Origin of the sequence: Kutzneria viridogrisea DSM 43870 (assembly GCF_000525635.1) — a bacterium.
GTDB classification, from domain to species: domain Bacteria; phylum Actinomycetota; class Actinomycetes; order Mycobacteriales; family Pseudonocardiaceae; genus Kutzneria; species Kutzneria viridogrisea.
The window spans coordinates 5,661,435-5,892,120 of sequence record NZ_CP007155.1 but is presented as its reverse complement, the minus strand read 5'-3'; the positions used below and the strand labels follow the sequence as shown (position 1 = coordinate 5,892,120).

Below are 230,686 nucleotides of genomic sequence, written 5' to 3'. Positions count from 1 at the left end.
CTTCGAACGTCCGTCCGAGTACCGCCTGCGGGTGATGCGGGACCTGTTCGGGCTCACGGAGCCGGCGCGTTACCGTAACCTGTTGCACCTGTTGTACCGGCTGCGCAGGCCGACCATCGGTGACCGCATCGAGTCCGGGGAACTCCAAGCCGTACTGGCTGAGGCACTTCCGCCGCTGGACGACGAGGTGATCACCCGGGTGGCGCACAATTTCGACGACCTCGCGGCGGTGCGCGCGGAACTGAGTCGGCTGGAGTCGGTCGACGAGGTGCTCACCGAGTTCCTCAAGCACTATCGAGGCTACTTGCACGGTGTGCTGCGGACCCGTTGTGAGGCCGTGCGTTCGGAACTGGCCAGCCTGGCCGACCGGCGCAAGGACGCGGGACGAGCCGAACAGCGCGTCGTCCGGTCCACAGCGGACGAGCACCGGCATGTAGCGCGCCACACCGAACTGGTGGACCAGCGTGACCAAGCCACTGCCGAGCTGACAGCACTGCGGGACAGCCATGCCTACCGCGGACTTGAACAACTGAGGGACCGGCGGTCCGCAGTGGCGGCGATCGCTGAGTCGGTTGCTGCCGCATGGGAACTCGTACGACTGGCGCACCGCTCCGAGCGAAGTGCTGCCGAGCGCGTGACCGTGGCCTTGAACCAGTTGGGTACCCGAGTAACTCGACTCAAGGCGACGCAGCGTGTGCACCAGCAGCAGGTGACCTCATGCGGCTTGCCGGCGGCCGTACTCGGTACCGCGCCGGAACTCCGTACGTCGAGCCTGGCCGCAGCGGTGGAATGGGCGGCCACCGATCCCACCGGACGCACGGAGACGTTGCGCTCGGATTCGGTCATCACCGCGGACTCGGCCACGGAGAGCCTGCTGGGCACGTGGCACACCGAACTCACCGAGGGTCGGCGGTCCTGTGCGTCGAGGCTGCGCCTGGCCGAGGACCTGGATCGCCTGCTCGCGGCGATGGCTGCGGCGGAATCGGCTGCCGACCAGGCTCGTACCGAACGCGAACGCCTCGACGCCGAGGTGGAACAAGCGGACGCCGCCGCGTCGTCCGCTCTTGAGGCCACCGCTGTGACCAGTCGTGACTACCAGTGCACCGTCCTGGAATGGGCGACGCATCCGCTGCGACTGGGCGCTGACCTCAGCAATCTCCTCGCCGTGGTCGCGGTGTCGACCGATCAGAGCCTGCCCGCGGGCGACCGGGTACTCGACGCCGACACACCGGCGGAGGTCGCACTCCTCGCACAGCGTGCCCTGGAACCGATCCAGCAGCACTTGGAACACGCCCGTGACGATGCTCTTGTCGACGAAGCGCGGGTCCGGGCCGAGTTCTCGGCTGTGCAAGAGGAACTCCTCTCCTGGCAGGAACATCGTGATCCCGAACCGCCGGCGTCGCCCTACCGTGCCGGTGCCAGGCTTCCCGGCACGGGAGCGCCGTTCTACTTGCTGGTCGACTTCCGCGACGACCTTCCTGCGGGCCAGCGGGCCGGACTCGAAGCCGCCTTGGAGTCTAGCGGTCTGCTGGCGGCTTGGGTCACAGCTGGGGGCCACGTCCTTGCGCCGGACACCCACGAGACCGTGCTCGAGCCGGGAGTGGCCGTCGACGGCCCCAACATGGGAGACGTCCTACACGTCGTGGACGCCGGCTCGAGCGGGGTCAGTCCCGCTCAGGTGGAGCGCATCCTGCACGGCGTCGAACTCGTTCCCGCAGGGGGACGACCACGAACGGCCAACTGGCTGTCGACCGACGGCAGATGGCAACTGGGGGTGTTGCGCGGGGCCTACACCAAGCGATCAGTGGAATTCGTCGGGGCTGCTGCGCGGGCAGCAGCCCGAGCACGCCGCATTGCCGAACTGGAGTCTCGACGAGCCGAGCTGGACTCGGCGTTGTTGGAACACGCGCAACGACGTGCCGTGCTGGAACTGGACTGCGGCCTGCTGAGGACAGCAGCCCGTACCGTACCGGTCGGCAGGGAACTGGCCTCGGCCTGGACGGCTCTGGAACAGCGCCGCTCACTGCTGAGAGCGGTCATCAGTGAACTGAGCAGCGCTCGTGTTGTCGCGGATCGCGCTACCCAGAAGGCCAATCGTGCTCGCGGTGCGGCGGGGGCGGCGGCGAGCGCCGATAGGTTTCCCGTCGACCGGGAACGATTGCGGGCGGTGCGTGATCAGTTGGCCCGCATCCGGGACGGCCTCGACAGCTTCTGTCAGGAAGTCGATCAGACAAGCCGGGATGCCGGAGAGCTTCCCGCTGTCGTCGAGGACTGGCGTTGCGAGGCAACGGCGTCGGAGGAGGCCCGTCGCGGCTACACCGAGCGGCACACGATGCTCGTGTCGGCGCAGTTGCAGCTCAGCACTTTGGAAGAGGCAATCGGTACTGCTGAGTCAGACCTGCTCGCGATCGAGCACCGGGCCGAGGACCGGTACCAGCAAGCGGTTCGGCAACTGCCGGCGGTCGCCCAGCACAGGCAGGTAGCGCACGACGACCTGATCCGTGCCCGGGCCGACCGAGAGGTCGCTCTGCGGCTGTTGCGAGATCAGGAAAACGTGGTCATCGGAGCCGGGGGATTGCTGCGCACGCCGTTGGGGGACAACGCGTTGCTCCTGGCAGCTGACCTGTCCGAGATCACTCCGGCGGTTGATGCCTACGATTCCGCTGCCGAGGCCGATGCCCGGGACCGGCTGATCGCACTACGCGCACTTGCCGACGCCACGTCGGGCAGCCTTCGGGGACAGTCGGCCGACGTGGGGGACACAGGCATCCTGCGCCGCCACGAAACCGTCCGGGACCGGCTCGCGGGTGGCTACGACATCGAGGTGTCCGAAGAACTGGGCATCAAGCGGTTCGAGTTGCGTGACGACGCTGGCCGGCACGACATCGCACTGGTGCAGCAACGGATCCACGATGAGGCCGAACGAGCCCGGACCCGATTGACGACACGGGAGCAGGAGACCTTCGAACGGTTCCTGCTCGGTGAACTCGGCGATCACCTCGCCAGGCAGATCCTGGCCGCCGAGGCGCTGACCAAGCAGATGACCGAGACCCTGAAGGACGTGCACACCTCCCATGGCCTCGGCGCGAGCCTCAAGTGGCAACTCCAGGCCGGTGCGTCCGCGAACATCCGCGAAGCAGCGGAATTGCTCCGGGGACCAGCGGCCATGCGGACCAGAGAGCAGACCGCGAGGTTGCGCGACATCCTCCAGGAGGAGATCGAACGCCATCGACAGGAGACGCCGAACGAGGACTACAAAGCGCACCTGACCCGTGCGCTGGACTACCGCTCCTGGTTCGAGTTCGACATCCGGGTCACCGACGCCGCCAAGCCGGGACCGGGACGCAAGCTCAACCAACGGACCGCAATGAGCCAGGGGGAGCAGCGCGTCGTGTCCTACCTCGTGCTGTTCGCCACCGCGGCGGCCCATTTCGGCTCGCTAGCGAAGGTGGCGCCGAATGCGCCACGGCTGATCCTGCTCGACGACGCCTTCGCTAAGGTGGACGAACCCACCCACGGCAGGTTGCTGGGCCTGCTCGTCGCACTCGACCTCGACTTCGTCCTCACCAGCGAACGTCTGTGGGGCTGCTTCCCCTCGGTACCGAGCCTGCACATCTACGAGTGCCTGCGCGATACCCAGGTCAGGGGCGTGGCCACACTCCACTTCACGTGGGACGGCAGCAACAAGCGGCTGGTTTCGTTGTGAACGCCCGAAAGTCGGCTGTGGACTGGCTCGCCCAGCCGGCATTGGCCAGGATGTGGCACGCCGTACGCACTCGGCTGGAGCGCAACGGCGTGGAGGCGAAGGGACGAATCCAACTGGTCGACCTCACCGATGTCGAGGCCGAGGCGTTGGGCCTGCTGTTGGGACAGCGGTGCAATACCGCGCTGACGCGGATCAGTCTCGCGACACTCGACCGTCGGCTCCGTGACTCCGCAGCGGAATGCGGGCTCATCGAGTTGGTCGGAATCCTTGCTGGGCCATTGCAAGATCTCAAAGGAGCGCGCGCAGCCAGGGCTGCGCAGTGGGCCGAGGTCTGGACGGCTGGCGCGGACCTGTTGGCGGCCCACGACCTGGGAGATCTCGCGGGATGGTTGGAAACAGAGCGATCCTCGGGTGGTTTGCGACGGCTCGATCCCGGCGAGGCCGCTGAGGAACTTCGCAGGGCCATCACGGTGCTCGCCAGGTTGTCCACCGGGGACAGGTCGGTCATCAGCCGCACGGAACTGGCAGCCCAGGTGACTGGTAATGCGCACGGGCTGGACGACGACACCGTCCTGGCGCGGCTCGTACTCAGGGCCATTGCCGTACAGCGTGCTCAACCCGTCCCGGTGACTGCAGGCGATCGGCGCAGCCTCTGGCGTGCCGCGGATGTTCTCGCCGACCAGGTCTCGGCCACCGTCCTGACCTATGGGCTCGCGCCGCATGGCCAGGGATGGCGGGAAGGCGCCTTACGCGACCGCGCTGCCCACAACGCCGAGGTCCACCTCACCGCACGGGACGTGTGTGCGATTCGCTGGGAACTACCGGCGCACGCCCGAGAGGTCTGGGTTTGTGAGAACCCCACCGTGGTCGAGGCCGCTGCGGACGCACGGTGCGGTCGGCCCCTGATCTGCACTTCGGGCAATCCCGCGACCGTGGTGCTGCTCCTGCTCGACGCACTCTGCGCCACAGGGGCACGGTTGCACTACCGAGGTGACTTTGACTGGCCCGGCATCGCGATCGCGAACCGCTTCCTCACCCGTTACCGTGCGGACACGTGGCTGATGGACGCGGTGTTCTACGACTCCGCGGTGACACTGGCCCGTGATCGGGGTAGCCCACTCTGGCCGTTGTCGGAAGCATCGGTGGAGGCAAGTTGGGATCCGGAGCTGGCGCCCGCGCTGGCCGCGATCGGCGTGGCCGTCCACGAGGAGTCCGTACTGGAGCAGCTCGTCGACCACCTGAATCCGCCCGAGCGGGCGACCTCAACTGGATCTTGACACGTCCTCGCCGATCAAGCGCTTGAGCCGCCCGGTGTCCGGCGGACGGCTGGCATCCAGCCCGGCGGCCAACCACGGTGCGATCCAGACAGGTGCCCAACCACCAGCCACCGGCACTTCCGTGGATGTCCACCCCAACTGCGCCCCATTCTCGGGCGAATCCGTAGTGGACTCGAAGGATACCGACGGTTCGTCCGGCCCTGGGCTGCGCCGTCCCGTCCATGCCGTCACCCAGACCAACCACCAGGCGAACGTGGAGTTGACCTGGAGGGCACGGTGGGTTTCCTCGGTGACCAGACCAGCCGTGTGCTGCGCTTCGGCGACGAGGTACCCCGGTGAGAGTGCGGCGGCCACCGACTCGGTCACCTTGACACCTTCGCCCACCTCGTCGAGTGCCACCGTGCGAACCACCTCCTCGTAGGTGTCGGCGCTGACCTCGGCGTTGAGGAACTGTTGCCCTCCGTCGAGAAAGGCACGCGGTTGCTGGAGGAGCAGCGTCGCGTCGGAGTGTGCGGCCATCTCCTCGTGCAGCGCTGGCAGTGAACGCAGCGGTTCACCGCTCGGCGACAGCTCGTACCAGTCCTCTTTGGTGTCCCGGGATACCAGCAGCACTCGCCGGGGGCACGGCAATCCCCGTGCCTTTTCGAGCAACTCCGCCCAGAGGAGGAAGTCACCAGCCCGTTCCAGATCGGTGCCCTTGCCCCGATCGCTGAAGCCGGGAGGAATCCGATTCGGATACCGGTACTCGACGGTGTCTCGGACACGCGCCCGTAGCACCTCGTAGGCGGGCTGCGCCCCGATCTGGTCGCCCAGGATCTCGGCCACAGCGGCGAAGACCGGATCCTGGTCGTGGCTCGTGCCGACCGCGACGTCCAACGAGTTCTTCAGGTCGGTCACGTGTGCGCACAACACGGACTCCCACGTGCTGGTCTGGGCCTTGGCGGCCTCCTTCGTGATCTCGGTGGCCAGCCGGGCGCCGGCCTGGTGGTCCTGGGCGTATTCCCCAAGCAGGTGCGCCACCCTTTCCGCTGCCTTGGCGATCGCAGTTCCTGCGGTGTCGAACCGTTCGTGTATGTCCCGCTTCACCCGTGACAGTTCGCGTAGCTGTTCCAGGCGGACGTTCTCCCTGTTTCGAACGAATTCGGCCGCAACTTGGTACGGGACCCAGAGCCGTCCCTGCCCGGCCACGGTTCGCAGCAGCGCGAGCACCTGCTCCCTGGCGAGCGGGGTGTAACGATAGAGGTCCAACAGCACGTTGGCATCGGGAACCACGAGGCCGTGACGGAAGAACTGCTCTCGTTCAACGGATGTCGGTGGTCCTGGAGGACGTAGCCGAGCCTGGAACAAGGTGGTCAGCAGGAAATCCGACCGCTCGTCGGTCATCGTCCAACTCCTGGTTCCCCGGCGCGGAATGGTGCGCACGGCATTGTCTGCCTGCCGACGAGACGTGGTGCGACATGGCAGGCCAAATGACGATTTAAGATTGTCCGGACCCTGGGATCATTGCGTTGCCGAATTCGTGCTCGTTCGCCTGGCTGGGACGCGTGCACAGAGCGGCTCCTCCCCTGTGGGGCTACGACCGAACTGCACATCTTACTCCGGAAACTACTCGGAGGGCAGTCGTCTGCGCCGACGGCAAGTTGTCCGCGTTAATCCTTCCGTGTGAATGGGCACCGCTTCGTTGAAGATTGTCGGCTCGACAGCGCGCGGCGATCCTGGTGGGGCTTATCGGAGGCAGCGGCAAGCTGACGGCAGTGCAGGTGGGGCGTGTTGTGGTGGTGAGCTCGGGCGGGCGGTGTTCGATGCAGTCGAGCCGTTGTTGTTGATCGGCGGGGTGGAAGCGGGCCGCAGCTCCTGTGGGCGTTGACCGAGGTGGAGCAGGAGCATGATGTGAGCGCTGGTGGTGTGGCTACGGATGTGCGGCCGGTCGCGAGAGCGTGTTGTGGAGAGGTGATGGTGGTTGGGGATCCGTAGGGGACGCGACACGCCGGAAGGTTCTGAAGTAGGGACTGGTGTGTCGTCTCATGTGCTGGGACAGCACCGCCGTCGTCGTTGCTGGGTCGGATTATTCCTTCGGGTGGGCCAGTCGGATGACGCGCTACGCGGCCTGAGCGTACGTCTTGCTATCCAGAACCCCCAGTTGAAGCGGGGCTCAACGGCGTACTCAAGTCTGTTCTTCGAGGTCGCCCTCAAGTGTACTTGGCAGAGTAAAGGAGTCCGTGTTTGCCTTGTCAGCTGAGCAGCGAGGATCAGGCGATGCTCTGGAGATTGGGCAAGGTGGGGAATGACGGTCTATGCGTATGACGAGGCTCGCTGCGTGCTCGTTGCCGCCTGGGACACAGGGATTGGGCTGACGGCCAGTACGATCGCCAAGTTGCCGCATGCGTCCGATCGTGACGAGGTGCTGAGGCTCGCGGCGGCGTTGACCACGTTGTCTCGTGTGGTGTGGCGTACCTACACCCACCCTGTAAGTGCGGCTGAGAGCGTAGAGCTGGACAGTGAGGGGTGGCGGCGGCAGGGGGAGCGTGACGCGTTCGCCGGAGTTCTGGCCAACATCAGGCAGCCCAACTTGCTGCAGAACGGCTACATGGTGCAGTCGTACATCATGGTGGAAGAGGCGGCGCACAGGGTCGGCCGCACTCTTCACAACATCGGTAATCAGACTATTTGTGATCTGGTCGTCGACGACTGAGGTTCACCCCGCGTAGTGGACACCGAGTTGGCAGGACCAAAGGTCCTGCTGAAAGGATGTCCTCATGCCTCCTCGCAAGCGCCGGTCCTACACGGCCGAGTACAAGGTCGAGGCTGCACATCGTGTGATCGATTCCGGCCGGACGATCTCCGAGGTCGCCCGCGAGCTGGGAATCGACGCGGGCATGTTGAGCGTCTGGGTCAAAGACGAGCGGCGTCGGATCACCGCAGCCGAGGTCCACGGGGACACACCCCTGGAGCCGGCCGAGCGGGCCGAGCTGCTGCGGTTGCGCCGGCAGGTCGCCGAGCTGGAGAAGGACAACGCGTTCCTGGTAAAAGCTTCGGCGTACTTTGCCGCGATGCAGAAGAATCCGCACGGTTCGATCTGATGGCGAAGTACGCCGGCCCCGACGAGTTCGCCGAGACCGCCGGCACCATCTCACCGAAGCGCACGCGGTTCTCGGTGCTGCGCATGGCACGGCTGCTGGGCGTGTCGACGTCCGGCTACTACGCGCACGTGAAACGCGCCGCGGCATCGGTGTTGACGCCACGACAGCAGCGCCGCGCCGACCTCGAGGTGAAGATCACCCAGGCACACAAGGACTCGAACGGCACCTACGGGTCGCCATGGATCACCGCCGAACTGCGTGACCAGGGCGAGGTGGTCACGGCGAAGACCGTCGCCAAGATCATGGCCTCGATCGGGCTGGAAGGCATCAGCCCACGCACGTTCAAGGTCAAGACGACGGTGGTCGATCCGACCGCGTCGTTCCCGCCGGATCTGGTCGACCGTGCCTTCGACCGGGGCCGGCTGAATGCCGTTTGGCTGACCGACATCACGTATCTGACGTGTGGTCAGGGCGAGATGTTCTTGTGCGCGATCCGGGACGGGCACTCGCGGAAAGTGTTGGGCTACAGCATCTCCGACCATATCGGTGCCGAGATGGTCACCGACGCCATCGACGCCGCGGCGACCGCCCGGGGCGGCGGGTGCCGTGGCACGATCCTGCATTCTGACCGTGGCGGGGAGTACACAGCGCATCTGACGGCGCAGGCGTGTTTCCGGCATGGGTTGCGCCGGTCGATGGGCGCGACCGGGATCTGCTGGGACAACAGCCCGGCGGAGTCGTTCTGGTCGACGTTCAAACACGAGGAGTACTACCGGCACGTCTACGCCAGGAAGACAGAACTCGTTGCCGCAGTTGACAAGTGGGTTCGTTTCTACAACAGTGTGCGGCGGCACTCCGCGATCGGGATGCTCAGTCCCGACGACTACGAGACGTCACTCCGAGCGGCCGCCTGAACCTTCGTAAGCCCCTGTCCACCGTTCGGGGTGAACCTCATGCGCCTGCTCGTGTTGCACCTGCAGGAGGAGTAGGTCACTGCCACTGTGGTTGGCGATCTCGGTCGCGCGACGTAGGTACTTGTCGGCTTCGTCGTGCTTGCCAGCCTCGCCGTACAGGTTGGCTATCCGGGCCATCGCGTTGGCCGCGTGCGGCAGGTCGTTGACTCGTCCCGCGAGTTCGGCGCAGTCGGCGAAGTGGCGCATCGCCTCACGCCGGTCGCCTTGTTGTTCAGCTGCGTTGCCCATCAGCAGCAGCGTTGACACCTGACTGCGTACGTCACCAACCTCGCGGTAGATCTCCAGTGCCGAGGTCAGAGCGGCCAAGCGGGGCCTGTCCTCGTCGAGTGTGTCCTGGATCAATGCGAGCTCGCGCAGCGCGTCCGCCTCGGTCTCGCGGTCACCGACCGCGCGGGAGCGCTCCAGGGCGGTTAGGCATTCCTTCTCGGCTGCCTCGACTCGGCCCGTCAGGCGCAGTACCTCGGCGAGCGTGATGCCGAACCCCGCGAGCAGCCCGCCAATCTGGCCGCGCTGAGCGACGCGCAACGCGTTGCGGAAGTACGACTCCGCCCGCTCCCATCGGGTCATCGCCAGATTGGCCTTGCCCAGGCTGTTGAGTGTCTGCGCCAGCAGGAGGGCATGCTCAAGCAGCCGCCACAGCCGCAGCCCTCGGCGCAGCATGGCTATGGCGTCAGTCGGTTTGCCGACACCTAGCAGGAGCTCGCCGCAGGCGTTGCAGGCTAACTCGGCCGCCATTACCTCGCCAGCGGCGGACGCCACCTCGAAGCACCGGTGGTATAGATCAATCGCCTGATCGGTGTCGCCCTTGCGTGCTGCGGCAGTGCCCAGGTTGAGCAGGCCGCTCGCCTGCCACTCCATGTTACCGGTCTTCTCACCGGCCTCCCGTAGACACGCCGAGACGCGGACAAGCTCGTCCCACCTGCCCAGGTGCTGAAGCGCGGGAATGATCGCCGCGGCGAGCGTGATCACTTTGTCCCACAACTGTCGTTCGGTTCCCGACTCGACCATGACGACCGCGCCGACGTAGTCTTGGTTCAGCGAGTCGATGGCCTTCAGGTTGCCGCTAGATGGGACGGTCGCATTGGGGTCGACGAAGCCGATGGAACGGATGGCGTGGTCGGCTCGGACGGCGTACGCGAGGCAGGTGTTCGCGACGACCCGGTCACGCCAGTGGTGATCGGTTGAGGCCTTGCGTCGTGCGAACCGGTAGAGAATGTCGTGTAGGCGGAAGAGATCCGGCCCGGTTTGTTCGATGAGGTTCAATTGGTAGAGGTCATCCAGCAGACGTCCGGTGGCACGCAGGTGATCGGTGGCCAGCTTGGAGATGTCGTCGGCGAGCGCGGCCGTCACGACGTCGACGGTCACGCTGGTATGGGGCAGCAGGCCGAGCGTGGTGAACAGAAGGGTCTGCTCGTGTTCCAACAGCCTGTAGCTGTCCTCGAGGATCCGCTCGACGGACTTCGCGCCTGCTCTCAGCTCGTCAATGCCGTGATCGGGATTGGCGAGTTCGCCCAGGTACTGGCTCACGCAGAGCTGTGGGCTCTGCCGGATACGTGCGGAGGCGATTCGCACCGCGATGGGCAAGCCACCGCACACTGAGGCGAGCTCGGCGCATTCCTCGGCGGTGAGACGTTCAGCGACCGACATGGCCAATTGAGCAGCGTCCTGAGGCGGCAGGGGCCCAATCTCTACAAACTCGACATCCTCACCCGCCAGCCCGGTCAGCCGCAGCCTGGTCGTGCAGACAACGGCGAACTCTCCATCGATGGCGAGGAGGTCCTCCATTGACTCCTCGGTGTGGACGTTGTCCAAAACCAGCAACAACTTCGACTGGGCCAACAGCACAGCCAGCTTGGCGAGCTGCTGTTGACGTTCGCCTGGAAGCTGTGCGCCTGGGGCTAATGCGAGCAGCAGATTTGACAGCAAGTCACCCTGCTCAGGCACGTCAATGAAGATCGCACCACCAGGAAAGCTACTGGCTACCGACCATGCCAGGTGCGTCGCGAACGCGGTCTTGCCCGCGCCAGGAGGGCCATGCACCAGCAGCACTGGCCGTTCGCCATCCGCCAGCAAAATCGCTTTGCCCTGCTCAAGTTCTGCCTGTCGTCCGACGAGCGGTCGCCGCCGCGGCAGTCCCCGCCGCGGCTCGGCCGACGCCCAGCTCGGCACCGGCGACCGCGCCGACTGGTGAACATGCACATCGCCATGGATTTCGTGGGCCTGCACAATGCTGCCCACGACCGACGCCGTGACCTCATTGCCCCCCCACCCTGTCGGCTGGCTTCGGCTCCTCGTCTCCTCTGGCCTGTCCCGCCATCATTGCCATCAACCCCCGTCGCTATGCGGAGCCACCGACAGTAGCAAGTTGATCACTGCTTGCCCAACATGTCGATGACGTACACCTGTAGGGTCTCAGCGCTGATGGCATATCGATCTTCTGCGACCTGCGGTTTCTCGCTTGTCTCACAGCGATGTCATCCATGATCAATCTCAAACTCGTGGCATTTCCTTGGCGGTAGCTGCATGGCCGCACTGCCTCGTGTGCACCTGACCTGCGAAGTCTCATCGACAGCAGCGGATGTGCCACCGAGATGAGACAGCGACTGAGAATATGCAAGTGTTCTTTCCGCTTTGAAGTGATCATTTTGCTGACTTCTTCCTGCGGTTTCCGTGGTAGTTGACCACTGCTGGTATTGCCTGCGTTCCGCAGCGGTTGATCGCCCGGGTCTTGGTCAAGCTCTGGAGACGTCAACCGCGACATGGCCATCCAGCACATGCGGGAATCACGCCTTGACCTTGACCTTGGGTCAGGGTGCATCTTGATCGCATGACTTCTGAGAACTCGACCGACTCGGCGTGGACTGGGATGGTGGCGGTGGCCGACACGGCGCTGGCTGCGGCCGATAGCGGTGGACTGGGCCATCCCGTGGTCTACCTCAACGGCCAGTTCGCCACTAAGTCGTACTGGCGGCGGGTCATCGCCGAACTTGGCAGCGGCTACCGGCACATCACCTACGACGAGCGTGCCCGGGGCAGGAAATCGAGGCGTTCGGCGGACTATTCGTTCGAGGCGACCGTCCGTGACGTTGACGCTGTCCTGAAGGCCAGGGGTGTGGATCGGCCGATTGTGGTCGGCTGGTCCTACGGCGCGGCGGTCGCAGTGCATTGGGCCGTCCGGAACCCGGACCGTGTCGCCGGGGTGGTGCTTGTGGACGGTGCTTACCCGTTCGACTGGAGCGATGACGCCCCGCCGGAACGGATCCGGAGGCTCTTCCGCCGGATGGCCTGGCTGATGCCGCTATTGCGCCCGACGGGCCTGACCCCGCGCATGACCGCTGAACAGATGGCGAACAGCAACATCGAGCTCAACGAGATCTACGGCGCGCTCGGCCCAGTCCTCGACCAGGTGGCCTTCCCTCTCCGCTATGTGGTCGCCTCGGGTGGCAACTTCGGAGGCGGTCGTGATGAGATGGAACGGATGCGCGCTTCCCTCGACCCGGTGCTGACCCGCAACCCGCACATCAAGGTGAGTGCGCGGGTCACGAGCAACCACGCGAAGGTCTTGCGCAAGGATTCCCGGGCCGTCGCCGACGCGGTTCGCGAGCTCGCCGCGACCCCTGACCGCCCAGGCCGCTGACCAGATGCCGGACGGCGTCACGATCGGCAAGGCGGCGGCGTTCGCCGAGATCACGGTGAAGACCATCCGGCACTACCACAAGCTCGGACTGATCGAAGAACCCCGCCGTGATGCCTCCGGCTACCGACGGTACGCAACGGCGGACCTGCTGCGGCTGGTCCACATCCGGACACTGGCCGCCGCAGGAATCCCGCTCGCCGAGATCGCGGACATCCTCGACGCCGGTTCCGACAGGTTCGACGCCGCGCTCGTCGACATCGAGCGACGCCTCACCAACCGGATCGACGACCTGATCGCACGACGCGACATGCTGCACCGGCTCACCACCGGCGATCGGGTCCTACTGCCCGACCGCGCCCTCGCCATCCTGGACCGAGCCGCTGATCTCGACTTCACCCCGGATGACGTGACGATGGTCCGAGAGGCCCTCATACTGTTCAGGGCCCTGGTGCCAGAGGGCTTCGACGACTACCTTTCCCACATCGAAACCATCCTCGACGACCCCCAGTACATCTGCCTAATCAGACGCCAGTGGCAGGCCGGCGAGTGGAAACCTGACGACCCCCGCGTCGACGAACTCGCCACAGCCATAGCCGAACACCTGATCGCCCACCCCTCGCTGCTACCCCTCCCAACCGCACTCCAAGCACGAGCCGACGGCCAAATCCGATATGGCCTGCTCAAACACTACGGGGAAGAGCAAAAACCGGCCTGGGCCAGACTAACCGCGTTGATCGAGACACGACTGCATGCGGCTGGCATCAAAACCTTGTACCAGACGTCACCCGACTGAGTCATAGTCGCGTTCGGATAGCAGCCAGCCCCGCCGCCAGCCCGGTAAAATTTCGGGCCCCATATTGGCAATAAGACTGGCTGCCCGTTTCCACCGCATCTGAGATCAAAAGATCGGACAATTACCATGTTCGCGCGGAACGTGTCATTCCATCCGCGGGCACACGAACTCCGCCTCCGGCGCCAATCTCCGGAACATGGATCGACACCGAGCAAGGCTCAGCTGCAACCATCATGGGCTCTTCCTCCCGCTGCTGGTCGGTGAGCACCAGAGCGGCCAGGGATACACCACACACGCCAGCGACATCGCGAGGCAGGGCGGCCGGTCGGCGACACCACCCAGACGGCCCAAAAGATCAAGACAACGATGATGGCCAGCGGCAAGTCTTAGTGCCCGTTTTCGAACTGAGGGCCGGGTGTGAAGGTGGGTGACGAGACAGGGGAACTCCTGGTAGATCGGACGTTGTCGAAGCGCCGTTCCGCCAGGAGTTCCATTGCTATCGTGCCCGATGCCCGCGGGCGATGCCACCGCGGGTGCCTCGTGCTGCCGGCTGGCCGCAACCCACCAGCCCACACGGCGTGCCAACCGGTATCCCTCGGATGTCACCGACGCGCAGTGGGCGGTGTTGGACCCACTGCTGCCGGATCCGGCCTGGCTGGGTGGCCGGGGTGGCCGTCGAGAGCGGCACTGCCGCCGGGTGATCGTGGACGCGATCTTGTACCTGGTGGACAACGGCATCAAGTGGCGTGCGCTGCCGGCGGACTTCCCGCCCTGGCCGACGGTCTACAAACGGTTCGCCCTGTGGGAGAAATCCGGTGCGACGCAGCGGATCCTGGACGGGCTGCGGGACCGTGCCCGGCTGGCGGAGGGCCGGGTGGCGGCGCCGTCAGCGGCGGTGATCGACTCGCAGTCGGTCCGCGCGGCCGAGACCGTGGGACGGGCCACTCGCGGGTGGGACGCGGGCAAGAAGGTCAACGGCCGCAAGCGCCATATCGTGGTGGACACCGTCGGGTTCGTGCTGGCGGTGCTGGTGACCCCGGCCTCGATCCAGGACCGGGTCGCCGCCCGCGCACTGCTGCTGCGACTGGGTGCCACGGTCGGCGACCGGATCCGGTTGGTATGGGCCGACGGCGGCTACACCGGCACCTTGCTGGACTGGGCGCGACAAGCGCTCGGCGTGGTGGTGGAGATCGTCAAACGCCCCGACCTGCCCCACTTCACGGTGCTGCCCCGCCGCTGGGTGGTGGAGCGGAGCCTGGCGTGGATCACCGGTCACCGCCGCTGTGTCCGTGACTACGAACGACTTCCACACCACCACGAAGCGATGGTCCGCTGGGCCATGATCCGCATCACCAGCCGCCGATTGACACAGACCCTGTAGATCAGAAACGGGCACTTACACCGATGGCACAAGTGCCAACCAGGTGCCAAGATCATTGAGAAAGTGTCATCGGATTTGAGACGCTACAGAAGAAACTGTAGGATCTCACCGTCGATGACATAGCGGTCTTGTTCGACCTGGGCTTTCTCTGTTGTCTCACGGCGATGTCACCATGATCAGTCTCAAACTCGTGGCACTTCCTCGGTTGTGGCCACGCAGGCGGTCAGTCGCGTGTGCACCTGACCTGCGGAATCTCACCGGCGCTGGCGGATGCGCCATCGCGGTGAGACGGCGACTGAGAAAATGCCAAGATCGCCGAGAACCTATAGCAATGCAGGGTCCGCGTTTCGGTGTCACATGGCGACGTTGTGAGCCGCGCGTTCATCTCAGTCCGCGCTTCATGTCACCTTGATCGTTCCGAGTTTCGTGTCACTTCTCTGTGCGGTGTCGGTGCTCCCGAAGGCGAGCTCGGGGTGTGGGACTGGCTCGGAAAATTTCGGGGCGGAACCAGTCCATCCCGACCAGCGGGAACGTGGTCAGGCAGTCCGGTCATCGGGAAGGGATCGGGTTTGCCCGGTCTGGCGTGCGGTCAGGACTGGTCCAGGGCCCGTTCGATCGCGCGGCGTGCCCGGCCCGCGGCCGTCCGGTCGTGCTGGAGCTGCATGGCCGCGTTCAGTGCCAGCCCGGCGGCGACGATCTCGAACAGCGCCTGGTCGATGTCGAACCCGGCGGGTAGCTCGTCGTTGTCCACCGCCACGGCCAGGTCCGCCCGCAGCTGGTCCCGCCAGCGCGACCACACCTCGGCCACCGCGTCGCGGACCCGGCCGGGGCGGCCGTCATACTCGCTGAGCGCCGCGGTCATCAGGCAGCCGCCGGGCAGTAGCGGCGCTTCCAGGTAGTCCACGGAATTGGCGCACACCGCGCGCAGCCGACGCAGACCCGGCGGCTCGGCCAGCGCGGGCTCGACCACCCGGTGCCAGAAGTCCACGAACGCCTTGTCCAATGTGGAGATCTGCAGCGTCTCCTTGGTGCCGAAGTGCTTGTGCACCCCGGACTTGCTCATCTCCAGTTCCTCGGCGAGCCGGCCGATGGTGATGCCGTCCAGCCCTTCCTCGGAGGCGATCTCGGCGGCACGGCCGAGGATCCGGCCCCTGGTGGCCTGCGCTTCGGCCACTGAGCGTCGCGGTGACATGTGACGAGGATAGCGTACGTGCGTTCGCTATTGATTTATCGAACGACCGTACGCTAAATTTCGCGGCAATCGCCGGAACGAAGGAGCGCGACATGCGGGTGCGACGACTGGGCTGGGCCGGGCTGGAAATCGAGGCGGGCGGTGAGCGACTGGTGATCGACTACGTGCAGGACCTCTCACCGCTGTTCACCGGGTGGAAGCCCGGCGAAGGGCTGACGACGCCGAGCGGGAACGTCACCGCCGCGCTGGTCACGCACCTGCACCGGGACCACACCGACGCGGCCGCGCTCGCGGACGTGCTGACGCCGGGGGCGCCTGTGCTGCGACCGGCGCCCGGTCCCGGTGACGACGTGGACAACGTTACGACGCTGCCGGCCGAGCGCGAGCTGGCCCTGCACCGGCTGACCGCCGAGGTTGTGGATGCCTGGTCCACCCGCGAAGCCGGGCCGTTCCGCGTCACCGCGGTCGCCGCCGTCGACGGGCTGGGTGATCCCCAGCTGAACTGGGTGGTGCAGGCCGACGGGCAGCGGGTCTTCCACGGCGGGGACACGATGTTCCACGGCTACTGGTGGCGCATCGGGCGCCGGTTCGGTCCGTTCGACGCGGTGTTCCTGCCCGCCAACGGCGCGGTGGTCGACGCGCCGCACCTGCAGCCGCCGAGCCCGCTGCCCGCCGCGCTGGACCCGAGACAGGCCGCCACGGCCGCGGAGATCCTCGACGCCCGGTACGCGGTGCCGATGCACTACGAGGCGGAGCAGCTGGACAAGATCGCGGGCTACGTCGAGGTCCCCGACCCGGAGCACGAGTTCCGCACGCACGCCGGACAACGCGCCCACGTGCTGCCCATCGGGGAATGGCTGGACCTGGCCGCATGACCGCAACTCCGCGACGTAGCTCCGGCATGGACGCAGTCAGCTCAGGACAAGGGAAAGGACTCCGGGTGAGTACAGAGATCAGGGTCGTCGCGGTCACCGGCGGCGGTACAGGCATCGGCGCGGCGGTGGCCCGCCGCTACGCGGCCGAGGGCGCGAACGTGGTGGTCCTCGGACGGCGGCGTGAACCGCTGGAGAAGGTGGCGGAGGAAACCGGCGCGCACGTCATCGCATGTGATGCCAGCGTGACCTCGGACGCGGAGAACGCGGTCGCGGAGATCATCGGCCGGTTCGGACGGCTGGACGTCGTGGTCGCGAACGCCGGCGGGCACGGGCTGTCGTCGGTGACCGACACCGACGACGAGGAGTGGGAGTTCGCGCTGCGCTCGAACCTGTCGAGCGCGTTCGTGTTCTGCCGGGCCTCGCTGCCCTCGCTCGTGGAAGCCGGAGGACAGGTGGTGATCGTGTCCTCGTTGGCCGGTCTGTTCGCCGGCCCCAACGTCGCGGGGTACACCGTCGCGAAACACGCGCTGATCGGCCTCACCCGGTCGATCGCCCGGGACTACGGGCCCCACGGTGTCCGCGCGAACGCGGTCTGCCCCGGTTGGGTCCGCACCCCGATGGCCGACGGCGAGATGGACCAGTTCGCCGAGGCGGCCGGGTTTGCCGGAGGACGCGACGAGGGCTACCGCCGGGCGACCGCCGAGGTCCCGCTCCGACGCCCGGCCGAACCGGACGAGATCGCTTCCATCGTTCGGTTCCTCGGCTCGCCGGAATCGTCGTATATCACCGGCGCGGTACTGGTCGCCGACGGCGGCGCGCACGCGGTCGACCTGCCCACACTGGCCTTCGAACGCGTCGGCACGGACACCTGACGCCAGCCTCGCCAACGTAAAACTCGCGACGTCGAGTTTTCACGTTCAGGAAGGCCTGTCGGGGGCTGCATTCGCCGCGGCAGGCGGAGCACAGGTGTCAGACCGCGGTGTTCGAGACACTCGTCGAGGACGTCGGAACCCGCGAGGAGTTCGTCGAGGTGCTGGTCGACCTCGTCCATGCGAGTCCTGCCCGCCGGCGCAGCGCGGTCCTCGTTTCTAGTTGCACCTCGCGGCACTGCGCAACCCCGAACTGCGCGTCCTGGCCCAGAGGTGGACCAGGAGCAGCCAGCAGGTACTGGCCCGCTTCACAGGCGCGGACGACGCCGCACGCCTGGACGCGCTGCTCGAAGGGATGATCATGCACGCATTGCCGGCGACCGGACCGCGGTCAGGGGAGGCGGCACGGGCCGCGATCGCCAAGACCGTCGAGCCGCCCGGCAAGGACGACTTTCCGCGAGTGCAAGGAGAAAACCATGGTGCTCGCCAGGCCCGTACTCGAGGTCACCGATGCCGAACTCGGCGAGCCGCGAGCTCGGCTGGCCGCCACGCGATCCACCGCACGGCGTCCCGGATGTCCGTGGCCAGGCCGGTGTCGCCGGCCAGGGCCGAGCCCTTGCTCGCGTACGCGGTGGACATGGTGACCAATCGGGCTACCGACTCGGTGGTGTACCACTCGTCGTCACCGGCCAGGTCGGCCCACAACGCGGTGCGTCCGGTCGATTTGTCCAGTGCGCCCCAGTGCCTCTTCGCGTCGCCATCGACCCGGCCGAGCGCCGTCTCCAGCGCCGGATCTGCGGGGTCGTAGCCGTCGCCGTCGGTGAGCACGTATTGCCACCGTTCGGTCATCGTCCCGCCGGTCGTGGCCGCGGTCGCCGTGGCCGGCGACAGGAGTGTCGCCGCCACCGCGACCGTCGACAAATGTACTCACTAATCGAACGGGTTCCCCCTCGTTGTCTGAGGGGGAACCTAGACGATCATTACCGGCCGAACCATTGGAGCAGCGCGGCTTCTGGGCTCTCAGCACCCGCTGCCCAGCACACGTGGCCGTCCGGGCGAACCAGCACCGCCCGCGCGTCCACCGCGTCCCGCCAGTCCTCGGTCACGGTCGCCGACACGTGGTCGACCCGGCCCCGCGCGTGGCCGGCCAGCGTCGCCTCGCCGTCGAGTTCCAGCAGCAGGCCCCGACCGCCGCGGAGCAGGTCGCAGATCCGGGTCGGGCCGACGGCCGTGGTCAGCCCGAGATCGGGCATCCGGGAGCCCACCAGGGGATGCTCCGAGTCGCCGTAGCGCACGTCGAGGCCGGAAATCATGCCGGCCAGGTAGCGGTTGCCGTCGGGTGTCCGCGCGAGATCGAGGACGATGTCGCGCAGCGCCGCGACGTTCTCGTCCTCGATCACGTTCATCAGCACGCCCTGCGCCTTGGTGTTGTTCAGCACCCGGGCGGCCACCGGGTGGCGCTCGACGTGGTAGCCGTCCAACAACGCGTCTCCCGCCCGGTCACGCAGTCGCGCCGCGAGCTTCCAGCCGAGGTTGACCGCGTCCTGGATGCCGAGGTTGATGCCCTGCCCGCCGACCGGGAGGTGGATGTGCGCCGCGTCGCCGGCGAAGAACACCCGGTCCACCCGATACCGGTCGACCTGCCGCGAGGCGTTGCTGAACCGCGATGCCCACCGGATCTCCTGGAGGTCGGTTTCCTCGCCGTACACGGCCTGCAGTGCGGTGCGCGCCTCAGCCAAGGTGACCGGGGTATCCCGGGGGACCTGGGTTGGCGAGCCGAACATCAGCCGGTAGCACCCATTATCCAATGGAGACAGTGCCGTCCAGTGGCCGTCCTTACCGCGGACGTGCCGGCTGAAATGCTCCACTGTGGTCGGTACCGCGTCCGACCGGCTGGTCAGCACGACATCGGAGACGACCGCGGAGATCGTGCCCGCCGTACCGGGGAAACCGACGCCGACCAGCTTGCGCACCCTGCTGTGCGCGCCGTCGCAAGCGACCAGGTATTGCCCACGTAGCCGCACCGCCTCGCCATCCGGACCGGTCACGGTCCCGGTAACGCCCTCGGTGTCCTGATCCAGTGTCACCAGTTCGTGCCCGCGCAGCACCGGGATGCCGTACTCGACGACCCGCTTCTCCAGCACTTCCTCGACCCGGGCCTGCGGAATCGGCACACCCCACGGATGCCGGGTCCGCCAGGGCCGGCAGTCCAGCGGCACCGGCAGCGCCGCGAAGTGACCGCCCGACCCGCGCCGCGCCGTCGCGCGGTCCAGCACGTTGTCGAGCAGGCCACGCTGGTCCAACACCTCGGCGGTGCGCGGCTGTAGGCCGCCAGCCTTGGACTGGCCGCTGCGCTCGACAAGCTTCTCCACCACCACGGTCCGCACCCCGGCCAGGCCCAGTTCGGCGGCCAGCATCAACCCGGTCGGCCCACCGCCCACCACGATGACCTCGGTCTCCATCGCCCCTCCACTCCTTCGGTAAACCCGGTGGATATGTATACCAGGTTTACTTACCGCCTTGGTGTAGGATTTACCGGTGACCGGGTTGCGAGAGCGTAAGAAGCTGCAGACCAGGACCGCGATCTCCAAGGCGGCGATCGCGCTGTTCCTGCGGTCCGGCTTCGACCGGGTCTCGGTCGTGGAGGTGGCCGAGGCGGCGGAGGTCTCCAAGCGCACCCTGTTCAAGTACTTCCCGACCAAGGAAGACCTGGTGCTGCACCGCTTCGCCGATCATGAGACCGAGACCGCCCGGGTGGTCCTGGACCGTGCGGCGGGGGAGACGCCGTTGGCCGCGCTGCACCGGTTCTTCCTGGACCGACTGGCCGAGCGCGATCCGGCCTATGGCCTGTGCGACGACCCCGAGGTGCTCGCCTTCTATCGGATGGTCTCCACGACCGACAGCCTCAGGGCCCGCTTGATGCAGTACGGAACCCGCGGCGACGCCGCGCTGACCGACGCGTTGCGTGCGGCCAACGCCGCTCAAACGACCGCATACCTGGCCGCCCGCCAGATCAACCGGACCTTTCTGGTCCTGGTCGAGCTGAACTGGCGGCAACTGGCCGAGGGGCGCCGCGCCGACGATCTTTACCCCGAGGCCGTGGCCAACGCCAACCACGCCTTCGACCTGCTTCGTGGCGGTCTTGGCGACCATTTCGGCTGACCCTGGACGGAAATCCCGGCCGACTGGGAGCCTGCTTCCTTACTGTCAGGACCCGTTCGGGAGTCCGCTGATGTCATGAGAAACCTCTTTGTACGCATCGGCGGTCGCCGTCGCGTCGTCCTCGTGGGAGGAGGCGGGGACGGTGCCGCTCGGCCGCGTTCGCTACGGCCACGCCCAATGCAACGCCATCCGCAACCCCATCAGCCACACCGAGGGCGACCTGGACGAGGACGAAGCCCTTGAGCAACTCGCCGTCGAAGCTGATCTGAGTGCCCACGCCGATGCGCACCCCGGCGGCGGTCACGATGCGACCCGCAGCACGGTCGTGGCGCCGAGTGGCCGGGACAGGTCGACGCGGAAGTGCTGCCGCCACAGCAGATGCAGAACGACGGCCCGTGCGACATCCGGCGCTTGTGTGGGCAGGACCCGGAACGCCTCGCCCAGCGTCACGCCGTTCAGGTCCGCTGTTCGCAGCTCGTCCACCACGGCCTGGCCGAACAGCCAGGGGCGGCGGTAGCCGGCCAGCAGCCGGACGTTGGCCAGCTCGACCGCTGCCGGCTCGGTCCAGACCTCGTAGCGCCACCCGCGCGACTCGACCGCCCGCCTCGTCCACACCAGCGTCCGCGCCACCGTCGGGGCCGTCGCGCGCCGGGACGGCTTCACGTCGACCACGACTGGCGTGGAGTCGGTGAGCAGCAGGTAGTCCGGGACATGGCGGCGCACGCGCCCCTCGATGTCCGCGTGCAGGAGGAACGGCTGAGCCACGATATGCCGCACCGACGGGTCGAAGTCGGCGAACAGCAGCCGAGCAAGTTCCAGCCGCGACTCGTAGAGGACGAGATCGCCCACGGTCGCCGACCAGAAGCTGCCCGAGTAGTGGTTTTGCCCCTGGTAGAAGCGAAAGGTCCGCCAAGGCACGGCCACGCCCAAGGTTCCCGTGCTGATCGCGGACCAGGGCGACACGACTTCGTCGGCCTGGCCGGGAAGCCGGACACGGACAGACAGCGGAAGGTCGTTCGACGTAGCCGCCATGGTGCTCCCTGCCGCCGGTGAGCCGCCGGACACCTACAGAGCTACTCCACTCGGCCGCGCCGCGGTTCGCCAGGCAGCGGCGAGTCGCCAGGTCCCACTCGAACGGCCCATGGACCAGCTGGAAAGATCAATTCCAGTTGGATGGCCCCGGGGCCATCCAGGGGCCAAGATCTTCGGGAAAGGGCCATCGAAATCGGGACCCTACAGACGCATGTAGGTTCTCACCGCGTGTGACATGTTGATCTCCGCTGACCTGCGATTTTTTGGTCGTCTCACGACGATGTCAGCATGATCAGTCTCAAATCCGTGGCATTTCTTCGCCCGGCACCGGTCAGGTCAGCGGTCGTCCAGCCCATCGCCGCCGCTCGGGTTGTCGAGGTCGTCGAGTTTCTGTTGTATGCGTTCGGCGTCCTCGGTGCGCTGCTGGGCCCGGTACAGCTCCAGCGCTTCCCGCCATACCGCCTGGGCCCGCTCGTGCTGGCGGAGGGCGGCGTGCGGTTCGCCTAGCAGGTTGAGGGTGCCGGCGACTCCGTAGGTGTGACCGAGGTCGCGGAACAGAGTGAGAGCCTGCTGATAGTGGCTGATGGCTTGGTGATGGTCGCTGGTGTGGTGGTGGATGTAAGCCAGGTTCTCTAGGGCGCGAGCTTCACCGGCAGGGTCGTGGTGGTGGCGGTGCAGGGTAAGCGCGGTCTGACAAAGGGCGTGAGCCCGCTCGTAGTCACCGAACCGGGCGACGTACCGGCCCACCGCATTGAGCGAGGCGGCTTCCCACACCGGGTCATCAAGGGTGCGGAAGAGCGACAAGGCGTGGGTGGCGTGCTGCAGTGCCAGCCGCTCGTTCCCCCACCGTTCCCAAGCTATTGCGATCGTGAAGTGGGTGTGAGCTTGGGCAGTGAGGTCGTGGTGATGCTTGGCCAGGGTGAGGGCCTGGTGCAGGTGCTCGATCGCTTCCTCGTGCCGTCCCTCGGCGGCGTAGGTGTCGCCGAGGTTCCGGTGGGCGAGGGTGGTGCAGTTGCTGGGGGCGGGGAGGTGTTCGGCGGCGGCCAGCCCTGCCTGCCAGACAGCGATCAGGTCGTGAAGGCTTCCCCGTCGGTGATGGAAGGCAGTCAGGGACTGGGCTAAATTCCATACGGCTTGGTGCCAGCCGTGGGTGGCGGCGGTATGTTGGGCGGCCAGCAGGTTGGGCTGTTCGGTATCGAGCCAGGCCAGAGCTGCCGCGTAGTCGGGTAGCGCCTGGGCGAGGCAGTTGGGCTCAGGCGGGTCGAGTCGGATGGGCTCGCGGGAGTCCAGGAGGCGCTCGGCGTTGTCGGCGGTGTACAGGTAGAAGTCGACCACTCGCCGCAGCCCCGCAGCCCGCGCATCCTCGGGCAGGTCGTGGTGGGCGGTGTCGGTGGCGAAGTCGCGGACCAGGTCGTGCATCACGTACCGACCGCCTGGTCGTCGGTCCAAAAGTGACGCCTCTTCTAGATCGCGCAGCGCCTTCCTGGTCTGCGGTTCGGACAGGCCAGCGAGGCTGCAGACGGCAGGGATGCCGATGTCTGGACCCGGGGCTATGCCCATCAGCCCGAACACGGTGTGTTGCCGGTCAGTGAGCCGGCGCAGGGACCAGGAGAGCACGGCGGGCAGGCTGGCGGCGGGGACGTCGGAATCCAGGGCGTCTAGGCCGAGGTCGCGCAGGTCGGCAACGAAGTCGTGCAGCAGGTCGGGGTCGCTGCGGATACGGGCGGCGATCAGGCCGAGCGCGAGCGGGAACCCTTTGCACAGGCCAATCAGCTCGGTGATCGCGCGTTCCGCGTCGGCACGGTCGTGAGCGTCGCCGGCCGCGCTGGCGAGCAGGGTGCGGGCCTCAGTATCGGTGAGCACGTCGAGTCGCACCGGGTGAGCGCCGCGATTGGTGAGCAGCGCGTCGAGCCGGTGGCGGCTGGTGGCCAGGACGGTGCAGGAAGTCCCGCCGGGCAGCAGGGGCTCGACTTGGTCGGCGGTGGCGGCGTTGTCGAGCAGGATCAGCAGGCGTTTGCCGGTGGTGTGGGTGCGGTAGAGCGCGATGCGGGCGTCGAGGTCGGTGGGCTGGTGGTCGCGGTCGACGCCGAGGGCGGCGAGGAATTCGGCCAGCACGTCGGCGGGGTGTCGGGGTTCGCCTGGGCTGAAGCCGCGTAGGTCGACCGAGAGGTGCCCGTCGGGGAAGCGGTGCAGGTTGCGGTTGGCCCAGGTCAGCGCGAGCCAGGTCTTGCCGATGCCGCCGATGGCAGAGATCACTGCCGTTGCGCCGCCGTCCTGCCCGCCGTTCCTGGGCGAGGAGCCAGTGAGGGCGCGGTCGAGCGTGGCCAACTGGTCGGCGCGGCCGACGAACCCTGTCGGCGCCGCGATCAGTTGACGCGGCGGCCGCGGTGCGGGCAGGTGGTTGTGGACGCCGCCGGTGATCACCCCAGCCTGCACAACCGTGGTCGCCACGTCGGCGTTCACAGTGTTGTGGGTCGTCGCCGACTGCTGGTGGTTTTCGCTGTCGTAGCCGGTGTCCACGGCTTGGTGCTGATTTGCGTCCGTCATTGTCTCGCCCCCGTCGTATGCCACGTAGAGCATCCGACGCTAGTGTCCTGCGCCGGAAATCCGCCTACAAAATCGGGCGAGTGACTCGAGGATCTCTTCGGCGGTCTTGGTCCAGATGAACGGCCGTGGATGGGTGTTCCAGTCAGCGATCCAGACGCGGATGTCCTTCTCCAGCGCTTGGACGCTGCGGTGGGTACCTCGGGTGATCTTCTGGTCGCTGAGAAAGCCGAACCAGCGTTCGACCTGGTTGATCCACGATGATCCGGTCGGGGTGAAGTGCATGCGGAACCTGGGGTGCTTGGCCAGCCAGGCCTTGATCGCCGGGGTCTTGTGAGTGCCGTAGTTGTCACAGACCAGGTGGACGGCCAGCTCCGCCGGGACCGTCTTGTCGATCGTGATGAGGAACTTCTTGAACTCGGCGGCCCGGTGCTGACGATGCAACTCGGCGATCACCGTGCCATCGGCGACGTCGAACGCGGCGAACTGTCAAGTACCGGGTTTGATGGAGGGGCTGATCATCCGCTCGGTGTCGACGCGGGTGTGCTTACGCGGTGATGGTTGGCTTCGTGTTCCACCGGTGGAATCAGGCCGAGTTCGCCGTGGAGCCGGCGGTGGTTGTACCAGTCGATGTACTCCGCGACGGCGATCTCGACATCGTCGATGCCGCGCCAGGGGCCCATGTTGCGGATCAACTCGGCCTTGAAGATCGAGTTGAACGCCTCGGCCAGGGCGTTGTCGTAGCTGTCGCCCACGGATCCGACCGAGGCCACCGCGCCGGCGGCGGCCAGCCGTTGGGTGTAGCGCACCGCCCCGTATTGCGCGCCGCGGTCGGAGTGGTGGACCAGGGCGCGGGTGTCCTGTCGGTCCCGTCGACGGGTCCACAGGCCCATCTCCAGCGCGTCGAGCGCCAGGCCGGTGCGCAGGCTGGTGGAGACCTGCCAGCCGACCACACGGCGGGAGAACACGTCCAGCACGAACGCGGCATACACCCAGCCGGTGAACGTGCGGATGTAGGTGATGTCGGCGACCCACAGCCGGTTGGGCGCCGGGGCGGTGAAGGTCCGTTTGACCAAGTCCGGGCGCGAGTCGTTCCCTTTGCCCGGTCGGGTGGTGCGTGGTGTCCTCAGTCGGGAAACCCCTTGCAGGCCACCCGTTCTCATCAGTCGAGCGACGGTGCAGCGGGCGACTGTTCGGCCGTGGACCCCGCCCTGGCGGACCAGTTCGGCGTGGACCTTGCGGACCCCGTAGACGCCGTAGTTGTCCTGGTGGATCTGGGTGATCTTCGCGGTGATGGCGATATCGCGGACCGCGCGGGCTGACGGCGGGCGGGACCGGGCGGCATAGTAGGTGCTCGGAGCGATCTTCATGCCGGCCTGGGTGAGCACGGTGCAGATCGGCTCGACTCCGAACTGGTGCTTGTGGGTGTCGATGTAGTCGACGATCAGCGGGAGGGGCGGTCTAGCTCCGCCGCGAAGAAAGCCGACGCGGACTTGAGGATCGCATTGGCTCGACGCAGCTCCTGGTTCTCGCGTTCCAGCTGGGCGATGCGCTCGGCGTCGCTGGTGGTGGTGCCCGACCGGTCCCCACTGTCGATCTCGGCTTGTTTGACCCAGGTCCGTAGCGATTCGGGGTGGATGCCCAGTTGGTCGGCGATCCGTTTGATCGCGCCTGGCGCGGTGGCGGGGTCCCGGCGGGCGTCCACGGCCATCCGGGTCGCGCGTTCACGCAACTCGTCGGGGTACTTCTTCGGCGCGGGCATCGTGATGGTTCCTTCCAGGTTTCGATGTCTCCATCAAACCCGATACGGAACAAACAGGCTGGTGATGCCATTGCGGGCGTAGTCATGTGTGCGCCGCTCAGGCATACCCGGCATCATCGGCAGCACCGGCTGGGAGCGGTCCAGTGCCTGGATCTGACTCTTCTCGTCCACGCACAGCACCACCGCCCGCTCGGGCGGATTGTGGTACAGGCCAACGACATCGACGACCTTCTCCACGAACAATGGATCGGTCGAGAGCTTGAAGGTCTCGGCACGGTGGGGTTTGAGCCCGAAATCGCGCCAGATCCGGCCGATGGTCGACTTGCTCAGCCCGGACTTCTCCGCCATCGACGCCCGAGACCAGTGTGTGGCGTTGCGCGGGGTCTCCTCCAGAGTCGCCACGATCACCTCTTCGACCTGGTCCACCGTGATCGACGGCGGACGGCCCGGCCGTTCCTCATCGACCAGGCCCTCCAGCCGATGCTGGAGAAATCGCCTGCGCCACTTGGTCACCGTCGACGGGTGAACCCGAAGATCCTCGGCGATCTGCTTGCCTGGCAGGCCGTCCGCGCACGCCAGCACAATCCTGCACCGCTGTGCCAGCACCTGCGACGACTTCGCCCGCCGCGCCCACCGTTCCAGCGTTACCCGCTCCTGCTCGGTCAACGTCACCTCAGCAGGAGGACGTCCAATCCGCGCCATCAACCCAGACTAGACTTATGTGGCGGATTTCCGGCGCACGACACTAGGGCGTGTCTGACAAAGTTTTGGTCCAGGTGATCACCGCGTGCAGGACGATCGCTGCCCGGTAGACCACGGCAAGCTTGTCGTACCGGGTGGCGATACCCCGCCACTGCTTGAGGACGTTGAACCCACGCTCGATCACGTTGCGGCCCCGGTAATCCACCGGATCGAACGCTGGCGGCCGCCCACCACCAGACCCTCGACGAACCCGGTGGCCGGCCTGGTCAGCCGGCTCCGCAATGACCGCACCGATCCTCCGCGAGCGCAGAAGAATCCGGATCGCCCGCGACGAATACGCCTTGTCGCCACGTACCCGGTCCGGCCGCGTCCGCGGTCCACCTCGTCCCCGACGCGCAACCCGTAGATGCCCCAACAGATACGGAAACACCGGAGCGTCCCCGCCCTGTCCCGGACCGACCAACACCACCAGCGGCCGACCCCGCCCGTCCACGAGGTGGTGGATCTTGGTGGTCCACCCGCCCCGCGAGCGACCCAGAGCGTGGTCAGGCGGCTCGGCCAGCGGATTGGTGTAGTTCGACCCAGCCCCCTGTGTCCCGGGTGATGCTGGTGGCGTGCTGGTGCGCGCGGACGATCGTGGAGTCCACCGACACCGACCAGTCGATCACCCCTGCCGCGTCGGCCACCGCCAGCAGGCGGGACAGCAACACATCCCACGTGCCGTCGGCCGACAACCGACGATGCCAGGTCCAGATCGTCTGCCACGACCCGAACACCGCCGGCACGTCCCGCCACGCGATCCCACACCGGTAGCGGTAGATGATGCCCTCCACCATCGACCGCGCATCAGCAAACGGCCTGCCCTGCCGATGCGTCCGCGCCGGCAACAGGTCCTCGATCAACGCCCACTGCTCATCAGACAACAGCTGGAACCGTGTCATGACCACCAGGATCGCAGCACTCCAACGCAATGTTTGTCAGACACGCCCTAGCCAAGCGACGCCGCAGCGACCACGCGATTCACGCGGATAGGCGTGTCGGGCTGCCGCGTGTCCCGAATTTGAGGGTTTTCCGGACGCTGCTCGGCTCCACTCAGGCGGCCGAATCTCACGTCCGTTGCACAAGTGCAGGTCAGGTGCAGTTGGAAATGAGCAAGTGCAGCGGGATTTGAGACCCTACAGGTCGTGTAGGTTCTCACCGCGCATGACATATCGATCTTGTTCGACCTGCGACTTCTCCGGTTGTCTCACGTGTTGTCACCCAAGATCAGTCTCAATTTCTTGACGTTTCTTCAGTGGAGGCCCGGATCCCGGCCCATCGTGCGAACTCGCGGTGCGGGTTTGGTGGCGGTGGAGGGCTGCTACTCGTGGTCGAGGGCGTCCAGTTGCCGCTGCACCCGGTTGGCATCCTGGCGTGACCCCGTTGGGTTGATCCAGCTCGAGTGAGAGTCTTGCGGCCCACGCTGTGGGCAGGAAGGCTCGATGACGATGAGTACCAGGAAGCGGCACACCCCCGAGCAGGTCGTGCGGAAGCTGGCCCAGGCCGACCGGCTGCTGGGCGAGGGCAAGGACATCGCGGATGTCTGCCGGGAGTTGCAGGTCAGCGAGCCGACCTACTACCGGTGGCGTAACCAGTTCGGCGGTCTGAAGGCCGATGACGCCAAGCGGTTGAAGGACCTGGAACGAGAGAACGCCACCCTCAAGCGGCTGTTGGCCGACGCGGAACTGGAGAAGGCGGCGCTCAAGGAGATCGCCAAGGGAAACTTCTAAGCCCGGACCGCCGGCGGGCGGCCGTGCACCACCTGATGCGGGCGCTCGGGGTGAGTGAACGGTTCGCCTGCCGGGTGACCGGGCAGAACAGGGGCACCCACCGGCGGGCGCCGGTGACCCAGACCCCGGCAGATCCGGACGCGGCGTTGCGGGCCTGGCTGCGGGACTACGCGAAGGCGCATCCGCGATGGGGGTTCCGGCGGGCCTACCACGACGCCCGTGGCGAGGGCTGGACGGTCAACCACAAGAAGGTCCAGCGGTTGTGGCGCGAGGAGGGCTTACGGGTGCCCCAGCGGCGTCGCCGCAAGCGTCTGGGCACCTCGACCGCGAAAGACACTCCGAAGGCGGACGCGCCGAATCGCGTGTGGGCGGTCGACTTCCAGTTCGATGCCACCACCGATGGCAAACCCGTCAAGATTGTGTCCATTGTGGATGAGCACACCCGGGAATGTCTGGGCGGTCTGGTCGAACGCTCGATCACCGCGGAACGCCTGATCGATGAGCTGGACCGCATCGCTGGCGATCGGGGCTACCCGGCGGTGCTGCGCAGTGACAACGGTCCCGAGCTGGCCTGCGCGGCGATGAGCGACTGGGCCGGTGAGCGTGTCGGGTTGGCGTTCATCCCGCCGGGCCAGCCGTGGCGCAACGGCTATGTCGAGTCGTTCAACGGCCGGCTCCGTGACGAATGCTTGAACATCAACCTGTTCTGGTCGCTGATCCAGGCCCGGGTCGTGATCAGCGACTGGAAGGACGAATACAACCACCATCGCAGGCACTCCGCGCTGGGCTATCAGACCCCGGCCGGCTACGCTGCGGCCTGCATCCACCGATAACCGACTCTCACAGACGGTGGGTCACTTCACGGGGTCCCGTCAATCCTCGTCGCGTCCCTGTTGCCGGAACAGCTCCAGGGCTTCCCGCCATACGGTGCGGGCCTGCTCGTGCTGGCCGAGGGCGGCATGGGGATGCCCGAGTCGGTCGAGGCTGTCGGCGGACTGGTAGGTGTGGGCGAGCCTGCGGAACAGGGTGCGGGCCTGCTGGTAGTGGTCGATGGCCTGGTGGTGGTGGCCGGTGTGGTGGTCGATGTAGCCCAGACAGTCCAGGGTGTCCGCTTCATTCTCGGGGTCGTTGTGCTGGCGGTTGTGGGTGAGGGTGGCCTGGCAGTGGTCGCGGGCGGTGTCGTAGTCGCCGAGGCGGGCGGCGCACCAGCCCACGTAGTTGAGCGCATTGGCTTCGCACACCGGCAGGTCGAGGGAGCGGAAGAGGTCCACGGCCTGGGTGGCGTGCTCCAGCGCCCGCCGGTCGTCTCCCCGCCGATGCCAGGCCCACGCGAGGTTGCAGTGGGTCCAGCCCTGGTCGGTGGGGTTGTGGTGGTGTTCGGCCAGGGCGAGGGCTTGGTGCAGGTGCTCGATCGCCTCCTCGTGCCGCCCCTGGGCGGCGTAGGCGACGCCGAGGTACCGGTGGGCAGTCGTGCGGGTGGTGGGGTTGGGCAGGTGGGCGGCGGCGTCCACCGCGGCCCGGCTCACGGCGAGATCGTCGTGGCGATGTCCCCGCCGGTAGTGGAAGACGGTCAGAGTCCAGGCCAGTTGCCACACGGTGTCGTGCCAGCCGCGGGTGGTGGCCGTGTGTTGCGCGGCCAGCAGGTTGGGGTGCTCGGTGTCGAGCCAGGCCAGCGCCGCTGGGGCGTCGGGCAGCGGTTGGGGGTGGGTGCCGGGTGCGGGCGGGTCGAGCCGGATGTCCGGTCGGTGGGGGTTCAGGCGGCGGGCGGCGGTGTGGGCGGTGTGGGTGTAGAAGTCGAGGACCCGTCGCAGCGCCGCCTCCTGGTCGGCGTCGGGCTGGTCGTGGTGGGCTTTGTCGGTGGCATACAGGCGGAGCAGGTCGTGCATCCGGTAGCGGCCCGGAACCTGTTGCTGGATAAGGGAGACCCTGTGGGGCTCGAAAAGTCGTCGCTGCAGCTCAGGAGGCGTATCGGTACTCGTTGATGACTCCGCCGAGGACGCGGGTGCGCACCAGCTTGCGGGCCTTGAAGTCGTGCACGCCCCAGGGTTGCTCCTGGGCGTCGGGTGGTCGCTGTTCTCGGGACCGGTGTGGTCGATGCCTGTTGTAGTGATCCTGGTACGCGGCGAGGACCCGTCCGGCGTGCGCCTCGTTCATGATCAGAACGTGGTCGAGGACCTCGCGGCGGATGGTGCCGATCACTCGTTCGCAGTGGGCATTCATACGTGGAGCCTGAGGCGCGCTGAGCAGCACGTCCATTTCCTCGGCTTCGAAGACAGCGTCGAAGGAGGCGGTGTACTTGCTGTCGCGGTCGCGGAGGAGGAAGCGAAGGGACTCGACACGGCTACCCAGATCGCTGGCGAGGTTTCGAGCCTGCTGGGTCGCCCACTGCGCGGTCGGGTGCGCGGTGACGCCGGTGATGTGGAGCGTGCGGGTGCGATGCTCGAGGAACGCCAGTGCGTACAGCCGTCTGCCGGTGATCGTGTCCAGGTGGAAGAAGTCCGCGGCGATGATCCCCTCGGCCTGGGTGGTGAGGAACTCGCGCCAGGTGGGGCCGGTGCGGCGCGGTGCAGGGTCGAGGCCAGCCGCGTGCAGGATCTTCCAGACCGTGGACGGTGCGATCCGATGCCCCAGCCGGACCAACTCGCCCTGAATTCTGCGGTGGCCCCACCGTGGGTTTTCCCGCGCCAAGTGCAGCACCAGCTTCGTGACCGCGGCTGCGGTAGGTGGACGCCCGGTGCGCTGACGGCGTCGAGCGGTGTAGTCTCACTTCTTGGCGATTAGTTTGCGGTGCCAGGTCAACAGTGTCTCCGGGGTGATCGGGAAGACGCTGCTCCAGCGGTGGCGCGGCAACAGCGCGGCCAACCAGAATCGTGTGGGGCTCGAAAACTCGTCGCTGCAGCTCAGGATGCGTAGCGGTACTCGTTGATGACTCCCCCAAGGACCCGGGTTCGCAGGAGCCTTGAGACCTTCGAACCGGGTCCGGCAGGGCTTTGCTCCTGTGCGTCGGGTGGTCGTTGGTTTCGAGATCGGTGCGGCCGATGCCTGTTGTAGTGATCCCGGTATGCGGCGAGAACCCGTCCGGCGTGTGCCTCGTTCATGGTCAACACGTGGTCGAGGACCTCCCGGCGGATGGTGCCGATCACCCGCTCGCAGTGTGCATTCATGCGCGGCGCTTGCGGCGCGCTGAGCAGCACCTTCATCTCCTCGGCTTCGAAGACAGCGTCGAAGGAGGCGGTGTACTTGCTGTCGCGGTCACGGAGCAGGAAGCGCAGGGACTCGACGCGGTTGCCCAGGTCGCCGGCGAGGTTGCGGGCCTGCTGGGTCACCCACTGCGCGGTCGGGTGCGCGGTGACGCCGGTGATGTGGAGCTTGCGGGTGTGATGCTCGAGGAACGCCAGTGCGTACAGCCTCCGGCCGGTGATCGTGTCCACATGGAAGAAGTCAGCGGCGATGATCCCCTCGGCCTGGGCAGTGAGGAACTCGCGCCAAGTGGGGCCGGTGCGGCGCGGAGCCGGGTCGATACCGGCTGCTTTCAGGATCGTCCAGACTGTGGACGGTGCGATCGGATGCCCCAGCCGGGCCAACTCGCGCTGAATCCTGCGGTGGCCCCACCGCGGGTTCTCCCGCGCCAAGCGCAGCACCAACGTCCTGACCGCAGTTGCGGTAGACGGGCGCCCGGCGTGCCGGCGTCGAGCAGTGAAGTCCCACTTCCTGGCGATCAGCCTGCGGTGCCAGGCCAACAGCGTCCCCGGAGTGATCGGGAAAACGCTGCTCCAGCAGTGGCGCGGCAGCAGCGATGACAGCGCTGCCAACCAGAAACGGTCTACGGGCTCGTAGCGGATCCGACCCTTGACCTGTCGACGCAGCACCGCGTTTTCGTGCCGCAGCACCATCAGTTCGGCGTCCTTGGCGGTGTCCCGGCGCAGCAGCACCGCTGGCACGGACAGCAGCGCGCGAGTTGCTCGGTACAGCAGCGAGACGATCACGTGAGCAGCATCCCAGCCACTACCGAAGGGCCAGGTTCCCGGCTGCCACCTGCAGCAATGACTTATCGAGCCCCACAGGTTGCCGCAGCGAGTGTGCCTCGGTGCGGCCCCGGCTTGGCCTGTGCCGGGGCCGCACTCCTCAGTTCGCACACTGCGCGAGGCGAGAAGCCGACAGGGCACTCTGAGGGTCAGAGTTGTGCCTCAGGGGGAAGCGTGTTCACCGCGTTTGCTAGCGCTTGAGCGAGGGCGTCGTAGTAGCTGTCGTTGGGAGTGTTGCCTGCGAGGTAGCGCGCGGCGATCTGGCTGGTGTTGGTGGTGTCTCGTACCGTCTTGTCCAGGTCGAGGACATCGTCGGCGAAGTAGTTGTGGTACCGGGTGAGGATGTCGGCGTTGAGTTGCTGACGAGTTTTCTCGCGGGGGTCGTTGGGGTCGAGACCCAGTGGCGCGATGGTGGTCAGGATGACGTGCACGAGGGAGCCATCGGGGCGTCGCTGGTTCTTCAGCCCACGTGGATCGTTGGGGCCCAGCAGCGTGGTGAGATTGCGTTCGACGCTGTCGGCGCTGGCGCCGGCGAGGATGTCGTTGGTGCCGAGGTCGACCACGACTGTGCGCAGGTTGGGCTCGCCCAGCGTGGTGTGGTTGAGCATCGCGACCGCGTTCGCTGCACTCGCGGCCCCAATACCGGGAGCAGGACCTGTTGCTGGGCCTCCGGCGAACAGGACTGCGGCGTCGGCGTCGGTGAGGGCGTGCTGGTAGGCCCGGACATCGGAAATCGAGCCATTGAAGAAGTCGCTACTGGAGCCGTTGCCGTAGGACACGGCGCCGATGGTCAACGGACCGGTCGCCGTCCACGGGGTGGTGTTGCTGGCGGTACCGACGAGCACACCATTGACGTACAGCTTCATGGTGGCGGTTGCAGCGTCGTAGACGCCGACCAGGTGCGTCCAGGTGTTCAGCGCTGGAGCGCCACTGGCCTGGACCCGCGGGTAACTGCTCGGGCTGGTGGAGTCGTTGCTGGGACTGACGAAGGTCCATGCGCCGTAGGCCTTGTTGTACTGCAGGTAGAAACTCGCGGCGTTCGTGCCACTCTGGCCGACCGCGGTGTAGTACTTATCCGATGCCTTGAGGTTCACCCATGCCGAGACGCTGTAGCTAGCTGTGGTGTCCAGAGCTGGGTGTGAGCTGGTCAGCTTGCCGGTGCGTCCGTCGAACACCGCAGATCCTCCATGATCGGCGCTCCAGCTCACGCCGCCGCTGGTGCTGAGGGGATTCTGGCCTGCGGCGTCGGTTCCCGTGTTGCCTGCGAGCTTCCACCACCCGGTGGGCGTGTGCCCGGAGATGCTGGTGTTGACGACGCTGCCGGGTAGCGCGTCGCCCAGCTTGCCGGGCAGGCGGTCGACCCAGCTGCCGCCGGTGCTGCCCGCAGCCGAGGTCTGGTCGCCGAGGACGGCGACGGTGCCCTTGGCGGTGTTGGTGGTGGAGACGTCCACCGCGGACAAGTAGGTGGCGATGGTGCCTGTTGTGGTGAATGGTGTCCCGTCGCTACTGGTGGTCGCGTCGCCGTCAGCGCGGAAGCTCGGGGTGGTGAGGGCGGCGTGGGTGGGCACCCAGGTGACGGCAGTGGGGAGGTGCAGGCTGACGACGAGGTTGTTGCTGCTCAGCGTGGTGGTGGCGGGAAACGGGACGGGATCGGAGTAGGCCTCACCGCCTGCGGGCAGGGTGATGCTGTGCTGACCACAGCCGACAGGTTTGCCGGTAGCGCCGCAGAAGGAGAGCTGAACCGGTGCGCCGAGAGTCGCGGCCCCGGTTCCGGTCTGGGCGGCCAGGGTGGCGGCGTCGATCGTGGTCGGGGTGGGAACACCGATGTTGGACAGTTTGATCCTGGCGTTGTCGCCGGTGGCCGTGGGATGCACCACGATGCGGATCGTGGTGTTGGCGGTGGTGCCGGCGGGGGAGGGGCCGGGGTCTGCGGGTGCCGCCCAAGCGCCCAGCCAGCCCGCCTGGACCGGTCGTGGGGCGATGGCGAGGATGTGCAGTGCGTTGCTGCACTGGCCGGGCATGAAGCTGGTCCCGATGTTGGGCAGTGTCACCGACGTGACCGTCCGATCGGGCAGCGCGGGGACGAAGATGGCGTAGATCTTGGGGCGCGCGGTCGTCGGTGAGCTGCCGGTGTCCCCGTGTGACAGCACCGCTGCGGCCGAGTCGGCGGGCCCACTGACCCAGTCGGGGACGGAGGGGAAGGCGGCATTGGTGTGGGAGCCGTCGGCGTAGCCGATGGTCCCGGTCACCGCAGGTGTCGCTCCGCAGGTGCTGGTGGCCAGGAACCCGATCGCGGACGCGTGACCCTGTTGAGTCGCGGGAAGGGGGATGGTCTGGCTGGCCGCGACGACGTTGTCGTTGCCGGTAGCGGAGTTGGAGGCGGGCATGGTGAACGTGGCTCCGCTTACGGTGACCACCTTGCCCGGTGCCAGACCCGCATCTGCCAGTGACTGCGCCGACAAGGCCGCACCGCTGCCAAGATCCAGGTTCCCCGGCGTGGTGTTGTCGACCGCGATGCCGTGGTTGTTCATGGCGTCTGTGATGCTGCTTGCTGCGACCTGGTTGATCGGTACGACCGTGAGGGCGTCCACGCCAGCTTGGTAGCGGTTGCCGGTACTGGCCGGGTTGGTACCAGCCAGCGTGACGGTGAGGGTGTGGGATCCCTTCGTCAGGTGCGCGGCGCCAAGCGGGAGAAAGCTCGTGGCAACGGAAGGAGCGTAGGCGTCGAACGGAGCGCGGTCCGTTCGCCCCAAGGGGATTGTCCCATCCAGGGTCAGGCTCAACTGTCCGTAGTCGGGTGCTTGGGTCAGTTGCGTTCCCAGGGCGTAGTCGGCCTCGAGCGGCGCGGTGATGCCCAGGGTGAACGACTGCTTCTGCGCGGTCCCGGGGAAGAAGAGCTGCGCGCCACCGGACCACAGGCTCGCATCGCTTTGCGTGGAGATCGCGACGTTCTGCCCGGTCGGCTGGGTGACGGTCACCTGCTGGGCGTTCTCCGCCTCCAGCTTGGTCGTGGTCACACCGACGTTGGGCGAGACGTAGAAGGAGTAGGCGGAGGACTCAGGAGAGAGCTTGTGTGCATCATCGAAACTGCGCACGGTCAGCGTGTGGTAGCCCGGCGAGAGTCCACTGGGGACAGTGACTGTGGCGTTGCCAGCGTTAGCTGCGGCCCAGCCGCCGTTGGTGGCGAAGGTCCGGTTGTAGTCGCAGTCCCCGGTACCGGGGATGGCCTCAGTGCCTGCTCCAGTGAAGGAGTAGGTGAACCCAACGATGTTGGCTGCACCGTTGGCGTGCAGGGTGAACGTGGCGGGTGTGTTCTGTGGTGCGCCCCAGTAGTTGGGTGGGAAGTCAGTGCTGGCGATTGTGGGTGTCTGCGTGATCGGGGCGGCGTGGACTGTGAACGGCTGCAACGCGCTCCACCCGGCGTGGATGTTGTTGGCGGAGTTGCCCGCGTAGACGTTCTCCACGTCGACCTTGTAGGCGTAGTCGCCGTCTCCGAGCTGCACGCCGTCTGACCAGCTGCCTTCGGTGCCGTTGGCGATGACGTTGGCGACGCCGTTGCCGGCGATCCACTTGCTGCCGGTGGGGTCCCAGATCTGGTACCACAGGCCGAGGTCCAGCGGGGGGATGTTGTTGTCCGTGGCGCTGGCGTAGATCGTCGGATAGGCGTCGGGAACGACGACGTGCCCGGTGCAGGTGACCGCGTGGGCCATGTGCAGGTTGGTCGCCGGGTTGGGCGGGAAGTTGAAGGTGACATCCAGACGTGGATGGGTATCGAACTTCTTCCACTGAGCGCCGTCGCTCTCGTTGGCGGCGGTGAGCGCCAGAGCGATCGAGGACCAGTTGTTGTCCGCTGCCCAGTTTGCCGCGGTGATGGCGTCGAAGACCACGTTGCCCGCGCCACCGCAGCCGTCGCCGGCGTGGGAGTACTGCCGGTTGACCAGTGCTCCCAGGGGCCCGCCCCACCGAGTACCGCCGTCGAAGGCGCCCCCTTCGTGCAGGTCGACGGGTTCGTCGGTGCAGCCGCTGGTCTGGTGGATCTCGTTGGCGTAGAAGTACGCCGAGTAGATGGTGGGCCGTTTTCCGTTGTGCTGGGTCAGTGGGGAGGTGTCGATTTGGAAGTAGGAGCGGGCGGTGCCGATGCCGTTGCAGCCGCGTTCGGTGCAGTAGCCGACCTGCATCGGCCAGTTCGGGTCGTCGAAGATGTGCTCGCTGGTCGGGCCGGAGGAGACCACTAGCCAGTGTTGGGTGCCGCCGGACATCGAGGGGTCGATGAACAGCGGGTAGTTCACCCCGGGACCGGTCAAGGTCGAGCGGTCGGTGGTGATCGTCAGTTCGGTGGTTGGCGATTGCGCTGCCCGAGAGGTGCGTGGGGCGAGGGCTGGCGTGGTCGTGCTGATCGTCAACGGGGTGACACGGCCACTACCGGGGTCGGTGGCAGACGGTGTGGAGGTGGCGTCCTTGGTGGAGTCCCACATCTTGGGGGCCGGTCCGTGGAAGACCTCGGTGCCCGTGGAGTCCTGTGCGGACAGTCCACCGTCTTTGGTGGTGACAGTCAGTCCGGTGCCGGTGGCAGTGAGGTGGATGGCCGAGAGCGCGGGGTTGGCGGCGGCGGTGGCGTCGTGCACGACGAGGACTTCGCTGTAGCTGTCGGCCTGTGCGGTGACCTGGAGGTCGACCCCAGGCATCACGTTTGGGTAGACGGCGGTGTTGTGGGACACCGTGGGGGCGGGCAGGGCAGTTGGCCAGGTCAGGGAGACCGCCTTGTCGCCGTTGCGCAAGGTCACCAGGGGAGTGATGCCGCCACCGGAGAAGGACACGTCGACCGCGGCGGCAGCGGGAGCCAACCGGCCGTCCGGGGTCGAGGTGAGGGTGGTGTCGACCGGCTTCCACGCTTGGCCACGTTTGACTCGAATCGGTCGGAGATCAGAGTGCAGAGTGAAGGTGCCGTCGGGATTGGCCATCACCTGGCGGGTCTCAGTGGTCTGCTCGGTGACCTCAACAGGTGAGCCGGTGTCATGGGCACGCTGCGAGGCGGTTGCCGCTGCCTTCGGAGCGCCGGAGGCGGACGGCGCGGGAGCCGTAGTCGACGCAGCAGGATGTGCGGCTGCCTGCTCGGGCAGGGGACTGAACGACAGGGCCGCCGCGACGACGACACCAACCGCCCATATGCGACAAAACCATCTGGAATGCGACATGCTTGTTCGTGGTGTCCTGATGTGCACGGCTGTCGCCGCCTCCCCCGTGATGTGTGGCCAAAGGCCAGTTGAACAGCGGCTGGCACGCTAGCCGCGAGGTTCAGGGCCAGCAACCGCTCTGCTGCTTGATCCACCGTTCAGTCCTGCCTGGTGCGGCCGTTTGGAAGTCTCCTCGGTTTTTCGGGGTGAACTTCCTCGCATGTGTAACGCTCGAACTCGTTGCGGTAAATGAGAAGAAGCTCTTTCCAGCGTTGTCTGCCGTGTGTAGCGTTCGATCGCCAACGGGTCGGAGTGTTCCGAGGGGGGACGGCAATGAGCCGCGTCGGTGGGGCGAACACGCCTGTGCGCAGACAGCCACGGTGGGTTGTGCTGTCAACGGTTCTGGCGGGCGCGCTGGTCGCGTCGCTGACCACGACGGTAGCCCCGGCGGCGGACGCTGCACCGAGCAAACGACCAGCCGTGCCGGTCGAGAAACTGATCCCGCACACCAACACGGCGTTGACCTCGCTGAGGGCTCCGACAGCGCCTCAAGCCGGTGTACTGGAGGGCACCTCCTGGCCTGCCGCTGGCGACGCCGACCTCTCCGTCGGCGCCGCTGCCGTACCGAATGCGAAAGCGGACACCGTCCAGCACGCGGGTACGCTCCCGATCCGGATCAGCCCTCAGACTGCGGCGAAGGCGCAGGCCACAGCAGTTGCGGCCCCGCCGACCTACCACGTCCATCTGGCCGACCATGCCGCCGCGAGCAAGGCCGGTGTCTCCGGGGTCCTGTTCGCCGTCACCTCCGATGGCGTGGACCAGCCGGTGACGGTCGGGGTGGACTACTCCTCCTTCCGCAACGCCGTCGGCGCGGACTTCGGTTCCCGGCTGCACCTCGTCCAGTTGCCCGCGTGCGCGCTGACCACACCAGACAAGTCCGAGTGCCGCACTCAGACCCCGCTGCCCGCAGCCACCAACGACGCCACGAACCATGTGGTCTCCGCCGCGGTTACCCCGCCCGCGCGGCAGGCCTCTGCGGCGCGGGCCAGCGCGACGAGCATGGTTCTCGCGGCGACCAGCGGAGCTGCGGGGTCCAACGGCACGTATGCCGCGAGTTCACTGGCGCCGTCGGGAAGCTGGTCGGTTGGCGGTAGCACCGGCAACTTCACCTGGACCTACCCGATCCCCACCCCGCCACCGGCCGCTGGCAAAGGGGTCGCGCCCCAGGTCGCACTGACCTATGACTCGTCCAGCGTGGATGGCCGCACCTCCTCGACAAACAACCAACCGTCCTGGATCGGGGAGGGCTGGGAGTACACGCCCGGGTTTGTCGAACGCACTTACCGCACCTGCCGGGATGATCCCGCGGGTACCGCGCCGAAGACCGATGATTTCTGCTGGGCCGGGCAGATCGTCACTATGACGCTGGGTGGCCAGCAGGTCTCGCTGGTGCAGGACGACACCACGCACACCTGGCACGCCTCCCGCGACAGCGGCAACCGGGTCGAACTGCTCACCGGCACCGCCAACGGCGCGAACAACGGCGAGTACTGGAAGATCACCACCCCGGACGGAACCCAGTATTTCTTCGGCCGGGGCAGCGGCCCCGGCCACACCACGCAGGCCGGGACGAACTCCACCTGGACCGAGCCGGTCTATGGCGCCCACTCCGGCGAGCCGTGCAACAACCCGTCGGGATTCGCCGCGTCCTCCTGCAACCAGGCATGGCGGTGGAATCTCGACTACGTCGAGGACCCTCACGGCAACGCCACGATGTACTACTACACCACCGAGTCCAACTACTACGGTGGGAACAACGCGACCACGGGCGTGTCCTACACCCGGGCCGGTTACCTGTCCCGTATCGACTACGGGCTACGCCAGGAGAACGGCACCGTGTACGGCGCGACCGCACCGGACCAGGTCCTGTTCACGGTCTCCGAGCGCTGCCTGCCCTCCGGGGCGATCACCTGTGATCCGTCGCAGTTCACCAAGGACAACGCCCAGTCCTGGCCGGACACGCCCCAGGACCTGCAGTGCACGCAGGGCGCAAGCTGCGAGATTCACCAGCCCACCCTGTGGTCCACCAAGCGGCTGACGAACATCACCACGCAGTACTACAACGGCACCAGCTACACCAAGGTCGACTCCTACGACCTGAAACACCAGTTCTTCACCGCGGCTGACCCGGCATTGTGGCTGTCCTCGATCACCCGCACCGGCTACGCCGCCGATGGCACCTCCGTTGCGCTGCCGCCCGTCAGTTTCACCGGGCAGATGCGGGACAACCGGGTCCTCAACTACAACAACCAGCCCGCCATGGCACGGTGGCGCCTGACCAACATCGCCACCGAGACCGGCGAGGCCCTCTCGGTGTCCTACAGCGACCCGGAGTGCACCAAGACCAACGTGCCCTCCGATCCGTCCACCGACACGATGCGCTGCTTCCCCGTGCGCTGGACCCCGCCGTATGCCACCGACCCGATCCTGGACTACTTTCACAAGTACCTCGTCACCGAGGTCAAGGTCCAGGACTCCAACGCACTCACCCCCACCCAGCGCACCACCTACACCTACATCGGTACACCGGCCTGGCACCGCGACGACAACGAGATCACCAAGCCGGCCGACCGCACCTACGGGCAGTTCCGCGGCTACCAACAGGTCGAGGTCCGCACCGGCGACCCCGCGCACACCACCGACGGCGCCGCCGACCACCAGACACTGACGCGCACCACCTACTACCGGGGCATGGACGGCGACACCCTGCCTGACGGCAAGGCCCGTCCCCCCGCCACCGTGCCTGACTCGCTGGGTGAGACCGTGCCGGACAGCAACGACTACTCAGGCAGCGTCCGTGAGGTCCAGTCTTTCAACGGCGACGGTAGCCCACAGCTATCGGACACCATCACCGACCTGAGCACCGTGGCCACTTCCGCCTCGCGCGCCCGCACCGACCTGCCCGCGCTCAGGGCGCTGGTCATCGGGGACAAGCGGACGCGGCAGTTCACCGCGCTGGCCGCTGGCGGCAGCCGTGGCAAGACCATGGCCAGCGTCTACGACTCCGCTGGACGTCTCACCAAGCAGACCGCCAGCGGTGACGGGCTTCCTGATCTGTGCACGACCACGCGCTACGCCGACAACACGAGCACGTGGATCCGCAACCTCGTCAAGGAGATCATCATCTCCCGCGAGGCCTGCACCGACGCCGATCCCACGCCCACGCTGATCCAGTCCGACACCCGCACCTACTTCGACAAGCAGACCGATCTCGGTGTCGTCTCCGGACCTGGTGACGCGACCCGCACCGAGAGCGCTAAGACCAACGACAACGGCGCCCTGACGTTCATCACCACTGGCACATCCGAGTTCGACCCCTCCGGGCGTACCAAGTCGACCATCGACCCGCTGGGGCACACCACGAAGACCGACTACACGCCCGCCGACGGTGGCGTGGTTACCAAGACGGTCCTGACCAACGCCAAGGGCCAGACCACCACCACGCTGATCAACCCCGACCGCGGCACCACCGCCGGCACCATCGACGTCGCAGGGCACCGCACCGACACCACCTATGACCCCCTCGGCCGGCTCACCTCTGTGTGGCTGCCCGGACACTCCAAGGCCAACAACCAGAAGGCCTCCATCACCTACGACTACCTCCTGCGCGCCGATGGTCCGCTCGCGGTCACTACCAAGACTCTGGTCGACAACGGCAAGGACCTCAGCTACGTCACCCAGGTTCAGCTCTCCGATTCCCTGGGCCGTCCGCTGCAGACGCAGAAGGACGCTGAAGGCGGCGGCCGGGTCGTCTCCGACAGCTTCTACGACTCCCACGGCTGGGTCACCCGGACCAACAACCACTACTACACCGACGGCGCACCGGCCACGACTCTGATTGCGGTGGCGGACAAGTCGGTCCCCGACCGCACCCTGACCACCTACGACGGCAGCGGCCGCGCCACCCTGGCCACCGCCTACAACGGCCTCACCGCGACCTGGGCTACCCAGACCATCTACGGCGGCGACCGCACCACCGTCATTCCACCCCAAGGCGGCGTCCCGACCACCACGATCACCGACGCTCGCGGCAAGACCACCGAGCTGCGCCAGTACACCCAGAAACCCGCTATCACCGGCAATGTCGTGACCGGCGACGCCTACCAGGCGACGACTTACCACTACACGCCGCTGGGCCAACAGGACAAGATCACCGACAGCTCCGGCAACACCTGGACCTACAGCTTCGACCTACTGGGCCGCAAGCTGTCCCAGACTGACCCGGACTCCGGCACGACCACCTCGTCCTACAACGACGCCGACCAGCTCACCGCCACCACCGACAGTCGCAACCAGACCCTGGCCTTCACCTACGACGAGATCGGTCGCAAGACCGCCGAGTTCTCCGGCTCGCTGTCCGGTACCAAGCTCGCCTCCTGGACCTACGACACCAAACAAGCCGGGAAGCTGACCTACTCGACCCGCTACACCCCGAACGGGAACTACTCGGTCGGCGTCACCGGCTACGACGACATGGGCAACCCCGGTGGGACGTTTACCGCGCTCCCCGCGAGCGAGACCGGCTTCGCCACCATCTACACCTCCAGCAATGCCTGGACCACCACTGGTCTACAGATCGGCGTGCAACCCGCCGACGGCGGCGGCCTGCCCGGCGAGTACATCGGTATGACCTACGACTCGATGGGCAACCCGTCCACCACCACCGGGGTCAACGCCTACGTCACCGGCACCTCCTACACGCCCTACTCCGAACCCAACCAGTACACCGTTGGGTCCTCCGACCAGCCCAGCTGGCTCACCTACGGCCGCGACGAGCAGACCCGCCGCCTGAGCCAGACCACCTTCACCACCCAGCGGGCCGTCGCCCAACTCGACGACACCCGCTATAGCTATGACCCGGCCGGCAACCTCACCCGCGTCGTCGATGTGCAAGGCCCCGCCGGCGCGTCCACGCCCACACAGACCCAGTGCTTCGGCTACGACGCCCTCGCCCGCCTCAACCAAGCCTGGACCGCCACCGACAACTGCGCCGCGCAACCCAGCGCCAGCACGATCGGCGGCGCCACCCCGTACTGGCTGTCCTGGACCTTCGACCCCAGTGGCCTGCGCAAGACCCAGACCCAACACGCACTGCCCGGCGCCACCGGCGGCGACACCGTCACCACCTACACCTACCCCGCCGCCGGCGCACCCCAGGCCCACACCCTGACCGGGACCTCCACCACCGGGCCGAACGGCAAGTCGACGACTGGCTACACCTACGACTCTGTCGGTAACACCAAGACGCGCACCCTGCCCGCCGGCAGCCAGACCCTCAGCTGGGACGTCGAGAACAGGCCCGCCAGCGTCCAGACTCCGGCTGGCACGACCACCTACGTCTACGACGCTGACGGCAACGAACTCCTGCGCCGCGACCCCACCACCACAACCCTGTTCCTGCCCGGCGAGGAACTGGCCCGCACCAACTCCACCGGGGTCATCACCGGGACCCGCTACTACTCCCACGCCGGGACCGTGGTCGCACTCCGCGTCGGCGGCAAGGACCCCGTCTACCTCGACGGTGACCAGCACGGCACTGAGCAGGTCACCTATGAGCCCTACACCCAGACGATCACTCGCCGGGCCTTCGACCCCTACGGCAACGCCCTCGGAGCCGGCTCGGGAACCTGGCCCGACAACCACGGCTTCCTCAACAAGCCCCTCGACACCGCCACCGGCCTGACCGACGTCGGCGCCCGCGAGTACGACACCGCCACCGGGCGTTTCATCTCCGTCGACCCGGTCCTCGACGCCGCCAGCCCGCAGTCCCTCGCTGGCTACACCTACAGCAACAACAACCCCACCACACTGTCCGACCCCAGCGGCAAGCACTACGAGGAACAGGCTGGAGACGGCCACTACTACTACATCTACCCCGGCACCCGCGCTGAATCCGAGGAAATCGCCGCCTACGACAACCATGCCGCTGAATGGCGTGCTCAGCAAGGACAACCTGTAATCGTTGATCGGGGCAACGGTATCATCGGCGTCCGCGACCCCAAATCAGGCAAAAGCTATTATGGCGGATTCGACCTCGGTGCCGACGCCCCCGAAATTCACCTCTTAACCAGCTACGGTCGACGGCTTTATGACGAAGCTGGGGAAACCGCATCTACCTGGTACAATCTCGATCCAGACAACAATCCCGCCTATACCTTCACGGTTAAATCAATGCTCGAGAGCATCTGTGCCGAGTATTCTGGCGTGTGCAGTGATGCTTTCGTTGACTATCTTGCCAACAAGAAGATGCATGACCCTAACTTCCCGGCCGGAAATGACGGGATGGGGGTCAGTGGATTTGCTCTAGGTGCTGCCGCAGTGGGCGCCGTTGGTGCGTCCGGAAGAATTCCGGGCGGAGCCCCAGGCAGTCGTCCCAGTAAATCCTTTACCCCGGCCGGAAAGAGAATCGTTTGGGAGAAAAATGAGGAGGCCAATGATGGCACTCCCGCTTGCGCACTCTGCGGCACTCCGGTTGTCAAGCCGCAACAGTCCAAGCGCGGCGTGACACCACCACTTAACGAAGGTGCCGTCGACCATCGTATTCCGAAAGTTCAAGGTGGCTCGGGCGATCCAAGCAATGGGGACCTGCTATGTGCGGTGTGTAACAGTGTAGACAAGCGGGGATATTCCTACTGGGAGCTGTACGAGCAGATGGGAACATTCCCGAACGGAGGCCTTCCATGGTGAGTGATAGAATAGGTAGTAGGGCAGGGTTGACCTCTCGGAGCTGAATTCTCCCTTGCCGTGTGATGTTCTAGCGCTTGATTTGCGCGGCCGCATAGCGCTCAAATAGACGTTACTCGTCAGCAAGGGGTGGCTCAAATTGAAATTTGAGCCACCCCTTGCGAGAAGTCATGCCGAGCCTCAAAAATCTCCTTTTATGATCGTTTGACTTGTATAATGGAGCGGGATTGGCGTCATATCTTAATAGATTCCCAGGCGTCGCCAATGCACCCTTCCTCGTACTCCCACCAGCCCTCTGATTCGCCACGGTGTAGCAGGCGCTTCACTTCGTGGAGATTTACGTTTGGTGGTACGCTGAGAGCGACCATGCCGAACTGCTCAATGCCTTCGCCGTCGACGCCGAGCGGAGAGAAGACATCTAGTACTGCTTGTCTGCTACCGGCTAGCGGACCGTCAGGAAAGGGGATTACCCGAATGGTGCACGCTCCGGACCATGAGACTTTTTCCATGGCCCATAGGGTTCCATTATTACTGGTTGAGACTCGGACAATGTCACCTACTGCAACATTACGGGCAAACCATGGTATATTGTCAACTTGAACTAGTTCGCCTTCTGTAAGAGGAATTCCCCAGAGGCCTTCGTTGTCGACCGGAGGCCAGCCATCCTGACTCGGCTGCAATAGGAATCGAACGCGGACGTGGTTCGCTTTGGTACTCTGTGGAGAAATCTCTTGCTCGGTCACGTGGGTATAGTACCCGATCGATCAGGTTTGTGGGTAGGTTCCTGCGCTGGCGGCCATATTGCGTGCTGTCATCGGTATTCCTTTTTGGGAAGTGGTCGGCGATGCAAAAATTGCCTACGTGGATCGAAATGTGGCAAGGTAGTTCAAAGGTTGATTTCCTGGAATGGATGTTAATGTCTGCGGTGGTGGTCGGCGAGGTGGGCGGTATGGTTTAGGAGGTGTTTGAGATCTTCAGGTAGCAAGGCCGAAGCGGCGTGGCCCTGGACGCGCGGCCAGTGCACGACGAGCGATGCGGCGGGTCATCGTGGCAATCGAGGCCACCGGATGAGGGCCTCGGATGTGGAGGGATGACGTTCGTAGTCCCGTGCCAGCCGCCGGTATCCGGTCAGCTACGCCAGCGTGCGTTCTACCGTCCACTTGCGTGGGATCACGGCGAACCCCTTCTGGCCAGCGGGTTTGCGGACGATCTCGATCGTGGTGCGGAGCGGGGTGCGGGCCCAGTCCACCAGCGCTCCGGCGAAGCCGCCGTCGGCGAACAGGTTCCGGGTCCGGCGGCGGGTGGTCGACAGCAGCGGGTGTTGGCGGTGGTGCAACTCCAGCAGTAGGCGCTTGGTACCGTCCCGGTCCTGCACACACGCCGGCAACACCACCACGGCCAACAGCAGGCCCTGTCCGTGCCGAGAAATACGTCCGTGCAGGTCAGCAGGCGTCGGAGTATGACCGGTCGCCGTCCGGCATGATCGCGGCTCGTGCTGGTCCGCTTCACCTACCTCGCCGTCACCCACGCCTTCGCCGCGCTGCGGCTATTGCGCATGACCGACCGTGAGAAGGACGTCGAGATCCTTGCGTTACGCCATCAACTCACGGTCTTGCACAGACAACTCGGCAAGCGGCGCCCTCGGCTGAGAAGGTGTTTGAGATCTTCAGGTAGCAAGGCCGAAGCGGCGTCGTCCCGGACGCACGGCCGGTGCACGACGAGCGATACGGCGGGTCATCGTGGCAATCGAGGCCCACCGGATGAAGGCCTCGGAGGTGGCGAGATGGCGTTCGTAGTCTCGTGCCAGCCGCCGGTATCCGGTTAGCCAGGCGAGCGTGCGTTCGACCGCCCACCTGCGCGGGATGACCGAGAACCCTTTCTGCCGAGGGGGTTTGCGGACGATCTCGATGGTGGTGCGCAGCGTGGTACGGGCCCAGTCCACCAGCGCCCCGGCGAAGCCGCCGTCGGCGAACAGGTGCCGGGTCCGGCTGCGGGTGGTCGACAGCAGTGGGTGTTGGCGGTGGTGCAGCTCCAGCAGTAGGCGCTTGGCGCCGTCTCGGTCCTGTACACAGGCAGGTAGTACCACCACGACCAGCAGCAGGCCGAGGGTGTCGGTGACGATGAACCGTTTGCGGCCGTTGAGTTTCTTGCCCGCGTCGTACCCGCGGGTGTCCGTGCTGACGGTGTCGGCGCCCTTGACGGTCTGCGAGTCCATCAGCCCGGCACTGGGATCGGGATCGCGGCCGGCGTCGGCGCGGACTCGTGCCCGTAGGGCGTCGAGCAGTCGGAAGGTCAGCCGTTGCTGTTCCCAGCGGGTGAAGTACCAGTACACGGTCTCCCAGGGTGGAAAGTCGACCGGCAGTTGCCGCCAGGAGCAGCCTGAGCGGACCACGTACAAGATCGCGTCCACGATGTCGCGGCGTGGGTGCTTCTCCCGGCGCCCGCCCTGGGGATGTGCTGTCGGTGGCGGTAGCAGGGGCTCGACCACTGCCCACTCGGCGTCGGTCAGGTCCGAGGGGTACCGCCGGTCACGTGCCATCCGTCCAACTTTGCCGGAGGTCAGTGACACTGGGGAGCGGCCAAGATCTCAAACACCTTCTTAGTACGACAACGACAGGTTGTTACCTTGTCTCTTGTGATGGCTCGCATGGGCGCGGGCCTGGGATGTTCGCCGCCAGTTCGACCAGTACAAGACATGGTCGACCGCGTGAACGACAGGGACAACCACCCGGTTCCATAAGCGGCGGATCTCGTTGACTGATAACGGGATCCGTGTCCGACTATCAGCGGCTGCCAGTACCCCCTTTGGTGGTCTCTCGAACGATCACCAGGAATGCCAGGGCCGTCATGGACAGCGTGATGTGCCGGTACCATGCCTGGTAACCCCGCACCTGGTAGTGATCCAACCCGGTCTCGTTCTTCGCCGTCTGGAAGCATTCCTCGATCGCCCAGCGACTTCCCGCCACTCCGACCAACTCCGTCAAGCCCGTCTCGGCGGGGCCGAAACAGACGTAGTAGGCGATATCGGTGGGATCACTGACCGAGCGGCGGGCCAACAACCAATGCCCCCAGCCCTGCCGGCGCAGTGGCCGGATCTCGGCCGCCGCCCAGTCTGACACCCGCGGCCCGCGCACGCCATCACCACAGCTCAGCCGCTGCCATGCCGAGTCTGCCAACTCCGCGATCACCCGATGGACCCGAACCTTCATCAAGTCCATTGATACCACCATCGCGGACTTGGGCACCGCGACCACATGCGGCACGTCAACGCTTTCCAGCCACAGCCGGAACTTCGTGTCCTGCCCGTAGAGCTCGTCCGCGGTCACCCACCCAAACGGCACCTCCGCCTCCAGGGCGCGCTCGATCATCCGTCGGGCCAGCACCTGCTTGGTCGCCAACCCCACCTCGTCACCGATGCCCGCGGCCCGACACCGCTCACGATCGTCAGTCCAGTCCTTCGGCAGGTACAGCTCCCGATCGATCAACGCACGACCACGCGGCGAGGCGTAGGCCAGGAACACACCGATCTGCGAGTTCTCGATCCGCCCGGCCGTGCCGGAGTACTGGCGGCCGACGCCAGCGGACTTCGTGCCCTTCTTCAGAAAGCCTGTCTCGTCGACGATGAGGACACCCCGCTCGGCATCGCCGATGTGCTCGACCACCGCGGCCCGCACATCGTCACGCAGACCGTCGGCGTCCCAGGCGTAGAAGTTCAGCAGGCGTTGCATGCCCTCCGGGCCGGCATCGCCGGCGGCCTCGGCTAAAGTCCAGCCGTTCTTGCGTTCGACCTCGCCGAGCAAACCCCTGACATACCAACGCATCCGGCGCCGGGACTCCACCCGAGGGAACCGACCGGCGAACCGACCCAGGAATACCTCGAATCCCGCAGACCAACCCGCGACCATCTCCGCCAACATAACAAGATCAACTACCAGAACCGGCCCCAGGTAACAACCTGTCGTTGTCGTATTAGAGCTCCTAACAGATTGATGTGCGGTGGTGGTTGGTGAGTCGACGCCAGCAGATCAGGGCACAGGCCAGCGAGACGAAGCCGTGGTGGATCTCCAATCGGCGTTCCCAACGGACGGCAAGGCGCCGGAACTGGTGCAGCAGTGCCAGGGTGTGGTCGACAACCCAACGGGCGGTGGTGTTGTTGCCCCGTGTACCGCGCCGGCTGATCAGGGGCCTGATGCCGCGGGCTCGCAACTGGTCACGGTAGGTGTCGTGGTCGTATCCACGGTCGGCGACCAGGATCGGGAACCGTCGTCGGGGACGGCCACGGCGGCCGCGGATCGCCGGCAGGGCATCGACCAGTGGCAGGAGTTGGGTGATGTCGCCTGCGGTTGCCGCCGGTCACGGTCACCACCAGCGGAGTCCCTCCTCCGTCGCAGATCAGGTGGTGTTTGGAGCCCGTCGTGGCGCGGTCGACCGGGCGCGGTCCGGTCGCCTCGCCCCCTTGTTCGCCCGGACATGTGAGGCGTCCACGCAAACACGCGACCAGTCGATCAACGCGGCGGAGTTCAGGTGTGCTGTCAACGGACATGAACAGCTCCGGCTGGACGGACTTCCGATCGCCGGGTGGGCGGACAACAGAGCGCCGGACTGGTGGACACCAGTTCTCCGGATGAACGGTCAGGTCAGCGGGACCACCCCCTTACCAGCCAGCGCCTCAGCCAGGCGGTGAGAGTCGCCTTTGGTGGTGACCAAGTGAGCGTGGTGCAACCGGTCGAACACGCCACGCTCCTGCCAGTCCCGCAGCCGCCGCCAGCAGGTCATGCCTGATCCGAACCCCAGTTCCTGTGGCAGGTCCTCCCAACCGATGCCGGTGAACAGTACGAACACGATGCCCTGAAGCACCGGCCTGTCTGGTAACGGCCTCGCGCCACGACGCCCAGGTGGGCGCACCGGCGACAGGGGCTCGATCAGTGCCCACAACTCGTCCGAGACCACCCACGGCGACGCCACCCCAAGATCATCTCAGACCAAGACCCGCAATCTTTTAGGAGCTCTAAGCATAAGTAGTGGGGGTGCGATGGTGAAGCGCCGCAGGAAGCGAACTGCTCGCGGTGGGGCCAGCACCGCGTGTTGCGGCCAGCCAGCGAACCCCACCTCCCTCATACTGGATCATTACGCGCCCAGACGTGCAGGAGACACCGATGGCGACCACGGAGTTTGACCTTGGCACCGTCCTCGTGTCGGCCGGTGTCAGTGTTGGGGTCTCCACGCTGGCGGGACTGGTCGTCACGGGGATCAGGGTCGGCCGAGAGACACGGGTCAAGCGGCGACTCGAAGCCAGGGACGAAGCCAGGGACCAAGTCCACGAGATAGTCGGTGAGGTGTTAGTCAAGGTCATCAAGTTCCAAGCTGGACTCGCAGAAGGCCGGGACTGGGAAAGCACCCACTGGATCGAGGACTACATTTGGGCATCTCGCATCCTCACGGCATCACGCCCGCTTGGTCGACTGCGACGGATTTTGATCCACTGGCAGCTGCGCTGGCTGGTAGGTCCCCTTGCCTTCAGCCTTGCCGAGGCCACGCCAGAACCTGACCCTCATCTCGCGACTGGGCAAGCTCTGTGGTGGCAGATCAAGTCCAGCAGGGAGATCGAGTCGGCTCAGCAGAGGCAACAGTTGTTCCGCCCGGGTGGTCTGGAAACGATCCTGCGTGGCGAACGCGACTCAAGGGATGTCCGGCTACTCAAGGGGATCCTCAGCTGGCTTGCTCGATCCTGGTAACCAACGGTGGCTTGTGGAGGTCGGTGGTCGCGGTGCAGCTCGATCCCGCATGCCGGAAGCCATTCGGGGGATCCTGTGCGAGTTCGCGCTCAAGTCTCGCCCGCGGCTGGAGATAATCCGGCCGTGACAGCCGGCCCAAATCAGGAACACATCACCAACTCAGTGACCGGGGACGTGTCGGCTCACATGGTGAACTTCCGAGACATCCACGGCGGCGTCCACCGCCATCACCATGCCGCTTCGCGGCAGCCGGTGTCGTTGCCGTACCGCACCGGGTCCATGCCCAAGCCCGCAGACTCATACCAACAACGACCTGCCGTGCAACAGGTTGCCGCAGCCCTGGGGCATGGCAGGGCGGTGGTACTCAGTTCGGAGACCACCACCAAGACGGGTGTGCTCTCAGGGCTCGGAGGCGTAGGCAAGTCCCAGATCGCCGTCGGTGTCGCCGAGCAGGCATGGGCCTCGGGAGAGGTCGAGGTCCTGGCGTGGGTCACCGCGGCCTCCCGGGAAGCAATCCTCACCGCCTACGCACGCCTCGCCGCTGATCTCACCGGCATCGAGGATCCCACTCCGGAACAGGGGTCGGAGCGGCTGCTGACCTGGCTGGCCAGCAGCACGATCGGCTGGCTGCTCATCCTGGACGACGTGCAGGATCCCGGCGATCTGAATGGCCTGTGGCCGCCGATCACCTCCTCCGGTCAAACGGTAGTGACCACGCGGCGCCGGGATGCGGTACTGCGCGGTCACGGCAGGCAGAGAATCGATGTTAGCGAGTTCACCAACGGTGAAGCCCTGGCCTACCTACGGACGCGCCTGGCCGATCAGGCGCACCTGCTCGACGGCGCGGACGAGTTGGCCACAGCGTTAGGGTGCCTGCCGCTCGCGCTGGCGCAAGCAACCGCCTCCATGCTTGACCGTGGCTGGACCTGCTCCGACTACCTGGCCCGGTTCACCGACCGCCGACGCACCCTGGACTCGCTGTGGCCCGAGGGTGAGCCGTTGCCCGACGAACACCGGTCGACCGTCGCGGCGACATGGTCATTGTCGATCGAGCAGGCCAATCAGCTCCACCCTGCCGGGGTGGCGCGCCCGTTGTTGCAGCTCGCCAGCGTGCTCGACCCCAACGGCATTCCCACCGACCTGTTCACCGCCCCGGCGTCTCTGCACTGGTTGACCAAGGCCCTAGGCCGGGAGGTCACTGCCGAAGACGCCGCCGAGGGCTTGGCGTGCTTGCACCGCTTGAGCCTGCTCACTCTGGACAACCGCTCCACGTTGCGGGTCGCCCGGGTGCACGCAATGGTGCAGCGTGCCACCCAGGACAACCTGTCCGAAGCCCAAGCGGCCACCGCCGTGAGCCTCGCTGCCGATGCCCTAGTTCAGGTATGGCCATCGATCGAGCGGGATACCACGGTGGGGCAGACACTGCGGGCCAACACCGCGGCATTGAGAGACGCTGGTGAGAAGCATCTGTGGTACCCGTGTGGACATACGGTGTTGTTCCGTGCCGCTCTCAGTCTCTGCGAGACCGGATTAGTCAACGAGACCGTGGACTATCACCAATGCCTTTACGCCACGGCTACCTACTGACGGGACCCCGTGAAGTGACCCACCGTCTGTGAGAGTCGGTTATCGGTGGATGCAGGCCGCAGCGTAGCCGGCCGGGGTCTGATAGCCCAGCGCGGAGTGCCTGCGATGGTGGTTGTATTCGTCCTTCCAGTCGCTGATCACGACCCGGGCCTGGATCAGCGACCAGAACAGGTTGATGTTCAAGCATTCGTCACGGAGCCGGCCGTTGAACGACTCGACATAGCCGTTGCGCCACGGCTGGCCCGGCGGGATGAACGCCAACCCGACACGCTCACCGGCCCAGTCGCTCATCGCCGCGCAGGCCAGCTCGGGACCGTTGTCACTGCGCAGCACCGCCGGGTAGCCCCGATCGCCAGCGATGCGGTCCAGCTCATCGATCAGGCGTTCCGCGGTGATCGAGCGTTCGACCAGACCGCCCAGACATTCCCGGGTGTGCTCATCCACAATGGACACAATCTTGACGGGTTTGCCATCGGTGGTGGCATCGAACTGGAAGTCGACCGCCCACACGCGATTCGGCGCGTCCGCCTTCGGAGTGTCTTTCGCGGTCGAGGTGCCCAGACGCTTGCGGCGACGCCGCTGGGGCACCCGTAAGCCCTCCTCGCGCCACAACCGCTGGACCTTCTTGTGGTTGACCGTCCAGCCCTCGCCACGGGCGTCGTGGTAGGCCCGCCGGAACCCCCATCGCGGATGCGCCTTCGCGTAGTCCCGCAGCCAGGCCCGCAACGCCGCGTCCGGATCTGCCGGGGTCTGGGTCACCGGCGCCCGCCGGTGGGTGCCCCTGTTCTGCCCGGTCACCCGGCAGGCGAACCGTTCACTCACCCCGAGCGCCCGCATCAGGTGGTGCACGGCCGCCCGCCGGCGGTCCGGGCTTAGAAGTTTCCCTTGGCGATCTCCTTGAGCGCCGCCTTCTCCAGTTCCGCGTCGGCCAACAGCCGCTTGAGGGTGGCGTTCTCTCGTTCCAGGTCCTTCAACCGCTTGGCGTCATCGGCCTTCAGACCGCCGAACTGGTTACGCCACCGGTAGTAGGTCGGCTCGCTGACCTGCAACTCCCGGCAGACATCCGCGATGTCCTTGCCCTCGCCCAGCAGCCGGTCGGCCTGGGCCAGCTTCCGCACGACCTGCTCGGGGGTGTGCCGCTTCCTGGTACTCATCGTCATCGAGCCTTCCTGCCCACAGCGTGGGCCGCAAGACTCTCACTCGAGCTGGATCAACCCAACGGGGTCACGCCACTACTACCTGGGCCCCGACCACCCTCAGACCCTAATTATCCGCGGCAGCCTCGCCTACTTGCGTGGGCGAGCTGGTGATGTGGTGGGTGCGGTTGCGGCGTTGGAGGAGTTGCTCGTTGACCAAGGGCGGGTGCTGGGTCGCGAGCACCCCGACACCCTGACCATCCGCGGCAGCCTCGCCTACTTGCGTGGGGAAGCTGGTGATGTGGTGGGTGCGGTTGCGGCGTTGGAGGAGTTGCTAGCTGACCTGCGGCAGGTGCTGGGTCGCGATCACCCCGACACCCTGGCCACCCGCAGGAACCTCGCCCACTGGCAGGACCGCCTGCCCGAGAATGGGCAGTCCTAACAAGGATGCACTCGTGGCCGCAACCGCAGCATCGGTTGTCAAGACTCGCTGGGCGCAACACAACCCACACGGACAGGGCCAGGCGTGGTGTCTTCTGGCCCCAAAGGGAATCTCCGCCTCGCTGTGTGGCTGTGACCTGCGGCGATTAACTTGCAAGACTCGAACGTGTGTGCGAATCTGCGATGGCGGGCCCCGAACCCGCGGCCGGGCCCTCCAGGGAAGTGGGGAGGCCCGGCGCCCCATCACGGAGGTCCACCCATGAGCCAGCCCTCGGATCGTCATGCGCAAGAGCGTTACCTGTGGAGCTCGGCGGATTGGATGACCGCAGCCGCCGACCTGCTTCGTAGGTACAGCGCGGAGGCGGCCCGGATCATGTCCTCGGGGGCGCCGGTGAGCCAGCCGGTACTGCTCGCCGTGGCCAGGCACGCCAAGGCGGTGGTGGAGATCTACGACGGCGAGCAGGAGAAGGTGCGACAGTGGCGCGCCACGCACGGCGACGGCGGGGCGTAGGCTGGCCGCGCCGTGTCGATCGGCTCCGGGCGCGGCGCCACGCCGAGCTACCTTGGGCTCCTGCATGAGTCACTGAAGCCAAACGTGTGTTCGATATCATCGCGCGGGTGACAATGACCAACGCCGAACGTGATGTCGATGGAGCAGTGCACTACCGGCGTGACGGAATCCAGCGGCTCGTAGGTGTGCTCCCGGCGACCTGCCGGAGCGGCGCGCACGTTCTGCACATCGCCGGATACAAGGCAATCGAGACTGAGGGCCTGGTGACCGTCCCTTGCAACGCGTGCGCCGAAGCCGGATCAACGGGGGCGTGGCGCCTGACGACTGGTCTCCGGCCCGACTACGCCGAACTGGACGACACCCCATACGTCGCCCTGCTGCGCAGGGCCGTAAACCGAGCGTGAAGGCGGAAGGCTGATGGTGTAGGCCCCGGCATGGCGGGGCCTGCACCGATAGTGTCTAGTCGCCGTGTGCGGCGTGGAACTCTGCCACGAGGTCCGCAGGAATGCGGCCTCGGTCGGAGATTTCCTTCCCCTGGAATCCCGGATCTGGGTGATCAGGACCTTCACCGAGCTGAACGTCCCGCGGCGGATGGACTGCCGAGTGATGATCGAGAACCAGGTCTCGATCTGGTTGATCCACGAGGAGCCCTTGGGGGCAAAGTGGAACCGCACGTGCGGGTTGTTCTCCAGCCACGCCATGACCTCCGGCGTGGTGTGAGTCGACAAGTTGTCCAGCACTACATGCACGTCCTGCCCCCATGGGGTGCCACAGCTTTCTGCAGGAACGTCAGGAACTGCGCGCCGTCGCGGACCGGCACGCACTCGCCCAGGACTTCGCCGGTGCCCACGTTCAACGCCGCGGCCAAGGTCGTGGTGCCGTGTCGCATGTAGTCGTGGGTGCGTTTCTCGGTGGCGTCGCACGTGATCGGCAACAGCGGCTGGGTCCGGTCCAACGCTTGGATCTGGGTCTTCTCGTCGATCGAGAGGACCACGGCGCCGCCAGGCGGATCCAAGTACAACCCGACGACGCCGGCGACCTTCACCGCGAACTCCGGATCCTTGCTCACCGTGAACATGCCCTGCCGGTACGGCGTGATTCCGTTGTCCCGCCACAGTTTCGCCACGTAGTGATGGGACACCGACACCCCGTCGGTCCGAGTGATGAACGCCGCCATCTCCCTGCTGGACCAGTGCGAGAGCCTAGTGGAGGTCGGCGGGCTGGTCCGGGAAAGCGCCAGGACCCTGGCCCGGACACGTGCGGGCACCTGCTCACGACCGGCACCACGCGGCAGGTCCAACAGACCCCCGATGCCCTGGGTCGCGTAGCGGCCCAGCCACAGGTCCACCGTCGGACGCGACACCCCGGCCAGCGCGGCGATATCCTTCTTCTGCCGGCCTTCGGCGTGCCACAACACGATCCGGGCCCTGGTCGCGACCGTCGCCGTGACATCCGGGCTGTAGACCAGGGCCTGCAACTCTGCCCGCTCCCGCGGCGTCAGCTCCACCCGGCCAGGTCAACACCACGCCCAGTCAACCAGACCTAAACCAAACAGAATCACGGGACACTAGATCGCCGCCGCGACCGCCGCCGCGCCGTCCGCCTGCTCCGCGCCACCTCATGTGACCTCCTGGTCCTGCCACACCGGCGAATACAGTGCGATGACCCGATCGCACGCCCGTGACCGCTGCTCAGGTCCGCCATCGTCGCGCCAGGTCCGCGGCCGGTCGAGGATCAGCGCCGTCATCAGCTCATGACGCCCGACCAGCCCGAGGCATCGCCGAGCGGCGGGCCGCCGAGCCCGTGAACAGCACGGCGACCGCAGGCCGGCGCATACTGGACCCGGGCTTCGCCGCAACCCAAAAGGGTGACCTTGGCGCCACTCGGGCGCATCGCCGCGCGGTTCCCACCCCTGCTTCGGTTACTGTTTCCGCAGGTCAAGGCCGATGTCGCCCCATCGTCGCCCCATCCACGCCGCACGCGCGCTCTGGATACCGGAAAACGGTCGCCGTTGACTGGTCCCGCCTGCGGCGGAAGCCAACGTTCCTCTTTCCGCCCGACCTTCTGCCGCAGGCCCTATTAGACGCCCACCAGCGCCTCGGTGAAAGGGACCGCGACTCTCGATGATCGGCACAGCGACACCCCCTGACTCCGCCGCCCTCACGCCGACGCAGCGCCTGCTCGGCGACGCAGTGTCGACCACGGCGCATGCCGCGAGCGTGCGCACCGTCGACGAGGTCGCTGAACCGGTCGCGCCCTGTCACCTCGCGCCGGTGCGGATCATGGCCGAGGCAGCCGGCAGCACGACTGCCGTGCCCCCGATGCGGGTGTCGGCCGGACCGGCACTGCACCGCGCGCGGCACCTCCGGACTTCTCTGCCAATCCTGCCGCGGAGCACCGAGCGTGGCCGACACCGCGACACCCCTTTCCCCGTAATACCTGCATTGAAAGGTTCTCAACGATGAGCAGCGACGACAGCCCGGTCACAGGGCCTCGGGTCGGGGCCTACGCCCTGGTCGGCCACGACGACAAGCTCCTGCTCATCACCCACGACACCGGCCCCGACCTCCTGCCCGGCGGAACCGTTGCCAATGGGGAGCCCGTCGAGCGGGCACTGCGCCGACGGTTGCTCGAACAACTCGGCGTGACCGTCGCCGACATGGACTTCTGCGCCGTGGTCGAGCACGACACCGCCCCAGGCGGCGACCGCCCGGCATCGGAGGTGACCTTCCTGTTCGACGTGACCCTCGCCGACCCGGACCGCCTCGCCGAGCACCTGCCGACCCTATGCCAGTGGGCCGGGGAGTCCGACCTCGCCGCGCTGCGGCCCGAGGCCGTCAGGTACGCCCTGATCGCGAACTGCTTGGCGGCCGAGAACCCGTGGTGGGCGTGGACACCGTGACCCCACAACAACACGCGGCAGCCTTGGCGGAGTTCCCCGCGCTGCAACGCCTCATCGACCTGCGCGACGCGGGCTGGATGTTCCTGCCCACTCTGGACGCAGGCGGCACGGTCATCGAAGTCCACAGCGTCCGGACATGGCCGGGCGGATGGGCCGACGCCCTGCGCGTGCGCTACACCACCGACGCGCGCGGCCTGCGCACCGACCACACCGGCGGCATCACCTGGCAACAGGACGGCACGCTCGAGGAGATCGTCGACGAACTGATCACGCTGCCCGCACCCAGCGACCGACACGCACCGCAGCTGGTGATCGCACAGACCCCGATGCTCCGCATCGCCTGACCACGGTGCCGCACAAGGACACCACTCCATGCCCCTTCCCGCCCCCGGCCACGTACTGTCGGCCCGACGAGGCAGACCCTGTCCGCGGACCGACGTTCGTCTTCTGGTCCGCCGAACCGATCGCCATCGAGTGGCCGGACCAGGTCCCGTTCGACCGCGGCTCACGCAGACGGCGTGGGCCACCGTCAGCAGCGTGCTGCACGCTGCTCGGGGTGCCGTCTTGGTCGTCATGCTTGCGGTGCTGCGCGGCGTAGTGATCGCCGGTGTACTGCTCGCTGGTTGCCCACCTGGGACTTCCTCTCGATCTCCGCGATCGACCATGTCGACCGTCATCCAACCCAGCGAGGTCCAGATACGTGGTGATCCTTCACCTCTGACCTCGCGTCAGAACTTCCTGACTCCCAGGAGGAACGTCGTGCGTGGCACACAGCGTCAACAGACCAACATCATCCACCGGCATCCCGAACTCGCTGAGCTCCTCGGGCTTCCTACCGCAGATGCTGATGCCGGACGGTGGGCGAACTGGATCACACCGCACCACCCCAGTACCAGTAACGCGGTGGAGATCGGATGTTGGATCGGCATGGTGGCCAAGCGTCTGACCCACTGGTACGAGGGGACCGGTGGGCACGTGCAGCCGCACCTGATCGAGTACGCCCGCGAACACCGCCCTGGGCCGCGCCTGGTCGTCGAAGACATCGCGACGACACGACTCGACTACACCGTACGGAACTCATCAACGCAGCGACCATGCTTCTCCAGCACCGCAACGAACTAGCCAGCGATGGCCGACGCCCCGGCTGGTCGTACAACCGGAAGCCGACTAATGCACAGCCAAAAAGATGAAGCACTAAGCCCCGCCATGTACCAGATGTTCGTCTTCAAGCTCGGCGAGATACTGAGGCAAGGACGGGAGACCGCGAAACTAACGCAGGACCAGGCCGCCGCGCGTATGCGGATTTCCAATGAAACGACCAGCCACTATGAACGCGGACGGGTGAAGCCTGACCTGACCCGACTTCTCATCATGGGCGGGCGCTACAAGATCAACTTGTGGGAGATTCTGATCTCCGCCACGGAGGAAACCTACAGGGAGTTAAACCGGGACGCCCCCTTCGCCGGTTATCCTCGCGAGGTGCAGGCTACATAGGCGCTTGCCATGTTCGCCCAGGTCGATCCTGACCGGATTGACTGGTCCTATCTACTGGATGAGCAAAGCTCCACCCTATAGCGAGGATCTGGCTGATGCGAAAAGGAAGAAGAACGCTATCACATGAACGCATCCACAACAGCATTCCGTCGTTGCCCGGACTGACGAACCGCTTGTCCGAGATCGCCCTGCTTCTGGGTGTCGGCATGTCGGCGAGGGAGGTTGCCCGACACCTCACCCTTTCGGCCTACACGGTAAGAAACCACATGAAATTCATATACCTCCAACTCGCGATCGGGAAGCTCGAGGACCTCCGGGAGCACATCAAGGCCACCTTCCCGCAGGAACTGAAGAGAGTGTGCGATTCACTCAACTCTCAGTATGGAAAGAACGTATTCCCCTTCCGGACCCAGACTGAGGCACGAAGCGAGTGGCTTGCTGAACGACAGGCGGGACGAAGTTGCGCTCAGATTGCCAGGGACAATGGCGTCTCAGTGGGCGTCGTCTCACTGTGGACCAGGCGAGACGGTTTTCCCGACCGCCCCACCCGGCCACCGGTAAGCGAGCGAAACAGGATCGACTGGATAGATCGATACACCTCGGGTGTGACGATTACTAGGATCGTCGAAACCGATTCGTGCGCGACCGAACAGCGGGTTCGCATGGTTCTGCGTCGCGCGGGCATCACCATTGCCAGAGGTCGACGCCGGAACCAACAGCGCCACACCGAGAATGGATAGGAGTCACCATGCCGCAGAAGCTCATCATGACGAAGGACGACCGCTGTTGTTGCGGCAACGGCCAGGACGGAAGGAACGGTCGACGACAGGCATGCCGGGGATCAGAAACTGCGTTCGGGGACGGACACCCTGCAGCAACTGATTTTCGAGGCTGAGCAGTGACAGGAGCATCGGCCCTACGTCCGCAACACCGCGGGCTACGTGCACGGCGCCAGCGCCCAGCCGGTGCCGTGCGCGGCGACGTCCACATCCACCTCGGGGCCACAGGCTGCCCTCCCGGTGACTGCCGTGGTATCACGTCGGTTCGCCAACCGGCATCACAAACTCGCGCGCTAGCGGCGGAACCCGCGGTGCTGATCACGGGGCGGGATGTTGCCGAACTCGTCGAACCACCGCTCGATCTCCTGCGGGTCAAGCGGAACGCGGTAGGTGAGCAAGCCTTCGTAGTCCTTGTCCTGGAACAAGACGTCCTGCAGCGTGTCCCAGTTGTAGTCGGACCGTGACGCTGGCAGCTCAGCCTCCAGATCAGCGACGAGTTCGTGCTCGTCGCAGTAGATCCGCTCGGCGTCTTGGATGGCCAGATCGAGGGCGATCTCCTCAGCCGTACATGTCGGGGTGGGGTACCGACCGACGTGGAGATCGGAACTCAGGTCGTCGAAGGCGCGGGCATAGCGACGTAGGAACCACTGGTCCTGGTTGGCAACGCACGCCGGGACCGCTCCCAGCGGGCCGGGCACGCTGTCTTGGCACATGCCGGTTCGGTAGGCGAGGTCGTATGCCTCGTCGGCGAGGACGGCGAGCGCTTGCCCGAGCACTGCCGCAGTACGCGGGGTCAGGGTGACTGGCAGGCAGATCTCGCACCCACCGTCCGCGCATTCGGAGCAGTCCACGCAGTCGTTGCGGCAAGGCCCACAGAATTCGCACTGGCCGGGGCAGTTGGTGGTCGGGAACAGCAGGAAGCCGCCGTCGCCGACCGTCGGGAGCTGCCGGGCCACGCGCGGGGCCGCCGGGTCATCAGCGGTGGCCGCTGCCAAGATCGGGAGCAATGCCGAGATGGCCGTGCGTACCGGCGCAGGGGCACCGTCCAGCACCACCTCCAGCCGGCGCTCGGCGGTGACTTGGTGCAGCAAGTACCCGTTGAGCGCCGAGGCCAGTATGGTCGCGGACGGGGCATCGGAGAAGCTGGCCAGGCTTTCGGCCTCGGGACCATCGCCGTGGTCGATCATGGCCAGTACCTCGTGCGCGCTCGGCGTGTGCCGGGGCACGAACGCCAGGTACGACTTGCTGGTGGCGGACATCGAACTCCTTGGTGCCATGTCAAGCCCAGACCGTATGACCAGACCCGCTCTCGGGTGACCATTGTCCGCCCGCGTGTCATCGCAGCCCTCTGGGCCGGCACTGCGGGGCACGGCTCACTGCTGGGCGAGCGGCATCTGTGTCTCGACACGCACCGTGACCGCATGGCTTGTGAGACAACGAGAGTGGCGGGGCTCCGGGTCGGCGTGGGCTCCCCGAACCCAGGAGAGATCGCTGCTAGGGTTCGTCACGCACAGTCAGAGCGCGAGCCGGTATCCGCTGTTGCGAGCAGCGGTTGGACCAGCACCTCATGACGGGGAGAATCGTCGTGGCCAGCGAAAACGCCGCCAAACTCGCGGTACTCATTGACGCCGACAACGCGCAGCCGACGATCACCGAAGGATTGCTGGCGGAAATCGCCAAGTACGGCACGGCGCACGTCAAACGCGCCTACGGCGACTGGACAGGCACAAGCCTGAAGGGCTGGAAAGACCAACTGCTGGCTCAGTCGATCCAACCTGTCCAGCAATTCGCCTATACCACCGGAAAGAACGCCACCGACGCGGCGATGGTCATCGACGCGATGGACCTGCTGTACTCGGACCGCTTCGACGGATTCTGCATCGTCTCCAGCGACAGCGACTTCACCCGGCTCGCGGCACGCCTACGCGAGTCCGGCCTAACCGTCTACGGATTCGGCGAACGCAAGACACCCAAGCCCTTCGTCGCGGCCTGCGACAAGTTCGTCTACACCGAGAACCTCGCCTACGCCAACAGTCCAACTGCCACCAGCGGCGTACCCAAACCGAAGAAAGTCACTTCCGCCGCGCAACTCAAGGCGGACACCGCGCTGGTGAACCAACTGCGCAATGCCGTCGACGCGGCCTCCGACGACGACGGCTGGGCCTCACTCGCGAACGTCGGCCACATCATCACCAAGCAACGCTCCGACTTCGACTCCCGCACCTACGGCTACGCCAAACTCAGCGATTTGATCACCGCGACCACACTATTCGAGATCACCCGCCGCAGGCCCGGCGAAGGCAAACCAACGGTCATCTACGCTCGGGACAAACGACGCCAGCAAGACAAGAAACCCAACCCCGAACCAGCGAGCACGTGACCACTCAGCGGCCAACCGCTCATGCCGACTTGTCGTCGCGAATGAGGCCACGGTAAAGCTCATGGTCGAGTTCGGCGCGCACCGGGTTCGGCCCTGTGACCGTGAGTCGCCAATGACCATCGGCGCCGGGAACCGAAGCGCACCCGGTGCAGACAATGTGGATCTCGCCATCCTGCGCGACCATCCAGCCTTCGGCCAGCGTGAGCACGTGCACGCCCCGCTTACAGGTCGCGGGGAGGAGGGCGATCCGCAGCCCGGTGCTGTCGGTCCGGCACCGCAACTCGCCGTCGGGCTCCGAGACGGGACTCAGCCGCAGATTCATAAGCCGCAACCTACCACGCGGTTCGCACACCTGTTCGACTACGTCCGTCTCGTAGTGGGAGACTACGCTTGCCTGCGCGGTCAGGTCCGAGCGAAGACCAACTGGGCCAGGCTGGTCGCGGTGCCGAGCGCGAGCACCGCGTTTTCCCGACGCCAGGCGATATCGCGCAGATGCGGGTCCGGGTGGCTGGCGGCCGAGTCGTAGTTGAACAGCGCCTGGGCAAGCTCGGTCATCGTGTCCAGGATGACGGCCTCGCGCTCGGCGAGGTCGCGCTGGGTAGCGGCCGAGTTGATCGTCGCCGGCCGCATCTTGCGCAGCAGCTCGCACGCCTCGCGGGAGGCCGCCACGCTCGCCTTCAGATCGTCGGGCGTGCCCGCCGTCAGCAGCCGTTTCGCGGCCGCCAGCCGGCTGACGACCGTTCGATGCTCGTCGGTGGCCGTCCCCGCCGGGAGCGCGACCACGAGGGACACGGCGGCGGCGAGCTGCCACTGCTCCAGGACGTTCTGCACCCACTGGTGCGCGTCGACCCGGATGTCGGTCGGCTGGCCGGGATAGGGCACCCGGATCGGCCGGTGAGGCTGTTGCCAGTCGGGCAACGCGGCTCCGGAACTGATCAGCGCGTACTCGACGGCCGGGGAGAGCATCAGGTTCCCGCCGTCGCGGATCGTCTCGATGCGCTCGATCGCGGTGTCCGACAGCCTCCATTCCGCATACACCTGCGTCGTCAACGGGGTCTTCCTGCCGCTGTAGCCGAGCTGCTTCAGGACGGGAGCGGCGGCGCCCAGATTCAGGGAGCGCCCGGAGTCAGCGTGGACGCTGCCGGTGACCAGGAACAGCGCGGACGCGCCGTCGGCGAGGCCATCGGCCTCGATGTCCACGGTGAGCCGCAGGATCGGCTCGGCCGCGGGGATGCCGCGCAGTTCGCCGACCGTCGCGCTGATGTACGAGCCCGTCATGGGCGTTGACTCTATGGCCAGCCGGTTGCTCGGCGGGTCGATTTTCCGCGCGACGCCGCCGACCGCCTGCACTCCGGGGCCAAGTACCGTCCGCACACCGACAATTCGCCCAGTTCAGGGCGGCACCCGATGGCAACTACGACCTGTCGTCGCAGGTCCTGGCGGCGGTACCTGATCTCGTCGCTAGGGTGAACTGATGAGGGACGAACTGGCGGACATCCTGCGCAACGACGTCACGCCTCCGCACCTCGACGCCATACGGCTGCTGAGGGCCTACCTCATCACCGATCACGCCCGCGCGGCGGAGATCATCAAGTCGCTCGACGAGGCCGCGAGTGACCAGGTGTGCTCGGACCTGGTGGGCATCTACGTCCCGATGGCCAGGTTTGCCAAGCGGGAAGGGCTCGGATTCCCCACCGAGGAGATCCACGAGACCTTCCCTCGGGTTGTCTCCCGCATGAGCGGCGACCAGTTCGCGCTGACTTCCGAGCAGGTGTACGAGGTGTGCGCGGCGTGGTTCTCCGATCGGCACGAGCAGGTCGTCGAGATGACCCGAGGCGAGCCGACTCGTGAACTCTGGCTGCACGCCGCGGCCTCGTTCACCATGACCGTGGGAGTCAAAGCTCTTGGCCCGCAAGGGTTCGGCGGCTACCTCACAATTCTACGGAAGCTGCGAAACCCTGAAGCGGATGCCCGGCCGCGGTGACGCAGCGCGAGGCTCCTGAGCCCGGCGCGGCGAGCCTGACCGTCTCCGTCGATCCCGCCCCGCATCCTCTCGGGCACCGGTTCGCGGTGCTCGCGTCCACGCGCACCGGCTGGTGCGGCGGCGACTCCGCCTACGCGGTCGACCTCGCAGGCGGACGGGAACGCCTGTGGCTGTTCTCCGACACGCTGCTCGACGACGGCGGCATCGTGAACAACTGCATCGTGGTGGAGGACATCGCGCGTGGCCGGCTGCGCACCGTCCTCGGCGGCACACCAGCCGAACCGGCAGCCCTCGTCGGCCCATTCGACCGGGTCGGCCCGGACGGGCTCTCGCGGTGGCTCTGGACCGGCCACGGCGTCGCCGTCGACGACCCCGCAACGCCTGTCGACCAACATCGGCTGTGGATCTTCTACCAGGAGTACCGGGCGACGGTTCCCGATCAGCAGAAGACGGAGTGGGACTTCGCCTGGGTCCGGACAGTGCTCGCCGAGCTGTCGCTGCCGGACCTTCGGGTGCTCAGCCGGACGCCGATCGTGGACGGCACCGGCGTGCAATGGGGCGCGGCCGTCCACCGTGACGGCGAGGAACTGCTGGTTTACGGCGTGGCCGACGAGGGCGAGAACAAGCACCTCCTGCTGGCCACGACCTCCACGTCGCGGCCGGGCGCGACCTGGCGATACCGCGCAGCCGACGGATCCTGGTCGACGCGACCGGACGAGGCGGCCCGGCTGCTGACCGGCGTGAGCAACGAGATCAGCGTCCTGCCGTTGCCCGGCCCACAGCGGCTGGCTGCTGGTCACCTCCGACACCCGCAAGCCCCACGGCGCCTGGCCGATCGTCGCCTACCGGGCAGACCACCCGGCCGGACCCTGGTCCGGGCCGCAGGTGATCCTCGACCCGCCGGAGAACGACGCCACCCGCTACGCCTACAACCCGACGTTCCTACACCTCGCCGGCGACAGCTACCCGCTGGCGTACAACGTGAACGGCCCCCTCGCGGACATCCTTGTGGACAACACGATCTGCCGCCCACGGTTCCGCCTGGTCCGGCTCAGCACCCAGCCGCTCGCCGATTCATGAGATCGCGCGGGCCAGTGGAGAAAGTCCCAACAAAGCCAGGCCCTTCATCCGTTCGAGTGGAACCGCGCGCCGCACTGTCGCCTTGCCCGCCACGACCCTGTGGAGGTCCCGGTCGCCGGCCAATGGCCTCGGCAGGTTCAGACCCGTTGGCGCGCCGAGCGTTCCTCGGTCGGCCTCACTCGGTCGGCTCTATCCGGTGCGATAGGCCACCTCCAAGATTCACTTTGTGGCTTCCAAGACCAAGAGCGGGTTGTTGCTGCCTGTCGTCGTTGTCCTGGCGGTCGTCGTGGTAGCGGTGCCCCAGGCACGCGACAAGGTCCTCAGCCTGTTCGGCGCCGTAGCCGGCGGCACGGAACTCGTCGGAGACGGCGAGACTCAGTTCATGGTCGCGAGTTCCGCGAGCGCCCAGGTGCACCGGTGCGCACCGCAGCAAGAACTCGCGGACGGACAGTGCGACGATCTGAAGTTCGTGATCATCGACGCTGCTCGGATGCCCTTCATCGCGCGCAACATCTCGACCGCGTGGCAGGCCGGGAAGCCGGCCGTCTTGACGAAGGACAGGTCCGCCGAGGCGGCCAACCGCCGGAAGGTGTGCTTGCCGAGTTTCCCCAGACCCTTCGGCGGGCAGTGCGATGAGTTCCCGTTCGCCAGCACGCGGCAGGGCGGCGACGGCGCGCAGGAACAGGAGGTGCCCGCGCGGGAGAACCAGTGCCAGGGCGGCACGCTGTCACGTTGGTATGTTGCGGCTGGTATCGGGGATGGCGATGACTTCCTGGTGGTGATCACTCACCCGAGCAAGATCGCCGCTGGCCCGTTCCAGGGCAGAGACATCGCTGATGATCAGAGTGGGTGTTGATGATGAGCAAGCCCGACGTCACGATCGACCTCACCGTCGAGATCGACCACGGCCAGCTCTACATCTACTCGGTGGCGCCCTGGGCGCACGACCAGCAGAACGACGCGGTGGAGCGAGCGCTACGCGACGCGCGGCAGTCCGGCAGGTGGGTGGGTGTCGCCGACGGGCTGGTCGACCTCGTCGTGCCCTTCCGGAAGAGCTTCGACGCGCCCATGCGGGTGGAGATGTGGCCCGAGCCAGTGCCACCCGATGACGACAACTGGGACCACGTGGTCGACATCGACTTCGACATCGTCAACGGCGACCTGGTATTCGAGCCCTCCGGAGGCTTCGAGGCGATCCGATGCGAGGAGCCGCTGCCGCGTGGCGCCTACCGGGCACGGATTTCCGGCCGTGGCTACACCGAAGCGGCCAGCGGCGCGGTCGGCATGGACTCCTACCGGATCCGGCTGTGGCCTCGAACGGCGCCGACCCCACCGGAGTTGCGAAAGAGCTGGCCAGGCTGGTCGGCGCAAGCGTGAGGTAGCCCCAAGGGGAGGAGGCAACGGCTCGGGATGGGTGCTGAACCGTCCCAGGGACCCGACGTACCCGTCTTGGCCGACAGGTTCCCCGCTCATCGCGTGATCCGCTACTAATGGCGTGTGGAGCATCTTTACTGGGATCTCGGATCTATCGCAGGCGGCGCTCGCCTCGAGGTGTCGCTGCGCGGCTCGACCGCCAGGGTCTGTCTCATGGACATCGACCACTACCAGGCTTATCTCGACGGCGACGAGTACGAGTATCACGGCGACTTCTACGACGTCAGCCCCATCGTCTTGGAGGTGCCCTACGACGACCACTGGTACCTCGTCGTCGACAGCAACAACCGACGGATCACGGTCGAGTACACCCAGATCTTCGACTGACCGCGCCCGCCACTGGGCAAGGCGCCGCACCGGGCGGGTTGTCACGCGGCGGCGAGGGCCAGCCGGTGCGCTTTGCTGATGATGTCCAACTGTTCGGCAGTCAGGGACGCGGTGATGCCGTGTTCGTTCTCATAGCCCACGATGGCGATCGTGCCCGCCCACCGCCGGGGCGGGTGTCCCAGCGTCGTCAGGACGGCCTGCGCGACCGGGTTGGGCAAGTAGGAGAGCGGGTCGCAACCGGCAGCGTCGGCGACTTTGGCGCGCATTCCGTCGGCCAGAGCCACGCCGTTGACCTCGCCGTGGCGCGGGTCGACATCCTGGTGCACGGCAGCCCACAAGCTGACCTGGTATGGCGTGTCCCACTCGATGATGACGCTGTTGTCCACCGTCCGAAACTGGAGCGTGCCGGAGGGGGCGATCACCGCGTAGGTCACGGTCGGTTCACGCGCGTCGTCACCGACTGCGGCGTTCGAGCTGTCGATCACCGTGCTCGTGGAGGCTGCGTCCACACCGACGGGCTCCGCCGACACGGCAGGAGCCGTCTGTGATTGCGGACACACGCGGCCACGCTATCGGCCAACCGGCGCCATCACGCTACTCGTCACCCGATTGTGTGGAACGTGTGTGAGATCTTCAGGTGGCGACGCCAAAGTGACGGCGGGCAGCGCGAGTGGCTGGCATGGCTTCCTTGCTGGCGAGACGAACGCCCAACCTTCGCGGGTTGGCGACTGACCGGTGGCTTCCCGCCGGAATCGAAGCGTGAAGCGCCCTTCTGCGTCCCTCATGGCGAGGTTGTCGCATCCCGGCCGGCGAGCGAGGCTGTAGTCGAACCCGTGTCTTCCTCAACAGGCTCGCGCGTTCCCGTGGATCACTGTGCACGGCGCGGCCGAGGCGGCAACGACGGAAGAACACGGCGTGGCACGGTTACGATTGATCATCCGCCCAGGGTGGCGTTCACTAGCGCCGCTGGATCGAAGTCGGCATCGGATGGGGCGTGCTCGTCGAGCAGGTCGGCCGCGTGCCGAAGGCGTTCGCCGTCGGGCAGGCGCAAGACGTCGGCGATGATGCGGAGTCGTTCGGCGGCAAGGGTTTCGCGCCGCATCACGCCCCAGCTCGTGGCGAGTTCCCGGCCAAGTTCTGTGAGTTGAACGTAGCGCCGTGGTGTGCCGTGCTTGGCAGGTTCCTTGCGGGTGACCCGAAGATAACCGCGTTCGGTGAGTCGGCGTATCGCACCATAGACGGAGGCCCCGTTGAGTTCCGTTTGCCGTTCAATCTCCGCGCCAAAGGACTCGAAGTTCGGTGAATGTGCGATAGCTCGGAGAATTGTCACTGTGGTTATAGAGCGATTGATGGTATGCATGGTCAGATTATAGGTGTTTTATGTCCTACTGTGGAGGGGTTATTGGGTGAACTTGTAATTGGCGGTGCGAGGACTTGTCGTGGCGCACGTCATTGAGCTAGCTCGTCGTCGGCCCGGCAGGCTTAACTGCGTGATCCGCCGGGTGCGGCGAATCGAGCGCCCATGTTGTCAGGAGGGTTGGAGAAGACCAACGCGCGGAACCATGGCGCCGCTTCGCGAGGATGCCGACGGCTCAGTAGACTCGCGTAGGCATACAGAATCTGGTGAGCGGGACGGTTGTCGAGGTCGCTGTACGGCAAGCAATCCGTGAAGGGCCACGGCAAGCTCTGCTGCAACACGCATACGCCGGCCTCAGCCCACGCCAGCGCCTCATCGAGGTCTTCGTCGTCAACGTCGACCTCGGCTGAGTCTTCACCATCGCCGAGCCCGGCCGCCGCGTACGCCTCCATGACGTAGGCGTCCAAGCACCTCGGCATGATCAAGCGTCCGGCCACGTCCCGGCACGCCGCCTCGTAGGCGGCGGTCTCCTCCTCGGTCTCCTCCCCATCGGGGAGCCACACCCGCTCCATCCGCCAGGTCGGGCGCGTGCCGAGCTTGCGGATCTCGCGCTCCAAGGCGCTCATCTCGCTGGCCGGGAAGCCCGCGTAGTACTCCTCGGCGTCGAACTCGCCGTTCGGCCAGGCCAGCAGCGGCCGGTCGAGCGCGCATAACGCCTGCTGAGTCACCGCGCCGGTCGGTGGCATCCACGGCATGACCCACGTCGGAACTTCCGAGACGTTCACCAGCCGAAGTATTCCAGTCACGGCTCCAAAACACGGGCCGCCACGACCAAGTGGCGGTGGCAGACCGCCGGTCACAGGCGCGAACCGGCCTTCCTCATGCCCTGCCCAGTGTGTTCGCCGACGAGCGGACCCGTCCAACAGTCAGTGATGATGAGGCGGTCGTCGCGATTACGGTCATGAGGAGGGCGCGATGCCTGGCAGCGGTCCGTTGGACGCCGACGTGATTCTCAGCGGCGACGAGACGGAGGCCCTACTCGCCCTGCTCTCCGACATCTCCCAAGGTCACGGAGATGCCCCAGGGATCCGGGACGCGGCAGGCGCTGCGTGGGCACTGCTGTCCAACCGAGCTGCAACCCAGGGCGGCTACGCGGCTGCTCGCGACGAGGGCTATTGAGCCGAAACTGTTTGGTTGCCTACATGATCGCGTAGCGGACGTGGCGTGCCTGGAAGTAGCCACGGACGAGGTGTGGCTGGCGCTGGCGGCGGTGCAGGAAGCGGCGCGTGTCCCGGGCGAGCCGCTCCACAGTGCGAGCACGACCGGCAGGCATGTTGCGTTTGAGGTCGGCGTTGAGCAGCTCGTCGGGGTTCAACTCGGGGCTGTAGCCGGGCATCAGGTGCAACTCGATCCGGTCGGTGTTGGCTTCCAGCCAGGTACGCACCACCCTGCTGCGGTGGACCGGGTGCCGGTCGGCGATCACGTACACCTTCCGCCCGGCCTGCCGGGCCAGCCGGGCCAGGAACGCGGTGAACACCGGCGCGGTGAACCGGCCGGTGAACACGGTGAACCACAACGCACCCCGGGACGCGACTGCGGACATGACGTTGACCCGCAGCCGTTTCCCGGTCACCCGCACCACCGGCGTGTGTCCCTTGGGCGCCCACGACCGCCCCGGCGGGGCCGCATCCGAGCGCAACCCGCACTGGTCAACCCAGGCCACCACCGCGCCCTCGGCCTTGGCTCGCGACGCGATCGCCGGATACTCGGTGTCCAGCCAGGCCCGCACCGCGGCCGGTTGCTGCTCGTAGGCGCGCCGGGCCGGGCGCTGCGGGGTGAACCCGTGACGACGCAACCACAGCCCCACGCCCTGCTCGGTCATCACCACCCCGGTGACCAACCGGATCAACTCGACCACCGCCGCCCGGGTCCACAACGGGCCACCGATCAGCAACTCCTCGGGCGTGTAGTCGGCCATCGCCATGAATAGCGTGCCCCGCTCGGCGGCAGTGATCAGCTCGGCCGGTCCAGGGCGGCGCACCCGCCGCACCGCCAGCGCCTCACGGCCACCATCCCGATACGCCCGCCACCACGCGCCCACCGACCGCTCGGCCACCCTGAACACCTCGGCCGCCTGCCGATAGCCGGTGACGGTGCCGGACTCCAACGCGGCCACTACCCGCAACCGCAGCACCTCCCGCTCAGCGGGCGACAGACGACGCGCGTCCTCGACCTCGATCACAAGTGAGCAACATACAGGCAAACGATCACTTTCGACTCAATACGAGTGGAAACGCCTGACCACCGTATGCCCTGGAGGCCGTGATCTGCTTCAGGTGCTCGCCCGGCTGGCGCCGGATCACCCGTTTCCGAGTGCGTTGCTCAGGGAGGCCGGTGATTGCCTGCCTGGCCTGGCTGAGGCGGTATGCGCGTCACCGGCCGAACTGCGCGCGACCTGCACGGTGCTGCGTGACCGTGGTCTGCTGCAGTTGGACGGGGACCATGTCGTTGTTCCAAAGGAGGTCGCCCGACTTGTGATCAATCAGTCGCAGGCGGCGCGGGGACTGCACTGGACCGGCGCCGTGCTTCGGTTCCTCACTCACGCGCTACGGCCGGACACGCACCACAGCGATTCATGGCCGGAATGGGAGGTCGCGTTTCCTCATGTGACGGCCGTTTGCACAGCGGCTGAGCAGGGGAAGATCCAACTTGGCGATGTCGCCTACCTGCTCGATCGGACTTCGGTGTACGCCCGTGAGGCCGCCGAGGACCCTGACCTGGCGACGGAGCTGGCCGAACATGCGGCCGACCTCGCCGTCACTCTTGAGGACGCAGAACTGATCAGCCATTGCCTGGGCAACCTCGCCTTGGCTCATCGAGCCGCGAACCGCATTGCCGAAGCGATTCGGGCCTCCGAAAAGTCGATCGCCTGCGTTGCGGAGGCGTTCGGGATCGACAACGAGAAATATGCGGAAAGCCTTACCGTGCACGCGGGTATTCTTGCTGCTGGCGGACGCACATCCGAGGCAGCCCAGGCTCACGACTGGTCAGTGAAAATCCTGAAGAAGCTGCACGCAAAGCGTCCGTCGGACGTCGTCCGCGGCCTGCTGGTCGAAGCTCTCAATGATCATGCATCGCACCTTCTGTCCACCGGTGGCCCGGTGCAGTTGGGCCGGCAACTGCTCGAGGAAGCCAACCGCTTGCTGAAACGCGGTGAATACGGTTGGACACAGGTCACGCTGAACCTGGCCAGAGCCTGCCGTGAGAGCGGCGATGCCGAGGATGCACGTGACCGCCTGGTTGATCTACGCGACTACTGTGAGTCGAACGCTTTGAACCCGTCTCTCGTGCTTCTCGCGGTGGTGGCGGACCTGGCCGAGGTGTATCACGAACTCGGTGATCGCCGGGCGGCTGCTACTCTCCGCGAGGCGCATCGAGTCGACAATGCTCTTGTAGAAGCGCTCGACCGTCCGCTGCGTGAGGGCCGCACTAGCTGAGGCCCTGGTCGCGAAGTGAGTCGGCGTCTGGGTGGTGCAGGGACTCCAGGAGGAGGACGGCCGCGGTGTACAGACGTCTGGCCGTATGCGAATCGCCCAGCAGTTGGTGTGCTACCGCGAGGCGATGCAGTGCGTGCGCTTCCCAGTATCGGTCGCCGAGTGCCCGGTCCAGCGCCAGCGAGCGCTCATATGCTGTGATCGCCCGCTCAGGATGACCACAGTTCAGTTCCGCATCGCCGACAACTTTCAAGATCGAGGCTTCGCCTTCCATGTTGCCGATCGCGGTATACAGCTCCAGCGCCCGCGCCGATCGGTCGAGAGCCGTCGCGGTGCGGCCCAGATGTGCCAGCTCGCGGGCTGTCGCGGCGAGTGCGTCAGCCAGCGCCGGTAGCACCTCCTTCGGTTCGGCCAGACGGAGTGCGGCCTCCGCGTGCTCTAACGCGCGTACGTGCTCGCCTGCCGCGTCGAGGGCGCGGACGAACGACAGGTGAGTCCGGAACGCCCCGCGCTCGTCGCCGAGACCCTCGAACATCATCAGCGCGTCCGACAACAGCGACAGCACGTCGCCGCTTTGCCTGGACCGGGAAAGAGCATCAGCGAGCATGCGAAGCGATGTGGCCAGCGCGACGCCATCGCCAACTCGACGAGCCGCAGAGACCGCGAGCCTTTGCGTGTCGACTCGAGCGGCATGCCGACCCGAGCGGCGCAGGAAAACCATGCACGCCCAGGCAGTTCGCCAAGCGTACGATTCGAGGCCGTTCGCGTGGGCATAGCTGATCATCGCGAGCAACACGTCGCACTCGACGGTGAACCACGCCATCGCGTCGGCATAGGTGCTTGGTGCAGGAAACGGATCGCCTCGTTCCTCGACATCAATTGGCTGTATCCGAGCATTGGCCGCAACTGCGGCACGGAGGTAGTGGTCGAGTGTTCGCCGCATAGCTGCTGTCCGTTCAGCCGCCGTGTCATCCTGCAAGGCACGCCCTCGCGCGTATTCACGAAGTAGATCATGGAGGTGGAAGCGGTTACGGGTCCGCTCGACGAGCAGGTTCGCGGACAACAGCTCGCGCAGTGCGTGGCCGCACTCCTCAAGATCGCCTGCGAGCGCTACGCAGCCGGCACGACTGATATCAGGTCCCGGGTAGAGGCCCAACAAGCGGAACAGCTGCGCCGCTGATGGGCTCAGCGCGTCGTAAGACCAGTTGAACACTGTCCTAAGATCCATATCGCCGTCCGATGAGGACAGTGGGTCGAGTCGGTCGTCGGTGTCCCGCAGTTCGGCGACGAGGTCGGACAACGACTCATCCGGCCGGTCCATGGCACGCGATGCGACCACACTCAGTGCAAGCGGCAAGCCGGCGCACAGGACAACGAGCTCATGTGCCGCGTCCGGCTCCGCCACGAGGCGTTCTGGTCCAATCCGCGAGGCGAGTAGTTCGATCGCTTCCGGTGGATCTAGGACTGTCATTGGGATCCGCACCGCACCTTCGCGTCCGACAAGACTGTCCAAGCGATTGCGGCTGGTCACCACCAACAGGCAGCCTGGTTCTGGCGCGATGAGCGGACGCACCTGATCGGACGAGCGTGCATTGTCCAGAAAGACTAGTACCCGCCGTCCGTGCATCAAACTGCGGAACAGCGCCATCCGACCAGCGGGCGAAGTCGGAATCGCACCGGTCGGTGCACCGAGAGCGTGGAGGAACGAAAACAGGACATCGGCCGATTCCCGTGGCGGCGACGCGGCGAACCCGTTCAGGTCCGCATATAGCTGGCCGTCAGGGAAGAAGTCCTTGACCTTATGCCCCAAGCGAATCGCCACCGTACTCTTGCCAACGCCCGCCACCCCCTCGATCACGCACACGCGCGCCGCACTGTGCTCCCGTGTCGATGCAAACTCGGTCAACCGAGCCAGTTCGTAGGCTCGCCCGACGAAATGCCTGGTGTCCGGCGGTAACTGGTGCGGCTGCGATGGTGCGGCAGTGTTCGCCTGGGCGCGCGGGGCAACTCGATGTATTACTTCCGCCGCATCCCTCAGGGTGGTCAGTTGCCCGCGCTCGACGCCGATGACACCTAGCTCATCGAGCAACCGCTCGAACACAGCACCGCGCGGCAATGTGGTCCCATTGAGGTACGCGTACAAGCTGGCAGGTGAGACGTTGATCCGCTTGGCCAGCTCAGAGCGGTCTAGGCCGCGGCCCAAGCGACGCTCGGCGCGCAGGAGCGCATTGGTCAGCTCCGCCGCAAGATGCTGTCGCGGCGTACTCCAGTTCTCTCCAGAGTTCTCCAGCCTCACAAGGTCCATCATCCGCCCTCATGGTGCTGTGGTGGTCGTCCTCAACCGACGCAGGAACGGAGTACCCCATGCTGGTCGAACTGATCCCCGCACCTCAACTGGAGACCACGCCGACGGACTCGGTGGCGCAGGTCGTCTTCGACACCCTGCCCGCGCTCGGGCTCGACCGTATGACGGAGGGCCGGGTGGAGTTCGTGTTGTGCGCCTCGGCGCTCACCGCGCAGGTCTGAACGTGCCACCCGGTGGCGGCGCCGACCCGCCACCGGGCTGGTCCCCGACGCGAAGGAGAGAGCTGATGTCCGTTCCTGTATTCGTCGAGGACGTGCTCGACACACGTCCGCTCGACGCAACCGGCTTGACGATCGGCGGCCTGCTCGCGGCTAACCGACTTCCCGAAAGCCTGTTTCAGCCGTACTTGGTGCGCGGCGCCACGGCAACACCCGTGCCACTGACCGCACGATTGGCTGATCTGCCCCCGGACGCGGACCGGCTGCTGGTTCGCGCCATCCGCAATACGTTGTTCCCCACCGTGCTGCCGGCCGCGGCAGACGCGACCGACACCAGGTACTCCGATGTCGGCGTGGGATTCCGCGCGATCCGCGCCGACGCTGGCGGCAAGGCGTACGAGGCACGCGTCACGGTAGGCTTGGACCAGGCCCGCGTCTTGGTGTCTGACGAGGTCACGGCCTTCACCAGGGAACACGCCGTGTCCGAGGCTGGCTGCGTATTTGGTATCTCTGGTGGCGGAGACAGCAACGCATTGGCCTACGGCCTGGCCAATGCGGTGCCTAATGAGCGGTTGCTGGCATTCACCCTAGTCTTCGGCGCCGTGTTCTCGCCCGAGGCGGCGATCCGCGCCGGCGTGCTGTGTCAGGAGCTAGGAATCGAGCACCGTGTGCTCAACCCCGCCGACATCGCGGACCTGCTCGGCATCAGGACATCATTGGACGCCTTGTACGCGGACTTCAGTGCGATGTTCACCAATGAGGCGTTACATTTCTTCGGCACCTTTCTGATCCTGCGCACTGCACGCCGCCTTGCGGCCATACGTGGGTTCAGCGACCTCGCGTTCGGCTACAATCGTGAGGACTTGCTCGCCGAGGCATTGTTCATGGTGATGAACGGCAATCGGCCACTCCAGTATCCCGTCCGACAGTTGGGCGCGCACCGAGTTATCATGCCGGTGTGGCGGGTGCCGAAGCTCCTGCTGGACGCTTGTCACCCACGGTTCAGCCTGGAGAATTACCGTGAGCGTGACCCGTACACGACCCGACAGCGTAGCCTCGCGTTCTTCCTTGCGCACACAATGGACTCGGCCTACCCGTCATTCGGGTTAAGTCTGCTCACCGGCATGAAAGAGTCGTTCGCCGGCGCTTGGGGCACCGTGTCACATGTTGATGACCTCGATGTGTTCGTCACGGAGCAAGCGAGCACGGAGAACGTCGAGCGGGTACGAGATCTGCTGGGCCGCCATTTCACTGATGAGAACTGATGAGCGTGGTCGTGTCGAAGGTGTCGACCATCCTCGGCATTCCGGAGCTGTCCATCCCCAGCGAGTGGTCGCGTGTTCTGAACGCGTGGCCGCGGATGTCCATACCTGACGACGTGGTTGAGGGCGTCACAAGGGCGCGTGCCTCGGGCCTCGTCCTCAGCGCCGCTGCGACCGGAACGTTTCTCGCGGACCTCCGTATGGCACTGACGGGCCCGTCCAAGAGCGTGGTCGTCACGTACGAGGCTCCCGATCTGGTCGCGCCAGTCGTGTCGCTCATCGGCGCCGTGCTTGGCGATGTGGCGTACCTGGCCGACAAGACTTTGGGTGGCCCCGCCTCCGTCGTGCCAACCGGAGGCATCGACCGCTACGAGCAGGCGTGGCACACGGACAGCACACCGTGGGACATCCCGAACAGGTGGAGCGTATTAGGTCTGCTGCGCGAAGACCCCGTGCTAGAACGGCGGGCCACGGCCATCCTGCCCTGGTACCTCGTAGCGGAGCAGTTACACGCGGACGACGAGCTTCCAGCGACGCTGAGGAGCCACCTTTTCTCGTGGCGGGAACAGTACGACGGGCTGCCCGAGTTGCATGCCCCAATCTTGGGCAGCACGCCGCGCTGGTTCCGGCCCGCGTTGGCAGCGCTGATCGACGATCCGGAACGGCGGGTGGCTGCCTGTGTGGCAGTGGACCTCGAGCTGAGTCGGGCAACCACCTGGTATGAGGCGGAGGTGTCCTCAGGGCGAGTGCTGGTCTTCGACAACCATGCCGTTCTGCATCGTGGCCCCGCCGTACAGAAATCGAGTATCCGCACGTTGCTCAGACTCAAGGTGAACGGGATGCCGCGCCAATGACGAACCCGGAATTTCCCGCTCTGTCGCTAGCACACCGCGCGGAGTTGTTCGAACGGCTTCGCGCCTTGCCCGCAGGCAACGACCCGTACCTGCGCTGCACATTCGACGGCCGTGCGGGCTGGATAATATCCCACATGCCGGCCGCTAGAGCCCTTCTGACTTCGACCGCCGGCTGCAAAGCCAGGCCGGAACACTCGCAGCGGCTGCTCGGTGGTGTTGGTGCCCTGCGCGGCGCGCGGGTCCGACAAGTAAAGCGGCACCTCGTGGACGCGATGGCGGTGGAAGCCGCACAACAAGGCGTCCTCGCCCGGCACTTGCGTGGCAGCCTCGCCGATGGACCTCCCGAACCGGGGCCGCTCACTGAAGCGCTGTCCACCGCGATGCTGACCCAACTGACCGGACACCGACCCGGTTCAGTCGACGGTGCTCGTCTGCGTCGGCTGGTGTTTTCTTCGTGGGCGGGGTTGGAGGGCGAGCGCACCGATGGCCGACTCCGTGACGAACTGGCGCAGTTCATGGTGGATCTGGTGCACGGATCCGGATCCGGGTTTCTGAGCCGGTTGCGGGACGCCGGATGGTCGACCGAGTCCATCGCGGAAGAACTGCGGGGGATGGTGTTGGCCGGATGGGGCAGTACGACCGCTGCGACGCTCAGCGCCCTCGCGTTCGATGTGAGCCCGCCGCCGTCGCGCGCAGCCGTCGACGAGGTGCTCCGGCTGTACCCGCCCAGTTTCATGATCGCCCGCACGATTACCGAGCCGCCGCCACACCCATTGCCGTTCTCACTGGGCGACGTCGTGCTGATCAGTCCTTGGCTGATCCACCGCGATCCGTCGGGGTGGTCGGCCGCTCACCGGTTCGACCCAGGGCGGTGGCGGCGACAGCAGCGCGACCGCTGGTTCCTGCCTTTCGGTCTGGGTCCGCGACGCTGCCCGGCCGCCGCGTTCGCCCGGACCCAGATCGCCACTGCGGTTGCCTGGTACTCGCCGCAGCTCACGCCTCCCGCGGTTCGCACTTTATCGCTAGTGGAGTCGCGCAGCCCGGCCCTGGTACCGAAGTGGTCCCCACGCACGAGAAGCCGGTTGAGAGTCACGAACGGTGAACCCCCATTGCTCGTAGCAGCGGAGTCGCCGAATGAGGTGCAGCCAGGTACTCGACCTTGGTAACGAGATCGGGTTGCTGCGCGAAGATAGGGGGGTCGCCGACTCTCGGCCGGCCGACCTCAGGTACCACCTTTGGCGATCGGAGTCCGATGGGCTGCAACAACCTTATTGAGCAGTTGGAGGAGGTACGCGCGAACCCTGGGAACCGTGCGCAGACGGGCGCGTTCGGTGAGGCGGTAGCGGAAGTGTTCCTGAACGAAGTCCTCGGCCACGAGGTAATTTTCGACGCGGCGGCGCGCAGCCGGGCACAGGGCATCGACTTGGTGACACTGGATCCGGAGGCGGAGCGGATCGTGATCGTCGAGGTGAAGACGACGGCCACCAGCAAGAGTGTCGGGCCACGAATGAGCAAGACCACGACCACCATTCAGATGAGTGACGAATGGGCGGGTAGTGCAGATCGCACGGCGGCGGCGAACATTGAGCAGGTAACCACTGAGGATGTCGCGGGTGGGTATGTCGACAAGTTGGTGATGTACGTCGATGTCAAGGCTGACACCATATCGATCCACAACGTCGATGCGGGGGGTCGGGTTGCGAAAGAAGCCAATACATCGATCGCATTGAGTGATCTCGTCAGATTCGTCGACGCGGTCAACGCGGATTCGGAAAAGCCATGAACGGGAGAAGGCGTCAGGTTGACCGTTCGTTGCCGGGGGCCGGGCGTCTGGTGGTTGAACGTGGGGACGCGGCGACAGCATCTCGGATCGATGCATTTGGTATGCGTTACGGACTAGCTGTGCCGGTGGCGTGGCGAGGGTGGTGTGAACGGCAGGGCTGGCAGCGCCAAGCGGACGCCGGGTGGGAACTGCTTGGCCTGACGCCCGCACCCTCCGGGTTCGACGCGGCAGCGTTGTTGGCTGGCACCCGGTTCGGCCTCCCCGACTTTCCGGCGGACCTGTTGCCCATCGAGCAACTGCCGGAACGTCAACTCGCGTGCATCCGGGTTGACGGCCGTGACGATCCGCCTGTTGTCATCGTCGACCTGGATGACCCGAGGACGTGGCAGGAGAGCCAGCCCCCAGCGTTCAAGAGGTTTTCACATTACGCGGACGACTTCATGGACCAAGCTCACGCCTTACGCCGCGTGGCCGACTTCCTACGCCGTAGGCAAGCCGACATCAAGTCCGGCCGCAGGCCAGCGGGCCAAGCGCCGCGCCCGGATGACTGGCGCGTGTACCGGTTCTGCTCGCAGAACGTCGTCGTGGCCATGGTGTTGCTGCGCTTCAACCGGGATGACAACGTCCTAGACGTTGGAGCCTGTCTCATCACCGCGTTGTCGGCTCTCGACCCGGACGCGCCAGCACGTGCGCTGTGCACCCTCCTGCTGGCCGAAGCTTACCGCTCGGGAGGAGACCTCTCGTTTCGATTCGTGCGCGGCACGGGGCGAACTGCCCCCGCATCAATGCCCAGAGCGTTGTGTCGCTGGGCCGAGCGCGTGGGCGTCGCGCTTGATCGCCGTCGCGGCAAAATCGACCGTGACACCGCCCTGCGCCTGTTCATCGAGGCCGTGAACGTCGGGGACGAGCTCAGAGGTCGGCTGCGGGCGTCCCAGGAATCCGCTGCGGCGATCTGCCACGGTATAGCCAGCGGGTTGTGGCACCCAGCGGAGGTTGAGATCCTACTCGCCTGGTCTACGGCACCTGGTTCCACTCTGCGCGGGTTGACCAACCCGATCGACCGGGCGCGGTATGCATGCGACATCCTGGACGTGCGAGCTGCGATGTTGGTCGCTGCGGCTCATCGAAGGATCGCCGCTGGCGATGACGAGGCACTACTCGACGCTGAGGACGCCGGGCAGCAGGTCGGGCTCTCGGCAGACGGCGACCGTACCTGCTGCCTGACCGCCGACCGGATCGACCTAACCGATTGGCTGCTCGGGGGGCCATCGGCGTTTCCCACCACGCAGATGCGACTTACAGTCGCGGATGCCGAGCCCGACCAGCTCGAAGAGGTCTTCCACGTCGCGATTGACCGCCTGGCCCAGGTGAACGGCGCCGCAGCCGTGCTTTGCCCCCGGGACATCCTCAGCAGCAATGAAACGCGTCGCGAGCGAATCGTCTCGGCGGCCGACCGAGCGGGCGTCATGATCTTGGTCGCGCCGGAGTACACGCCGGGGATGACGATCCGAGCCGCCGGCAAGCTCACCCGCGCCAGAACGGCACGCCAATGAGTCCCCGGCTACTGGTCATCTGGGCGGTGTCCGGACCCTGGCCCGGTTCGACCGAGCCAGACCCGGACGGGTTTGCAGACGTGGTGAGGTCGGCCATGACGGTCGAACGCCGGGCCTCAGAAGGGCACATTAGCCAGGAGGATGTCCGAAGGTACACGTCGGCAGGCGTGGCCATCGAGCGCATCGCGCGGCTTCGTGGATCTGCCATCGCCACGATCACCAGCGCGACCTTGGACGCATGGGCCGCCGGCGCTCCGCCACCGCGGGCACTGGCGGGCTTCCACCTGCCGCTGGACGCACAGTCTTGGCTGCGCGACCTCGCGGCGGTCGTTGACACCGACGGGAGCACCTTGCTGCTTCGAGCCCTCGACCGGTTGCGGGCGTTGGACTATGGCATCGTGCTGTCGCCCGCGCCGGAACCGGTCGGTCCGCTGCTTACGGTGAAGCAGACGGTCGCCGCACCGGCGCGCACACCCGCCCACCGACCGGACCCGGAGACCGCGAGGCTGCTCGTCGCGTCACCGCCCACCTGGGCGCCCTTCGCCAATTCGCCGTCGAGGCTCGGATCGGCCCAACGGCTATGGGATCAACTCACGTCGACCGTCGCCGAGGGTGAGGTGCTCCAGGTGGGGGCCGGAGCTCGGCACGAGGTCGTGACGGAGACGCTGCGACACGCGGCCGCAGTTGTCGGTCAAGGCTACGGACTCCGGTTGATGTACGTGGACGGTTCGGAAGCAGAGCCGTTCTCGCTGATCGCGCCTGTTCAGCGGGCAAGACGCGCGGAGCGCACGATCCGGGTCGGCTTGATGTCCATGCGGCACACCGAACTCGACGCGGCCGTCGACGGCTACTGGTTCCGCAACAGGCTCGTTTCCACCAGTCGGACATTGGCCGAGACGGACCGGTTCTGCACGGCGACCACGATTACGAAGCTGCACGAGCTATACCAGGCGGGTATTGGGCGTGTTGAGTTGGTGCACACCGGCTTCGAACCGGCCGTGATCGGATTCTACCGAGGACTGCTGACCTGGCTGGCTGACGGAGTCGGACAGATCGAAGTCCAACCCTTATACCTCATCGGTGATCTAGTCGAAGGAACCCTGTGGGGTGCGCGGAGGGGTGCGGCTGATGATTCGTGACTGGACCGTGCACTGCAAGGACTGCCTGAAGCCATTCTCCTATTCGGACCGATCCGCGCGGGACGCCGCGGTCCGCGGCGAGTCCCGCCCCGAGCGGTGTGCCACGTGCCGAGCCAAGCACAACAGGGACACCTCGCGGATGGGAGCCGCATACGTCGAGCTGGACCCGGGTGCTCGACCGGTGGCTGCCGGGCGGCTCAAGGCCGGGCGTCTGGGGAGGCTCGACCGTGGCGAGCGTCCGCACCGTCCGGACGGCGATGACGTACCGTCGGTCGACGAGGGCACATTCGGCATCACCGACGACCACGTTCTGCGACTCCTCGCCGAACTCGAGCAGCACCAAGTGGTCGTGGTCGAGGCACCCACAGGCTCGGGTAAGTCCACGTTCCTGCCATGGCGCCTACTAAACCCGCCTTCCCCTCACCCACAGGACGCCGTCACCCGACACGGGTTGATTGTGGTCACACAGCCCAGGATCGAAGCCACGCAGGGGATCCCCCGTTACATCGCGGAGAAGCTCCACGGCGCCAAGGTGGGTGCAGGGGTGGACATCGGGTTCCGCCACTCGGCAGCACGCGACCACGCCGACTCCCGCAACCGGCTCGTCTACGCCACCGACGGGACGTTGCTGAACATGATCCGTCGCGGTGAGCTGCAGGACTGCTCGACCGTCATCCTCGACGAGGCGCACGAGCGCAGCCTGAATATCGACCTGATCCTGGCGCTCATGCGCCGGGAATTGATCGCCTTGCCGCAACTGCGGCTGTTGATCGTCTCCGCGACGATCAACACAACGGCGTTTGCCGAGTTCTTCCGCCCGGAGCTCCATTCGACATCGATGGCTTTCCCGGGCAAGGAAGGGAAACCGGTGTACGACCGGTGGCGAGCCGTCGCTGCCATACCCGAGAACCAGTGGCCCGCGCGCATGCCCGGCGAGGTTGCCCGGGCGGCGCACGAGGTTCTCCGATGGATGGCGAACGGTGAACGCCCCGGCGACATCGCCGTCGACGTCCCCGCCTACCAGGGGGACATCCTCGCCTTTCTGCCCGGCAAGAGAGCGATCAACGCGGCTATCGACGAACTCGAGGACTTGATCGGCGGCGACGCCAATATCGCCGGCAAGGTCGAGGTGCTGCCGTTGTACGCCGAACTCCCGCAGGCCGCCCGCGCCCGTGCGCTGCGGGCCGACCGCAGGCGTAAGGGCACCAAATGGCGGGTGATCATCGCGACTAACATCGCCGAGACTTCACTGACCGTCGACGGCGTGCGGCATGTCATCGACTCCGGGTTGATCAACACCACCGAGTGGGACGCTGCCACCCTGACGACAGTGGTCCGTCCCCGGCCGCACTCGAAATCTGGCCTGCGACAGCGCAGGGGGCGTGCCGGACGGACCGCCCCAGGCGTCTGGCACTGCCTGTTCACCCAGGACCAGTTCGACGTCCTCGAATTCGACACGCCTCCGGAGATCGTTCGCGCGCCTCTAGAAAGTGTCGTCCTGGCTGCTGCGGCAGCGGGGGTGAGCGATCCGGCGTCTCTCCGGTGGTTGCCTCCCGGCCCCCCCAGAAGAGGAGATGCGTCGCGCTCGCGCGACTCTCCGCGGTATGGGTGCGATCACCGAGGACGGGGATCCCACCGCTCTCGGACGCGAGCTGGCGTCTTCCCGCGAGTCGTTCAGTGCGGCGAGCGTTCTCCTGTGCGCCGATGAGGCCGGTGTCGCCGTCGAGGCCGCCACTGTTCTCGCGGCGATGCAGGAACTGCGGTGGGCGAAGATGCTGCGGTGGAGTTCCTCCTGGCCGGCGGCCACCCGCTTGCATGCCGACCGCATGCTGGCGGCTCTCCAGGCCGAGTGCGCCGATGACCTCGACGTCACCCTCATGCTGGTACACGAGTGGGAGAGCGCCGACCCGGAACACCGCTCGGCGCTGGTCGACCGGTACTTGCTGTCCGCGGCCACGTTGAACGCCGTTCTGCGCCGACGTGACGAACTGCTGCAGTCGCTGCAGTCACGCACCAAGACGACCGAGGTGCGCCACATCGACCTTCGGCTGTCCGACCGGCTGCGTAGGGTCGTCGCCTGGGCCAGTCCCAACGCCGTCTACAGCGATGTCGACGGTGAATGGCATCCCACTCTCGTACCGCGGGCGGACCCGGACGTGGTTGCCCGCCTCCACGATGGTGCCCGGCCGGTGATCGGCTCCGACAGCCTCCTCACCAGGCGTGCCGCACCGCCGTTCCTGGTCGCGCCGGTGCGGGACCGCAGGCGGCAATGGGTGTCGCCGCTGCAAGAACCTGCGGACCGGGTGACGTTGTCGTTCTGCATCGCTCTCCAACAGCACCACCTGGCAGGCGACGTGCCACTGCTGGCCCACGTCGCTGGCCACCAGCACGTCGCGGCAATCCGCCCGCCAACCGTGCTACCGGGTGACCGCCTCTTAGTCGAGCCGGTCGGCCAACGACGAGACGGTGTACAGGTGCGAGCCCTGATTATGCAACCTCCGGTGCTCCTGCCCGATGTCGAACTCGCCGCCGAGGAATACAGCACCGACGACAGCGGGGACCTGGCTCAACGGGAGGCCCAGGAGAACGACACCGGCGGACTGGATGTTGATCCGCTCAACGCGGCGGACTTCCTCGTCCCTGAGGAGTCGACACCTTTCCAGGTGACCTCGGACGGTGGTGAGACCGAGCGGCCCGTCAACCCGTATGCAGAACTGGAGATTGTGACGAGTGCGTTCGATCCCGGTCACCCAGTCGTTGTGGTGACCGGGATCGCCGATGGAACGGTACTCGCTCAACCAGACCCCATAGCGGCTGCCGAGCGCTTTGCGCAACGCTTCAGCCCCGGCGATCGCTGCGGCGTTGAAGTAACGGACATCAAGGCTCTGCGGCGAGACCGGCGCAGCGTCGTCATCGCGAAGGAACACGAGACCGGGGTCGAGGTACCGCTGACCGCACTGGATATCGGCTTCGGGGTGCGCGACGTCTCCCTGGAGGCCATTCCCGTCGGAACGCGCTTGAACCTGGCGGTCCTCATGGTCGACACCGAAACCGGCTTGATCCAGCTGTCGGCATTGCCGGACATCGCCGCGACGCTGAGCAGATTGGCGCAAACGACACGTGAGCCGTTCTCGGGGACGATCGTGGATGCGCACAGCCAGTCCATCCACGTCATGCTGACGCCGGACGGGGACCGCCTGCGCGATGACGACCCGCCGATCACCATCGACGTACGGGCCGACGACCTCCCACCACGGCCTACCGAGATGACCGTTGGTCAACAGGTGCGCGTTCGGCTCAACAATCGCACACTGCGTGCGACGTCGATCGATTTGGACCTGCCAGACCTGAAGCTGCCGACCGGACCGTTCGAGCGGGCCGGCCGGACGTTGACCTTGAGCGATGCCGTGGCCGGCCGTGACGTGCTGGCGATTTACCGGGCGGCCCGCGGCCTGGGGGTGGGTGAGACGACCGCGCTCCACCGCGCGATCAGCACACTCCTCGTCCGGAGACTCAGGCCCCGAGCCCGCATCATCGATGTCACCGGGCTGACCCGGCTGCAACACCAGGACCGGGTGACTGCGCGGGTCGCCGCTGTCAACGACAAGCAGATCACCGTCGAAGTCGAAGGCGGCACCTGGGCGACCATCTCGCGCAGCCATCTTGCCTGGCCGGACCAACCGCCACCCGCATTGGCCACCAACGAGATGGTCGATGTGTTCATCACCGAGGTGGTGCCGGACCAAGGGAAGATCGCGCTGACGTTGCGCGATCCGGACAAAGATCCGTACGCGCGCCTGGTCGAGGGCAATCTGTTTTCCGGTTACGTCGCCGGCAGCGACAAGAACGGCATCCGCCTGACCGTTCCCGACCCTGCGGTCGAACTATTCATTCCGGCCAGTGAAACCGGGTTCCGTGGCGACGACATACCGGCAACCTTCACAGTCGGTTCTCTGCTGACGGCGCGACTCATCCAAGTGGACCGGGACAGGCGACGAGCCGTCGCCAGCAGGTGGCTCTACTGGGAGGAGTTGCGACTTCCCAGCGACGTCTTGCACGCGCTTGAGGGCTCGCGAGGACCTGTTGTCAAACGCCTTGACCACCTTGTCGGCGAGGGGGTGAACCTCCGGTTGGATGCCGACGTGCTCAAGGTTCGCTGGGCGGGCGTTCAGGGAGGTGTTCCGGCGTACGAGGCGCTTCGCCGGCTTCGGTCGGTGATCTATGGAAACCGTGCGGAAATCCGCGTTCCCCACTCGGGTCCGCTCGATCGGCGGGCCCGCGAGGACATAGCGGGAAAGTTCGGGAGCCTTGTTCGGCTCGATCGGGATGAGGAAGGGGGCAGACCAGCATGGACCCTGACGGTCCTTCATCCGCAAGATGTGCCCATCAGGGACATCGTCGCCGACGTGGTGAACCGATACCCGCACCGGATTCGTGCCTCCGGCCTGCGGACAACGACAGAAGTACCGTTTCAGGACGCGCGGAAGGCGTTTCTCCTTGGAGAACGGGAACGTCGAGCACGACGTGAACCCGCCTCGGCTCTGTCTTTCGTCCGGCCCTACAACTACTTGGACATCGGGGCAGGTGACTCCTACGAGCAGGCAGCTCAGCGCCTCTGGAACTGCGGATTGCGGCTAGAACAACCCGAGTGGATAGTTGAGGATCGAGTTTCACTGGATGCTCACAGGGGTGTAATATAACCATGCCCCTCCGTATATCTGCGACGCCTTAAGGGGGGTTAGCGTTATGGCGATAGCGACTAGTGTTCTGAATCGTTAATTCTTGGTCACTGTAAGCTTGGGTCGTCGTCTTTGCAGGTCTGACTCGGGGCCGACTACGTGTATGGCGTGTGGGGACGCGGCGTACCAAGTGCCTGCGTCGAGCTGACAGCAGAAACAGCCAGGCGACCGATACTCACACCTTGAAGGTGTCTTCGAGTACCAGCCGCCCGCTTGTTGATGTTGCCCATGTTTTGTGTGCCCCCGGCAGGACTCGAACCTGCGCGCCTTCGGCTGCAGCGAGGTGAGGGGGAGGCTTCGTCGAGGTCCGCGTGATCAAGTGAAGTTGTTCACTTGTGGTCGCGTTCGCGTACTTTGGCGGGCCCGGTGGTGCGGTGACGGGGCCGGTCTGGCGTGAACGGGTCGCAATGGGCTGTTACGGCGTCTATGGGGCGTGTAGGGGTGTCGGTCGGTGGCAAGGGCTGTCAACGGTGGTGAACGGGTGTCGTCCGTGGCTGGATGGGGCCGGTTGGGGTCGGTGAACGTCGGTTGGCAGATCCACCCGGTTGGGTGCCTGGGACCGCGACCCCATAACAGTGTCATGGTAAAAAAATCGGGCCCACGCTCCTGTTTCGCTCCTGTTTGGCCGGTTTGATCTTGGTTGAGGCCACAGTGGACGGTCGCTACAAGATCGTCATGGGCGTACGAAAAAGGCCCGCCGACCTGGGCTTTTCCCAGTGTCGACGGGCCTTGTTCTGACCGTCGGGACGACAGGATTTGAACCTGCGACCCCTTGACCCCCAGTTGAAGCGGGTGCCAACGGCGTGCTCGAGTCTGTTCTTCGAGGTCAGCTCTCAGTGTACTTGGCAGGGTAAAGGCGTCCGTGTCTCTTGTGCCCAGCGGAGATGTGGTCGCGTGACCTCGAGGCGCGAAGTGGGGAATGGCAGATCAGGTTGGCAGAGCGCTGCTTGGCGTGGGAGGAGTCGGTGAACAAGCTGATGGCTCGCCATCGTCGGGTTCAGCGGCGGAAGGGGCGCCGTGGGTCGCGTGGGTTCATGTTGTCGAAGGTGGCAAACCAGGCATTCGGGGTGTAGTCACCCATGCCCAGGTAGCGGTTCTGTTCGTCGTCGGGGTCCTCGATGCCGTCGAGGCTCGCGTCGAACAGGGAGAGAATGTCGGAGTCCTGGCACAGCACGTCGGACAGCAGATCCCAGTCCAGATCATTGGCGTGCTCGGGCAGCCCGGCAAAGTGGCTCTCCAGACCGGACCAGCCGTCGTTCACCGCCGACTCGCCGTACTCCAGCATTAGGTGCAGGGCCATCTCCTCGGCCGGGCATGCCAGCTGTGGCCAGTTGCCTGCCGTCAGGTCCGCGGCCAAGTCGTCGAACGCCCGGGCCGCCTGGCGTCGCCACACCGCGTCCTGCCGCCAGGTGATCCTCGGGAACTCGTCGAACACCGACCACAAGCCGTTTTCGGGGTCGACCGGGTCGTCGCCGTGTTCGATCACATCGTCGTAGCCGTGGTCGGCAAGCAGGCCGGCGACGCTCCACAACACCGCCGCGGTGCGCGGTATCACGTAGCTGGAGGCGCAGTCCTCACAGCCTACCTTCCCGTACTCGCACATCGGGAACAGACTCGTGAAGTCCGGCCAGGACGGCAGCGACTGGCCGTGCTCGTCGACATGGTCGACCCAGTACGTCGCTCCGTGGACGTCCACACCCTTGCCCTCGGGGACCATCAGATCCGGGTCGATCATCGCCTGCAACGCGGCGGCCGCGTCATCACGCACCTCGTCCCGTTCCGTGGCCAACTCCCGTTCGTGTGCCTCCTCCTCACCCTCCGGCACAACGTAGGAAAGCTCGTCGATGTGCTGCAGCGCCGCCCGCTTCAGTGCTGCGGGGTCGGTCACGTCGACCAGGACCTCGGCCGTTACCTTCAGCCTGCGTTTGTTCGTATCGCTTCCTGCCACATAATGATACTACGCCCATGCTCCCTCCGGGTTCGGTACGTTTGGAAACGCCTGAACCGTTTCGATGACCTAATCGTCGGATCAACCGTCCTGTTCGGATTCGACGTCCTCGACCTGGATCTCTAATCGGGAGCTCCGGTTCGTACCTCCGGGTCGGTCCGTTCGGCACCGCTGGGACTCGTCCTCACCTAGTGATTCGTGCCGAAGCGCCGCTGGTGAGTCGCCGGGAGGCTTCCGTGATGTGGGGATCAACTCCCTAATTTTAGGGAGTTGATCATCTATTTGAGTGAATTGGTGGTGCAAGGGGTAACGCTTGCGGCCGTGTGTGTCGATCCAGCTGGGGATGGGCAAGTGGACGAGGGAGTGTTGTTGAGCGGGAAGACGGCCGGCGGTGGATGAGTTCGATCTGTTCTCGCCGGATCCGGAGGGGGAGTCGGCGTCGGACGCGGCGTTCCTGGAGCGGTTGCAGGCATTCGTGGCCCCGGTCGCGCGCCATTCGGACGCGGTGGTCAAGGACCCCGACATGCTGAAGTGGGCGCAGGCCGTGTACGAGGCCTTCGGCGACCTCGACGACACCGGCGAAGGGCTGACGGCGGCGGAACTCGAAGCTGCCTGTGGCCAGGCGGGCCCGGGCTCTTTCGAGAGCAGAATCAACGTCTTCAAGGCGTTAGGACTGCTCCGCCCGCCCAAGCCCCATCACCATCGCCTCATCTTCAACCCCACCGGCGTCGCCGCGCTGCTGTTGTTCGACCGGCTTCGCCGCGACGACGGCGTGCAGGAGATCCTGCTCCTGCTCGACCAGACGACGAAGGGCATCGAGGACGGGCTGCTCGGGCCCGATGACGTGACCGCCAGACTGGCCATGTTGCGGCGGGCGCTCGCGATCAACGCCGGGGAACTGGCCCGACTGCGGACCAGACCGGTCGACGAGCTGCTGGTGCTGCGGCGCAACCACCGGGCGGCCGACCGGCTGCTGTCCGACGCGAGAACCCTTGTCGAGCTGGTGGAAACACGGTTTCCACAGCTCAGCGCGGCCGGCGGGCAGCTGATCACGCAGGCGCTCCGGTACTCCGCCGCGGCCAACGAGCTGGTAGATCGGCTGCTCCGGCAGGTTTTGGCCGAGCGCGATTTCTCCATGTTGTTGCCCGAGCAATACCGGACGGCCGCGCTGTACTCGAACACCGACGCACTCGCGGCGGTCTTCGCCGGCACCGTCTTCGACAAGCCGACGGTCGCACTTAGCCCGGAACAGATCCTCGTCACGTTGGAGCAGCACCGACCCCGCGAGGTACGGCAGCGCCCACCGCGCCCGGTCGATCTTCCGGTTGCGGAGGACCCGGTCGAGCGGGCACGCCAGCGACGTGAGGCGCAGCGACGCCGTCGACGAGCGGCGGCGCAGCTCCATCTCAAGGGACAGTTCGACATCGATCTCACCGCCGAGATCCAGGCTGCGGGATGGCCCGGCGCCGCCCGGCTGGTAGCCGACCTCCTCGCCGCGGCGGCTGACCCGGAGGTCCCGGTGACGGTCACTCTGGCCACGACACTGCTGGTGGACGGGAAGGCCGAGGTCACCTACACCACGCCGGTCCGGCTCAGCCGCGCAGAGAAGGATCACCATGATGGATAATCGGTTGAGGCTCGCGGTGCTTCGAGCTCGCCGTACGTCGCCCAGTCCCAGTGAGGTGCAGGAGCTGCGTCAGTTCCACGCCGCCGCTGGCCGGGCCGGTCGGCGCCTGGTCGAGGTCCGGTCCAAGGACGGCCGTTCCGAGCTGATCATGGGCTGGCTCCAGGACAACGCCTTGACGCCTGAGGATCCGGGAGGTCCGGCGAAACCGAGCGTGGGGGAGACACTCGTGCTGGCCGCCTGTCTGCGCGCCTGCTGGCCCGATCCGGACGAACCCCTCTATCCCGGGGGCATGACGACAGTAGCCGAGATCGGTGTCGCGCTGGAACCACTCGGAGTGAAAGGCACTGGTGTGACCCGGGCGTTGAACAGCTTGCGGGCGCGGGGTTTTCTCGCGGCTGACACCGCCGACGACACCGTTCGCCTCGGCCCGGAGATCGCGCTCTGGCGCGAGGCGGACGTCGCTGCGCTGCGCCGCGAGTACCGTCAGCTGCCGGCCGCAGGACGGCCGCAGTGACTGGCGACGTCATGGAAAACCTGCCGGCACAACGCAAGAGCGATGTGCTTGCTGCCCTCGCGGCGGTGGAATCGGCCCAGTTCCCGGTGCCGGCCAAGGAGTTTCGTGCGCTGCTCGAACCGCCCCTGCGCCACGTGGTGGAGCAGTTGCTGCACCAGGCCGGCCGCGTGCTGATCAAAGTCGGCAGCGGGTACCTGTCCGGCTACGACGACGATGTCGCTGCCGAACTGGCCGCGCTGGACATTGGTGTCCTCGACCGCGAGCAGCGCGCGGTGCTCGCGATGGTGCTGCTGTTCACCGTCGCGATTCCCCGCGCGGAAGGTCACATCCGCGGCGAAAACCTGTGGACGAGCGACCATCCAGTCTCTAAGCAGCTGCTGGAGAGCGGCAAACTCCAGGCCGGAGTCGTGCGCGCCGCCCTGCGGTACCTCCGCAACGCCGGCCTGGTCCGGTCGGTGACCAACGGGCTTGTGCCCGGTCCCCAGTTCCTGCGCCTGACCCCGCGAGCCACGACGATCCTGTTCCAGGAACTCGTCCTGCTCGCAGAACCTCAAGGCGATCTCGCGCTGTCGATCCGTCGGGAACGTGCGAGGCTCGCCCAGCCCCACGAGGAGTTCTCGTTGTGATCGAAACGCTGTCCCTGCCGCGCACCACCAGTCGGGGCGCCGTCGGAGCCAGGCAACTGGTGGCGGTGCAGACCTTCGACGTAGCCCGCCTCACCAACCACCCGGTGCCGCTGGTGCCCGGTACCTTTATCGCCGTGTCCGGGCAGGGACCCAAAGGGGATTCCAACGGCTCGGGCAAAACCAGCTTCCTGGCCGCGGTGTCCATCCTGCTCGCCGATCCGCAGTGGCGGCTGGATACCCAGGGCGGCAAATCCGCTGCTGGCGTCCTGTTCCGGCCCGACTCGGCCGGCGTCGACCCGGCTCAGCAGGTGCGTCCAGCCACCAACGGCTACATCGCTGGCGTGTTCGCGGACCGAGAGGCGCCACTTGCCTCAGCGGTGACGGTGTGGGTCCGCCTGTCGACCTCTGCGCCCTACGTGCAGGCACGATGGTCGGCTGGCGTCCACCTGGCTGAGGCAGCCGACGACGCCGACCGGGACCTGCAGGCCGACGACCTCTGGCACGCCGTCCGGGGCAACGGCACCTTCTCGGCGCGGAAGATGTCCGAGGTCCTCTACGGCGACGCACCGCGCTGTCTGACCTACCTGGACACGCCGCTGCGGCCAGCGGTGCCCTCGCTGCTCAGCCAGCAGATGACCGAAATGGACCCTCGCGACATCGGCGAGTCCCTGATCGCGCTGTCAGGTTCCAAGGCCCATCTGGACGAGGAACGTGAGCAGCGCGGTCAGATGCTGCTCAAGCGACGAGAGAGGGACGAAGCGCTCGAGCACGCGGAGGGCCAGTTCCTCCGCGAGGAAGCCGAACTCAAGGGCGTCGGTGATCGTGACGCCGCGCGAGCCGAACTCGCGCAGGCCGAAGAGGCCTGGCGGCGATACCTCGCTACGCGGTACACCTCGGCGCTCGGGTCGGAGCGCGTTCTCGCCGAGCAGGTGACGGCTGCGGCCGACCACCACGAGGAGGCGGCCGAGCAAGCGCGCCTGGTCGAGGCGGAGTTGGCGGAACTGCGCGCCCGCACCGACCTGGCCACGGCCGAGGAAGGCGCCCGCCGGGACCACGACCTGGCCAGGATCGAGACAGAGCGCCTCCGGCAGAACCGCGCGGAGTACGTCGGCCAGATGACGAGTCTGGACGCTGAGCGGGACCGGCTATCACCGAAGCTGGATGCCTGGGACGGCCGCTCGACCGAGGACACCCACGACGCACTGCAGGCGGCCACCAGCCGGCGCGGCGAGCTCGTCGTACTGCAACAACAAGCCGAAGCCGCCGTCGGCAGTGCCGAACAAACGCTGCGGCGGGCGGAAGCCGGCCGAAGCGGCGATGCCGGCCGGGTCATCGACGTCCTGGCGCAGGCCGGGATCACCGGCACGGCGTTGTTCGACATCATCGAGCTGGACGATGATCTTCGACCGACGTGGGAGCCCCGGCTGTGGCCCTGGCGTGACGCGGTGGTGGTCGATCACCAGCGGATGTCCGAGGCCATGGCCGCCGTCGCCAGCGTTGCCGGGGCACAGCTGATCGCCACCGATCACTGGCCCGGTCATTCCGTCGACAGGGTCAGCTGTCGTCTGCCGGTCAATGGCTTCCTGACCGAGCTCCGTGCGCGCATGGTCGATGGCGCCGACCCCGTCCACGTGCACGACGAAGCCCTTGGTCTCCGCATCGGCAGTGGGTTCGCTGAGCCCGTCACCGGCCGCGAGGCTCTTGTGGAGCGCAAGCGCCGGGAACTGCGGCAGGCTCGCGAACACCTGGAGGAGATCACGAAGCTCCTCGACCTCGCGGGGGCCGCGGTCGAGTTGGCGCAGAGCCAGCACGAGGCGGCTCTCGCCGCCGAGCAACTCGGGGTCGTGCACAGCAAGATTGACCTGGTCACGGCCAAGATCCAGGGACTCGACGATCTTCTCGGGCCGGCGGTCGATCGGGAAGGACGGGCCCGGCAGGCCTGGGAGGAGGCCTTCGCGTTGCTCAAGGGGCACGCTGCGCAGGTGGCGCTGCTCCAGGAGCGGTTCAAGAGCCGGCAGAAGGACGAGAGGGGGCGTTTCGACCAGCTCAAGGCCGTGCGCCGGAAACGCGAGGATCTCCAGCTCGAGCGATGGCGGCAGCTGTGGGGCGGTGACGAGCAGGAAGCCGTCGACCTGCTGGCCGACCGCTCGTCCGTCACGGCCGACCAGATCCGCGTGCAGGCCATCGAGCACCTGACCCGCGCGGTCGGGCTCTACGGCATCGACGAACGCGATCCAGACGGATTGTCGGCCGACCTTCGGGAGGCGGTGACACAGCGGCAGGTGCTGGCCGCGGACACCACCGGCCACCCGCCCGCGGTCGGGCTGGACGTCGTGGCCGTGCCGCTGCGGACCCGGCTGGATGGGACGGCCGGCTCCGACCACGTGACGAGGAGCCGGATCGAGGCTGAGCGGGCCAATCGCGCTGAGATCCTCCAGGACCTGGACACCCAGCTGGCGGACTGGACGAGCCGGGTCACCGTGATCCAGGACATGATCGAGCAGCGGGTCGAGAACATCCTTAAGCGGGTCGGCGTCGCGTTCAACCAGCTGGACGTGGACCGGGGCGGCTGCGGTGCCGAGATCGCTTTCACCAGCCACCGTCCGGCCGGGCCGGGGGAGTGGGTGTGGGACGTGGTCCCGCGCTGGCGGCGGTCCCGTAGCGGCGCCTACGTGCCCTACCGTGAGGTGGCCAACGGGGCACAGGTGAAGGTGTACGCCGTGCAACTGGTGTTGGCCGCCCTGTTGTCGGACGTCGACACCCACGGCCGGGTGCTCGTGCTCGACGAGTTGGGCAACAGCCTGGGCGAGGTCAACCGGAAGGACGTGCTCGGCGCGCTCAAGCGGGTTGCCGAGCGGCAGCAGGTGACTATCCTCGGCACCTGCCAGGACAGTGTGCTGGCCGACGCCGCCGACGTGTGTGGCGAGCTGATGTGGTTCTCCCACTCCAGTACCGCCAATGCCTACAACCACCCCACCCGGGTCTGGGGATTCGACGACAACGCCGAGCGGGTCGACCTGACCGCCGACTGGCTCACTGCGGGGCGCGGCAATGGCTGACTCGTCCCGGTCCAAGGGATTCTACGTCGGTGAGGCAGCCGGCCGGGTGGAGGTTCTGCTCCCCGACCTGCCACCCGACCTGGCCGCGTTCACCGTGCCCAAGCCCCCGGTCGAGGACAGCGAGCTTGCCGCGAACTGGGACATCGTCATCGACCGGGTTCCCCGGGACCGCAAGGGCCGGGTGAAGGTCACCCGCGTCGACATCCTCGCGCGAGGACAGCAGGAGTTCCTCGCGCCACCGACATGGCTGGAACCCCGGGATCTCGTATGGGTCCTGCGCACGGAATCGACCCGGCTGTGGACCGGCATGACCTCCCGCTTCGGGGAGGCTGCGTGGGAGACCGCCCTGGAGTTGGTTCGGGCTGGCATCGGCGTGCTGCGGTGCGCCGTGGACGGATTCGACTACTCGCCGAAGACGTTCCGGCTCACAGAAGCCTGGACCGCGGTCGCCGAGGACCACGTCGCCGAACTCACCGGCCAGCGGGATCCCGATGAGGTCCGGGCCGACCTCCTGGACCGCGTGCGCCCGGTGTCGAAACTCGCCGGCGAGTATGAGCTGCTGGCGGCCATGCCTGCGGGATCCCCGTTGCGGGTGCCGACGGGTTCGCATGCGAACACCGTGGTCTGGTCGGTGTATGAAGCGGCGATCCGTGCGGCCTGTGTGTGGATTCCTGATGACGCAAGGGGAAAACGGCACACCGCGAAAGCGTTGGCCGGCTTTTCTTTCCTCGGTACGAAGGAGTGGACCCCCGAGCGGGAAACCGCGTTCGCCAATCTTGTCGGGACCGCGTTCGATCTGGCCGTCGACGACGTCGACGTGGAGATTCTGATGCGCGGTCCGCTGCAGTGGAAGATCGGCCGCGTGGTCGCCGACGCCCGGGCCAGCGAGCCGTGGATCGGGTTGCCGTCAGCCGGGCTGCGGCTGATCGGCTCATTCGACACCTCAGGCGTGCGGGGCGTGCTGGTGGTGGAGAACAAGGACACGTTCCAGAAGGTCTGCGAGAAACCGGAGATCGTGGACCGGTGGCTGTGCGTGTGGGGGCGCGGCTACGCGAGCCGGGGTCTGGAGGCGCTGCTGACGAGATTCGACAACGTTCCGCTGGTGGCGTGGTGCGACCTGGACGCCGACGGCATCGGCATCATCGCCAATCTCTCTGCCCGCTTGGAGCGGGTGATCCCTCCGGTCGGGATGGACGTCGATCTGTGGGCGGCCGGCCCGTACCGTCGGCAGAAATCGAGCCAGTTGGCGCGGGGACAGGTCATCGGGGCCAAGTTCGCGGCGGAGGGGCCGCTGGCGCTGCGCGCGCTCGCGGAGCGGATCGCGGTCACCGGTGAGGGACGAGAACAGGAGACGCTCTACGAAGAGGTGCTGCCGGGCCTGGCCGACCGCCTGCGGGCGTTCGAGTAGAGGTGCCGGCCAGGTTTCTCGGACCAGAGGGGAAGCCCTGGCCGCTGGGGCAGACGACGCCGATGGTGAAGACGCGCATCTTTCTGCCTGACGGCTGGCCGGGCAATGGGTGACGGGGCAAGCAGTGAGCGGTAGGAGGTCACGAGCGGATGAATTTGCTGTCATACATTCGGCTAGGTGTTGCGAGATGGGCTGCGCAGTGACGAGATTCGACGCCGAGAAGGACAACGCGAACGTCGACGTGATCTACACGATCCTGGCGGAGGGACAAAAGCCGTGGACGGTGTAGATCAGGCCTGAGTGCCGGCTTCCCAGTGGGACGGCTTCTTCTGGTTCACTGTTCGTCACCAGCTTAACGAACGTGATCTCGTCTCGCGTTCCGCCCAGCTGCCGATCGCGACGAACCCTTGCGCGAGGAAGTGACTCAGTATGGGGTGGGGGACCGGTGTCACGGCCTGGCCTTCCTGACGCGTATGAGTTCGATTGTTCTGGTAAGCGCGGTCAGGCGATGACGGATGTCAACCTGCGACCTCGTAACGCGGTGTGCGTTCGCGCCCCTGGCGTGGTTGAGGTCGCGGCGAAGCCGGTCTGCGGGTCGTAGCCGCCCTGCCCTGCGTCCAGCACGAGCACCGCGCCCGCCCGCACGTCCGCCGCGGTGGCCGACCGCCAGGTCGAGTCGGTCCGGTCGTAGACCCGCGCCAGCTGCCCCGGCCGGGCCAGGCGCTCCCGCACCGCGGTCACCGGCGCCGGACACAGTTCCTCGCGGGCAGGGAACCGCCACTCGCTGATGTCGGTGTCGCGGATGGGGCGCCAGGCCACCGACACGGTCAGGTCCTCGGCGTCCCGGATCCAGCGCGTGACGTCCACGTCGTTGCCGTGCACGTCCGGGGTGGTGTCGAACAATTCGACCAGGTCCCAGCGCCGCAGCTCCGACCACACCGGCCGGTACTGCGGTACGTCCTTCTCCATGAGCTGCCCGGCGGTCACCGCCACGCCCTCCCACGCCCGCAACGCCTCCTCAGCGTGGGTGAGGTCGTCCTCCCGGTAGGGCGCCGCGAACCCCTTGCCTGGTGGTCGCATCCACAGCAACTGGGCGTCGTGGTCGGTGCCCTCGCGGTTGCAGCGGCCCGCGCGCTGCACGATCGACGGCCATGAGGCCACCTCGGTGATCAGTACCGCCGCCGACGTGTCGACCCCCGCCTCCAAGACCTGCGTGGAAATGGCGATCGTGCCCGCCCCGGTCGGCGCGGCCAGCACCGCGTCCAGGTGCGTCGCGCGGTCACCGGGGCGGAACCGCGAGTGCACCAGCACCACCGACGGCGCAGGCCCCAGCGTGGTCAGCGCGCGGTGGATCGCCACCGCCCGGTCCACCGTGTTGACGATCACCAACGTCCGGGTTCCCGGCCGGTGCCGCGCCAACGCGAGCTCGGCCACCGTCCTCGGGTACCGCGCGGGTTGTGTCGGCAACTCGGCGTGCTCGACCCACCGGGTGCCCTCCAGCCGGGCCCGCAGCGACCCTGCCTTGTCCTGTTCGGACAGTCCGAGCACCGTCGTCGGCACCGGGTGGTCCGCAGTGGCCAGTTCGGCGGGGTCCACCGTGGCCGACATCCACATCGACCGCGACTTCAGCCCCGTGTCCAGCACTGTGCGCAGGCCCTCCAGTTGCAGCGAGGTCGGCAGCCCCGGGCCCATCAACTGGACCTCGTCGAACACGAACAGGCTGTCGGCGTGTAGCAGCCCGAAGGAGATCGGCCAACTCGCCCGCTGCTGGGCGTAGCCGCGCATCAGCAGGCGGGACAACACCATGTCCTGTGTGCCCACCAGCACTGCGTCCCGCTCCGGCGCCATCATCCACGCCTGCTCGTCGGTGGACGCCCCACCGAGCAGCACGTGCACCCCAACGCCGTCCTCGACGCCTGTCAGACCGAGGTTGTCCAGCCAGGACGTGGCCTTGTCCACCGTCTGCTCCACCAGCGCACGCTGGGGCAACACGACCACCAGCCGACGCGGCGTCGCGTCCCTCGCCGACTTGTCGGGGTGGAAGCGGCGCCACCACAGCCACGGCAGCACTGCCGCCGCGGTCTTGCCCGCCCCGGTCGACACCCGCAGCACCTGTGGAAACCCCTCCACCGCCAGGGCACGCTGGTAGGCGTAGGGCTCGACGTCCTGCTTGAATGCCCGCCCCACCAACTCGTCGAACCCGATGCTGCTGACCCCGCCCACGTCCACCCTTCCTTGATCACCTGATGACGTGGGACAGCCTGCCGAGTACCCCTGACAATCCAGCGCCCCGTGAGCGCTCCCCGCCCAACTCTTCACTCGAACGAGCGACAGAGGACTGTTCAGGGCCGGTCGCACCAGCACGGCATAGTGACCGGCAGGCACCATCAGCCAGGTAGGACACCGCGATCTACTACAGTTCCCTGCCAGAGCCCAGCATCTTGCGCAGCCTGTTCAACGCCCGGTGCTGGGCGACTCGGACGGTTCCCGGAGTACAGCCGATGACGTCGGCGGTCTCCTCGGCGGAAAGCCCGACGACTACGCGCAGCACCACGATCTCGCGCTGCTTGTCCGAGAGCACGCTGAGTAGCTTGCCCATGCTGTCCTTCAGTTCGGCCTGCAGGATGCGCTGCTCCGGCCCGGCGCCGATCTCCGGCCGGTCGGGCACCTCCGAGACCGGTAGCGACCGGTTGCGCGCCGCCGCCCGGTGGGCATCGGCCACCTTGTGCTGCGCGATCCCATAAACGAAGGCCAGGAACGGCTGCCCCTGGTCGCGGTAGCTGGGCAGCGCCTCGCAGACCGACAGGCAGACCTCCTGGACCACGTCGTCCGCCGAGGTGAAGGACTTGTCCAACCGGCCGATCCTGGCCCGGCAGTACCGCATGACGATGGGGCGGATCGAAGCCAGAACTCGATCCCTCGCACCGGTGTCCCCGCCGATGGCGGCCTCGACGACCCGCTGGAACTCCTCATCGCGAGGGCCGTAAGTGGGGAGCACTCGCTGCGGTTCCTCAGGTTGCCGGGGCACGTCGGCTGACCACCAGCCGCCTCCGACAGCCACAGCCACGCTGTCAACTCGACCCCAGATGGCCTTCGACCGTGGAGCAGCCATCATCCGCTCCTCGGCGACTGCCTTGACCTGCTGCAGGGCTGCTTCGACATCGATGGTCGCTGCGAGCTGCGTCAACAACGCTTGATCGGCTTCCTGCAGACGGCGATCCAGGTCGTTGTCGATGTTAACGGCCACCATTCTCACCTCCCTCGAGCTGCTGCGCCGGATTGTCAAGTAGCTTCTGGAGGCGTGTCCGCGCGTGGCGCAGGGTCGAGCGAACCGTCGCTGGTCTGATGTGCAACTGCTCGGCAATCTCCGCGACATCGAACCCGTCGAGATGCCATGCCATCACCATGCGCTGGCGTACGGGCAGTTTCGCAAGAAGGACCGCTACGGCCGGGCCTTCGTGTATCGCCGCCCACGGGTCTGTCACGGTCTGAGGCGCTGCCCACCCTCCGGCGAGTGCCCGCCGGTAGCCTTCTTGGTCACGGGAGTAGTGGCGCATCGCGTGGCCGTAAGCCGCGCGGCGGACCCAGGCACTCGGGTTGGTCAGTCCCGACCACAACCGGAACGCATCGGCCATCGCCTCCTGTGCTGCGTCACGTGCCTCATCCCTGCCCACACCAGCCTTCACGACGAACCCGACGACGCAGAGGAACTCGGTTCGGAAGAACTCATCGAAGTCTGTCCACACCCGCGGTGAGGTCGACATGCGTCCTCCTCTCGGTGCCGAGTTCGACGCTAGCCCTGTCGTCGGTGCTCGGGAGGCAATGTCGCACGACCAACGGACATTGCGAGTCCGTCCTAGCCTCGGTGACTGGCTGCACTGCACACCCCCAAGACTGCGACGAGCGTCGCGGCGACGATCGTGAGCAGGGCGGACTGGGTGGTCACGTACAAGCCGCCGAGTCCGGCGACCACGGCGTTCACCAGGATCACCGAACTGTGCGTGCGTGGGTGGGGCGCCGGGTGTAACGATTTGCCGCCTCGGCGCGATAGACGGTCGGGTACTTCAGCCATACCCAGTTGTTCAGTGAGACGCGCTTGGCGTGCAACGCGTCGGCGAAGTTCTGTGCACTCCGATGAGCCCGGGCCTTCTACCCTGGCTCATCCGCGTACTCTCAGGAGCCCCCTGACCGGAACAGCTTCTCCAGCAGTGCGCAGATCGGCTTGCAGGTCAACGTGTTCATGAACAGGGCGAGCACCTTGTAGGCGGAAGCACGCTTCTTCGGGCATCCAGCCGAAGAAGTAACGACCGTGCTATACGCGACGCAAGCAGTGACGCAGGCAGCGATACCAGGAAGAACCCACTCGATCATGGTTCGCGCTCACCTCTGCCCAGTCGTGGCGGCGTAATCCCAGTGGGACGAGGGGTCGGTGGCGGCGCGCGAGGACGAAGTCACTGATTGTCTCCATACAGGTGACGGCGTGCCCGCGACGGTGCGCGGAAGCCGGGAGGGCCGTATGACGATGGGGTGGTGCTGGTGGTTGGTCAGGCCTTGACGAGGCTGTGCAGCTTGGCCTGGGTTTCGGAGTCGGTGGAGTAGAGGATGGTGCCGATCATGCCGCGGGTGAGCAGGACCTTGTAGGTGTGGCGGATCAGCTTCTCGTAGTCCTCGGGCTTGGCGCGGGCGACGACGGAGTCCTTGCTGGCCTTGGGGTTGGCCACCCAGCGGTCGGTGCGCCAGACCAGGTCGGGGCCGAAGATGACGCCGTTGTGGTCGTACTCGAAGCCCTGGGCGGTGTAGATGCAGCCGACCTGGCCGAACCCGGCGGGGTCGGTGGCCCACATCTGCGAGGGCGGGGCCCCGTTGACGCCGCGGTCGCCCTTGACGTTCCACGGCTTGCGCCAGTCGCCGATCACCACGTCCTCGGGCAGCCCCTTGTCGGGGCTGGAATCGCTCCAGGGCCAGCAGAACCCGGCGGTGATCCGCGCGGTGTAGCCCTTGTCGGCCTGGTCGGCGAGTAGCTTCTCCATCTGGGCGGGGCTGTCGGCGACCTGGAGGGTGAACCGGTCGTCACCGTCCCACACGACAGGCTCCTGTTCGGTCTCGCCCGTCTCGTCGACGGTCTCGTCCGTCAGGCCGAGCAGGCGGCGGACCCACTGCTCGTACTTGCGGCTGCCGCCGCACCGGAACTGGCCGTCGAGCTTGATTAGGCTCACCGTGAGGCCCTTGGCCTTGGCGGCGGCCTCGATCTGGGCGACAGTGCCCATCTCGCCGGGCCGCACGACCTGGTGCTCATCCAGCAGGAACACCGGGACCCGAGCGGCGTCGATCAGCTCGGCGACCTGGGGCTTGTCGCTGCGCTTGGCCGCGGGGGTGTAGCGGTTGTTGGAGGTCTCGCGAATGCGGTGGGCCTCGTCGCAGATCAGAACAGTCAGGCCGTTGTGCTCGGCTTGGCTGAAGCTGTTGAAGTACTGGAACAGCTTCTGCACCCGCGTGTTGCCCTTGCCGGCGATCTTGCGCAGGGTGGTGGTGAACGCCTTCGACCCGGTCGCGTGCAAGGTGGTGGTCGTGTCCCGGTAGAGCCGGTAAAGCTCGCCCTGCAGGCAGAGCGCGATCACGCTCTTGCCCGAGCCCGGCCCGCCGGTAATCACGATGACTTCCTTGTGATCGCGCTGCTGAGCCCGGCGCACGGCCCGTTCCACGAGCCGGTAGGCGACCTCCTGCTCGTCGAGCAGCACGTAGGTCTGCTGCTGGGTGATCGCCTCGGCGGCCATCGCCATCAGCGGCTTGCTCGGCGCGACCGGGCTCTTGACCAGCGTGTCAGCGACACGAGCCTCGTTAGTGGGGCTGAGCAGGGTCTTGAGGTAGCTGATCAGCTCGCCGCGGCTAGTCTGGGTGAACAACCTGCTCCACGCGTCATCGGGCAGGTCGAACAGGGTGGCGACGTCGTTGTCGGAGGCGTTGTGCAGGTAGGCGATGCCGGTGACGGCGTCGGGGCGGTCGTGAATCACGCGAGTGAAGTCGGTGAGGTACTCGCGGTAGCGACGGACCTGCGCGAGTGGGTGTAGCAGCGCACGCTTGCCGTAGCTGGGGGTGGTGCACAGGTCAGGGGCGTCATCGAGCGTGGTCGCCGTGCCCCACTGCTTGAGTTCGACGACGACGTAGGAGGGCAGGCCGGTGACCGGGTGGATCCCGGACAGCACCACGTCGGCGCGCAGGCTCGACAGGGGGAGCGGGTATTCGATCAGGGCTTCGACCTGGCCGAGGCCGGCATCAACCAGGTCGTGGGCCAGTATCGGCAGGCTGGCCTCCCAGGACCTCTTCTCGCTGGGGCTCGGCTTGTGCCCGTGGGTGTGGAAGAACTGGGTGGCCAGGCGCTCGACCAGGGTGCCGGACTGGCTCATCTGGAGCACGGCGTGCGCGGAAGTGCGCAACAATGACATGACACCAACTCCGTACAGGTGGGTGGCTGCCCCTCGCGGGCGAGGAGAGCCAGGCGTACTGCAGGACAAGCCGGGACGCTAGCACATGATCAACGGTCGTGCGATGGAGTTCGTGCCCTGGTGACTGTGCTGCTCTGCCCGGTCGCGGCGAGCGAGGCGGCGCTGAGTGTCAGTGGTGGCAGCTAGCCTGCGGGAGTGGCACTCGCAGAGATCACCATTGAGGCCGTGCTCGCTGCCCTCGCTGAGCACGATCAGGTGGGTCGACAGGCGTTCCTGGATCGCTACGGCTTCGGGGAGCTCGCTCGTACCTGCTGATCCATGAGGAGCGGGAGTACGATTCCAAGGCGATCGCGGGTGCGGCGCACGGCTATCTGCCTGGCCGCCAGCCACTGCTGGCCAGCGAGTTCTCTGGCGGCAAGCAGGGGGCCGCAGGGCGGCTGGAGGCGCTGGGGTTCACCATCCGCCTGGTACGTGAGCCGGCATGGACGTGGGACGAACTGGTGCTGGCCTGCGACCTGGTCGCCAGCAATCAGTGGCGAGCATTGACCGCCACTGATCCGCGCGTGGTCGAACTGTCCGCGCTGCTGCAGCAGCTACCGGTGCACCCGCTATCCGCGCGCGGTGAGAAGTTCCGCAACCCCAATGGCGTGGGTCGAAAGACCGCCGACATCGCAACCCAACACCCGGGGTATGAGGGCAAGCCGACCAACGGCAACAAGCTCAATCGCGAGGTGCTCTACGCCTTCCTGCGCGACCCCGACCAGATGCACGCCAACGCGCTGGCCCTGCGTGTGGGTATCATTGTCGGCGAGTTCACTACGGCATCGGCGAATACCAGCAAGGTGGAGGGCGACCCTGAAGCGTTCGAGGGCGGGCTGCTGGAGCGTCGCTACTTTGCCAGGGAACGTAATCCAGCGCTGCGGAAGAGGAAGATCGATGCTGTGCTCGCCGAGCAGCAGCGGCTGGCGTGCGAGGTCTGCGAGTTCGACTTCGCACACACCTACGGTGAGAGGGGAGCAGGCTACGCCGAGGTCCACCACGTCACGCCACTGCACGTCTCCGGCAGCACCACGACCCGGCTGCGGGACCTGGTGATACTCTGCGCGAACTGCCATCGCATGATCCACCGCGGACGGCGCTGGCTGACCCCGAATGAGCTCCGCGAGCTCATCGACGCGTGTGCAGTATCCGTTGACGACGCGCCCGCGTGCGCCACCAGCACCACGTAGCAGCGTGCAACCATTTTCGACAACTGCGCGTGCTCGCCTACGGCTGGAATTCATCCTGTCGGTGCGTCAGTCGCAGATGCCCCCCCACGGGCTGCTCGCGGTGAGCATGCTGCCAATCTCGGCCCTGCCGCGCTGGAGCATGGCCAGTAGCTCGTACATGCTTGTCCCGGCGGGCAGCGGCATGTCCGCGATCAGGTCATGTGCGGTGAACTCGTGTGAGAGCCACTGATGGAGGTCCAGCAAGTGCTGTGCGGTCTTGAGCGTTGACAGGTGGTGCAGGTCGTGTTCGTAGTCGGTCGGGTCGGTGCCAAGGGCGGCGTGCAGCCCTGAACGGCGGATGAGGCAGGGGTAGCAGTAGCCGCAGTTGCCGATTTGCCGGTGGATGGAATAGCTGCCGCAGCTGACGGTGCGTGCCAGGTCGGCGTGCGAGAGCCCGTTGGCGTGGGCGGCAGTGCACACTTCGCCCTTGGTCCGGTACAGAAACGGGTTGTAGACGGTCACTGAGCCGTGGACCGCAGTGATCAGCTCGTTGAGCTGCTGCAAGATCCACGGGTGCACCGAGCGCGTGGAACAGGCTGCCAGACGCGCCGGCGTCAACGGCGGATTGATGGCGAGCTGCCCGTTCTCCGGGACCATCGCCTGCGCGACTCCGTGGGCCGCTGCAGCGTAGACCGCGGTGGTGGCGAACAGAAATCCCCGCGAGCGGGTGCTGGGTTCCAGCTTCCTGCCCTTTTTCGCCAGAGTGGCAGCTACCCCGCAGTAATTGACCGGCCGCTGCCTGGCGTCGAGTTCTGTGATCGCCGAGTAGAGGCTCCGCTGTGGTAGCTGCGCATCGGCCATGTCGTACCCGAGCAACAACAGCGGCCCTCCAGGTGTACAGGCCTGCTGGGCAGCATAGGCAGTGGAGTCCAAGCCTCCAGAGAACAGGGCAACCTCGCTGGCGGTCCCGTACTCGCCCAGGCGCTGCTGCTCGTCAATTGGCAGTGCGCCGCCGGCGACAGCGACGTCCCACACGTCCGAGGTCAGCACACGGAGCAGCGTGTTCAACCGGTCTAGCGGTTCACCGAGCCACCTGTCGGGGTCGGTAACCTGCACCCACAGGCACAGCTCCCGAGTCCAGGGATCTCGCTCGTGAGGCCGGGGTGACAGCTTGTCCACTAGGTAGACGGCGCGTGCGATCCGCAGGAGGTCATCGGCCCACTCCGGTGTTGCTGCTGCAGGCAGGACGGCGTGACGGACACGCTGCAGCGAACTGCGGAAGTCCGCTTCTCCGACACGACGCCAGTTGCCGGTGGCCGGGTACTTCCCGGTCGCGGTGAAGGCATAGCGGTAGGAACGCTGGTTGCTCATGACTGGCCGCCGGCAGGGAGGCCCAGCACGCGCTCGACAGCTTCCTTGACCATGCTCCGTCCCAGGTCGGCCAGCGAGGAACCGTTCGTGGTGGTGCCCTGTCGCTGACACGGGGTGGGGACGACCGCGGTGAGCTTGTCGGCGATCCAGCCGGCGATGTGGCCCGCGGGATCCACAGCGGGCAGCACAGGCACCAGCAAGGTGATCTTCGCGGCGATCACGGACCGGAGGAATGTCGTGACGGCGTCGGCGAAGAAGAAGTTGTAGATTGCGCAGAAGACGTCGTTGTCAATGACCGCGCCGCTGTTGACACCTGACTCCACCGCGGAGCGCAGCCGCGGGCTCTGATCGAGCAGGGTCTGCGCGGTGTCAGCAGCTACCTGCCGCACGACGGCATCGACAGTGAGTCCGACTGAGTCCGTGACGTGGTTGGTGAAGTGGGCGACGAACGCGTCACGGCGCTCCTCAGCGGTGTCGCCGACCAGAGGGGCCATGAATGCAGGTCCATGCCGGTTGATCGCTTCCAACAGGTCGACCAGTGCATGTCCGGCACGCTCGAGGGAGTGCCGAAGGCCGAAACGATCCGGGTCGGCGCTCAGGTCGTCGGCCAGTGCGGTGAGATACGCCTGCCCCAGACGCTCTACCTCCTCGGGCGCCAACCCAGTGATGAGCACGGGCGAGGCCTCATGGGCACCGATGGAACCGCTGCCCCCGCGAGCCTCAGCTTGACGCGCTGTCGCCTGAACACCGCCTGGGCGCTGGTCCAACGCGGTCAGGGACCGGGTCAGTCCCCGGTGAACGGCGGTCCAAGCACCTCCCGATGGTCCAGGCCACCTGCGTGACGTGCCCATGCTGCCTCCCCCAGGTCCAGCAACACCCCGAAAGAACAGCTAAGGACACTCGCGCGCTCGTTTCAATCACGTCGAGCGGCTACGCCTGGTAGGAGCACAATGATCAACTAATGTCGCTCGAATGCATGAGCCCGACGTTGCACTGTGTTGCATTCACTTGTCCATTCGAATGAAGACGAAACGAGTGACGGCCAGGTCGGTTGCTGTTGGCGACCCTGCAACATCCAGGAACGTCCAACGTGGCGGGATCCTGGTGGCAGCCCGCCCTTCGCTGCGCGGGCAGAATGATCACCGTGAGCGCACCAGTCCCGTTCGACCAGCTCGGCACCGCTGACCTGTGCATCGACCAGGTCTACCAGAGCGGAAGGGCCGGTAACAGCAGTGATGACGCCTTGCACGGCCTGCTCGGAGTCGGAAACCAGGGGGGCTTCCGCTACCAGGGATCAGTCCGGGACGACGCCGTGCGCGTCATCGTTCTCTACACCACCGGCCAAGACCCTTACTGGCCTGACCGGATCGACCTGTCCACCGGCACGGTGACCTACTTCGGTGACAACAAGACCCCCGGACGCCTGCTGCACGACACGCCCCGGCAGGGCAACGAGGTCTTGCGCCGGATCTTCGACCGAGCTCACGGCTCTGCGGCCGACCGGGAACGTGTTCCGCCGGTACTGGTCTTCGCCAAGGCGGGGCAGTACCGGGACGTGGTCTTCCGCGGCCTGGCGGACCGGGTGCACCGAGCGTGCCCGCTGGCGAAGACCTGGTGGCGATCTGGAGGGTCGCCGACGACAGCCGCTTTCAGAACTACCGTGCCATCCTGACCCTCCAGGACACTGCCGAGGTGCCGCGGACCTGGCTGGACAGCGTCCTGAACGGCAAGATCCTCACCGAGGAGTGCCCGTCCGCGTGGCTCAGGTGGGTTCAGACCGGTGTGCACACGCCGCTGGTCAGCCAGCGGATCGACATTCGGTCCAAAGCCGCGCAGTTGCCCGACACCCCGGTCGGCCACCAGATCATCGCCGAGATCCACAGCCACTTCGAGCAGGACCCCGTGCGGTTCGAGCACTTCGCGGTCGACCTGTGGAAGCTGATGGCTCCGTCAACCGGCGAGGTGACCGTCACCCGGGCGAGCCGCGATGGAGGCCGTGATGCAGTGGGCGCCTACCTGCTCGGGCCACTGGCTGATCGGCTCGCCGTGGAGTTCGCCCTCGAGGCCAAGTGCTACGGGCCGACGAACTCGGTCTGGGTGCGTGAGATGAGCAGGTTGATCTCGCGACTGCGCTACCGCCAGTTCGGCGTATTCGTGACGACCTCGTACTTCAACGCCCAGGTGTACAAGGAAGTACGTGAGGACCAGCATCCGGTTGCGCTGGTCTGCGCCCGCGACATCGTCGAGGTGCTCGCTGCAAGCGGTGTCACCACCGCCGCCGCCATGCGCCAGCACCTGGCGGCCCGCTACCCCAACTGACCAGCCTCGAGCAGCTCGACTAGCTCCTGACCTGGCGTGATGCAACAGAATTAGCGGAAACGACACCGGTGCAGAGTATGATCGCCCGCATGATGACGAGCCACGAATCACCAGGCGGCGGTGCCGTGCTGCAGTCGTGGCTCTCGACGCTCTCGATCCCCTCTGAGCCGTCCCAGGTCGAACTCGAGATTGGCACGCCACAAGCGTACGTACTGCCTGGTTCGCTTCGCCGTAGCACGAGGCTGTTTACGACGATCACCTCGCGGTGCTTGGCGGACGCTGGCCACCACTCCGCAGGCGGACTCCCCGTGAAACGTAAACCGTTGCGGGGTGTCTGAGCTGTAGCGCGACGGCTCCCCACCTGATCCAGGGGAGTCCTTCGTGCTCGACCTCATCAAGTCGATGCTTGCGGTCGGTGATACCACTTCGTGGATCGCCGCGTTCGCTGCTGCGCTCGTCGGGTTGTACTTCGGCTGTGTCGTCGTCACCCTGGCTGTCGCTTTGTTCCACCGCCGCAAGGCGGACCGGGACAGCGCCTACGCTGTGCTCCGTGACCTGCTGGCCGTGTTCGGCAGGCGATCGCGATGAGCGCGCGCAGGCGAGGTCGTCCGCGGCGCTGCCCCGACCACGTGCTCAGCCGTGTCGTGCAGCTGCGTCAGCAGGGCACGCGCTACGTCGACATCTGCGCGCTGCTTAACGCGGAGGGGGTCGTCACTCCTGGAGGGGGTGCTCGTTGGTACCCCTCACACCTGAGCAGGCTGCTACGCACCCTCGACGCACGCGCGTTGCTTGTCGGGTGAGACTGGTGCTTACCCGGTTGCTGCCGGCAGCAACCGGGTAAGCAACGTCTGGGTCTCGGGGTCGGTGGAGTACACCCGGCAACCGGCACTGCCGCGACTGAGCAGCACACGGTAGATGTTCAGTGCCAACGGCAGGTACTGCTCTGCGGAGAGCTTCTTCATCGCGCGGTCCTTGCTGCGGCGGGGATCGGCATGCCACCGCTCGCCGCGCCAGACTAGATCCGGGCCGATGATGACCCCGCTGTAGGGGTACTCCAGGCCCTGGCTGGTGTAGATACAGCCGATCTGGTTGTGCCCGCCGGGGTCGGTCGCCCAGCCCGGGCTTTTTGGCGCGATTGGATTGCCGTTCTTGTCTTTCAGCGCGTGCGGCGCGTTCCACGGCCGAGCCCAGGTGTTGTGCTGGCCGGTGACGGGGTCGGTCCAGGGGATGGTGACCTCGTCCAGCAGCGGGCTTTGTTCAGGACGCTTGTGGTTCCACGGCCAGCAGAACCCCGCGGCGATCCGGTCCACCTTGCCACCGGCAGTGTGCTGGTCGATCCAGGCCTGCAGGTGCACGGGACTCGGTGCGGCCGATACGTCATAGTCCTCGCTGTCCCATGGATGGGTGACAGGGTGCAGGGACAGCAGGTCGTTCAGCCAGTTCTGGTAGCGCTGTGATCCTCCACATCGGAACTGGCTGTCCAGGTCGATGTGAGTGAACAGGGCCTTCGAGTCCTCCGCCAGCTTCTCCAGCTGCGCGATGGTGAGCCCCTCGTTCGGACGGATGATCTGCCGCTCGTCGAGGAAGAACACCCCGGTGTTGGACTTCCGCAGCAGCTTCGCGATCGTGACCTCGGCGTCCTGCACGCGCTGTGCCTCGTCGACCACGATGACCTCCGGACCCTGCAGCGGACTGTCTGCGTAGTTGTCCACGTTCGCGAACAGGCCTTTGGTCACACCGCCTCCAGCGGCACGCTCAAGCTGCCAACGCAGCGTGCCCGACGGGGTCAGGTACTTTGCCTCGCACTGGACGTCCAGCTGTCGAGCACGGCGGGGGAGCGCTGCGAGTAGACGCATCGCGATGACGGTCTTGCCGGTGCCAGGACCGCCGGTCACGCCGATGAAGTGCCGGGTCCTGTCCTGCCAGGCGAGGTCGAACGCCCGCATCAGGGCCCGGTAGGCCCGCTGCTGCTCGCCGATCACGGTGAACCGTGGTGTTCCCTTGAGCAGCGCGTTGAGCTCGTCGAACAGTGACATCGGTGCTGCGTGACGGGCGGCGAGGAACCGCTGCACCTGCTCGGGACTCGGCGTGGCCAGGTCGCCGCAGCCCATGAGTTCCCGCAACGCTAGCGGTTGTGAGGTGCGCAGTTCCTCGGCGCCCACAATCGGGATGTGGCCGCTCGTGGGCACTGAGCTCAGCGCCGCGCGCAGCTGGTTCACCAGCGCGGGCGGGGCGTTGTGCAGCAGGGCAACGCCCCGCACCAGCATCTCGAGTTCGGCTCGGCGTACCCATTTGTCGAGGTAGTCGACGTACCCAGCCGCCTGGACACTGGGGTGCAGGCACTCGCGGCCATAGGCAACCAGCTGCAGTGGGTCGTGAGGGAAGAACTCGCAGGCGCTCCACTGCTTGAGCTCCACTACGACGGCGACCAGGCGGTCCTCGGGGTCAGCTCCGAGCAACAGAGCGTCGACCCGTTCACCACTGCCGTGCAACTGGTACTCCAGCCCGAGCCACAACTCACCCAAGCCCGCGGTCATCAGCGCGCTGGCCAGCTCGGGCCAGCTCTTGAGCCAGCTCGTCCGTTCCGCCTCGCCGACCGGTTTGCCGTGAAGGTGGTGGAAGCGTCTCGCACAGTTCGCCACGAACTCCCCGCGCGTGCGGGCCTGCTCCAGCTGCTGGGCTGCGTTACGAACTGTTCCCCCGTAGACCTGCATGGTCTAGTGCTACCAGACCGGTCTGACATCAGAGCACACCAGCCTCGTGCAGCCTCACAATGACCGCGGTGACCCCACCGGCACCGGTGACCGCGGTGAGCACCAGTTTGAGTACCCGGTACGCGTCCGCCCGCTTCCTCGGGTCCGCGACCCACACGGCGACGAATCCGGAGAACCCGATCAGCAGCGTCAGAAGCGCGGCCGTGCCGCCAAACAGGAAAGCCCACACCAGTCGGTTCCTCCGCTCGCCCTCGGTCACTGGATGACGGAGTAGTGCTGACTCAGGGTGGTGAGTTCTGAAAGCACCTGCTGCGCCTGCACCGCCAGTTCGGGAGTCGGCACCATCGTGGGGAGGTCGCGCAGCCTGTGGAGCTCAACGGCTGCGGCACCTCGGGCCATGTCGGCGCGCCCATGCGCGGCCAGGGCGCGCGCATGGCCGATGGCTGCCTCGGCTTGGCGTAGCGCGAAGTGACCGAGTTTGTTCGACAGGCGCGGGGTGGCAAGCCACAGCTCGCTGAGCGGCACCGAGTTCGCGAAGATGGCGGCGGCACACGCAAGGAACCGACGGCGCTCCAAGTCCTCCTCATCCTGCTGAGCACTGGTGGTCCTGCTTGCGAACGGCGGGGTACAGGCGGCGTTGTCAAGGAGGGAGAACACGATGCCGTGAGCCTGACCCGGTAGTCGTTCAGGTGTGACGAACGCTCCCGGGATGCGGCACGCTTTGTCATGCAGCAGCTCGGTGAGAACCGTGGCCTGTGGCTCCGCACCCCAGCACACCCACAGCGACTTCCCCCATGCTGAGGTCTCGATCCACATCGCGTCTCGCCACAAGGCCAACCGGCGCAGCACGGCGCTCATGAGCTGGATCGGCTTAGCCGTACGACGAAGGTGGAACAGGACGCGCTGCTCGGTCTCGGTGAACTCGTGCTGGTGGAGCAACCACACCGGCGTGCAGTCCTCGTCATTGACGAGCTGGCTCGCGGCTGCGCGCCACCGCCGCCGGGACACACCGAGCAGGCGAACCAGCCCGGCCACCTGCCCTTTGGCGTCGAGTACGTGCAGGTCGAGGTGATCCCGGCCCGGGCGTGGCCGAAGACCGGGTACCCCGCCGAAGTGGTGCTCTCCCCGCGCGGGCAGCCACGCGGCGAGCAAGCTCTCGACCGCGTCCTCGACTATCTCCAGTGACAGTGCCCGGTTGCTGGGGCGTGTCTGCAGGACGATGGGGCGGGCGTAGTCGGTTCTCGTCAGGGTCACGGCGGGGAGTAGTGCCGCTTCCAACTCCGCCTGGCGACCGGTGGCATCCGGCATGAGCGGACCGCCCTCGGCGAGTAGCTGCCTGCGCGCGATGTTGATCGGCTCCGCCGTACAGGAGATGCGCTGATCGAGGCGCACTGACCGGGAACTGTGCCGTGGTCCGGGCATGAGGTCCTCCGCGTGCGACGCCCGGCCGCCGCCGCTGGGATCGTGGAGGTGTTCCTCGCTCGACGCGTCGCCGTGAACTTGCGGTACGCACCCAGTGGCACGCTGAGAAGGCACTCACTCCATCCGGGCTGAGGAGGAGCCTCGTGGCGGCCGCTACCGCCGAGCCGGACCCTACCCAGTCGACCCTCGGCTGCGGTAGCCAGCCGTGTTGATCTCACTCGACCAGGTGAGCGGAGTCCTGCTACTCGGGGCCGTGGAACGCCGTGCCGTCCCCGTAGATCAGCCCCATGCCTTGGGCGTGCAGGACCTCGATGATGGTCTCGGATGGCTTACCTGGCAACAGCACAGACAACTGCGCGTTGGGCTTGATGTGCAGCTGGTAGTCCAGGGACTGGCCGATCGCCATACGGACGTCGGCCCTGCTGTTGGACGACTTGGCCTCGATGAGCAGCTGTTCCCGCTCGTCGAAGGCGTCGTAGACGAGGCGTTCGCCGGAGGGCAGCACGGCGGTCAGCACGCGCAGTTCCCTGCCGAGGAAACGCTCGTAGTCCTTGAGGAGTCAGGCCTCGGGAAAGGTGATCGGGCGTGGCCCTGACCGAACGCCCGTGGTGCTCTCGGCGGGCGCGGCACCCAGCGGGCGTGAGGAGACCACGGGCTCCCGCTGACCTGGGAGTGTGTTCTGTCCGCGGTACTCGGCGAGTGCGCAGATCGCCTGCCACTCCTCGGGCTGCAGCGGGATCACGGCGCCGTACCCAGGCATGCGCATGACCACGGCGTTCTCGAGTACGGGATGGCTTTTCAGGGATTGCCTGGTGATCGGCGCGTCGAACAGGTAGCGGTCGAACCGGATACCGATGGCCGTCTTCTGCTCGGGGCGGGTGGTCCAGTAGGAGTCGTACTCGGTAGTCGGGTACGCGGCTGAGGTCACCGTGCCCAGACCGTAAGCGCCCGCGCCATCCCCGGAGATCCAGTGGGGTGTACTAAGGATCTCGGATCAGGAGTCCCTGTCCAAGATCCTTAGTACACCCCAGGTTTGGACGAGCATGACGAACAGTGCAGTGCGCTCGTCAGCTCGTCGGGAGCGGTTGTGGGCTTCTCCTGCTCCGGTGATGTGTTTGGGTCGGCGAAGGCGACTTCGATGGCCCAGCGTGCCAGGTAGCGTTCGATGATCTGCGCTGTTGGTGTGGTGAGGTCGGTGGTGACCAATGCGAAGCTGGGCCTGCGGGGTTCGCGCACGGCGAGCACGCGGATCGGTTGGCCTTGGAACACGCCGTACCACAGGCAACGGCGTTCATGGACGGTGGCCGTGCTAGTCCGACCGTAGCGGGTCACCGTGGTTGGCACGCCGGGAGTTGCCGCGGCTAGCTCGGCCGGGGTGCCGATCCGCTCGCCGCGGACGCGGGGGCGGCCCCGCCGCCGCAATTGCCGCGCCTGGGCGGTGTCGGGGTGAAGCTCGTAGAGGCCCGCCCGACCGCCCCAGCCGGAACAACACCGGCAGGGCGATCGGGCGATTCATAACCGGCAGCTCAACTACGAGGGCCGCGATCACGAACGTGCTGCCACGTGAGAGCTTCGGTTGGCCGGCGGCGACGTGTCTGGAGCCGTCGTGGGCCCGGAACGCGCCGTCGACGTGGTGGCCGCTGCGCCGGAACAGGCTGTCGTCGACAGCGACAAGCAGGGGTGAGCCAGCCGACTATCAACCCGGCCATGGTCAGGCCGAGGTGGTCCAGGCTCCAGCGGGCGGTGGCGAAGAACCGGTGCGCACGACTGTGGTGCCACACCCCGGCCATGCGGGCGGCGGTGAGCATGCCGCACACGGTCCGTCGGGCTGGAGCGGCGATCACCCCGGTGGTCAGCGCGAGGAACGTGGTGACGGTGACGGTGGTGAAACATGGCCGGAACGCGTCCAGCAAGCGCCGCAACGACTTCAGAAGCTGAGGGATCGTCACAAACAGGCGATGGTGGGCCCGCGAACGCGTCCATGAACACACGACACGCCGCCCGCGGCACCACCCTGCGCCGCGGGTTGGTGGCATTCGGCCGGCGGCTGCGCGGCACGTGGCAGCCGCAGCGAACGCACGGTAGCCGATGAGCGCGTTGCTCCGGGCTTGTGGTCGGACCGTCGACGAACCGGGTGAGCAGGCGGCCGAAGGTCTGGCGGCCCCTCTTCGAACCAGTCGGTGGAGGACCCCTGCTCAATCTGCGTGCCGGGCGGATGGACCGACACCGCGCGACCCGCCGACTACGGCACCTGGCCTCCGGTACCTGACAGCATGCATGTTCTCGCCCCGATCACGGCTGTCGGCCGGGTGGCTGTACGGGGCTTGATTGGCTTGATTGGTATGCCCTGGCCATGGCGTGGAAGGACCGCTTGGGGGCGAGGCTGCCGTCGGGCATCAGCTTGCAGACCCCGTAGGAGGCCAGGTCGAGGTCGAAGCGCGGGTCGGCGTGATGCGGGTATTCGTAGCCGGCGAAGGTGAACCAGAAGGCGGTGTCCACACCTTCCTCATCGAAGACCGCGATCATCTCGCGCAGGTGGCGGGCCTGTTCGTCCTCGTCGCGGACGTAATTTCCGTTGACGTGGGGCGGATCGGCGTCGTGATCGACGACATCCAGCCAGCCCATGCCGCCGCGCTCGGCGGCGCCCCGGTAGGTGCAGCAGCCGAACTCGGTCGCCGCGAGCGGCTTTCCGTGCCGGAAATACTCCCGCAGGCCCTGACGGAAGGCGTCGCCGGGATCGCCGTAGGCGTCAGCGCTGACGATGTCGAAGGGCGTCCAGTCGATCTGTTCCCATATTCCGGAGGCGTAGGTGATCTTGCCGCGGAACCGGGTGCGCACCGCGGCCGCGATGTCGGCCAGCAAGGGGTCCAGCTTCGCGGGCACCTCGGCGACCGTGGCCAATGCCTCGGGGGCGCCGCCCACCAGGGTGTCGATCCTGGCGAGGCTGTTGTGTCCCGGGAAGAAACCGGGGGTGAACAGGCTCAGCTCGCAGCCGGTGACGAACACCTCCGCTCCCACCTCCTCGGCGCGGTCCGCGCAGTCGGTGAAGTACGGCAACAGCTCTGCGGCGGGCAGTTCGCAGGGGAACGGGGAGAACCAGACCTCCAGCCCGGCGTCGGCGGCGTACCGTGCCGCGACGGCCAGCCGCTCGGGGTCACCGCCGGTGATCCGCACCGCGTCGCAGTGCAGGTCTTCGGCGATGACGTGGATCTCCCGTCGCACCGCCTCGGGGTCGAAAACGGGCCGCGAACACCGCCCGCCAGGGGTGAAGCCGGTGTCGTACGTGATGCCTTGAGCTCTCATCGGATACCCCACACGTGTGATGGACGGCTGTCCTCGCCGGCCCGGAACATTAGGAGGGAGGCGAAACTCCGGTCAACGAGACCACCCCTGATTGGCGCTGTTTGCGCAGCTCATCTCCGCAATGATCATTGCAATGACGCTGCGGGCTAATGCACGCGAGCGGCAGCGTGTTGCAAAGATCGAGGAGCGGCACGCACACTGGCCGCATCACAACCGGAACGGAGGAGCCGGCCGGATGCCAGGACGCAGGCTGACCAGCGCTGACCGGCAACGGATCGCCGAGGGGTTGGCGCAGGACCTGGATTACGCCGACATCGCCCGCAGCCTTGGCCGTCCCACCTCGACGGTGAGCCGCGAGGTCGCGCGCAACGGTGGGCCGGGCCGCTACCGCGCGGAGTTGGCGCAGCTCGCGACCACCCACCGCGCCCGGCGTCGGCCGCGCCCGCCCGTTACGCGGGAGTTCCGCGAGCACGTCGGCCCCGATCCCGACGCGGCAACCGCGTTCGTCACCGAACTGACCGCGGCTCTCATCGAGACCGGCATGCCGCGCACCGCCGCCGGCGTGATGGCCTGCCTGTTCACTTCCGAGACCGGCAGCCACACGGCCGTCGAGCTGGCGCGGCACCTGCGGGTCAGCGCGGCGACCATCTCGCACGCGGTCGCCCTGCTGCACCAGCATGGACTGATCCGCCGCGGCCGCGACAGCCACAGCCGGCGCCACCGGTACTTCCTCGACGAGAATGCGGGCGTCCGCTCCGTGGTGGTCGGTGTCCGTGCCAATCAGCGACTCGCCACCACCGTGCTGCACGGCGCCGACATCTTCGGCGCCGAGACCGCTGTCGGAACCCGGCTTGCCACCGCCGGCCAGTTCCTCGAACAACTCGGCAAGGACATCCTCCGCGCCGCCGAAAAACACGCACGCGCCACCCCGGGCACCGGACCCAAGCGCACCCGGACAACCCGCACAACGACCACGCGATGAACCCCGCCAAGCCCCGCCAGGGTGCCGCTGCTCTGCCCCTCTGAGCGCACGCGTTGGCTGGCGAGCTGCTGAGCACACCCCGGTGGCGGGCAGTGACCACCTAGGTTGCCGGAAGAGCAGGCCTGGCACACCGCCACCGTGCGGCTGTCCGTACGCAGCCGCAGCACAGTCCAGTCGACCACCAACACGCTAGATGCGCGTGGAGTGCGGTGTCGGCGATCGGCATGCGAGAATGGAGGAAGGAGCTTTCCGCTTGTGGTGCACACACCAAGTTCTGTTCCGGTAACCACCGAGCTTCCCCCTTCACACCTGCCATTCGGGTTGAAGGGATCCGCTCCATGCGGGACGTGCTGATCGGCGGCTACGCCGCCTTCTTTGCGGTGGTCGTCGGCGTCGCTGCCCTGGTCGCCAGCTGCGCGCGCGAGGCCAAGCAGCGTGCGGACGCGCTCAAGGTGCTCAAGTACCTCGCCCCAGGTGGGCTCAGCGTCGGCGCGGTGGGCGTCGTGCTGATCAAGCTGCACGAACACGGTCTGCTGTAGCCGGCTAAGTAGACATGCTTGTGCGGGCAACATGGTGTGGACACTGAGTCGGTGTCGTCGACATCGGCTTCGCTTTCACTTTCAAGCGGCGGGTAGATCGCTGGGCGGGGTCGGTTACGAGTCGTCGCCTCGATCAGGAGCGGACAGACCTACGGCGCTGTCTTGATCAATCTGGCTATACACCAGCCGATCGACGTGCTCGCGGACAAGGATGCCGACATGTTTGCGGAGTGGTTGAAAGATCATCTCGAGATCGAGACTATGACCCGGGCGGTGGTTCACCCGGTGTGGCTCGTCACTGCCGTTACCTCTGCGATGAGACCTGCGGATCCAGGCCATCCAGATGGTCCGCAGCAGGCAGGTCGGCCCGGTCGTACTGCTTGGCGGGGTGACTGTGCCTGCGATCACTGCATCTGCACCGTCGTTCACGCACCCATTTAGGGGAGCAGGATGCGCTCAGGGTAAGCCGTGCTGTTCGGCACTGCTCCATCTGAAGGCTCTTCCGAGACATGCCGCGGACCTGCTCCTAACGTCAGTGGTACGGGCGTACTGACCGCTCTGTGCGGCTGCACAGACACCTGCGACACGGGGACGGGACATGCACGGCGGTACAGGTGAGAGATCTCCTCATCCCAATGTGCACAACGACTTCTCGGGCACTGTTGAAGGGGCTGTCGTGCAAGCGGCCCAGGTCGATCAGCTCCACATCCACGGTGCTGGACGACGCCCCGTCATCCCCGCACAGTTGCCACCACCGCCTCGCCTCTTCACGAGCAGGCGCCGCGAGTTGGCGGACTTGGAAACGTGGCGTGTGCAGGACCACGGTGGTCCATCGACGATGGTGATCAGCGGTGCAGGCGGTGTGGGCAAGACGACCTTGGCGCTGCGATGGCTGCATGAAGCGCGCCGGCACTTCCCTGATGGCCAGCTTTATGCGAATCTTGGGGCGTTTTCCGGCACAAACCCGGTCGACCCGAGTGAAGTCCTTGAGTGGTTCCTCTCAGCATTGGGTGTTCCCGTCGACCGCATTCCGTTGCCGCTGTCGCAACGTGAAGCGCTATATCGATCGCTTACGGCAGATCGATCGGTAGCCGTATTGCTCGATGATGTGTTGTCGGCTGCTCAGGTGCGGCCGCTGCTGCTGGCGTCGCCCAAGAGTGTTGTTGTGGTCACCAGCCGTTGGCGATTAACAGGATTGAGAATGGTGGGAGCGCGTTTCATTGAACTCGATCCCATGGATGTTGCAGAATCTGTGGAGTTGCTGGATGAAGTGGTCGGTGATGGCCGTCTGACTGGTGAGCGCAGGCACGCTGAGGAATTGGCGCACCTGTGTGGGGGTATGCCAATGGCGTTGTCGGTAGTGGGGGCGCGTCTGTCAGCTCACCCTAGACGCACGCTGGCTCGTGAGGTTGACGTCCTGCGCGGCAGTGACAGACTGTCCACATTGTCTCTCGATGACGACTATTCAGTGGAAGTTGTCTTCGACGCGTCCTATAAGGATTTGCCGCCAATGGAGGCGCAGCTGTACCGGTTATGCGCCCTGCACCCGGGTTCGGTGTTCGGCGTGGACGTCGCAGCTGGAGCTGTGCAACGAGCGGCGGATGAGGTAGAGCCAGCTCTGGACGCGTTGGTTGACAGAAACATGCTCAGCGAGATCAATGATCGTCGTTTCCGATACCACGACTTGCTGCTCATACATGCGCGGCAGCAGGCGAACTTGGAAGAGCTGCCACAGGTACGCGACGCTGTAGTGCGCAGGATGATCGAGTGGTACCTGGACATGGTGGTCGCTGCTGACCTGGTGCTTCGTCCGACACGGCGCAGAGTCGGTCCGCGCTTCCACCGTCCTGCCGCGGGTTCGAGGTTGTTTACCGTTGAGCAGGAGGCGCTGCACTGGCTGGAGGACGAGCGTAGCAACGTTGTCCTAGCTGCTCGGTCGGCCGCTGCCCACGGCTGGGACCAATTGGTATGGGAGCTGTGTGAGGCGCTATGGGGATTTTTCCTTCACACGCGGCACTACAGTGACTGGCTGGAGCTGCACCGAATAGGCATTCCCGCTGCTCAGCGCTGCGGCCACAGGATTGCCGAGGCGCGGCTTCGGATCCAACTTGCCTCAGCCTTGACCAATCTACGGCGACACGAGGATGCGATTCAAGAGAACCTCCTCGCTATGCAACTGGCTGAACAGGAGCACGATGAAGAGACCAAGGCCGCCGCGCTGTCAGAGCTCGCCGGTAATGCGCAGGGAATGGGAGATCTGCGCGGCGCCCTCGCATATCTGTATCAAGCTAAGAAGATGCGTGAGGAGACCGGCTCAATTCGTGCAGTGGCGCTGGCTCGACGGCGGATCGGGGAGGTGCTCGCCGAACTCGGACAGTATGAGGAGGCGATAACTGAGTTGCGCACAGCAGTGGCGATGTTGGGGCCGCTGGATAAGGCGCAGAAAGCACGTGCTTTAACCAGCCTTGGTCAGGCGTACGCGCGCTGTGGCCGCATCCGCGATGCGCAAGCTGAGCTAGCTGAGGCCCTTGAGATCACACGGCAGGTGGGGTCAGCCCGCTACCAGGCCGAGGTCATCACAGTGCTCGGAGAGGTCGCCGAGTTGACTGGCGACCTCTCCGCAGCTCGCACGTACTACTCGAAGGCACACGCCGTGTATTCGCCACAGGAGGACCCGAAGGCTGCCGATCTCGCCGAGCGACTAGCGCGCCTTCCTAAGGCGTGACGCTGCCGACGCCTCGATCGGGTTTTCTGTACGAGTCGGCAGCTCCTGGATGGACGCAGGAAGGGGGAGCTACGAGTAGCATGGAAATATATTCGAGCACGCACCATCGCCGCACCGCGTCTGGGATCGCGTCGTCGGAGGTAATGAACCTCTGACGACCGTCACGCCGCCGCAGCAAGCATCCGCGTCCTTCGACCACGGCGGCCGTGAGACTGTGTCCACTAAGCTGACGCCGACTAACAGTGACGACTTCTTCGGCAGCCTCGAAGGTTAGTTGCGGCGGATGGATGAGGACGTCACCGAGTTGGTGCCAGCGGACATCGGCGAGTTCGGTGTGCACCAACAAGAACGTGTCCGGCCAGCCGGCATCTGGCCACCACGTCACACAATGAACCCCGGCCTCGTTGCTACCTCTGACGAACGCGTTCGTGTGTCGCAACTGGGCACGTACCTCCAGCCGTTGGGAAGTGTCCTGCATCGCTGTCCTCCGTGGCGCTTGACGTTCAGAGTCGAATTGGGCAAGGAGAGGCAACGGGTGGCGCTACCGCTTGATGAGCTGGCTCGGCCAGGTTGAGCAGCCGGTACATCGCCGTACGTAGGAGTCGGGCTGACTGAGCTGGCCGGGAGGTGATCAGTTCGGCGATGGTGCCGCTTCTGATACCGCAGACCTCCATAGCGCGATCTAGTTGGGAGATCACCGGTTTGTCGATGTCGAGCGTTGGGGCGAGTGCAGCGACCGCGGCCGCGATGCTGCCCGGGCGCACGGAGTGCTGCGGGTAGCTGGCAAGGAGCACCGGCGTGCCGAGAGCTGCGGCGTACTGGGTAGTGGAGCCGTGATCGCCGATTACCCAGTCGCTTGCCACCATCGCGGCCTGCCAGCCCTGCTCGGGCGGGACCACGAGGAGCCCGGCCCGGATGCAGCTTGCTAGCCAGGTCCGGATCTGCCACCGACCGTGAACTGCCCAAACACTGGGATGCAGCACGAGCGCCACGCGGTACTCCGAGCGAGGCAACTGCGCCAGCAATGCTTCGCAGAGCAGCGGGTGCTGGCCGAAGGCTGACTCGGTGGACCACGTGGAGCTAACCGTGATCAGGTGTTGGCCGTGGCACACTCCCAGCGCCTGCCGGTAGCGATCGCGGATCGGTTGGCTGGCCATCATGCGGTCAAAGCATATGTCGCCCACGACTAGGGCATTGGGCAGTGCCTCTGGACAGGATCGGCTTAGTGCTTCGAGCTCCTTGTCGTGGGTAAGCGCGACGACAGAGGGGATCAGGCGCCCGCGGTGGGTCAAGGTCTCGCGGGCTAGCCCAGTGTGTGGCAGCGCCGATGAGCCGGCGCTGCGACTGAATCGCCGAGACATCAGGCTGCTCGCCCCATGCGGCACGACGAGTACCCGGCCGTGCACCTGCTCGAGCTCTGCGTAGCTCGCCGCAAGTACAAGGTCGAAGTGATGCTGCGTTGCTTGCTGCCAAGGCACCAACACTGGGCCCAGGTCGCGGACGTACTCTGTGGTGCCCTGCCAGGAGCCCGTAGCTTCTGGGACGGTGAACAGGACCTGCAATCGATGATCGCCTTCCAGAAGCATGAGCAGGTCCAACAACCTGGTGCCAGCGGCCACAGTGGGAACAGTGACAAGTACGGTGTGGCAACCGGCCCGGGTGACTCGTCGATCGGCATCCATGCCGATGGGGCCGCGGATCCAGCGTTCGATGTGCATGATCCGCTCCTCAGCAGGCTGTGTCGTCGGTGACGGGCTGACCACAGGCAAGGAGGCGCGGCAGACCTGCGGAGCAGTCGACTACCGGCGCCCGGCAGCGCATCAGCGAGCTGGCGGCCACAACCTGATGGTTGGTGAGCAGCACGATGAGGTCGGCGGCGCCGGGTTGGAGGTTTTGGCTACGCAAGTTGGTGCCATCGCTGAGTACGAGGGCTGGCACGTACGGATCGTGGTAGCTGACGTAGGCCGTGTGATGTAGCAGTTCGAGCACTTTGACTGCTGCCGACTGCCTGATGTTGGGCACGTCCGGCTTGTAGGTGACACCCGCCACGAGGATCCGGCTACCGCGCAATGAGCGCATGCCGTTCACTGCCAGCAGGTCTTCGATGAAGCGGATCGTCGTTGCAGGCATGGCGTTGTTCCGCGCAATGGCTGCCTCTATCAATGCAGCAGGGGTGCCCTGGCGCTGCGCTGCTGAAGCTAAGAATCCAGCTGACACGGGGACACAGTCGCCACCAGCCCCGGCACTCGGGTTGTGGCGCAGGAAGCCGAACGGTTTGCTACTCGCCGCCTCCAGGACTTCCTCGGCGGCGACACCAGTCGCCTGGCACAGCATCGCCAGCTCGTTGACCAAGGAGATGTTGACCAGCCGGAACGTGTTTTCGAAGACCTTGACCAGCTCGGCTGCCTGGACGCTGCTGACCGGGATGACGTGGTCTGTCAGCCTGCGGAGAAAGCACGCCGCCCTCTCAGTGCAGGCTGGAGTGAGGCCTCCCACGACGCGTGGCAGAGACCGCAGAGGCGACAAGGCGACCCCGGGATCAATCCGCACGGGCGAGTGCGCGAGATGGAAGTCCACGCCCGGCCGCAGACCAGTGCGCTCGAGGAGTTGTGGGACGACCACCTGGTTGACGACGCCCGGCGGACACGTGCTCTGGACCAGGACCAAGTTCCCTGTACGGAGACAGGCCGCCACTGCGTCTGTCGCCTGGCGTAGCGGTGCGAGATCGGCGCCCCCAAAGCTCCCTGGTGGTGTGGGGACACACAGGACGAAGACGCCAGCGGCTGGAAGCCTACTGGCGCTCTCCTGTACACGAAGTCGGCCAGTCGCCAAAACCGCGCGAAGATCGTGCTCGGCCACCGTGGGTAGCTTGCTAGCGATGGTGCCGCGCGTAACGTCAGCCACCCGCTGAGGCGAGCTATCCACTCCCATCACCAGGTAACCCGCCTCAGCAGCAGCAACGGCCACCGGCAGGCCCGTGAACCCCAGGCCTATGACTGCAACATCGAAAGTCTCCATCGAATCCCCTCGCCAACACTGGCCGGGTACCTCCCGGACCCGCCTGGCAAGGGTGCGAAGCCAACATGGTCAACCCGCTGACACCGCCGGACGAGACTGCTGAAACTGCAGCTCAGCACGACAGCGGCGACGGGCCTATGCCCGTTTGTTCTGTACCGGCTTCCCGTATTGACAGCCAGACCAGAGAGGTAGCACAGCCCTGGGACAGACACCTGTCGCTCCGAGGGACAACCAGACTGTGCCAACTAAGTCGACCGCATGTTCTACCTATGATTTGCATTGCAACGATCCAAAAATCTCATGTCTCTTGATCTGTTCGCTAGACCAGAGGACACTACGAGGACCCGCTGTCCGCATACTGGAGCCAGCGAGGGGGGCGCCAGTGGAACCGTGCTTCACGATCTTGGGAAACACGGGCCTTCGCATGGGCGAAGAGGTCGTGACTCAGTGGGGGCATCCGAAGTTACGTGGGGTCCTCGCTGTATTGCTGTTGCATCCGGGACGTCTGGTGTCGATCGATGAACTGATCGATTGGGTGTGGCCGGAAGCTAAGGCTCCACGGGATCCGGCAACTACCATGCACACATATATCAAACGGATCCGAGAAGCGCTTCGCCCGATGAATATGGTACCCAAGATCGACGTCGTGAACGGCGCCTATCGGATCGCCGTTGATAAACAGGATGTCGACTTTTTTGTGTTCCGTGATCGCGTGGAGCAAGCAAGAGTGATCGGTCGACGCGGGAATCACGCGGACGCGTGCCAGATGGTCGAAGCTGCACTTGCGTTGTGGACGGAGCGACCACTGGCTGATCTGCAAGGTGAGAGGGCCGAAAACTGGCGAATATGGGCTCGATCGGAGCCATGGATCTCCGCACAAGGGGCGCTAACGTACGGGCTACTTGCCCTAGGTGAGTTCGATGTCGCACTGCGCAAATTAGATGACCTTCCTGTCGAATATCAGGTCAACCTCACATTGGTGAAGCGGCGACTAGATGCACTCTATCGTCTCCGCAGGCCCAAAGACGCCAAGACCTTCTACTTGAAGATGCGCAAATTCTATGTATCCGAGTTTGATCACGACGAGGCTGATGAGTTAACCCGATTCCACGGTATATTGATCGAGCGGGAGAAAAAGCGCAACACCACCACGAGAGGTAAGGTGTCCGAACGGACCGACTTGGCGCCTCAAACTCCCCACCTCCTGCCTCATGACATTCCGGACTTCGCTGGTCGTGAAGATCTACTGCGCGCACTTGACGCTATGGTTACCGCATCCACCGGGGAACCTATCCCTCAGATCATTGTCTTGGAGGGCCCGCCGGGAGTGGGAAAAACAGCGGTAGCGACTCACTGGGCTCACCACGTTGCTGAACGCTTTCCCGGGGGACGGCTGTATGTCGATTTGCAAGGGTTTGCTGACCTACCTCGAGTAGAGTCATCGGACGTTGTGGAACGTTTTCTCGCCGCCTTCGATTTTCCCGTTGAACGTCTACCGACTGCTATGGCGAGATCGTCGAAGCTGGCAAACCTACTATCTGGCCGGCGCGTACTCGTTATACTCGACAACGCCGAAGATTCTCGGCACGTTCAATCGCTACTCGAGTGTCTATCCACCTGTCTCGTTCTCGTGACGAGTCGTCAGCGGCTTAGCAAACTTGCTCGACGAGGCGCGTCTAGTCTCACTGTACTACCGCTTCAACCGCGGGAATCCATAGAGTGGCTATCGCAACGGGTGGGGCAACGTTCGCTTGCTGACCCAGAGTCGGTTCGTGATATAGCAGCTCTGTGTGGCGGAAACGCGCTCTCTCTTCGTGTCGTGGGTGAACACATCGCTGGTCACCCAGACGTGCCACTGGCAGATTTCGTTGAAGAGTTGCGCGACGAGCGTGCTGTGCTCAATCTTGGTGACGATGGCGATGGGCCAGACGCGAGTATCCGGGCAAGTCTTTCCTACTCGTATCAGAAGCTCGAAGTAGAAGAGCGGCGACTATTTAGATTACTCGGCATTCATCCAGGTTCCGAGATCAGCCTCGCTGTCGCAGCTGCTATAGCAGCTCGTGCACCAAAGATAGTGCAACGTTCGCTGGATATTCTCCTAAGTGCACACCTGGTAACTCAGGTCAAATCTCGAGATCGCTACCGATTTCATGATCTGTTGCGTGAATATGCGGTGGAGCTCGCAGGGTCGCCTGCGCATGAAGCGGAACGCCTTGCCGGTGAGGAACGGATGCTGAGCTTTTATCTACATACCGCAAGTAATGCCGACCTCGCAATCTTTCCCCATGGCCAGCCTGTGCCAATGCTTTCAGTGGTTGAGGCTGTAATGCCCGAGAAATTCGGAAACTACGAGGATGCGACAAACTGGTTTGTTCGAGAGCGGGCAAACCTTAGTGCGGTGGTTCGCTATGCAGTTGATCATGGCTATTACGCATACGCACTTCCATTGCCCAGTTGTGTCGGTGAGATTTACCTGCGCCTTGGGTATTATGGTGACATACTCGATTCTCTGAATCTTGCTATCCACTCTGCGCGGATTACCAAAGATGCGCTGGGTGAAGCATATTCGATCAATAACCTTGGTGTTGCGTACCTCAACCTGCGTCATTTTGATCTCGCTGAGTCATATTTGAAAGTGGCCAAACAAAAATTCGACGAAATCGGCCTAATGCTCGGTAGTGTGATAGCTACGCACCATCTGGCACGCCTGCAAGTGGAGCGTGGAGAGTACAAGCGCGGTATCGAGTCTCACCTGACTGTATTGAGGGACCTGCGGAGTATTGGCGCAAAGGGGCAAGAGGTGATCGCCCTCTATCGGCTGGGTGAGGCATACCGGCGTGCGCACAACTTGGCTGAAGCGATTTCATTTTCTCGAGATGCGCTTTGGCACGCTGAGCGACTCTCGGACGACCGAGGTCAGGCATTCAGCCTGGCTGAACTGGGTGCTGCCTACGCGGAGCAGGGCGACTTGACGGCAGCCAAAGGATATTGTAAGCGTGGGCTCGCTATTAGTGAGCGGCTGAATGGTGCTGATCTATCCGCCAAGGCGTGCATGACTTTGTCTCAAATAAGTTGCCACGAGCGGCAATTTGTTGAGGCAGAACGATATGCAAGGAAAGCGCTCGATCTCTGTGTGGAGGTCCGAGACGCTCGAGGTGAAGCTACCGCTTACGAGCTCCTTGGACACGCGCTATACACCCAAGGAGAACGTGAGGGAGCTGTTCAAGCATGGCGGAGAGCCCTGGCGGTGTTCGAAGACCTTGGTGATCCTCAAGCGAGCTCGGTTCGTGTGCAACTCGCCGAGACGGCGGCATCACTGCCTGCGGTTCCACCTGAGCAGGCCGGGGCGCCTACCGAGGATCCGGGGTCGTTCCACCTGCGTTCCAGCAGAGTGGGAAAATATTCGGATCGTTAGCCGATGCGCGTGTGGACCGATCTATTTTGAGTATTCAAGCGTCCCGACGTGAAGAACATTCGCACCCGGTCAGGTGGTAAGCGCTGGCTCTCGAAGGTCGCTTGACGTCGCACGCATAACAGGGTACAACTGCTGTTGATCATGCTCAAGGCGGGCGCGATCGCCAGCTATGGAGGATTACCATCAGTACTTGCAAAACCCTGGCCGGTGTTGCACTCGGTCTCGGCCTGCTTTGGCATGCGTCCTCGGCCTATTCCGATTACGGTACCATGAACCACGCCGTTCTGTCAGCTGTGGATCAAGCGCATGTCGTCCAAGCCCTGCCTGCGACGATGATATGGATGAGCAGCGAAGCGGGTCCTACCTCCATGATCTGGATGAGGAAGTGTGACATTACGCACGAGGGTAGTCCTGTAGTTGCGCAGCCTGGCGAAGGTGTGCGGGTGTAGAGTGGTTTAGTCGGCACCAACGAGCAACGACAGTCGTTGCTCGTTGGTGCCTGGACTTCTTGTTTCAGGATTTTTCAGGTTCTGATGCCCGAGGCTCCTGCACTACCACAGCGGACTCCATGACTATACGCCGCTACTGCCCGCCGTCACGGTGAATGGCCCGTCCTGACAGAGCTGATGTTGCTCCAGCGACATCTCTGACGTAAGACCGCGAGAGTCAGGCCGACAGGGATACTTCGTCGTTGAGGCTGCGGGGGTGTCTGTGTGGTCATCCAACCGGCGCCGCAGTACGGCCTCGTCGAGTTTGGTGTTCAGGTGCCGTAGGGCGGGAGGGCGTCGATGATGGCCTGGTCGGTGTCGCTGAGAGCGACGCATTCGGTGACGAGTTCCTGAAGTTCGAAGGTGGTCTGGCTGATCTGGCCGACACCGGCTCGGGGTAGCTGTGGGCCAGTCCTTCGGTAATGGGGACGATGTCGACCAAAACGTTGACGGCCAGCTGCGGCAACTCCTCCAGGCCGTCCCAGGCTGTGGCCAGGTCCCGCAGAGCATCGGTGAGGGCAGTGTAGGATTCCTGGTCGAAGCCGTCATTCATCCGTAGAGTCAGCATGAACGTGTCCCACGTGACGAGTAGTCGCAGAACCTCGTTGGAGGACAAGGACTTCTCACTTCAGGTCATAGGCACCGTTTGGCCCAGGTTATTGCCTCCTAGGGGGACGCTCGGCCAGGAGGTCCTCCTGGCTGGAGGAGCCCAGCCGCCGAAGTGGGGCGCTGCGACACTGGGCGGCGGCCCTTGCCTCCGGCGTAGACATGTCAATGGCACCACACTGCTGTTCACGCGGTCGCTTGCGTCCACAGTGTCTCGAATGTGTCGCGGTCGATCTGCTGTGCGGTGAACTCCTCCTGCTTGTTGATCTCCGTGAGCGGAGGCACCGGGATCTCACCCAGTCCGGTGTGGGCGCTCTCGTGCTCGGCGTCAGCCCACTCCAGGTGTCCGTCGGGGAAGACGTTGACCTTGCGGGTCTCGTAGTCGTCGTCACCGACCTCGCTGTACAGGGTCAGCGGTTCGTCGGGGAAGTCGTGTTGCCAGTCGACACGCAGGTACCACACCATCAGTTCCGTCCTATCCGCACGATTCGGCCGTGCAGGTTCAGCGGCTTGTCCCCGGGAATGTAGAACACGTTGGGCCTGTCCTTCACCTGGTAGACATCCAGTCCGGTGACGTCGATCTCGACGAAGTGGCTGAACTTGCGCCCCGCCCAGGGAACGTGCAGGAACGCGGCCGAGAGTTGGCCACCAGTCTTGGTTCCCGGTGCGATGTCGGACAGGTATTGGCCGTCGCCGTAGCGGGCGTCCTTCGGGTTGTGTTCCTTTGTCGAGGCCCACAGTTCGTTGCTGTCGAGGATCTTCTTCGCCCGGTCCTCGGTGGTGTAGTGGTACAGCGTGCGCCGCGGTGGGTCCGGTCGCTGCAGCGGGTTGTTGGTCTGGCAGGACTTCAGTCCGAGCGGGTCGATCCACCCGGTCGGGTTGGGCACGTAGCTGTGCGGGTTCGGGCCACCGTGCAACCCGATCGGGTCCGGGCTGGTGTAGGTGGCGTCGGTAGGGTTGTAGTGCCGGAAGTAGTTGTAGTTCTGCCCGGACTCGGCGTCGTGGTACTGGCCAGGGAACCGCAGTGGGCAGTGCGTTCGCTGCAGCGGTGCGGGCAGCGCCACGCCCCAGTGGGTGCTTGTCTGGCGCCACGCCAGCTCGCCGTTGGCGTCGACGAGTTCGGTGGGGGTACCCACCAGGTCCGTGATGATGGCGTAGAACTGGTCGTCGATCCATTCCTGCGGGGCACTGGCGGCAGGGAGGCGTTCGGCCTGGGTGAGTGGGGTCGTGGTGCCGGGCCGGTAGTCCCAGCTGGTGGCGCGCCCGCGGGGATCAGCTTGTTCGGCTAGGGTCAACCCGTCCCAGGTGAATACGGTCTGCTCGGCGATACGCCCTTCCGAGGTGAGGCGGTGCTTGGCGACGCGGCGGCCCAGCGCGTCGTAGGTGTAGCGCCAGGTGGTCTGGTTCGGGTCGGTGACCGCGACGAGCCGGTCCTGGCTATCCCAGTGGTAGCGCCAAAGCACGGCCTTGCCGGACAAGGTGCGCGAGTGCCGCGCGGTGAGCCTGCCCTGCGCGTCGTGCTCGAAGCGGACACCGCCCACGCTGCGAATCAGCGTGCCCTGGTGCTGGCGGGGACCGGCCACGTGGGGTTCGTCAGGGTGGGGCAGTCGGCTGTCGGTGATGTTGCCGCTCGGGTCGTACCGGTATTCCTCGCGGTGCCCCAGGGCGTGGACGGCGGTGGCGCGGCCGAGGTCGTCGAGTTCGAAGGAGCGCACGCCGGCGAGTTGGTCGATGACGTGGGTGACGGCGCTGTCGACGCGGTAGGTGTAGGCGCGGCGCTGGACCAGGCGCTGCCGGTCGGCGATCGGGGTTGTCGCGGTGAGGGCTTGGGTGTGCAGGCGGTGGTTGGCATCCCAGGTCTGGGTCAGGGCGGTGACGCCGAAGTGGCGCGTGGTCTCCCGGCCTGCGAGGTCGTGCTCAAACCGCAGCGTCTGTCCCGCGACCTGCACGGCGGCGGGGTTGCCTGCCGGGTCGAAGTCCCATTGCGAGATCGTGCCGCTGGGCGTGATCCGCTGCACCCGGCGGCCGGCCGGGTCGAAGTGGCTGCGTAGGGTGCGGCCGTTGCAGGTCTCGGCGATGACCCGACCCAACGGGTCCCGTTCGAGGACCAGGTCGGTGCTGGCATTGGTGGCCCGCACCAGCCGGTCGGCCGCGTCGAAGACGAAGGTACTCGCCTCCTCCTCGGTCTGGCATCGGACAATGCGGCCCAGCAGGTCGTAGTCCAGCGTGGTGACCTGGTCCAGGCTGTTGCGGCGCGTGGTGAGCTGCCCCGCGGCGTCCCACGTGAACTGCACGGTGGCGCCGTTGACGTCGGTCTGCCCGATCAGGTTGCCCGCAGGGTCGTAGTCGTAGCGCCACACCAGTCCGGCTGGGTCGGTGACCTGGATTAGGCGTAGTTCGGTGTCGTAGTCGAACAGGGTGCGGCCCCCGGCGGGGTCCACGCGTGCCAGCGGTCGGTCGAAGGGGCCGTACTCGGTGCGGGTGATCGCACCATGCGGGGCGTGGTGCTCAACCGGGTTGCCCTCCCCGTCGTAGCTCCACCGGTCGGTGGCGCCGTCGGGCAGGATCCGGGCGGCGAGATAGCCCTCGAGGGTCCAGGACAGGCGGGTGGTGCCGCCGACCGGGTCGTGGATCGCGGTGATCCGGCCCCAGCCATCCCGCTCGTAGCCGGTGACGGCGCCGCGCGGATCGGCCACCTGGACGGGCAGACCAGCCGCGTCGCAGGTGTAGTGGGTCGTGGCGCCCAGCGGGTCGGTGATCGTGGTCAGGTGGTGGCGGTCATCGTAGGTGAAGCGCGTCGTCGCGCCGGCGGGATCGGTCGCCGCGATCACGGCGCCCTGCGTGTTGTACGCGCGGCGCCATATCGCGCCGTCCGGGTCGACGATGACGGTCGGCAGGTGCAGCTCGTTGTACTCGGCGAGGACCTGGGTGCCGTCCGGGCGGGTGATCCGGGCGAGGTCGCCAGCCTCGGTGTACTCATACAGGGTTGTCCGACCGAGCGGGTCGGTGCGGGCGAGCAGCCGGTCGTAGGCGTCGAACTCCGAGCGGGTCTGACCGCCTAACGGGTCGGTGATCGCCGTGATCTGCAGCGCGTCGTTGAGGTGGTAGCGGGTGGCGTGCCCGAGGGAGTCGGTCGCGGTGGTGACCAGGTTCTCCCGGTCGTAGTCGAAGGTGTAGCTCAGGAACCCGTCCGGGCTCTCGCCCCGCACGCAGCGCCCGGCGGCGTCGTAGGTGTACTGGTAGGACCGGTCGTTGCGGTCGGTCCACCTCGTTAATCGGCCTTCGGCGTCGTAGTCCAGCCGCAGCGCCAGGCCGGAGCCGTTGACGATCTCGACCAGGCGCCGCTGGGCGTCGTAGCCGAACCGGTGCACCACCGTATCGGTCTCGCCCGGCACGACCAGCTCGGTGATCAGCCCGTCGTCGGAGTGGAGGCCGATCTGGTAGCCGCCGGAGTGCCGCACCCGGACCGGGATGCCGGCGAGGTCGTGGTCGATGTCGATGCGGTTGGCGGCGCGGTCGGTGATCGCGGTCAACGCCAGCACGGCTGTGCCGCCGGTGAAGTGCAGGGTGTGCCCGGTTCCGGGGTCGTGGACCTGGTAGCCGTGCTCGGTCCGTCGCAGCGGCCAGCGCGGGCCCTCCACCGGTAGTGCCGCGTCCTCGTCTACCGGGTTCGGGTAGGACAGCAGCATGCCGTCGGCGGCGACGAACACCACGCCGTGTTCGTCGATCTCCAGCCGTTGGTCCAGGGTGGACGCCCACGAGGACCCGAACAGGCGCCCCACCCGGTAGGAGGACAAGTGGGTCCTGCTCAACACCAGCGGCAGCGCGCCCGGCAGCTCCAGGTCGGTCTCGGTGAGCAGGACATCGCCGGTGGCCAGGTCCACAGGGTCGCCGCCGGTGCACTTCTTGCCGTTGGGGATGGCGTGCTGGCGCGGGTTGTTCCCCAAGTGCCCGCGTGCCGAGGCGGTACGGGTCCCTGTGCTGCCCCGACTGCTCCGTGAGCTGGTACCGCTGTGGCCGCTGCCGGTTTTGGTGTCGGGGTGTAGACGTTTGAGTAGTCCGGCGCCGTGGTGGTCGGCGTCCTCGTGGAGGTTGGCGGTGGTGTGCAGGTGCTTGCCCGCGGTGCCCACGACCCGGCCGCCCTGGCCGAAGACTTTGCCGGTGATCTGTAGGCCTTTGCCGAAGGCCTTGCTGATCACGCTGCCGAACCCGGAGCTGTCCCTGGAGGCGTGGGAGAGGAGGTTCTGCCCCGCCGACTCCAGCTTCTGCCCGCCTGCGGTGAGCTTGCCACCGAAGTCAGCCAACTTGCCGCCGGAACGGCGCATGTGCTCAGGATAGATGTTGATCTTGCTCACGGCGGGTCTCCATCAGGCCGAGGTCAGAGCACCCACTGACTGGTCGCGGTGATCGCTGCTGCGGCGAGTCAGTGGTGACGGGGTCAGGGCTGGTAGCCGGGTTCGCCAATCACGGGCGGGACTGTCTTCTCTCCGGTGCCCCAGTGCTCGTCGGTGGGCTCGAGGAACTTGTTGGTGTGCTCCAGGTCCTCCTCACCCTTACTACCCTTCCCGCGACCCGCAGGACCGCCCACACCTGGGCCACCAGCCGCGCCCGCACGCCCCGGCGCCCCAGCCGCTGTACGCCCTGCGAGGCCGCGTTCCTCCAGTTCTCCGAGCCCGGCCCCGCTGCCAGGACCACCAGGCCGCGGGCCACTGCCTGAGCCTGCCCGCCCGCTGGTGCCCGATCCACCCGCGCCACCGCTGACACCAGCTGGTCCGCGGCCTGATCCGCCGGGGCCACGGCCGGATCCTGGTGGCTGGTCCCGGTCGCCGATCGGCACTCCCGGCGGCGGCACGATCACCGGCGGCGGCGTGCCGATCGGCGGAGGGGGTGGTGGGAGAGGCGGCCGGTTCCAGATCGGCGGGTTCGGGCCCGGTGTCGGCGTGGACGGTGGGGCATCCTGCAGCTTTGTCCCGCCTGGTGGCAGCTGTCCCGGGGACCGGTCGACAAGGCCACGCTGGTCAGTGTCGTGTGGTGTCCGGGGTCCGCCGCCGGGACCGAGTGGACCGGGGTCGCCAGGATGGTGGGGCAGGGGGTCGCCGGGTTGTTCGGGTGGGATGGTGTCGATGCCGTTGCTCTGCGGCACCACCGGGAACACGGTGACGTTGCTGGTCGTGCTGGTCGTGCTGGTGCGATAGTCCGAGTAGATGCGGGCGGCGTTGTCCGAGGCGTCCATCGCCTGCTGTTCTTGGATTTCCTTGTCGGTCTTGTCGCCGGTGATGTGCGCCAACCCGCGGGAGAGCCAGTCGTCGCTGGCGGTGACCTCGACCGGGGCGGGCATCTTGTCCCGTACATCGGTGAAGTGCGTGACCTGGTCCTCGTGGACCTTGCCGACCGTGTGCGCGATCTGCTTGGCGTCCAAGACGAACTGTGCCATCGGCGTCACGTCACCGTGGAAAGCATCGGCGGCCGAGCTCTGCCAGGCCGCGTGCGCTTGGCTTAGCCCGGTGGTGATCAATCCGTGGATCTCATCGAACTTGGTGCTGATGTCGTCCTGCCAGCTGCCGACGGCGCCGGACAGGCTGCTGGGCCCGTTGCCGTGGTGGACCTGGTCGTAGATCGTCTTGTGGTCGAACGCGGCGTGCGCCTCGCCGGCCACCTCGGTGCTGAACGGCCACATCCGTGCTGTCCTCCTACTGCCCGGCGGGAAGGTTGGCCAGCACTGCGGTGGCGACCTTGGGCGCGAACGCGCAGGGGTTGTGGTAGTCGGGGTTGCCCTTGCCGTCGATGAACACGGTCAGCGAGAGCACTTGAGTGTCGGAGACCCCGACGAACAGGCCGCAGGAGATGTCCTGCTTGTCCACCTGCACCGAGGGGTAGCCGGCGACCGTGGTGGGCTGGAAGCTGTCGAACTTGGACTTCGAGCTGTAGGTCTGGGCCAAGCCCTTGCCGGTGGTGGTATCAGGAGACAGGTGGATCGCCACCTCAGCGGTGTTCCACTCGCAACTGCCCTCGCCCCATGGGGACTTCCCGGTCTTCGGGTTCGTCGCCGCGCCTAGGGTCTGCAGTTGCTGCGTGGTCAACAGCTGACAGGCAGGGACGCCCGTGAGCTTCTTCGGGGAGGCCACCTTTGGCACCGCGCTGTCGCTGGCGGAGGAGCTGGTGCTGGTCGGCGTCGGGGTGGGCGTGCTGGTGGTCTGCGGCGAGCACGCCACCACGGCGGCAGCGAGCAGCAGGCAGGTACCTGTCTGCAGGATCCGGTGCATCACGGAGTTCACAGTCGCGTTCACGTCCTGGTCGTCAGCTCTTGAACTTGATCTCGGCGCTGGTGTCGGCCACCTTGTACAGCTGCATCGACTTGTCCACGTTCGCGATCATCTCGTCGCAGCGGGCCATGCAGTCGTTGAGGGTCTTGGTCAGACAGCCCTCGCCACCACCCGCGAGCTTGGCGAGGTTGTCCACGGCCTGCTTGCTGACCTCGTCGTCACCAGGGGCATTGAGGTAGCGCAGGTTCTGTGCGGTCGACAGCATCTCCCGGAAGCGGTCCTTGGCCTGCAGGAACGTCGCCTTGACCGTCGGCAACCGGTCCGGTTCAACCATGAGCTGGCCAGAGGTGAACCCGCCCTTGCCGTCGCTGGCCCAGGTGGCCAGTACCGCCTTCTCATGTCCCACAGCCAAGGTGTCCGGCGTGCGGAAGCCCTCGGTCACCGTCGGTCGCCCTCCTCGAAACTGGTGGTGGTCATCGCTCGTGGCGCAGTCCGTCGACCAACTCGTCCAGCACCCGCCCCAGCAGTGGCGTGCTGGCCGGCGCCACCACCGTGTATTCGCTGCGCGGATACATCGCGACCCGACCCCGGTCGGTGTCGAGGACCTTCACCGGCTGCTGGCCGCGACGCCGCACGCCCGCGCTGTCCCGGACAGCCGCGCCGAAGGTCCCGTAGCCAGTCCGTGGTGACCCAGCCAGCACGGTCAGGGTCCGGGCGACATCCGAGCGGATGCCCCGCGCCCGCAACCCTGCCTCTACCGCAGCGTCCGCTACCTCGCCGAGGGCCGAGGCTTCGGTCACCGCGGCCTCCAGTTCGGCGGTGGGCAGGCTCACCGTGTGGCCCGGCGCGGGCGGCACGGCAGGCAGCAGGCCGAGCAATGAGCTGGTGACGGCGTGGTCGGGGATGGTGTCGATCCGAACCTGGTCACCGTCAACCAAGAAACGGACGGCGTGACCAGCGCGTGCGGTGACGCAGGCCCGCAGCTCGCGCCCAGGGGCCGGGGCGTACCGCAAGTCCAGCTCGAACGAGGCGTGCGCGATCAGAGTGAGGGCCCCGTAGAGGTCGTCGTCCAGGTGGCGGTCGAGTAGGCTCCGAGCCCGCAGCCGCGCCTCGGCCTGTTCCAGGGCGTGCTGTGGGTCGGTGGGTGGCTGGGTGTGGTTGCGCCAGGTCAGGATCGCTGGGAGCGCGGGGAGACGGGATCGCTGCCACGCCACCCCGAGCTCGGCGTAGTCCAGCTTGATGACTGCCACGAGACCCCCGTCCCCGCTGATGTGCCCAACCCACCCGAGGGTAGCGGATCAGTCACAGTGCGGAAGCAGAACGTGGAAACCGGGGGAGACGGGGGCGGTCAGCCGGCGGCGTCGATCAGTCGCCACGCCTCGTCCAGGTACCGCACCAAGCGGGTCGCGGTCAGCGGGTCGAGCACAACCTCATAAATCAGCTTGCCGGGCAGTTCCAGGTACAGCTGCCGTGGCCCGCAGTCCGCCTCCTCCGGCACCGCGACCGCGCCGGGATGCGGGTGCACGCCAAGCAGCCGGTCTCCGTGCACAGCATGCCGGACCGGCACGTACATGACGTGGCCGCTGAGAACGGCAGTGACCAGTTCCGCGATTCCGGACACGTCCAGGCTGACCGTGAACGTCTCTGGCGAGCCTAATCTGAGGAATGCTCGGTGATGGTCCTCGGTGAGTCCGAGGACCACCACCGACGGCGCACCATCCAGCAGGTGAACCGCGAGCTGGTGACCGAATCGCATGGCACGTGTCCTTCCGGTGTGATCTGTACGCGCCGTCAGTCAGCGTCGGGGATGGTGGTTATCCACGCGCGCCTGATGAGCGCCTCGGTAGCCAGGGCGTCGCGCAGGCAGACGGGGTGCACCTCCAGCAGGCGCAGCCACTCGTGGCCAACCCACCGCACGATCCGGTCACTCGCACGGGTCAGGGTGACGTCGAAGACGAACACCAACTCGACGCTGGCCTCCGCCGTGGCGTGTTCGAGGACCGCACAGAAGTCCATCGTCCGCGCCCAAGTGGCGAGTTGGTCGTGCAGAATCCGTCGCAGCGCCCGTTCGACGGATTCGCCGAGGTTCACCGGGCCGCCGGGGAACACGAGTGCGTGCTCAGTGGGCAGGGTGAGGTAGTGGCCGTCGGTGGGGCGGCAGGTCAGGGCGACCACCGACACTCGCGAGCCACCGGCTGCGGTCATGACGCCGCTCCGGCCTTGGCCGCCTGCTGCTGTGGAGGCGCTGCCAGTCGCGGGGTGGCGGGACGGCAGCCGACGAGCTCGCCGGCTCCGCTTGCCTTGGCCAACTTGGCCGCCCAGATTGCCCAGGCCGCGCTGTGGTCGTGTCCCGTGGTTCGGCGTTCCGCTGTGGTGTCCCTGCTCAGGTCGAGGACGAGGCCGGGGTCCTCAGCGTGCTGGCCGATGTGGATGTGGACCTGGTCGTGGTGGGTCGGCTGGATGAGGAACTGGTCGCCGGGCAGGCCCATGACCGGGTGCAGCAGGAACAGCGCGGCTGCCAGCGCGGGTGAGTGGCCCCCGGTCCACCGCACCTGCACGGTTCGGTCTCCGAGGGCGGTGGCCTGGGCGCCGGTGGTCCCGGCGCACACCGCCTGGCGGCGCAACAGGCTGCTGGTCAGCGCGGCCAGCTCCGGAGGTACCTCTCCGCGGTGCCTGGCTAGGGCGGTGGTCTCGTGGTCGCAGAGTGGTCGTGGCTCGGCTTCGCGGGAGCAGAAGGTGTGGGTGGGTAGGCCGGTGACGTGCTGGACGAACGCGGTGGCGGCCAGCCACTGTCGGTAGGAGACCGCGGCGATGAGCACCGAGGTTTTCGGGGCGTGGTTCTGGACTAGTTGGACGTGCCGTCGGTGCAGTTGTGCGTGTAGCCCCGGTACCCCGGTGAACTGGCCCTCCGCGGTACGCGGGAGTAGTTCCAGTAGCAGGACCGGCAGCGCGGCCGGGGTCAGGTGCAGAATGAGTTTGTCCGGCTGCGGCCGGACCATCCGGAATACCCCCGCCTCTCCGGGTACGCGCTGCCGTAGGTGGGCGTGTGCGCGACCGGCCGCGAAGAGGATCGCCGCCTCCAGGTCGCGTTGCGCCGGGCTGGTGGCCTCGGGCAGCAGGTGGTTGCGGATCCGCGTGGGGACCGGGTCCAGGGTGTTCTCCCCGAGCAGGCGGGCTGCGTGGTTGTGCGCGAGGGCCCGCAGCACCACGGCCCGCTCCTCCGAAGACAGGGCGCTGGTGCCCTCGGCGATGGCGGGCAGGACGCTGGAGTCGGTCTCGCCGGTGTAGCTGCTGCGCAGTGCGGCTAGGCGACGGATCAACGAGGTGCGGTTGGGCATGATGGTTCTCCGAGTTGCCTGATCAGATGCAGGTGGCGACGAGGGCGTAGCTCAGCGACTCGGCGGGGGTGCCGATGTCGGCGAAGTGCTCAGGCCGCCATTCGGGCGTGTAGACCACGCCTGGCCACAGCAGGTGCTCGAAACAGGCCACCAGCCCGGTGACCTGGGCGCGGGTACGCAGATGTGCGGAATTCTGCGTGGCCTGATAGGTCCGCACGACCCCGGCGAGTTGGTCGGGGTAGTCGGTGGCGGTGGCGTGGGACAGCGCCAGCATGCTGCCCGCGGCCAGCACCCGCCGGTAGGCCGCCACCACCCCGGCTGGGTCCCTGGTGTCGGGTACGAAGTGCAGTACCGCGCACAGCAGCATCCCGACCGGGTGGTCGAAGTCGAGCAGTCGCCGGGTGACCGGGTGCTCCAGGACAGTGGAGGGGGTGGTGATGTCGGCCTGCACGCATACCGCGTGGGGGTTGCCGGTCAGCAGCAGGCGGTTGTGGGCGACGGCGGTGAGTTCGTTGTCGACGTAGACCACCCTGCACTCGGGGTCGAGGGCCTGGGCGATCTGGTGCACGTTGCCCGCCGACGGCAGCCCAGCTCCCAGGTCGAGGAACTGCCGGATCCCGCTTGCGACCATGTGCCGTACCGCGCGCCGCAGGAACGCCCGGTTCTGCCGGGCAAAGACCCGCGCCTGCGGCAGCACGGCTAGGACCTCCTCAGCGCGTTGCCGGTCCACGGCGAAGTTGTGCGCGCCGCCGAGGTAGTAGTCATACATCCGCGCCGCACTGGCCCTCGTGAGATCCACCCCGGCCGGTCGCCAGTGCGGGTCGTGCGCCCAACTGACGTCGCTGCCCGGCTCGATTGGCGTGCCGTTCACGACGCGCTGCCCGAGCAGGCAGGCTGGTCCACCACCGCATGCCGACCTTGCGCAGGCTCGACACTGCGCTGCTGCGGCAGCGCGGATTCGCCGCTGGACTGCGGGCGGGCAAGCCAGCGTCGGACCTCAGCGGGGTTGCGGTGATCGCCGAGTTGGGCGAGGACCTGCCACCACACCTCATCGAGCGGTCCGGTGCAGTAGTAGACCGCCAGGCTGTGTACCAGGCATGGCGCGGAACGCCGGCGACGGAGCCAGTTGGTCCAGCCGGGACGTCGGGGGCGGCATGCCTGGCAGCGGCCGTCCTGGTCGATCTCGTGTCGCACCAGGAGGGCCTGAGCGAACCCGGCCAGACGCAGCAACACGTCCCGGTCTTCGGTATCGGGCTCGTGGTGTTCGAGGTGGCGCAGGAGGGACTGCAACTCGTCGAGCAGGTGCTGGCTGCGGGCGGTGTGGGAGTGGCGCACCATGGTGTCAGCGCCCCTGTCCGAGCGCATCGCTCAACGACTTCCTGGCCATGGTCGTGTTGCCCGCTTCCTGGTTCGGCTGCTGCTGGGGCGGCATCCGGGCCAGGCCGGGGATAGCAGCGAAACCAACCAGGGGTGGATGCCTCGCCGTCTGCCCGACACCGGATGCCGTGCTGGACAGGCTGGCGGGTGACATGCCACGCGCAGCAGACTGTGACGCCATCTGTCACACCTGTTGTCACCTGCAGATATGCTCAGTTGTGACCGAAGTCCGGTATCACTGGGGGAGTGGTGAACATGGCCCGCGAACCAGAAGAGATCCGCGAGCTTCGTCGTGCCCTCGGACAGCGGTTGAACACGTTTCGCCAAGCGGCTTGCCTGACCCAGGGGCAGCTCGGGAAGGTCCTGTACTGCGATCGGACAGCGATCAGCAAGATTGAGGCCGCCGAGCGGGCGAAGGACCGCTCCTTCTGGCAGCGGGCTGATGAACATCTTGACGCCAATGGCGCGCTCACCGCCGCGTACGATGTGTTGGAGCGTGCCAGACTCGAACACGGACGACAGGAACGCGAAGCAGCACTCGCTGAAGTTCGATCCAGGGCGCAACAGTGGCGCGCGCAAGCCAATGAGCATGCGGCGGTGGTGCAGGCGGGACCGGTCGCAGGTGACGTCGAAGAGGTGGCCATGGCCCCGCTCACTCGCCGCGAGCTGCTGAGGTACGGAGTGGCAGCAACAGTTGCACCAGCGCTGGCTCCCGCTGAAGCCGGTGCCTCGCTTCCACTACCCGAGCCAGCTGTCGCACCTTGGGCGTCTGCCATCTACGGCACAGTGCTGAACCCCGGTGACGCGGCCCGGAGAATTGTGACCGAGTGCAATGCCTTCGACATGGCGAGCCTTGAAGAACTCCATAAGCTTCGCCGGATTGCTGATCGAGCGATGGCCGTGTCCCTGACTTCCGATTATGCCGAGCTGACGCGCTCCTTGCCGCGGCTTCTCGGGTACGCGGAGGCGGCGAGCATCTCAGTACCCGGCAATCATCAACGTGTTGTCTTGCAGGTCCTTTCGGACATCTACGCGATCGCCGGTTGGACCTTGATCAAGGCCGACAGTGCCGTCGGGGCGTGGACTGCAGCCCAGCGAGCCGTCCAGCTCGCCGAACAGGCCGAGGACGTGCTCCGGGTAGCCGCAGCAACAAGGTGTTTGGCAGAGGTCCACATGCGGGCCAGGAACCTGGGCGAAGCGACACGAGTTGCTTTCCTCGCGACCGTCCACCTCGATGCCGCACCGCGGGAGCAACGGAGGACAGCGATCTCACTTCGAGGTGCCTCGCTGCTCAGTGCGGCAGCGGCGTCAGCACGTCGAGGCGACCGACGCGAAGCGTACGCATCGCTCAAGGCTGCTGAAGTCTGCGCGACCGAGCTTGGCGAGGACCGCACCGACTTAGCGTCCGTGTTTGGCCCCACCAACGTTGCGATCCATCGAGTCGCGATCGCGATCGAGCTCGGCGACCCGGGTGAAGCTGTCCGGCACATTCCCGCCGTGCGGCTTGACCTAGTACCCGAATCACTTGGCGAGCGGAAGGCGCGGTACCTGATCGACGTGGCGCGCACCCGAGCCGAGCTCAAGGATGACAATGGTGCAGTCGAAGCGCTGGCGCATGCCGAGCTGATCGCCCCCGACGAAGTGCGAAACCACCGGCTCACCAGGCAACTCGTGCCACAGCTTCTCACCACGGAACGCCAAGGTTCTGCCCTGCGCGGTCTTGCAGCGCGATGCAGCCTGCTGAACTAGGACAAGCACCAGCGGATGGGGACGATGAGCAAGGCTACTCAGGACTTCGACGTTCGTATGGTGCACTGGAACATCCACTCCTGGCTTGACGATGCGGGGGGTTCCAACCTCGAAGCGGTGGAGGAACTCCTGCAGGCGACCGAACCGCACGTTGTGTCGCTGGTCGAGGTCGACGAGGAGTGGAGTCAGCCGTCAGCGCTCGATGAGTTGGCCGCCCGGTGCGGCTACGCATCCGTTTTCGCGCCCGCGTTCGAGTTCGGTGGTGACGAACCTCGCGGCGGCTTCGGCAACGCCGTGCTCACCAAGCTACCGATCCTCGCAGTGCGGCAACGGCAACTGGTGTGGCCGACCAGGACCTACGACGGCAGCGAACCCTCGGAACCGCGGTCAGTGGTGTTCGTGAAGGTCCAGGCGCCAGCAGGAGCGATCTGGACCGGTAGTACGCACCTGCCTCGGTCGGAAGCCGAAACCCGTGCCGGCGCGGCACGGCGCCTAATGGCCATTGCTGGAGGCCTCGACGGATGCTGGGCTCTTTGCGGTGACTTCAACATGCCAGCTTCGGCTTGGGCAAGCGAGTACCCCGACCTTGCGGTGGAACCGAGCACCGGCGTGCCGACCTACCCGACTGCAGCCCCAGACGAGGCAATCGACTACTGCCTCGCTGGGCCAGGCGTGAACCTGGAGGCCGAGGTCCTTAGCCGTACTGGATCCGATCACCTGCCGATACTCGTGCGGGCGCGAGTCGTTCACGGCTGATCATTCGGCGAGGCCGGTCGGTGCCACTTGCCCGACTGCCCCTTGGGCTGCTGGCTGCATCACGTCCATCAGCTCCTGGACGGTCTCGGTAAGGCCGTAGGTCGCCGAGGGCGGGAAGAAGCCCCATCGTTCGACACAGCCCACCTGTAGGGTTTGAGGAGTCGGTTCCCGGAACGCGACCTGAGACAATCTGCGCACTGGCTGGACAGGGCATGATCGAATGCCATGTCGTTGCGTGTGCTCTGGTCGATGTCCAATTGTTTGCCAAGTTGATCGTGAGAAACGACGAGGGCTGATTGGCCGATACAGGCGGAAGGACCGGCACACCATTCACCGAGGAAGCTCTCGACCGCCTCGTACTGCGGTTGCCAGCCGATGCACTGTTCCTCCTTCGATTGGCTCGACGAGACCGAGGGCTACTGCTGGTGACTGAAACAAAGAGCCCGTCGCGACCGTCGGTGTCCTTATGCATCCCTGGTGCGTCGTAGGCGGCCTCCTCCGAGCTTCACTCCGTGAACACCCAGTCGCTCACCCGAACACTTGGCGTTCTGTCGAGGTGAAGGGCGGCTCAGCATGCAGTTCCTGCGGTCCTCCGCGAAGGGCGTCGAGCAGGACGCGCGGTGCCCCGAGTCGTGAGACCGGTTCGGACAGGGTGTAGACGGCGAGGCTGGCGGCTGCGATCGCATCAGTGCCAGCGCGGGCGAGTCGTTGCTGGAAGCGGTGTTGCAGCCGTACGCCGAAGAGACGGCCCGAGGAACCGGTGGTACTGGTGTAGAGGAGGTCCTGGCTGGTTGCCATTCGCCACGCGGTGTCGCCAGCTGCACTGATCTTTCGTTGGATCTTCCAGGTGTGCTGCGGGTTGAGGCCGTAGCGGATCAGTTCGTCGCGCAGTGCGACCGCGCCCAGTGCTGCGACCGCCATCCCGTGTCCGTACACCGGGTTGAACACCGTGGCGGCATCCCCAATGACTAGCAGTCCCGGCGGAGTCGCGCCGCGTGTGAGGAGCTTCTTCCTGTTCGCGTCCGGCCTGAAGCCCGCTGCAGGGCCTAAGGGTTCCGCGGCGTCGAGCAGGTCGGCGATCACGGGGTGCGGGAGCCGCCGGGCCGCTGCGATGAACTTGTCAGCGGATGTTCCAGGCTCGTTCCCGCGTGAGCCGGTCATGGTGACGCTCCAGAGCCCGTCCTCGATGGGCATCAGCAGCCCGGAGCGACGGCCCTGTGGTGCGTCCGGGTCGGCTTGGATGTTGACCGCGGGGAAGCGGGTGCTCACCAGTTTCGGCGCGCGGTAGATCCTGGTGGCGTAGAAGAGCCGTGGATCAATCGCCACCTCTGGGATCGGTGCCATACTGAGTTCGGTGAGCCACTGACCGAGGTGTGACGTCCGGCCGGTCGCGTCGACGACTAGGGCAGCATGGAGCAGCTCAGCCTTCCCAGTAGCGCGATCCTGGATCCGTGCACCAGTGACGCGACCGTGTTCGGTGGTCAGTCCAACCGCGTCGGTGTCTTCGCGGATGACGACGGCGGTGTTTCGGCGTAACCGATCGCGGATTGCCCACTCGAGCAGGGGCCTGCTGCAGCCGAGGATGTACTGCATCTCGGGCAGGCGCCGGAGCCAGCCACCTGCCGAGTGCTGGAGGTAGTCGGTGGGCAGGGGGATGTGTCGTGCCCCGCGGGCCGTGACTTCCGCCGTGAGACTGGGCATGAGGCTGTCCAGTGCTCTGGCGCCGCCGGACACGAGGACGTGGGTGTGGCGATCTTGTGGTGTTCCGCGACGTCCGTGGGGGATCGTGGGCAGCGTGTCGCGCTCGATCACGGTGACGTCAGCGTGTTCGCTCAGCACGTGTGCGGCGAGCATTCCCGCGATGCCGCAACCCAGGACCAGAACGTGTGGCCTCAAGTTCCCCCCAACGGTTGGTGTTGTGCCTCGACCTACTTGACGAGTCAGCCCCGGAGGGAATCCGAGATCAGGAGGAGACGCGCGCGGTCGGTCGCGAACGCGTACTGCGTCTCGGTGGGCTCGACCTGTGGGTTCAGTCGTGTTGCTGCGGGATCTCCTCGCTGGCCGTGTCCTCGGGCGAGGATGGCGGCACGGATCGCTGTGGCCTCGGCAGCTGCGTGTTGCCGGTCGGAGCGCAGGCTCGGGGAGTGTCTGCCTTGCGGCTGCGGTGAGGCGGCGCTGGGGCCGAGGCGCTGCAACCAGTCGTTGATCTCGATGATGCGCCAGAACAACCGGGCTTTGACGTCGAAGTAGTCGAGGATCGTGTGGCGGTGCACCATCGCCGGGTCCACTGGGCGGAGTAGCGTCCACAGCTGCCGGAGCCGCCGGAGGTCGCGGAGATCACGGGCGGTGGTGCTCAGCCAAGCGGGCAAGTGTGCCAATCGGGGTCCCCAGGTGGGGATGGACATGCCCACGAGTACGAAGGGGACGCCGGAGGCCGAGAACAGGGGCGCGATCGTGATCGTCCAGATCGTGGTGTCCTGGTCTGTCCAGCCGATGATCACCGCGATGAGGGTGATCAGGCTGTAGATGACGGACCCGGCCAGGCCGATTGAGGTGATTTTGAGGCCCCGACGCAGCCAGGGGCGCTCGGCGACGCTGGCGCCGGTGGACCAGCGCCAGCAGATGACGAGCACGGTGCTGATGCCTACGAGGTAGGCCGCGTAGTGGATCGCCACGAACGCCGCCAGCGTGCCGCTGCTCGCGTACACCGCGAGGAAGTCCAGGTGGTGGGCTCCGCTGCGTGGTCCGAGGATGAACAGCACGATCATCGCCGCGACGACCGCTCCGTAGCCTGCCAGGAGCCACTGGGAGATCCTGGACGCGGTAGCAGCTGGTCGAAGCCAGTACCAGAGCATGATCTGTGCGGTGCAGATGTAGCCGGTGGCAGCCACGCTGACAACCAGGATCGACAGGCTCGGCACGCCGGTCACCCGGTTGAATGTCTCGCCGACCGCGGGGGCCGAGACGAGAAAGGAGAGCGCGACGCAGATGCCGGAGACCCACACTGGCAGGATCGCCGGGCGCCCGGCCGGCGACGCGGCCCGCCAGGCACGGAACTTGTAGATCACCAGGACGCTGGTGCCCAGGGCACACAGGATGTAGGGGACGTCGGCGGTCACCGCGGGCTCCGCTGGGGTGAGTAGCCGAACTGAAGGGACAGACGCCCCACGGCATCATCAGCGGACGGCTCGAAAGGATCGTTGCCCTGCTGGCGCTGTCGCGCCCAGTCGAGGAGTCCTCGCGTCAGAACACCTGCTACCCGGTCTGCCTCTCGCTCCTCACGAGGGCTCAAGGAGGTACGTCCTGCGAGGATGCGCAGCATCTCAGGGGAGACATCGGGGAACAGGATCTTGTTGCTCTCGTCGGCCTGCATCTGCATCGGGGTGTGCCCGCACAGCATGTGCGCGATCTCGTGGAGCAGGATCAGCAATCGGTGCAGCCAGCTGCGGGTGGTGGTGACGATGATGACGTGTACGCCGTCGTTGGTCTGAGCCCACAGTCCGCTCATCCCGGTGTGGCCGAGGTCGTCGAACCGTAGCCGGATGTCCCGCTGTAGGCGTTGAGCCATAACCTCGCAAAGCCGCACGCAGACCAACTCGGTGGTCGCGGAGGTGGGCAGGTCCAGGTCGCTGATCAACTCGTCGCGCAGGGCTCGGAGCTGTTTGCCTTTCACACCGCCACCTCCTTCCGAATCTCCTGTGCTGCGCCAGATGGCGATCGACGGGTGCATCGCCGTCAATTGACCGTATCGGCTGTACCCTTGCCGGGCTTGTCGACCTTGAGGGCCTTCGCCAGGGCGTCCACGATCCTCCTGCCGATCGCTGGCTCCAGCGACTCCTCGTGGGCTCGCAGGATCAGGGCGTTAACCCCCAGCCTCTCCATGACGTGGCGGGTCTGCAGCTGTTCGTTGACACGCCCGGCGAGCTGGTCGTCGAAGAAGTAGCTCGGCTCCGCGCCGAAGTGGTGCGCCAGACCGAGGATGTGCTTGAGTCGAGGGTTGTCGCTCGTACCTGAGATAAGCTCACGAATGTAGGTAGGCGAGATCTTCCCGTACGCGCCGACAGCGCCCACCGAGCTCGTGACCTCTTCCGGGGAGTAGGGACCTCGACCAGGCGGGTGAACCAACTCGAACAGGTCGCGCAGCCGCTGCGGATTCCATCGTGGGTGCTCGCCAGCCGCTAGCTCGTGACGGCCTCCGACGAAGTACGCCGGGTGGACGCCCAGGGCGTGGGCGAGGTCTTCGACGGTGCGACTCGTCGGGTTGTCGCGGTCACCCTTGCGGAGCTGGGAGATGTAGGTGTGGGTGATCTCGCCGCCGAGCGAGCGGACCGCGCCGGCCAACTCGACGTTGGTGAACCGGCGTGGGCCACGCGCGCATGCCTCGTTCAGCAGGTCGGCAAACGGCCGCACTTCCACGACGCCTCCTTCGGGCGGCATCTGCTAGCCACTGACAGTGTTCCACTGGTGTGACGTAGGGCCAGGTTACTCCACAGGTGTGGTTGATTCCAGTGGGTTGGCGACCTATCCTGACCTAGATGTTCCGCCACGGTGGCGAGCTTGGAGCGATCGCGCTACAACAGCGGAATTGATTGAACGCCACGCCGTTGAGCCCTGGTGCTGGACGGCAGGGAGGACCGGTGGCCGTCGTGGCTCAGCCTCAGACCCAGACGTTGCTCAGCGGCGGACAGCCGCGTGAACTCGGTGATCCTGGGGGTAGAGAGGTGCGCTGCACATCGTGTGGCCAGCCGTTGGGACGCCAGTGGACCGATCGGGTGACCGGGTTGCTTGACCGCTGGGGTTGGGACGATCAAGCGCCTGCGATCCTCGCAGCTGGATGTCGACGTGGGTTGGCGATGTCGGTGCTGATGGTTGACCTGGACCGGTTCAAGGACTTGAACGACACCGTTGGCCACCTCGCTGGAGACCGCGCACTGCGGGCGGCGGCGCTTGCGCTCCGGCTAGCAACCAGCGCCATCGACCCGGCGCCGGTCTGTTGCAGGTTCGGCGGCGACGAGTTCGTCCTTCTCCTGCCGAACACGGAGGCAACCACCGCTGTCAAGATGGCGAATCGAATCCGTGCCGCCGTTCAACACAACACGCGGACCCTCGACGGAGGTCCGTCGATGAGGTTGACCGTTTCGATCGGGGTCGCGGCGTGCCCGCCGGGGCGGACGGTGGTGCTCGACGAGCTGGTCGGCGCGGCCGACGACGCACTACGTGCGGCCAAAGCCCATGGGCGTGATCGTGTCGAGGTCGGCTCAGCTGATCCGGTGCGCCGAGCTCAGCGCGATCTGGCATTACCGCGGCAACTCGGTGCTCAACGGGAGTCACAATGACCGACGAGACCTACTGGACCGGGCTTGGGCACCTGCTCCGCCTCCTCAGTGGGAAATGGGACGGCGCTGTGTTGTCCGCGTTGGCAACGGGGCCGCGGCATTGGAGCGAGGTCTTGACTGCCGCTCGTTCCCATCCGCCGCCAAGCGTGCGGCCGGACGACGATCCTCTCCACCTTCATGAATCCGTACTCAGTCGCACCCTGTCGCGCCTGGAACGCGAAGGACTGGTGTCTCGGGACGAGGAGCCAGGGATTTTTCCGAAGTCAGTGACGTATCGACTGACCGCGAAGGCTGAGTCTTTGCTCGCCCTGTTGACGCCTGCCATAGAGTGGGCATCTGACCTTTCGGAACAAGCACGGTTGCCGATCGGCTCCGCCGCAGTCGCGGCGCGCTAGGCTCACAGGGAAACGATCGCGGCGATCTGACCGAGAATCAAGAAGGGTGCCATAGGAATCGTCGTGCTCTTGGGGTCACTGCGGCAGCCGACTTTCAGCAGAAGCTGCGCGAGCGCCGCTGTGGTCCAGGCCGTCAGAGCGCCAACGAGAAGGATCGACCAGCTGTACCAGCCCGCTGTGACCCCGATAGCGATACCGAGCCGCACATCGCCCGCGCCGAGCCCGCCTCGTGATGCGAGGGCAAGCAGCAGGTAGGCGACTCCGAGGCCAACTGCTGCGGCCAGAGCTCGGCCCGCAGGCTGCCAGTCGCCGGTTGCTATAGCCAGCGCGACGCACACGCCGACAAGGGTCGCCGAGCACAACGACACGAGCCGCGTGGGAATCCGCTGCTCGGCGACATCTATCACGCTCAGCGTCGAGCCGAACAAGGCGAACACGGTCACCGGTATCGCATCCAGTGTCAGACCGAAGCGACCTGCTGACACGCCGAACAGTGCGGCCGTCGTCGCTGCGCAGAGGAATATCGTCTGCGGTGTAGCAAGGACTGCAGTGCGCAGGTGCCATTGTGCTACCAGCCCAAGCATGGCACCCAATGCCGCCCCGGCGCACGACCAACCAAGAACGAAGTCAGGCACATGCACGCAACGACACCTCCAATCCGGAATCGGTGTCTTCAGCAGGTTACAACTCAACCCGTTCATGTCCAGCGCCTTGGTGTAGATCGACAGATACATCTCAGTCGGAAGTTAAGCCGATCGAGTGAACCTCTCGGCGAGGATCTCATACTCACTTCAATGCGAGTGCTTGGTTACCTTGAAGTCAGCAAGGGGTCAGGGTGTAGACCTGAGGAAGCGCAGAAAAAACCACTTCCTGGGGGTCCGCGTGGCCGCGAAGAAATCGATCACCAGCAGAACGTGGGCAACCACTGCGGCCATCCTCGCCGTGGGCCTCACCTCATGCGATCAGAACTCAGCTCCAAGTACACCTGCGACAGGATCGGGGGCGCCTCCGCTGTTTTCATCCACATCGACCACGACCGTCGGCAAGTCCGAACAGGAGGCCCTCGACACCTACCGTCAGATGTGGGCGGCCTTCGTTACGGCCGGCAAGACCTCGAACTGGCAAGATCCCCAGCTGAGCCACTTCGCGACCAGTGTCGCGCTGACGACCCTCACACGGAGCCTGTTTGCTGACCACGATGCGGGGTTGGTGACCGTTGGCGAGCCGGTCCTGAACCCCCATGTCGCCTCCGTTGATCCGCCCAACGGGCCGAAGAAGGTCGTCATCACCGACTGCGGGGACTCCGCACACTGGCTGAGGCACCGTGCCGACAACGGACAACTCGCTGACACACCGGGTGGGCGGCGTTTGATCAACGCGGTCGTCGAGAAGCAGCCGGACGGCGCATGGCGGGTGTCTGACTTCGGAGTTCACAACGTGGGGACGTGCTGATCATGAGGCGCTACATCCCAGCATTGATGGTGATCGGCATGACCTGCTTCACGGTTCCCGCGTTCGCCGATGGCTGGGGGAACACCAGTTGCCATCAGGCTCCGTCTGCTGCCTGTGACATCGGGGTCGGCACCGGTGGGAAGCCAGGTGGTTCCGGCTCAGGTGGTGATCCCGGGCATGGCTCAGGTTCCGGGACACCGGTGGGCACCTCGTGCCGGTGGATGTCGGTCGGCGGCTCTGGTGACGGTCAGCAGGGCAGGCCGGGTCCTCCTGGGCAGCAAGGAACGTGGTACGTGCGCTCGTGCTTGCTGGACGGCTCGTGGCAGACCGATCCCTACAGCCTGACCTGGGTTCCCTTCGGCGCCCAGCCGCCAGCGAGTACAGGGGGAGTTCCACCGTCGCCCGCCGAGTTGGCCGAGGTCGCGCGCAAGCAGTTGCGGCTGCCCGCTGTGTCGATCGCGGCCAACCCGATGGGCGAGCAGTTGGTGAATCTCCCAACCTGGCTGTGGTTGCCGGAAGGCTGGGGGCCGGTGTCGGCGACCGCGGCGGTCCCAGGCGTGTCCGTGACGGCCACGGCGACGCCGACCTCGGTGTCCTGGTCGATGGGTGACGGCGACACGGTCACCTGTGCTGGGGCGGGGACGCCGTTCCGGCCTGGCAACGATCCGAAGGCGTCCTCCCCGGACTGCGGTCACACCTACCACGCCTCCTCGGCGAACCAGACGGGGCACGCCTTCCCGGTTGCCGCGACCGTGCACTGGGCCGTGCGGTGGTCGGGTGCGGGTCAGGGTGGGGTGTTCCCGGACCTGACTACGACCGGCACCGCAGCCTTCCGTGTCGCGGAGTCCCAAGCCGTCAACAACAGCGGCTGAGCCGCAGCGGAAAGTTCAATCTCGACACCGCCACCAGCACATCGCATCGCGTCCCCTGGCTGCCACTCAGTACTCGGCGTACTTCTCCGATGCCTGGAGGTGTGGATGCCAGTCAAGCAGCCAGCTGCTGCACGACATGTACGGACGCTACTTGAATCGCTTGTAGGTAGGGAGATCTGATGACGACCGAACCTGTGACACACGGCGAATTCGATACCGGGACCGAATGGGTGCTGTGGCGTCCTGGGGCCGATCCGGTTCGGTTGCGGAGCCGTGCACTGCGGGAGGCGGTGCTGGTCCGACCAGTTCCATTCGTGCTGATTGGATTGGCGGTGATCACGTTCAACCCCGGTCCAGTCCCGCTCGGGTGGCCGTGGCTGGCCGCTGAGGCAGTGATCGTCGGGCTGGGCGGATGCTGGGCGTGGTGGGACTACCGGTGCTGGGGACACGACTTGCGCTCCGGACGTCACCTCGCCTCCCGCACCGACCGCGGAAACGGAGATCTGTTCTACCGAGCGCATGATTTCGCCGACCTGCCCGAACACTGCCGTACGAACGCCGAGTTGCTTGTCACAGCGATCTCGGAGATCCACCGTGAGCCGGGCACGGCTTGGCTGGACCCCGATCACCGCGAACATCTCCATCGCGCGGCCTGGGATGCACTCGGTGTACTGATCCGATCTGCAGCCCTGCGTGAGCCAGCCCAATTTCACCAGCAGCCCGTTGCTGGTGTGGGCGATGCCGATGCCGTCTTGTCGGGGCTGGGCCAGCTGGACCGAGACGTCGCTGCGGTCACCGCCACCGTGGCTGAGGCTGCCGACGCGGTACGCGCACTCAACTTGGCGCTGTGCCAGGACACCTCTCACCGGTTGGTGGGCGTACCGGTGCTTGCCAGTGTGCGGATGACGACCAGCGCGGTCCGTGACCAGGCCGCCGCTGCGGTAGACATGATCGGTGCGGCGGGAGTGCCTCCGATGATCGGCACCATGCCTTCGCAGAGCAACGGCATGGGGAACCAGGCGTCTCGGTAGTCGCAATCTCGACCGGCTGAGGCAAGCCTCGCTCCCCACGAAGGCGCTTACCCGACAACAGAAACACCTGTCACAAAGGGCACGTCGAACAACTACCTCGACGCGTCGCGATGGCTTCATGCCAAAAGGAGGTCGGTGGTGAGGATAACCTCGGTTTCGAGTGGTGCGGACTCGACGACGAAGGAACGAACGTCGACAAGGCCATGGCGTGGACGCGACAACACCAGCAAGGCTCCGTCACGCTTGAGCGGAAGCGGCCGGCGACACAGCGTGCCGTACTTGCTCCTGGGGATCTTGTTGATCGTGGTGTGCGCGGCCGGCGGCGTCCTCGCGGGAATGCTTGTGGCCAATAGGGAAAGCATGCTGGCACTGGCTCGTCCTGTCACGGTGGGCCAGCCCCTCACAGTGCAGGACCTCACGCACGTCAGCATGGCACCCGACTCCGGATTGGACACGGTTCCCGCGTCAGCAGCATCCACAGTGGTGGGACACCCGCTCGCATTCAGTGTGCCTGCAGGGTCGCTGCTGACGCGTTCGGTGCTCGGCACGCGGCAGGTTCCGCCGCCAGGTAGGGCAATCGCCGCAGTCGGCCTGAAGCCTGGACAGTTCCCACCCGACCTCTCGTCTGGAACCACCGTCGCCGTGCTCACGACACCCGGCCAGAGCGCCACTGCGGGAACCTCGACCGGGCAGACTGGCGCATGGACTGCAGTGGTGACCGCTGTCGCGTCACGCGGCACCGATCAGATCACAGTCCTCTCCCTGCAACTGTCTGATTCGGACGCTCGGGCGCTGGCCTCTGCTCCGACAGGCCAGCTTAGCGTCCTGGCGATCGCGGAAGGAGACCGCTGATGCTGGTCGCAGTCTGCTCACTGAAGGGATCACCCGGAGTCACGACCCTGGCGACCGCGCTTGCGGCACGGTGGCCCGTCCACGAGGATCCGATCCTCGTCGAGATCGACCCGGCTGGTGGCGACCTCATGGCGCGGTTCCGGCTGGAGGAATCTCCCGGACTGGTCAGCCTAGCCGCTGCCGCACGGGGCAGGGGCAGCCACGATCCGTCCCTGCTCGCCCAGCATGCCCAGGTACTGCAGCCGGGCTTGCGGGTGGTCCTCGGGCCAGTCGGCGCTGAACAGGCCCGCGCCGCGCTGTCAGTGCTGGCGTCCAGCAAACCATCCCCGCTGCGCCGAGCTGCTGATCATCCGGGGACGACGGTCATCGCTGACTGCGGACGTGTGGATCCCGACTCGCCGACGTTCCCGATCATCCGCGACGCGGATGCGATGCTGCTGGTCGCCCGCCCGCGCGACGATGAACTCGCCCATGTTGCGCTTAAGCTGTCGGCCGCCCAGCGGTGGTGCCGAATGCCGTGTTTCGTGCTGGTCGGTGATGGCTACCCGACCGTCGCGGTGTCCCAGGTCCTGCAAGTCCCGGTCCTGGGCAGGTTGCCCCGTGACGACAAGGGCGCCGCGGTCCTGAGCGGACGGGGCAACCGTCGGCACAGCCCGGCGCGGTCCGCACTCGGACACGCAGCCGCCAGGATCGCTCTGAATGCCCTCGCGCACTGGTCCACGGCCACTAATGGCACGGCCGCTGCGCCGCGCGGTCGGCTGGCGGTGCCGAGCGGATCGATCCCAGGGACAGCACCGCAACCCCTGGGGCGCCGGACACCAAGGGGCGTGAGGACATGAGCCAGTCCGGACTCAGTGACCCGCGGGCGACGACCTCGGCCAACGGCAGCGGCCTGCACCCCATCCCCGTGCACACCCTGCCCGGCCCGTCGGATCTCCCGCATCGCCCCACTGGGGAGGCAACCGCCGCGCATCGGCTCCGGCAACACCTACGCGACGAACTGTCGACCCAGCTCAGCCGGCGCATCCGGGACGACGAGAACGCCGGGCGCCCGTCGATGGACAAGCAGGTGCGCCGCCGGCTCGCGGAGATGATCCTGCAAGACGCGGCGGAGGCTCACGCTCAAGGCGAGCTCCGCAACTCCGCCGCCGGTGGCTTGCTGGTGCAGCCCGAGGTCGAGCAGCGGTTGATCCGCCAGGTCCTGGACGAGGTGTTCGGTCTGGCCGGACTGGAGCCGCTGCTGGCGGACACCGAAATCGAGAACATCAACATCAACGGGGATCGGGTCTTCGTCAAGTACGCCGACGGTCGTCGACGTCGGCTGCCACCGGTGGTGGGTTCGGACGCCGAGCTGATCGACCTCATCCGCGACCTGGCCACCCGCTCCGGCGTGGAGGAACGTCGCTTCGACCGCGGTAGCCCGATCGTCAACTTCCAGCTGTCCGGCGGCGAACGCGTCTCGGCGGTCATGGCCGTCACTGCACGGCCGTCGGTGTCGATCCGGCGGCACCGCTTCACCACGGCTACCCTCGCTGAGCTGCGCGAGAACGGCACGATCGACCTCGCGCTGGAGTCCTTCCTGAAAGCCTTGGTGCGGGCCAAGCGCAACGTGCTGGTCACCGGCGGCACGGCGATCGGCAAGACCACGCTACTGCGCGGCTTGGCCTCAGTGATCCCGCCGTGGGAGCGGCTGATCACCATCGAGGACGTCTTCGAGCTCGGCCTCGGGGAGGACACCAACGCCCACCCGGACGTAGTGGCGCTGCAGGCCCGCGAACCCAACATCGAAGGCCGGGGCGAGATCTCACTGACGGACCTGGTGTGGCAGTCGCTGCGCATGTCACCGGACCGGGTCATCGTCGGTGAGGTCCGCGGCCCGGAGGTCATCCCGCTGACCAACGCCATGAGCATGGGCAACGACGGCAGCATGGGCACCCTGCACAGCAGTTCCAGCCAGGGCGCGTTCACCAAGCTGGCCGCCTATGCCGTGCAGGGCCCGGAGCGGCTACCCATGGAGGCGACCAATCTCCTGGTCGCTGCGGCCTTGCACTTCGTGGTGCACCTGGACAAGCCCCGCGACGACCCGAGCAAGCGCGTGGTGTCGTCCATCCGTGAAGTCGTCGGTGCCGACGGTGCCCAGGTCGTCAGCAACGAGGTCTGGCGGGCCGGCCCTGACCTGCGCGCCGTGCCCGGTGCTCCGCTGCGTACCGACACCGTCGACCTGCTCGTCGACGCTGGCTTCGACCCGGACCTGATTGAGCGGCATGACGGGTGGTGGACGCCGTGACGACCACCGTCGCGCTGTTCGTGCTGCTCGGTGTTGGCCTAGCCGCAGGTGTCCTGCTCACCGTGGCCGGGTTGCGCGGTCGGCCCATCCGCCTGCGGACACCGTCGCGGCTGCGCACCTGGCTGGCGGCCCAGCACGACCGCACGCAGTTGGGCTGGCTGGTCGCGGCGGTTCTGGCGGGGCTTGCTGTCGGCACGGTCACCGGCTGGGTGATCGGCGCAGTCCTCACTGCGTTGGCCGTGGTGGGCCTGCCGCGGATCCTCGGCTCGAACGTCGACCACAAGCGCCACCTCGAACAGATCGAGGCGATCGCCGGGTGGACAGAAATGCTGCGCGACACCCTGGTCGCGGCAGCCGGCCTGGAACAGGCCATCCTCGCCACCGCCTCGGCCTGCCCCGAGGTGATCCGCGAGGAGATCACTGAACTGGCCGTTCGACTGGAACGCGGGGAACGCCTCGCGCCGTCGCTGCGCCACCTCGCCGACCAGTTGCGTGACCCGACCGCGGATCTGGTGATCTCCGCGCTCGTGCTGGCCGCCGAACACCAGGCCCGGCAGTTGGCGGACCTGCTCGGCGAACTGGCCAGCGAGGCGCGGGAGCAGGCGTCCATGCGGATGCGGGTCGAGGCCGGCCGTGCCCGCAGCCGGACCAGCGTGCGGGTCATCGTGAGCACCACGCTGGCGTTCGCGATGGGGCTGGTGCTGCTCAACCGCGGCTACCTCGCCCCCTACGACACCGGGTTCGGTCAGATCATGCTCCTGCTCGTCGGGTTCCTGTTCGCTGTCGCTTTCGGCTGGCTGGCACGGATTGCGCGGCTGCGTGAGCCCGAACGGTTCCTCACCGAGCTGGCCTCGATCCGACCGCACGACGCCGAGGTCGAGAACCTGTTCGTGGAGAGGGGAGCGGCGCCATGATCAGTGCGCTCGTGTGGGGCGCCGGACTCGGTGTCGGGCTCTGGGCCCTGGTGGTGTACCTGTTCCCGCCGCGGCCACCACTGCAGGCCCTGGTCGACCAGCTGCACGCGACCCCCTCGCCTGCCCCAATCCTCACCGCCGACTCTGGTGGATGGGCCTTGCGGATGGGGCGGCCGTTCATCAGGCCGCTGGCCGTGGTCGGGCTGCCCACCCGACGACTGAGCAACGATCTCGCCGTTATCGGCAAGAGCATTGATCACCACCTGGCGGAGAAGGCGACCCTGGCGATCACCGGGCTGGTGCTGCCGATTCTGGTGCACCTGGTGCTGCTCGTGGCCGATGTCGGTCTCGGCTGGGAAATCCCTGCTGTGGTCAGTCTGCTCTTCGCCCTCAGCGGCTTTCTGGTGCCGGATATCAGCGTTCGGCAGGAAGCCGAGCGTCGGCGCGCCACCTTCCGGCACGCGCTGTCGGCCTACCTGAACCTGATCCGCGTCCTGCTGGCCGGGGGAGCCGGGGTCGACGGCGCCCTGTCCGACGCGGTCAGCATCGGCCGCGGCTGGGCATTCCACCAACTTCGCCGCGCGCTGGTCACAGCCAAACTCACGAGGACGACACCGTGGTCCGTCCTCGGGCAACTCGGCTCCGAGCTCGACGTGCACCAGCTGTCCGAGCTGGCCGCCTCGGTCAGCCTCGCTGGCACCGAAGGCGCTCGCGTCCGGGCCAGCCTCGCGGCCAAAGCCGCCGCGTTGCGCACCCGCGAGCTCACCGACGCCGAAGGCGAGGCCCAGGCCGCGACCGAACGGATGAGCCTGCCCGTCGTGCTGTTGTTCGGCGGATTCCTCATTTTCATAGGCTTTCCCGCACTCGCGAGCGTGCTGGGAGGTCTGTGAGTTCCACCAGGACAGTCCATGACGGACCCCGAACCATAGGGGAGAAGTGATGTTCGCCGAAGTTCAGATCCTCATCGCACGCTTCCGCGCAGAGCTGGAGCGGCTGCGTCACGACGAAGGCGGCTACTCAACCGAGGCGGTCGTTGTCACCGCACTGCTGGCGGCCCTTGCGATCGCCGTCATCGCGATCATCGTCGTGAAGGTCACTCAGAAGGCCCAAGACATCAACCTTTAGGCCGGTGATCACCATGCCTCGACACGCCTGCCGATCTGGCACGCCGAGCACACGCGGGACACATGTGCGCTCAGTCTTGCGTCGCCTGCGCACCGACGAGCGGGGCGCGGGCACGGTCGAACTCGTCATCGTCACACCCCTGCTGTTGCTGCTGATCTTGCTCATCGCCCAGTTCGCGCTCTACATGCACGCCACCCACATCGCCCAAGCCGCCGCCTCCGAAGCTCTGTCCGCCGCCCGTGTATCAGGCGGCAGCCCTGAAGCCGGCACCACCGAGGGGCAACGTGTCCTCGCACAACTGGGAAACGGGCCGCTGCGCGCAACGTTGGTCAACGTTCAACGTGGCACCACCCAAGCATTCGTGAGTATCCGCGGGACCGTGATCAACGTCATCCCGTTCACGACCTTCACGGTCCACGCCGAAGCCGTTGGTCCCATTGACAAATTTACCCCGCCGGCCGACGCCGGAGCGACACCATGACCGCGGTCCGGCAGCTCCAAACCCTCACCTGCCCTGTGCGCGCACGGATGCGTGGGCTGCGCCGCGACGAGCGGGGCTCGGCTGCCGCTGAGCTCGCCCTCCTCACCCCGCTGCTGATCCTGCTGCTGTTGTTCGTCGTGTTCTGCGGCCGGGTGGCGGACATCAAGCTGCGGCTCTACGACGTCGCCCACCAAGCCGCCCGCGCAGCCACCCTGGCCCGCAACTCCTCGCAGGCCACCACCAGCGCCCAGGCCACCGCCAGCGCGGCACTGGCCTCCGCCGGGATCAACTGCCAATTGCTCACGGTCGTCACTGACGCTCGCGGACTTACCTCGGGCTCCACGGTGACCGTCACCGTCTTCTGCACCGTCAGCCTGGGAGACCTGACCATGCTCGGCGTCCCCGGTACCCGCACGTTCCAGTCGAGCTTCTCCTCACCGGTCGACGTTTACCGCGGCACCGCCACGCTCACACAGGCTGGGGATGGGCGATGAGGGACATCGGGTCGCTGCGCCACCGAGTGCGTCGGCTGCGCGAGGACGAGAACGGCCGCGTGACTGCGTTCGTCGTTATCACCGTCGCAGCGGCTCTGCTCTTCGCTGGCCTCGTCCTGGACGGTGGACTCGCCCTGGCCGCCAAGGTCCGTGCGGCCGGTGAAGCACAGGAAGCCGCTCGGTCCGGCGCCCAGGAAATCGACCTGGCCGCCTACCGCGCCACCGGTACCCTTCGCCTCCTCCCACAGCAGGCTGGCGCCGCGGCGCGCAGCCATCTGGCCGCTGCGGGCCACATCGGCACCGTGTCCGTTGCCGGCAACACGGTGAACGTGACGGTGACCGTCAGCCAGCCGACCCAGCTGCTCGGCCTGGTCGGCATCGGCTCGATCACCGTCACTGGAACCGGCCAAGCCCAGCCACAGCGCGGCATCTTCGGGCCGGAACCCTGACCGCACACTGTCGCTTCGACCAGTCAACAGAACAGGAGATCAGGATGACTACCCCCGAAGAGATCGAACGTCGCGTCGAGGAGGCCGACACCGCGCGGACCGCGAAGCGATCCGCCGCGGCCAAGCAGGTCGGCGAGCTCGCACAGCGCCGCACCACCGCAGCCGACCAGTTGGCCGACATCGAGCGAGAACTCGGCGAGGTACTCGTGGACGCCAGTGACGTCATTGACGTCGATGAACTGGCCCGATTCACCAACGTGCCAGCCAGCGAACTCAACCAATGGCTCCTGAACCGGAAGTCCATCCGCACCAAGCGGAAGCGCACGGCCGGCAGTGGCCTCGGCACGAAGAACGAGACGAACCAAGGACCCTCCGCAGCAACGCCGCCGACGACCGGCCAACCGCCGACGCTCCACGAGCCTGCCGCACCTCGCGCTGATTCCACGAGTGCGCTCGTGCGGGGCGCGACGGAGGTGGCATGACATCGCGCGGCTGTTCTGGCCGACCTGCCGTGTCGAGTCCCGGCCACACCGGCTCGCTCGATGTTCAATGCGTCCGCAGGACAGTGCGCTTCGAGCCATAAACCCTGTACTGCCAAGGAATTGAGCACATTGTGACCGCAACAGCACACACCTCGCATCGCAAGCCAGCATCGCCACCGAGCGTGGGCCGCCACACCTGGTCAGTCGTGGTGGCCGGGTTCCGGTTCGTCGGCCGGGTGATGCGCGGTCTGCTCGCCGTCATCGTCCTGCTCGCGCTTGTGGCTGGCCTACCCTGGGCCTTGGTGCACCTCGTCGGCTGGCCGCTCCCAGACCACGTGCCGACCTGGGACGAAGTCCAGGCGATGCTGCTCAACCCGATGAGCCCGCAGCTCCTCCTCAACATCCTCGCGGTGTTGTGCTGGATCGTCTGGGCCCTCTTCGTATTCGACGTCGCCCGCTGCACCGTCGATGCGGCCTGCGGGATCACCTGGCCGCAGGTCAGCCCATCCGGCCCGCTGCGTGGGCTCGCCACGACCCTGATCGGCACCATCGTGCTGACCCTGCTCGGCAACCGTGCCCCGTACACCACGCCGACGACGACCATGGCCGCCCTGACCAGCGACCTCGCGCCCGTCGTGGTGACCGCGCCCATGACTCCTGGCCCGGCGGCGCACGCCCCGGCCGCCGACGGCGCCGTGGTACAGCAGACCACCGTTGTGATCGATCGAGCGGCACCGGCGCCACCGGGCATGGTCCAGGTCACCGAGGAAGTCCGACTTCCGCATGACGGGATCTACGACAGCCTGTCGCGGGTCGCCGAACGCATCTACGGCCCAGGCGGCGGCAGCCGGTGGCCGGAACTGTTCCAACTCAACCGCGGCGTCCCACAGCCCGACGGCCGGACGCTCTCCGACCCCAATCTGGTCCGCCCCGGCTGGCGGATCATCGCCTATATCCCCGCGCCCCCCGACGAGCATCCGCCGCAGATTCCGCCTCAGCCGCCTCCGACTACGAGCACCGCGTCCACGACACCACCAACGACGCCGCCCACCGCGCCCGCGTCGACCGACCACGCCGGTCAGCATCGCAGCGACCGCACCCCGCCGGGACTGGATCTGGCCACGGGGGCGTTCGTGAGCGGTGGCCTGGCCGCAGTGGTCGCCGCGGCCATGCTGACCATCCGCATGCAACGTCGCCGCCGCTACCGTGCTGGCAGCGGGCACCGGGCCGACCTCAACCAACCGATCGCCCCGGTTGTCCGCGCATTGCGCATCGCCCACGACCACACGCCGCCAACAACGACCCCGGCGCACTCACACCCAGCAACTCCACTGTCCGAAGCCTCGGACAGCTCACCTGCACCGGACGATGTCCGCGAAGGCCACGACCTCGCGCTCGACCTGGCAGCCACACACGGCCTGGGCCTCATTGGTCCCGGCGTGCCTGCTGTTATCCGTGCGCTGCTAGTGCACGTGCTCGCTCAGGGCCACCGCGGTCGTCGCGTGCAAGTCCTCATCTCGCAGTCCGACTTGGACGCCATCCTGGATCACGTCGACCGGCTTCCTGGGGCACTGACTGTCCTGCCGTCGCTGCGAGACGCGCTGACCGAGGTGGAGACCACGCTGCTCACCCGAGCCCGCGAGCGCCTCACCGACATCGAAGAGGACCAGCGCGGTGGCGAGCCTGAACTGGTGCTGATCGCCACGCTGCAGGACGACACCGCCAGCCGCCTGTTGGCCATCCTCCGCACCAGCTCCCCGGTGGACGTGGTCTGCGTTCTGGCTGGCCGATGGCCGCACGGCACGACCGCGTACGTCGCCCTGGACGGCCTGGTCACCGAGACCACCCCGAGCAACTGCCTCACCACCGGCCGTCTGTTCACCCTGCCCGACGCCGACACCGACGCCCTGCTCACACTCCTGCACGACGCCGAGGAACCCGCCGACCGCCACAACCAGCCAGCACCACCACCCTCTCCCGCTCCCCGCTCCGCAACTTGCACAGCCACCCTGGACCGCGGCGTCACGCGGCTGACCCCAGCCGACTCTCCCAAGACCCCGATGGACGATGCGGCGACCACAAGGCCGCTGTGGCTCCAGGTCTTCGGGCCGATCCAGCTGGCGATGGACCACAAGCGACTCGGGATCACTCCCAAGGCCCGCGAACTGCTCGCCTACCTCGCTCTGCACCCGCGCGGTGTACGCCGGGAAAAGCTCGTCGACGACCTCTGGCCTGACGCCAACCCCGACCGCCCTTACAACAACCTGCACTACACCCTCTCGCGGCTGCGCGCCGACCTCGGCAAGACCACCGACAACCAGATCACCGACCTCGTCCGCCACGCGGACGGCCGCTACCAGCTCGACCCGGTGATCGTGCACTCCGACTACCAGCAGCTCCAGAACATCCTGGCCGCTCCCGCCGCGGCGACGCAGGACCGGCTCCGTGCCGCGCGCCTCTACCAGGGAGCACTTGCCGAGGATCTCGCCCGGCTCTGGCTCGACGGACCACGAGAGGCCGTCCACCGCGACGTGCTCGACCTGCTCAGCCACCTCACCGACACCGAGACCAGCATCGACGCAGCCACCCTGTTGCCCCTGCTGGAAACAGCACGCCAGATCGACCCCACCAACGAAAGCGTCTACCGCATCATCATGCGAAACCACGCCAGGCTGCGACAATACGACGCCATCGAGCGCACCCTGGCGTTGCTGACCACCAACCTCGCCGAGATCGACCGGCCACCGAGCAAGGCGACTCTCGATCTGGCCGCAGTACTCCGTCATCGCGACGCGACGGTGCGGTAATCGCGCTATACTGCACGGTGGCGAACCCGCGTTTAAGCCCGCGTTACTCGCCTGACTGCTTAGGTTGGATTCGCTGTCCAGTCGAAGTGAGTTGCGTAAACGATATTCGTGGCGGAATCCGCAGAGTTGCAAACTGGGGTAATGCGAGTTTTTGACCATCCCAGGTAGTGAGCTCCGTGGATGGCTGCGGGGCCTGCGGGGATGCCTACCCACCGGCCAACCGGTGGGCCAGCAGGGCGGCCCGCTAGATCGGCCCGTCCTGGCACGCCTGTCTCTGCAGCTCATCGAGCGTCTCGGGCGGGCCAATGCTGCGTCAGACTTGCCTGCGGGCAGGCATCTGAATAGTCGATTTGGTGGATGGGAGCCTGCGGGTTATCCGTCTTGGACGCTAACTTCTTCCAACATTTCGGCCACCTTCCTATTCTCGTGAGCCTTTCCGGTTGGTACCTTTTCCTATATCCGGCAGGCTTTGTCATGATTGATGGATGCATGCAAGTTCGAATTGTCTGATGGCTTCACGGAAGGGGTTGTAAAGAATCATGAAATTGGAGTGTAAGAAAGCTTGCTTTGTGGTGTGATGGGAGTAGTATTGGAGGTGTCGGACGGAAGTGGCGAATCTGACAGCTCTTCCGTGATAGGAATGTCGCCCAAGGGGCTGGGAATCATGACACTTTCCGCTGTTTCTGTCGCGCCGTTTTCCTTGACTGTGAGCGCGGTTGACACGCTGCGCGTTGTGCTGGAGGGCGGTGATACCGCCCGCGGACAGCTGCTGCACGACGCGCTCACGTTCGCCACCTCCGAGCACACCGCCCACCCGGTCGCTGGTGACGCTCCGGTCCGCCCGCAGTTCCCGCGAGTCGCTGCGGACGGCTCGGTAGTGGATGTCGCCCGGCTCGACGCGCAGGACGTGGTGACGGCACTCGTCGACACCGGCTACCTCACGGCGAGGCCGGTGTGGTCGGAACCCTCCCACGATGCCTACCTCGACCAGGGACGCACTGTCCTGGTCATCCACGTCTTGCGACAATTCACCCTGACCACGACCACCGTGTCCGGCCAGCGCGACCGGACGGTGGTCACCCCGGTCGGCTGGTACCTGCTCGCCCTGGTCGGTGACCACACCTCCTCGCTGGTCGGCGCCACCGGAGTCGACTTCGAGGACGCGGAAGCGGCAGGGAACTGGCTGGTCGAGCAGGAAGAGTTCGGCGCCGCGCACTGTGCAGCGGGCTGCGACTGCTGCGGCAACCGGTGGCAGGCCGAAGCCGGTGAGGGGACCTTCACCCCCGACGAGGGCGATGCCACCCTGGTCTGGCACTTCGACGACGCCAAGGACGTCGATGAGGAACGCAACACGATCGCCTGTCCCGCCTGCGGGATCGGCCGTGTCGGCTTCGACATCTACTGACCTCGGCCTGCGGAACGGATAGCGAGAAGGCACCCGACACTCCCCAGCGCTCGGCCTGCGCGCGTGCCCTCCCGTTTGCCCTGTAGGTGGAGCGACCGCGTCACCGTGACTGTCTGATCAGGACAGTCGGTGTGCTGTGACTGCGCCGGCCGCTTTCCAATCACTTCTCGAGCCATGCTCACGCGGTGTCACCTGCCTAGAGAGGCAATGATCATGGGACTGGAACTCGTCAACCGCGCCACGCTGCCGGACCGTCGCCAACCCGACCGCGGCATCGACTGGTACGCACACACCACCAACTACGTGTCGCTATCCGCCGACCGGATCCACGTGCTTCACCTTGCTCTGATCGGCTTGGGCATGGCCTACTCCGTCGAGCGGTTCGGCTACCGCGCGCCGCGTTCTCAGCTGGGTGACTGGGGACAGCCACCGTTCCTGCTGCCACACCCGCGTGAGTATGGACTGACCGCACACAGCGATGAGCGGGGAACGATCCGGTGGACCGGACCTCGGTACGGCGACTACGTCACCGCACGAGACCGGGTACTCGCACTGCACCTGCCCGTGGACCAGTCCGGGATCCCAGTGCACAAGGTGACCGAGCCGTGCGGTTGGCTCGTGCAGCGGGAGGAGTGCGCCAGCGCGCTGGCCACCTATCGGGCCCACCGCGCCAACGGCCGACGCCACCCCCGAGCGTTCGGGGACGACTTCATCCCGTTCCTGACCGCCTGCGCTGACCAGAACGGCTTCCTCGTCACCTGACTGTCGCGCTCGGAACCCATTTGCGGTAACCCCTCGCGCGAGGCTCCGAAACCACACGCGGCACTCGTACGGCCGACACCTGCACACGAACGCTCTCGCCGACCGCCTGCTCGGCAAGCGCCCAACGACTGGATGGAGTGTTCTGCTATGGACGAGCGCGTCTACACCGTCACCGGTGCCGAGCTGTTCGCTGCGGCCAGCCGCTGGCTGTATGGACAGGGCGATGACTGGTACCGGGCGCTGGCGTTCGCCTCCTACCTCTGCGAACGGGACACCACCCTCGACAGCGACTTCTCCCGCTGGAAGCGCGAGTTCGACTACGACCCCCGCGCACGCCCCCACACCGACTTCTACGGCAGTCGCCCGGACCTCTTCTGCACGGTGCCCTCAACCTGTGGCTGCTGGCGACACCACAGACCGGACCGGTCCGCACCACACTGATCACCCAGCGGGCAAGGAGGCGGTTCGTGTGGTGGACGGGCGAGTCACTCCGACTCGGCTCGGGCCAATCCGGTCGACGCGCACGACCTGTCCGACGTCGGGGGCGTCGATCATCTCGGTCGCGGAGATGGCGATACCGACGTGGGTGATGGAGGTGTCGCTGGCGCCGAAGAACACCAGGTCGCCCGGTTGAAGCGGCTGCCCTGCAGGCAGTCGCGGTCCGGCGTTGTACTGGTCCTGGGCGACTCGGGGCAGAACGATCCCCGCGGCGGCGTAGGCCGCCTTGGTCAACCCAGAGCAGTCGAACCCACCATCGGGCCCCCCGTTGCCGCCCCAGACATAGGGCAGGCCGCGCTGCCCGCAGGCGTAGTTGATCGCAACCAGCGCCGTCGGGTTGGGTGCCTGAACGTGGGCGCAGTCTCCAGTACCGACCGTGATGCCGGTGCAGGTGACACCTGCCAAGGCCCCGACAATTCCTCGCGCGGCGTGTTCGTGTTGGGCATAGGCGTCGGGGACCCCGGAGCGTTGCACGGCTTGGGCGGCATCGTTGACACTCATCCGCTGCCAGTCCGTCACAGCGAGCAGGTGTCGGTAGAACTGGGTGGCGGCGTAGGTGGGGTTCATGATCTGTACCGGGGTTCCCCAGCCTTGGGACGGGCGTTGCTGGAACAGGCCGAGGCTATCCCGGTCGCCGTGGTCGAGGTTGTCCAGCCCGGATTCCTGGAGCGCGGCGGCGATGGCCACCACCCAGCCCTGCGGCGGGACGGCAAGCTGCTTGCCGACTGCGACGATCGTCGCGGCGTTGGCCGTCTGCTCGGGCCGATAGCCGGCTACAGCGCTCGCCGTGGAATCGGCCGGGAGGCAGTCCCCGGGGCCGCCGCCGGTGACCACGGAGGCGATGCCGCTGACCCCAGCGGTTACGAACACGATAGGTAGGAGGACCGCGACCGCCGCGGTGGCGACGACCTTGGTGGTGGACATGGGTGATCGACCTCCTCCGTGACTGCGGGGCGGACCGCGGTGGCGCACGCGAGGACACCATCGGATAACGGATGCCGTCGGCCGAGCACGGGTGCTCCGACAACGGTGGCGATACCTGGACGGCTGCGACGCGGTCTGTCAGACGAAAGCTCTCGGCGCGGATCCGTGCCCTCGGTTCCAGCGATCCCACGTGCCTGGCCCGGATACACCGCAGTACGGGGAAAAGACGGCAGTCGGACATGCCTTACGGCAGCTGAAACCTGGAAATGCCGAGGCCCAGCGATGTTCCTCACCGCTGGCGGATCCCAGCGCGGTGAGGTGATCATGGTCGGTCTCGATGGTGCCAATTTCGGCGAGGATCGACCAGTCCGGCACGGGAGTCAGCCACGTGGGAGGGGGCGGGATGCCGACGCGCGCGGTCGTGGTGGGATCACCGCTGCCGTCGGTGATCGCCATGCCCAGCTGCGCGATGACGGTCACGGTGATCATGGGGAGGGGACGTGATCACGGTGGTGGCATCGGTGCCGGGGGTGTCAGCTCTGTCCGGCCTGCGGTGGGTACGGAGAGATGAGGTGTAACAGTGCCGGTGTTGTGTGTCGACACGGACTTCGGCCACAACTCTGCGAGCTGGAGCCGGGCTGGCTGGTCTTGCCCGGATACGGTCAGCCACCGTGCGGCGGCGGGACTGTCGCGTCCGTCGGAGGCGGTGAGCGTGGCCGCAGTGGTGGCGACGGGCACGAGACTCGGATTGTCGAGTTCGGCGCGTGCTGTGGCGAGTACCCGGCGTGCACCGGCCTCGCGCGCAGTACTGGGCAACCAGAACAACAGCGGCGTGACGACCCCGGTGGCCACAGCGAGCCGGTGGTAGCCGCGCAGTTTGGTGGCGAGCTGGTGCAGGGGCTCGGTGCCACAGTCGTATTCGAGGAAGAACTCGACCTCGCGGCCGTCCTCGCGCCAGCGGCCGTAGGCATCGGGCCGGGTGATGTCGCCGAAGTGACGCGCGCAGCGGGCTTCCGACCACCAAGCGATCAATTGGTGGTGCTCCCTGGTGTGGCGGCTCATGGCGATCAGGGAGACGAAGAAGTCATTGCGGCCCACGGTGTGTGCCAGGCGCAGGCTGTGCGCGATGCCGATCGCGGTCTCGTGCCGATAGCCGGTCTTGCTGGGTTCAAGGCCGTCCTCGTGGGCGAGGACGGCGGCTCCGGCGGTGTCCAGGACGTAGTGCATCGGCGCGGTCCCGGTGTGCACGAACGGCTGGAACCGGTCGATGACACGCCACCGGTACAGGTCCAGCAACCGCTTGTTGGCGGCCCGCAGGGTGGTGAAGGCGGTGGCCGCGATCTGGTGGGTGGTCAGGACGCGGTGCTCGTGCAGCATCCGGGTGATCCACCGGTCACGTGTGGTCAGGCGATGGGCGAGGCGGGCGTGGTGCTCGCCGGTGGTCGCCGCGCGTGGGGTGGTCCGTTGGGGCATGTGCCCGCGGAGTTGTCGCTGGGGCGTCGAATTGGTGATCATCGTTGCGGGTCTCCCAGTCAAATAGGCGGAATTGCATCTGATGCAATATTGCGCAGGTTGGTGTAATCGTCGTTCTTCCTGGTCAACGGCAACGGACGAGTAGAGAAGGTGACGAGTCGGTGTGGCGCTGACCGGGGCCGGGCTTCTGTGCGCATCAATTTGTGTCTGAAACGACAGCACGGTGGCTTCTAAAGCACCAGGATCCGCGTGAACTTTCTTGGCGGACAACGTCGTCCACCTCGGTCAGCCCCTGCTGCCTTCGAGGCGATGTTGGAGGGGCAGCGGTAGCCAGTCCGCTTCCTGAGGGACTCGACGAGCGCGCCCAGACTGTGGTTGATTCGCTGTGCGGAGAGGCATGTCAGGCTGTAACCGTGTCAGTGGATGCCAGCGGGCGGCGAGGTGTTCATCGACCACATGTGCGGCGGCGAGTCGCCGATCGTGGTGTCCACCGCGCGGCCGCACGAGGTGGCGATCAGCCTGTTCCTGGATTTCCTTCTGAATTGCTGGCACGGCTGGGCGCCGGTATGCGAGGAGTGGTTCGGCGACAGAGCTCAGGCCGTGTTCTGTAAGGGCGACGCTGTCCCCGCACTTGCTGGAATGTGAGGGTGGCCCCCGTGGGCGACCGTTGACCCGCGACGAGGTCCAGACGTTGCTCGAAGCTGCCTGCAATGCCGCCCTGCTCGAAGCTGTTGGCGAACTACCGTCCATCGTGGTCAGCGACCTGTTCGACGTCTAACCCGGAACCGCCTAATCTTGGGTCAGATTGGCCCAATCTCGGTTGGACCGACAACCTCGAAGCCGGCAAACCCACCGGCTAGTGAAGGCGCGACGGCTCGCTAGGTCCGGCTACTGGACCTTGTCGAGGTCGGCTAGTTGGTTCTCCAGCTTGTTCATGCGGCGCAGGGCGGAGTCGGCCTTCTTCTGCAAGCGTTCGTGCTCTGCGCGAGCCTTGTTGAGCTCGTCGGTCATTCGACGCTGTTCTGTGATGCGGTGCGCCGAGTCCGGCGGAAGCTTCTCGGTCGTGACGATCCCACGTATCTGCTTGCAGTCGGGGCAGTCGGTCACACTTCCTGACCAGTAGGTGTGTGAGTGGTGCTGAACCTTCTCGATGACGTGATCGCAGGTCAGTGTCAGCTGCCACGTGGCAAGCTCGGCAGGATCTGGTCGTCCGATGCGCGCAAAGGCGGCAGCGATCGCGGCGAGGTGCTCCTGGCTCAGAGGTGGCGGTGGACAGCAGAATCCGCAGTGTGCCGTCTTGGATCCCTCTATGCTCCAGCGGTGACTACGACAGTCTGCGTGCCGCTGTCTGAAGTCCGCCTCTGCCCTCTCATACTCCTCGCGCTGCGTGTCGTCCATCTTGAGTAGAGCCGGCCAGCTCCCGCGTCCATCGCTGACGGGCAGGCCGCATCCGCGGCACGGTACCCCGGCCACGAACTCTTCCCACGTCAGGTAGCTTCCATTCTTTTCCCACTCGCGCTGCCTCTCCGCTCGTCGAATGGCATCTTGCTCGGCCTTCAATGCGGCCTTGCGGCGTCGGTTCAGCGCGCGACGGGCCTTCTCTTCCTCAGTCAGCTTCACCATCGAACTCCTCGGTCGTTATGAACGACGTGGTACGGACTCGTCCTGCAGCGAGCGGGTGGCCATTCGTCCCAGGTATAGACGCATATCAAGCTGAGCTGAACCCCGACGGGCCAAGTCGGCGGGAAGTGGCCACTGCGACCTGAGACGAAACATCTGCGTGCGTCATGGCTGGGGTAGCACCGTCGGTCAGGCCGCAGGTCCAATGAGGAATTGCGAGGGCTTCAAATATTGCCCCTTCATCAGGTGTGGAAGGGAAAGTGTGCGGAGCGGGTGCCGGTGGTGGTGGCGTCAGGTGGCTCGGCGGGGGTCGGTGGAGGGGCGCGCCGTGGCGGTCGGCGTGGGCTGTGGGGTGGGTGGTTGTGCGTTGATGCGGGCGGCTTTGCGGATTGCCTTGGCGCGTCCGGGGATCGGGGGTGGGAGCTTCTCGGTGATAGCGGTGAACGCGGGGGTCTCGGCCCCGTGGACCACGAGGCGGGTAGCGATTTGGAAGGCGCCGAGGTTGGCGAGGTCGTGCTCGCCCAGCTGGGGCAGGGTGTGGCGGGCGAGGCGGTGGGCGTCCTCCGGGCTGGCCGTGAAGATCACCTTGGAGCGAGCGTTAGTCGAGATGCCCTCGTCCAGTTCCCTGGGGAGCTGGGCGAGGTACTGGTGTGCCAGGACCATCGACAGGCGGTAGCCGCGGGCCTCGGCGAGCATGTCCTGCAGGGTGTAGGGCAGGTGCAGGAAGTTGTGGCACTCGTCCAGATACAGGGCGGCGTCGGGGCGGTGTCGTTGCGGGAGGCGGGCTCGGCGGGTGGCGGCCTGCCAGACACGGGCCACCACGATGGACCCGAGCAGGCGGGCGGTGTCGGTGCCCAAGGAGTCCTTGGAGATCCGCACCAGGCAGATCCCGCCCTCGTTGAGCACCGCGTCCATGTCCACGGTGGAGCGCCCGCCCGCGATCGCGCCGCGCACGAACGGACGCAACAGCACGCCCCGGAGCTTGTTCATCAGCGGTGCGATCGCCTGGGCCCTGCCGGCCTCGCTGAGCTGGTCGTACCACAGCCAGAAGCCCGCGAGGACCTCGTCGGTGACGTCCTTCATGGCGCGTGCGCGCGCCGAGTACACGGTGAGCAACGTGGGCAGGTCGGTCAGGGTGGGCGTGCCCTCGGGCTTCGCGGTGAGGGTGAGCAGCCCGGCGCGGAGGATGTCATCAGTGCGCGGCCCCCAGGACGAGGCGTAGATCCGTGACATGATCGACACCAGGTGATCGACAGCCCGTGCGGTGTCCGTGCCCTCCAACGGGTTGAGCACCGGGGGACATGCCCGGCTGTCCGCGTCGAAGAGCACGACCTTGGGACCGAGGTGCTCGGGCAGGCGCATCAGCAGGTCGCTGACCAGGTCGCCCTTCGGATCGACGACGACCACACCGCGCCCGGACTGTACGTCGTCGAGGATCATCCGCGCCATCAGCTCGGACTTGCCGCTGCCGGTGGCGCCGAGGATGTGCACGTGGTGGCGGGCATCGGCCACCTGCAGCCCGATCGGGCGTGGATGGCCGGTATCGCTGTTCCCCAACGGTTTTATCCCCGGACCGATCGCGCCGACACCGGGCGGTGGCGGGACCGCATTCGCGCCCGCGCGCTGCAGTCCGGGGATCGTCTCGTCGGTGGGCAGGTGCGCGAGTGCCGCGAGCTCGCCCACCGACAGAAGGTCCCCCGACCGCAGCCGACGCTGGGCAAGCACCTCGACCGGGCGCCGGAGTCGGGTCCTGCGGTAGTAGTTGTGCTCGGAGTAGACCGCGGTGGCGGCGGCGATCGCGTGGCCGCGTCCCCGCAGCACCTGGCGTACCGGCGCGCGGTGTGCCCTGGTGTCCACGGTGGTCGACACCGCGTAGCGGATGCGGGTCTCGTACTGCGGGGCACGGTGTTTGGCCACGATCGCCCGGTCCTGTGCACTGTGTTCTAGGTTCGTTTGCCGATCCAGCACACCCATGCTGCGGGAGGCGTGGTGAAGGGGTCGGCGCGGTGTGGTGCAGGGGGTGAGCAGGTCCAGTAGTCGCCCGGCCAGGTGCCGAGACTGTCCTGTGTGGACTCGCCGGGCGGCGCGGCGCGCGGAGGCGACTCGGCGTCCGGTGACCGGACGGGCCAGGATCTGCACGCACGCTTGCTCGGTGGGGCCGAGTCCGGCCGCAGCGCCCAGCAGCGGCCGGAGCGGATCGGCGGCGTGTTCGGTGCGCACCGGCAGCGCCTCGTTGCGCGCCAACCGCAACTCACCTCCGACGGCTTCGGTGCGACGGCCGCGTGGCGCGGTGATGGGCAGAGGCGCGCTGGCGGGGGCGGTGCGGGTGTGGGCTCCGGGCCAGGCCGCCTGGAGTGCGCGTTCGACCATCCCCGGTGGCACGACACCGGGCACCCACACCTGGATCCGGACCCCGTCGCGGTCGAACACGAACTCGACCGCCAGGTGCGGTTGACCTCGCAGCAGGCGTGCCCAGCCAGGGCGGAGTAACCCGATCAGGTTGGACCACAGGGCGGTCGCGCCAGCCGGGTCCACGGTCGGTGGAGCCAGGACGGTGATCAGCCGTGCGTCGGCGGCCCACCGTGCGTGGCAGCGGACGCGCCACCAGCCGTGCAGGGCAGCGGCCAGGCCGACGCCGACCACGAGGACCGGGCCGGCGATCGGACCCCAGGCCACCACCCAAGCCGCGAGCCAGGCGAGCAGGACCTGAACCGTGCCCCAGGGATCGCGGAGGAACTCGACGAGCCAGCCGTGGAGGCCACTCTCCACCGCGCGAATCGGCCCCGGCGGTAGGCGGTGTGGGTGCGCGATCATGCGCGGTCGGCCTCGTCATCCCGCAGGCGCTCGCGTCGGAGTTCGGTCTCGCGGTGTTTCTGGTCGATGTCGACGTACTCGACCACCGCGCCGAGTCCGACCAGCAGGACGAGTCCGAGATAGACCGGCACGCACTGCAGTGGCCATGCCACGGCCGCGAGCACGAGGGTGAGGAGTGGACCGACCACGAGGCCGAGCTGCAACAGGCCGAGAAGGGCGTTACGCCACGGTGTCACGTGGGTGATGAAGCTGTGGGACATGGTCGACTCCTTGTGTGGTAGGAAGCTGTTGGTGGGAAAGCGAATACGGGAGGGTGGCTACGCTGCTGGCAGGTCCACCCACCCGGAGTTCGTTTCGGAATCCTGAAGAGTTGCGAGGAATTCCGGGGACGTCGTGACGAGGTCGTGTTCGGTGGGGGAGGCCAGCGACTGGAACGCGACGCGCTGGTTCCCGGTGGACAACAAGCCCTGGCCGCAGCTGGCGGACAGCAGGAATTGCCGCTCACCTTGGGATAGGCCGAACACTTGGCTGATCTCGTCGATTGCCTGCGGGGCCTGACGCAACAGGATTTGTGTCGCCGAGTTCGTCACGACCGCGCGGCCCAGATCCGAGCCGAGGACATCGGCGGTGTCCTGCGTCGCGAGGGTGATTCCCGCCCAGTGTTTGCGCGACGACTTGGCCATCCTGGCGAGAAACGCGGCGCCTGTGGGTTGTTGCATCAACAGCCATGCCTCGTCGACCACGACCAGTCGGGGGCGGTGGATCGCGGGGTTGCTTACCTGCCGCCACACCATGTCCAGTGTCAGCAGCGTCCCCAGCGCTTTCAGCTCGGGCGCCAGATCTCGCAGCGAGAACACGATGAGGTGCCCCTCGGGACGCGTCGTGGTGGGGCCGGAGAACAGGCCGCTGAACGCCCCGTCGGTGAAGGGGTGCAAGCGTGCCGCCAGCTCGGTCGCGACCGGATCACCAGTGTCGGCGAGGACTGTGGCGAGGTCGGCCAGCAGCGGTGCCGGACGCGTCCAGGTGCGGGGATCGGTGGTGATCCCGGCGTGGTTGTAGGTGGCGGTGATCGCCCGGTCCGCGACGGCGCGCTCGGCTGCGCTCAACTCCGTGCCGCACAGGACGGCGAGCACGGTGTGCAGGAACAGCGACCGGCGGAGCAGGGCGTCCCCGGGGGCGGTGCGCCGCCCGTCAGAACGGGTGGTGACGGGCAGGTCCAGGGGGTTGACCCGGACGCCCGCTGAGCCCAGACGCACACAGGTGCCGCCGACGGCGGCGGCCAGCCGCGCGTACTCGTCTTCCGGGTCGATGACGTGGATCTCGACCCCGCCGTACAACGACCGCAGCAACTCCAGCTTCACCAGGTAGCTCTTGCCCGACCCGGACCGTCCCAGGATCACCGCGTTGTGGTTGTCCAGGGCAAAGCGGTCGTGGTGGACCAGCGAGGGGGAGCCCAGGTTGAACCCGTAGAGCACCCCGGAGGGTGCCGCAGGCACGGTCGGGTCCGGGGGTGGCAGGTCGGGGCTGGCGAAGGGCATCGCGGCGGCCAACGCGGCGGTGTCCATCGTCCGCCGCAACCGGATCTGGTCCAGGCCCAGCGGCAGGGTGGCAACCCAGCCTTGCAGGGACCGGTAGGTCGTGGGGCGGGCGTCTAGCAGCAGCGACGCGGCCAGCGCCCGCACCGCGGCCACATCCGCCGCCAGCGCCTGCGCGCTGCCCGCGTGCACTGTCAGGTATAGGCCCACCCGGTACAGGCGGCCCTCGCCGCGGGCGACGCGGGCGGACAGGTCGTAGGCGTCCTCGGTCGCGGCCTCCATGGCCGGGTCGGGCACCCTGTCGTGCGCGCCGGTGTGCCGCCGTCCGGACTCCAGCCGCGCCAGCTGCCGTTTGAGGCGGGCAGAGGCGGTGACCGGGTCGATGGGTTCGATGTGCAGGCTGACGTCGAGCCGGGCGGGGTAGGTCAGCAGCGGGGTCAGCCACCCGGGATGGACCTCGCGGGGATAGCCGACGACCGCGAAGCTAGCGAGGTGCTCGTCACCGACCTCCAGCGAGCGGGGATTGACCGCGATCGCGTCCGGGGTGAACGCCTCGGCCCCAGATCGGTAGGGCGCACGCGTCATCGCTGGCACCTCGGCTCGAAGTCCTCGTCGTCTTCGTCGTTCCAGGCGGCCTCGCCGGGCGGCGGGCCGACCGGTGCGCCGAACGTCGCGGGGTCCCAGTCCTCGCTGGTGGTCGAGGTGGTGATGACCTCGTCGGCACCGGCCATCCCCGCAGTGGGTGGCAGGAGGCTGCCGGGGTTGCAGGCACCCGCGAGTACGCCGGTGACCTGCCCTGCGGACAACGGGGTGACGGTGATCCCGGCGGGCGCGAGCAGGTCGACGGCCTCGGACAGGCGTCGCACCAGGCGAGTGTGCGCCGCGTGCCGGGCGGTCTCGTCGACCTGGACCACTTGGCGGCGGGTGCGTGAGCGGGCCGCGTGGAGCAGCGCCAGGGCAGAGGGACCGCCCAGCCCATCGACCGTGCCAGCGGCCTGCACGGGCTCGCGCAGGATTAGCAACACCTGGCGGCACAGCAGGTCGGTGGTCTCGGCGAGTTGGGCGAGGTAGTCCGCGTGCTCGCGGGCGGCCTGCTCCAGGGCGGGATGCGGCAGCCCGCCCGCGATGGCCCGCAACCCGGTGATCTGCCCTGACAAGTCCAGCCGCTGGGCGCGCACCAGGATCTGAACGGGTGCTCCCAGGCTGTGCAGGTAGCGGCCGAACACCGCGACCAGGGCCTCCTGCTCGGACGCGGTGCGCAGCGAGAAGTTGACCGTCGAGCAGGTCGCGACCACGGCCATCCCGTCGCCGCCCAGGTCGATCACTCCGGCCTCTGTGACGGCGTCGGCCGGCAGCCGCAACGCCACCGGGGACACCGCCTGCGGGGCGCTGGTCGGGGTGGCCCGGGTGGCCAGCCACTGGGGCGCGGGCAGCACGCCCTCGGTGGCGGCGATCCGATGCCGGGGGCTCAGGCGCTGCCGCACCGCCGCCAGCAGCAGCTTGTCCAGGCTAATCCCGTCGCGTTGGGCCAGGACCAGCGTCGCGACCACCGCACCTACCGGGACTGCCACCACGAGGAATACCAGCAGCGGCACCACCGGCGCGGTGATCGAGTACGCGCCGTATAGCAGGATGCCGGTCACCGCCAGGATGGTCAGCTGCCGGGCCGTCAGGTCGAACAGCACTCGGTCCTCGCGGTCGACGTCGGCAGGGATACGGACGGGCTGGCTCATGTCTCACCTCCATGTTGGGGTGGGCGGGTCGGTGCCGCCCTGGGCGGCACAGGCGGAGGTGAGGGCGAGCTGAAGACCGGGGCCACCGGGGCGGGGCGTGGTGCGCGCTGGACCGGCCGCGGCACCGGTGATGGTGGAGTGGGGTGGGCTTCACGGAAGACCTGGCGCGCGACTGGGCGGGGGTCTTGGTGGGGCCAGTAGCCCGGTGTCTGGAAGGACCCCGGGGCCGGTGTGGTGTAGGCGGGCCGGGTCCGGGTCTGCCCGACCGGGGTCGGGGGCCGGAACCGCAGGGGCGTTGGGGTCACTGCGGGCCGGGGCACCGGCGTGGACCGGTCCGGGCGCGGGGGTGCCGGGGACTGGAAGCGCGGCATCTGCGGCGCCACGCCGCGAGCTGGAACCGGCGCGGAAGCCGGTGCGGCCTGAGCCGTGCGGAACTGGGATGTCGGCGGACCGATCGGCCTGGACGGGCTAGCGTGGGCGACCGGCAGGTGGCTGAACCGGGCGGGCCCAACACCGGAGGGTGCGCGGCGGTCGGCGCGTTCGCTGTCCTGCCAGGCCCGCATCCGCTGCCCGATGGCGGCCGGGCTGCGGGGTCCCTCCACCCCGTACGAGGTGTGAATCGGTGCCGGCCATGGTGGATCGGTGGGCGGGGGTGGGCGCCGCGTGGATCCTGCTGCGCCTCCACTGGCGCCGGTGGAACCGTGCCGGCCGGTGAGCAGGCCGAAGGCTTTGGCCATGACGAATCCCTTGATCAGGCTGCCCACCCACGACCGCCCACCGCCGGTGACGCGGATGGAGGCGAGGATCCAGGTGGGGATGCGGTAGAGGATGAACAGCAGCGCGAGGACCACGAGCAGGTCGATGAGGCTGCCGTGCAGGCCGGGGACCAGGTTCACCCCGCACCCCCGTTGCCGGGGGCGAGGAACACTCGGATCGCCACGACCAGCGTCAGCGACTGCGCCAACTGGATCGACAGGACGGCGCCGAAGGTGCGCCACCACCAGCGGGCGATGCCGTCCAGGCCGGGCAGGGCATGACAGGCCAGGCACAGCGGGGCGGCGATGACCAGGATGATCGTCACGACCACCCGCACCACGTAGGTGACCAGGATCCCCACCAGCAGCGCGACCACGGCCAATCCCAACAGCAGGAAGAACAGGTTGGAGCTACCGAGGGCCTGGGCGACCAGAACGTTGGCCAGGGCACCGGTCGCCGCGGCCGGATCGATCTGCTGTCCGAGGATGGCCTGACTCAGCGCGTCGGCCAGCAGCACCGCTTGATCCGCGATCAGCAGCGACAGCGCGGCAGCGGGCAGCGCGATCAGCAGCCGGGGCGCGATTTCGCGGATCGAGTAGCGGGTCTGCACTGATTGGTGGGCCATCACCAGGATCCCGCCGATGGTCACCAGCAGCGCGTATCCGGCCAGCACCAGGCCCCAGGAGTACTGCCACAACGGCCCGACCTGCGGCAGCGCCTCCAACGGCGGCGTGGACAACAACGTGGTGCCCAGTGTGTCCAGCAGGGGGTGCAGGGCGGCGGTGACGATCCCGGCGAACCAGGAGTTGATGGCCTTGCCCATGCAGCCGCCGACATCGGCCATCCACTCACCCAGCCCGCACCCCGCGACCTGCTCGCCACCCGCTGGTGGTGGTGGCGTGTTCGGAGTGGTGGTCGGCAGGCACTGCAGCCCGGTGCACGGCGTGCCTGGGGTGGTGGTGGTGGTGGGCAGCCCGGAGGGCACCAGCGGAGGCGCCGCTGGTGCGGTAGTGACCGTGGGCAGTGTGCAGACCGGCACTGTCGATCCGGGCGGACAGCCGTCCACCGGCGATCCCGGCACCGGCGCGGGCGCGGCGAGGGCGGTGGTGGCGCGGGCGCCGAGCAGCACCATCAGACCCACCGCGAGTGACCACAGGACCCGTCGCCCCCCATGGCCAACGCGCCGCGTATGGCCGAGCGGAGACGTCGCACTCACAGCCTCGGACGCCACGACCTGGCTGGCCCCTGACCCTGATAGCGGCGGCCGAGCTGGTCGGTCCGCGGGGCTGCGAGTGGTGACCATGGTCAGGCCCCGACGATCGCTTTGAGGATCTCCACGATGACCGGTGCCAACGCGGCAAGACCGTAGCCCCACCCGGCGTTCTTCAGCGCGGACTTGCCCTTCTCGACCTCACCGACGTCGCCGCCGGAGGCGAGGTAGCGCAGTGCGCCGATGGTCAGGAACACCGTGGCGATGCTGGCCAGCAGGCCCATGACCCAGTTGCGGATGTTGTCGAATACCTTGATGATCTCCGCCTTCGGATCGCCCGCGAGCAGCACGTGCACCGTCTCCGCGTGCGCCACCGACGCTGTCAGCACCACCGCCACCACGATCGACCCCGTGATCAGAGGCAGCCGTCGACGACGGCCTGCGGCCTGAACACACACCACCGGCCGGCCCTCAGCCCTCCGATGACTGGCCCGTTCGACGGCCGGGGTGCGGGTGTGCGTGCAGGCCGGGGCGCCTGCTGTGTCGGTGTGCCCGTGTGGCGTGGTGGGCGCGGTCTGCGGGCGCGATGTGTCGTGGGGGTGGGGTGTCAGGCGCATCGGGGCTCCTCCTCGGGGCGGCGGGGGTCACGCGGTGGTGTCCCGCACCCCTGAACTCCGGTATCCGAGTCCGTTTTGGACATCCGGCGACGAACTTTCCGCCGCCGCCGACCGGCCCGATCGGCCACGGACAGTGACCCCTGCTCGAGGGCGGGTGACTGGGGCAGGGTGAGGGAGGCAGCCACGTGCGGGGTCAGCGTGTCGTCCGGGTCGGCATCCAGGGCCTGCTCCCGCAGGTAGGCCACCAGCCGAGCCTCGGCGCGCTTGCGGGTCTTGTACGCCGCCCACAGCGGCACCCGCCGGTGGGCGGCCCAGTCCGACAGCGCCATCGGTTCCAGCCGGGTCGTGCCGATCAGCTCGGCCTCGGTCCGGGTCAGGACCCCGTCGGTGACCGCGCGGGCCAGCACCAAGTCCGGGTGCGCCCACGGCGGCCGAGGCGGCGCCGACAGCCAACCCGGTGCGACCGGGGTCGGGCCCGCCAACGCCTCGGACAGGGCCCGGTGGCCCGACCGGTAGGCCGCCCAGCGCAGCCTGAGCATGATCCGCGGCGGCCGCAGGTCAACCTCGGACAGTGCGGTGAGGAATCCGCGCAACACCTCGGCGTGGATGTCGGCGGGATCGGCCAGGAACCGGTCGGTCAGCCTGGCCGCGATCGAGTTCAGTGCGGGCAGCGCCACGCCGACCGCACCGACCGTCCAGCTTCCGCCCTCGGTGCGCGAGCGCAGCACCAGGTGTGCCCAGACCGCGTCGCGCACGGTCTGCGGACAGCGCCGCGCCAGCAGGCGGTCGCGGACCTCGTTCAGCGGCACCATCTGGTCGGGAAGCCCGGGGAACAATCGGCCGTTCACTGCCACCGGGTGAGGGCCGGCCACCAGTAGCGCGAAGGCATCGCGGGCGATGTCCAGGGAATTCGGGCGACCCTCCTCGGGGGCGCCGGGATGGTGTGGTGGGGGTTTCGCTGTCATAACGTGACTCCAGTGGCGTCGGAACGGAAACCGGCGACGTCAGTACGCCACAGCGACTACTTGGTGAATACTAGTGAATTGCATGGTCACTACTTGTTTGATCTTCGTCGCGCTATTAGTCCACTATTAGCTCGAAATAGACGCGGCCGGGCCGCCAGGTGCTGGCGCGATCGCTCTGGCACCCGGCCGTGATCCATCACGTGGTCCCCCAGCTGCTAAGACGGATCCCGGCTAGTAGCGGTCTAGTAGAGGCACTGGCTCGCCGCGCGGCGTGTCCCCGCAGCGTTGGCGAGCAGCGTGAGGCGCCCGAAAAAAATCTTGAAGAAAAATTCCATTGACACCCGCACATGCTCGGCGCCGGTGCTCCAGTCGATGTCATCGAAGCCGCGTGATCGCTCGCTTGTTGGTGTTGCCCTGAGAGTGTCGTGGTCGATTGAAGGAATCTTGGGCGGCCTGTCCAAAAGCGCGGTGAAAAACGGAGTTCAGGGGTGTCAGCACGAAAGCCCCCCGCGCTCCGGAGGCGATGAGCATGAACTCGACACCCCCGCCCGACGCACCCGACGGCCACAATCCCCACCGCGGGCGCCGTGCGGGGCGTGCCGCCGCCGGCCACCATCGGGCCGCTCGTGGCTGCGGTCCGCGTGGGCGCGTCCGCGTCCGCCCGCGCCGTCCCACCACGGTCTGGTCTTGCGCCCAAGACGATCACAATGAGGGCACAGCGGTGATCGCCGACTGGCTGCTGACCGCCGTCATCACGATCGTCACCACCTACACCCAACCCGGACAGCGGGTCCTGCTGCTCGACCCTGCGCCGTTCATCGCCCTGCCCGCCGCGTGGCCGGCGACCGCAGTCCAGAACCGGCCCCGCCGCAGCCCGTATGCCGGACTGCTCGAAGCGGGCTGGACCGTGGTCCGACTCGGCCGCGGCATCCAGAGCCGGACCGTCGGAGCGCACCCCGACCCGTGCGGCGAGACACCCGGCGCCACGTCAACCGAGTCGGAGTCCGGACCTAGCCTGCCTACCGCGAGTCCGTCCACCGGCGACGCCACCGGACCGTCACCGGACCGCCCCGCCGGACCGGATACACCCGCACCTGGACACAGTCCGGACCGCTTCGACCTGATCATCACCGCGGCCGAACCCCGCGCCCTCGACTGGTTCCACCCGACCGACTGGGCCGGTCTGCTCGCCCAGACGGGAACCCTCGCCGTCATCACTCATGGTGACCACTCCGGCGGACGGCTCACCGACCCCGCCGGGCCGCTGGTGCACACCGCGCACCACACCGGCCTCCGCTTCACCGATCGCATCGCGCTACTGCGCGTACCCGTTCATAACGGCACGTTGACCGTTGCGGACGCCGGCGCGTACGACCGTTCCCAGACCCTGCCAGGGCCATCGACAAAGGTGCACGACGACCTGTTCGTGTTCACCCGCCAGCCCCTGTCGAGCGGTGACGTGAACGGTGAGGAGCCCTCCGATGACTGATCGCCCCACCTCACCCTGGCCGGTCCCGTTGCCGCAGGGAGAGAAGCCTCCGATCCCATCGCTGTCGGTCTGGCCAACCGGCCAGACCGACCCCGCGACCCAGTTGCGCGAGGCCGGCTGCGTGCCCGGCACCGAGACCGACACTGACCTCATCCCGCCTGCTATCGCCGCATATGCGATCGCGACCTACACCCGGCCCGGCGACCTCGTCGTGGACCCCGACTGCGGCGCCGGCACCGTCCTGGCCGAAGCACTGCACGCCGGCCGCCGCGCGTTCGGACTGACCGCCCGTAGTCGGTGGTGGACGCTCGCCCGCGCCAACATCGCCGCCGCCAAAGCCTCGGGCGCATGGCGCGACGGGGCTGTCCTCGACGCCCGTCCGCAGATGCTCGCGACCATCCGTGCCGTCGGACTCGTTGGGCGAGTCGGGCTCGTCCTGACCGCCCTGCGCACCGCCCCCGACGACCTAGGCGAGCGGACGGCGAGTCCGGACCGCGACCCCGCCGCGGTCATCAACGAACTCGTCGCAACGCTGGCCTACTGCGAGCCACTGCTGGGCTCCGGCGGGCACCTCGTCCTCGTCGCCCGACCCCGACGGCACCCCGACGGCTGCCTGGTCGACCTGACCACCCCGTTGATCGCCGCCGGGACTTCCGCCGGTCTGGCGCCGGTCGACCGGTGCATCGCGCTGACCGCAGGACTACGCGGCAGCCGGCTAGTCAACCGGGCCTCGCTCGCCGACCGGCGCGCCGCCCGAGTACGCGCTGCCGGTGCCGGTACACCAGTAACGTTCACCGCGCACCACGAGGTGCTCGTGTTCCAGGCCGCCAACGGTGCCGAGCTCGCTGCCGTAGCCGGTATCCCAAGGCGCATCAGGATGGTCCACGCCCGGACTGCTTTCGTCGATCGTCCAACTCGGACGAGTGCGCGACGCGCGGTTGCTTGTGTGTCGGCTGGACCTGCTGCTGATGTCCGGCGGATCTCCTCGGGCCGGTGGCGATGACGATCAACGTGGACACGATCAGTCGCGATGCCTCAACGACGTGGCTGAGCTTCCTGCGTGACTGGGACCGAACGCTCCGGGCGGGCAACCACCCCGAGACCACCCGCTACAACTACCTTCTCGCGGCGGCACAACTGGCGCGGTTCCTGCGCGGTGCCCCAGTAGGCCTGGACGCGTCCGAGGCGGCCGACGACCCGACCTGTGTGCGCAAGGAGCACGTCGAGGCGTTTCAGGTGTGGATGATCGAGACACGGTCAGCGGCGACGGCGCTGAACAAGCACAAGGTACTGCAGCAGTTCTTCAAGTGGATGGTTGTCGAGGAGGAGATTGATCGGTCCCCGATGGAGCGTGTGCGACAGCCGAAGGTGTCTGTGCGGCTCGTGCCCGTCATCCGGGACGATGACACGCGGAAGGTGCTGGCCACCTGTGGCGAGCGACGGTTCCTCGACCTTCGGGACGAGGCGATCATCCGCCTGTACTACAACACCGGTGCGCGGCTGGCCGAGGTCGCCAACCTCGCGCTGACTGACGTCGACCTGACGACCGATTCCGTTCGGTATCTCGGTAAGGGCGGTCGTGAACGTCGGGTGCGGTTCGGGCCGAAGACCGCTCGTGCGATCAGCCGCTACCTCCGGGTCCGTGCACGCCACCGAGGAGCGGATCAGCAGGAACTGTGGCTGGCCGACCGCGGAACCCGCCCTCTGCGGGCGAACGGGATCAAGATCCGGCTCAAGCGGCGGGGCCTGCGGGCGGGGGTGGCGAACGTGCACGCGCACCGGTGGCGGCACAACTACGCGCACGAGTGGAAGCGAGCCGGTGGTGACAGCGGTGACCTGATGCTGCTACTGGGGTGGACCAGTGAGGACATGGTGCGCCATTACGGTGCCAGCGCCGCTGCCGAACGCGCCCAGGAAAACCAGGCACGGCTGAGGATCGGTGAGAATGTCTAGCCCAGCTGATCCTCCTGCTCCCCTGAGGCGGCGCAGTGCCCTGACTGCGAGGCAACGCAGCCGACGTGCCCGGATCGCCGCGCACGTGTCGTGGTCAACCACCGTCGACCGGGCAGCTCGTACCTCCGCCGGTACCGAGTCGTTCCTGCGGCGGTTCGAGCGGCAGGTCGACCCCGAAGGAGTACTCCCGGCGGAGGACCGCGCCATCCGCGCCCGGCACGCGCGCACGGCCTACATGCATCAGCTGGCTGAGCGGTCGGTGCGTGCCCGCCGCCGGCGTGCCGAGGGGGAGCGCGCCGCCTGACCGGTACCCCGGGTGGCGCGGTCGTCCTCGTCACCCGGCCGGTGACATCGTGTCGAGCGCGCGTTGGCGTGCGGCGTGCTCTGAGCGCACGGTCGAGACCAGTTCCCGCGACCGGGCCGCTCCAACACGCAGCCGCAGGCGCAGTGCCTCGGCCGAGATCGGCCGCTGATGACGGTGCCGGTGCCACGCGTCCTCGGCCCGTGCGCGTGCGAGCAGGTCTTCTCCGTCCCGTGCCGCACGCGGACCGGGCAACGGGATGCTGCCCTGCGGGAACGGGGTGTCGGCGGTGGCGATGGCGTGCAGGAAGCCGGGGCCGACCTCCGCCCACCCGATCAACAGCAGTGGGCCGACTGCGTCCACCAGTGCCTTGCCTACCGTGCCCGTGAGCAGTGGGTCGGTGACGTTGAGCGCGAGGGTGGCCAGGCTGCAGCAGCACAGCAGGCGTCGGGCCGGACGCAGGACCAGGGGAGCGGCGCCGGTGAGGACCAGGTAGCGGATGCCGACCAGCAGGCCGATCACCGACAGATCGACGGCCGGCGCGATCAGCGGCGCGATCCACTCAGGGACACCCAGCCGCAGGGCCAGGGCCCAGACGTTGCCGAAGCCGAACAGGAAGGTCAGCGCGGCCACCGTGGCCGTCACCGCGGTCACGACGGCGGTGACGGTCCGGTGGTCGAGCACGTTCCGCTGATCAGACACGCTCGCCCACCCCCAGCCGTTGCTGAGTCTGCTGGGCGCGTTCGGCGGCGGCGCTGGCGCCGTAGTGGCGGGGCATGTCCTCGCTGGTCCAGCCCAGCAACAGCATCAGGTCACCAGTGTCCCCACCGGCCAGTTTCCACTCGTGGGCGTAGTTGTGCCGCCAGCGGTGGGCGTGGACGCCGGTGACCTCGGCGCGGGCGCCCAGGCGCTTGAGGCGAATCTTGATGCCGTTGGCCCGGAACGGGCGACCGCCGCGGTCGGCCAGCCACATCTCGGGGCGGTCGGCTCCCTTGTGCTTGGCGCGGGCGCGCAGGTAGCGGCTGATCGCGCGGGCGGTCTTCGGCCCGAACCGGACGCGGCGGTCCTTGTTGCCCTTGCCGTGGTAGTGCGCCGACTCGGTGGTGAGGTCGATGTCGTCCAGGTTCAGGTTGGCCACTTCGGACAGTCGTGCGCCGGTGTTGTAGTACAGGCGGACGATTGCCTCGTCGCGCAGGTCGATGAACCGCTTGCCCTTGCAGGCGTCGAGGATCTTCTTGGTGTCCTCGTCCCGGATGATCGGGATGAGCTTGGTCGGGGTGGCTGGGAGCTTGACCCGTTCCATGGGGGAGCGGTCGATGTCCTCCTCGTCGATCAGCAGCCACTTGAAGAACTGCTGAAGCGCCTTGTGCTTGTTCGCGGCGGTGGACGCCGATCGGGTCTCGATCATCCACGCCTGGAAGGCCTCGACGTGGGCGCGGGTGACGACGGTCGGGTCCTCCGCAGCGGCGGGCGATTCCGGATCGGGGGACTCGTCGTCGAGGTAGCGCGCGAGCTGGGCGGCCGCCAGCAGGTAGTTGTATCGAGTCGTCTCGGGGCGGTTGCGCGAGCGCAGGTTGCGATCCCAGTCGCGCAGGTAGCTCGCCCAGGGGACGGCCAGGTCGGTGGTGATCTTGTCCAGGTCTAGCAGAGGCATGTCGGCACCTCGTCGAGTCAAGGAGTCGGGCAACGGCGTGCTCGGCCTCGATGACAGACCCAAGATCAAAAAAAGAGGGTCTCCGCAGTGTCTGACCTGCGGAGACCCTCTCGACCGTCGGGACGACAGGATTTGAACCTGCGACCCCTTGACCCCCAGTCAAGTGCGCTACCAAACTGCGCCACGTCCCGGTCGTTCTCGCACTCGCTGTTCTCTGAGTGCTCGCATAGCTTAGCGCATGCCGGAGGGTGCTCGTGACAGGGGGTACCTCTAGTTGATCACCGAGGTCAGCGGGGGTTTGGGGGTGGTTTTGGGGGTTGGTGGGGGCGTGGGTGTGGCGCGGCACACTTTTCGGGGGATCAAACTGGGTTTGGTCACAGAGATGGGGCGACACGACTACGCGCGGTTGACCCCGAGTGAGCGGCTCCCTAGCGTGACGGCGGTCACAGCCCCTGGAGAAACGGGAGTCAGATGGCCAGCCCACCCCAGAGCGAGCCGACCAGGATCGGTCGTCGCGGGTTCCTGACGTTCCTGGTGGCGGCACCGGTGTTGACGGTGGCCGCGGACCTGGCGACCGAGGCGGTGGCTCCGGGCACGGCGAACGCGGTGGTGCCGACGTTGCCGGCCCCGGCCGACCTGACCGATCTGGGCGACATCCTGATCCTGGCGGGCACGCCGACGGCGAACATGCTGGTGCTCCAGGTGGAGCGGGACAACAGGGTGCACCTCCAACTGCCGAGGGCGGAGGTGGGGCAGGGGCTGACCACGGCCACGGCGATGCTGGTGGCCGAGGAACTGGACGTGCCGCTGGACCAGGTGGTGGTGACCCTGAGCGACGCGCGCACGGAGTTGCTGTTCAACCAGCTCACGGGCGGCTCCAACTCGATCCGGTCCCTGTACACGCCGGTGCGCACGGCGGCGGCGACGGCGCGGGCACGCGTGGTGGCGGCGGCCAGCGAGCGGTTCGGGGTGCCGGCGGCGAAGCTGGTGACCAGGGGCGGTGCGGTGCACACGGCGGACGGGCGCAGCGCGGGCTACGGGGAGCTGACGGCGGCCGCGGCGCGGTCGACGCTGGCGATCGGCGAGGTGCGGTTGAAGCCGGAGGCCCAGCACAACGTGGTGGGCACCCCGACGTCCAGGGTGGACGCCCGCGCGATGGTGACGGGCCAGCAGCGCTACACCCTGGATCTGGACGTGCCGGGTGCGATGCCGACGATGGTCCGCAGGCCGCCGACGATCAACGGCACGGTGCGGGCGATCACCAACGAGGCGGCGGTGCGCGCGATGCCGGGGGTGCTGGCGCTGGCGGTGGTGCCGACCGGCGTGGCGGTCACGGCGGAGACGTTCGGGCAGGCGCTGGACGCGAAGAACGCGTTGCAGGTGACCTGGAACGGCGGCACGGTCGACAACCTGTCCGATGTGGACATCCGCAAACAGTTGCACGCCGCGGCGCTGCCCTTCGTGGTGCCGCCGCTGCTGACCCAGTACGTGGACGCGGAGTTCGACTTCGCCTTCGTCAGCCACGCGCCGATGGAGACCAACTCGGCGATCGCCGACGTGCGCGGGGACAGTGCGGAGATCTGGGCCGGGTTGAAGTCGCCGATCGTGGCCAAGCAGACCATCGCGCAGGCGATCGGCCTGCCGGTGGACAAGGTCACGGTGCACGTGGTGCAGGGCGGCGGGTCCTTCGGACGCAGGCTGTTCTTCGACGCGGCACTGGAGGCGGCGCAGATCTCCAAGGCCATGAAGCGGCCGGTGAAGCTGATGTGGAGCCGCATCGACGACATGCGGCACGGCAGGGCGCGCGCGGCCAGCCACCACAAGATCAGGGCGACCTTCGCGCTGGGCCAGGTGCTCACCTTCGAGCACCGGGTGGCCAGCGTGGAGACCGACTTCCGGCACGGGCTCGGTGAGATCCTCACCGCGACGGCGGCGCACCTGCCGGTGGCGGGCAACCTGAGCTTCGCGCAGACCGTTTTCCTGACCACGGTCAAGTCCCCGTACAACTTCGGGGTCACCACACAGCTGCTCAACGAGGTGCCGCTGCAGATGCACACCGGCAGCTTCCGCTCGGTGTACTCGGCGAACACCCGGGGCGCCGAGGAGATGGTCGTGGACCTGCTCGCGGCGAAGCTGGGCAAGGACCCGGTGGCCTTCCGCCGCGAGTTCCTCAAGACCGACCGGCAGCGCGCGGTGCTGGACAAGGTCGCCTCGGCGGGCAACTGGGGCAGGGCCATGCCCAAGGGCTTCGCGCAGGGCGTGGCCGTGCACGACGAGTACAAGTCCTGTACGGCCTGCCTGGTGGAGATCGACGCGCGCGATCCCAAGGCGCCCAGGGTGGTCAGGGCGGTGATCGCCGCGGACGTGGGGCGGCCGATCAACCCGCGCGGGCTCCAGGCCCAGCTGCTGGGCGGCCTGACCGACGCGATCTCCACGACCCTGCGCGCGGGCCTGCACATCGACAAGGGCCTGCCGCTGGAGGGCAGCTACTCGCAGTTCCACTACGCCAGGCAGAAGGACACCCCGACCGACGTGCAGATCTTCGTGATGCCCGCGAACGGGGAGCCCGGCGGCGCCGGTGAGCTCGGGCTGCCCGCGGCGGTCGGCGCGATCGCCAACGCCTACACCCGCGCGACCGGCACCAGGCCGACCAGCTTCCCGATCAACTTCCCGGTCGACTTCGACCCGTTCCCCCGCTGAGGAGTGCCGTGCCGAACTACACCTTCTCCGTCAACGGCAAGACGGTGACCGTGGACGCGCCCGCCGATCTGCCGTTGCTGTGGGCGCTGCGGGACAAGCTGGGCGTCAAGGGCCCCAAGTACGGCTGTGGCATCGACGTCTGCAAGGCGTGCACCAGCCACCTGGACGGGGAGAAGATCAACCCCTGCGTGGTGCCCGTCTCCGAGGTCGAGGGCCGTGAGGTCACCACGATCGAGGGCCTTGCACAGGGCGACAAGCTGCACCCGGTGCAGGAGGCGTGGCTGGAGCAGGACGTGGCCCAGTGCGGCTACTGCCAGCCGGGCCAGATCATGGCGGCGGTGGCCCTGCTGAAGAAGACGAGGAACCCGACCGACGCCGAGATCGACGAGATCGAGAACGTGTGCCGGTGCGGGACCTACTTCCGGATCAGGGAGGCGATTCGCAGCGCGGCCGCGAAGATGTAGATTGCTGCGTCCGGGGACTGGACAAGGAGGTCGGCGTCATGCACTTCGTTCACCCGGACCCAGTGGTGGCCGACCTGGCCGCGCGGGTCGAGCCGCAGCTGCCCGAACTGGTGAAGTCGACCTTCGAGCAGATCGTCGAGGAGATGGCGGTCTACGGCCGCGCCGAGTTCGTCTCGCACGAGGAGCTGCGCGCCTCGGTCACGGCCAACCTGCACTCCGCGATGCGCACGCTCAAGGGCGAGGGCTCGCCCGACCTGTCCCAGGCCGCGGCCACCGGGCGGGCCCGCGCGCTCAAGGGCGCTCCGCTGCCGGAGTTGTTGCGCGCCTACCGGATCGGGCTGACCGAGGTGTGGTACAGGTTCGTGGACCTGGCCGTGGACCGGGACGCGCTGGTGGCCGCGACCACCGCGATCTGGGCGCTGATCGACGACTACGCGGAGGTGCTCACCACCTCGTACCGGGACACCACCGCCGAGGTCCTGCTCGCCCAGCAGACCCGGCGCTCGGCGTTGGTGGAGGCGCTGTTCGCCGGGGGAGCGGCGATCGAGGGCACGCTGTGGGACATCGCCAGGGTGCTGGAGTTGTCCCTGGACGGCACCTACGTGGTGGTGGCGGCGGAGACCCCGGGCCTGGGGCGGGAAGCCTTACCCCAGGCCGAGGCCCGGCTGCGCGAGCACCACCACGCCTCGGCCTGGCGGCTCACCCCGGACCTCCAGGTCGGCGTGGTGTCCCTGCGCGGGCCGCAGGCGGCGAGCACGATCGTGGGGCTGTTGCGGGAGAACGTGATCGGACGGGTCGGCGTCAGCCCGGTCTACTCTGGACTGGGCAACACCGCGCGCGCCCTGCACCTGGCGCGGGTCGCGCTGTCCAGCATGAGCCCGGGCAGCACGGGCATGGTGCAGTTCAACGAGTCCCCGCTCGCGGGACTGGTGGCCAGCGCGCCGGAGGCCTCGGTGCAACTGGCGCACGACGTGCTGCGGCCGATCCTCCAGTTGCCGGGGGAGGAGCGCAACGTGCTGCTGCTGACCCTGCGCGCCTGGTTCGAGTGCCAGGGCTCCACCCGGCTCACTGGTGAGCGGATGTTCTGTCACCCCAACACGATCCGGCACCGCCTCAAGCGGATCACCGACGAGTTGGGGCGTTCGCTGACCGATCCGGCCGACATCGCCGAGCTGGGCACGGCGCTGCGGGCGCTGTCGCTGTTCGGGGACAGCACCCGCAGTCCCGCCCCGCTCAGGTGAGCCCGGCGGTGATCGTCAGGGTGCCGGGTTCACCGGACTGCACCTTGCCCTCGAAGTCGACCCCGTCGGGGTGCACGTCGTCGTAGGGGAAGGCGTAACCCTTGCCGTCGGGCAGGGTGGCGTGCAGGATCCGCGCGTAGTGGTTGGTGGCGGCCTGCTGGTAGAACCGGGACGGGTCCTCGTTGGTGGGCTGCACCGGGTTGTCCAGCAGGGTCGTCCGGTTGAACGCGGCGGCCAGCCGCGCGCTGAGGTTGCCCATCTCGTCGTTGGCGGTGGTGAACGGCGGCTGGCTACAGCTGAACACCGCGGGCGTGGAGGGCTTGGCGAAGCTGCCGACCCCGGGGAAGCTCAGCGTGTCCCCGGAGACCCGACCGCGTGCCTGGCCCCAGGTGAACTGCGTGTCGATCACCAGGTCGGTGCCCGCGTACTTCTGCCACACCTGGTTGATGTAGTCGTCCAGGTACCCGTTGAACAGCCCGGGATTGGTGGAGATCGCCTGGTTCGGGCTCAGCGCGCGCAGCGGCTTGCCGTCCGGTCCGTCGACCACGAGCTTGGCCCAGTCCCCGCCCTGCTCGCGCAGCGCGGAGCACACCTTGTCCAGCCCGCCCTGCGGCAGCCCGGGCACGGTCTGCGTGCCCTGCGGGGTGCTCAGCGAGAGCGCGATCGGCAGGGACACGAAGTCCACGAAGCTGATGTTGCCGTACAGCTGACTGGCGTCGAAGGTCAGCTCGCAGAAGCCCCAGCTGGTGTTGATGTTCGGATCGCTCGGGTTGGACACCGAGGGCATGGCGATGCCGGGGCCGGGGTTGACCAGGAAGGTCAGCGGCTTGCCCACGGAGAACCAGACGCGCCCGCCGACGATGCGCGGCACCGTGATCGTGCGGGGTCCCGCCCCGCTGGCGTTGAGCACGATGGCGCAGTCGGCGCCCAGCGGGGTGCCGGGGGAGGGCGGTGACGGCGGGTGGTAGACGGTGCTGCCGTCTGCCTGCAGGAACATCCACGCGTTGCCCGCGTTGGGGTCCTGCCCGGTGACGTAGCAGTAGACGGTGTTGTTCCCGGTGTTGTTGACCAGCGCGACGTCCAGTGTGGACCCGGTGGCGGCGAGGGCTCGTGCACCGAAGGTGGTGGCGAGCGCGGTTGCGGCAGTGGCACCCAGGAAGGCCCTGCGAGAGATCATTCGGTCCCCTTCGACGGCGGCGTCTGTTCGGGATCCATCCATGAGAGCGCTCACAACTGGTCTGGACAACAGGCCGAACGGAGTAGTCGCACTGCTCCTGTCGGTGACAGGATGAGGCGTGCCCGAGATCGAGAGCAGATCCATCGACCCGATCCCCGCGGCCGAGCGGCACGGGCATGCGCGCAGCCTGTTCGCCCTGTGGTTCGCGGCCAACATGCAGATCACCTCGGCGGTGACCGGGGCGCTGACCGTGCTGGTCGGCCTGCACCCGGTGTGGGCACTGGCCGCGGTGCTGCTGGGCAACGCGCTCGGCGGGGTGCCGATGGCGCTGCACGCGGCGCAGGGCCCCAAGCTCGGCGTGCCGCAGATGATCCAGAGCCGCGCGCAGTTCGGCGTGTACGGGGCGGTGCTGCCGCTGGTGCTGGTCGTGCTGATGTACCTGGGCTTCTTCGCCAGCGGAACGGTGCTGGGCGGGCAGGCCCTGTCCGGCATCACCAGCCTGCCCGTCGACCTGTCGATCGTGCTCTACGCGGGGCTGACCGCGCTGGCGGCGATCCTCGGCTACCGGCTGATCCACCGGTTCGGCTGGCTGGCCTCGGTCCTGTCGGTGCTGGTCTTCGTGTACCTGTCGATCAGGCTGGTCGCCGGGCACGACCTCGGCGCGCTGCTGTCCGGGGCGCGGTTCGACCTGCCGCCGTTCCTGCTCGCCCTGTCGCTGACCGCTTCCTGGCAGTTGACCTTCGGCCCGTACGTGGCCGACACCTCCCGGTACCTGCCCGAGTCCACCTCGGTGCGGGCCACGTTCTGGTGGACCTACGGCGGAACGGTGCTCGGCGCGGCGTGGGCCATGTCCTTCGGCGCGCTGGCCTTCGCCTTGGCGGGCAAGGCGTTCAAGGGGCACGAGGTGGACTACGTGGTGGGGCTGGGCGGAGCGGGCCTGGTGATCCCGCTGCTGGTCGCGGTGGCGCTGGGCAAGTTCACGGTCAACGTGCTCAACGTCTACGGCGGCTACATGTCGGTGGCCACCACGCTGACGACCTTCACCCGCCGCGCCGCACTGTCCACAGTGGGCAGAATCGGCTACGTGCTGGTCTTCGCCGTGCTCGGTGCGGCGCTCGCGGTGCTCGGGCGCGGGGACTTCCTGCGCAACTTCGTGCTGTTCCTGGAGTTCCTGCTGTACTTCCTGACCCCGTGGTCGGCGATCAACCTGGTGGACTTCTACCTGGTGCGCCACGAGCGCTACGAGTTGGCCGCGCTGTACGACCCGGCGGGCCGCTACGGCCGGTGGAATCCGCGCGCCCTGCTGGTCTACGCGTTCGGCGTGCTGGTGCAGATCCCGTTCGCCAACGTGGACGGGGTGTTCACCGGCTGGCTCGCCCCGCTGCTGGGCGGTGCGGACATCGCGTGGCTGCTGGGTTTGCTGGTGCCCGCGGTGCTGTACCGGCTGCTATGCCTTCGCCCACAGGTCGGCGCGCCCGCGTTGTAGCGCCTGCTCCAGCGCACCGCGCACGGCGGCGCTCTCGCCCAGCGCGCCGAACTCGATCTTCGGCGGGACCGGGGCCAGTTCCGCCACCGTGGCACGCACCGGGTCGAGCAGGTCCGGGTCCAGGCCCAGCGGGCCGCCGAGCAGCACCAGTTCGGGGTCGACCAGGGCGCACACCGAGGCGATGGCGCGGCCGATCACGGCGCCCCGTGCCGCCGTGTTCGGCGAGCCCAGCACCGCGAGGGTGAAGCCCTGTCGCAGGCCGGAGTCCAGTGGCAGGTAGCCGATCTCGCCCGCGACCCCGTGCGATCCGCGTACCAGTTGGTCACCGATCACCAGGCCCATGCCCATGCCCGCGCCGATGTGCACGTAGGCGAAGCTGTGCACGTCCCTGCCCGCGCCGTGCCAGCGCTCGGCGATCGCCGCCAGGTTGACGTCGTTGTCCACCAGCAGGGGAGCCTCGAACAGGCCGTCGAGCACCTCCTGCGGGCGGAACAGCCCCTGCGGGTACGGGGTGTCCGGCAGTTCCACCACCGACTCGGTGGCCGGGTCCACCGGGTTGGCCACCGACACGCCCACCGCGAGCAGCCTGCGGTGTTCGGCCATGCCGCGGTCGATGGCCCGCGTCACCAGCCCGCGCAGCTGGCATGGCGGGTCCGTGGGGGCGTGCCACTCGTCCAGGAACGGCACGCCGAACAGGTCGGCGGCGCGGACCCGGATCTCGGTGGAGTTGAGGTCCACCGCCACGGCGAACCCGGCGTCGGCGGCGACCTGGTAGTAGGTGCCGACCCGGCCCTGCCGCCCGGTCTGCGTGCCCGCGGTCAGCAGCAGACCGGCGTCCTCCAGCCTGCGCACCGCCTCGGACACGGTGGTCTTGGAGATGCCGGTGCACTGGGCGATCTCGGCGCGGGTGATCGGGGCCTGGCCGAACACGGTGTCCAGCACGATCTGGTCGGTCAACTCGCGCAGCAGGGTCATGCTGGGCAGGGCTTTGCGGTTGACCATGGGTGTACCGTACCGGCACGGGTTTAGTCAGGACACCTGACTAACTAAAACCGGGAGGACGTGTCGATGACGACGGCGATCCAGGCCCCGGCCGAGCTCGGGGCCGCCATCCGCGCGGTCAAGGCCGAGCTGAGGGCGGGCATCGGGGACGTGGCCGGGGTGTTCGCCCAGGTCGAGGAGCACATGCGGGCCGAGGCGGAGCAGATCGCCGCCGAGCGTGCGGGCGGTGCGGACGTGCTGCCGGTGCTGCGCTTCGAGGACATCCTGGCGGGCACCGTCAGCGAGCGGGCCAGGGCGGAGATCCACCGGCGCGGGTGTGCCGTCGTGCGCCAGACCTTCCCGCGCGAGCTGGCCGAGGACTGGGACCAGGAGCTGGCCGAGTACCTGGAGCGCAACCAGTTCCTGGCCAACTACCGCGGCGCCGCCGACCAGTTCTTCGGCACGCTCAGCTCCAGCAGGCCGCAGATCTACCCGATCTACTGGTCCCGGCCGCAGGTGCGCGCCAGGCACGACCCGCGCATGGCCGTCACCAGGCGCTTCCTGAACTCCCTGTGGAAGCACGGGGACTGGTTCGACCCCGACCGCGACAGCGGCTACGCCGACCGGATCCGCCGCCGCCAGCCGGGGGACTCCTCCTTCGGGCTGTCCCCGCACATCGACTCCGGCTCGGTGGAGCGCTGGCTGGACCCGGCCTACCGCGCGGTGTTCCGGCACCTCTACGCCGGGGACTGGCGCAGCTACGACCCCTGGGACGCCGCGCACCGCACGCAGGTCCGCGAGTACGAGTCCACCCAGATGTGCAGCGTGTTCCGCAGCTTCCAGGGCTGGACCGCGCTGACCGAGATGCGGCCCACCGACGGGGTGCTGCACGTGGTGCCGATCGCCAGCGCGGCCCTGTACCTGATGCTGCGCCCGCTGCTGGACGACGTGCCCGAGGAGGAACTGTGCGGGGCTCAGGTCGGCCGCGCGCTGCCGATCACCGACCAGTGGCACCCCGCGCTGTCCCAGGCGCACACCCCGATCCCGGCGATGCTGCCCGGGGACACGGTGTGGTGGCACCCGGACCTGATCCACTCGGTCGGTGACGTCGCGGGCATGCGGCGCTGGGGCAACGTCATGTACATCGCCGCGGTGCCGGGCTGCCCGGCCAACGACGAGTACGCGCGGCGCGAGCACGAGGCGTTCCTGCGCGGGGGCAGCCCGCCCGACTTCGCCGCCGAGGACTACGAGGTGGACTACGTGGGCCGGGGCACGGTCGAGGACCTCGACTAGGATCACGGCCAGCCGTCGAGTCGGAGGTTGGGCAGTGCCGAGTCAGATCCCGGTCATCCTCGTCGCCGGTTTCCTGGGTTCGGGCAAGACGACCCTGCTCAACCACCTGCTCACCAACCGCTCCGGCACCCGGGTCGGCGTGGTGGTCAACGACTTCGGCTCGGTGAACATCGACGCCCTGCTGGTGGCCGGCCAGGTCGACTCGATGGTGTCACTGAGCAACGGCTGCATGTGCTGCGTGGCCGACGCCAGTGAGCTGGACGACATGCTGGGCAGGCTGGCCGAGCCCTCGGCGCGCATCGACGTGATCGTGGTGGAGGCCAGCGGACTTGCCGAGCCGCAGTCGGTGATCCGCATGGTGCTGGCCAGTTCGCACGAGCGGGTGCGCTACGGCGGGCTGGTCCAGCTCGTGGACGGCGCCGAGTTCGAGTCCACTTTGGACACGCACCCGGAGCTCGCCAAGCACCTGCGCTACGCGGACCTGGTGGTGCTCAACAAGGAGGACCGGCTCGACGAGGAGGAGCGCGAGGTGGTGCTGGCGCTGGTGGAGCAGTTGGCTCCCGGCACGCCGGTGATCACCACCGCGCACGGCAGGATCGACCCCGGGCTGCTGTTCGACGCCAAGCCGGAGGACACCACGGTGGCCCGCCAGCTGTCCTTCGAGGAACTGCTGCGGCACGACCACCACCTGCACAGCGCCTACCAGGGCGTGACCTTCCGGTCCCCGCACCCGTTCGACCCCGCGCTGCTGATGGCCTTCCTCGACGACCGCCCGGCCGGGCTGTACCGCGCCAAGGGTTTTGTGCACTTCGCACACCCCGAGCACCGGCAGAAGTTCACGGTGCACGCCGTGGGCAACTACCTCAGCTTTGAGCGGGGACGTTGGCGGGCGGGCGAAACGCGCGAGACCCAGCTCGTGCTGATCGGTACCGGCCTGGACGAGGCCGCGATCACCGAGCGGCTCACCGCCTGCCTGGACCCCAGCGGGGACGCCGATCCCGCCGCGATCTTCCGCGTGCTACGGCACTGCTGACTTTCGGGCAACGAATCGCGGATTGTCACGCCGCGGGCACGATTGTCCGGAGCGGCTCCGGACATACTGCTTCGTGAAGAAAATCCTGTACCTCTACGTCAAGGGTGGCGCTCCGCTGGAGCACGTGTTCCCGCGCATCGCAGGCTGCGGCGAACTGCACGTGCTGGCGCTGACCCCGCTGCCCACCGCGGCGCAGGACGAGTGGCGGCCCAGCTGCACGAACATCGTGGACCTGCACACCGACGCGCGCGGTGCGACCCTGGTCGACCTGGTCGTCGAGCACGCCCGCGAGCTGGGCGCCGACGCGGTGATCACCATGTCGGAGTTCGCGGTCCTGCTGGTGGCGCACGTGGCCGAGCGGCTCGGCCTGCCCGGTGGCGGCCCCGGGTTGATCAACGCCAGGGACAAGCGGCTCATGCGGGAGACCTGGGACCGGGCCGGGGTGCCGATCCCGCGCTTCCGCCGGGTCGACTCCGAGGCCGATCTGGCCGCGGCCATGACCGAGCTGACCCCGCCGCTGCTGCTCAAGCCCGCCTGGGGCGCGGGCTCGGTCGCGCAGCTCGTACTGCGCACCCCCGAGGACGTCGCGCCCGCCTGGCGGCAGGTCGCCGAGGCGCTGGCCCTGGGCAGCGACGCGGGCATGAACGAGCTGTACGCCCCGGACACCGACCGGGACCTGCTCGTGGAGGAGATCCTCAGCGGCAGCACGGAGGGCTGGTACACCGAACCCGGTTACGGGGACTACGTCAGCGTCGAGGGCATCGTGGCCGACGGCGTTTACCACCCGCTCTGCATCACCAGCAAGCTGCCGACCATCCCGCCGTTCACCGAGGTGGCCAGCACCATGCCCAGCACGCTGCCCGAGCCGGTGCAGCGGCAGATCGAGGAGATCTCCCGCCGAGCCGTGGACGCGCTGGGGCTGCACACCTGCGGCACGCACACCGAGCTCAAGCTGGGGCCGGACGGGTGGGCCGCGGTGATCGAGACCGGGGCGCGGTTCGCCGGGCTGATGGTCGTCAAGCAGATCGAGGAGGTCTTCGGCATCGACCCGATCGCCATGCTGGTGCGGCAACTGCTTGGCGAGCCGGTCGACTACCCGCAGGCCATGCTGGTGCGGGGCAAGCGCGCCGCAGCCTCGCTGGCCACGATCCCCGCCAACGCCAAGGGCACGCCCTGGCGCGGCACCCCGCGCTGGCGGCCCTCCGCCGTGAACTGGTCGGAGCTGCTGTCCGAGGGCACCACCGCCGACCAGGTCAAGGCGTTCGCCGTGCCCGAGGGCAGCCCCGTGCCCAGGTACGACCCCTCCGGCGGCTCGCGCAACTGGCTGGGCGTGTTCCTGGTGACCGCCAACGACGCGGAGACCCTGCGCCAGGACTGCACCGCGATCCTCGACGGGCTGGAGGCCGCGCTGCCCGCGGAGTGATCAGTCGGCCTGCTGGGGACCCGAACTGGTCACGACCTCGAACTCCAGCAGGCTGGAGCCGGTGCCCACCGGGCGCCCGCCGCCGTGCGAGCCCATCGCCTCGGCGGCCCAGGCCTGGTAGTCCTGCTCGGTCTCCCAGCGGGTGTACACGAAGTAGCGGCTGTCCCCGGCCACCGGCCGCAGCAGCTCGAAGCCCAGGAAGCCCTTCGCCTTGTCCACGGCCCCGGCCCTGGCCGCGAACCGGCGCTCCATCTCCGCACCCGCGTCCCCGGGCACCTCAACCGCGTTGATCTTCACCACTGCCATGCCGCCAGCCTAGGCGCTGTGCGGTGATGCTGGCGCGCGGCCCGGGGCGGGTGTGCGGTTGGCTGCCCGGGCTCAGTGTGCCGCGAAGGTGGCTTTCACTGCGCTGAGCGCAGCGAACGGCACTTTCGCACCACGGCCCGGCAGCGTCATGAAGGTGCCCTTTGAGACGTTAGGTGTCTCGAACGGCACCTTCATGACGTTGTGGGGCACTATGGCTTCAGTGACGATCGAATCTAGTGGGGCGTAGGTCGTTCCTGTCACGAAGGTGCCGTTGGGGGCGTTCAACGTCGTAAAGGGCACCTTCGTGGTGTCTGGGGTGCGGCTGAGCGGGGGCCGTGTGTGGCGGTACCGGACGGCGCGCGGCCCGGGGCGGGTGTCACGAAGGTGCCGTTCAGGACGTTAGGTGTCGCAAGGGGCACCTTCATGGCGCATCGCCGGGGCGTCAGGGGGTGGCGGCGGCGGGGAGTTGGCCGGGGGCGCCGGCGGGCCAGGTGAGGGGGTCGGGGCCCAGGGCGTCGAGTTCGGCGACCTGGATCGCCGACCACGGGGACACCGAGGCGGGGTCGGCCAGCGCGGAGTCGGCGTACTGCCGCCACGGGACCCAGGCGGCCTCGTGCACCTCCGACGGGTCGGGATCGGGCTCGGCCTCATCCTCGGCGATCGCGCGGTAGACCGGGCACAGTTCGTTCTCCACGGTGCCGTCGGCCATGACGGCCCGGTACCGGAAGGTGGGCAGCACGAGGTCGAGGCCCTGCACCGTCAGTCTGAGCTCCTGACCAAGCCGCCGGGTGATGGCGTCGCGCATGGACTCGCCGGGGCCGGGGTGGCCGCAGCAGGTGTTGGTCAGGACTCCTGGCCAGGTCAGTTTGGTCAGCGCGCGGCGAGTGGTCAGCAACCGGCCCCGCCGGTCGAAGACGTAACAGGAGAAGGCCAGGTGCAGCGGTGTGTCCGCGTGGTGCACCTCGCTCTTGGGCAGCTCACCGGCTGCGGATCCGTCCGGGGCGCACAACACGACCAGCTCAGCCACCTCGCCACAGTACCGGGTGATCGTCGCAATGGGCTCGGGGCCGCGCTCCTGAACGGAGTACCCGTGCAACGGGCGGCTTCGAGTTGGTCAGCTCTCCTGACTTGCCTGCGTGCAGGGCCCGGACGATCGGCTAGCTAGTCCTCGGATGCGTCCGGGATCCAGCGCAACACGTCACCGGGCTGGCACTCCAGCACCCGGCAGATGGCGTCCAGCGTGCTGAACCGGACGGCCTTGGCACGGCCGTTCTTGAGCACGGCGATGTTGGCGACGGTGATGCCGACGGCCTCGGCGAACTCGCCCACCGACATCTTCCGCTGGGCGAGCAGCACGTCCAGGTCGACCACGATCGGCATCACACCACCTCTGCCAGTTCGCCCTCCAGGGCGGTGGCCTTGCGCAACAGGCCGCGCATCACCAGCATCGCCAGCACGAGGGCGAACCCGCCGAAGGTCAGCCCGGCCACGCCGAGGATCTGGGCGGGCGGCCCCGGCTGCGTGCTGAACAGCATGTGCACGCCGAAGCCGGAGGTCAGCGCGGTCGCCGCGACGGTCGCGCCGATCACCACGTCCACCCAGCGGAAGGCCCGCTCGCTGAACAGCCGGTCGGCGTGGGCCATGGACAGCAGCGCCCACACCGCGACCAGCGCGATCTGCACGCACAGCACGCCGATGATCCCGACCGCCGTGTAGGCGGCCACCCGGTCCGCCAGTTCCGGGTACAGCTCGGCTTCGTCGGCGACGGCGTTGGGGATGACCACCACCTGCCCGAAGACGGAGACGAGCAGGGCGAAGGCGATGCAGCAACGCAGGATGTGAATGGCAATGCGGTTCACGCTATCGAGTTTCGATCGATAGCTATCGTTTGTCAATAGGTCGGGTTCGGTGCGGGCTTGCGGTGGAGAACGCCGGTTCTCTAGGCTGGTCACAATCGGAGAATGGACGTTCTCCACCGTGTGCTGGAGGTAGCCGGTGTCCGCACGACCGCCGTTCCCGCCCTTCGACGAGCAGTCCGCGCTGATCAAGGTGCAGGCCGCCGAGGACGCGTGGAACACCTGCGACCCGGAGCGGGTCTCGCTCGCGTACACCGAGGACTCGGTGTGGCGCAACCGGGACCAGTGGGTCACCGGCCGCGCGCAGATCGTGGAGTTCCTGCGCGCCAAGTGGGACCGCGAGCAGGACTACGCGCTGCGCAAGGAGTTGTGGGGCTTCCGCGGCAACCGGATCGGGGTGCGCTTCCAGTACGAGTGCCGGGACGCCGAGGGGCGGCACTGGCGCAGTTACGGCAACGAGCTGTGGGAGTTCGACGAGCACGGCCTGATGCGCAGGCGCGAGGCGAGCATCAACGACGTGGAGATCACCGCGGAGCAGCGCCGGATCCACGGGCCCCGCCCGGAGTCCGAGCGGGGCTTGGCCCTGCCGATCAGGTGAGCTGCGGCACGAACGTGGGCAGCGCCGCCAGCGAGGCGGCGACCGCGGCGAAGCCGTACTCGCGCATGTGCGCCTCGTAGTCGCCGATGCCCGCGCGGCCCGAGTCGATCAGCTTGCGGCGCAACAGGTTCGCGTCTCGAAGCGCCGTGTTGCCCCCGCTGCCGCCGGAGGGCGACATGGTGTGGATCGCGTCGCCGAGCAGCGTCACCGGCCCGGGCCGCCACGCGGGCACCGGTTCGGCGGAGCGGATCGAGATCAGCGAGCTGGTGGTCTGTTCGGCGATCACCGCCCGCAGCTCCGGGTGCCAGTCGGCGGTCAGCGTCGCCGCGTCGATCGTCGGCTGGCCACTGGGCACCATCAGTACCCAGCGCAGGTAGTCGGCGGTCGCGGGTAGTTGCGCGGCGAGTTGGTCAGGGCGCCTGCGGAACGCCATCTTGCCCAGCATCAAGGTGGCGTTCGGCCCGATCGCCACCTTGCCCGCGCCTGGCACCAGCCTCGCGAACCGGTCGGTCAGTTCCGTGCGGCCGAGCAGGCAGCGGACCCCGGTGTCGGTGATCACGGCGTGCGGCAGCAGCTGGCGGCGCACCGCGGACCCGATGCCGTCCGCGCCGACCAGCACGTCGGCCACCGTGCTCGTGCCGTCGGCGAACTCGGCGCGCACCGTGCCGTCCGGCAGTTCCTCGTACCTGGTGAACTGCTTGCCGAAGCGCAGGTCGGCGTCCAGGCCGGTGAGCAGCACGTGCCGCAGCACCCGGCGGTCGGCCACCGTGCCCCCGGCGACCCAGCCCAGGTCGGAGGTCTGCCGCAGCTGTTCGTCGGTGACCGGTCGCGTCCCGATCTGGTCCCCGCAGGTCGATTCGACCAGCTCGTACAGCCGCGGCGGCAGGCAGTCCGCCAGTGCCTGTAGCCCGTGCTGGTTCAGCCCGATCCGGTAGCCCTGGTACCGGTCGTCCACCGCGGCGTCCCGCTCGCAGACCGTCACCGCCACGCCCGCGCTGCGCAGGCCCTGGGCCAGGCACAGCCCGCCGATGCCTGATCCGATGATGACAACGTGCATGTCGACCCCCCTGATTGAACAGTGTTCAAGCTAGCTTGAACACTGTTCAAGGGTCAACCCTCGGCCGCTCCGGTCAGCACGACACGGTCGTCGACGGAGGTCGAGAACCGCATGCCGGACTCGGTGGGCCACAGCGCGGTGCGCAGGGTGTCGCCGGGCAGGACGACCCCGGCGAAACGGGCTTGGAACCGGCGCAGGCCGGGCAGAATGCTGTCCACAATGGACTTGCACACCATGCCGTACGTGCACAGGCCGTGCAGGATCGGCGCGGAAAACCCTGCTGTCGCGGCGAATTCGGGGTCGACGTGCAGCGGGTTGCGGTCACCGCACAGGCGGTAGAGCAGGGCCTGCTGGGGCAGGGTCGGCGTGACGAGCACGTGCTCGGGGTTGCCGGTTGGCGGCGCCGTGGGAGCGGAGGTGCCGCGCGGACCGCCGAAGCCGCCCTCGCCGCGCACGAAGATGCTGGAGCGGGTGGTGAACAGCGGATCACCGGCGAGGTCGGTGGTCTCGTGCTCGGTGATGATCACCGCGGCGGAGCCCTTGTCCTGCACCTCGGCGATCCGGCCGGTGGAGCGGGCCTGACCGGTGACCGGGATCGGGCGGTGCACGAGCAGTTCCTGGGCGCCGTGCAGGGCGGCGGCCAGGTCCACCTCGATGCCGGGGAACCGCACGCGCGGGGGTTCGGTCGCGTGCAGGGTCGGTGCCACGAGGGCGAAGGTGGGCAGCACGCGCAGATCGCGCTCGTAGGTGTAGCGGAGTTCGGTGGCGCCGAGGGCGAGGTGGTAGAGCAGCACGTCGGATGCGGTCCAGGCGAACTCGGTGCTGGGCAGGGCGGCGCCGACGGCGGTGTTCGGGTCAATGGGCATGCTGGGACTCCTTGGCGGCGACGATGGCCAGCGCGGCGAGGTAGCCGAAGGTCATCGCGGGGCCGATGGTGGCACCGGGCCCGGCGTAGGTGTGGCCCATGACCGAGGCGCTGGCGTTGCCCGCCGCGTACAGCCCGGGGATGGGCGAGCCGTCCGCGCGCAGCACGCGGGCCTGGGCGTCGGTGCGCAGTCCGCCCTTGGTGCCGAGATCACCCGGCACGATCCGCACCGCGTAGTAAGGGGCCCTGACCAACTCGGCCAGCGAGGGGTTCGGCCGGTTGCGGGGGTCCCCGTAGTACCGGTCGTAGGCGCTCTCGCCGCGGCCGAACTGCTCGTCGCGGCCGGTCCGCGCGTACCCGTTGAAGCGGCTCACGGTCCGTGCCAGCGCCTCGGGCGGCACCTGGATCGCCGTGGCCAGTTCGGTGATCGACTCGGCGCGGACCACGGCACCGGCCTTGTACCAGCGGCCGGGGAAGGGGCGGTGCGGCGGCAGCCCGGCGAACACGTATCGGTCCCGGTAGCGCTGGTCGGCGATCAGCCAGCAGGGCAGGCTGCCGGTGTCGTACATCGCGTGCACGGCGTCCACGTACGGCGCGGCCTCGTTGACGAACCGCTCGCCCGCGGAGTTGACCAGCAGGCAGCCGGGCAGGGTGCGCTCGGACAGGCAGAAGTACGGGCCGCCCGTGAGCGGGATCGACGGGCCCCACCACGCGTCGTCCATCAGGTCGACGGCGCCGCCGATGCTTTGCCCGGCAAGGATTCCGTCACCGGTGTTCTCCACCGCGCCGACCGTCCACCGTGCACCGTGCTGGTGCAGCTCGCGGAGTTCGGTGTTGCGCTCGAAGCCGCCGCTGGCGAGCACCACGCCGTACCGGGCGTGCAGCGCCCCGTCTTTGGTCAGGACCCCGGACACTCGGTCGCCCTCGGTGAGCAGGCCGGTGAGCGGGGTGTCGAGCCGTACCGGCACTCCCGCGCTGGTCAGCCCGACGCGCAGCCCGGCCGCCAGCGCCTGACCCATCGTCAGCAGGTGGCCCCGGCCGAGCAGGCCGCGCAGCCCGACCCGGGCGGCGGTGAGCAGCCCACGGGGGTGTCGCGCGATCAACGTCAGCCACTTGTAGTCGGTGGTGAGGATCGGCATCGACTTGGGCGCCGCCACGTAGGGCTTGTTCAGGTGGGCCAGTTCCGCGCCGAGCAGGCGGCTGTCGAAGGGACGCGGCTCCACCGATCGCCCGCCCGCGCGCCCACCGGGTTGTTCGGGGTAGTAGTCGCAGTAGCCCTTGACCCAGCGGAACTCCAGCGGGGTGTTGGCCAGCACGAAGTCCAGCATCGCCGGGCCGTGGTCCAGCAGCGCGCGCTGCCTGTCGGCGGGGGAGCCCGCGCCGACGATCGCGGCCAGGTAGGCGCGGGCCTGCTCGGCGGTGTCGTCCAGCCCGGCGCGGCGCAGCACGGAGTTGCCCGGTACCCACACGGCCCCGCCAGAGCGCGCCGTGGACCCGCCGAAGCACGGCCCCTTCTCCAGCACGAGCACGCGCAGCCCGTGCCGGGCGGCGGTCAGTGCCGCGGTCATGCCCGCCGCCCCGCTGCCGACGACCAGTACGTCGTGTTCCTCCGACATGTAGAACAGGTTATAGACAACCTCGCGCAGAACGCTATGGTTAGGGACAAGTCAAACTGGAACGTGTTTCAGTCTGGAGGTGGCCGTGCGGGCGGAGGTCCTGGTGGTCGGCTCCGGTGCCGCGGGGGCCTGCGCCGCGATCGAGGCGGCCCGCTCCGGGGCCCGGGTGCTGCTGGTGGACCGCTTCCACGGCGGCGGCGCGACCGCCCTGTCCGGCGGCGTGGTCTACGCGGGCGGCGGCACCCGGCAGCAGCGCGAGGCCGGGGTCGAGGACAGCCCGCAGGCGATGCTGGACTACCTGCGGCACGAGGTCGGCGACGCGGTGACGGAGCGGACCCTGCAACGGTTCTGCGAGACCAGTGCCGACCAGTTGCGTTGGCTGGAGGACCTCGGCGTGCCGTTCGAGGGCAGCCTGTGCCCGTACAAGACCTCGTACCCGACCAACCGGCACTACCTGTACTACTCCGGCAGCGAGACCGCCCACCCGCGACCGGCTCCGCGCGGGCACCGCACCAAGGGGCGCGGCACCTCCGGCAAGCTGCTCTACGCCAAGCTGGCGCAAGCCGTTGCGGCCCAGGGGGTACGGCTCATGCCGCAGACCACGGCGCAACGGCTGCTGGTGCGGGATGGCCGGGTCCTCGGCGCCGAGTGCCGCAGCCTGGCGCAAGCCCCGCGCGGAATTCGCTGGCTGCACAAGGTGTTGGCGCGGTGGGCCGCCAAGCCGGGGATCTACGTGCCCGCGCTGCGGCGGCTGCTCGCCCGGCGTATCGCTACCGTCGAACGGCGCTACGGCAAGCCGGTGACGATCCACGCCCGCAGCGTTGTGCTGGCAGCGGGCGGGTTCGTGTTGAACCGGGCCATGATGCGCGAGCACGCGCCCGCGTACCGGGGCGGCCTGCCGCTGGGCACGCTGGGCGACGACGGCAGCGGCGTCGAACTCGGCGTGCGGGCCGGTGCCGCCACGGCACACCTCGACCGGGTCTCGGCCTGGCGGTTCATCAGCCCGCCCAGCGCCCTGTTGGAGGGCAGGCTGGTGGACGAGCACGGACGGTCCGTCTGCGAGCCGACCCGCTACGGGGCCGCCATCGGCCACGCCATGATCACCCAGCACCGGGGCCGCGCCTGGCTGGTGCTCGACAAGGGTGCCCGGCTCAGGGCGTGGCGGCAGTTGCGCGCGCAAACCCTGTGGTTCCAACGCATCCAGGCGATCCACCTGCTGCTGCAACCGGGCCGCATCGACCTGTCGATCCGGCCCAGCGCGGCCTACCCGTGCCCGGTGCTCACCCTGGGCGGGCTGGTCGTGGACGAGGACACCGGCCAGGTCCGGCGCGCGGACGGCAGCGGGATCCCCGGCCTGTACGCGGCGGGCCGCACCGCGGTGGGCGTGTGCTCGAACTCCTATGTCAGCGGCCTGTCCTTGGCCGACTGCGTGTTCTCCGGACGACGTGCCGGGAGGTCCAGTGCTCACCGATGACCAGCGCGCCAAGGCCGCCGACCTGCTCGCCGCCGCCGAACGCGACCGGGCGCCGATCCCGCCGCTGACCGAGTCCTTCCCCGGCGTGGACGTGGTGGACGCCTACCAGATCCAGCTGCTCAACATCGGCCGCAGGGCCCGCCGGGTGCTCGGTCACAAGGTGGGCCTGTCCTCGCTGGCGATGCAGCGCATGATGGGCGTGCACGAACCGGACTACGGGCATCTGCTGGATGACATGCTGCTCACCGAGCAGGAGTCTGTCCACAGTGGACGTTACTGCTACCCGAGGGTGGAGGTGGAGGTCGGCTTCGTGCTCGGCGCCGACCTGCCCGGACGCGACTGCACCGAGCAGGACGTGCTCGCGGGGACCCGTGCGCTGGCCCCGGCCATCGAGCTGATCGACAGCCGGATCACCGACTGGCGCATTGGGTTGGCCGACACCATCGCCGACAACGCCTCCTCCGCGGGCTTCGTGCTCGGCGCGGCCAGGGTGCCACCCGGGGCGCTGGACCCGCGCACGATCGAGGCGAGCCTGCTGCGCAACGGGGAAGTGGTGGAACGCGGCCGGTCCGATGCCGTGCTGGGCAACCCGGTGACGGCCGTGGCCTGGCTGGCGCGCAAGGTCGCCGAGTTCGGGGTGCGCCTGCGCGCCGGGCACGTCGTGCTGCCCGGTTCCTGCACCCGTGCCGTGGACGTGCGGCCCGGGGACGCCTTCCACGCCGAGTTCTCCGGGCTCGGCAGCGTGTCGCTGAACTTCCTGGGAGGACCGCAGTGAAAGCCACCGCCGCGATCGTCGGCTCCGGCAACATCGGCACCGACCTACTGCACAAGCTGTTGCGCGGCAACGAGATCGAGCCGCGCTGGATGGTCGGCGTCGACCCGGCAAGCGAGGGGCTCGCCCGCGCCGCCTCGCTCGGGCTGGCCACCACCGCGCAGGGCGTGGACTGGTTGCTGGACCGGCCCGAGCTGCCCGACCTGGTGTTCGAGGCGACCTCGGCGGCCGTGCACGCGGCCAACGCCCCGCGCTACCGCGAGGCCGGGATCCGCGTCGTGGACCTGACCCCGGCCGCGATCGGGCCGTACGTGGTGCCGCAGGTCAACCTCGCCGAGCACCTGGACGCGCCGAACGTCAACCTGATCACCTGCGGCGGGCAGGCCACGATCCCGATCGTGCACGCCGTGGCACGGGCCGTGCCGGTGGCGTACGCGGAGATCGTGGCCACCGTGTCCTCGCGCTCGGCCGGGCCGGGCACTCGCGCCAACATCGACGAGTTCACCCGCACCACCAGCCGCGGCATCGAGGCGGTCGGCGGCGCGGGCCGGGGCAAGGCGATCATCGTGCTGAACCCGGCAGAGCCGCCGATGGTCATGCGGGACACCGTGTTCTGCGCGATCCCCGAGGACGCCGACACCGAACTGGTGGCGGTATCGATCACCGACATGGTGGCCGCGGTGGCCAGGTACGTGCCCGGCTACCGGCTGCTCGGCCCGCCGCAGTTCGACGAAGGGCGGGTCGGGGTGTACCTGGAGGTCACCGGGGCGGGCGACTTCCTGCCGCCCTACGCGGGCAACCTCGACATCATGACCGCCGCCGCGGCACGGGTCGGCGCGGAACTGACCGCGACACTGTAAGGGGCGCAGCATGTTCGTGCGGATCACCGACACCTCCCTGCGCGACGGCTCGCACGCCAAGCGCCACCAGTTCACCGTCGAGGAGGTCGCCGCGGTCGTGGCCGCCCTGGACGGGGCGGGCGTGCCCGTGATCGAGGTCGCGCACGGGGACGGGCTCGGCGGCTCCTCCTTCGCCTACGGGTTCAGCCACACCCCGGAACAGGAGCTGATCAGGACCGCGGTGGCCACCGCACGGCGGGCCCGCATCGCGTTCCTGATGCTGCCCGGAGTGGGCGTCAAGGAGGACATCACCGTGGCCGCGGGCAACGGCGCGCAGGTCTGCCGGATCGCCACGCACTGCACCGAGGCCGACATCTCCGCGCAGCACTTCGGGCTGGCCCGCGAACTCGGGCTGGAGACGGTCGGCTTCCTGATGATGGCCCACTCCCAGCCGCCCGAGGTGCTGGCCGCCCAGGCGCGGATCATGGCCGACGCGGGCTGCCAGTGCGTGTACGTGGTCGACTCCGCGGGCGCGCTCGTGCTGGACCAGGTGTCCGACCGCGTGGCGGCACTGGTGGCCGAACTCGGTGCGGACGCGCAGGTCGGCTTCCACGGGCACGAGAACCTGGGACTGGGCGTGGCCAACTCGGTGCTGGCCGTGCGCGCGGGCGCCGCGCAGGTCGACGGCAGCGCGCGGAGGTTCGGCGCGGGCGCGGGCAACACGCCGGTGGAGGCGTTCGTCGGGGTGTGCGACAAGCTCGGTATCCAGACCGGAGTGGACTTCTTCGCGGTGGTGGACGCCGCGGAGGACGTGGTGCTGCCCACCATGCCCGAGGAGTGCCGCCTGGACCGGATGGCGCTGATCATGGGCTACGCCGGGGTGTACTCCAGCTTCCTCAAACACGCCTACCGGGTCGCCCAGCGCTACCAGGTGTCCGGGGCGGAGATCCTGGTCCGAGCCGGGGCGCGCAAGCTGGTCGGCGGCCAGGAGGACCAGTTGGTGGACATCGCCCTGGAGATCGCGGCGGGCACCGCGTTGTAGATTTTTCCGGTGAGGATCGGTGTTTTCCTGCCCACCGTCGGACGGGGTCCCGGCGGCCAGCCCGGTGACGTGGCCGCCTGCGCGCGGCACGCCGAGCAGGCCGGGATCGACTCGGTGTGGGCCGGGGACCAGATCGTGGTCGGCTCGAACTCGCCCATGCTGGACGCGATGGTGACGCTGACCACGGCGGCCGCGGTCACCACCCGGTTGAAGGTCGGCTTCGGCGTGCTGATCCTGCCGCTGCGCCCGGTGGCCGCCGTGGCCAAGCAGATCGCCACCCTGCAACGGATCTCCGGGGACCGGCTGTTGCTCGGCGTGGGCTCCGGCGGCACCCCGCACGGGGTGTCCTCCTGGCAGGCGGTCGGGGTGCCGCAGGGGGAGCGAGGCCGCCTCACCGACGCGGCCCTGGCCGTGCTGCCCGGCCTGGTGCGCGGGCAGCCGACCCGGCTGGCGCACCTGCCCGGCACGCCCACCGTCACCCTCGCGCCGGGCGCCACCATGCCGCCGGTGATCGTCGGCGGCACCGGCCGGGTGGCGATCCGCCGCACCCTGCAGTTCGGGGACGGCTGGTTCCCGTCCATGACCACCCCGGAGTCGGTGGCCGGGGTGGCCGCCATCCTGCGCGAGGGCGCCGCCGAACGCGGTCGGCCCGCCCCCGGCATCACCACCGGGGTCGTCGCCTCGCTCGGCCCCGGCGCGCCCAGCACCCAGGCCGTGGTGAACAGCCTGGCCCGCGGCTACAACCTGCCGCAGGACAAGGCGGCCTCGATCCCGGTCACCGGCGGGCCCGCCGAGGCCGCCGAACGCATGGCGGCGCACTTCGCGGTGGGCGCGGAGGAACTGGTCGTCAGCTTCGCGGGCAGCGACTGGTTCGACCAGATCGACCGCCTCGCCGAGGCCCGGCGTTTGCTCGGTTAGGGAATCTCCCACGGGGCCTTCGGCAGCACGCTGCCCGTCTCCAGCAGGGACTTCAGGTTGGACAGCACGGCGCCCCACCCGCTGGTGATGCCGCGCAGTTCGTCCTCGTCGGCGAGGTGCTCGTGGGTCACCGTCAACCGCACCACGCCCTCGTGCGCGGCGATGTCGAAGGTCACCCGCGAGGTGCGCTCCGGCACCTCGTCGCCCGGCGGCGCCCAGCTGGTCACCAGCTTGCGCGGGGGCTCGCTGACCAGCACCTCGCCCACCACGTCGGGGATTCCCGTGCCGTCCGTGCGCTGGTGTTCCCACCGCGAGCCGACCTGCCAGTCCGACACGTTGTGGTGGCCCCAGTACTGGCCGGTCAGCTCGGCATCGGTCAGCGCCTGCCAGACCTTCTCCGGGGTGCTCTCGATGTAGGTCACGTACACGTAGTTGGGCCGGTCGCCCATGTCCTGTCCCTCCGCTCGTCGTTTCACGGCGCTGAGCACCCGCAGGCGCGGCCGTTCGAACTTGTCGATCCACCGCTCCTGGATCTCGTGCAGCGGCACCGGGTTGAGGTAGTGCAGCTTCTCCCGGCCGCGCCGCACCGTGCTGATCAGGTTCGCCTGTTCCAGCAGGCCGAGGTGCTGCGTGGCCGACTGCCTGGTCATGCCGAGGTGTTCGCACAGCTCGCCCAGGGTCTGCCCGTTCTGCTCGTGCAGCCGGTCCAGCAGGTACCGCCTGGTCTGGTCCGCCAGGGCCCTGAACACCAAGTCCAGCTCAGATCGCACACTCTAAGTTAGGCAGGTAAATGCCTGCACGTCAAGTCTGAACAAGCGAAGACCGCCGAGTTCGCACACGATGGGCGCCATGTCGCGTGCACTGCTCGCAGCCGTCGTACCGTTCGTGCTGCTCACCGCCGCCGTGCCCAGCGTGGCCGACCCGCTGCCCGGCGGACTGGGCCCGTGCGCCGGACCGGCCTGCCCCGGCACGTTCCCGCCGGTCAACAACGGGCCGTTCACCGGGCGTGACGAAGCGATCAACGTGTTCGTCGGCGGCACCTTCGCCGTGCGCGGCGGTGCCGCCGAGGCGGAGGGCAAGGTCGTGGTCGGCGGCGGGTTCGACCTGGCCAAGGACCCCGGCGGATCCGCCGTCTACAACATCGGCATCGTCGGCGTCGGCTCCCGCGTGCCCCCACCCGAGGGCTCCGACTTCCTGACCACCGGCGGATCCGTCACGGTCGCCACCGGACAGCGGCTGCTCGCCGACGGGGGAGTGGTCCGCCACGCCGGTCCGGCCACGGGCACCATCACCGGCAAGTCCGTGCAGGACAGCGCCGCGTTCGCCGGGTTCGCCCCGCTGACGGCCCAGCTCCAGGCGGCCAGCACCTGTTACGCCACCAGCGCGGCCACCGGTACCGCGGTGAACCAGGGCCACCAGACCCTGTTCACCGGCGACGGGCACTCCGCGCTACAGGTCTTCACCGTGGACTTCGACCTGGTCGGCAGCGGCGGCGGTCAGCAGGGCATCGCCTTCGCGGGCATCCCGGCCGGCGCCACCGTGCTGGTCAACCTGACCGGTGACGCCCGGAAGATCGTCACCTACACAGGTGGTCTTGACGATACCGATCCGGTCAACGCGTTGCGGCCGAGGCTGCTGTGGAACTTCCCGACCGCCACCTCGGTGACGATCGGCGGCCTGTCCCAGTTCCAGGGCAGCATCCTGGTCGGCAACCCGGGCAGCACGACGACCGTCACCTCGCCGGGCACGGCCGGGCGGCTGTTCACCACCGGCTCGCTCACCCACGGCGGATCCACCAACAAGGGGCAGGAACTGCACGCCTACCCGTTCACCGGTGACCTGCCGACCTGCGCGGGCCCGCCCACGACCACCACCACGACCACGCCGCCCACGACGACTCCTACTTCTACTTCTACTTCGACTCCGACTTCGACTCCGACGACTTCGGGCACGTCGGACAGCACGTCGACCACGCCGAGCTTGCCGCTGACGACAACGACGAACGTGGCCCCGCCGGTGGACAGCGACTCCTCGTCGGGGCTCGCCAGCACCGGCGCCGACGTCGGCTGGCTGACCCTGATCGGCGCCCTGTTCGTGATCGGTGGGGCACTCGTCACCGTGCTGGTCCGCCGCCGCAGGCAGCACTGAGCGGGGTTCGTGGTCGGCTGGGCGGGACTCGTGGTCCGGTGTGTGGGACTCGGGTTCGGCTGAGTGGGGTTCGGGCTTGGCTGAGCGGGACTCGTGGTCCGGTGGGCGGGGTTCGTCGCCGGGTCAACGGGACTCGCGATGCTCTGGCGGGACTCGCGCTCCCGTGAGCGGGATTCGTGCACCGGTGAGCGGGACTCGCGCTCCCGTGGGCGGGACTCGCCGGGTCAAGGCGCCAGCGTGGTCTGGATCAGGTCGTAGCCGAGGTCGGGGCGTATGCCGTCGGGGTTGGCCAAGCCCGAGGTGTACCAGCTCTTGTCGGCCTCCGGGTGCGGCCCGACCAGTCCGATCCGGCCCGCCCCGCACCCGGCCACCACGGCCGCCGGCTCACCGTTGTCGTAGGTGGCCAGCACGGTCGCGGCGGCCCCGGCGTCCAGCTTGAACACGGGCCCGTCCTGGAAGAACATGTGCCGCCTCGCCCCGCGCCAGGTCACGCTGACCACCGCGTCGTCGGTGTCGCGCACACTGGCGTGCCGGGTGCTGATGTACTGGCTGGTGTTGCCCGGCAGCAGGCCGAAACCCGGTGTCGCGGCGGCGAGGTAGGCGCCCAGGCAGAAGCCCAGGTAGTGCCCGCCCGCCCTGACCCAGCCCCGGATGTCCTCGGCGTGCTCGCGCATCCTGTGCCACGCGGACTCGACGCTGCCACCGCCGGGTTGGGCGTACACCTTCGCGGTGGCCAGGCTGGCCGCCGACAGCCGCACGTCCTCCTTCGGCCCGCAGTAGACGGCGCGGAACGGGGTCGGGCAGTTCTCCAGCAAGGTGGCCACCGACTCCGAGCAGCCGGAGCAGGACGCGGGCCCGCGGTAGACCAGCGCCACCGGCCGGACCGCGGGCGGGGCGGGCGGCTGCCCTCCGCACGCGGCCAGCCCGGCGAGCAGGCCCACGCCGCCCGCGGCGATCAGGAAGTCGCGCCGCGAGCGCCCCGCACCCCGGCAACCCCGGCAGTCGGCCATCTCGTCAACCTCCTTCTCGCCAGGTTGGCCACCGCGGTGACCAGCGACTCCAACGGCCCACGCCCGGCGGTGGCCCGCCAGGCCAGACCGATCAGCAGCGCGACGAGCACCTGAAGGGCGTACCCGGTGCCCGGGTCGTAGACGTCGTAGTCGGAGTTGATGAACATGATGTGCGCCGTGTACAGGGTGAGCGTCATGCTGCCCGCCGCGGCCAGCGGGGTCTGCACCGCCCACACCACGCGGCGCGCCACCGGCCAGGTGAGGCGGGTCAGCAGCAGCATCGCGCCCAGCAGACCGGCCGCCGCGCCCGCCGTACCGGCCAGGTCCAGCGGGGTGCTCGTGTGCGGCGCGTTCACCGCGAGCCACCACCACGAGCCCGGCGGCGTGGTGCCGTCCCCGCCCAGGGTGAGCAGCTCGTTCGTCTCGGGCACGGTGAGCGGGCTGTCCGGCTGCGCGATCCAGATGTGCGACAGGCCGCCCATCGGGTTCAGCAGCCACCAGGACGTGACGGCGGCCCCGACCGCGACCACGGCGCCGGAGACCAGCAGCCCCGCCGCGACGCCCACCTTGGACAGGGTCAGGCGGCCGATGACCAGGCCCGTGCACAGGTAGGCCAGCCACGGGAAGGCCGGGTACTCGCCAGTGATCGTCAGTTCGGACAACAACGCCACGGGGTGGTGCAGCAGGTAGCCCAGGGTGGGGTTGGCCAGGCTCGGCTTGGGCAGGTCGGGCAGCCACAGGTGGGTCAGCACCGGGGCACCGGCCGTCACCGCCACGCCGAGGATCGCCACCAGCCAGGTCGGCAGGAACACCAGTGGCACGGCGAGCAGGAACAGCACGGCGTAGTACGGCAGGATCACCGCCCCCAGCTTGGCATCGGTGTAGCCCAGCAGCAGACCGATCGCGCCGATGGCCAGCGCGCGGGCCACCAGGGCCGCCGCCGTGCCCAGTGCCGCCGGGCGGCGGACCCGTGCCCGCCCGGTCATGAACGCGATGCCGACCCCGGCCAGCACGGCGAACGTGGCGGCCGCCCGGCCGCCGAAGACCGCGAACGCCAACGTCGGGCTGCCGTCCGGGTTCGACTCGTTCAGCGAGTGCACGGCCATCATGCCCAGCAGCGCCACGCCCCTGGCGGCGTCCACGCCGACCAGCCGCTTGTTCACGGCGCCATCACCGCGTCCACCAGGTCGTGCCCGAGGTCCACCCCGAGCCGGTCGGGGGTGTCCAGGCCGATGTCGGTGAACCAGTCCTCGGTGGCCTCCGGGTGCGGGCCGACCACGCCGACCCGCCCCTGCCCGAACGGGGTCACCAGCGCGGCCACCGTCTTGTTGCGGTAGGTGGCCAGCACGGTGCCCGGCGCGCCCCGCTCCAGCAGGAAGTGCGGGCCGTCCTGGAAGAACAGCACCCGCTTGTGACCCCGCCAGCGCACCTGGACCAGCGTGCTCTCGTCGGTGTCCAGACTTGCCTTGCGGGAGGCGATGTACTGGTCGGTGTCGCCGGGCAGCAGGCCGAAACCCGGTGTGGCGCCTGCCAAGTAGCCGCCGAGGCAGAAGCCCAGGTACCTGCCGCCGGCCCGGACGAACTCGCGGATCGCGCCCCGCTGCTTGCGCAGGTGCGGGTAGGCGTCCTCGAGTTCGCCGCCGCCGGGCTGGGCGTAGACCGTGGCGGACCCGAGCGTCTCCGGGGTCAGCTTCAGCTTCTCCTTGGGCCCGGTGTACCGGACCTCGAAGTCCCAGCTGCTGCTCGCCAGCAACTCGGCGACCGCCTCGGGGCAGCCCGGCAGCGAGGCCGGTCCGCGGTAGACCAGCGCCCTCACCGCGCACCCGCCCGCACCAGGCCGCGGTCGCGGATCACCCGCCACAACCGTGGACGGCGTGCCCCGGGCCGCACGGGGACCGACTCCTCGTCCTCCAGCACGCCCTGGGCCGGGATGCCCCGCCAGCGCGAGCCGGAGGGCAGGTGCTCGCCCTTCATCAGCAGGGACAGCGAACCCAGCGAGACCCCGGCGCCGACCACGGCGTCGTAGAGCACGATCGCCCTGGTGCCGACCGTGGCCCCGGCCTCGACGGTCACCTGCGACATCTTCATCACGCGGTCCTCGAACAGGTGTGTCTGCAAGGAAACCTGTGTGCCGACCACCGCGTCATCGCCGATCCGGACCAAGTCGAACTCCGTGAGGTAGGTGGTGCCGATCCAGGTGCGGCGGCCGATGCTGGCCCCGAACCACCGCAGCACCGGCGGCAGGAAAGGGGTGCCCACGAGCATGCCGACCCCGGCGGGCACCGCGGCGGCCTCGAACATGCCGGTGACGAACTCCGAGCGGCGCACGAACGGGCTCCACAGCGGCTCGACCCTGGGCCGGTACGCGCCGATGAGGTTGCGCTTGATCGCCGCGCAGTAGGCGATCACCGCCAGGCCCGCCGCGATCGCCACGAACGGCGAGACCAGCGCGGGCACCGGCAGGTCGCGGCCCTGGGCCAGGCCGGACAGGGCCAGCAGGTACAGGTAGAAGCTGACGCCGAGCACCGAGGCGGGCAGGGTGGCGCGGAAGAACTCCACGGCCAACCGGTGCAGCACCACCTTCAGCGGGGGCTGGAAGGTCTCCGCCTCGGAGAAGGAACCGCTGTCCTGCCGCTGCGGCAGGTGCATCGCGGGCGACCCGAGCCAGGAGGTGCCCCCGGGCACACCCGCGGGCGGCGGCACGGTGCTCACGCCGACCAGGGAGCCGTCGCCGAGTTCGGTGCCCGCGGGCACGAACGCGGCGTTGCCGACGAAGGCGCGCTGGCCCACGCTGGTGGGCAGCAGGGTGAACCGGCCGTTGGCGAAGGTCGCCGCGCCGATGCTGGCCATGTCGGCCACGAAGCTCTCGTCCCCCAGGGTGAGCAGGTCCGGGTCGAGGTGCGCGGCCGTGGAGACCTCCGCGCGCTTGCCGACCGTCGCCCCCAGCAAACGCAGCCACGGCACGGTGTACAGCGTGGCGTACAGCGAGTTGGTGAACATCAGGCTGAACTCCAGCAGCTTGTCCGCCACCCACTTGCGCATGCCCAAGCCCGAACGCATCGGGTGCACGCCGACCGGAACCCTTGGCAGCACAAGGCGTTTGCCCAGTGCCACCACGGTGCACACGGTGAGCACGAACACCGGGCCAGCGGCCACCGTGGCCAGCAACCCGGCGAGCACCCCGTACTCCAGCAGCGCCCACCAGACCAGCGCCACCCCGGGCAGGATCATCACGATCGCGCCGACTTCCAGGCTCAGCAACCCGAACAGGCCCGCGAGCACGTGGTGCGGGCGCCAGCGGCGCAGCGGCCCCCGTGCCGCCATCATGACCTCGGCCGCCGACTCCAGTTCCGGCACCGGGCGCGCCGGTGCCCCGGACCAGCGGTCACCCGCGGGCACCGACTCGCCGTCACCGAGCACCGACTGCTCACCCAGGCCCGCGCGGGCACCCACCGAGGCGCCCGCGTCCAGCACCGTGTTGGCCCCGACGAAGGCGCCCTCGCCCACGTGGATCGGCGCGACCACGACCCAGCCGTCCTCGACCCGCCACGGCCGCAGCGCCGCGCCGTAACCGATCGAGGCGCCCGCGTCGATCCGCACCAGAGTCGGCAGGGCGATCATGCTGGTGGCGACGGTGGTGTCCCGGCCGACACGGGCACCGAGCACCCGCAGGTACGCCGCCATCAGTGGGGATCCGCTCACCACCGGCAGCGGTCCGATGGCCAGCAACAGGTCCAGCAGCCACAGCCGCAGGTAGGTCGGGCCCCACAACGGGTACCGGCCCGGCTTGATGCCCAGCGCCAGCGGGCGGGCCAGCACGAGCGGCACCAGCCAGCGCACGCCCAGGTAGCTGACCAGGATCGCGATCATGAGCTGGACCAGCACCGCGACCGACACGTCACCGTCGTTGACGGTGTAGACGTAGGACACCGGCAAGGTGATCACCAGCATCAGCAGGTAGATCATCACCAGCTGGGCGCCACCGGCCCGTGCGATGCGGGATCCGCTGTGCCGCAACGCCTCCGGCCTGGGCGGCACCCGTTGCGGGGGCACGGCCGCGGCCAGGTGGCCCGCCATGCCGCGCACGGTCGGGTTGTCGTAGAGGTCGCGGACCGCGGCGTTGGTCCCGCGCTCGCGCAGCAGCGAGACCACCCTGGCCGCGAGCAGCGAGTGCCCGCCGAGGTCGCCGAAGAAGTCGGCCAGTACGGACAGGGACTGCGGCGGCAGGCCGAAGGCCTCGGCCCACACGGCGTGCACCTGCTGCTCCAGCTCGCCCTCCGGCGCGACCACCGGACCGTCCACAATGGTCAGCAGCCGGTTGCGCGGCGGCGCGAGGCGCTTGCGGTCCACCTTGCCGCTGGGCATGGTCGGCAGGTCCTCGACCACGTCCAGGAACGAGGGCACCATGTAGTTGGGCAGCCGCCGCCGCAGTTCCTCGTGCAGGCGCGCGACCAGCCCCTCCTGCTCGGCGGCGATGACGTAGGCCGCCAGCTCGCGGGGCGCGTCGGGCTCCTCGGAGACCGGCACCATCGCGGCCACCGCCACCGCGACTCCCGCGTCCTCCAGCAGCACGTTCTCGATCTCGCCCAGGTCCACCCGGTAGCCGCGGATCTTCACCTCGGCGTCGGCCCGGCCGAGGTACTCGATCTCCCCGTCCTCGGTGATCCGGCCCAGGTCCCCGGTGCGGTACAGGCGGCCGCCGTCGGGGGCGAGCGGGTGCCGGATGAACCGGTCCGCGGTCAGCTCCGGCCTGCCCACGTAGCCGCGGGCCACCCCGGGCCCGCCGATGCAGATCTCGCCCTCCGCGCCGTCGGGCACCGGCTCGCGCTGTTCGTCCAGCAGCACCACGGAGTAGGTCGGCAGCGGGCGGCCGATCGTGACCGGCTTGCCGGGCACCAGCTCACCCCAGGTCGCGGTCACGGTGGCCTCGGTGGGGCCGTAGGTGTTGAGGATCCGCCTGCCGGGCCTGCTCCACCGCTCGACCAGCTGGCCGGGGCAGGCCTCGCCGCCGACCAGCAGGTTGCGCACCAGAGGCAGTTCGCGCGGGATCGTGGCCAGTAGGGTCGGCACGCAGTACAGGACGGTGATGCGTGCCTCGTCGAGGAAGTCGGCCAGCTCGGCGCCCAGCCGCCGGGAGTCGGTGGGCCCGGCCACCAGCGTGGCCCCCACCGCCCAGGTGGGCCAGATCTCCTCGATCGAGAAGTCGAAGGAGATCGTCATGCCCTGGTAGACGCGGTCGCCGGGGCGCACGTCGTACAGCTCGGGCACCACGTCCAGGAAGTTGCAGATGCTGCGTTGGGTGACCTCGACCCCTTTGGGGCGGCCACTGGACCCGGAGGTGTAGATCACGTAGGCGGCCGGGTCCGGATCGCTCAACGTGTCCGGGGCAGGTCCCGGTCTGCCGGGGCTGCGTGCCTCGGTCGGGCCGTCCACGGTGAGTACCGGGCAGATCGTGGCGACCACCAGGTCGGAGGTGGTCAGCAGCAGGTCGACCGAGGCGTCCTCGAGGATGTAGCCCACCCGGTCGGCGGGGGATGCCGGGTCGATCGGCACGAAGGCGGCACCGGCCTTGCCCACCGCCAGCAGGGCTACGTAGGTCTGCACCGATCTGCGCAGCAGGATGGCGACCCGTGAGCCCTCGCCGATTCCGCGCGATCTGAGCCGGTACGCGAGCTGGTTGGCCAGCTCGTCGAGTTCGCGATAGGTCAGTTCTTCCCGTTCGCATTCCAGGGCGACCGCGGCGGGCACGGCGTCAACGGAGTGTTCGAAGACGTGGTGCAAACGTCGCGCGGATTCGTCAACTGTCAATGCGGAGTCGGACCAGGAATTCCGACGGCCGTGTTTCATTGGTCAGCGTCTCCACGTCCCGCACGGGAGCGCGAGGGTAATTTTCACTACATTGAGTGAGCAGGTGGTCACTCAAGCGAGTGTACTGCGCCAAGTGGAATACAGCCAGTAGTCACACGGATGGAGGATTAGGACTCTGGACGATCGGTCACGACTGTGCTGGAAGGCCTCGCAACGATTTGTCCGGTGATGCCCGGTATGAGGAATGCTGAATTTCCCGGAGCGTTTTGTGATGGGTGCTCAGATATATCTTTTTGGGGAGGCGTCGCCCGGGACGGGGTGGGACAAACACCCGCCCCGGGGTGGCGTTCCGCGAAGGCCGAAGGAAAGACGGGCCGGTCCTCAGCGCGGGGCGGTGTACTGCTCGATCGTGCCGCCCGCGGTGCTGGCGGTCTGGACGCACAGCACCGGCACACCGTCCAGGTCCGGCGTGATGGCGAGCCGCGGCGCGGTGGCGCCCTTGATCGTCGTGTAGAACACGAACCCGTCCGAGCCGGTCTGCTGCCGCGCCCACTCGTAGGCCACCGAGTCGGGTGCCTTGCCCGCCCACCGCGGCTGCTCGCAGCGCACCGTGTCACCAACGGCCCGCGAGCCGGTGATGGTCGGCTTGCCCACGGGCATCGGCGCCAGCACCGGGTCCGGCTGGGTCAGCCAGGACCGCAGCGCCGCGGTGTCGGCGAAGCCACCAGGGTAGCGGTCCTGGCCGCACTGCTTGCCGACCACCTCGCCGCCGAAGCTGGTGATGCCGACCAGTTCCGGTCCGGTGGCGGTGTCCCGCACCAGCGGGCCGCCGCTGTCCCCGGCGCAGATCGTGTCCTTGCCCTGGGCGCAGACAACCGAGCCACCGTCGACCACGCCGCCCAGTTGCGCACCGCACCGCTGGTCGCTGATCACCGACAGGTCGGCCCTGCGCAGCACGTCCCCGATGCTGCTCAGCGGATCGGCCGGGTCGGTGGCCTTGGTGCGCCCGTGCCCGTAGGCGTGTACCGCCGTGCCCTCGGCGGGCGGGTTCTCGGCCACCCGCACCGGCTGGACCCCGGACACCGGCCGGGCCAGCGCGATGATCGCTACGTCGTTGGCGACCGCCGACTTCTCGAAGCTGTTCGGGTCGCTGGGCGAGGGGATTAGCCGGTAGCCGGGGTGGATCGCCACACCGCGGATCGGCAGCACGGTGCCGGGGTTGGTCGACAACACCGAGGCGCCCAGGTGCACCTCCCAGTGCGTCGGGTCGCCGTGGTCGAGGCAGTGGCCCGCGGTGGCCACCCGGTCCGGGGCGATCAGCACCCCGCCGCACAGCTCGCGCTGCTCCAGCGGCCGGTCGCCAGCCGAGGCGATGGTGACCATCCACGGGGCCGCCGACTGGTCCGGCAGTTGCGTGCCCCCGGACACGGCGAAGGCCGGTGCCGCGCCCAGCAGCACGCCCGCGGTGACCGCGAGCAGCACACAGGTCCTGCGATGCATGAGCTTCCTTCCCTCGGTTGACCACCAGGAGATTAGGAACGCGCACGCTCACCGGGCATCGCCCCAGGGACTGAGGCGGCACCACACCTTCGTCAGCTCAGTCGTAGCTGACCTTCACCACCGGCGATTCCGGCACCGCCTGGCAGGCAAGCGAGTACCCCTCGGCCAGGTCCTGCTCGTCCAGCACCTCGTTGCGCAGCAAGCGGACCTCGCCCTCGGTGATCCGGCACGCACAGGCACTGCACGCGCCCTCGCGGCAGGAGAACGGCGCGTCCAGCCCGCTGTCGAGCAGCACGTCGAGCAGGCGCCGACCGGCGGGCCAGCGCAGGCTGTGGTGCCGCCCGTCCAGGTCCACCTCCAGGTCGGTGACCGGCCCCTCAGCGGGTGCCGCCGAGCCCTGGTCCCCGGTCAGCGAGACGAACCGCTCCACGTGGATCTCCCGCACCGCAAGGGAACGCAGCACACCCAGCACCGCCTCCATGAACGGGCCGGGCCCGCACAGGAACGCCTGGAACCCGCGGAACGGCTCGCTCAGCGAGCGGAGCTGGGCCGCGGTGGGCAGGCCCTGCACCGACTCCAGCCAGTGCACGACATGCAACCGCTCGGGGTGCCGTGCCGCCAGTTCGCGCAGCACGGCGGCGAAGATCACCGACCGCTCGTCCCGGTTGGCGTAGACGAGCACGATCCGCCCGGTACCGGCCGCCAGCACCGACTTGACGATCGACAGGATCGGGGTGATGCCGCTGCCCCCGGCGAACAGCAGGAAGTCCCCGTCCAGCGAACGCGGGCTGAAGACCCCGGCGGGCGGCAGCACCTCCAGTTCGGTACCGGCGGACACGGTGTCGCACAACCAGTTCGAGCCGTACCCCTCCGGCACCCGCTTGACCGTCACCTGCGGCGGCTCGTCCAGGTGCGGCGAGCTGGACAGGGAGTAGCACCGCGACACGCCGCCAGGCAGCCGCAAGGTCAGGAACTGCCCTGGTCGGTAGGCGAGACCGGGTGCGTCGAACACCAGGGAGCGGGCCTGCTCGGTCTCCTCGACCACCCGCGCCACGCGGAGCCGCAGTGGCGCGCGCTCAGTCATGCCGTGCCACGGGGATCGTGCCGTCCAGCACCGCCCGCGCGATGCTCTCGCGGAGTCGGCCGCACATCGGCACGAGCGCGCTGGACTGCCCGGCCGCGGCGAACTCCGGGCAGCTCGCCGCGGGCTCGCCGGTCCACTGCACGCTGGTGTGCGCCAAGCTGTTCTTCTTCACCAGCACGGTTGTCGCGCAGCTGCGGCAGTTGTGCGGCACCAGCCCCTCGGTGAGTTGGCGCTGGATGTCGGCACGGGTGGAGTTCAGCACTGCTCGGCCCGCCGCGCCAGGTTCTCCGCGACCTCCCGCTGCCACGCCTGGTTGGCCCGCGTGGTGTCCACTTCGAACTCGAAGCGGCGCACCATGTCCTCGGTGACCTCCTCGACGTCCACGTAGAACTGCTCGTACCAGCGCCGCAGCTGGTAGACCGGACCGTCCTCCTCGCACAGCAGCGGGTTGTCGATGCGGGTCTTGTTGCGCCAGATCTCCACGTCCTGCATGAAGCCGACCCCGGTGTTGCGCGCGAACTTCGCCGCGATCCTGTTGGCGTGCTCGTCGGTCAGCCCGGGCAGCTTCTTCACGATCACGCCCCACTGCAACACGAAGGAGGTGGGCGTCACGGGGTAGTGGCAGTTGATCAGCACCGTCTCCACGGTGGTGCCCTGGTAGTCGTTCCACAGCCTGTCGATCATGTACGAGGGGCCGTAGTAGGAGGCCTCCGAGCGGGTGGTCAGCTCGGCGGCGCCGGAGTAGCTGGAGCCCACCGCCACGTCCGGCCGCGCCTTGGAGTCCAGGTACTGGCTGGCCACGTGGCCCTCGAAGACGTTGCGGAAGTAGGTTGGGAACGCGAAGTGCACGTAGAAGAAGTGCGCCATGTCCACGACGTTGTCCACGATCTCGCGGCAGTTGGCACCCTCGATGCGCACCGAGTCCCAGGTCCAGTCGCTCCACTCTGCGCTGAACGCGCCCTCGATGCGCGGGATCGCCAGCTCGGGCGGCGGCGGGTTTCCCTGCGGGTCGTGCCAGACGAACAGTTGCCCGTTCTGCTCGCAGGTGGTCCACGCCCGGGTTCGTGCCCGCAGCGGCACCCGCTTGGCGTACGGCACGTCCACGCAGCGGCCGTCCCCGCCCCAGCGCCAGTCGTGGAACGGGCAGGCGATCGCACCCTGTTTGACCGTGCCCTGGCTCAGGTCCCCGCCCATGTGGCGGCAGTACGCGTCCAGCACGCGCAGCGACCCGGCCCCGTCCTGGAAGACCACCAGCTTGGTGCCGAACGCCTCCACGGCGTGCGGCTTGCCGTCGCGGAAGCCGGTTGCCAGGCCGAGGCAGTGCCAGCCGCGGGCGAACCGGGTCGGCGCGGCGCCCGCGTCGATGGAGCGAACCTCGGCTGCCGTGCTCATGACACCTCCAGTCGTAGTTCTGGAACAGGTTATAGTTTCGCCCGGCCTCAGCGCTACTGCGCGGTATCGACATGGACGAGAACACGTTCTAGTCTGGGGTCATGAGCGATCAGGTCATCGGGGCCGTCCGTGACCTGCTGCCCGCGCTGCGCGAGCGGGCACAGCAGGCCGAGGACCGGCGCAGGCTGCCCGAAGAGTCGATCAAGGACCTGGACCGGGCTGGCTTGTTCCGGCTGCTGCAACCGGCCAGGTTCGGCGGCCACGAGGCCGATCCGCTGACCTTCTACACGGCGGTCCGCCTGGTGGCCAGCGCCTGCGGGTCCACCGGCTGGGTCGGCTCGGTGGTCGGCGTGCACCCGTGGCAGCTCGCGCTGTTCCCCGAGCAAGCCCAGCAGGACGTGTGGGGCCCGGACCCGGACACTCGGATCTCCTCCTCCTACGCGCCCACCGGCAAGGCCCGCCTGGTCGCGGGCGGCTACCAGCTGTCCGGCCGGTGGAGCTTCTCCTCCGGCTGCGACCACGCGAGCTGGGTCTTCCTGGGCGGCATCGTCACCGACGAGTCCGGCAACCCGGTGGACTTCTGCACCTTCCTGCTGCCCCGCGAGGACTACGCCATCGAGGACGTCTGGGACACCGTCGGCCTGCGCGGCACGGGCAGCAACGACATCCTGGTGCGGGACGCCTTCGTGCCCGCACACCGCGCGCTGAGCTTCGCCGACACCTCGAAGTGCGTGTGCCCCGGGCAGGAGGTCAACCCGGGCCCGCTGTACCGGCTGCCCTTCGGCGCCGTGTTCTCCTACACGATCACCACGCCGATCATCGGTATGGCGACCGGCGCGTACGAGGCGCACGTGGCGTACATGACCGAGCGCGTGCGCGTGTCGTTCAAGGGGGAGAAGTCCAAAGAGGACCCGTACGCCAAGGTGCGCATCGCTGAAGCCGCCAGCGAGATCGATGCGGCGTGGTTGCAGCTCAAGGACAACATGGAACAGCTGGTGCGGCACGCCGTCGCGGGTGAGCGCATCCCCCTGTCGCTGCGACTGCGCGTGCGACGCGACCAGGTGCGCGGCACGGGGCGCTGTATCCAGGCGATCGACCGGTTGTTCGAGAACTCCGGCGGGCGGGCTCTGCGCGTGGGCACGCCGATCCAGCGCTTCTGGCGGGACGCCCACGCCGGGCGCGTGCACGCCATCAACGACCCCGAACGCGCGCTGAACATGTTCGGGACAGGGGAGTTCGGCCTTCCCGTGCAGGATGCGATGCTGTGATGGGGAAATTCGCCGACGCGGGCGGGCTTCGCCTGCACTACCACGACTTCGGTGACGGCCCGCCGGTGGTGTTCCTGCACGGTGGCGGACCCGGCGCCTCGGCCTGGAGCAACTTCGCCCGCAACATCCCGGTGTTCGCCGAGCGCTTCCGCGTGATCGCCGTGGACCAGCCGGGCTTCGGCCGCTCCGACAAGCCCACCGAGCACGGCCAGTACTTCACCTTCAGCAGTGACGCCTTGCTGGCGCTGCTGGACAAACTCGATGTGGAACGAGTCGCGCTGCTGGGCAACTCGCTGGGTGGTGGCACCGCCGTGCGCTTCGCGCTGGACCACCCCGACCGCGCGGGACGACTCGTGCTGATGGCGCCGGGCGGCTTGGGGCTCAACGTGTTCGCGCCCGATCCAACAGAGGGCGTCAAGCGGCTGGGGGCCTTCGGGGCGCGTCCGGGCCGCGACACGCTCGCCGCGTTCCTGCGCACCCTCGTGCACGACCAGTCCCTGATCACAGAGGAGCTGGTCGAGGAGCGCTACGCGGCGGCGAGCGACCCGGAGTCGTTGCGGGCCATGGCGGCGATGGGCGCCTCGTTCAGCCGACCGGACAGCTTCGAGCAGGGCATGCTCTGGCGTGAGGCGTACCGGCTGCGGCAGCGGGTCCTGCTGGTGTGGGGCCGGGAGGACCGGGTCAACCCGCTCGACGGGGCACTGGTGGCGCTGAAGCTGATCCGGCGCGCGCAGTTGCACGTGTTCGGCGGCTGCGGGCACTGGGCGCAGCTGGAGAAGTTCGCCGAGTTCAACCGGCTGGCGATCGAGTTCCTGACCGGGGAGGCGTGATGATCCGCTCGCTGGCGTACCTGCGGATCGAGGCGACCGACCTCGGGGCGTGGCGGGAGTTCGGCCTGAAGGTGCTGGGCATGGTGGAGGGCAGGGGCGGCGACCCCGAGGCGCTCTACCTGCGCATGGACGACTTCCCCGCGCGGCTGGTCATCGTGCCGGGGGAGCGCGACCGGCTCGCCCAGTCCGGCTGGGAGACCGCCAACGCCGCCGAACTCGCCGAACTGGCGACCCGCCTGGACAGCGCCGGGGTGTCGGTCGAGGAGGGCACCGAGGCCGAGTTGGCCGACCGGCGCGTCGCGGGGCTGATCCGCTTCGAGGACCCGTCCGGCAACAGCCTGGAGGTCTTCCACGGGGCCGCGCTGGAGCACCGCAGGGTGGTCAGCCCGTACGGGCACCGGTTCGTGACGGGGGAGCAGGGGCTCGGGCACGTCGTACTGTCCACAAAGGACGACGAGGCGGCCCTGCACTTCTACCGGGACGTGCTGGGCTTCCGGCTGCGCGACTCGATGCGGCTGCCGCCCCAACTGGTCGGCAGGCCCGCCGACGGGCCGCCCGCCTGGCTGCGCTTCTTCGGCTGCAACCCGCGCCACCACAGCCTCGCGTTCCTGCCCATGCCCACGCCCAGCGGGATCGTGCACCTGATGGTCGAGGTCGAGAACACCGATGACGTGGGCCTGGCACTGGACCGCGCACGGCGCAGGAAGGTGCCGATGTCGGCCACGCTGGGCAGGCACGTCAACGACCTGATGCTGTCGTTCTACATGAAGACCCCCGGTGGCTTCGACGTGGAGTTCGGTACCGAGGGGCGGCAGGTGGCCGACGAGACCTGGATCGCCCGGGAGAGCACCGCGGTCAGCCTGTGGGGCCACGACTTCAGCGTGGGCCAGCAGCGGTGAGGCAGTTCCGCGCGGTGCTGGGCCACTTCTGCACCGGCGTCACCGTTGTGACCACAGTGGACGGTGACGAGCCGGTGGGCTTCGCCTGCCAGTCCTTCGCCGCGCTCTCACTGGAGCCGCCGCTCGTGCTGTTCTGCCCCGACCGGCGTTCCCGGAGCTGGCCGGTCATCGAGCGCACCGGCGTGTTCTGCGTCAACGTGCTGACCGCCGGTCAGCGCGAGGTGTCGGCCCGCTTCGGCAGCCGGGGCGCCGACAAGTTCGCCGGAGTGGGCTGGACCCGCTCACCGGGCGGGGCCGCCGTGCTCGACGGGGCGCTGACCTGGGTGGACTGCGCGGTCCGCCAGGTGCACCCGGCCGGGGACCACTACGTGGTCATCGGCGAGGTCACCGCGCTGGGGCCGTGCGTTGGTCAGGAGCCCTTACTGTTCTACCGGGGCCGCTACGCCACGACCGACACCAGCCTGCCCACCGACGGGGAGCTGGACAGCCTGCTCACCTGGACCCGTCACGCCGACTGGATCTGACCCGTCACCAGTTCCAGTGCCACCTTGACCGCCGCCCCCATGCGTTCGGGCGCCGGAGCGGTGATGATCGGCAGCGGCACCATGCCGATCATCAGTGCGGCCATCGCCAGCACGGAGCGCAGCTGGTGCTCGGCGTCGGCGTCCTCGTCCGAGAGCAGCATCAGCAGCTGCCACATCAGTTGGCCCAGGTCCGCACCGTGCGGGTGGTCGCGCAACGCGGTCTCGTTGACCTGCGCGAACCGCAGCAGTGGCATGCTCCTGGTGAGCACCGTGGGGATGTGCCGCACGATCTCGGCCCTGTGCTCGGGCGTGCGTGGCAGGTCGCTGGCCCACTCGACCACCTCGGTCACGTCCCCGCGCATGTCCTCGATCAGCGCGGTGACGATGTCCTCCTTGCTCTTGAAGTGGTAGTAGAGCGCGGCCTTGGTGACCTCCAGCCGTTCGGCGATCTCCCGCAGCGAGGTCTTGTCGTAGCCCTGCTCGGTGAACAGTTCCAGCGCGACCTGCTGGATCCGCTGCCTGGTGTCGCTGCGCCGTTCGGCCATCTCGTCCCATCCTCGCAACTTACTTGCCGACCGGCTAGTGTCGTGCGCCGGAAATCCGCCACATAAGTCTAGTCTGGGTTGATGGCGCGGATTGGACGTCCTCCTGCTGAGGTGACGTTGACCGAGCAGGAGCGGGTAACGCTGGAACGGTGGGCGCGGCGGGCGAAGTCGTCGCAGGTGCTGGCACAGCGGTGCAGGATTGTGCTGGCGTGCGCGGACGGCCTGCCAGGCAAGCAGATCGCCGAGGATCTTCGGGTTCACCCGTCGACGGTGACCAAGTGGCGCAGGCGATTTCTCCAGCATCGGCTGGAGGGCCTGGTCGATGAGGAACGGCCGGGCCGTCCGCCGTCGATCACGGTGGACCAGGTCGAAGAGGTGATCGTGGCGACTCTGGAGGAGACCCCGCGCAACGCCACACACTGGTCTCGGGCGTCGATGGCGGAGAAGTCCGGGCTGAGCAAGTCGACCATCGGCCGGATCTGGCGCGATTTCGGGCTCAAACCCCACCGTGCCGAGACCTTCAAGCTCTCGACCGATCCATTGTTCGTGGAGAAGGTCGTCGATGTCGTTGGCCTGTACCACAATCCGCCCGAGCGGGCGGTGGTGCTGTGCGTGGACGAGAAGAGTCAGATCCAGGCACTGGACCGCTCCCAGCCGGTGCTGCCGATGATGCCGGGTATGCCTGAGCGGCGCACACATGACTACGCCCGCAATGGCATCACCAGCCTGTTCGCCGCGTTCGACGTCGCCGATGGCACGGTGATCGCCGAGTTGCATCGTCAGCACCGGGCCGCCGAGTTCAAGAAGTTCCTCATCACGATCGACAAGACGGTCCCGGCGGAGCTGGCCGTCCACCTGGTCTGTGACAACTACGGCACTCACAAGACCCCGGCGATCAAGGCCTGGCTGGCCAAGCACCCCAGGTTCCGCATGCACTTCACCCCGACCGGATCATCGTGGATCAACCAGGTCGAACGCTGGTTCGGCTTTCTCAGCGACCAGAAGATCACCCGAGGTACCCACCGCAGCGTCCAAGCGCTGGAGAAGGACATCCGCGTCTGGATCGCTGACTGGAACACCCATCCACGGCCGTTCATCTGGACCAAGACCGCCGAAGAGATCCTCGAGTCACTCGCCCGATTTTGTAGGCGGATTTCCGGCGCAGGACACTAGTTCGCCGCTACCGTGCCAACTAGCCGGTCGGCAAGTAAGTATCCATCACCAACGTGGGGAGCGTAGGAGATGACGAGCTTTCCAGTGCTCAGGACGTGCCCGTACGGCCCGCCCGAGCCGTATCGCGAGCTGCGGGAACGGGGTCCCGTGCAGGCCGAGCATCCCAGGGTGGGCAAGATCTGGTTGATCACCCGGCACGCCGAGATGCGGCAGGTGCTGATCGATCCCCGGTTCAGCGCCGACCCCCGCAACCCGGGGCACCCCAACGCCGATGAGGAGTTCGTCCCCGGCGGCTTCATCGGCATGGACCCGCCCGAGCACAGCCGGTTCCGCAAGCTGCTGATCCCGGAGTTCTCCGTGCCCCGCCTGAAGAAGATGCGCCCTGGCATCCAGCAGGTCGTGGACGGGCTGATCGAGGACATGCTGGCCGCGGGCGACTCCGCGGACCTGGTCACGGCGTTCGCGCTGCCGGTGCCCTCGCTGGTGATCTGCCAGCTGCTCGGCGTGCCGTACTCCGATCACGAGTTCTTCCAGTCCAGGACCTCGAAGATGGTCGACTTCGACACCAAGCCGGAGGAGTCCAGGGCCCTCGGCGAGGAGTTGGGGCACTACCTCGGCGAGCTGGTCGCCCAGCGTGGGCGTGAGCCCCAAGACGACCTGATCAGCCGGATGCTCGCCAGCGGCAAGGTGAGCCCGGAGGAGATCATCGGCTCCTCGGTGCTGCTGCTGATCGCCGGGCACGAGACCACCGCGAACATGATCTCGCTGGGGGTGCTGACCCTGCTGGACAACCCCGGCTGGGCCCAGGACCCACGGGCCGTGGACGAGTTGCTGCGCTACCACTCCATCGCCGACCTGGTGACCGACCGGGTCGCCGTGGCCGACGTGGAGATCGGCGGCAAGCTGATCCGCGCGGGGGAGGCCGTCGTCACCCTGGGTTTGGCGGCCAACTGGGACGAGACCGTCTTCGAGCGCCCCGAGCAGTTCGACCCGACCCGCGCCCGCAACCACCTGGCCTTCGGCTACGGCGTGCACCAGTGCATCGGCCAGAACCTGGCCCGCGCCGAGTTGGAGATCGCCTACCGGACCCTGTTCGAGCGGGTGCCCACGCTGCGGCTGGCCGCGCCCGTGGCCGAGTTGCCGTTCAAGTACAACAGTGCGATCTTCGGCCTGCACTCGATGCCCGTGACGTGGTGACCCCTGCTTTACGCTCGAGTAACCCTACTCTAGAGTAGGAATGGGCGGACGCGGAGGAGCGCGCAATGGCGAAACGGGCCGGACTGGACCCGATGGGGCTGGCGTTGGGGCTGCTCAACAAGGTGGCCGGTGCGCCACTGCTGGAGCGGTTCGGGCTGCACAAGCCAGTGGAGAAGGTGGCCTACGAGGCGACCAGGGCCGGGTTCCGCACGATCGGCGCGGCGACCAGGACCTTCAAGGCGGTCGGCAAGCTGGGCGGTGCCCCGGCGCGACTGCCCTCGGCGCCGGAGAGCGGCCTGTTCGACCTGACGCCCACCGACGAGCAGCGCATGATCGTGGACACGGTGGCCGAGTTCGCCGCCGAGCAGCTGCGGCCCGCCGCGGCAGCGGCCAACGAGTCCTGTACCCCGCCGCGCGAGCTGCTCGGCCGCGTCGCCGAGCTGGGCGTGGGCCTGCTCGGCGTACCCGAGCAGCTCGACGGCGCGGGCACCGAGCGCTCGGCGGTGACCAACGTGCTCGTCGCCGAGGCCATGGCGCACGGGGACCTCGGCCTGGCGGTGGCCTGCCTGGCCCCGTCCGCCGTGAGCACCGCGCTGGTGCTGTGGGGTGACGGCGACCAGCAGGCGATCTACCTGCCCTCCTTCGTTGGCGAGGACGTGCCCGCCGCGGCGCTGGCGATCCTCGAACCGCGACCGCTGTTCGACCCGTTCGTGCTGCGCACCACCGCGCGCCGCGGACCGGGCGGGTACGTGCTCAACGGGGTGAAGTCCTTGGTGCCCAGGGCATCCGAGGCCGAACTGTTCGTCATCGCCGCCGAGTTGCCCGGATCCGGGCCCGCGCTGTTCCTGGTGGAGTCCAGCGCCAGCGGGCTGACCGTGGAGTCCGAGCCCGGCATGGGCCTGCGCGCCGCGAACATGGGCCGCGTGCTGCTGGACGAGGTGTCGGTTCCGGCGACCGCCCTGCTCGGCGGCGGCAGCCGCGAGGTCTACACCGAGTGCGTGCGGTTGTCCCGGCTCGGCTGGTGCGCGCTGTCGCTGGGCACCGCCCAGGCCGTGCTCGACTACGTCATCCCGTACGTCAACGAGCGGCAGGCCTTCGGCGAGCCGGTCAGCCACCGGCAGGGCGTGGCCTTCAAGGTCGCCGACATCGGCATCGAACTGGCCGGGATGCGGCTGGTGACCTACCGTGCCGCCAGCCGCGCCGAACAGGGCAAGTCCTACGCCCGCGAGGTCGCGCTGGCCCGCAAGCTGTGCACCGACAAGGGCATGGCCATCGGCAGCGACGGGGTGCAGCTGCTCGGTGGGCACGGCTACGTCAAGGAGCACCCGGTGGAGCGCTGGTACCGCGACCTGCGCGCACTGGGTGTCGTCGAAGGCATCGTCCTGGTCTAGGAGAGGTAGCGGAGATGATCAACCTCGAGGTGCCCAGGAAGTTCGCCGGTCTGGTCAACCAGGCACACCAGGTGGCAGTGGAGTTCTTCCGGCCCAACTCGCGCAAGTACGACCAGGCCGAGCACGCCTACCCCAAGGAGCTCGACCTGCTCGCCGCCGTGCTCGACGGCATGAACTCCTCCGGCGAGGGCGCCACCGGCAACGCCGGTGCGGGCGGGGTGCGCCGGGGCAAGGACAGCGGCGGCGGCATCCGCAACGGCGGCAACCTCGCCACCCTGCTCGGCATCATCGAACTGTGCTGGGGGGATGTCGCCCTGCTGCTGTCCATGCCGAGGCAGGGACTGGGCAACGCCGCCATCGCCTCGGTCGCCGACGAGGAGCAACTGTCCCGGTTCGGCACCAAGTGGGCCGCCATGGCCATCACCGAGCCGGGCTGCGGCTCGGACTCCGCCGCGATCCGGGCCACCGCCAAGCTCGACGGCGACCACTACGTGCTCAACGGCGAGAAGATCTTCGTCACGGCCGGTGGCCGGGCCGAGGCCGTGGTCGTGTGGGCCAGCCTGGACCTGTCCAAGGGCCGTGCCGCGATCAAGTCCTTCCTCGTCGAGAAGGGCACTCCGGGCTTCGAGGTCGTGCGCCTGGAACACAAACTCGGCATCCGCGCCTCCGACACCGCCCACCTGCGGCTGGAGAACTGCCGAGTCCCCAAGGAGAACCTGCTCGGCAGCCCCGAGATCGAGGTCGAACGCGGCTTCGCGGGCGCCATGCAGACCTTCGACAACACCCGGCCCCTGGTCGCGGGCATGGCCGTGGGCGTGGCCCGTGCCGCACTGGAGACCACCCGCGAGCTGCTGGCGGAGGCCGGGGTCGCCGTGGACTACGACCGGCCCGCCAACAGCCAGCACGCCGCCGCTGCCGCCTTCCTCGCCGCCGAGGCCGACTACGAGTCCGCCTACCTGCTGACCATGCAGGCCGCCTGGATGGCCGACAACAACCGGCCCAACTCGCTGGAGGCCAGCATGGCCAAGGCGAAGGCGGGGCGGGCCGCCACCGAGATCACCCTGCGCTGCGTGGAGCTGTGCGGCAGCCTCGGCTACACCGAGAACGCCCTGCTGGAGAAGTGGAGCCGAGACTCCAAGATCCTCGACATCTTCGAGGGCACCCAGCAGATCCAGCAACTCGTCGTGGCCCGCCGCCTGCTCGGCAAGAGCTCCCAGGAACTGCGCTGACCCACCCCGTCTGCCATGAAAGTGCCGTTGCTGGCACTGGACGCCAGCAACGGCACTTTCATGGCGTCTAGGCGGCGTAGTCCGGCAGGTCGATCTTGTCGGCGGGGGGCACGACGAACCGGCTGAACAGGCCGCTGGCGGCGGGGCTGGCGGCCAGCCCGAGCGCGGTGTGCAGCAACCGGATGCCGGTGGTGGAGCGGGGCGCGGCGATGCGCGGGGCGAACGAGGACACGCCCTGGGCCTGGGTCACGTAGGGCCGCATGATCGTCTCGTAGGAGCGGAACGCCGCATGGTGGTCGTGGAGCCGGGACAGCTCACCGGCCAGCACGTAGGCGCCGACCAGCGCGAGGCTGGTGCCCATGCCGCTGATGGGGGAGGCACAGTAGCCCGCGTCGCCCAGCAGGGCCACACGTCCCCGCGACCACTGGTCCACGCGCACCTGGCCGATGGCCTCGAAGTAGAAGTCCTCGGCAGTGTCCATTCCGGACAGTACGCGGTCGGTCTCCCAGCCGGCACCTGCGAACAACCGGCGCAGCAGCCGCTTCTGCTCGGGCGTGGTGAGCTTCTCGCAGCCCCGTGGCTTGGACACGATGGACAGCAGCGCCCTGGTGGTGCCCAGGTTGTCGGGGCGCAGGCCGACGGTGCGGCCCAGGCTCGCGTTGTACCAGCGCGCCCAGTCGCTGTCGGACTCGGCGCGGGGGATGGTGAAGTACGCGGTGTAGAGCCCGAAGGAGCGGATCCGGGTGATGTCGGCGAAGACGAGCTCGCGGGTGCGCGAACGCAGCCCGTCGGCGAGCACGACCAGGTCGAACTCGCGGTCGGGACCGTTGCGGAAGCTGACCTGGACCCGGTCACCGGTGTCGTCCAGGCTGGTGATCTCGTCACCGAAGAGGTACTCGGTGTCCTCCCGGGTGCTGTCGTAGAGCACCTCGGACAGTTCGCCGCGCAGCAGTTCCAGGTCGATCACGAAGCCCGCACCGCCGAAGGAGTCGGCGCCCAGGCTGGCCTTCACCCGGCCGTCGCCGCCGATGAACCGCACGCCCCGCTCCCCGGTGAGCCGCTTGCGGACCTCGCCCTCCAGGCCCATGCGCTGCACGATGGTGTGGCCCGCGCCGCGCAGGTCCACGGTCTGCCCGCCGGGGCGCAGCCGGGGGAAGCGCTCCACGACGGTCGGGGTCATGCCGTACCGGGTCAGCCAGAAGGCGAGTGCGGGACCGGCGATGCTCGCGCCGGAGATGAGTACCCTGCGGGACATGGGAAAGCGCTCCTGATCTCAGTGGGCGGCGATGGTGTCAGCGGGTACTACGAGCACCGCGCGGCTGGCGCGTGAACGTGGCCCGCCCGCTCCAGCCGATCGACCACGCGGGTGCTCGCGGCCGTGGAGACGAGGTCCTTCGCGGTCAGCGGCCTCTCGATGACCAGGTGTTCCAGCGCCGCCAGGTCTGGGGGTTGCTGCGCAGGACCCGGCTCAGCCGCTGCTCGATCACCCCGGTCTGTCGCAGGCGCTCCACGAGGGCCGCGCCGGTCCGCGCTGTGGTCACAGGGCGAGACTACTGGAGAAGTCTCTAACCAGATAAGTTAATTACCCTGTGAGGAGTACCTCGCCGATCCGGGCCAGGTGTTCGGCGGGCGTGCCGAACAGGTGGGCGCTGCCGTGTGCGCGCTTGAAGTACAGGTGCGCGTCGTGCTCCCAGGTGATGGCGATGCCGCCGTGGAGCTGGATCATCTCGGCGGCGACGCGCTGGTATACCTCGGAGCAGTGGACCTTGGCGATGGCGGCGCGGGTGGGGGTCGTGGCGGCGAGCGCGGCGGAGCGGGCGGTCTCGACGAGCACGTGCAGGTCGGCCATGCGGTGCTGCAAGGCCTGGAAACTGCCGATGGCCCGCCCGAACTGCACGCGGCGGCTCGTGTACTGCACGGTCAGTTCCAGGCACCGCGCGGCGCCACCGACCTGCTCGGCGGCGAGGGCCGCACAGGCCAGGTCGCGGACGGCGGTGGGATCGGTGCGGCCGAGGGGGCGCAGTTCGGCCTCACTGATGTCCACAGTGCACAGACGACGGGTCGGGTCCATCGTGGTCAGCTGGCGGCACCGTGCACCGTCCACTTCGGACAGTTTATCGCCGTCGAGCAGCAGGAGCACGTCGGCGATATCGGCGTCAGGCACGTGTTCGCCCCAGATGAGTGCGGGCGTGACCTCACCCGCGGCGATTCGGGGCAACAGGCGCTCCCTTGCCCCGTTGTTGTCGAGGCAGAGCAGGGCCTGCGTGGCAAGGATCGTGGCGAGCATGGGCACTGGGGCGAGGATGCGGCCAAGTTCCTCCATGACGAGCTGAACCGCGGCCAGACCAGAGCCGGTCCCGCCGTGGCACTCGGGGATCATCAGCCCGGCGACGCCGATCTGCCCGCGCAGCAACGACCAGAGCTCGGCGTCGTGGCCCGGCATGACAGAGCGGACCTCGCAGCGCCGCAGGGCGTGCCGGAGCACACGTTGTTCCTCGCTCAGGGACACAGCGCCTCCATGACTCGGCTGCGATGGTACGAATCGGTGCCCCACAGCGTGATCAGCGCGCGGACCCGGGTCAGCCAGCGGCTCAGCGCGTACTCGGCGGTGTAGCCGATCGCGCCGTGCACCTGCAACGCGACGCGGGCGGCACGATAGGCGGACCGGTTGGCGGCGATCTTGGCGGCGGAGACCTGCTGCGGGGTGGGGTCGATGGCGGCGTTGCGGACCAGCGGCAGGGCGAGTTCGAGGCCGACGTGGGTGTCGGCGAGTTGGTGCTTGACGGCCTGGAAGCGGCCGATGGGCTGGCCGAACTGCTTGCGGTGCAAGGCGTAATCGACGGTTCGGGCCAGCAGGGCCTGGCCGAGGCCGAGCAGCTCGGCGGAGCAGGCGAGCACGCCGAGGTCGAAGGCGCGGGCGTCGGCTGGGCCGATCACGTCTGCGGCCCGCACGGTGACGAGGTGCCGGGACCGGTCTACTGAGGACATTTCCGAGCAGGCGACTCCGTGGTGCAGCAACCCGTTCTGCACCACGAAGAGCTGGTCGGCCTGCTGGGCGTGCGGGAGGTGTGGGGGCCAGGCGAGCGAGCCCTTGCCGGTGAAGCCGGACAGCAAGCTCGGCAGCACGGCGAAGGACTCGATGATCGGACCGGGCACGGCGAACCGGCCCAGCTCGAGGAAGAGCACCACGAGGTCCGGCGGCTCCGTCACCTCGTGCAGGCCGAGTTCGTCCAGTGTGGACCACTCGGTGGACTCCGTCAGCGCCTTGTGCAGTACGGCGGCGAACTGGGTCTGCTCGGGCGTCATCGCGGCAGCCCCAGCAGTCGCTCGGCCACCAGGTTGCGCTGGATCTCGTTGGTACCGGCGTAGATCGGACCCGCGAGCGCGAACAGGTAGCCGTCCAGCCACGGGCCGGGGAGTTCAGCCTCAGGCCCGAGCAGGTCCAGCGCGGTCTCGTGCAGCGCAGTGTCCAATTCGGACCAGAACAGCTTGCCCACACTGGACTCCGCGCCCAGCGAGCCGCCGCCGACCAGTCGTGACACGGTCTCCGCGGTGTGCAGCCGGTACGCCTGGGCGCCGATCCAGGCGTCCACTACGCGGTCACGCAGGTACGGGTCACGGCGCTGCCACCACAGGTCCACCAGCCGATCGGCCGCCGCGAGGAACCGGCCGGGGCTGCGCAGGGTGAGCCCGCGCTCGTTGCTGGCGGTGCTCATCGCCACCCGCCAGCCCTCGCCGACCCCGCCGAGCACGTCGTGGTCCGGTACGAACACGTTGTCCAGGAACACCTCGGCGAAGCCCGGTTCGCCGTCCAGTTGCGGGATGGGCCGCACGGTGACGCCCTCGGCGCGCAGGTCGAACAGGAAGTAGGTCAGGCCGCGGTGCCGTTGCGCGCCGGGATCGCTGCGGAACAGGCCGAAGGCCCGGTCGGCGAAGGCCGCGCGGGAACTCCAGGTCTTCTGCCCGCTGAGCAGCCAGCCGCCTTCCGTTGGTACGGCACGGCTTCGGATCGCGGCGAGGTCGCTGCCAGCCTCGGGTTCCGACCAGGCCTGTGCCCAGATGTCCTCCGCGCGAGCCATGCGGGGCAGCAGCCGGGCGAGCTGTTCCCCGGTGCCGTGGGCGAACAGGGTCGGCGCGAGCAGGAAGATCCCGTTCTGGCTGACCCGGGGCGGGGCCCCGGCCGCGTAGTACTCCTCCTCGAACGCCAGCCAGTCCCACAACGAGGCGTCACGTCCGCCGTACTCGGCTGGCCAGGTGATGGCGGAAAGCCTTTCCTGGGCGAGTAGTCGTTCCCACTCGCGGTGTTGCTCGAAACCTGTTGCCGAGTCCATTGAGGACAGGTTGTGCGGGACGTTGGCCGCCAGCCAGGAGCGGACCTCGGCGCGGAAGGTCACTGGCCCGCGGCCTTCATCGCGCGGGCGTCCATGCCGCCCAGCGGATCCGCCGAGACCTCGGCGTTGTGGGCGTGCGCCAGGTGGTGCAGGCCGAACACCGAGTCCATGCCCGCGCGCAGCCCCATCAGGTCCTCGGCCTGGTTGACGGCCTTCTTCGCCAGCGCGAGGCCGAACTGGGGCATCGCGGCGATCTTCGCGGCCAGTACCAGGGTCTCGTCCTCCAACGAGTCGCGCGGCACCACGCGGTTGACCATGCCCCACTCGTACGCCTGCGCGGCGCTGAACCGCTCGCCGGTGAACAGCACCTCCTTGGCACGGCGCGGGCCGAGCACCCAGGGGTGCGCGAAGTACTCCACCCCGGGGATCCCCATGCGCACCACGGGGTCGCTGAAGAACGCGTCCTCGCTGGCCACGATCACGTCACAGGCCCAGGCCAGCATCAGCCCGCCAGCCACGCAGGCGCCCTGCACCATGGCGATCACCGGCTTGGGGATCTCCCGCCAGCGGCGGCACATGCCCAGGTACACCTCGCTCTCGCGGGCGAACCGCCGGTCGGCGCCCTCGCACCCGGTGTGGTCCCACCACAGCACCGCCCTTCGCGGGAAGGACTGGTCGGCGTCCCGTTCCGGCGTGCCGATGTCGTGCCCGGCCGAGAAGTGCTTGCCCGCACCGGCCAACACGAGGACCGACACCTCCCGGTCGTCGACGGCTCGGGTGAAGGCCTCGTCCAGTGCGTAGGTCATGGCCGAGTTCTGGGCGTTGCGGTACTCGGGCCGGTTCATGGTCACCACGGCCACCGGGCCGCGCCGCTCGTACTCGACGATCACGGTTGCTCCTCTCGCAGCACGCGCTTGAGCACCTTGCCCGCTGGCGTTCTCGGAAGCTCCGAACGGAACTCCACGAACCGGGGCACCTTGTAGTTGGCGAGTCGTTCCCGGCAGTGCGCGAGAACATCCTCAGTGGACAGTTGATGTCCAGGGGCGGTGATCACCAGCGCCTTGCCCACCTCGCCGAGGCGTCCGTCCGGCACGCCGATCACCGCCGACTCGGCGATGCCGGGCAGCCCGGCCAGTTCCTGCTCCACCTCGGCCGGGTACACGTTGAACCCGCCACAGATGTACATGTCCTTGAGGCGGTCGGTGATCGTCAGGTAGCCGCGCTCGTCCACCCGGCCGATGTCCCCGGTGTGCAGCCAGCCCGCGCTGTCGACCGCCTGCGCCGTGGCCGCCGGGTCGTCCAGGTAGCCGAGCATGACGTTGCTGCCCCGCAACAGGATCTCGCCGGTCACCGGGTCGGTGGCCAACTCGAACCCGGCGGTCGGTCGGCCCGAGGTGGTGGCCACGGTTCGCGCGTCGTCCTCGGGGCGGCACATCGTGGCCACCACCGCCTCGGTCAGCCCGTAGGCGGTCAGCACGCACTCGAAGTGCCGCTGCATGCGCTCCACCAGTGGCACGGGAACCGTTGCGGCGCCGGTGACCGCGAGCCGCAGCGAGGACAGGTCGAGCCCGTCACGGTCCAGCAGTTGCTGGTAGACCGTCGGCGGCCCGGGCAGCACGGTGATCCGCTCGCTGGTGATCAGCGCTGCCGTGCGGTCCAGGTCGAACACCGCCTGCGGCACGATCGTGGCCCCGCGCAGCAGGCAGGCCAGGATGCCCGCCTTGTAGCCGAAACTGTGGAAGAACGGGTTGATCACCAGGTAGCGGTCGGTCTCCCGCAGCCGCCCGCACTCCGCCCAGGCCTCGGCCACCGCGAGGGCCTGCCGGTGCGCGCTCATGGCGCCCTTGCTGCGCCCCGTCGTGCCCGAGGTGAACAACACGTCGCTGACGTCCTCGGGACGGACCTCCGCCGCGCGCCGATCCGCCTCCGCCCTCGCGCGGGGCAGGTCGGTCCAGTCGCCGGTGGGCAGCACGAAGGGCACCGACCCGCCAGCCGCGTGCAGGTCGGCGAGCCGGTCCCTGCCGAGGAAACCCTCGTCGACGACCAGGGCGCGGGCGTTGGTCCGCTCCAGCACGTCACGCACCTCGTGACCGGTGAACCGGGTGCTCACCGGGACGAGC

General features: G+C 67.5%; 202 protein-coding genes, 1 tRNA gene, 7 pseudogenes and 1 other annotated feature (2 of these 211 only partly in view). Of the genes and pseudogenes, 101 read left to right on the top strand and 109 right to left on the bottom strand.

What is annotated here, in order from left to right; translation table 11 throughout:
• Positions 1-3,706, top strand: partial view of a TIGR02680 family protein gene (locus KALB_RS26150; protein ID WP_051913368.1) — the 3' portion only. Its footprint begins 515 nt before the window's first position; 3,706 of the gene's 4,221 nt are visible here — the last part of the coding sequence; its start codon lies off the left edge, out of view; it ends in the stop codon at positions 3,704-3,706.
• On the top strand, positions 3,703-4,983 hold the full coding sequence (locus tag KALB_RS26145) for a TIGR02679 family protein (RefSeq protein WP_025358654.1): 1,281 nt from the start codon (positions 3,703-3,705) through the stop codon (positions 4,981-4,983). Before KALB_RS26150 ends, KALB_RS26145 begins: the two co-directional genes overlap by 4 nt.
• Here the strand turns inward: KALB_RS26145 and KALB_RS26140 are convergent.
• The gene (locus tag KALB_RS26140; protein ID WP_148309651.1) at positions 4,969-6,366 is read right to left on the bottom strand and encodes a PIN-like domain-containing protein; all 1,398 of its coding nucleotides are present in this window, start codon (positions 6,364-6,366) and stop codon (positions 4,969-4,971) included. The genes KALB_RS26145 and KALB_RS26140 overlap by 15 nt on opposite strands.
• Before the next feature lie 901 nt (positions 6,367-7,267).
• Between KALB_RS26140 and KALB_RS26135 the strand changes: the two genes are divergently transcribed.
• The 3 genes from KALB_RS26135 to KALB_RS26125 all read left to right on the top strand — a co-directional run bounded on the left by KALB_RS26135 (position 7,268) and on the right by KALB_RS26125 (position 8,977).
• Positions 7,268-7,675, top strand: a complete 408-nt coding sequence (locus KALB_RS26135) for a hypothetical protein (protein WP_025358652.1) — start codon at positions 7,268-7,270, stop codon at positions 7,673-7,675.
• Between the two features lie 64 nt (positions 7,676-7,739).
• Positions 7,740-8,063 carry a transposase gene (locus KALB_RS26130; protein WP_025358651.1) on the top strand — a complete coding sequence of 108 codons (324 nt, stop codon included), beginning with the start codon at positions 7,740-7,742 and terminating at the stop codon, positions 8,061-8,063.
• Positions 8,063-8,977: an IS3 family transposase gene (locus tag KALB_RS26125; RefSeq protein ID WP_025358650.1), complete on the top strand. Its 915-nt coding sequence runs from the start codon at positions 8,063-8,065 to the stop codon at positions 8,975-8,977. The genes KALB_RS26130 and KALB_RS26125 overlap by 1 nt, the downstream gene beginning before the upstream one ends.
• On the opposite strand, the gene KALB_RS26120 is transcribed toward KALB_RS26125, so the two are convergent.
• The gene (locus KALB_RS26120) at positions 8,957-11,275 is read right to left on the bottom strand and encodes a tetratricopeptide repeat protein (RefSeq protein ID WP_081789509.1); all 2,319 of its coding nucleotides are present in this window, start codon (positions 11,273-11,275) and stop codon (positions 8,957-8,959) included. The two genes, KALB_RS26125 and KALB_RS26120, sit on opposite strands and share 21 nt — an antisense overlap.
• Before the next feature lie 589 nt (positions 11,276-11,864).
• Between KALB_RS26120 and KALB_RS26115 the strand changes: the two genes are divergently transcribed.
• The 3 genes from KALB_RS26115 (at position 11,865) to KALB_RS26105 (ending at position 14,848) form a co-directional block, all read left to right on the top strand.
• The gene (locus tag KALB_RS26115) at positions 11,865-12,674 is read left to right on the top strand and encodes an alpha/beta fold hydrolase (protein WP_025358648.1); all 810 of its coding nucleotides are present in this window, start codon (positions 11,865-11,867) and stop codon (positions 12,672-12,674) included.
• Positions 12,675-12,678: 4 nt separating this feature from the next.
• Positions 12,679-13,467: a MerR family transcriptional regulator gene (locus tag KALB_RS26110; RefSeq protein ID WP_025358647.1), complete on the top strand. Its 789-nt coding sequence runs from the start codon at positions 12,679-12,681 to the stop codon at positions 13,465-13,467.
• A gap of 508 nt (positions 13,468-13,975) precedes the next feature.
• Positions 13,976-14,848, top strand: a complete 873-nt coding sequence (locus KALB_RS26105; protein WP_025355155.1) for an IS5 family transposase — start codon at positions 13,976-13,978, stop codon at positions 14,846-14,848.
• Between the two features lie 589 nt (positions 14,849-15,437).
• On the opposite strand, the gene KALB_RS26100 is transcribed toward KALB_RS26105, so the two are convergent.
• Positions 15,438-16,040 carry a TetR/AcrR family transcriptional regulator gene (locus KALB_RS26100; protein ID WP_025358646.1) on the bottom strand — a complete coding sequence of 201 codons (603 nt, stop codon included), beginning with the start codon at positions 16,038-16,040 and terminating at the stop codon, positions 15,438-15,440.
• Between the two features lie 92 nt (positions 16,041-16,132).
• Here KALB_RS26100 and KALB_RS26095 point away from each other — a divergent pair, with 92 nt between their 5' ends.
• The 3 genes and pseudogenes from KALB_RS26095 to KALB_RS50260 form a co-directional block, all read left to right on the top strand.
• The gene (locus tag KALB_RS26095) at positions 16,133-16,915 is read left to right on the top strand and encodes an MBL fold metallo-hydrolase (RefSeq protein ID WP_025358645.1); all 783 of its coding nucleotides are present in this window, start codon (positions 16,133-16,135) and stop codon (positions 16,913-16,915) included.
• Positions 16,916-16,941: 26 nt separating this feature from the next.
• Complete coding sequence (locus KALB_RS26090) at positions 16,942-17,787, top strand: SDR family NAD(P)-dependent oxidoreductase (RefSeq protein ID WP_035968068.1); 846 nt, start codon at positions 16,942-16,944, stop codon at positions 17,785-17,787.
• Positions 17,788-18,007: 220 nt separating this feature from the next.
• Positions 18,008-18,157: pseudogene (locus KALB_RS50260) on the top strand (TetR/AcrR family transcriptional regulator); the annotation flags it as partial.
• A gap of 131 nt (positions 18,158-18,288) precedes the next feature.
• Here KALB_RS50260 and KALB_RS26085 read toward each other — a convergent pair.
• Both KALB_RS26085 and KALB_RS26080 read right to left on the bottom strand, forming a co-directional pair.
• Complete coding sequence (locus tag KALB_RS26085; protein ID WP_148309650.1) at positions 18,289-18,690, bottom strand: hypothetical protein; 402 nt, start codon at positions 18,688-18,690, stop codon at positions 18,289-18,291.
• A 74-nt stretch (positions 18,691-18,764) separates the two neighbouring features.
• Positions 18,765-20,246: an FAD-dependent monooxygenase gene (locus KALB_RS26080; protein ID WP_025358642.1), complete on the bottom strand. Its 1,482-nt coding sequence runs from the start codon at positions 20,244-20,246 to the stop codon at positions 18,765-18,767.
• Between the two features lie 76 nt (positions 20,247-20,322).
• Between KALB_RS26080 and KALB_RS26075 the strand changes: the two genes are divergently transcribed.
• Positions 20,323-20,946, top strand: a complete 624-nt coding sequence (locus KALB_RS26075) for a TetR/AcrR family transcriptional regulator (RefSeq protein WP_025358641.1) — start codon at positions 20,323-20,325, stop codon at positions 20,944-20,946.
• 300 nt (positions 20,947-21,246) lie between these two features.
• Here KALB_RS26075 and KALB_RS26070 read toward each other — a convergent pair whose 3' ends face one another.
• The 6 genes and pseudogenes from KALB_RS26070 to KALB_RS46875 form a co-directional block, all read right to left on the bottom strand.
• Positions 21,247-21,978, bottom strand: coding sequence for a TnsA-like heteromeric transposase endonuclease subunit (locus tag KALB_RS26070; RefSeq protein ID WP_025358640.1), 732 nt, complete (start codon positions 21,976-21,978; stop codon positions 21,247-21,249).
• A 336-nt stretch (positions 21,979-22,314) separates the two neighbouring features.
• Positions 22,315-24,558: an ATP-binding protein gene (locus KALB_RS26065; protein ID WP_236650017.1), complete on the bottom strand. Its 2,244-nt coding sequence runs from the start codon at positions 24,556-24,558 to the stop codon at positions 22,315-22,317.
• Between the two features lie 6 nt (positions 24,559-24,564).
• Positions 24,565-24,993 (bottom strand): annotated as a pseudogene (locus KALB_RS26060) (transposase); the annotation flags it as partial.
• Positions 24,994-25,040: 47 nt separating this feature from the next.
• A protein-coding gene (locus tag KALB_RS26055) for an IS3 family transposase (RefSeq protein ID WP_411931088.1) occupies positions 25,041-26,284 on the bottom strand; the annotation gives its coding sequence in 2 pieces (ribosomal slippage) (positions 25,041-26,005 and positions 26,005-26,284; 1,245 coding nt in all).
• Positions 25,878-26,006, bottom strand: a sequence feature (AL1L pseudoknot). It overlaps the preceding gene by 129 nt.
• Before the next feature lie 51 nt (positions 26,285-26,335).
• Positions 26,336-26,986, bottom strand: a pseudogene (locus KALB_RS26045) (IS630 family transposase); the annotation flags it as partial.
• Between the two features lie 43 nt (positions 26,987-27,029).
• Positions 27,030-27,927 (bottom strand): IS5 family transposase gene (locus tag KALB_RS46875; protein WP_268872216.1). Its coding sequence is split into 2 segments (ribosomal slippage): positions 27,030-27,594 and positions 27,593-27,927, totalling 900 coding nucleotides; the frame shifts between segments, so codons are not numbered across the junction.
• Positions 27,928-28,473: 546 nt separating this feature from the next.
• On the opposite strand from KALB_RS46875, the gene KALB_RS26025 reads away from it, so the two are divergent.
• Positions 28,474-29,588 (top strand): IS3 family transposase gene (locus tag KALB_RS26025; protein ID WP_148309647.1). Its coding sequence is split into 2 segments (ribosomal slippage): positions 28,474-28,741 and positions 28,741-29,588, totalling 1,116 coding nucleotides; the frame shifts between segments, so codons are not numbered across the junction.
• Between the two features lie 39 nt (positions 29,589-29,627).
• Here the strand turns inward: KALB_RS26025 and KALB_RS26020 are convergent.
• The 4 genes from KALB_RS26020 to KALB_RS26005 all read right to left on the bottom strand — a co-directional run bounded on the left by KALB_RS26020 (position 29,628) and on the right by KALB_RS26005 (position 37,741).
• Positions 29,628-30,641 carry a tetratricopeptide repeat protein gene (locus tag KALB_RS26020; protein ID WP_025358635.1) on the bottom strand — a complete coding sequence of 338 codons (1,014 nt, stop codon included), beginning with the start codon at positions 30,639-30,641 and terminating at the stop codon, positions 29,628-29,630.
• Positions 30,642-30,711: 70 nt separating this feature from the next.
• The gene (locus KALB_RS26015; RefSeq protein WP_201771812.1) at positions 30,712-31,452 is read right to left on the bottom strand and encodes an integrase core domain-containing protein; all 741 of its coding nucleotides are present in this window, start codon (positions 31,450-31,452) and stop codon (positions 30,712-30,714) included.
• A gap of 203 nt (positions 31,453-31,655) precedes the next feature.
• Positions 31,656-32,741: an integrase core domain-containing protein gene (locus tag KALB_RS26010; RefSeq protein ID WP_025358634.1), complete on the bottom strand. Its 1,086-nt coding sequence runs from the start codon at positions 32,739-32,741 to the stop codon at positions 31,656-31,658.
• 188 nt (positions 32,742-32,929) lie between these two features.
• Positions 32,930-37,741 (bottom strand): LamG-like jellyroll fold domain-containing protein, encoded by a 4,812-nt coding sequence (locus tag KALB_RS26005; RefSeq protein ID WP_236650016.1) that lies wholly within the window; start codon positions 37,739-37,741, stop codon positions 32,930-32,932.
• 600 nt (positions 37,742-38,341) lie between these two features.
• Here KALB_RS26005 and KALB_RS49915 point away from each other — a divergent pair.
• On the top strand, positions 38,342-44,701 hold the full coding sequence (locus KALB_RS49915; protein ID WP_268872215.1) for an RHS repeat-associated core domain-containing protein: 6,360 nt from the start codon (positions 38,342-38,344) through the stop codon (positions 44,699-44,701).
• 230 nt (positions 44,702-44,931) lie between these two features.
• Here the strand turns inward: KALB_RS49915 and KALB_RS45665 are convergent, their stop codons facing one another.
• The 6 genes and pseudogenes from KALB_RS45665 to KALB_RS45655 all read right to left on the bottom strand — a co-directional run.
• Positions 44,932-45,441, bottom strand: coding sequence for a DUF4265 domain-containing protein (locus KALB_RS45665; protein WP_201771811.1), 510 nt, complete (start codon positions 45,439-45,441; stop codon positions 44,932-44,934).
• Between the two features lie 389 nt (positions 45,442-45,830).
• Positions 45,831-46,226, bottom strand: coding sequence for a transposase (locus KALB_RS50095; RefSeq protein WP_338033817.1), 396 nt, complete (start codon positions 46,224-46,226; stop codon positions 45,831-45,833).
• Positions 46,227-46,364: 138 nt separating this feature from the next.
• Positions 46,365-47,237: an IS5 family transposase gene (locus KALB_RS25990; protein ID WP_025358630.1), complete on the bottom strand. Its 873-nt coding sequence runs from the start codon at positions 47,235-47,237 to the stop codon at positions 46,365-46,367.
• Positions 47,238-47,481: 244 nt separating this feature from the next.
• Entirely contained in the window at positions 47,482-48,603 is a 1,122-nt protein-coding gene (locus KALB_RS25985; RefSeq protein ID WP_081789961.1) for an IS701 family transposase, read from the bottom strand.
• A 73-nt stretch (positions 48,604-48,676) separates the two neighbouring features.
• Positions 48,677-49,234 (bottom strand): annotated as a pseudogene (locus KALB_RS45660) (IS5 family transposase); the annotation flags it as partial.
• Between the two features lie 174 nt (positions 49,235-49,408).
• A pseudogene (locus KALB_RS45655) lies at positions 49,409-49,663 on the bottom strand (transposase); the annotation flags it as partial.
• Positions 49,664-49,854: 191 nt separating this feature from the next.
• Here KALB_RS45655 and KALB_RS25975 point away from each other — a divergent pair.
• Both KALB_RS25975 and KALB_RS25970 read left to right on the top strand, forming a co-directional pair.
• A complete protein-coding gene (locus KALB_RS25975; protein WP_025358628.1) occupies positions 49,855-50,433 on the top strand; it encodes a hypothetical protein in 579 nt (192 codons plus the stop codon).
• A 162-nt stretch (positions 50,434-50,595) separates the two neighbouring features.
• Positions 50,596-52,020: an NB-ARC domain-containing protein gene (locus KALB_RS25970; protein ID WP_052360486.1), complete on the top strand. Its 1,425-nt coding sequence runs from the start codon at positions 50,596-50,598 to the stop codon at positions 52,018-52,020.
• Between the two features lie 39 nt (positions 52,021-52,059).
• Here KALB_RS25970 and KALB_RS25965 read toward each other — a convergent pair.
• Positions 52,060-53,174 (bottom strand): IS3 family transposase gene (locus KALB_RS25965; protein WP_148309647.1). Its coding sequence is split into 2 segments (ribosomal slippage): positions 52,060-52,907 and positions 52,907-53,174, totalling 1,116 coding nucleotides; the frame shifts between segments, so codons are not numbered across the junction.
• Between the two features lie 178 nt (positions 53,175-53,352).
• Between KALB_RS25965 and KALB_RS48635 the strand changes: the two genes are divergently transcribed.
• From KALB_RS48635 to KALB_RS48125, 3 genes are all read left to right on the top strand, one after another.
• A complete protein-coding gene (locus KALB_RS48635) occupies positions 53,353-53,598 on the top strand; it encodes a tetratricopeptide repeat protein (RefSeq protein WP_201771810.1) in 246 nt (81 codons plus the stop codon).
• Between the two features lie 318 nt (positions 53,599-53,916).
• The gene (locus KALB_RS25950) at positions 53,917-54,108 is read left to right on the top strand and encodes a hypothetical protein (protein ID WP_025358625.1); all 192 of its coding nucleotides are present in this window, start codon (positions 53,917-53,919) and stop codon (positions 54,106-54,108) included.
• A 107-nt stretch (positions 54,109-54,215) separates the two neighbouring features.
• Positions 54,216-54,512, top strand: a complete 297-nt coding sequence (locus KALB_RS48125) for a hypothetical protein (RefSeq protein ID WP_162483057.1) — start codon at positions 54,216-54,218, stop codon at positions 54,510-54,512.
• 55 nt (positions 54,513-54,567) lie between these two features.
• Here the strand turns inward: KALB_RS48125 and KALB_RS50255 are convergent, their stop codons facing one another.
• From KALB_RS50255 to KALB_RS25945, 3 genes and pseudogenes are all read right to left on the bottom strand, one after another.
• On the bottom strand, positions 54,568-54,750 hold the full coding sequence (locus KALB_RS50255) for an Lsr2 family DNA-binding protein (RefSeq protein ID WP_420811835.1): 183 nt from the start codon (positions 54,748-54,750) through the stop codon (positions 54,568-54,570).
• Positions 54,726-54,809 (bottom strand): annotated as a pseudogene (locus tag KALB_RS50250) (hypothetical protein); the annotation flags it as partial. The gene KALB_RS50255 and the pseudogene KALB_RS50250, both read right to left, overlap by 25 nt.
• Before the next feature lie 38 nt (positions 54,810-54,847).
• Positions 54,848-55,615: an IS630 family transposase gene (locus tag KALB_RS25945; RefSeq protein ID WP_201771808.1), complete on the bottom strand. Its 768-nt coding sequence runs from the start codon at positions 55,613-55,615 to the stop codon at positions 54,848-54,850.
• Positions 55,616-56,569: 954 nt separating this feature from the next.
• Here KALB_RS25945 and KALB_RS25940 point away from each other — a divergent pair.
• From KALB_RS25940 to KALB_RS46865, 5 genes are all read left to right on the top strand, one after another.
• Entirely contained in the window at positions 56,570-57,010 is a 441-nt protein-coding gene (locus tag KALB_RS25940) for an NUDIX domain-containing protein (RefSeq protein ID WP_025358624.1), read from the top strand.
• Positions 56,998-57,354 (top strand): hypothetical protein, encoded by a 357-nt coding sequence (locus KALB_RS25935; protein ID WP_236650014.1) that lies wholly within the window; start codon positions 56,998-57,000, stop codon positions 57,352-57,354. The genes KALB_RS25940 and KALB_RS25935 overlap by 13 nt, the downstream gene beginning before the upstream one ends.
• A 415-nt stretch (positions 57,355-57,769) precedes the next feature.
• On the top strand, positions 57,770-58,132 hold the full coding sequence (locus KALB_RS46870) for a hypothetical protein (RefSeq protein WP_148309646.1): 363 nt from the start codon (positions 57,770-57,772) through the stop codon (positions 58,130-58,132).
• A 93-nt stretch (positions 58,133-58,225) separates the two neighbouring features.
• Positions 58,226-58,504: a helix-turn-helix domain-containing protein gene (locus KALB_RS25930; protein ID WP_158510814.1), complete on the top strand. Its 279-nt coding sequence runs from the start codon at positions 58,226-58,228 to the stop codon at positions 58,502-58,504.
• Between the two features lie 152 nt (positions 58,505-58,656).
• Positions 58,657-59,244, top strand: a complete 588-nt coding sequence (locus KALB_RS46865) for a LuxR C-terminal-related transcriptional regulator (RefSeq protein ID WP_148309645.1) — start codon at positions 58,657-58,659, stop codon at positions 59,242-59,244.
• Positions 59,245-59,576: 332 nt separating this feature from the next.
• On the opposite strand, the gene KALB_RS49370 is transcribed toward KALB_RS46865, so the two are convergent.
• Positions 59,577-60,542, bottom strand: coding sequence for a hypothetical protein (locus tag KALB_RS49370; protein ID WP_025358621.1), 966 nt, complete (start codon positions 60,540-60,542; stop codon positions 59,577-59,579).
• A gap of 326 nt (positions 60,543-60,868) precedes the next feature.
• Here KALB_RS49370 and KALB_RS25915 point away from each other — a divergent pair, with 326 nt between their 5' ends.
• Positions 60,869-61,663: an NYN domain-containing protein gene (locus tag KALB_RS25915; protein WP_025358620.1), complete on the top strand. Its 795-nt coding sequence runs from the start codon at positions 60,869-60,871 to the stop codon at positions 61,661-61,663.
• Between the two features lie 19 nt (positions 61,664-61,682).
• Here KALB_RS25915 and KALB_RS25910 read toward each other — a convergent pair whose 3' ends face one another.
• The gene (locus KALB_RS25910) at positions 61,683-61,985 is read right to left on the bottom strand and encodes a hypothetical protein (protein ID WP_025358619.1); all 303 of its coding nucleotides are present in this window, start codon (positions 61,983-61,985) and stop codon (positions 61,683-61,685) included.
• A gap of 80 nt (positions 61,986-62,065) precedes the next feature.
• Positions 62,066-62,941: a hypothetical protein gene (locus KALB_RS25905; protein ID WP_025358618.1), complete on the bottom strand. Its 876-nt coding sequence runs from the start codon at positions 62,939-62,941 to the stop codon at positions 62,066-62,068.
• 196 nt (positions 62,942-63,137) lie between these two features.
• On the opposite strand from KALB_RS25905, the gene KALB_RS25900 reads away from it, so the two are divergent.
• The 5 genes from KALB_RS25900 (at position 63,138) to KALB_RS45645 (ending at position 66,488) form a co-directional block, all read left to right on the top strand.
• Positions 63,138-63,647: a hypothetical protein gene (locus KALB_RS25900; protein WP_025358617.1), complete on the top strand. Its 510-nt coding sequence runs from the start codon at positions 63,138-63,140 to the stop codon at positions 63,645-63,647.
• Positions 63,648-64,532: 885 nt separating this feature from the next.
• Complete coding sequence (locus tag KALB_RS25895; protein ID WP_025358616.1) at positions 64,533-64,727, top strand: hypothetical protein; 195 nt, start codon at positions 64,533-64,535, stop codon at positions 64,725-64,727.
• Between the two features lie 226 nt (positions 64,728-64,953).
• The gene (locus KALB_RS25890; protein WP_025358615.1) at positions 64,954-65,583 is read left to right on the top strand and encodes a NucA/NucB deoxyribonuclease domain-containing protein; all 630 of its coding nucleotides are present in this window, start codon (positions 64,954-64,956) and stop codon (positions 65,581-65,583) included.
• Positions 65,583-66,104 (top strand): hypothetical protein, encoded by a 522-nt coding sequence (locus KALB_RS25885; RefSeq protein WP_025358614.1) that lies wholly within the window; start codon positions 65,583-65,585, stop codon positions 66,102-66,104. Before KALB_RS25890 ends, KALB_RS25885 begins: the two co-directional genes overlap by 1 nt.
• Positions 66,105-66,224: 120 nt before the next feature.
• Positions 66,225-66,488 (top strand): DUF1883 domain-containing protein, encoded by a 264-nt coding sequence (locus tag KALB_RS45645; RefSeq protein ID WP_081789504.1) that lies wholly within the window; start codon positions 66,225-66,227, stop codon positions 66,486-66,488.
• Positions 66,489-66,529: 41 nt separating this feature from the next.
• Here the strand turns inward: KALB_RS45645 and KALB_RS25880 are convergent, their stop codons facing one another.
• The 4 genes from KALB_RS25880 to KALB_RS25865 all read right to left on the bottom strand — a co-directional run bounded on the left by KALB_RS25880 (position 66,530) and on the right by KALB_RS25865 (position 70,087).
• Positions 66,530-66,997, bottom strand: a complete 468-nt coding sequence (locus tag KALB_RS25880; protein WP_042220801.1) for a hypothetical protein — start codon at positions 66,995-66,997, stop codon at positions 66,530-66,532.
• Positions 66,998-67,422: 425 nt separating this feature from the next.
• Positions 67,423-67,848 carry a helix-turn-helix domain-containing protein gene (locus KALB_RS45640; RefSeq protein WP_081789503.1) on the bottom strand — a complete coding sequence of 142 codons (426 nt, stop codon included), beginning with the start codon at positions 67,846-67,848 and terminating at the stop codon, positions 67,423-67,425.
• Positions 67,849-67,970: 122 nt separating this feature from the next.
• Positions 67,971-68,630: a hypothetical protein gene (locus KALB_RS25875; RefSeq protein ID WP_025358612.1), complete on the bottom strand. Its 660-nt coding sequence runs from the start codon at positions 68,628-68,630 to the stop codon at positions 67,971-67,973.
• 413 nt (positions 68,631-69,043) lie between these two features.
• Positions 69,044-70,087: an IS630 family transposase gene (locus tag KALB_RS25865; RefSeq protein WP_025357638.1), complete on the bottom strand. Its 1,044-nt coding sequence runs from the start codon at positions 70,085-70,087 to the stop codon at positions 69,044-69,046.
• A gap of 94 nt (positions 70,088-70,181) precedes the next feature.
• On the opposite strand from KALB_RS25865, the gene KALB_RS25860 reads away from it, so the two are divergent.
• Positions 70,182-71,342, top strand: a complete 1,161-nt coding sequence (locus KALB_RS25860) for a tetratricopeptide repeat protein (RefSeq protein WP_030110621.1) — start codon at positions 70,182-70,184, stop codon at positions 71,340-71,342.
• Here KALB_RS25860 and KALB_RS44905 read toward each other — a convergent pair.
• Entirely contained in the window at positions 71,335-73,647 is a 2,313-nt protein-coding gene (locus tag KALB_RS44905) for an ATP-binding protein (protein ID WP_081789502.1), read from the bottom strand. The two genes, KALB_RS25860 and KALB_RS44905, sit on opposite strands and share 8 nt — an antisense overlap.
• A gap of 56 nt (positions 73,648-73,703) precedes the next feature.
• Here KALB_RS44905 and KALB_RS47760 point away from each other — a divergent pair, with 56 nt between their 5' ends.
• The 9 genes from KALB_RS47760 to KALB_RS25815 all read left to right on the top strand — a co-directional run bounded on the left by KALB_RS47760 (position 73,704) and on the right by KALB_RS25815 (position 85,153).
• Positions 73,704-73,865 (top strand): hypothetical protein, encoded by a 162-nt coding sequence (locus tag KALB_RS47760; RefSeq protein WP_158510813.1) that lies wholly within the window; start codon positions 73,704-73,706, stop codon positions 73,863-73,865.
• A gap of 65 nt (positions 73,866-73,930) precedes the next feature.
• Complete coding sequence (locus tag KALB_RS25845) at positions 73,931-75,127, top strand: adenine nucleotide alpha hydrolase family protein (protein WP_025358607.1); 1,197 nt, start codon at positions 73,931-73,933, stop codon at positions 75,125-75,127.
• Positions 75,127-75,978 (top strand): Fe(II)-2OG oxygenase family protein, encoded by an 852-nt coding sequence (locus tag KALB_RS25840; RefSeq protein ID WP_025358606.1) that lies wholly within the window; start codon positions 75,127-75,129, stop codon positions 75,976-75,978. The genes KALB_RS25845 and KALB_RS25840 overlap by 1 nt, the downstream gene beginning before the upstream one ends.
• Positions 75,975-77,144, top strand: coding sequence for a cytochrome P450 (locus KALB_RS45635; protein ID WP_081789501.1), 1,170 nt, complete (start codon positions 75,975-75,977; stop codon positions 77,142-77,144). The genes KALB_RS25840 and KALB_RS45635 overlap by 4 nt, the downstream gene beginning before the upstream one ends.
• A gap of 86 nt (positions 77,145-77,230) precedes the next feature.
• Positions 77,231-77,761, top strand: coding sequence for a hypothetical protein (locus KALB_RS25835; protein ID WP_025358605.1), 531 nt, complete (start codon positions 77,231-77,233; stop codon positions 77,759-77,761).
• A gap of 119 nt (positions 77,762-77,880) precedes the next feature.
• Positions 77,881-79,314 carry an SMI1/KNR4 family protein gene (locus tag KALB_RS25830; protein ID WP_025358604.1) on the top strand — a complete coding sequence of 478 codons (1,434 nt, stop codon included), beginning with the start codon at positions 77,881-77,883 and terminating at the stop codon, positions 79,312-79,314.
• Positions 79,315-79,481: 167 nt separating this feature from the next.
• Positions 79,482-80,453, top strand: a complete 972-nt coding sequence (locus KALB_RS25825; RefSeq protein WP_025358603.1) for a hypothetical protein — start codon at positions 79,482-79,484, stop codon at positions 80,451-80,453.
• Positions 80,443-82,161 (top strand): DEAD/DEAH box helicase, encoded by a 1,719-nt coding sequence (locus tag KALB_RS25820; protein ID WP_236650388.1) that lies wholly within the window; start codon positions 80,443-80,445, stop codon positions 82,159-82,161. The genes KALB_RS25825 and KALB_RS25820 overlap by 11 nt, the downstream gene beginning before the upstream one ends.
• Positions 82,058-85,153: a hypothetical protein gene (locus tag KALB_RS25815; protein ID WP_025358601.1), complete on the top strand. Its 3,096-nt coding sequence runs from the start codon at positions 82,058-82,060 to the stop codon at positions 85,151-85,153. The genes KALB_RS25820 and KALB_RS25815 overlap by 104 nt, the downstream gene beginning before the upstream one ends.
• Before the next feature lie 1,036 nt (positions 85,154-86,189).
• Here KALB_RS25815 and KALB_RS44250 read toward each other — a convergent pair.
• Positions 86,190-87,140, bottom strand: coding sequence for a hypothetical protein (locus KALB_RS44250; RefSeq protein WP_148309642.1), 951 nt, complete (start codon positions 87,138-87,140; stop codon positions 86,190-86,192).
• Between the two features lie 391 nt (positions 87,141-87,531).
• Here KALB_RS44250 and KALB_RS25805 point away from each other — a divergent pair, with 391 nt between their 5' ends.
• Genes KALB_RS25805 through KALB_RS25785 form a run of 5 tightly spaced genes read left to right on the top strand, consistent with a single transcriptional unit; the run spans position 87,532 to position 94,374 of the window.
• Positions 87,532-88,767, top strand: a complete 1,236-nt coding sequence (locus tag KALB_RS25805) for a hypothetical protein (protein ID WP_025358599.1) — start codon at positions 87,532-87,534, stop codon at positions 88,765-88,767.
• Positions 88,768-88,822: 55 nt separating this feature from the next.
• The gene (locus tag KALB_RS44245) at positions 88,823-89,281 is read left to right on the top strand and encodes a hypothetical protein (RefSeq protein ID WP_025358598.1); all 459 of its coding nucleotides are present in this window, start codon (positions 88,823-88,825) and stop codon (positions 89,279-89,281) included.
• The gene (locus KALB_RS25795; protein WP_025358597.1) at positions 89,278-89,907 is read left to right on the top strand and encodes a hypothetical protein; all 630 of its coding nucleotides are present in this window, start codon (positions 89,278-89,280) and stop codon (positions 89,905-89,907) included. Before KALB_RS44245 ends, KALB_RS25795 begins: the two co-directional genes overlap by 4 nt.
• A complete protein-coding gene (locus tag KALB_RS25790) occupies positions 89,904-92,966 on the top strand; it encodes a coiled-coil domain-containing protein (protein WP_025358596.1) in 3,063 nt (1,020 codons plus the stop codon). Before KALB_RS25795 ends, KALB_RS25790 begins: the two co-directional genes overlap by 4 nt.
• 46 nt (positions 92,967-93,012) lie before the next feature.
• On the top strand, positions 93,013-94,374 hold the full coding sequence (locus tag KALB_RS25785; RefSeq protein ID WP_158510812.1) for a Wadjet anti-phage system protein JetD domain-containing protein: 1,362 nt from the start codon (positions 93,013-93,015) through the stop codon (positions 94,372-94,374).
• Positions 94,375-94,875: 501 nt separating this feature from the next.
• On the opposite strand, the gene cas3g is transcribed toward KALB_RS25785, so the two are convergent.
• From cas3g to KALB_RS25765, 5 genes are all read right to left on the bottom strand, one after another.
• On the bottom strand, positions 94,876-96,597 hold the full coding sequence (gene cas3g / locus KALB_RS25780; protein ID WP_158510811.1) for a type I-G CRISPR-associated helicase/endonuclease Cas3g: 1,722 nt from the start codon (positions 96,595-96,597) through the stop codon (positions 94,876-94,878).
• A 190-nt stretch (positions 96,598-96,787) separates the two neighbouring features.
• Positions 96,788-97,372: a sigma-70 family RNA polymerase sigma factor gene (locus KALB_RS25775; RefSeq protein ID WP_030110613.1), complete on the bottom strand. Its 585-nt coding sequence runs from the start codon at positions 97,370-97,372 to the stop codon at positions 96,788-96,790.
• Positions 97,373-97,610: 238 nt separating this feature from the next.
• Positions 97,611-98,138, bottom strand: coding sequence for an RNA polymerase sigma factor (locus tag KALB_RS25770; protein WP_025358592.1), 528 nt, complete (start codon positions 98,136-98,138; stop codon positions 97,611-97,613).
• Between the two features lie 409 nt (positions 98,139-98,547).
• Positions 98,548-98,745, bottom strand: coding sequence for a hypothetical protein (locus KALB_RS46860; RefSeq protein WP_148309641.1), 198 nt, complete (start codon positions 98,743-98,745; stop codon positions 98,548-98,550).
• 173 nt (positions 98,746-98,918) lie between these two features.
• Positions 98,919-100,817: a DUF2075 domain-containing protein gene (locus tag KALB_RS25765; protein WP_030110611.1), complete on the bottom strand. Its 1,899-nt coding sequence runs from the start codon at positions 100,815-100,817 to the stop codon at positions 98,919-98,921.
• A 195-nt stretch (positions 100,818-101,012) separates the two neighbouring features.
• Here KALB_RS25765 and KALB_RS50385 point away from each other — a divergent pair.
• Together KALB_RS50385 and KALB_RS25760 are read left to right on the top strand one after the other, a co-directional pair.
• Positions 101,013-101,221 (top strand): annotated as a pseudogene (locus KALB_RS50385) (ScoMcrA-related endonuclease); the annotation flags it as partial.
• 96 nt (positions 101,222-101,317) lie between these two features.
• Positions 101,318-102,046 carry an HNH endonuclease gene (locus tag KALB_RS25760; protein ID WP_236650013.1) on the top strand — a complete coding sequence of 243 codons (729 nt, stop codon included), beginning with the start codon at positions 101,318-101,320 and terminating at the stop codon, positions 102,044-102,046.
• 66 nt (positions 102,047-102,112) lie between these two features.
• On the opposite strand, the gene KALB_RS25755 is transcribed toward KALB_RS25760, so the two are convergent.
• Both KALB_RS25755 and KALB_RS25750 read right to left on the bottom strand, forming a co-directional pair.
• Positions 102,113-103,396, bottom strand: a complete 1,284-nt coding sequence (locus KALB_RS25755) for a 7-cyano-7-deazaguanine synthase (protein ID WP_081789499.1) — start codon at positions 103,394-103,396, stop codon at positions 102,113-102,115.
• The gene (locus KALB_RS25750) at positions 103,393-104,070 is read right to left on the bottom strand and encodes a hypothetical protein (protein WP_025358590.1); all 678 of its coding nucleotides are present in this window, start codon (positions 104,068-104,070) and stop codon (positions 103,393-103,395) included. The genes KALB_RS25755 and KALB_RS25750 overlap by 4 nt, the downstream gene beginning before the upstream one ends.
• A 470-nt stretch (positions 104,071-104,540) precedes the next feature.
• Between KALB_RS25750 and KALB_RS48625 the strand changes: the two genes are divergently transcribed.
• From KALB_RS48625 to KALB_RS25740, 3 genes are all read left to right on the top strand, one after another.
• The gene (locus KALB_RS48625; RefSeq protein WP_201771807.1) at positions 104,541-105,068 is read left to right on the top strand and encodes a hypothetical protein; all 528 of its coding nucleotides are present in this window, start codon (positions 104,541-104,543) and stop codon (positions 105,066-105,068) included.
• Positions 104,990-105,715: a restriction endonuclease gene (locus KALB_RS49365; RefSeq protein WP_476703246.1), complete on the top strand. Its 726-nt coding sequence runs from the start codon at positions 104,990-104,992 to the stop codon at positions 105,713-105,715. Before KALB_RS48625 ends, KALB_RS49365 begins: the two co-directional genes overlap by 79 nt.
• Positions 105,716-106,096: 381 nt before the next feature.
• Positions 106,097-106,303, top strand: coding sequence for a hypothetical protein (locus KALB_RS25740; RefSeq protein WP_025358589.1), 207 nt, complete (start codon positions 106,097-106,099; stop codon positions 106,301-106,303).
• A gap of 221 nt (positions 106,304-106,524) precedes the next feature.
• Here the strand turns inward: KALB_RS25740 and KALB_RS25735 are convergent, their stop codons facing one another.
• From KALB_RS25735 to KALB_RS25705, 8 genes are all read right to left on the bottom strand, one after another.
• Positions 106,525-108,429: a DNA/RNA helicase domain-containing protein gene (locus KALB_RS25735; protein ID WP_025358588.1), complete on the bottom strand. Its 1,905-nt coding sequence runs from the start codon at positions 108,427-108,429 to the stop codon at positions 106,525-106,527.
• Positions 108,430-108,457: 28 nt separating this feature from the next.
• Positions 108,458-108,658, bottom strand: coding sequence for a hypothetical protein (locus KALB_RS25730; RefSeq protein ID WP_148309639.1), 201 nt, complete (start codon positions 108,656-108,658; stop codon positions 108,458-108,460).
• Between the two features lie 26 nt (positions 108,659-108,684).
• Positions 108,685-109,821 (bottom strand): hypothetical protein, encoded by a 1,137-nt coding sequence (locus KALB_RS25725; protein WP_025358586.1) that lies wholly within the window; start codon positions 109,819-109,821, stop codon positions 108,685-108,687.
• A gap of 271 nt (positions 109,822-110,092) precedes the next feature.
• A complete protein-coding gene (locus KALB_RS25720) occupies positions 110,093-110,368 on the bottom strand; it encodes a hypothetical protein (RefSeq protein ID WP_025358585.1) in 276 nt (91 codons plus the stop codon).
• A 42-nt stretch (positions 110,369-110,410) separates the two neighbouring features.
• Positions 110,411-110,818, bottom strand: a complete 408-nt coding sequence (locus tag KALB_RS25715) for an EVE domain-containing protein (RefSeq protein ID WP_268872277.1) — start codon at positions 110,816-110,818, stop codon at positions 110,411-110,413.
• A 50-nt stretch (positions 110,819-110,868) separates the two neighbouring features.
• Positions 110,869-111,183 carry a hypothetical protein gene (locus KALB_RS25710; RefSeq protein ID WP_148309638.1) on the bottom strand — a complete coding sequence of 105 codons (315 nt, stop codon included), beginning with the start codon at positions 111,181-111,183 and terminating at the stop codon, positions 110,869-110,871.
• Between the two features lie 194 nt (positions 111,184-111,377).
• Positions 111,378-111,887 carry a transposase gene (locus KALB_RS50240; protein WP_081789497.1) on the bottom strand — a complete coding sequence of 170 codons (510 nt, stop codon included), beginning with the start codon at positions 111,885-111,887 and terminating at the stop codon, positions 111,378-111,380.
• A 256-nt stretch (positions 111,888-112,143) separates the two neighbouring features.
• Entirely contained in the window at positions 112,144-113,154 is a 1,011-nt protein-coding gene (locus KALB_RS25705; protein WP_025358581.1) for a glycoside hydrolase family 113 protein, read from the bottom strand.
• Positions 113,155-113,245: 91 nt separating this feature from the next.
• Here KALB_RS25705 and KALB_RS49910 point away from each other — a divergent pair, with 91 nt between their 5' ends.
• The 3 genes from KALB_RS49910 (at position 113,246) to KALB_RS44900 (ending at position 117,400) form a co-directional block, all read left to right on the top strand.
• On the top strand, positions 113,246-114,136 hold the full coding sequence (locus tag KALB_RS49910; RefSeq protein ID WP_081789496.1) for a helix-turn-helix domain-containing protein: 891 nt from the start codon (positions 113,246-113,248) through the stop codon (positions 114,134-114,136).
• Positions 114,137-114,474: 338 nt separating this feature from the next.
• On the top strand, positions 114,475-114,675 hold the full coding sequence (locus tag KALB_RS25695) for a hypothetical protein (RefSeq protein WP_025358579.1): 201 nt from the start codon (positions 114,475-114,477) through the stop codon (positions 114,673-114,675).
• Positions 114,676-115,312: 637 nt separating this feature from the next.
• Positions 115,313-117,400: an ATP-binding protein gene (locus tag KALB_RS44900; protein WP_158510807.1), complete on the top strand. Its 2,088-nt coding sequence runs from the start codon at positions 115,313-115,315 to the stop codon at positions 117,398-117,400.
• Between the two features lie 503 nt (positions 117,401-117,903).
• Here the strand turns inward: KALB_RS44900 and KALB_RS25685 are convergent.
• Both KALB_RS25685 and KALB_RS25680 read right to left on the bottom strand, forming a co-directional pair.
• The gene (locus KALB_RS25685; RefSeq protein ID WP_025358577.1) at positions 117,904-119,118 is read right to left on the bottom strand and encodes a hypothetical protein; all 1,215 of its coding nucleotides are present in this window, start codon (positions 119,116-119,118) and stop codon (positions 117,904-117,906) included.
• 10 nt (positions 119,119-119,128) lie between these two features.
• The gene (locus KALB_RS25680) at positions 119,129-120,418 is read right to left on the bottom strand and encodes a nucleotide sugar dehydrogenase (RefSeq protein ID WP_025358576.1); all 1,290 of its coding nucleotides are present in this window, start codon (positions 120,416-120,418) and stop codon (positions 119,129-119,131) included.
• Between the two features lie 424 nt (positions 120,419-120,842).
• Here KALB_RS25680 and KALB_RS45620 point away from each other — a divergent pair, with 424 nt between their 5' ends.
• Positions 120,843-123,833, top strand: coding sequence for an AfsR/SARP family transcriptional regulator (locus KALB_RS45620; RefSeq protein ID WP_148309637.1), 2,991 nt, complete (start codon positions 120,843-120,845; stop codon positions 123,831-123,833).
• A 1,280-nt stretch (positions 123,834-125,113) separates the two neighbouring features.
• Here the strand turns inward: KALB_RS45620 and KALB_RS25675 are convergent.
• The 11 genes from KALB_RS25675 to KALB_RS25625 form a co-directional block, all read right to left on the bottom strand.
• Entirely contained in the window at positions 125,114-125,392 is a 279-nt protein-coding gene (locus KALB_RS25675; RefSeq protein WP_236650012.1) for a DUF6881 domain-containing protein, read from the bottom strand.
• The gene (locus KALB_RS25670; protein WP_025358574.1) at positions 125,392-129,282 is read right to left on the bottom strand and encodes an HYD1 signature containing ADP-ribosyltransferase family protein; all 3,891 of its coding nucleotides are present in this window, start codon (positions 129,280-129,282) and stop codon (positions 125,392-125,394) included. Before KALB_RS25670 ends, KALB_RS25675 begins: the two co-directional genes overlap by 1 nt.
• An 83-nt stretch (positions 129,283-129,365) precedes the next feature.
• Complete coding sequence (locus KALB_RS25665) at positions 129,366-130,604, bottom strand: PPE domain-containing protein (RefSeq protein ID WP_025358573.1); 1,239 nt, start codon at positions 130,602-130,604, stop codon at positions 129,366-129,368.
• A 13-nt stretch (positions 130,605-130,617) separates the two neighbouring features.
• On the bottom strand, positions 130,618-131,214 hold the full coding sequence (locus KALB_RS25660) for a DUF3558 domain-containing protein (RefSeq protein WP_025358572.1): 597 nt from the start codon (positions 131,212-131,214) through the stop codon (positions 130,618-130,620).
• A 10-nt stretch (positions 131,215-131,224) separates the two neighbouring features.
• Positions 131,225-131,632, bottom strand: coding sequence for a hypothetical protein (locus tag KALB_RS25655; RefSeq protein ID WP_025358571.1), 408 nt, complete (start codon positions 131,630-131,632; stop codon positions 131,225-131,227).
• Positions 131,633-131,663: 31 nt separating this feature from the next.
• The gene (locus KALB_RS25650; protein ID WP_025358570.1) at positions 131,664-132,440 is read right to left on the bottom strand and encodes an ESX secretion-associated protein EspG; all 777 of its coding nucleotides are present in this window, start codon (positions 132,438-132,440) and stop codon (positions 131,664-131,666) included.
• A 98-nt stretch (positions 132,441-132,538) separates the two neighbouring features.
• Positions 132,539-132,946: a hypothetical protein gene (locus tag KALB_RS25645; protein ID WP_025358569.1), complete on the bottom strand. Its 408-nt coding sequence runs from the start codon at positions 132,944-132,946 to the stop codon at positions 132,539-132,541.
• Between the two features lie 35 nt (positions 132,947-132,981).
• Positions 132,982-133,395, bottom strand: coding sequence for an NUDIX hydrolase (locus KALB_RS25640; RefSeq protein WP_025358568.1), 414 nt, complete (start codon positions 133,393-133,395; stop codon positions 132,982-132,984).
• Positions 133,392-134,528, bottom strand: a complete 1,137-nt coding sequence (locus KALB_RS25635) for a hypothetical protein (RefSeq protein ID WP_025358567.1) — start codon at positions 134,526-134,528, stop codon at positions 133,392-133,394. The genes KALB_RS25640 and KALB_RS25635 overlap by 4 nt, the downstream gene beginning before the upstream one ends.
• A gap of 22 nt (positions 134,529-134,550) precedes the next feature.
• Positions 134,551-135,399 carry an SAM-dependent methyltransferase gene (locus KALB_RS25630; protein ID WP_025358566.1) on the bottom strand — a complete coding sequence of 283 codons (849 nt, stop codon included), beginning with the start codon at positions 135,397-135,399 and terminating at the stop codon, positions 134,551-134,553.
• Positions 135,396-135,866 (bottom strand): hypothetical protein, encoded by a 471-nt coding sequence (locus KALB_RS25625; RefSeq protein ID WP_148309636.1) that lies wholly within the window; start codon positions 135,864-135,866, stop codon positions 135,396-135,398. The genes KALB_RS25630 and KALB_RS25625 overlap by 4 nt, the downstream gene beginning before the upstream one ends.
• 294 nt (positions 135,867-136,160) lie before the next feature.
• Here KALB_RS25625 and KALB_RS46850 point away from each other — a divergent pair, with 294 nt between their 5' ends.
• Together KALB_RS46850 and KALB_RS25615 are read left to right on the top strand one after the other, a co-directional pair.
• Positions 136,161-137,654: a helix-turn-helix domain-containing protein gene (locus KALB_RS46850; RefSeq protein ID WP_236650382.1), complete on the top strand. Its 1,494-nt coding sequence runs from the start codon at positions 136,161-136,163 to the stop codon at positions 137,652-137,654.
• A 24-nt stretch (positions 137,655-137,678) separates the two neighbouring features.
• Positions 137,679-138,410: an endonuclease/exonuclease/phosphatase family protein gene (locus KALB_RS25615; RefSeq protein WP_042220795.1), complete on the top strand. Its 732-nt coding sequence runs from the start codon at positions 137,679-137,681 to the stop codon at positions 138,408-138,410.
• Between the two features lie 528 nt (positions 138,411-138,938).
• On the opposite strand, the gene KALB_RS44895 is transcribed toward KALB_RS25615, so the two are convergent.
• The 4 genes from KALB_RS44895 to KALB_RS44230 all read right to left on the bottom strand — a co-directional run bounded on the left by KALB_RS44895 (position 138,939) and on the right by KALB_RS44230 (position 142,826).
• A complete protein-coding gene (locus KALB_RS44895) occupies positions 138,939-140,306 on the bottom strand; it encodes an FAD-dependent monooxygenase (RefSeq protein WP_268872214.1) in 1,368 nt (455 codons plus the stop codon).
• Between the two features lie 44 nt (positions 140,307-140,350).
• A complete protein-coding gene (locus KALB_RS25605) occupies positions 140,351-141,529 on the bottom strand; it encodes an MAB_1171c family putative transporter (protein WP_025358561.1) in 1,179 nt (392 codons plus the stop codon).
• Positions 141,526-142,083, bottom strand: a complete 558-nt coding sequence (locus tag KALB_RS25600) for a hypothetical protein (protein WP_025358560.1) — start codon at positions 142,081-142,083, stop codon at positions 141,526-141,528. The genes KALB_RS25605 and KALB_RS25600 overlap by 4 nt, the downstream gene beginning before the upstream one ends.
• A gap of 62 nt (positions 142,084-142,145) precedes the next feature.
• Positions 142,146-142,826 carry a helix-turn-helix domain-containing protein gene (locus tag KALB_RS44230; RefSeq protein ID WP_025358559.1) on the bottom strand — a complete coding sequence of 227 codons (681 nt, stop codon included), beginning with the start codon at positions 142,824-142,826 and terminating at the stop codon, positions 142,146-142,148.
• A gap of 221 nt (positions 142,827-143,047) precedes the next feature.
• Here KALB_RS44230 and KALB_RS45615 point away from each other — a divergent pair, with 221 nt between their 5' ends.
• Positions 143,048-143,746 carry a GGDEF domain-containing protein gene (locus KALB_RS45615; RefSeq protein ID WP_338033816.1) on the top strand — a complete coding sequence of 233 codons (699 nt, stop codon included), beginning with the start codon at positions 143,048-143,050 and terminating at the stop codon, positions 143,744-143,746.
• On the top strand, positions 143,743-144,141 hold the full coding sequence (locus KALB_RS45610) for a winged helix-turn-helix transcriptional regulator (protein WP_081789492.1): 399 nt from the start codon (positions 143,743-143,745) through the stop codon (positions 144,139-144,141). Before KALB_RS45615 ends, KALB_RS45610 begins: the two co-directional genes overlap by 4 nt.
• Positions 144,142-144,143: 2 nt before the next feature.
• Here the strand turns inward: KALB_RS45610 and KALB_RS25585 are convergent, their stop codons facing one another.
• On the bottom strand, positions 144,144-144,875 hold the full coding sequence (locus KALB_RS25585; RefSeq protein ID WP_081789491.1) for a prepilin peptidase: 732 nt from the start codon (positions 144,873-144,875) through the stop codon (positions 144,144-144,146).
• 148 nt (positions 144,876-145,023) lie between these two features.
• Here KALB_RS25585 and KALB_RS25580 point away from each other — a divergent pair, with 148 nt between their 5' ends.
• The 3 genes from KALB_RS25580 (at position 145,024) to KALB_RS46845 (ending at position 147,496) form a co-directional block, all read left to right on the top strand.
• Positions 145,024-145,593, top strand: coding sequence for a hypothetical protein (locus KALB_RS25580; protein ID WP_236650011.1), 570 nt, complete (start codon positions 145,024-145,026; stop codon positions 145,591-145,593).
• Between the two features lie 293 nt (positions 145,594-145,886).
• Complete coding sequence (locus KALB_RS25575; RefSeq protein WP_236650010.1) at positions 145,887-146,465, top strand: hypothetical protein; 579 nt, start codon at positions 145,887-145,889, stop codon at positions 146,463-146,465.
• A 179-nt stretch (positions 146,466-146,644) separates the two neighbouring features.
• Positions 146,645-147,496 (top strand): hypothetical protein, encoded by an 852-nt coding sequence (locus KALB_RS46845; RefSeq protein WP_148309632.1) that lies wholly within the window; start codon positions 146,645-146,647, stop codon positions 147,494-147,496.
• A 116-nt stretch (positions 147,497-147,612) separates the two neighbouring features.
• Here the strand turns inward: KALB_RS46845 and KALB_RS46840 are convergent, their stop codons facing one another.
• Positions 147,613-147,846 carry a hypothetical protein gene (locus tag KALB_RS46840; RefSeq protein ID WP_148309631.1) on the bottom strand — a complete coding sequence of 78 codons (234 nt, stop codon included), beginning with the start codon at positions 147,844-147,846 and terminating at the stop codon, positions 147,613-147,615.
• 501 nt (positions 147,847-148,347) lie between these two features.
• Here KALB_RS46840 and KALB_RS46835 point away from each other — a divergent pair.
• The 13 genes from KALB_RS46835 (at position 148,348) to KALB_RS25510 (ending at position 159,995) form a co-directional block, all read left to right on the top strand.
• Entirely contained in the window at positions 148,348-149,187 is an 840-nt protein-coding gene (locus tag KALB_RS46835) for a CpaE/TadZ family protein (RefSeq protein ID WP_148309630.1), read from the top strand.
• Entirely contained in the window at positions 149,184-150,635 is a 1,452-nt protein-coding gene (locus KALB_RS25565; protein ID WP_025358553.1) for a TadA family conjugal transfer-associated ATPase, read from the top strand. The genes KALB_RS46835 and KALB_RS25565 overlap by 4 nt, the downstream gene beginning before the upstream one ends.
• Positions 150,632-151,549: a type II secretion system F family protein gene (locus tag KALB_RS25560; protein ID WP_042222483.1), complete on the top strand. Its 918-nt coding sequence runs from the start codon at positions 150,632-150,634 to the stop codon at positions 151,547-151,549. Before KALB_RS25565 ends, KALB_RS25560 begins: the two co-directional genes overlap by 4 nt.
• Positions 151,546-152,439 (top strand): type II secretion system F family protein, encoded by an 894-nt coding sequence (locus tag KALB_RS25555; protein WP_025358551.1) that lies wholly within the window; start codon positions 151,546-151,548, stop codon positions 152,437-152,439. The genes KALB_RS25560 and KALB_RS25555 overlap by 4 nt, the downstream gene beginning before the upstream one ends.
• A gap of 49 nt (positions 152,440-152,488) precedes the next feature.
• Entirely contained in the window at positions 152,489-152,674 is a 186-nt protein-coding gene (locus KALB_RS25550; RefSeq protein WP_025358550.1) for a hypothetical protein, read from the top strand.
• Positions 152,675-152,750: 76 nt separating this feature from the next.
• Positions 152,751-153,155, top strand: a complete 405-nt coding sequence (locus KALB_RS25545; protein ID WP_025358549.1) for a TadE/TadG family type IV pilus assembly protein — start codon at positions 152,751-152,753, stop codon at positions 153,153-153,155.
• Complete coding sequence (locus tag KALB_RS25540; RefSeq protein ID WP_081789490.1) at positions 153,152-153,649, top strand: TadE/TadG family type IV pilus assembly protein; 498 nt, start codon at positions 153,152-153,154, stop codon at positions 153,647-153,649. Before KALB_RS25545 ends, KALB_RS25540 begins: the two co-directional genes overlap by 4 nt.
• Complete coding sequence (locus KALB_RS25535; protein WP_169743534.1) at positions 153,646-154,098, top strand: pilus assembly protein TadG-related protein; 453 nt, start codon at positions 153,646-153,648, stop codon at positions 154,096-154,098. Before KALB_RS25540 ends, KALB_RS25535 begins: the two co-directional genes overlap by 4 nt.
• Before the next feature lie 44 nt (positions 154,099-154,142).
• Positions 154,143-154,580 carry a hypothetical protein gene (locus KALB_RS25530; RefSeq protein WP_025358546.1) on the top strand — a complete coding sequence of 146 codons (438 nt, stop codon included), beginning with the start codon at positions 154,143-154,145 and terminating at the stop codon, positions 154,578-154,580.
• 131 nt (positions 154,581-154,711) lie between these two features.
• Positions 154,712-157,387, top strand: coding sequence for an AfsR/SARP family transcriptional regulator (locus tag KALB_RS25525; protein WP_148309629.1), 2,676 nt, complete (start codon positions 154,712-154,714; stop codon positions 157,385-157,387).
• Positions 157,388-157,976: 589 nt separating this feature from the next.
• A complete protein-coding gene (locus KALB_RS25520) occupies positions 157,977-158,792 on the top strand; it encodes a hypothetical protein (protein WP_148309628.1) in 816 nt (271 codons plus the stop codon).
• A gap of 213 nt (positions 158,793-159,005) precedes the next feature.
• On the top strand, positions 159,006-159,554 hold the full coding sequence (locus KALB_RS25515) for a hypothetical protein (RefSeq protein WP_148309627.1): 549 nt from the start codon (positions 159,006-159,008) through the stop codon (positions 159,552-159,554).
• A gap of 147 nt (positions 159,555-159,701) precedes the next feature.
• Positions 159,702-159,995 (top strand): hypothetical protein, encoded by a 294-nt coding sequence (locus tag KALB_RS25510; protein ID WP_025358542.1) that lies wholly within the window; start codon positions 159,702-159,704, stop codon positions 159,993-159,995.
• Here the strand turns inward: KALB_RS25510 and KALB_RS25505 are convergent, their stop codons facing one another.
• The 3 genes from KALB_RS25505 to KALB_RS25500 form a co-directional block, all read right to left on the bottom strand.
• Entirely contained in the window at positions 159,996-160,976 is a 981-nt protein-coding gene (locus tag KALB_RS25505) for a C40 family peptidase (protein WP_025358541.1), read from the bottom strand. It abuts the gene before it with no gap.
• A 138-nt stretch (positions 160,977-161,114) separates the two neighbouring features.
• Positions 161,115-161,465 carry a hypothetical protein gene (locus tag KALB_RS46830; RefSeq protein ID WP_148309626.1) on the bottom strand — a complete coding sequence of 117 codons (351 nt, stop codon included), beginning with the start codon at positions 161,463-161,465 and terminating at the stop codon, positions 161,115-161,117.
• A gap of 15 nt (positions 161,466-161,480) precedes the next feature.
• Positions 161,481-162,719: a replication-relaxation family protein gene (locus tag KALB_RS25500; RefSeq protein WP_338033815.1), complete on the bottom strand. Its 1,239-nt coding sequence runs from the start codon at positions 162,717-162,719 to the stop codon at positions 161,481-161,483.
• A gap of 153 nt (positions 162,720-162,872) precedes the next feature.
• Here KALB_RS25500 and KALB_RS44225 point away from each other — a divergent pair, with 153 nt between their 5' ends.
• Entirely contained in the window at positions 162,873-163,094 is a 222-nt protein-coding gene (locus tag KALB_RS44225; RefSeq protein WP_025358539.1) for a hypothetical protein, read from the top strand.
• Between the two features lie 243 nt (positions 163,095-163,337).
• On the opposite strand, the gene KALB_RS46825 is transcribed toward KALB_RS44225, so the two are convergent.
• From KALB_RS46825 to KALB_RS25455, 8 genes are all read right to left on the bottom strand, one after another.
• Complete coding sequence (locus tag KALB_RS46825; protein WP_148309625.1) at positions 163,338-164,072, bottom strand: hypothetical protein; 735 nt, start codon at positions 164,070-164,072, stop codon at positions 163,338-163,340.
• 288 nt (positions 164,073-164,360) lie between these two features.
• A complete protein-coding gene (locus KALB_RS25485; protein WP_025358537.1) occupies positions 164,361-166,838 on the bottom strand; it encodes a type IV secretion system DNA-binding domain-containing protein in 2,478 nt (825 codons plus the stop codon).
• 41 nt (positions 166,839-166,879) lie between these two features.
• Positions 166,880-167,143 (bottom strand): hypothetical protein, encoded by a 264-nt coding sequence (locus KALB_RS25480; protein ID WP_025358536.1) that lies wholly within the window; start codon positions 167,141-167,143, stop codon positions 166,880-166,882.
• 57 nt (positions 167,144-167,200) lie between these two features.
• Positions 167,201-169,003 carry a VirB4 family type IV secretion system protein gene (locus tag KALB_RS25475; protein ID WP_148309624.1) on the bottom strand — a complete coding sequence of 601 codons (1,803 nt, stop codon included), beginning with the start codon at positions 169,001-169,003 and terminating at the stop codon, positions 167,201-167,203.
• A complete protein-coding gene (locus KALB_RS25470) occupies positions 169,000-170,151 on the bottom strand; it encodes a PrgI family protein (RefSeq protein WP_025358534.1) in 1,152 nt (383 codons plus the stop codon). The genes KALB_RS25475 and KALB_RS25470 overlap by 4 nt, the downstream gene beginning before the upstream one ends.
• Before the next feature lie 892 nt (positions 170,152-171,043).
• Positions 171,044-172,039: a TrbL/VirB6 family protein gene (locus KALB_RS25465; protein WP_148309623.1), complete on the bottom strand. Its 996-nt coding sequence runs from the start codon at positions 172,037-172,039 to the stop codon at positions 171,044-171,046.
• A gap of 173 nt (positions 172,040-172,212) precedes the next feature.
• Positions 172,213-172,509, bottom strand: a complete 297-nt coding sequence (locus KALB_RS25460) for a pilin (RefSeq protein WP_236650009.1) — start codon at positions 172,507-172,509, stop codon at positions 172,213-172,215.
• Positions 172,510-172,724: 215 nt separating this feature from the next.
• Positions 172,725-173,582: a hypothetical protein gene (locus KALB_RS25455; RefSeq protein ID WP_236650008.1), complete on the bottom strand. Its 858-nt coding sequence runs from the start codon at positions 173,580-173,582 to the stop codon at positions 172,725-172,727.
• Between the two features lie 838 nt (positions 173,583-174,420).
• Between KALB_RS25455 and KALB_RS25450 the strand changes: the two genes are divergently transcribed.
• From KALB_RS25450 to KALB_RS25435, 4 genes are all read left to right on the top strand, one after another.
• Positions 174,421-175,188, top strand: a complete 768-nt coding sequence (locus KALB_RS25450) for a hypothetical protein (protein ID WP_025358531.1) — start codon at positions 174,421-174,423, stop codon at positions 175,186-175,188.
• Positions 175,181-176,191 carry a TRM11 family methyltransferase gene (locus KALB_RS25445; protein ID WP_025358530.1) on the top strand — a complete coding sequence of 337 codons (1,011 nt, stop codon included), beginning with the start codon at positions 175,181-175,183 and terminating at the stop codon, positions 176,189-176,191. The genes KALB_RS25450 and KALB_RS25445 overlap by 8 nt, the downstream gene beginning before the upstream one ends.
• Positions 176,188-177,141 (top strand): tyrosine-type recombinase/integrase, encoded by a 954-nt coding sequence (locus KALB_RS25440; RefSeq protein ID WP_025358529.1) that lies wholly within the window; start codon positions 176,188-176,190, stop codon positions 177,139-177,141. Before KALB_RS25445 ends, KALB_RS25440 begins: the two co-directional genes overlap by 4 nt.
• An 85-nt stretch (positions 177,142-177,226) precedes the next feature.
• Positions 177,227-177,445, top strand: coding sequence for a hypothetical protein (locus KALB_RS25435; RefSeq protein ID WP_236650007.1), 219 nt, complete (start codon positions 177,227-177,229; stop codon positions 177,443-177,445).
• 30 nt (positions 177,446-177,475) lie between these two features.
• Here KALB_RS25435 and KALB_RS25430 read toward each other — a convergent pair whose 3' ends face one another.
• From KALB_RS25430 to KALB_RS25420, 3 genes are all read right to left on the bottom strand, one after another.
• Positions 177,476-178,144 (bottom strand): hypothetical protein, encoded by a 669-nt coding sequence (locus KALB_RS25430; protein WP_025358527.1) that lies wholly within the window; start codon positions 178,142-178,144, stop codon positions 177,476-177,478.
• Positions 178,137-179,096 carry a tyrosine-type recombinase/integrase gene (locus KALB_RS25425; protein ID WP_025358526.1) on the bottom strand — a complete coding sequence of 320 codons (960 nt, stop codon included), beginning with the start codon at positions 179,094-179,096 and terminating at the stop codon, positions 178,137-178,139. The genes KALB_RS25430 and KALB_RS25425 overlap by 8 nt, the downstream gene beginning before the upstream one ends.
• 117 nt (positions 179,097-179,213) lie before the next feature.
• Positions 179,214-179,287 (bottom strand) — tRNA-Pro (locus KALB_RS25420).
• A gap of 280 nt (positions 179,288-179,567) precedes the next feature.
• On the opposite strand from KALB_RS25420, the gene KALB_RS25415 reads away from it, so the two are divergent.
• The 3 genes from KALB_RS25415 to KALB_RS25405 are packed head-to-tail and all read left to right on the top strand — an operon-like array spanning position 179,568 to position 183,501.
• Complete coding sequence (locus tag KALB_RS25415; protein ID WP_025358525.1) at positions 179,568-181,796, top strand: xanthine dehydrogenase family protein molybdopterin-binding subunit; 2,229 nt, start codon at positions 179,568-179,570, stop codon at positions 181,794-181,796.
• A gap of 8 nt (positions 181,797-181,804) precedes the next feature.
• Positions 181,805-182,260 carry a (2Fe-2S)-binding protein gene (locus KALB_RS25410; protein ID WP_025358524.1) on the top strand — a complete coding sequence of 152 codons (456 nt, stop codon included), beginning with the start codon at positions 181,805-181,807 and terminating at the stop codon, positions 182,258-182,260.
• 38 nt (positions 182,261-182,298) lie between these two features.
• Positions 182,299-183,501 (top strand): PucR family transcriptional regulator, encoded by a 1,203-nt coding sequence (locus KALB_RS25405; RefSeq protein WP_025358523.1) that lies wholly within the window; start codon positions 182,299-182,301, stop codon positions 183,499-183,501.
• Here the strand turns inward: KALB_RS25405 and KALB_RS25400 are convergent.
• Positions 183,494-184,678 carry a glycoside hydrolase family 64 protein gene (locus KALB_RS25400; protein WP_025358522.1) on the bottom strand — a complete coding sequence of 395 codons (1,185 nt, stop codon included), beginning with the start codon at positions 184,676-184,678 and terminating at the stop codon, positions 183,494-183,496. The two genes, KALB_RS25405 and KALB_RS25400, sit on opposite strands and share 8 nt — an antisense overlap.
• A 118-nt stretch (positions 184,679-184,796) precedes the next feature.
• Between KALB_RS25400 and KALB_RS25395 the strand changes: the two genes are divergently transcribed.
• Entirely contained in the window at positions 184,797-186,164 is a 1,368-nt protein-coding gene (locus KALB_RS25395; protein ID WP_025358521.1) for a purine-cytosine permease family protein, read from the top strand.
• Here KALB_RS25395 and KALB_RS25390 read toward each other — a convergent pair.
• Positions 186,126-187,166, bottom strand: coding sequence for an ROK family transcriptional regulator (locus tag KALB_RS25390; RefSeq protein ID WP_025358520.1), 1,041 nt, complete (start codon positions 187,164-187,166; stop codon positions 186,126-186,128). The genes KALB_RS25395 and KALB_RS25390 overlap by 39 nt on opposite strands.
• A 66-nt stretch (positions 187,167-187,232) precedes the next feature.
• Between KALB_RS25390 and KALB_RS25385 the strand changes: the two genes are divergently transcribed.
• From KALB_RS25385 to KALB_RS25375, 3 genes are all read left to right on the top strand, one after another.
• The gene (locus KALB_RS25385) at positions 187,233-188,438 is read left to right on the top strand and encodes a YbiU family protein (protein ID WP_030108369.1); all 1,206 of its coding nucleotides are present in this window, start codon (positions 187,233-187,235) and stop codon (positions 188,436-188,438) included.
• Positions 188,439-188,472: 34 nt separating this feature from the next.
• Entirely contained in the window at positions 188,473-189,471 is a 999-nt protein-coding gene (locus tag KALB_RS25380; RefSeq protein WP_030108370.1) for a CobW family GTP-binding protein, read from the top strand.
• 73 nt (positions 189,472-189,544) lie between these two features.
• The gene (locus KALB_RS25375) at positions 189,545-190,894 is read left to right on the top strand and encodes an ATP-grasp domain-containing protein (RefSeq protein ID WP_025358519.1); all 1,350 of its coding nucleotides are present in this window, start codon (positions 189,545-189,547) and stop codon (positions 190,892-190,894) included.
• On the opposite strand, the gene KALB_RS25370 is transcribed toward KALB_RS25375, so the two are convergent.
• The 5 genes from KALB_RS25370 to KALB_RS25355 form a co-directional block, all read right to left on the bottom strand.
• Positions 190,895-191,200, bottom strand: a complete 306-nt coding sequence (locus tag KALB_RS25370) for an antibiotic biosynthesis monooxygenase family protein (protein WP_025358518.1) — start codon at positions 191,198-191,200, stop codon at positions 190,895-190,897.
• Positions 191,201-191,272: 72 nt separating this feature from the next.
• Entirely contained in the window at positions 191,273-191,485 is a 213-nt protein-coding gene (locus KALB_RS46820; RefSeq protein ID WP_148309621.1) for a hypothetical protein, read from the bottom strand.
• A 157-nt stretch (positions 191,486-191,642) separates the two neighbouring features.
• Positions 191,643-192,227: an isopentenyl-diphosphate Delta-isomerase gene (gene idi, locus KALB_RS25365; RefSeq protein ID WP_042222478.1), complete on the bottom strand. Its 585-nt coding sequence runs from the start codon at positions 192,225-192,227 to the stop codon at positions 191,643-191,645.
• Between the two features lie 134 nt (positions 192,228-192,361).
• Positions 192,362-192,580: a helix-turn-helix domain-containing protein gene (locus KALB_RS25360; protein WP_025358516.1), complete on the bottom strand. Its 219-nt coding sequence runs from the start codon at positions 192,578-192,580 to the stop codon at positions 192,362-192,364.
• Positions 192,580-193,059 (bottom strand): DUF2975 domain-containing protein, encoded by a 480-nt coding sequence (locus KALB_RS25355; RefSeq protein ID WP_025358515.1) that lies wholly within the window; start codon positions 193,057-193,059, stop codon positions 192,580-192,582. Before KALB_RS25355 ends, KALB_RS25360 begins: the two co-directional genes overlap by 1 nt.
• Positions 193,060-193,195: 136 nt before the next feature.
• On the opposite strand from KALB_RS25355, the gene KALB_RS25350 reads away from it, so the two are divergent.
• On the top strand, positions 193,196-193,654 hold the full coding sequence (locus KALB_RS25350; RefSeq protein ID WP_025358514.1) for a nuclear transport factor 2 family protein: 459 nt from the start codon (positions 193,196-193,198) through the stop codon (positions 193,652-193,654).
• Here KALB_RS25350 and KALB_RS25345 read toward each other — a convergent pair.
• From KALB_RS25345 to kstD, 3 genes are read right to left on the bottom strand one after another with little or no spacing between them, the layout of a single operon-like run.
• Positions 193,647-194,711 (bottom strand): FAD-dependent oxidoreductase, encoded by a 1,065-nt coding sequence (locus KALB_RS25345; RefSeq protein ID WP_025358513.1) that lies wholly within the window; start codon positions 194,709-194,711, stop codon positions 193,647-193,649. The two genes, KALB_RS25350 and KALB_RS25345, sit on opposite strands and share 8 nt — an antisense overlap.
• A 53-nt stretch (positions 194,712-194,764) precedes the next feature.
• The gene (locus tag KALB_RS25340) at positions 194,765-195,577 is read right to left on the bottom strand and encodes a MaoC/PaaZ C-terminal domain-containing protein (protein ID WP_025358512.1); all 813 of its coding nucleotides are present in this window, start codon (positions 195,575-195,577) and stop codon (positions 194,765-194,767) included.
• Entirely contained in the window at positions 195,567-197,192 is a 1,626-nt protein-coding gene (gene kstD, locus KALB_RS25335) for a 3-oxosteroid 1-dehydrogenase (protein ID WP_025358511.1), read from the bottom strand. The genes KALB_RS25340 and kstD overlap by 11 nt, the downstream gene beginning before the upstream one ends.
• Before the next feature lie 79 nt (positions 197,193-197,271).
• On the opposite strand from kstD, the gene KALB_RS25330 reads away from it, so the two are divergent.
• From KALB_RS25330 to KALB_RS25310, 5 genes are read left to right on the top strand one after another with little or no spacing between them, the layout of a single operon-like run.
• Positions 197,272-198,666, top strand: coding sequence for an FAD-binding protein (locus KALB_RS25330; protein WP_025358510.1), 1,395 nt, complete (start codon positions 197,272-197,274; stop codon positions 198,664-198,666).
• Positions 198,653-199,441 carry a 2-keto-4-pentenoate hydratase gene (locus KALB_RS25325; protein ID WP_025358509.1) on the top strand — a complete coding sequence of 263 codons (789 nt, stop codon included), beginning with the start codon at positions 198,653-198,655 and terminating at the stop codon, positions 199,439-199,441. The genes KALB_RS25330 and KALB_RS25325 overlap by 14 nt, the downstream gene beginning before the upstream one ends.
• Positions 199,438-200,298 (top strand): acetaldehyde dehydrogenase (acetylating), encoded by an 861-nt coding sequence (locus tag KALB_RS25320; protein ID WP_025358508.1) that lies wholly within the window; start codon positions 199,438-199,440, stop codon positions 200,296-200,298. Before KALB_RS25325 ends, KALB_RS25320 begins: the two co-directional genes overlap by 4 nt.
• 10 nt (positions 200,299-200,308) lie before the next feature.
• Complete coding sequence (gene dmpG / locus KALB_RS25315) at positions 200,309-201,319, top strand: 4-hydroxy-2-oxovalerate aldolase (protein WP_025358507.1); 1,011 nt, start codon at positions 200,309-200,311, stop codon at positions 201,317-201,319.
• A gap of 9 nt (positions 201,320-201,328) precedes the next feature.
• Positions 201,329-202,237 (top strand): LLM class flavin-dependent oxidoreductase, encoded by a 909-nt coding sequence (locus tag KALB_RS25310; protein ID WP_025358506.1) that lies wholly within the window; start codon positions 201,329-201,331, stop codon positions 202,235-202,237.
• On the opposite strand, the gene KALB_RS25305 is transcribed toward KALB_RS25310, so the two are convergent.
• Positions 202,234-202,986, bottom strand: coding sequence for an ArsR/SmtB family transcription factor (locus tag KALB_RS25305; protein WP_420811793.1), 753 nt, complete (start codon positions 202,984-202,986; stop codon positions 202,234-202,236). The genes KALB_RS25310 and KALB_RS25305 overlap by 4 nt on opposite strands.
• A gap of 100 nt (positions 202,987-203,086) precedes the next feature.
• Here KALB_RS25305 and KALB_RS25300 point away from each other — a divergent pair, with 100 nt between their 5' ends.
• Complete coding sequence (locus tag KALB_RS25300; RefSeq protein WP_051913136.1) at positions 203,087-204,385, top strand: choice-of-anchor A family protein; 1,299 nt, start codon at positions 203,087-203,089, stop codon at positions 204,383-204,385.
• A gap of 224 nt (positions 204,386-204,609) precedes the next feature.
• On the opposite strand, the gene KALB_RS25295 is transcribed toward KALB_RS25300, so the two are convergent.
• The 8 genes from KALB_RS25295 to KALB_RS25260 form a co-directional block, all read right to left on the bottom strand.
• Complete coding sequence (locus KALB_RS25295; protein WP_025358503.1) at positions 204,610-205,395, bottom strand: BPL-N domain-containing protein; 786 nt, start codon at positions 205,393-205,395, stop codon at positions 204,610-204,612.
• The gene (locus KALB_RS25290; RefSeq protein ID WP_025358502.1) at positions 205,341-206,558 is read right to left on the bottom strand and encodes a heparan-alpha-glucosaminide N-acetyltransferase domain-containing protein; all 1,218 of its coding nucleotides are present in this window, start codon (positions 206,556-206,558) and stop codon (positions 205,341-205,343) included. Before KALB_RS25290 ends, KALB_RS25295 begins: the two co-directional genes overlap by 55 nt.
• Entirely contained in the window at positions 206,555-207,211 is a 657-nt protein-coding gene (locus KALB_RS25285; protein WP_025358501.1) for a BPL-N domain-containing protein, read from the bottom strand. The genes KALB_RS25290 and KALB_RS25285 overlap by 4 nt, the downstream gene beginning before the upstream one ends.
• A complete protein-coding gene (locus KALB_RS25280; RefSeq protein ID WP_081789487.1) occupies positions 207,208-211,242 on the bottom strand; it encodes a Pls/PosA family non-ribosomal peptide synthetase in 4,035 nt (1,344 codons plus the stop codon). Before KALB_RS25280 ends, KALB_RS25285 begins: the two co-directional genes overlap by 4 nt.
• Positions 211,243-211,584: 342 nt before the next feature.
• Positions 211,585-212,703 (bottom strand): S1 family peptidase, encoded by a 1,119-nt coding sequence (locus tag KALB_RS25275; protein WP_081789486.1) that lies wholly within the window; start codon positions 212,701-212,703, stop codon positions 211,585-211,587.
• 97 nt (positions 212,704-212,800) lie between these two features.
• Positions 212,801-213,787, bottom strand: a complete 987-nt coding sequence (locus KALB_RS25270; protein ID WP_025358498.1) for a ferredoxin--NADP reductase — start codon at positions 213,785-213,787, stop codon at positions 212,801-212,803.
• Positions 213,780-214,049, bottom strand: coding sequence for a hypothetical protein (locus KALB_RS25265; protein WP_025358497.1), 270 nt, complete (start codon positions 214,047-214,049; stop codon positions 213,780-213,782). The genes KALB_RS25270 and KALB_RS25265 overlap by 8 nt, the downstream gene beginning before the upstream one ends.
• Positions 214,043-215,179: a 3-ketosteroid-9-alpha-monooxygenase, oxygenase component gene (locus KALB_RS25260; protein ID WP_025358496.1), complete on the bottom strand. Its 1,137-nt coding sequence runs from the start codon at positions 215,177-215,179 to the stop codon at positions 214,043-214,045. Before KALB_RS25260 ends, KALB_RS25265 begins: the two co-directional genes overlap by 7 nt.
• 101 nt (positions 215,180-215,280) lie before the next feature.
• Here KALB_RS25260 and hsaA point away from each other — a divergent pair, with 101 nt between their 5' ends.
• From hsaA to hsaB, 4 genes are read left to right on the top strand one after another with little or no spacing between them, the layout of a single operon-like run.
• Entirely contained in the window at positions 215,281-216,447 is a 1,167-nt protein-coding gene (hsaA, locus tag KALB_RS25255) for a 3-hydroxy-9,10-secoandrosta-1,3,5(10)-triene-9,17-dione monooxygenase oxygenase subunit (protein WP_025358495.1), read from the top strand.
• Positions 216,447-217,277, top strand: a complete 831-nt coding sequence (gene hsaD / locus KALB_RS25250) for a 4,5:9,10-diseco-3-hydroxy-5,9,17-trioxoandrosta-1(10),2-diene-4-oate hydrolase (protein ID WP_030110626.1) — start codon at positions 216,447-216,449, stop codon at positions 217,275-217,277. Before hsaA ends, hsaD begins: the two co-directional genes overlap by 1 nt.
• Positions 217,274-218,176, top strand: coding sequence for an iron-dependent extradiol dioxygenase HsaC (hsaC, locus tag KALB_RS25245; RefSeq protein WP_025358493.1), 903 nt, complete (start codon positions 217,274-217,276; stop codon positions 218,174-218,176). Before hsaD ends, hsaC begins: the two co-directional genes overlap by 4 nt.
• On the top strand, positions 218,173-218,700 hold the full coding sequence (gene hsaB / locus KALB_RS25240) for a 3-hydroxy-9,10-secoandrosta-1,3,5(10)-triene-9,17-dione monooxygenase reductase subunit (protein WP_025358492.1): 528 nt from the start codon (positions 218,173-218,175) through the stop codon (positions 218,698-218,700). The genes hsaC and hsaB overlap by 4 nt, the downstream gene beginning before the upstream one ends.
• Here hsaB and KALB_RS25235 read toward each other — a convergent pair.
• On the bottom strand, positions 218,682-219,245 hold the full coding sequence (locus KALB_RS25235; protein WP_025358491.1) for a TetR/AcrR family transcriptional regulator: 564 nt from the start codon (positions 219,243-219,245) through the stop codon (positions 218,682-218,684). The two genes, hsaB and KALB_RS25235, sit on opposite strands and share 19 nt — an antisense overlap.
• An 81-nt stretch (positions 219,246-219,326) precedes the next feature.
• On the opposite strand from KALB_RS25235, the gene KALB_RS25230 reads away from it, so the two are divergent.
• From KALB_RS25230 to KALB_RS25215, 4 genes are all read left to right on the top strand, one after another.
• On the top strand, positions 219,327-220,418 hold the full coding sequence (locus KALB_RS25230) for an IS630 family transposase (RefSeq protein ID WP_025353938.1): 1,092 nt from the start codon (positions 219,327-219,329) through the stop codon (positions 220,416-220,418).
• Between the two features lie 69 nt (positions 220,419-220,487).
• Complete coding sequence (locus KALB_RS25225) at positions 220,488-221,615, top strand: cytochrome P450 (RefSeq protein WP_052360484.1); 1,128 nt, start codon at positions 220,488-220,490, stop codon at positions 221,613-221,615.
• A gap of 92 nt (positions 221,616-221,707) precedes the next feature.
• Positions 221,708-223,006, top strand: coding sequence for an acyl-CoA dehydrogenase family protein (locus tag KALB_RS25220; RefSeq protein WP_025358489.1), 1,299 nt, complete (start codon positions 221,708-221,710; stop codon positions 223,004-223,006).
• A gap of 14 nt (positions 223,007-223,020) precedes the next feature.
• Entirely contained in the window at positions 223,021-224,235 is a 1,215-nt protein-coding gene (locus KALB_RS25215; RefSeq protein ID WP_025358488.1) for an acyl-CoA dehydrogenase family protein, read from the top strand.
• Between the two features lie 67 nt (positions 224,236-224,302).
• Here KALB_RS25215 and KALB_RS25210 read toward each other — a convergent pair whose 3' ends face one another.
• From KALB_RS25210 to KALB_RS25185, 7 genes are all read right to left on the bottom strand, one after another.
• Positions 224,303-225,490 carry an FAD-dependent monooxygenase gene (locus tag KALB_RS25210; RefSeq protein WP_025358487.1) on the bottom strand — a complete coding sequence of 396 codons (1,188 nt, stop codon included), beginning with the start codon at positions 225,488-225,490 and terminating at the stop codon, positions 224,303-224,305.
• 145 nt (positions 225,491-225,635) lie between these two features.
• Positions 225,636-225,776 (bottom strand): hypothetical protein, encoded by a 141-nt coding sequence (locus KALB_RS47755; RefSeq protein WP_158510806.1) that lies wholly within the window; start codon positions 225,774-225,776, stop codon positions 225,636-225,638.
• A 41-nt stretch (positions 225,777-225,817) separates the two neighbouring features.
• Positions 225,818-226,678: an acyl-CoA dehydrogenase family protein gene (locus KALB_RS25205; RefSeq protein WP_420811834.1), complete on the bottom strand. Its 861-nt coding sequence runs from the start codon at positions 226,676-226,678 to the stop codon at positions 225,818-225,820.
• 56 nt (positions 226,679-226,734) lie between these two features.
• Positions 226,735-227,541 (bottom strand): acyl-CoA dehydrogenase family protein, encoded by an 807-nt coding sequence (locus KALB_RS25200; protein WP_025358485.1) that lies wholly within the window; start codon positions 227,539-227,541, stop codon positions 226,735-226,737.
• On the bottom strand, positions 227,538-228,629 hold the full coding sequence (locus KALB_RS25195) for an acyl-CoA dehydrogenase family protein (protein WP_025358484.1): 1,092 nt from the start codon (positions 228,627-228,629) through the stop codon (positions 227,538-227,540). The genes KALB_RS25200 and KALB_RS25195 overlap by 4 nt, the downstream gene beginning before the upstream one ends.
• Positions 228,626-229,456, bottom strand: a complete 831-nt coding sequence (locus tag KALB_RS25190; protein WP_025358483.1) for an enoyl-CoA hydratase — start codon at positions 229,454-229,456, stop codon at positions 228,626-228,628. The genes KALB_RS25195 and KALB_RS25190 overlap by 4 nt, the downstream gene beginning before the upstream one ends.
• A protein-coding gene (locus tag KALB_RS25185; RefSeq protein ID WP_025358482.1) for a FadD3 family acyl-CoA ligase crosses the window boundary here: on the bottom strand, positions 229,453-230,686 show its 3' portion. Its footprint extends 239 nt past the window's final position; 1,234 of the gene's 1,473 nt are visible here — the last part of the coding sequence; its start codon lies off the right edge, out of view; the stop codon is at positions 229,453-229,455. The genes KALB_RS25190 and KALB_RS25185 overlap by 4 nt, the downstream gene beginning before the upstream one ends.

Coding starts and splice junctions, on each gene's coding strand:
- KALB_RS25385 (WP_030108369.1), top strand. CDS start 187,233: ATGACGACGGCGATCCAGGCCCCGGCCGAGCTCGGGGCCGCCATCCGC.
- KALB_RS44225 (WP_025358539.1), top strand. CDS start 162,873: ATGCCAGCGGGCGGCGAGGTGTTCATCGACCACATGTGCGGCGGCGAG.
- KALB_RS25705 (WP_025358581.1), bottom strand. CDS start 113,154: ATGAGAGCTCAAGGCATCACGTACGACACCGGCTTCACCCCTGGCGGG.
- KALB_RS25625 (WP_148309636.1), bottom strand. CDS start 135,866: ATGGTGCGCCACTCCCACACCGCCCGCAGCCAGCACCTGCTCGACGAG.
- KALB_RS25990 (WP_025358630.1), bottom strand. CDS start 47,237: ATGGCACGTGACCGGCGGTACCCCTCGGACCTGACCGACGCCGAGTGG.
- KALB_RS25230 (WP_025353938.1), top strand. CDS start 219,327: ATGGCGCGGATTGGACGTCCTCCTGCTGAGGTGACGTTGACCGAGCAG.
- KALB_RS25235 (WP_025358491.1), bottom strand. CDS start 219,245: ATGGCCGAACGGCGCAGCGACACCAGGCAGCGGATCCAGCAGGTCGCG.
- hsaA (WP_025358495.1), top strand. CDS start 215,281: ATGAGCGATCAGGTCATCGGGGCCGTCCGTGACCTGCTGCCCGCGCTG.
- KALB_RS25475 (WP_148309624.1), bottom strand. CDS start 169,003: ATGACGCGTGCGCCCTACCGATCTGGGGCCGAGGCGTTCACCCCGGAC.
- KALB_RS26135 (WP_025358652.1), top strand. CDS start 7,268: ATGACGGTCTATGCGTATGACGAGGCTCGCTGCGTGCTCGTTGCCGCC.
- KALB_RS25405 (WP_025358523.1), top strand. CDS start 182,299: ATGCACTTCGTTCACCCGGACCCAGTGGTGGCCGACCTGGCCGCGCGG.
- KALB_RS25260 (WP_025358496.1), bottom strand. CDS start 215,179: ATGAGCACGGCAGCCGAGGTTCGCTCCATCGACGCGGGCGCCGCGCCG.
- KALB_RS25755 (WP_081789499.1), bottom strand. CDS start 103,396: ATGAGCAACCAGCGTTCCTACCGCTATGCCTTCACCGCGACCGGGAAG.
- KALB_RS26115 (WP_025358648.1), top strand. CDS start 11,865: ATGACTTCTGAGAACTCGACCGACTCGGCGTGGACTGGGATGGTGGCG.
- KALB_RS25465 (WP_148309623.1), bottom strand. CDS start 172,039: ATGGTGCTGCTCGGCGCCCGCGCCACCACCGCCCTCGCCGCGCCCGCG.
- KALB_RS25425 (WP_025358526.1), bottom strand. CDS start 179,096: ATGCCTCTGCTAGACCTGGACAAGATCACCACCGACCTGGCCGTCCCC.
- KALB_RS25555 (WP_025358551.1), top strand. CDS start 151,546: ATGATCAGTGCGCTCGTGTGGGGCGCCGGACTCGGTGTCGGGCTCTGG.
- KALB_RS25905 (WP_025358618.1), bottom strand. CDS start 62,941: ATGACGGGCTCGTACATCAGCGCGACGGTCGGCGAACTGCGCGGCATC.
- KALB_RS26065 (WP_236650017.1), bottom strand. CDS start 24,558: ATGCTCTACGTGGCATACGACGGGGGCGAGACAATGACGGACGCAAAT.
- KALB_RS26130 (WP_025358651.1), top strand. CDS start 7,740: ATGCCTCCTCGCAAGCGCCGGTCCTACACGGCCGAGTACAAGGTCGAG.
- KALB_RS25695 (WP_025358579.1), top strand. CDS start 114,475: ATGCGGGACGTGCTGATCGGCGGCTACGCCGCCTTCTTTGCGGTGGTC.
- KALB_RS46860 (WP_148309641.1), bottom strand. CDS start 98,745: ATGATCGAGTGGGTTCTTCCTGGTATCGCTGCCTGCGTCACTGCTTGC.
- KALB_RS46850 (WP_236650382.1), top strand. CDS start 136,161: ATGGCCCGCGAACCAGAAGAGATCCGCGAGCTTCGTCGTGCCCTCGGA.
- KALB_RS25295 (WP_025358503.1), bottom strand. CDS start 205,395: ATGGCCGACTGCCGGGGTTGCCGGGGTGCGGGGCGCTCGCGGCGCGAC.
- KALB_RS25615 (WP_042220795.1), top strand. CDS start 137,679: ATGAGCAAGGCTACTCAGGACTTCGACGTTCGTATGGTGCACTGGAAC.
- KALB_RS25985 (WP_081789961.1), bottom strand. CDS start 48,603: ATGGTCGCGGGTTGGTCTGCGGGATTCGAGGTATTCCTGGGTCGGTTC.
- KALB_RS45640 (WP_081789503.1), bottom strand. CDS start 67,848: ATGCATACCATCAATCGCTCTATAACCACAGTGACAATTCTCCGAGCT.
- KALB_RS26020 (WP_025358635.1), bottom strand. CDS start 30,641: ATGCACGACCTGCTCCGCCTGTATGCCACCGACAAAGCCCACCACGAC.
- KALB_RS25950 (WP_025358625.1), top strand. CDS start 53,917: ATGACCGCAGCCGCCGACCTGCTTCGTAGGTACAGCGCGGAGGCGGCC.
- KALB_RS25940 (WP_025358624.1), top strand. CDS start 56,570: ATGAGCAGCGACGACAGCCCGGTCACAGGGCCTCGGGTCGGGGCCTAC.
- KALB_RS26100 (WP_025358646.1), bottom strand. CDS start 16,040: ATGTCACCGCGACGCTCAGTGGCCGAAGCGCAGGCCACCAGGGGCCGG.
- KALB_RS25640 (WP_025358568.1), bottom strand. CDS start 133,395: ATGACCGCAGCCGGTGGCTCGCGAGTGTCGGTGGTCGCCCTGACCTGC.
- KALB_RS25210 (WP_025358487.1), bottom strand. CDS start 225,490: ATGTCCCGCAGGGTACTCATCTCCGGCGCGAGCATCGCCGGTCCCGCA.
- KALB_RS45635 (WP_081789501.1), top strand. CDS start 75,975: ATGACGAACCCGGAATTTCCCGCTCTGTCGCTAGCACACCGCGCGGAG.
- KALB_RS25645 (WP_025358569.1), bottom strand. CDS start 132,946: ATGCGATTCGGTCACCAGCTCGCGGTTCACCTGCTGGATGGTGCGCCG.
- KALB_RS25550 (WP_025358550.1), top strand. CDS start 152,489: ATGTTCGCCGAAGTTCAGATCCTCATCGCACGCTTCCGCGCAGAGCTG.
- KALB_RS25535 (WP_169743534.1), top strand. CDS start 153,646: ATGAGGGACATCGGGTCGCTGCGCCACCGAGTGCGTCGGCTGCGCGAG.
- KALB_RS50240 (WP_081789497.1), bottom strand. CDS start 111,887: ATGCCACCAACCCGCGGCGCAGGGTGGTGCCGCGGGCGGCGTGTCGTG.
- KALB_RS46835 (WP_148309630.1), top strand. CDS start 148,348: ATGCTGGTCGCAGTCTGCTCACTGAAGGGATCACCCGGAGTCACGACC.
- KALB_RS25585 (WP_081789491.1), bottom strand. CDS start 144,875: ATGTATCTGTCGATCTACACCAAGGCGCTGGACATGAACGGGTTGAGT.
- KALB_RS25680 (WP_025358576.1), bottom strand. CDS start 120,418: ATGGAGACTTTCGATGTTGCAGTCATAGGCCTGGGGTTCACGGGCCTG.
- KALB_RS25820 (WP_236650388.1), top strand. CDS start 80,443: ATGATTCGTGACTGGACCGTGCACTGCAAGGACTGCCTGAAGCCATTC.
- KALB_RS25390 (WP_025358520.1), bottom strand. CDS start 187,166: ATGGTCAACCGCAAAGCCCTGCCCAGCATGACCCTGCTGCGCGAGTTG.
- KALB_RS25370 (WP_025358518.1), bottom strand. CDS start 191,200: ATGGCAGTGGTGAAGATCAACGCGGTTGAGGTGCCCGGGGACGCGGGT.
- KALB_RS44905 (WP_081789502.1), bottom strand. CDS start 73,647: ATGATGGACCTTGTGAGGCTGGAGAACTCTGGAGAGAACTGGAGTACG.
- KALB_RS46845 (WP_148309632.1), top strand. CDS start 146,645: ATGACGACCGAACCTGTGACACACGGCGAATTCGATACCGGGACCGAA.
- hsaD (WP_030110626.1), top strand. CDS start 216,447: ATGGGGAAATTCGCCGACGCGGGCGGGCTTCGCCTGCACTACCACGAC.
- KALB_RS25280 (WP_081789487.1), bottom strand. CDS start 211,242: ATGAAACACGGCCGTCGGAATTCCTGGTCCGACTCCGCATTGACAGTT.
- KALB_RS26070 (WP_025358640.1), bottom strand. CDS start 21,978: ATGGCGGCTACGTCGAACGACCTTCCGCTGTCTGTCCGTGTCCGGCTT.
- KALB_RS25445 (WP_025358530.1), top strand. CDS start 175,181: ATGACTGATCGCCCCACCTCACCCTGGCCGGTCCCGTTGCCGCAGGGA.
- KALB_RS25215 (WP_025358488.1), top strand. CDS start 223,021: ATGATCAACCTCGAGGTGCCCAGGAAGTTCGCCGGTCTGGTCAACCAG.
- KALB_RS25765 (WP_030110611.1), bottom strand. CDS start 100,817: ATGTCATTGTTGCGCACTTCCGCGCACGCCGTGCTCCAGATGAGCCAG.
- KALB_RS25275 (WP_081789486.1), bottom strand. CDS start 212,703: ATGCATCGCAGGACCTGTGTGCTGCTCGCGGTCACCGCGGGCGTGCTG.
- KALB_RS25540 (WP_081789490.1), top strand. CDS start 153,152: ATGACCGCGGTCCGGCAGCTCCAAACCCTCACCTGCCCTGTGCGCGCA.
- KALB_RS47760 (WP_158510813.1), top strand. CDS start 73,704: ATGCTGGTCGAACTGATCCCCGCACCTCAACTGGAGACCACGCCGACG.
- KALB_RS25665 (WP_025358573.1), bottom strand. CDS start 130,604: ATGTGGCCGTTCAGCACCGAGGTGGCCGGCGAGGCGCACGCCGCGTTC.
- KALB_RS25470 (WP_025358534.1), bottom strand. CDS start 170,151: ATGAGCCAGCCCGTCCGTATCCCTGCCGACGTCGACCGCGAGGACCGA.
- KALB_RS25340 (WP_025358512.1), bottom strand. CDS start 195,577: ATGCCCATTGACCCGAACACCGCCGTCGGCGCCGCCCTGCCCAGCACC.
- KALB_RS25505 (WP_025358541.1), bottom strand. CDS start 160,976: ATGTCCACCACCAAGGTCGTCGCCACCGCGGCGGTCGCGGTCCTCCTA.
- KALB_RS25440 (WP_025358529.1), top strand. CDS start 176,188: ATGACGATCAACGTGGACACGATCAGTCGCGATGCCTCAACGACGTGG.
- KALB_RS25910 (WP_025358619.1), bottom strand. CDS start 61,985: ATGAATCTGCGGCTGAGTCCCGTCTCGGAGCCCGACGGCGAGTTGCGG.
- KALB_RS25835 (WP_025358605.1), top strand. CDS start 77,231: ATGGGCTGCAACAACCTTATTGAGCAGTTGGAGGAGGTACGCGCGAAC.
- KALB_RS25530 (WP_025358546.1), top strand. CDS start 154,143: ATGACTACCCCCGAAGAGATCGAACGTCGCGTCGAGGAGGCCGACACC.
- KALB_RS25815 (WP_025358601.1), top strand. CDS start 82,058: ATGGGTGCGATCACCGAGGACGGGGATCCCACCGCTCTCGGACGCGAG.
- KALB_RS25510 (WP_025358542.1), top strand. CDS start 159,702: ATGGACGAGCGCGTCTACACCGTCACCGGTGCCGAGCTGTTCGCTGCG.
- KALB_RS25840 (WP_025358606.1), top strand. CDS start 75,127: ATGAGCGTGGTCGTGTCGAAGGTGTCGACCATCCTCGGCATTCCGGAG.
- KALB_RS25975 (WP_025358628.1), top strand. CDS start 49,855: ATGGCGACCACGGAGTTTGACCTTGGCACCGTCCTCGTGTCGGCCGGT.
- KALB_RS25345 (WP_025358513.1), bottom strand. CDS start 194,711: ATGCACGTTGTCATCATCGGATCAGGCATCGGCGGGCTGTGCCTGGCC.
- KALB_RS26110 (WP_025358647.1), top strand. CDS start 12,679: ATGCCGGACGGCGTCACGATCGGCAAGGCGGCGGCGTTCGCCGAGATC.
- KALB_RS25770 (WP_025358592.1), bottom strand. CDS start 98,138: ATGTCGACCTCACCGCGGGTGTGGACAGACTTCGATGAGTTCTTCCGA.
- KALB_RS25415 (WP_025358525.1), top strand. CDS start 179,568: ATGGCCAGCCCACCCCAGAGCGAGCCGACCAGGATCGGTCGTCGCGGG.
- KALB_RS46825 (WP_148309625.1), bottom strand. CDS start 164,072: ATGGTGAAGCTGACTGAGGAAGAGAAGGCCCGTCGCGCGCTGAACCGA.
- KALB_RS25360 (WP_025358516.1), bottom strand. CDS start 192,580: ATGCCGATCGTGGTCGACCTGGACGTGCTGCTCGCCCAGCGGAAGATG.
- KALB_RS26005 (WP_236650016.1), bottom strand. CDS start 37,741: ATGGCCAATCCCGACGGCACCTTCACTCTGCACTCTGATCTCCGACCG.
- KALB_RS25515 (WP_148309627.1), top strand. CDS start 159,006: ATGGGACTGGAACTCGTCAACCGCGCCACGCTGCCGGACCGTCGCCAA.
- KALB_RS25270 (WP_025358498.1), bottom strand. CDS start 213,787: ATGACTGAGCGCGCGCCACTGCGGCTCCGCGTGGCGCGGGTGGTCGAG.
- KALB_RS26125 (WP_025358650.1), top strand. CDS start 8,063: ATGGCGAAGTACGCCGGCCCCGACGAGTTCGCCGAGACCGCCGGCACC.
- KALB_RS26105 (WP_025355155.1), top strand. CDS start 13,976: ATGCCCGCGGGCGATGCCACCGCGGGTGCCTCGTGCTGCCGGCTGGCC.
- KALB_RS25565 (WP_025358553.1), top strand. CDS start 149,184: ATGAGCCAGTCCGGACTCAGTGACCCGCGGGCGACGACCTCGGCCAAC.
- KALB_RS25735 (WP_025358588.1), bottom strand. CDS start 108,429: ATGCAGGTCTACGGGGGAACAGTTCGTAACGCAGCCCAGCAGCTGGAG.
- KALB_RS25300 (WP_051913136.1), top strand. CDS start 203,087: ATGTCGCGTGCACTGCTCGCAGCCGTCGTACCGTTCGTGCTGCTCACC.
- KALB_RS25225 (WP_052360484.1), top strand. CDS start 220,488: ATGACGAGCTTTCCAGTGCTCAGGACGTGCCCGTACGGCCCGCCCGAG.
- KALB_RS25220 (WP_025358489.1), top strand. CDS start 221,708: ATGGGGCTGGCGTTGGGGCTGCTCAACAAGGTGGCCGGTGCGCCACTG.
- KALB_RS26095 (WP_025358645.1), top strand. CDS start 16,133: ATGCGGGTGCGACGACTGGGCTGGGCCGGGCTGGAAATCGAGGCGGGC.
- KALB_RS25900 (WP_025358617.1), top strand. CDS start 63,138: ATGAGGGACGAACTGGCGGACATCCTGCGCAACGACGTCACGCCTCCG.
- KALB_RS25845 (WP_025358607.1), top strand. CDS start 73,931: ATGTCCGTTCCTGTATTCGTCGAGGACGTGCTCGACACACGTCCGCTC.
- KALB_RS25675 (WP_236650012.1), bottom strand. CDS start 125,392: ATGGTGTGGTACCTGCGTGTCGACTGGCAACACGACTTCCCCGACGAA.
- KALB_RS46830 (WP_148309626.1), bottom strand. CDS start 161,465: ATGATCACCGTGACCGTCATCGCGCAGCTGGGCATGGCGATCACCGAC.
- KALB_RS26080 (WP_025358642.1), bottom strand. CDS start 20,246: ATGGAGACCGAGGTCATCGTGGTGGGCGGTGGGCCGACCGGGTTGATG.
- KALB_RS45620 (WP_148309637.1), top strand. CDS start 120,843: ATGGGCGAAGAGGTCGTGACTCAGTGGGGGCATCCGAAGTTACGTGGG.
- KALB_RS25635 (WP_025358567.1), bottom strand. CDS start 134,528: ATGCCCAACCGCACCTCGTTGATCCGTCGCCTAGCCGCACTGCGCAGC.
- KALB_RS25685 (WP_025358577.1), bottom strand. CDS start 119,118: ATGCACATCGAACGCTGGATCCGCGGCCCCATCGGCATGGATGCCGAT.
- KALB_RS25930 (WP_158510814.1), top strand. CDS start 58,226: ATGTTCGTCTTCAAGCTCGGCGAGATACTGAGGCAAGGACGGGAGACC.
- KALB_RS25205 (WP_420811834.1), bottom strand. CDS start 226,678: ATGCCGGGCCACGACGCCGAGCTCTGGTCGTTGCTGCGCGGGCAGATC.
- KALB_RS26090 (WP_035968068.1), top strand. CDS start 16,942: ATGGACGCAGTCAGCTCAGGACAAGGGAAAGGACTCCGGGTGAGTACA.
- KALB_RS45610 (WP_081789492.1), top strand. CDS start 143,743: ATGACCGACGAGACCTACTGGACCGGGCTTGGGCACCTGCTCCGCCTC.
- KALB_RS25885 (WP_025358614.1), top strand. CDS start 65,583: ATGATGAGCAAGCCCGACGTCACGATCGACCTCACCGTCGAGATCGAC.
- KALB_RS25200 (WP_025358485.1), bottom strand. CDS start 227,541: ATGACGCCCGAGCAGACCCAGTTCGCCGCCGTACTGCACAAGGCGCTG.
- KALB_RS26140 (WP_148309651.1), bottom strand. CDS start 6,366: ATGACCGACGAGCGGTCGGATTTCCTGCTGACCACCTTGTTCCAGGCT.
- KALB_RS25480 (WP_025358536.1), bottom strand. CDS start 167,143: ATGTCCCACAGCTTCATCACCCACGTGACACCGTGGCGTAACGCCCTT.
- KALB_RS25400 (WP_025358522.1), bottom strand. CDS start 184,678: ATGATCTCTCGCAGGGCCTTCCTGGGTGCCACTGCCGCAACCGCGCTC.
- dmpG (WP_025358507.1), top strand. CDS start 200,309: ATGTTCGTGCGGATCACCGACACCTCCCTGCGCGACGGCTCGCACGCC.
- KALB_RS49370 (WP_025358621.1), bottom strand. CDS start 60,542: ATGTCCGCCACCAGCAAGTCGTACCTGGCGTTCGTGCCCCGGCACACG.
- kstD (WP_025358511.1), bottom strand. CDS start 197,192: ATGTCGGAGGAACACGACGTACTGGTCGTCGGCAGCGGGGCGGCGGGC.